This is a genomic window from Mesorhizobium sp. M0751 (assembly GCF_040320265.1).
Taxonomy (GTDB): domain Bacteria; phylum Pseudomonadota; class Alphaproteobacteria; order Rhizobiales; family Rhizobiaceae; genus Mesorhizobium.
On sequence record NZ_JAMYPH010000008.1, the window covers coordinates 1 to 224,826 of the forward strand.

Annotated in this window: 221 protein-coding genes, 1 tRNA gene and 4 pseudogenes (1 of these 226 only partly in view); 113 read left to right on the forward strand and 113 right to left on the reverse strand. The window is 63.2% G+C overall.

Annotation, left to right across the window (positions count from 1 at the left end; translation table 11 throughout):
* Positions 1–236 precede the first annotated feature (236 nt).
* From NKI19_RS14450 to NKI19_RS14475, 6 genes are all read left to right on the forward strand, one after another.
* Positions 237–1,667, forward strand: a complete 1,431-nt coding sequence (locus NKI19_RS14450) for a hypothetical protein (RefSeq protein ID WP_352490559.1) — start codon at positions 237–239, stop codon at positions 1,665–1,667.
* Positions 1,668–1,830: 163 nt separating this feature from the next.
* Positions 1,831–3,135 carry an ABC transporter substrate-binding protein gene (locus tag NKI19_RS14455; RefSeq protein WP_352490558.1) on the forward strand — a complete coding sequence of 435 codons (1,305 nt, stop codon included), beginning with the start codon at positions 1,831–1,833 and terminating at the stop codon, positions 3,133–3,135.
* An 86-nt stretch (positions 3,136–3,221) separates the two neighbouring features.
* Positions 3,222–4,103, forward strand: a complete 882-nt coding sequence (locus NKI19_RS14460; RefSeq protein ID WP_352490557.1) for a branched-chain amino acid ABC transporter permease — start codon at positions 3,222–3,224, stop codon at positions 4,101–4,103.
* Positions 4,100–5,062, forward strand: a complete 963-nt coding sequence (locus NKI19_RS14465) for a branched-chain amino acid ABC transporter permease (RefSeq protein ID WP_352490556.1) — start codon at positions 4,100–4,102, stop codon at positions 5,060–5,062. Before NKI19_RS14460 ends, NKI19_RS14465 begins: the two co-directional genes overlap by 4 nt.
* Complete coding sequence (locus NKI19_RS14470; RefSeq protein ID WP_352490555.1) at positions 5,059–5,787, forward strand: ABC transporter ATP-binding protein; 729 nt, start codon at positions 5,059–5,061, stop codon at positions 5,785–5,787. The genes NKI19_RS14465 and NKI19_RS14470 overlap by 4 nt, the downstream gene beginning before the upstream one ends.
* Positions 5,780–6,499, forward strand: a complete 720-nt coding sequence (locus NKI19_RS14475) for an ABC transporter ATP-binding protein (RefSeq protein ID WP_352490554.1) — start codon at positions 5,780–5,782, stop codon at positions 6,497–6,499. The genes NKI19_RS14470 and NKI19_RS14475 overlap by 8 nt, the downstream gene beginning before the upstream one ends.
* Here NKI19_RS14475 and NKI19_RS14480 read toward each other — a convergent pair whose 3' ends face one another.
* On the reverse strand, positions 6,500–7,927 hold the full coding sequence (locus NKI19_RS14480) for a sodium:proton antiporter (RefSeq protein WP_352490553.1): 1,428 nt from the start codon (positions 7,925–7,927) through the stop codon (positions 6,500–6,502).
* Between the two features lie 40 nt (positions 7,928–7,967).
* Positions 7,968–8,567, reverse strand: a complete 600-nt coding sequence (gene pncA / locus NKI19_RS14485; protein ID WP_352490552.1) for a bifunctional nicotinamidase/pyrazinamidase — start codon at positions 8,565–8,567, stop codon at positions 7,968–7,970.
* Positions 8,568–8,839: 272 nt separating this feature from the next.
* On the opposite strand from pncA, the gene NKI19_RS14490 reads away from it, so the two are divergent.
* The 6 genes from NKI19_RS14490 to NKI19_RS14515 are packed head-to-tail and all read left to right on the forward strand — an operon-like array spanning position 8,840 to position 15,901.
* Positions 8,840–9,700, forward strand: coding sequence for an FAD binding domain-containing protein (locus NKI19_RS14490; protein ID WP_352490551.1), 861 nt, complete (start codon positions 8,840–8,842; stop codon positions 9,698–9,700).
* Positions 9,700–12,453 carry a molybdopterin-dependent oxidoreductase gene (locus NKI19_RS14495; RefSeq protein WP_352565680.1) on the forward strand — a complete coding sequence of 918 codons (2,754 nt, stop codon included), beginning with the start codon at positions 9,700–9,702 and terminating at the stop codon, positions 12,451–12,453. Before NKI19_RS14490 ends, NKI19_RS14495 begins: the two co-directional genes overlap by 1 nt.
* Positions 12,450–13,994: a 6-hydroxynicotinate reductase gene (locus NKI19_RS14500; RefSeq protein ID WP_352490550.1), complete on the forward strand. Its 1,545-nt coding sequence runs from the start codon at positions 12,450–12,452 to the stop codon at positions 13,992–13,994. Before NKI19_RS14495 ends, NKI19_RS14500 begins: the two co-directional genes overlap by 4 nt.
* Positions 13,991–14,866, forward strand: a complete 876-nt coding sequence (locus NKI19_RS14505) for a UPF0280 family protein (RefSeq protein ID WP_352490549.1) — start codon at positions 13,991–13,993, stop codon at positions 14,864–14,866. Before NKI19_RS14500 ends, NKI19_RS14505 begins: the two co-directional genes overlap by 4 nt.
* Entirely contained in the window at positions 14,859–15,443 is a 585-nt protein-coding gene (locus NKI19_RS14510) for an amino acid synthesis family protein (RefSeq protein ID WP_352490548.1), read from the forward strand. Before NKI19_RS14505 ends, NKI19_RS14510 begins: the two co-directional genes overlap by 8 nt.
* Positions 15,440–15,901, forward strand: coding sequence for a MarR family winged helix-turn-helix transcriptional regulator (locus NKI19_RS14515; RefSeq protein ID WP_352490575.1), 462 nt, complete (start codon positions 15,440–15,442; stop codon positions 15,899–15,901). Before NKI19_RS14510 ends, NKI19_RS14515 begins: the two co-directional genes overlap by 4 nt.
* Before the next feature lie 68 nt (positions 15,902–15,969).
* Here NKI19_RS14515 and NKI19_RS14520 read toward each other — a convergent pair whose 3' ends face one another.
* From NKI19_RS14520 to NKI19_RS14530, 3 genes are read right to left on the reverse strand one after another with little or no spacing between them, the layout of a single operon-like run.
* On the reverse strand, positions 15,970–16,935 hold the full coding sequence (locus NKI19_RS14520) for a substrate-binding domain-containing protein (RefSeq protein ID WP_352490547.1): 966 nt from the start codon (positions 16,933–16,935) through the stop codon (positions 15,970–15,972).
* Positions 16,932–18,245 carry an ABC transporter permease gene (locus tag NKI19_RS14525; RefSeq protein ID WP_023718176.1) on the reverse strand — a complete coding sequence of 438 codons (1,314 nt, stop codon included), beginning with the start codon at positions 18,243–18,245 and terminating at the stop codon, positions 16,932–16,934. The genes NKI19_RS14520 and NKI19_RS14525 overlap by 4 nt, the downstream gene beginning before the upstream one ends.
* Positions 18,242–19,825, reverse strand: a complete 1,584-nt coding sequence (locus tag NKI19_RS14530) for a sugar ABC transporter ATP-binding protein (protein WP_352565639.1) — start codon at positions 19,823–19,825, stop codon at positions 18,242–18,244. Before NKI19_RS14530 ends, NKI19_RS14525 begins: the two co-directional genes overlap by 4 nt.
* 217 nt (positions 19,826–20,042) lie before the next feature.
* Between NKI19_RS14530 and NKI19_RS14535 the strand changes: the two genes are divergently transcribed.
* On the forward strand, positions 20,043–21,062 hold the full coding sequence (locus NKI19_RS14535; RefSeq protein ID WP_352490574.1) for a LacI family DNA-binding transcriptional regulator: 1,020 nt from the start codon (positions 20,043–20,045) through the stop codon (positions 21,060–21,062).
* 255 nt (positions 21,063–21,317) lie between these two features.
* On the forward strand, positions 21,318–21,941 hold the full coding sequence (locus tag NKI19_RS14540; RefSeq protein ID WP_352490545.1) for a L,D-transpeptidase: 624 nt from the start codon (positions 21,318–21,320) through the stop codon (positions 21,939–21,941).
* A 157-nt stretch (positions 21,942–22,098) separates the two neighbouring features.
* Here NKI19_RS14540 and NKI19_RS14545 read toward each other — a convergent pair whose 3' ends face one another.
* The 4 genes from NKI19_RS14545 to NKI19_RS14560 form a co-directional block, all read right to left on the reverse strand.
* Entirely contained in the window at positions 22,099–23,100 is a 1,002-nt protein-coding gene (locus tag NKI19_RS14545) for an LLM class flavin-dependent oxidoreductase (protein WP_352490544.1), read from the reverse strand.
* 6 nt (positions 23,101–23,106) lie between these two features.
* The gene (locus NKI19_RS14550) at positions 23,107–23,931 is read right to left on the reverse strand and encodes an arylamine N-acetyltransferase family protein (protein ID WP_352490543.1); all 825 of its coding nucleotides are present in this window, start codon (positions 23,929–23,931) and stop codon (positions 23,107–23,109) included.
* Between the two features lie 39 nt (positions 23,932–23,970).
* Complete coding sequence (locus tag NKI19_RS14555; RefSeq protein WP_352490542.1) at positions 23,971–25,167, reverse strand: AI-2E family transporter; 1,197 nt, start codon at positions 25,165–25,167, stop codon at positions 23,971–23,973.
* Between the two features lie 119 nt (positions 25,168–25,286).
* Entirely contained in the window at positions 25,287–26,348 is a 1,062-nt protein-coding gene (locus tag NKI19_RS14560) for an LLM class flavin-dependent oxidoreductase (RefSeq protein WP_352565641.1), read from the reverse strand.
* A 230-nt stretch (positions 26,349–26,578) separates the two neighbouring features.
* Here NKI19_RS14560 and NKI19_RS14565 point away from each other — a divergent pair, with 230 nt between their 5' ends.
* The gene (locus NKI19_RS14565) at positions 26,579–27,007 is read left to right on the forward strand and encodes a DUF6481 family protein (protein WP_352490540.1); all 429 of its coding nucleotides are present in this window, start codon (positions 26,579–26,581) and stop codon (positions 27,005–27,007) included.
* Positions 27,008–27,089: 82 nt separating this feature from the next.
* On the opposite strand, the gene sugE is transcribed toward NKI19_RS14565, so the two are convergent.
* On the reverse strand, positions 27,090–27,404 hold the full coding sequence (gene sugE / locus NKI19_RS14570) for a quaternary ammonium compound efflux SMR transporter SugE (protein WP_352490539.1): 315 nt from the start codon (positions 27,402–27,404) through the stop codon (positions 27,090–27,092).
* 151 nt (positions 27,405–27,555) lie between these two features.
* On the reverse strand, positions 27,556–27,681 hold the full coding sequence (locus NKI19_RS14575) for a hypothetical protein (RefSeq protein ID WP_013528464.1): 126 nt from the start codon (positions 27,679–27,681) through the stop codon (positions 27,556–27,558).
* A gap of 215 nt (positions 27,682–27,896) precedes the next feature.
* On the opposite strand from NKI19_RS14575, the gene NKI19_RS14580 reads away from it, so the two are divergent.
* The 3 genes from NKI19_RS14580 (at position 27,897) to NKI19_RS14590 (ending at position 30,263) form a co-directional block, all read left to right on the forward strand.
* The gene (locus NKI19_RS14580; protein WP_352490538.1) at positions 27,897–28,706 is read left to right on the forward strand and encodes a transglutaminase-like domain-containing protein; all 810 of its coding nucleotides are present in this window, start codon (positions 27,897–27,899) and stop codon (positions 28,704–28,706) included.
* Between the two features lie 122 nt (positions 28,707–28,828).
* Complete coding sequence (locus tag NKI19_RS14585) at positions 28,829–29,791, forward strand: cation diffusion facilitator family transporter (RefSeq protein ID WP_352565642.1); 963 nt, start codon at positions 28,829–28,831, stop codon at positions 29,789–29,791.
* A gap of 67 nt (positions 29,792–29,858) precedes the next feature.
* Positions 29,859–30,263 (forward strand): GFA family protein, encoded by a 405-nt coding sequence (locus NKI19_RS14590; protein WP_352490536.1) that lies wholly within the window; start codon positions 29,859–29,861, stop codon positions 30,261–30,263.
* Positions 30,264–30,308: 45 nt separating this feature from the next.
* Here the strand turns inward: NKI19_RS14590 and NKI19_RS14595 are convergent, their stop codons facing one another.
* Complete coding sequence (locus tag NKI19_RS14595) at positions 30,309–31,568, reverse strand: DNA recombination protein RmuC (RefSeq protein ID WP_352490535.1); 1,260 nt, start codon at positions 31,566–31,568, stop codon at positions 30,309–30,311.
* A gap of 103 nt (positions 31,569–31,671) precedes the next feature.
* Between NKI19_RS14595 and def the strand changes: the two genes are divergently transcribed.
* Genes def through truA form a run of 4 tightly spaced genes read left to right on the forward strand, consistent with a single transcriptional unit; the run spans position 31,672 to position 34,428 of the window.
* Entirely contained in the window at positions 31,672–32,202 is a 531-nt protein-coding gene (gene def / locus NKI19_RS14600) for a peptide deformylase (RefSeq protein ID WP_352490534.1), read from the forward strand.
* Positions 32,203–32,218: 16 nt separating this feature from the next.
* Positions 32,219–33,148, forward strand: coding sequence for a methionyl-tRNA formyltransferase (gene fmt / locus NKI19_RS14605; protein WP_352490573.1), 930 nt, complete (start codon positions 32,219–32,221; stop codon positions 33,146–33,148).
* Positions 33,145–33,654 (forward strand): GNAT family N-acetyltransferase, encoded by a 510-nt coding sequence (locus NKI19_RS14610; RefSeq protein WP_352490533.1) that lies wholly within the window; start codon positions 33,145–33,147, stop codon positions 33,652–33,654. Before fmt ends, NKI19_RS14610 begins: the two co-directional genes overlap by 4 nt.
* Positions 33,655–33,672: 18 nt before the next feature.
* Positions 33,673–34,428: a tRNA pseudouridine(38-40) synthase TruA gene (gene truA, locus NKI19_RS14615; protein ID WP_352490532.1), complete on the forward strand. Its 756-nt coding sequence runs from the start codon at positions 33,673–33,675 to the stop codon at positions 34,426–34,428.
* On the opposite strand, the gene NKI19_RS14620 is transcribed toward truA, so the two are convergent.
* A complete protein-coding gene (locus tag NKI19_RS14620) occupies positions 34,410–35,018 on the reverse strand; it encodes a transporter (RefSeq protein ID WP_254815875.1) in 609 nt (202 codons plus the stop codon). The two genes, truA and NKI19_RS14620, sit on opposite strands and share 19 nt — an antisense overlap.
* A 2-nt stretch (positions 35,019–35,020) precedes the next feature.
* Complete coding sequence (gene dapE / locus NKI19_RS14625; protein WP_352490531.1) at positions 35,021–36,220, reverse strand: succinyl-diaminopimelate desuccinylase; 1,200 nt, start codon at positions 36,218–36,220, stop codon at positions 35,021–35,023.
* A gap of 128 nt (positions 36,221–36,348) precedes the next feature.
* Here dapE and NKI19_RS14630 point away from each other — a divergent pair, with 128 nt between their 5' ends.
* Positions 36,349–36,714 (forward strand): 2-dehydropantoate 2-reductase N-terminal domain-containing protein, encoded by a 366-nt coding sequence (locus NKI19_RS14630; RefSeq protein ID WP_352490530.1) that lies wholly within the window; start codon positions 36,349–36,351, stop codon positions 36,712–36,714.
* Here the strand turns inward: NKI19_RS14630 and NKI19_RS14635 are convergent.
* The 4 genes from NKI19_RS14635 to dapD all read right to left on the reverse strand — a co-directional run bounded on the left by NKI19_RS14635 (position 36,704) and on the right by dapD (position 40,110).
* Entirely contained in the window at positions 36,704–37,804 is a 1,101-nt protein-coding gene (locus tag NKI19_RS14635) for a diguanylate cyclase domain-containing protein (protein ID WP_352490529.1), read from the reverse strand. The genes NKI19_RS14630 and NKI19_RS14635 overlap by 11 nt on opposite strands.
* A gap of 233 nt (positions 37,805–38,037) precedes the next feature.
* Entirely contained in the window at positions 38,038–38,826 is a 789-nt protein-coding gene (locus NKI19_RS14640; RefSeq protein WP_352490528.1) for a hypothetical protein, read from the reverse strand.
* A gap of 21 nt (positions 38,827–38,847) precedes the next feature.
* Positions 38,848–39,225 carry a DUF805 domain-containing protein gene (locus NKI19_RS14645; RefSeq protein WP_352490527.1) on the reverse strand — a complete coding sequence of 126 codons (378 nt, stop codon included), beginning with the start codon at positions 39,223–39,225 and terminating at the stop codon, positions 38,848–38,850.
* A 30-nt stretch (positions 39,226–39,255) separates the two neighbouring features.
* The gene (gene dapD, locus NKI19_RS14650; protein WP_023677474.1) at positions 39,256–40,110 is read right to left on the reverse strand and encodes a 2,3,4,5-tetrahydropyridine-2,6-dicarboxylate N-succinyltransferase; all 855 of its coding nucleotides are present in this window, start codon (positions 40,108–40,110) and stop codon (positions 39,256–39,258) included.
* Between the two features lie 145 nt (positions 40,111–40,255).
* Between dapD and NKI19_RS14655 the strand changes: the two genes are divergently transcribed.
* Positions 40,256–41,095: an LOG family protein gene (locus tag NKI19_RS14655; protein WP_352455976.1), complete on the forward strand. Its 840-nt coding sequence runs from the start codon at positions 40,256–40,258 to the stop codon at positions 41,093–41,095.
* A gap of 34 nt (positions 41,096–41,129) precedes the next feature.
* Here NKI19_RS14655 and NKI19_RS14660 read toward each other — a convergent pair whose 3' ends face one another.
* Entirely contained in the window at positions 41,130–41,837 is a 708-nt protein-coding gene (locus tag NKI19_RS14660; RefSeq protein WP_352490526.1) for a pyrimidine 5'-nucleotidase, read from the reverse strand.
* Positions 41,838–41,999: 162 nt separating this feature from the next.
* On the opposite strand from NKI19_RS14660, the gene NKI19_RS14665 reads away from it, so the two are divergent.
* Positions 42,000–42,761, forward strand: a complete 762-nt coding sequence (locus tag NKI19_RS14665) for a GGDEF domain-containing protein (RefSeq protein ID WP_352490525.1) — start codon at positions 42,000–42,002, stop codon at positions 42,759–42,761.
* Positions 42,762–42,792: 31 nt separating this feature from the next.
* Here the strand turns inward: NKI19_RS14665 and phhA are convergent, their stop codons facing one another.
* A complete protein-coding gene (phhA, locus tag NKI19_RS14670) occupies positions 42,793–43,626 on the reverse strand; it encodes a phenylalanine 4-monooxygenase (protein ID WP_352490524.1) in 834 nt (277 codons plus the stop codon).
* A 139-nt stretch (positions 43,627–43,765) separates the two neighbouring features.
* On the opposite strand from phhA, the gene NKI19_RS14675 reads away from it, so the two are divergent.
* Both NKI19_RS14675 and bchE read left to right on the forward strand, forming a co-directional pair.
* Entirely contained in the window at positions 43,766–44,242 is a 477-nt protein-coding gene (locus NKI19_RS14675) for an Lrp/AsnC family transcriptional regulator (RefSeq protein ID WP_292655879.1), read from the forward strand.
* A 102-nt stretch (positions 44,243–44,344) separates the two neighbouring features.
* On the forward strand, positions 44,345–45,883 hold the full coding sequence (bchE, locus tag NKI19_RS14680) for a magnesium-protoporphyrin IX monomethyl ester anaerobic oxidative cyclase (RefSeq protein ID WP_352490523.1): 1,539 nt from the start codon (positions 44,345–44,347) through the stop codon (positions 45,881–45,883).
* A gap of 19 nt (positions 45,884–45,902) precedes the next feature.
* On the opposite strand, the gene argB is transcribed toward bchE, so the two are convergent.
* The 4 genes and pseudogenes from argB to NKI19_RS14700 all read right to left on the reverse strand — a co-directional run.
* The gene (gene argB, locus NKI19_RS14685) at positions 45,903–46,796 is read right to left on the reverse strand and encodes an acetylglutamate kinase (protein ID WP_352490522.1); all 894 of its coding nucleotides are present in this window, start codon (positions 46,794–46,796) and stop codon (positions 45,903–45,905) included.
* A 157-nt stretch (positions 46,797–46,953) separates the two neighbouring features.
* The gene (locus NKI19_RS14690; protein WP_352490521.1) at positions 46,954–48,450 is read right to left on the reverse strand and encodes an amidase; all 1,497 of its coding nucleotides are present in this window, start codon (positions 48,448–48,450) and stop codon (positions 46,954–46,956) included.
* Between the two features lie 93 nt (positions 48,451–48,543).
* Positions 48,544–48,849 carry a hypothetical protein gene (locus NKI19_RS14695; RefSeq protein ID WP_352490520.1) on the reverse strand — a complete coding sequence of 102 codons (306 nt, stop codon included), beginning with the start codon at positions 48,847–48,849 and terminating at the stop codon, positions 48,544–48,546.
* A pseudogene (locus NKI19_RS14700) lies at positions 48,809–49,178 on the reverse strand (hypothetical protein); the annotation flags it as partial. The pseudogene NKI19_RS14700 and the gene NKI19_RS14695, both read right to left, overlap by 41 nt.
* 131 nt (positions 49,179–49,309) lie before the next feature.
* Here NKI19_RS14700 and NKI19_RS14705 point away from each other — a divergent pair.
* From NKI19_RS14705 to msrB, 4 genes are all read left to right on the forward strand, one after another.
* A complete protein-coding gene (locus tag NKI19_RS14705; RefSeq protein WP_023718207.1) occupies positions 49,310–49,849 on the forward strand; it encodes a sigma-70 family RNA polymerase sigma factor in 540 nt (179 codons plus the stop codon).
* Positions 49,846–50,550, forward strand: coding sequence for an anti-sigma factor (locus tag NKI19_RS14710; RefSeq protein ID WP_352490572.1), 705 nt, complete (start codon positions 49,846–49,848; stop codon positions 50,548–50,550). Before NKI19_RS14705 ends, NKI19_RS14710 begins: the two co-directional genes overlap by 4 nt.
* 206 nt (positions 50,551–50,756) lie before the next feature.
* The gene (locus NKI19_RS14715) at positions 50,757–51,314 is read left to right on the forward strand and encodes a fasciclin domain-containing protein (RefSeq protein WP_352565646.1); all 558 of its coding nucleotides are present in this window, start codon (positions 50,757–50,759) and stop codon (positions 51,312–51,314) included.
* A 174-nt stretch (positions 51,315–51,488) separates the two neighbouring features.
* Positions 51,489–51,989, forward strand: a complete 501-nt coding sequence (gene msrB / locus NKI19_RS14720) for a peptide-methionine (R)-S-oxide reductase MsrB (protein ID WP_352490518.1) — start codon at positions 51,489–51,491, stop codon at positions 51,987–51,989.
* Between the two features lie 212 nt (positions 51,990–52,201).
* Here msrB and NKI19_RS14725 read toward each other — a convergent pair whose 3' ends face one another.
* Positions 52,202–53,755, reverse strand: coding sequence for a DHA2 family efflux MFS transporter permease subunit (locus tag NKI19_RS14725; RefSeq protein ID WP_352490571.1), 1,554 nt, complete (start codon positions 53,753–53,755; stop codon positions 52,202–52,204).
* A 70-nt stretch (positions 53,756–53,825) separates the two neighbouring features.
* On the reverse strand, positions 53,826–55,004 hold the full coding sequence (locus tag NKI19_RS14730; protein ID WP_352490517.1) for an HlyD family secretion protein: 1,179 nt from the start codon (positions 55,002–55,004) through the stop codon (positions 53,826–53,828).
* Between the two features lie 143 nt (positions 55,005–55,147).
* On the opposite strand from NKI19_RS14730, the gene NKI19_RS14735 reads away from it, so the two are divergent.
* Positions 55,148–55,897, forward strand: coding sequence for a TetR/AcrR family transcriptional regulator (locus NKI19_RS14735; RefSeq protein ID WP_352490516.1), 750 nt, complete (start codon positions 55,148–55,150; stop codon positions 55,895–55,897).
* A 21-nt stretch (positions 55,898–55,918) separates the two neighbouring features.
* Here the strand turns inward: NKI19_RS14735 and yihA are convergent, their stop codons facing one another.
* The 5 genes from yihA to rpmH all read right to left on the reverse strand — a co-directional run bounded on the left by yihA (position 55,919) and on the right by rpmH (position 59,706).
* A complete protein-coding gene (gene yihA / locus NKI19_RS14740) occupies positions 55,919–56,578 on the reverse strand; it encodes a ribosome biogenesis GTP-binding protein YihA/YsxC (RefSeq protein WP_352490515.1) in 660 nt (219 codons plus the stop codon).
* Positions 56,575–57,213, reverse strand: coding sequence for a CatB-related O-acetyltransferase (locus NKI19_RS14745; RefSeq protein WP_352490514.1), 639 nt, complete (start codon positions 57,211–57,213; stop codon positions 56,575–56,577). The genes yihA and NKI19_RS14745 overlap by 4 nt, the downstream gene beginning before the upstream one ends.
* A 144-nt stretch (positions 57,214–57,357) precedes the next feature.
* Positions 57,358–59,181, reverse strand: a complete 1,824-nt coding sequence (gene yidC, locus NKI19_RS14750; protein ID WP_352490513.1) for a membrane protein insertase YidC — start codon at positions 59,179–59,181, stop codon at positions 57,358–57,360.
* Between the two features lie 13 nt (positions 59,182–59,194).
* Positions 59,195–59,548 carry a ribonuclease P protein component gene (rnpA, locus tag NKI19_RS14755; protein WP_352490512.1) on the reverse strand — a complete coding sequence of 118 codons (354 nt, stop codon included), beginning with the start codon at positions 59,546–59,548 and terminating at the stop codon, positions 59,195–59,197.
* Between the two features lie 23 nt (positions 59,549–59,571).
* Positions 59,572–59,706: a 50S ribosomal protein L34 gene (gene rpmH, locus NKI19_RS14760; RefSeq protein ID WP_008833937.1), complete on the reverse strand. Its 135-nt coding sequence runs from the start codon at positions 59,704–59,706 to the stop codon at positions 59,572–59,574.
* A gap of 333 nt (positions 59,707–60,039) precedes the next feature.
* Here rpmH and NKI19_RS14765 point away from each other — a divergent pair, with 333 nt between their 5' ends.
* Positions 60,040–61,527, forward strand: coding sequence for an ATP-binding protein (locus tag NKI19_RS14765; protein ID WP_352490511.1), 1,488 nt, complete (start codon positions 60,040–60,042; stop codon positions 61,525–61,527).
* A gap of 246 nt (positions 61,528–61,773) precedes the next feature.
* Positions 61,774–61,850, forward strand: a tRNA-Arg gene (locus NKI19_RS14770).
* Between the two features lie 41 nt (positions 61,851–61,891).
* Here NKI19_RS14770 and NKI19_RS14775 read toward each other — a convergent pair.
* The 6 genes and pseudogenes from NKI19_RS14775 to NKI19_RS14800 all read right to left on the reverse strand — a co-directional run bounded on the left by NKI19_RS14775 (position 61,892) and on the right by NKI19_RS14800 (position 65,776).
* Positions 61,892–62,431, reverse strand: coding sequence for an MFS transporter (locus tag NKI19_RS14775; RefSeq protein WP_502899288.1), 540 nt, complete (start codon positions 62,429–62,431; stop codon positions 61,892–61,894).
* 66 nt (positions 62,432–62,497) lie between these two features.
* On the reverse strand, positions 62,498–63,274 hold the full coding sequence (locus NKI19_RS14780) for a carboxymuconolactone decarboxylase family protein (protein WP_473599839.1): 777 nt from the start codon (positions 63,272–63,274) through the stop codon (positions 62,498–62,500).
* Between the two features lie 27 nt (positions 63,275–63,301).
* Positions 63,302–63,761, reverse strand: a pseudogene (locus NKI19_RS14785) ((R)-mandelonitrile lyase).
* A 103-nt stretch (positions 63,762–63,864) separates the two neighbouring features.
* The gene (locus NKI19_RS14790; RefSeq protein ID WP_352565647.1) at positions 63,865–64,332 is read right to left on the reverse strand and encodes a cyclophilin-like fold protein; all 468 of its coding nucleotides are present in this window, start codon (positions 64,330–64,332) and stop codon (positions 63,865–63,867) included.
* Positions 64,333–64,406: 74 nt separating this feature from the next.
* On the reverse strand, positions 64,407–65,513 hold the full coding sequence (locus tag NKI19_RS14795) for an alpha/beta hydrolase (protein ID WP_352709345.1): 1,107 nt from the start codon (positions 65,511–65,513) through the stop codon (positions 64,407–64,409).
* Positions 65,504–65,776 carry a hypothetical protein gene (locus tag NKI19_RS14800; protein ID WP_352565650.1) on the reverse strand — a complete coding sequence of 91 codons (273 nt, stop codon included), beginning with the start codon at positions 65,774–65,776 and terminating at the stop codon, positions 65,504–65,506. The genes NKI19_RS14795 and NKI19_RS14800 overlap by 10 nt, the downstream gene beginning before the upstream one ends.
* A gap of 146 nt (positions 65,777–65,922) precedes the next feature.
* On the opposite strand from NKI19_RS14800, the gene NKI19_RS14805 reads away from it, so the two are divergent.
* Positions 65,923–66,816 carry a LysR family transcriptional regulator gene (locus NKI19_RS14805; RefSeq protein ID WP_352490507.1) on the forward strand — a complete coding sequence of 298 codons (894 nt, stop codon included), beginning with the start codon at positions 65,923–65,925 and terminating at the stop codon, positions 66,814–66,816.
* 779 nt (positions 66,817–67,595) lie between these two features.
* Here NKI19_RS14805 and NKI19_RS14810 read toward each other — a convergent pair.
* Positions 67,596–68,738, reverse strand: a complete 1,143-nt coding sequence (locus NKI19_RS14810) for an alpha-hydroxy acid oxidase (protein WP_352490505.1) — start codon at positions 68,736–68,738, stop codon at positions 67,596–67,598.
* 69 nt (positions 68,739–68,807) lie between these two features.
* Complete coding sequence (locus NKI19_RS14815; RefSeq protein ID WP_352490504.1) at positions 68,808–69,914, reverse strand: LacI family DNA-binding transcriptional regulator; 1,107 nt, start codon at positions 69,912–69,914, stop codon at positions 68,808–68,810.
* A 455-nt stretch (positions 69,915–70,369) separates the two neighbouring features.
* Here NKI19_RS14815 and NKI19_RS14820 point away from each other — a divergent pair, with 455 nt between their 5' ends.
* From NKI19_RS14820 to NKI19_RS14835, 4 genes are all read left to right on the forward strand, one after another.
* Positions 70,370–71,332: a sugar-binding protein gene (locus NKI19_RS14820; RefSeq protein WP_352490503.1), complete on the forward strand. Its 963-nt coding sequence runs from the start codon at positions 70,370–70,372 to the stop codon at positions 71,330–71,332.
* Positions 71,333–71,444: 112 nt separating this feature from the next.
* A complete protein-coding gene (locus tag NKI19_RS14825) occupies positions 71,445–72,989 on the forward strand; it encodes a sugar ABC transporter ATP-binding protein (protein WP_352490502.1) in 1,545 nt (514 codons plus the stop codon).
* Positions 72,990–73,012: 23 nt separating this feature from the next.
* Positions 73,013–74,008, forward strand: a complete 996-nt coding sequence (locus tag NKI19_RS14830) for an ABC transporter permease (RefSeq protein WP_352490501.1) — start codon at positions 73,013–73,015, stop codon at positions 74,006–74,008.
* A 150-nt stretch (positions 74,009–74,158) separates the two neighbouring features.
* Positions 74,159–74,689 (forward strand): DUF2231 domain-containing protein, encoded by a 531-nt coding sequence (locus tag NKI19_RS14835; protein ID WP_352490500.1) that lies wholly within the window; start codon positions 74,159–74,161, stop codon positions 74,687–74,689.
* Between the two features lie 90 nt (positions 74,690–74,779).
* On the opposite strand, the gene phnN is transcribed toward NKI19_RS14835, so the two are convergent.
* The 9 genes from phnN to NKI19_RS14880 all read right to left on the reverse strand — a co-directional run bounded on the left by phnN (position 74,780) and on the right by NKI19_RS14880 (position 84,488).
* A complete protein-coding gene (gene phnN, locus NKI19_RS14840; RefSeq protein WP_352490499.1) occupies positions 74,780–75,409 on the reverse strand; it encodes a phosphonate metabolism protein/1,5-bisphosphokinase (PRPP-forming) PhnN in 630 nt (209 codons plus the stop codon).
* On the reverse strand, positions 75,406–76,545 hold the full coding sequence (locus NKI19_RS14845; RefSeq protein ID WP_352490498.1) for an alpha-D-ribose 1-methylphosphonate 5-triphosphate diphosphatase: 1,140 nt from the start codon (positions 76,543–76,545) through the stop codon (positions 75,406–75,408). Before NKI19_RS14845 ends, phnN begins: the two co-directional genes overlap by 4 nt.
* A 79-nt stretch (positions 76,546–76,624) precedes the next feature.
* Entirely contained in the window at positions 76,625–77,332 is a 708-nt protein-coding gene (locus tag NKI19_RS14850) for a DUF1045 domain-containing protein (protein WP_352490497.1), read from the reverse strand.
* Positions 77,333–77,485: 153 nt separating this feature from the next.
* Positions 77,486–78,298 carry a 5-deoxy-glucuronate isomerase gene (gene iolB / locus NKI19_RS14855; RefSeq protein ID WP_352490496.1) on the reverse strand — a complete coding sequence of 271 codons (813 nt, stop codon included), beginning with the start codon at positions 78,296–78,298 and terminating at the stop codon, positions 77,486–77,488.
* 245 nt (positions 78,299–78,543) lie between these two features.
* Positions 78,544–78,756, reverse strand: coding sequence for a DUF3329 domain-containing protein (locus tag NKI19_RS14860; protein ID WP_352490495.1), 213 nt, complete (start codon positions 78,754–78,756; stop codon positions 78,544–78,546).
* A 26-nt stretch (positions 78,757–78,782) separates the two neighbouring features.
* Positions 78,783–79,700, reverse strand: coding sequence for a myo-inosose-2 dehydratase (iolE, locus tag NKI19_RS14865; RefSeq protein WP_352565652.1), 918 nt, complete (start codon positions 79,698–79,700; stop codon positions 78,783–78,785).
* Between the two features lie 45 nt (positions 79,701–79,745).
* A complete protein-coding gene (gene iolD / locus NKI19_RS14870; RefSeq protein ID WP_352490493.1) occupies positions 79,746–81,590 on the reverse strand; it encodes a 3D-(3,5/4)-trihydroxycyclohexane-1,2-dione acylhydrolase (decyclizing) in 1,845 nt (614 codons plus the stop codon).
* 34 nt (positions 81,591–81,624) lie between these two features.
* Complete coding sequence (locus NKI19_RS14875; RefSeq protein WP_352490492.1) at positions 81,625–83,559, reverse strand: bifunctional 5-dehydro-2-deoxygluconokinase/5-dehydro-2-deoxyphosphogluconate aldolase; 1,935 nt, start codon at positions 83,557–83,559, stop codon at positions 81,625–81,627.
* 200 nt (positions 83,560–83,759) lie between these two features.
* A complete protein-coding gene (locus NKI19_RS14880) occupies positions 83,760–84,488 on the reverse strand; it encodes an SDR family oxidoreductase (protein WP_352490491.1) in 729 nt (242 codons plus the stop codon).
* 139 nt (positions 84,489–84,627) lie between these two features.
* On the opposite strand from NKI19_RS14880, the gene NKI19_RS14885 reads away from it, so the two are divergent.
* Positions 84,628–85,518 carry an AraC family transcriptional regulator gene (locus NKI19_RS14885; protein ID WP_352490490.1) on the forward strand — a complete coding sequence of 297 codons (891 nt, stop codon included), beginning with the start codon at positions 84,628–84,630 and terminating at the stop codon, positions 85,516–85,518.
* Here the strand turns inward: NKI19_RS14885 and NKI19_RS14890 are convergent.
* Complete coding sequence (locus NKI19_RS14890) at positions 85,515–86,360, reverse strand: MurR/RpiR family transcriptional regulator (RefSeq protein WP_352490569.1); 846 nt, start codon at positions 86,358–86,360, stop codon at positions 85,515–85,517. The genes NKI19_RS14885 and NKI19_RS14890 overlap by 4 nt on opposite strands.
* A gap of 154 nt (positions 86,361–86,514) precedes the next feature.
* On the opposite strand from NKI19_RS14890, the gene NKI19_RS14895 reads away from it, so the two are divergent.
* Positions 86,515–87,624: a Gfo/Idh/MocA family protein gene (locus NKI19_RS14895; protein ID WP_352565653.1), complete on the forward strand. Its 1,110-nt coding sequence runs from the start codon at positions 86,515–86,517 to the stop codon at positions 87,622–87,624.
* Positions 87,625–87,837: 213 nt separating this feature from the next.
* Here the strand turns inward: NKI19_RS14895 and NKI19_RS14900 are convergent, their stop codons facing one another.
* The 7 genes from NKI19_RS14900 to NKI19_RS14930 form a co-directional block, all read right to left on the reverse strand.
* Positions 87,838–88,929, reverse strand: a complete 1,092-nt coding sequence (locus tag NKI19_RS14900) for a 3-deoxy-7-phosphoheptulonate synthase (RefSeq protein ID WP_352490488.1) — start codon at positions 88,927–88,929, stop codon at positions 87,838–87,840.
* 350 nt (positions 88,930–89,279) lie between these two features.
* Positions 89,280–90,074, reverse strand: a complete 795-nt coding sequence (locus tag NKI19_RS14905) for an SDR family oxidoreductase (RefSeq protein ID WP_352490487.1) — start codon at positions 90,072–90,074, stop codon at positions 89,280–89,282.
* A 23-nt stretch (positions 90,075–90,097) separates the two neighbouring features.
* On the reverse strand, positions 90,098–91,099 hold the full coding sequence (gene iolG, locus NKI19_RS14910; protein WP_352490486.1) for an inositol 2-dehydrogenase: 1,002 nt from the start codon (positions 91,097–91,099) through the stop codon (positions 90,098–90,100).
* Between the two features lie 68 nt (positions 91,100–91,167).
* Positions 91,168–91,935 carry an ATP-binding cassette domain-containing protein gene (locus NKI19_RS14915; protein WP_254815918.1) on the reverse strand — a complete coding sequence of 256 codons (768 nt, stop codon included), beginning with the start codon at positions 91,933–91,935 and terminating at the stop codon, positions 91,168–91,170.
* Positions 91,936–91,937: 2 nt separating this feature from the next.
* Positions 91,938–93,014, reverse strand: a complete 1,077-nt coding sequence (locus NKI19_RS14920; protein ID WP_292655972.1) for an ABC transporter permease — start codon at positions 93,012–93,014, stop codon at positions 91,938–91,940.
* 114 nt (positions 93,015–93,128) lie between these two features.
* Positions 93,129–94,070, reverse strand: coding sequence for a sugar ABC transporter substrate-binding protein (locus tag NKI19_RS14925; RefSeq protein ID WP_352565655.1), 942 nt, complete (start codon positions 94,068–94,070; stop codon positions 93,129–93,131).
* A 309-nt stretch (positions 94,071–94,379) separates the two neighbouring features.
* Complete coding sequence (locus tag NKI19_RS14930) at positions 94,380–95,411, reverse strand: LacI family DNA-binding transcriptional regulator (RefSeq protein ID WP_023677522.1); 1,032 nt, start codon at positions 95,409–95,411, stop codon at positions 94,380–94,382.
* Between the two features lie 135 nt (positions 95,412–95,546).
* On the opposite strand from NKI19_RS14930, the gene NKI19_RS14935 reads away from it, so the two are divergent.
* The 3 genes from NKI19_RS14935 to NKI19_RS14945 are packed head-to-tail and all read left to right on the forward strand — an operon-like array spanning position 95,547 to position 98,264.
* On the forward strand, positions 95,547–96,677 hold the full coding sequence (locus NKI19_RS14935) for a fatty acid desaturase family protein (protein ID WP_352490568.1): 1,131 nt from the start codon (positions 95,547–95,549) through the stop codon (positions 96,675–96,677).
* 40 nt (positions 96,678–96,717) lie between these two features.
* The gene (locus tag NKI19_RS14940; RefSeq protein ID WP_352565657.1) at positions 96,718–97,032 is read left to right on the forward strand and encodes a MocE family 2Fe-2S type ferredoxin; all 315 of its coding nucleotides are present in this window, start codon (positions 96,718–96,720) and stop codon (positions 97,030–97,032) included.
* Between the two features lie 2 nt (positions 97,033–97,034).
* The gene (locus NKI19_RS14945) at positions 97,035–98,264 is read left to right on the forward strand and encodes an NAD(P)/FAD-dependent oxidoreductase (RefSeq protein ID WP_352490567.1); all 1,230 of its coding nucleotides are present in this window, start codon (positions 97,035–97,037) and stop codon (positions 98,262–98,264) included.
* A 35-nt stretch (positions 98,265–98,299) separates the two neighbouring features.
* On the opposite strand, the gene NKI19_RS14950 is transcribed toward NKI19_RS14945, so the two are convergent.
* From NKI19_RS14950 to hslV, 5 genes are all read right to left on the reverse strand, one after another.
* Complete coding sequence (locus NKI19_RS14950; protein ID WP_352490483.1) at positions 98,300–99,259, reverse strand: DUF1402 family protein; 960 nt, start codon at positions 99,257–99,259, stop codon at positions 98,300–98,302.
* 183 nt (positions 99,260–99,442) lie between these two features.
* Positions 99,443–100,756, reverse strand: a complete 1,314-nt coding sequence (gene hslU / locus NKI19_RS14955; RefSeq protein WP_352490482.1) for an ATP-dependent protease ATPase subunit HslU — start codon at positions 100,754–100,756, stop codon at positions 99,443–99,445.
* A 4-nt stretch (positions 100,757–100,760) separates the two neighbouring features.
* Entirely contained in the window at positions 100,761–101,357 is a 597-nt protein-coding gene (locus tag NKI19_RS14960; protein ID WP_352490480.1) for a DUF2585 domain-containing protein, read from the reverse strand.
* Between the two features lie 4 nt (positions 101,358–101,361).
* Entirely contained in the window at positions 101,362–101,919 is a 558-nt protein-coding gene (locus NKI19_RS14965) for a GNAT family N-acetyltransferase (protein ID WP_352490479.1), read from the reverse strand.
* Positions 101,909–102,460 (reverse strand): ATP-dependent protease subunit HslV, encoded by a 552-nt coding sequence (gene hslV, locus NKI19_RS14970; protein WP_352490478.1) that lies wholly within the window; start codon positions 102,458–102,460, stop codon positions 101,909–101,911. The genes NKI19_RS14965 and hslV overlap by 11 nt, the downstream gene beginning before the upstream one ends.
* A 226-nt stretch (positions 102,461–102,686) precedes the next feature.
* On the opposite strand from hslV, the gene hisB reads away from it, so the two are divergent.
* The 14 genes from hisB to NKI19_RS15040 all read left to right on the forward strand — a co-directional run bounded on the left by hisB (position 102,687) and on the right by NKI19_RS15040 (position 113,951).
* Positions 102,687–103,286, forward strand: a complete 600-nt coding sequence (gene hisB, locus NKI19_RS14975) for an imidazoleglycerol-phosphate dehydratase HisB (protein WP_352490477.1) — start codon at positions 102,687–102,689, stop codon at positions 103,284–103,286.
* A 4-nt stretch (positions 103,287–103,290) separates the two neighbouring features.
* The gene (locus tag NKI19_RS14980; RefSeq protein ID WP_352565659.1) at positions 103,291–103,764 is read left to right on the forward strand and encodes a DUF2628 domain-containing protein; all 474 of its coding nucleotides are present in this window, start codon (positions 103,291–103,293) and stop codon (positions 103,762–103,764) included.
* Between the two features lies 1 nt (position 103,765).
* A complete protein-coding gene (gene hisH, locus NKI19_RS14985) occupies positions 103,766–104,416 on the forward strand; it encodes an imidazole glycerol phosphate synthase subunit HisH (protein ID WP_352490474.1) in 651 nt (216 codons plus the stop codon).
* A gap of 3 nt (positions 104,417–104,419) precedes the next feature.
* The gene (locus NKI19_RS14990) at positions 104,420–104,710 is read left to right on the forward strand and encodes a DUF1330 domain-containing protein (protein ID WP_352464684.1); all 291 of its coding nucleotides are present in this window, start codon (positions 104,420–104,422) and stop codon (positions 104,708–104,710) included.
* 2 nt (positions 104,711–104,712) lie between these two features.
* The gene (gene hisA, locus NKI19_RS14995) at positions 104,713–105,462 is read left to right on the forward strand and encodes a 1-(5-phosphoribosyl)-5-[(5-phosphoribosylamino)methylideneamino]imidazole-4-carboxamide isomerase (RefSeq protein WP_352565661.1); all 750 of its coding nucleotides are present in this window, start codon (positions 104,713–104,715) and stop codon (positions 105,460–105,462) included.
* Entirely contained in the window at positions 105,459–106,295 is an 837-nt protein-coding gene (locus tag NKI19_RS15000) for an arginase family protein (RefSeq protein WP_352490472.1), read from the forward strand. Before hisA ends, NKI19_RS15000 begins: the two co-directional genes overlap by 4 nt.
* On the forward strand, positions 106,292–107,086 hold the full coding sequence (gene hisF / locus NKI19_RS15005; RefSeq protein ID WP_352490566.1) for an imidazole glycerol phosphate synthase subunit HisF: 795 nt from the start codon (positions 106,292–106,294) through the stop codon (positions 107,084–107,086). Before NKI19_RS15000 ends, hisF begins: the two co-directional genes overlap by 4 nt.
* Positions 107,087–107,122: 36 nt before the next feature.
* Positions 107,123–107,449 (forward strand): phosphoribosyl-ATP diphosphatase, encoded by a 327-nt coding sequence (locus tag NKI19_RS15010; protein ID WP_352490471.1) that lies wholly within the window; start codon positions 107,123–107,125, stop codon positions 107,447–107,449.
* Positions 107,450–107,467: 18 nt separating this feature from the next.
* Complete coding sequence (gene coaA / locus NKI19_RS15015) at positions 107,468–108,427, forward strand: type I pantothenate kinase (RefSeq protein WP_352490470.1); 960 nt, start codon at positions 107,468–107,470, stop codon at positions 108,425–108,427.
* Positions 108,428–108,504: 77 nt separating this feature from the next.
* Positions 108,505–109,512 carry a glycosyltransferase family 2 protein gene (locus NKI19_RS15020; protein WP_352490468.1) on the forward strand — a complete coding sequence of 336 codons (1,008 nt, stop codon included), beginning with the start codon at positions 108,505–108,507 and terminating at the stop codon, positions 109,510–109,512.
* Entirely contained in the window at positions 109,512–110,282 is a 771-nt protein-coding gene (locus NKI19_RS15025; RefSeq protein ID WP_352490467.1) for a class I SAM-dependent methyltransferase, read from the forward strand. The genes NKI19_RS15020 and NKI19_RS15025 overlap by 1 nt, the downstream gene beginning before the upstream one ends.
* A 46-nt stretch (positions 110,283–110,328) precedes the next feature.
* Positions 110,329–110,685, forward strand: coding sequence for a GtrA family protein (locus tag NKI19_RS15030; protein ID WP_352490466.1), 357 nt, complete (start codon positions 110,329–110,331; stop codon positions 110,683–110,685).
* Positions 110,675–112,249 carry a hypothetical protein gene (locus tag NKI19_RS15035; protein ID WP_352490465.1) on the forward strand — a complete coding sequence of 525 codons (1,575 nt, stop codon included), beginning with the start codon at positions 110,675–110,677 and terminating at the stop codon, positions 112,247–112,249. Before NKI19_RS15030 ends, NKI19_RS15035 begins: the two co-directional genes overlap by 11 nt.
* Positions 112,250–112,517: 268 nt before the next feature.
* On the forward strand, positions 112,518–113,951 hold the full coding sequence (locus NKI19_RS15040; protein ID WP_352565663.1) for a hypothetical protein: 1,434 nt from the start codon (positions 112,518–112,520) through the stop codon (positions 113,949–113,951).
* Here the strand turns inward: NKI19_RS15040 and NKI19_RS15045 are convergent.
* The 3 genes from NKI19_RS15045 to NKI19_RS15055 form a co-directional block, all read right to left on the reverse strand.
* Entirely contained in the window at positions 113,914–114,531 is a 618-nt protein-coding gene (locus NKI19_RS15045) for an alpha-ketoglutarate-dependent dioxygenase AlkB family protein (protein ID WP_352490463.1), read from the reverse strand. The two genes, NKI19_RS15040 and NKI19_RS15045, sit on opposite strands and share 38 nt — an antisense overlap.
* Positions 114,532–114,661: 130 nt before the next feature.
* Positions 114,662–115,099 (reverse strand): alternative ribosome rescue aminoacyl-tRNA hydrolase ArfB, encoded by a 438-nt coding sequence (gene arfB, locus NKI19_RS15050; protein ID WP_352490462.1) that lies wholly within the window; start codon positions 115,097–115,099, stop codon positions 114,662–114,664.
* 76 nt (positions 115,100–115,175) lie between these two features.
* Positions 115,176–116,786, reverse strand: a complete 1,611-nt coding sequence (locus NKI19_RS15055) for a phosphoenolpyruvate carboxykinase (RefSeq protein ID WP_352565665.1) — start codon at positions 116,784–116,786, stop codon at positions 115,176–115,178.
* A 341-nt stretch (positions 116,787–117,127) separates the two neighbouring features.
* Here NKI19_RS15055 and NKI19_RS15060 point away from each other — a divergent pair, with 341 nt between their 5' ends.
* The 13 genes from NKI19_RS15060 to NKI19_RS15120 all read left to right on the forward strand — a co-directional run bounded on the left by NKI19_RS15060 (position 117,128) and on the right by NKI19_RS15120 (position 135,175).
* On the forward strand, positions 117,128–117,829 hold the full coding sequence (locus NKI19_RS15060; protein WP_023677547.1) for a response regulator transcription factor: 702 nt from the start codon (positions 117,128–117,130) through the stop codon (positions 117,827–117,829).
* 143 nt (positions 117,830–117,972) lie between these two features.
* The gene (locus NKI19_RS15065) at positions 117,973–119,757 is read left to right on the forward strand and encodes a sensor histidine kinase (RefSeq protein ID WP_352490459.1); all 1,785 of its coding nucleotides are present in this window, start codon (positions 117,973–117,975) and stop codon (positions 119,755–119,757) included.
* A 31-nt stretch (positions 119,758–119,788) separates the two neighbouring features.
* Positions 119,789–120,235 carry an HPr kinase/phosphorylase gene (locus tag NKI19_RS15070; RefSeq protein ID WP_352490458.1) on the forward strand — a complete coding sequence of 149 codons (447 nt, stop codon included), beginning with the start codon at positions 119,789–119,791 and terminating at the stop codon, positions 120,233–120,235.
* A gap of 164 nt (positions 120,236–120,399) precedes the next feature.
* Positions 120,400–120,801 carry a PTS sugar transporter subunit IIA gene (locus NKI19_RS15075; protein ID WP_254815942.1) on the forward strand — a complete coding sequence of 134 codons (402 nt, stop codon included), beginning with the start codon at positions 120,400–120,402 and terminating at the stop codon, positions 120,799–120,801.
* The gene (locus NKI19_RS15080; RefSeq protein WP_023677551.1) at positions 120,798–121,094 is read left to right on the forward strand and encodes an HPr family phosphocarrier protein; all 297 of its coding nucleotides are present in this window, start codon (positions 120,798–120,800) and stop codon (positions 121,092–121,094) included. The genes NKI19_RS15075 and NKI19_RS15080 overlap by 4 nt, the downstream gene beginning before the upstream one ends.
* Before the next feature lie 156 nt (positions 121,095–121,250).
* Positions 121,251–122,651: an adenosylhomocysteinase gene (ahcY, locus tag NKI19_RS15085; RefSeq protein WP_352490457.1), complete on the forward strand. Its 1,401-nt coding sequence runs from the start codon at positions 121,251–121,253 to the stop codon at positions 122,649–122,651.
* A 188-nt stretch (positions 122,652–122,839) separates the two neighbouring features.
* Positions 122,840–125,401, forward strand: a complete 2,562-nt coding sequence (locus tag NKI19_RS15090) for a sensor histidine kinase (RefSeq protein ID WP_352490456.1) — start codon at positions 122,840–122,842, stop codon at positions 125,399–125,401.
* An 8-nt stretch (positions 125,402–125,409) separates the two neighbouring features.
* Positions 125,410–126,921 (forward strand): tRNA (adenosine(37)-N6)-threonylcarbamoyltransferase complex ATPase subunit type 1 TsaE, encoded by a 1,512-nt coding sequence (gene tsaE, locus NKI19_RS15095; protein ID WP_352490455.1) that lies wholly within the window; start codon positions 125,410–125,412, stop codon positions 126,919–126,921.
* A 41-nt stretch (positions 126,922–126,962) separates the two neighbouring features.
* Positions 126,963–127,721, forward strand: coding sequence for a nucleotidyltransferase family protein (locus NKI19_RS15100; RefSeq protein ID WP_352490454.1), 759 nt, complete (start codon positions 126,963–126,965; stop codon positions 127,719–127,721).
* Positions 127,718–130,855: a double-strand break repair protein AddB gene (gene addB / locus NKI19_RS15105; protein WP_352565667.1), complete on the forward strand. Its 3,138-nt coding sequence runs from the start codon at positions 127,718–127,720 to the stop codon at positions 130,853–130,855. Before NKI19_RS15100 ends, addB begins: the two co-directional genes overlap by 4 nt.
* Positions 130,852–134,364, forward strand: coding sequence for a double-strand break repair helicase AddA (gene addA, locus NKI19_RS15110; RefSeq protein ID WP_352565669.1), 3,513 nt, complete (start codon positions 130,852–130,854; stop codon positions 134,362–134,364). Before addB ends, addA begins: the two co-directional genes overlap by 4 nt.
* A 73-nt stretch (positions 134,365–134,437) precedes the next feature.
* Positions 134,438–134,761: a thioredoxin gene (gene trxA, locus NKI19_RS15115; RefSeq protein WP_023677558.1), complete on the forward strand. Its 324-nt coding sequence runs from the start codon at positions 134,438–134,440 to the stop codon at positions 134,759–134,761.
* Between the two features lie 132 nt (positions 134,762–134,893).
* Positions 134,894–135,175, forward strand: a complete 282-nt coding sequence (locus tag NKI19_RS15120; protein WP_352490451.1) for a cupin domain-containing protein — start codon at positions 134,894–134,896, stop codon at positions 135,173–135,175.
* Positions 135,176–135,222: 47 nt separating this feature from the next.
* Here NKI19_RS15120 and NKI19_RS15125 read toward each other — a convergent pair whose 3' ends face one another.
* The 6 genes from NKI19_RS15125 to NKI19_RS15150 all read right to left on the reverse strand — a co-directional run bounded on the left by NKI19_RS15125 (position 135,223) and on the right by NKI19_RS15150 (position 140,877).
* On the reverse strand, positions 135,223–135,642 hold the full coding sequence (locus NKI19_RS15125; RefSeq protein ID WP_352565670.1) for a VOC family protein: 420 nt from the start codon (positions 135,640–135,642) through the stop codon (positions 135,223–135,225).
* A gap of 49 nt (positions 135,643–135,691) precedes the next feature.
* Complete coding sequence (locus NKI19_RS15130; protein WP_352490450.1) at positions 135,692–137,017, reverse strand: bifunctional folylpolyglutamate synthase/dihydrofolate synthase; 1,326 nt, start codon at positions 137,015–137,017, stop codon at positions 135,692–135,694.
* A gap of 55 nt (positions 137,018–137,072) precedes the next feature.
* Entirely contained in the window at positions 137,073–137,996 is a 924-nt protein-coding gene (gene accD, locus NKI19_RS15135; protein WP_352565672.1) for an acetyl-CoA carboxylase, carboxyltransferase subunit beta, read from the reverse strand.
* Positions 137,997–138,091: 95 nt separating this feature from the next.
* Positions 138,092–138,931, reverse strand: coding sequence for a tryptophan synthase subunit alpha (gene trpA, locus NKI19_RS15140; protein ID WP_352490448.1), 840 nt, complete (start codon positions 138,929–138,931; stop codon positions 138,092–138,094).
* 2 nt (positions 138,932–138,933) lie between these two features.
* Entirely contained in the window at positions 138,934–140,184 is a 1,251-nt protein-coding gene (gene trpB, locus NKI19_RS15145) for a tryptophan synthase subunit beta (RefSeq protein ID WP_352490447.1), read from the reverse strand.
* 33 nt (positions 140,185–140,217) lie between these two features.
* Complete coding sequence (locus tag NKI19_RS15150) at positions 140,218–140,877, reverse strand: phosphoribosylanthranilate isomerase (RefSeq protein WP_352565682.1); 660 nt, start codon at positions 140,875–140,877, stop codon at positions 140,218–140,220.
* 166 nt (positions 140,878–141,043) lie between these two features.
* On the opposite strand from NKI19_RS15150, the gene NKI19_RS15155 reads away from it, so the two are divergent.
* Entirely contained in the window at positions 141,044–141,262 is a 219-nt protein-coding gene (locus tag NKI19_RS15155) for a hypothetical protein (RefSeq protein ID WP_352464644.1), read from the forward strand.
* Between the two features lie 8 nt (positions 141,263–141,270).
* Here the strand turns inward: NKI19_RS15155 and NKI19_RS15160 are convergent, their stop codons facing one another.
* The 4 genes from NKI19_RS15160 to NKI19_RS15175 all read right to left on the reverse strand — a co-directional run bounded on the left by NKI19_RS15160 (position 141,271) and on the right by NKI19_RS15175 (position 144,631).
* On the reverse strand, positions 141,271–142,029 hold the full coding sequence (locus NKI19_RS15160) for a M48 family metallopeptidase (protein WP_352490446.1): 759 nt from the start codon (positions 142,027–142,029) through the stop codon (positions 141,271–141,273).
* A gap of 97 nt (positions 142,030–142,126) precedes the next feature.
* Positions 142,127–142,597 (reverse strand): DUF2852 domain-containing protein, encoded by a 471-nt coding sequence (locus tag NKI19_RS15165; protein WP_352490445.1) that lies wholly within the window; start codon positions 142,595–142,597, stop codon positions 142,127–142,129.
* Between the two features lie 116 nt (positions 142,598–142,713).
* Positions 142,714–143,856, reverse strand: a complete 1,143-nt coding sequence (locus NKI19_RS15170; protein WP_352490444.1) for a benzoate/H(+) symporter BenE family transporter — start codon at positions 143,854–143,856, stop codon at positions 142,714–142,716.
* 4 nt (positions 143,857–143,860) lie between these two features.
* Positions 143,861–144,631, reverse strand: coding sequence for an alpha/beta hydrolase (locus NKI19_RS15175; protein WP_352565674.1), 771 nt, complete (start codon positions 144,629–144,631; stop codon positions 143,861–143,863).
* 190 nt (positions 144,632–144,821) lie between these two features.
* On the opposite strand from NKI19_RS15175, the gene NKI19_RS15180 reads away from it, so the two are divergent.
* From NKI19_RS15180 to NKI19_RS15230, 11 genes are all read left to right on the forward strand, one after another.
* Entirely contained in the window at positions 144,822–145,097 is a 276-nt protein-coding gene (locus tag NKI19_RS15180) for a type II toxin-antitoxin system TacA family antitoxin (RefSeq protein WP_352490442.1), read from the forward strand.
* A 47-nt stretch (positions 145,098–145,144) separates the two neighbouring features.
* Entirely contained in the window at positions 145,145–145,606 is a 462-nt protein-coding gene (locus NKI19_RS15185) for a GNAT family N-acetyltransferase (protein ID WP_502899290.1), read from the forward strand.
* 176 nt (positions 145,607–145,782) lie between these two features.
* Positions 145,783–146,319 carry a translation initiation factor IF-3 gene (gene infC / locus NKI19_RS15190; RefSeq protein ID WP_023677573.1) on the forward strand — a complete coding sequence of 179 codons (537 nt, stop codon included), beginning with the start codon at positions 145,783–145,785 and terminating at the stop codon, positions 146,317–146,319.
* 227 nt (positions 146,320–146,546) lie between these two features.
* Positions 146,547–147,188, forward strand: a complete 642-nt coding sequence (locus NKI19_RS15195; protein ID WP_352490440.1) for a methyltransferase family protein — start codon at positions 146,547–146,549, stop codon at positions 147,186–147,188.
* A 482-nt stretch (positions 147,189–147,670) separates the two neighbouring features.
* Entirely contained in the window at positions 147,671–147,874 is a 204-nt protein-coding gene (gene rpmI, locus NKI19_RS15200; protein ID WP_006201248.1) for a 50S ribosomal protein L35, read from the forward strand.
* Between the two features lie 38 nt (positions 147,875–147,912).
* Positions 147,913–148,314: a 50S ribosomal protein L20 gene (gene rplT, locus NKI19_RS15205; protein WP_006201247.1), complete on the forward strand. Its 402-nt coding sequence runs from the start codon at positions 147,913–147,915 to the stop codon at positions 148,312–148,314.
* Between the two features lie 96 nt (positions 148,315–148,410).
* Positions 148,411–149,496 (forward strand): phenylalanine--tRNA ligase subunit alpha, encoded by a 1,086-nt coding sequence (pheS, locus tag NKI19_RS15210; RefSeq protein ID WP_352490439.1) that lies wholly within the window; start codon positions 148,411–148,413, stop codon positions 149,494–149,496.
* Positions 149,497–149,602: 106 nt separating this feature from the next.
* Positions 149,603–152,011 carry a phenylalanine--tRNA ligase subunit beta gene (pheT, locus tag NKI19_RS15215; RefSeq protein ID WP_352951162.1) on the forward strand — a complete coding sequence of 803 codons (2,409 nt, stop codon included), beginning with the start codon at positions 149,603–149,605 and terminating at the stop codon, positions 152,009–152,011.
* A gap of 10 nt (positions 152,012–152,021) precedes the next feature.
* Positions 152,022–152,615 (forward strand): prolyl hydroxylase family protein, encoded by a 594-nt coding sequence (locus NKI19_RS15220; RefSeq protein ID WP_352565676.1) that lies wholly within the window; start codon positions 152,022–152,024, stop codon positions 152,613–152,615.
* Positions 152,616–152,643: 28 nt separating this feature from the next.
* Complete coding sequence (locus NKI19_RS15225; RefSeq protein ID WP_352490436.1) at positions 152,644–152,988, forward strand: hypothetical protein; 345 nt, start codon at positions 152,644–152,646, stop codon at positions 152,986–152,988.
* Positions 152,989–153,035: 47 nt separating this feature from the next.
* Complete coding sequence (locus tag NKI19_RS15230) at positions 153,036–153,638, forward strand: nucleotidyltransferase family protein (RefSeq protein WP_352490435.1); 603 nt, start codon at positions 153,036–153,038, stop codon at positions 153,636–153,638.
* 269 nt (positions 153,639–153,907) lie between these two features.
* Here the strand turns inward: NKI19_RS15230 and NKI19_RS15235 are convergent, their stop codons facing one another.
* Positions 153,908–154,903, reverse strand: a complete 996-nt coding sequence (locus tag NKI19_RS15235; RefSeq protein WP_352490434.1) for an aldo/keto reductase — start codon at positions 154,901–154,903, stop codon at positions 153,908–153,910.
* 105 nt (positions 154,904–155,008) lie between these two features.
* On the opposite strand from NKI19_RS15235, the gene NKI19_RS15240 reads away from it, so the two are divergent.
* The 5 genes and pseudogenes from NKI19_RS15240 to NKI19_RS15260 all read left to right on the forward strand — a co-directional run bounded on the left by NKI19_RS15240 (position 155,009) and on the right by NKI19_RS15260 (position 160,285).
* Positions 155,009–155,899, forward strand: a complete 891-nt coding sequence (locus NKI19_RS15240) for a LysR family transcriptional regulator (RefSeq protein WP_352490433.1) — start codon at positions 155,009–155,011, stop codon at positions 155,897–155,899.
* 155 nt (positions 155,900–156,054) lie between these two features.
* Positions 156,055–156,631: pseudogene (locus NKI19_RS15245) on the forward strand (cytochrome b).
* 68 nt (positions 156,632–156,699) lie between these two features.
* A complete protein-coding gene (locus NKI19_RS15250) occupies positions 156,700–157,275 on the forward strand; it encodes a YceI family protein (protein ID WP_352464618.1) in 576 nt (191 codons plus the stop codon).
* A 262-nt stretch (positions 157,276–157,537) separates the two neighbouring features.
* Positions 157,538–158,524 carry a Gfo/Idh/MocA family protein gene (locus tag NKI19_RS15255; protein WP_352490432.1) on the forward strand — a complete coding sequence of 329 codons (987 nt, stop codon included), beginning with the start codon at positions 157,538–157,540 and terminating at the stop codon, positions 158,522–158,524.
* A 57-nt stretch (positions 158,525–158,581) separates the two neighbouring features.
* Complete coding sequence (locus tag NKI19_RS15260; protein WP_352490431.1) at positions 158,582–160,285, forward strand: FAD-binding dehydrogenase; 1,704 nt, start codon at positions 158,582–158,584, stop codon at positions 160,283–160,285.
* Here NKI19_RS15260 and NKI19_RS15265 read toward each other — a convergent pair.
* Positions 160,263–161,009, reverse strand: a complete 747-nt coding sequence (locus NKI19_RS15265; RefSeq protein WP_352490430.1) for a GntR family transcriptional regulator — start codon at positions 161,007–161,009, stop codon at positions 160,263–160,265. The genes NKI19_RS15260 and NKI19_RS15265 overlap by 23 nt on opposite strands.
* 99 nt (positions 161,010–161,108) lie before the next feature.
* Here NKI19_RS15265 and NKI19_RS15270 point away from each other — a divergent pair, with 99 nt between their 5' ends.
* The 3 genes from NKI19_RS15270 to NKI19_RS15280 all read left to right on the forward strand — a co-directional run bounded on the left by NKI19_RS15270 (position 161,109) and on the right by NKI19_RS15280 (position 162,970).
* On the forward strand, positions 161,109–161,663 hold the full coding sequence (locus tag NKI19_RS15270) for an autotransporter (protein WP_352565678.1): 555 nt from the start codon (positions 161,109–161,111) through the stop codon (positions 161,661–161,663).
* Positions 161,664–161,819: 156 nt separating this feature from the next.
* On the forward strand, positions 161,820–162,605 hold the full coding sequence (locus NKI19_RS15275) for a DUF899 domain-containing protein (RefSeq protein ID WP_023677589.1): 786 nt from the start codon (positions 161,820–161,822) through the stop codon (positions 162,603–162,605).
* 98 nt (positions 162,606–162,703) lie between these two features.
* Entirely contained in the window at positions 162,704–162,970 is a 267-nt protein-coding gene (locus NKI19_RS15280) for a hypothetical protein (protein ID WP_352490427.1), read from the forward strand.
* A 46-nt stretch (positions 162,971–163,016) separates the two neighbouring features.
* On the opposite strand, the gene NKI19_RS15285 is transcribed toward NKI19_RS15280, so the two are convergent.
* The 7 genes from NKI19_RS15285 to bcoG all read right to left on the reverse strand — a co-directional run bounded on the left by NKI19_RS15285 (position 163,017) and on the right by bcoG (position 170,904).
* Positions 163,017–163,958, reverse strand: a complete 942-nt coding sequence (locus tag NKI19_RS15285) for an alpha/beta hydrolase (protein ID WP_352490426.1) — start codon at positions 163,956–163,958, stop codon at positions 163,017–163,019.
* A 216-nt stretch (positions 163,959–164,174) separates the two neighbouring features.
* Complete coding sequence (locus NKI19_RS15290; RefSeq protein ID WP_352490425.1) at positions 164,175–164,957, reverse strand: carnitinyl-CoA dehydratase; 783 nt, start codon at positions 164,955–164,957, stop codon at positions 164,175–164,177.
* Positions 164,950–167,028, reverse strand: coding sequence for an acetate--CoA ligase family protein (locus NKI19_RS15295; protein ID WP_352490564.1), 2,079 nt, complete (start codon positions 167,026–167,028; stop codon positions 164,950–164,952). Before NKI19_RS15295 ends, NKI19_RS15290 begins: the two co-directional genes overlap by 8 nt.
* Before the next feature lie 65 nt (positions 167,029–167,093).
* Complete coding sequence (locus tag NKI19_RS15300; protein ID WP_352490424.1) at positions 167,094–168,257, reverse strand: acyl-CoA dehydrogenase family protein; 1,164 nt, start codon at positions 168,255–168,257, stop codon at positions 167,094–167,096.
* Between the two features lie 4 nt (positions 168,258–168,261).
* On the reverse strand, positions 168,262–169,335 hold the full coding sequence (locus NKI19_RS15305) for a 3-hydroxyacyl-CoA dehydrogenase NAD-binding domain-containing protein (protein WP_352490423.1): 1,074 nt from the start codon (positions 169,333–169,335) through the stop codon (positions 168,262–168,264).
* Positions 169,332–169,961: an HD domain-containing protein gene (locus tag NKI19_RS15310; protein ID WP_352490422.1), complete on the reverse strand. Its 630-nt coding sequence runs from the start codon at positions 169,959–169,961 to the stop codon at positions 169,332–169,334. The genes NKI19_RS15305 and NKI19_RS15310 overlap by 4 nt, the downstream gene beginning before the upstream one ends.
* A gap of 31 nt (positions 169,962–169,992) precedes the next feature.
* Positions 169,993–170,904, reverse strand: a complete 912-nt coding sequence (gene bcoG / locus NKI19_RS15315; RefSeq protein WP_352490421.1) for a 3-dehydrocarnitine:acetyl-CoA trimethylamine transferase BcoG — start codon at positions 170,902–170,904, stop codon at positions 169,993–169,995.
* Positions 170,905–170,980: 76 nt separating this feature from the next.
* On the opposite strand from bcoG, the gene NKI19_RS15320 reads away from it, so the two are divergent.
* On the forward strand, positions 170,981–171,961 hold the full coding sequence (locus tag NKI19_RS15320) for a GlxA family transcriptional regulator (protein WP_352490420.1): 981 nt from the start codon (positions 170,981–170,983) through the stop codon (positions 171,959–171,961).
* A 6-nt stretch (positions 171,962–171,967) separates the two neighbouring features.
* Here the strand turns inward: NKI19_RS15320 and NKI19_RS15325 are convergent, their stop codons facing one another.
* Positions 171,968–172,177, reverse strand: coding sequence for a hypothetical protein (locus NKI19_RS15325; protein WP_254815980.1), 210 nt, complete (start codon positions 172,175–172,177; stop codon positions 171,968–171,970).
* A 166-nt stretch (positions 172,178–172,343) separates the two neighbouring features.
* The gene (locus NKI19_RS15330) at positions 172,344–173,000 is read right to left on the reverse strand and encodes an O-methyltransferase (protein WP_352490419.1); all 657 of its coding nucleotides are present in this window, start codon (positions 172,998–173,000) and stop codon (positions 172,344–172,346) included.
* Between the two features lie 93 nt (positions 173,001–173,093).
* On the opposite strand from NKI19_RS15330, the gene NKI19_RS15335 reads away from it, so the two are divergent.
* Positions 173,094–173,726 (forward strand): TetR/AcrR family transcriptional regulator, encoded by a 633-nt coding sequence (locus NKI19_RS15335; protein WP_352565683.1) that lies wholly within the window; start codon positions 173,094–173,096, stop codon positions 173,724–173,726.
* Between the two features lie 111 nt (positions 173,727–173,837).
* On the opposite strand, the gene xylA is transcribed toward NKI19_RS15335, so the two are convergent.
* The gene (gene xylA, locus NKI19_RS15340; RefSeq protein ID WP_352490416.1) at positions 173,838–175,163 is read right to left on the reverse strand and encodes a xylose isomerase; all 1,326 of its coding nucleotides are present in this window, start codon (positions 175,161–175,163) and stop codon (positions 173,838–173,840) included.
* A gap of 110 nt (positions 175,164–175,273) precedes the next feature.
* Between xylA and NKI19_RS15345 the strand changes: the two genes are divergently transcribed.
* The gene (locus NKI19_RS15345; RefSeq protein ID WP_352490415.1) at positions 175,274–175,636 is read left to right on the forward strand and encodes a nuclear transport factor 2 family protein; all 363 of its coding nucleotides are present in this window, start codon (positions 175,274–175,276) and stop codon (positions 175,634–175,636) included.
* A 38-nt stretch (positions 175,637–175,674) separates the two neighbouring features.
* On the opposite strand, the gene xylB is transcribed toward NKI19_RS15345, so the two are convergent.
* The 3 genes from xylB to NKI19_RS15360 form a co-directional block, all read right to left on the reverse strand.
* Positions 175,675–177,129: a xylulokinase gene (gene xylB / locus NKI19_RS15350; RefSeq protein WP_352490563.1), complete on the reverse strand. Its 1,455-nt coding sequence runs from the start codon at positions 177,127–177,129 to the stop codon at positions 175,675–175,677.
* Positions 177,130–177,320: 191 nt separating this feature from the next.
* Entirely contained in the window at positions 177,321–178,646 is a 1,326-nt protein-coding gene (locus tag NKI19_RS15355) for a tetratricopeptide repeat protein (protein ID WP_352951164.1), read from the reverse strand.
* Positions 178,647–178,655: 9 nt separating this feature from the next.
* Positions 178,656–179,279 carry a LysE family translocator gene (locus NKI19_RS15360; protein WP_352490413.1) on the reverse strand — a complete coding sequence of 208 codons (624 nt, stop codon included), beginning with the start codon at positions 179,277–179,279 and terminating at the stop codon, positions 178,656–178,658.
* 188 nt (positions 179,280–179,467) lie between these two features.
* Between NKI19_RS15360 and NKI19_RS15365 the strand changes: the two genes are divergently transcribed.
* The 9 genes from NKI19_RS15365 (at position 179,468) to NKI19_RS15405 (ending at position 186,862) form a co-directional block, all read left to right on the forward strand.
* Positions 179,468–180,232 (forward strand): L,D-transpeptidase, encoded by a 765-nt coding sequence (locus NKI19_RS15365; protein WP_352490412.1) that lies wholly within the window; start codon positions 179,468–179,470, stop codon positions 180,230–180,232.
* 96 nt (positions 180,233–180,328) lie between these two features.
* Positions 180,329–181,495, forward strand: coding sequence for a diphosphate--fructose-6-phosphate 1-phosphotransferase (locus NKI19_RS15370; RefSeq protein ID WP_352490411.1), 1,167 nt, complete (start codon positions 180,329–180,331; stop codon positions 181,493–181,495).
* A gap of 14 nt (positions 181,496–181,509) precedes the next feature.
* The gene (locus NKI19_RS15375) at positions 181,510–182,235 is read left to right on the forward strand and encodes an MBL fold metallo-hydrolase (RefSeq protein WP_352490410.1); all 726 of its coding nucleotides are present in this window, start codon (positions 181,510–181,512) and stop codon (positions 182,233–182,235) included.
* Between the two features lie 374 nt (positions 182,236–182,609).
* Positions 182,610–184,145: a DegQ family serine endoprotease gene (locus tag NKI19_RS15380; RefSeq protein WP_352566963.1), complete on the forward strand. Its 1,536-nt coding sequence runs from the start codon at positions 182,610–182,612 to the stop codon at positions 184,143–184,145.
* 133 nt (positions 184,146–184,278) lie between these two features.
* Positions 184,279–184,890: a molybdopterin-dependent oxidoreductase gene (locus NKI19_RS15385; RefSeq protein ID WP_352566965.1), complete on the forward strand. Its 612-nt coding sequence runs from the start codon at positions 184,279–184,281 to the stop codon at positions 184,888–184,890.
* Positions 184,887–185,633, forward strand: a complete 747-nt coding sequence (locus NKI19_RS15390; RefSeq protein ID WP_352490407.1) for an FAD-binding oxidoreductase — start codon at positions 184,887–184,889, stop codon at positions 185,631–185,633. The genes NKI19_RS15385 and NKI19_RS15390 overlap by 4 nt, the downstream gene beginning before the upstream one ends.
* Before the next feature lie 438 nt (positions 185,634–186,071).
* Entirely contained in the window at positions 186,072–186,275 is a 204-nt protein-coding gene (locus NKI19_RS15395) for a DUF680 domain-containing protein (protein ID WP_023718335.1), read from the forward strand.
* A gap of 71 nt (positions 186,276–186,346) precedes the next feature.
* A complete protein-coding gene (locus NKI19_RS15400) occupies positions 186,347–186,553 on the forward strand; it encodes a DUF680 domain-containing protein (RefSeq protein WP_352490406.1) in 207 nt (68 codons plus the stop codon).
* 69 nt (positions 186,554–186,622) lie between these two features.
* Complete coding sequence (locus tag NKI19_RS15405; RefSeq protein WP_352490405.1) at positions 186,623–186,862, forward strand: DUF680 domain-containing protein; 240 nt, start codon at positions 186,623–186,625, stop codon at positions 186,860–186,862.
* An 80-nt stretch (positions 186,863–186,942) separates the two neighbouring features.
* Here the strand turns inward: NKI19_RS15405 and NKI19_RS15410 are convergent, their stop codons facing one another.
* From NKI19_RS15410 to NKI19_RS15430, 5 genes are all read right to left on the reverse strand, one after another.
* On the reverse strand, positions 186,943–188,055 hold the full coding sequence (locus NKI19_RS15410; RefSeq protein ID WP_352490404.1) for an ABC transporter ATP-binding protein: 1,113 nt from the start codon (positions 188,053–188,055) through the stop codon (positions 186,943–186,945).
* Positions 188,056–188,080: 25 nt separating this feature from the next.
* Positions 188,081–189,745, reverse strand: coding sequence for a beta-galactosidase BglA (bglA, locus tag NKI19_RS15415; RefSeq protein ID WP_352490403.1), 1,665 nt, complete (start codon positions 189,743–189,745; stop codon positions 188,081–188,083).
* A gap of 4 nt (positions 189,746–189,749) precedes the next feature.
* On the reverse strand, positions 189,750–190,904 hold the full coding sequence (locus NKI19_RS15420; protein ID WP_352566967.1) for a carbohydrate ABC transporter permease: 1,155 nt from the start codon (positions 190,902–190,904) through the stop codon (positions 189,750–189,752).
* 1 nt (position 190,905) lies between these two features.
* Entirely contained in the window at positions 190,906–191,919 is a 1,014-nt protein-coding gene (locus NKI19_RS15425) for a carbohydrate ABC transporter permease (RefSeq protein ID WP_023680221.1), read from the reverse strand.
* 227 nt (positions 191,920–192,146) lie between these two features.
* Positions 192,147–193,502 carry an ABC transporter substrate-binding protein gene (locus NKI19_RS15430; RefSeq protein WP_352452249.1) on the reverse strand — a complete coding sequence of 452 codons (1,356 nt, stop codon included), beginning with the start codon at positions 193,500–193,502 and terminating at the stop codon, positions 192,147–192,149.
* A gap of 362 nt (positions 193,503–193,864) precedes the next feature.
* On the opposite strand from NKI19_RS15430, the gene NKI19_RS15435 reads away from it, so the two are divergent.
* Positions 193,865–194,887 (forward strand): substrate-binding domain-containing protein, encoded by a 1,023-nt coding sequence (locus tag NKI19_RS15435; protein WP_031213013.1) that lies wholly within the window; start codon positions 193,865–193,867, stop codon positions 194,885–194,887.
* Positions 194,888–194,970: 83 nt separating this feature from the next.
* On the opposite strand, the gene NKI19_RS15440 is transcribed toward NKI19_RS15435, so the two are convergent.
* The gene (locus NKI19_RS15440) at positions 194,971–195,879 is read right to left on the reverse strand and encodes a LysR family transcriptional regulator (RefSeq protein WP_352490401.1); all 909 of its coding nucleotides are present in this window, start codon (positions 195,877–195,879) and stop codon (positions 194,971–194,973) included.
* A 95-nt stretch (positions 195,880–195,974) separates the two neighbouring features.
* Between NKI19_RS15440 and NKI19_RS15445 the strand changes: the two genes are divergently transcribed.
* The 3 genes and pseudogenes from NKI19_RS15445 to NKI19_RS32840 form a co-directional block, all read left to right on the forward strand.
* On the forward strand, positions 195,975–196,793 hold the full coding sequence (locus tag NKI19_RS15445) for a class I SAM-dependent methyltransferase (protein ID WP_352566969.1): 819 nt from the start codon (positions 195,975–195,977) through the stop codon (positions 196,791–196,793).
* Positions 196,794–196,815: 22 nt separating this feature from the next.
* Positions 196,816–197,310, forward strand: coding sequence for a DUF8737 domain-containing protein (locus NKI19_RS15450; RefSeq protein WP_352490399.1), 495 nt, complete (start codon positions 196,816–196,818; stop codon positions 197,308–197,310).
* A gap of 73 nt (positions 197,311–197,383) precedes the next feature.
* Positions 197,384–197,488 (forward strand): annotated as a pseudogene (locus NKI19_RS32840) (transcriptional regulator); the annotation flags it as partial.
* 159 nt (positions 197,489–197,647) lie between these two features.
* Here the strand turns inward: NKI19_RS32840 and NKI19_RS15455 are convergent.
* The 4 genes from NKI19_RS15455 to NKI19_RS15470 all read right to left on the reverse strand — a co-directional run bounded on the left by NKI19_RS15455 (position 197,648) and on the right by NKI19_RS15470 (position 200,939).
* Positions 197,648–198,205: a YybH family protein gene (locus tag NKI19_RS15455; RefSeq protein ID WP_352490398.1), complete on the reverse strand. Its 558-nt coding sequence runs from the start codon at positions 198,203–198,205 to the stop codon at positions 197,648–197,650.
* Between the two features lie 64 nt (positions 198,206–198,269).
* Complete coding sequence (locus NKI19_RS15460; RefSeq protein ID WP_352490397.1) at positions 198,270–199,721, reverse strand: S8 family serine peptidase; 1,452 nt, start codon at positions 199,719–199,721, stop codon at positions 198,270–198,272.
* Positions 199,711–200,379: an anti-sigma factor gene (locus NKI19_RS15465; protein WP_352490396.1), complete on the reverse strand. Its 669-nt coding sequence runs from the start codon at positions 200,377–200,379 to the stop codon at positions 199,711–199,713. Before NKI19_RS15465 ends, NKI19_RS15460 begins: the two co-directional genes overlap by 11 nt.
* Positions 200,376–200,939, reverse strand: a complete 564-nt coding sequence (locus NKI19_RS15470; RefSeq protein ID WP_352490395.1) for a sigma-70 family RNA polymerase sigma factor — start codon at positions 200,937–200,939, stop codon at positions 200,376–200,378. The genes NKI19_RS15465 and NKI19_RS15470 overlap by 4 nt, the downstream gene beginning before the upstream one ends.
* Positions 200,940–201,442: 503 nt before the next feature.
* Between NKI19_RS15470 and NKI19_RS15475 the strand changes: the two genes are divergently transcribed.
* On the forward strand, positions 201,443–202,447 hold the full coding sequence (locus NKI19_RS15475; protein WP_502899292.1) for a zinc-dependent alcohol dehydrogenase family protein: 1,005 nt from the start codon (positions 201,443–201,445) through the stop codon (positions 202,445–202,447).
* Positions 202,448–202,528: 81 nt separating this feature from the next.
* Here the strand turns inward: NKI19_RS15475 and NKI19_RS15480 are convergent, their stop codons facing one another.
* The 10 genes from NKI19_RS15480 to puuE form a co-directional block, all read right to left on the reverse strand.
* On the reverse strand, positions 202,529–203,368 hold the full coding sequence (locus NKI19_RS15480; protein WP_352490392.1) for an alkaline phosphatase family protein: 840 nt from the start codon (positions 203,366–203,368) through the stop codon (positions 202,529–202,531).
* Positions 203,369–203,461: 93 nt separating this feature from the next.
* Positions 203,462–205,132, reverse strand: a complete 1,671-nt coding sequence (locus NKI19_RS15485) for an ABC transporter ATP-binding protein (RefSeq protein ID WP_352490390.1) — start codon at positions 205,130–205,132, stop codon at positions 203,462–203,464.
* Positions 205,132–205,959, reverse strand: a complete 828-nt coding sequence (locus tag NKI19_RS15490; protein ID WP_352469848.1) for an ABC transporter permease — start codon at positions 205,957–205,959, stop codon at positions 205,132–205,134. Before NKI19_RS15490 ends, NKI19_RS15485 begins: the two co-directional genes overlap by 1 nt.
* Positions 205,960–205,970: 11 nt before the next feature.
* Complete coding sequence (locus NKI19_RS15495) at positions 205,971–206,930, reverse strand: ABC transporter permease (protein WP_023718086.1); 960 nt, start codon at positions 206,928–206,930, stop codon at positions 205,971–205,973.
* Between the two features lie 16 nt (positions 206,931–206,946).
* On the reverse strand, positions 206,947–208,533 hold the full coding sequence (locus NKI19_RS15500; protein ID WP_352490389.1) for an ABC transporter substrate-binding protein: 1,587 nt from the start codon (positions 208,531–208,533) through the stop codon (positions 206,947–206,949).
* 155 nt (positions 208,534–208,688) lie between these two features.
* Positions 208,689–210,671 carry a CocE/NonD family hydrolase gene (locus tag NKI19_RS15505; RefSeq protein ID WP_352490388.1) on the reverse strand — a complete coding sequence of 661 codons (1,983 nt, stop codon included), beginning with the start codon at positions 210,669–210,671 and terminating at the stop codon, positions 208,689–208,691.
* Positions 210,672–210,740: 69 nt separating this feature from the next.
* A complete protein-coding gene (locus NKI19_RS15510) occupies positions 210,741–211,334 on the reverse strand; it encodes a nucleoside deaminase (RefSeq protein WP_352566973.1) in 594 nt (197 codons plus the stop codon).
* Positions 211,334–211,837 carry an ureidoglycolate lyase gene (locus NKI19_RS15515; protein WP_352490386.1) on the reverse strand — a complete coding sequence of 168 codons (504 nt, stop codon included), beginning with the start codon at positions 211,835–211,837 and terminating at the stop codon, positions 211,334–211,336. The genes NKI19_RS15510 and NKI19_RS15515 overlap by 1 nt, the downstream gene beginning before the upstream one ends.
* The gene (locus NKI19_RS15520) at positions 211,834–212,682 is read right to left on the reverse strand and encodes a bifunctional allantoicase/(S)-ureidoglycine aminohydrolase (protein WP_502899291.1); all 849 of its coding nucleotides are present in this window, start codon (positions 212,680–212,682) and stop codon (positions 211,834–211,836) included. Before NKI19_RS15520 ends, NKI19_RS15515 begins: the two co-directional genes overlap by 4 nt.
* Before the next feature lie 63 nt (positions 212,683–212,745).
* Positions 212,746–214,179, reverse strand: a complete 1,434-nt coding sequence (gene puuE, locus NKI19_RS15525) for an allantoinase PuuE (protein ID WP_352490384.1) — start codon at positions 214,177–214,179, stop codon at positions 212,746–212,748.
* A gap of 173 nt (positions 214,180–214,352) precedes the next feature.
* Between puuE and uraH the strand changes: the two genes are divergently transcribed.
* The 4 genes from uraH (at position 214,353) to xdhC (ending at position 219,613) form a co-directional block, all read left to right on the forward strand.
* Positions 214,353–214,727: a hydroxyisourate hydrolase gene (gene uraH, locus NKI19_RS15530; RefSeq protein ID WP_352490383.1), complete on the forward strand. Its 375-nt coding sequence runs from the start codon at positions 214,353–214,355 to the stop codon at positions 214,725–214,727.
* 1 nt (position 214,728) lies between these two features.
* Entirely contained in the window at positions 214,729–216,210 is a 1,482-nt protein-coding gene (xdhA, locus tag NKI19_RS15535; RefSeq protein ID WP_352490382.1) for a xanthine dehydrogenase small subunit, read from the forward strand.
* A complete protein-coding gene (gene xdhB, locus NKI19_RS15540; protein ID WP_352490381.1) occupies positions 216,210–218,561 on the forward strand; it encodes a xanthine dehydrogenase molybdopterin binding subunit in 2,352 nt (783 codons plus the stop codon). The genes xdhA and xdhB overlap by 1 nt, the downstream gene beginning before the upstream one ends.
* A 62-nt stretch (positions 218,562–218,623) precedes the next feature.
* A complete protein-coding gene (gene xdhC, locus NKI19_RS15545) occupies positions 218,624–219,613 on the forward strand; it encodes a xanthine dehydrogenase accessory protein XdhC (protein WP_352490562.1) in 990 nt (329 codons plus the stop codon).
* Positions 219,614–219,622: 9 nt separating this feature from the next.
* On the opposite strand, the gene dps is transcribed toward xdhC, so the two are convergent.
* The 4 genes from dps to NKI19_RS15565 form a co-directional block, all read right to left on the reverse strand.
* Entirely contained in the window at positions 219,623–220,111 is a 489-nt protein-coding gene (dps, locus tag NKI19_RS15550) for a DNA starvation/stationary phase protection protein Dps (RefSeq protein ID WP_023676226.1), read from the reverse strand.
* Positions 220,112–220,256: 145 nt separating this feature from the next.
* Positions 220,257–221,510, reverse strand: coding sequence for an LLM class flavin-dependent oxidoreductase (locus NKI19_RS15555; protein WP_352490380.1), 1,254 nt, complete (start codon positions 221,508–221,510; stop codon positions 220,257–220,259).
* Positions 221,507–222,520, reverse strand: coding sequence for an LLM class flavin-dependent oxidoreductase (locus tag NKI19_RS15560; protein ID WP_352566975.1), 1,014 nt, complete (start codon positions 222,518–222,520; stop codon positions 221,507–221,509). The genes NKI19_RS15555 and NKI19_RS15560 overlap by 4 nt, the downstream gene beginning before the upstream one ends.
* 75 nt (positions 222,521–222,595) lie before the next feature.
* Complete coding sequence (locus tag NKI19_RS15565; RefSeq protein WP_352464534.1) at positions 222,596–223,516, reverse strand: LysR family transcriptional regulator; 921 nt, start codon at positions 223,514–223,516, stop codon at positions 222,596–222,598.
* 139 nt (positions 223,517–223,655) lie between these two features.
* On the opposite strand from NKI19_RS15565, the gene NKI19_RS15570 reads away from it, so the two are divergent.
* Positions 223,656–224,826 carry the 5' portion of a urate hydroxylase PuuD gene (locus tag NKI19_RS15570; protein ID WP_352490377.1) on the forward strand. Its footprint extends 47 nt past the window's final position, so 1,171 of the gene's 1,218 nt are visible here — the first part of the coding sequence; the start codon lies at positions 223,656–223,658; the stop codon falls past the right edge of the window.

The following is a 224,826-nucleotide window of genomic DNA, read 5'->3' on the forward strand; positions in this document are numbered from 1 at the left end:
CGAAACCGATGGCGTCTTCGATGCCTACTTCCGCCACCAGAAAATCCAGACCATCGACCTCAACGCAAGCCAAAGATAGGATGGCAAACTGTTCGCGATGTCCTCGCACACCTGTTCGCGATGTCCCCGGTCCAAACAGGGGGGAGATTGCGCCCTCATTGCTGCTTTCGCCAATCGCTGAAGTTGCAGAAGGAGAGCCGACGGCGGAACCGCCGATCTCCCCCCAAGTGGGGGAGATGTCCGGCAGGACAGAGGGGGGCGCCGTAGAGCGCAATTGTCACCGGTTGGCCCTTGTCGCTCCTTCCCTGCCATTCCTTCCCACCCCCGCCTTCGCACACGCTTCCGACCGCGGCCACGTCCTGCTCCTTCCCACCGGCTACTACGTCGCCGGCGGCGCGCTCGCCGTTGCCGCCAGCTTCCTGATCCTGGCTCTACTCCCGCCGGACTCCCTCGACCGCTTCTGGCGCAAACGCCTGCCGCTTTTCGTCTTCGGCGACGGAGCGCGGACCGCCGTCAGCCTGGTATCCTTTGCCGGCTTCGCAATTCTGATTGCCGCCGGCTTGTTCGGCAGTCGCGATCCGCTCTCCAACCCGCTGCCGCTGACCGTATGGACATTGCTCTGGGTTGGCCTGGCCCTGTTGCAGGGGCTCGCCGGCGATCTGTGGTCGTGGCTCAATCCCTGGTACGGGCCGTGCCGCGTCGCCTCGCGCCTGTCCGGCAGAACGCAGCCGTATCTGCTCCCCCAGTGGGTCGGCTATTGGCCGGCTTTCATGCCGTTCTTCGCCTTCGCCTGGTTCGAGCTGATCGACCCGGCGCCCGACGATCCGGCGCGGCTGGCCTGGGCCGCCGGCGCCTATTGGCTGCTGAGCTTTGCCGCCATACAGGTCTTCGGCTACCGCGACTGGAGCCTGCGCGGTGAGTTCCTGACCGTGTTCTTTTCGATGGTGGCGCACTTCGCCATCGTCGAGCGTAGTGCAGACGGCCGGCTCAAACTCTGCTGGCCGGGCGCCAAGCTGCTCGGAGCCGCGCCGCTGCCGCTCAGCGGCGTCGCTTTCCTGCTGCTTGCGCTGTCGTCGGTATCCTTCGACGGCCTGTCGAAAACCTTCTTCTGGCTAGACCGGTTCGGCATCAATCCGCTGGAAGTTCCTGGACGCACCGCTTTGATCGGCATCGGCAGTTTCGGCCTTGTGCTGAGCTTTATCGTGCTTGCGGCCGTGTTCGCGCTCGCCGTCTTTCTTGGCCAGCACCTTGCCGGCAGCAAGCATTCGCTCGGTCACGCCGCCGGGCTTTTGGTCTGGTCGATTGTGCCGATCGCGCTCGCCTACCACTTCGCGCATTATCTGACGGCGCTGCTGGTCGACGGCCAATATGCGGTTGCCGCTCTCTCCGACCCGTTTGCGCTGGGCTGGAACCTGTTCGGTAGCGCCGACATGTCAATTGAAGCCGGCGTCGTCGCCGGCGCCGGTTCGGCGTGGTGGCTGTGGAACCTCCAGGCCGGTGTCATCATAGCCGGCCACATGCTTGCTGTGCTTGTCGCCCATGGCTTGGCCTGGCGGCTGCATCCCGTTCCGGCTCGCGCCACGCTCAGCCAGTTCCCGCTCACCGTGCTGATGATCGCCTATACCGTCCTCGGCCTATGGCTGCTTGCGACGCCGAGCGCCGGATGAACGAGGTGTGCGATGGCCGTCGATCGAACCTTGGGGAAAGCTCGCTTGCCACGTCAGAGCTTTGGTGATTTAGTTTGTACACATGCAATTTTCGGCCCTCTTAGCAAGAGTGGCCCACCTCGCTACAGCCATTGGTCAAAGCTCAAAAACAAGGGGAACTGCCGTGACTGACAAGAATGGGTTTTTCGATCTCTCCAGATCCGCTCTCACCCGCCGCACGGCGCTCAAGGGGCTGGCCGCGGGCGCCGGCCTCGCCGTCGCGCCTGGGTTCGTGCGCTACAGCCAGGCGCAAAGCTCGGCGCCGATCAAGATCGGCTTCCAGTGCCATCGTACCGGTATCGGCGCCGCCTATGGCCGCTGGTACGAGAAGACCACGGCGGCTGCAGTCAAGGCGATCAGCGATGCCGGCGGCATCAACGGCCGGCCGGTCGAGGTGATTATCGAGGACGACGGCACCGATCCCGGCCGGGGCGCCGAAATCGTCGGCAAGTTCGCCTCCCAGCACAAGACCGACATCGTCTACGGCACGCTGTTTTCGCATGTCGTCATAGGCTCGGCACCTGCCGCCGGCGAGGCCAAGATCCCCTATTTCGTCGTCAGCGAGGGCCACCACGTCGCGTCGACCAAGTTGAACCGCTACGTCTTCCAGCCCGGCATCACCGATGTGAAGAGCCAGATCCAGTCGATGGCGCCGTGGATTGCCGCCAACGCTGGCAAGAAGGTGACGCAGATCTTCCCCGATTTCGCTTTTGGCTACGACCATCGCGACTACCTGCCGCCGGCGCTGAAGGCGCAGGGCGCCGAAGTCATTGCGCAGATCGCCATCCCGCCGACGGAATCCTCCTTCACTAAATATTTTCCGCAAATCCCGGCCGAGACCGAGGTGATCTACCACGTCATGGTCGGCCCGGCGGTGCTCACCTTCGTCAAGGAGCTCGGCGAGTTCTACGGCTCCAATCGGCCGCAGCTGTTCGGCTTCATCGATTCGCTCGAAGCCACCGATATCAACAGCCCCGGCCTCGAATTCCTCGACGGCAGCCATTTCTGGGAAGGTTCGCCGCGTTATGCGCAGCCCGACGATTCCGCCGCGCAGAAGGCCTACCGTGCCGCTGTCGGCATCGACGACAATGGTGCTGCCGTAGGCGACCCCAAGGACGTCTCCACCGCCGCGCACATGTTCGGCTGCTGGGAAACGCTCTACGTCGTCAAGAAGGCGATGGAGGACGCCGGCTACAAGGGCCCGGAAGACCGCGCCAAGCTGGTCGAGGCGACCGAGGCGTTGACAGAGTTCGCCGAGGGCCCCGAGCACCCGCAGGGACCGAAAACCTTCAACGGCAAGATCCACCAGTGTTTTGGTATCCAGAACATCTCCAAGGTCGAAGGCGGCCGGCTGAATGTCGTCCACAAGACCAAGATCGAGGACGGCCTCTACGAGCCGGAAGGGGATTACACCACGCAGGCGCTGTGAGCTTGGCTGCTGCAGCAAGCGTGAGCGCCAAGACACCCCCCTCTGGCCAGAGGGGGGTGCTTCGCGCATCCGCCGGTGCTTAGCCGATGCACTTCGGACCCCACCTGCTCCTCGCCGCCCTCGAAGGCCTCGTCACCTCCGCTGTGCTGGCGCTGACGGCGCTTGGCCTGTCGCTGGTGTTCGGCGTCATGCGCGTCGTCAATGTCGCGCATGGCGAGTTCTTCATGCTGGGCGCGGTGCTTGCCTGGGCGATTTCTACGGCGATATCCGGCCATCCGGCGCTCGGCTTCCTGGCCGCCCTGGTGCTGGCGCCGCTGATCGTCGGCCTGATCGCGCTGGTCGCCGAACGGCTGGTGCTGCGCCGGCTCAACTACAATCCGGAAGCCACCATCGTCGCCACCATCGGCATGCTCTACATCATCCAGCAACTGGCGCTGACCTTCTATGGGCCGGAGGCGCGGCCGGTGGAGCCGCCGTTCAGCTACCGCATCCTGCTGCCGTGGTTCGGCTATTCCGGCTACAAGCTGTCGATCATCGCCGCATCCGCGCTGCTGCTGGTCGCGACCTGGCTGGTGCTGACGCGCACCAAAATCGGCCTCATCATGCGCGCCACGCAATATGACAGCGAAACGGCGCAGGCCTTCGGCATTCCGGTGACCAGAGTCTATGCCGGCGTCTTCGCGCTCGGCGCCATGCTGGCGGCTGTCGCCGCGGTGCTGATCGTGCCGATCAGCCAGGCGCATTATCTGATGGGGCAGGACCCGCTGCTGCTCTCGTTCATCGTCGTCATCATCGGCGGCCTTGGTTCGTTGCGCGGCACGGTGGTCGCCGCGGTGCTGATCGGCCTTTCCGACGGCATCATCTCGGTGTTCTTCTCACCGACGCTGGCCAAGATCATCGCCACATTGCTCGTCGCCATGGTGCTGGTGTTCCGGCCGCAGGGCCTGTTCGGGACGACGTCGCGATGAAGGATGCTTCGCCGGCAAAGCCATATGCGCTGCATCTCGGCGTCATCGCCCTGCTTTTCGGGCTTAGCTTCATCCTGCCGGAATACCATCACGGCCTGCTCGCCCGCATCATGGTGCTGGCGGTCTTCGCCATGGGCTACAATCTGCTGTTCGGCTATGTGGGGCTGCTCAGCCTCGGCCATGCCATGTTCTTTTCGGCCGGGCTCTATGGCGCCGGGCTTGCCGTCATCCATCTCGGCTGGAGCGTGCCGGCCGCCTTCGCAGCCGGGCTTGCCTGCGGCGCGCTTCTCGCGCTGGTGATCGGGCTGCTGGCGCTGCGCACCTCCGGCGTCGCCTTCATGATCGTCACAATGATGTTCGCGCAGGTATTCTATCTCGTCATCCTCTATCTCGCTGCCTGGACCGGTGGCGACCAGGGCATGGTCGTGCCGCAGGCGATGCGGGTCCTTGTCTTGGGCAGCACGTCACTCGACCTCACCAACCCGACCGTGCGCTATATGAGCGCGCTGGCACTCTTCTCGATCGTGCTGCTTATAAGCCTGGCGATAGTCCGCTCCGGCTATGGCCGTGTGCTGGTCGCCATCCGCGAGAACGAGGAGCGGACCAAGATGCTTGGTTACGACACGTTCTCCAGCAAGCTTGCCGCCGTCGTCATTTCAGGCAGCATCTGCGCGGCGTCCGGCGCCGCCTATGCGCTGCTGTTCGGCTATGTCGGCTCGAGCTTCGCTTCGGTGCAATATTCCATCCTGCCGCTGCTCTGGGTGCTGCTGGGCGGCGCCGCCACCACGCTCGGTCCGCTGATCGGCACGCTGTTCATGTATTACGTCATCGACGTCGCCAGCGGCTACACCTCGGCCTATCTGCTGATCGTCGGCATTGCGCTGATCCTGCTGGTGCTTTTCTTCCCGAAAGGCATTCTCGGCAGCATCCGCCAGCGCTGGCTGGGTTGGCTGCCATGATGCCGCTTTTGACCACCAAAGGCTTGTCGCGCAGTTTCGGCGGCTTGCGTGCCGTCGACGGCGTCGACTTCGCGCTGATGCCGGGCGAGATCCGCGCCGTCATCGGCCCCAACGGTGCCGGCAAAACCACCTTCGTCAGCCTGGTCAGCGGCCGAATCCAGCCCTCGTCGGGCACGATCGTCTTCGACGGCGCCGACATCACCAATCTGCCGGCCTACGCCAGGGTTCGCCTGGGCATCGCTTACACGTTCCAGATCACCAGCGTCTTTGCCAATCTCAGCGCCTACGACAATGTTGCCCTGCCGGTGCAGCGCACGCTGACCGACGGCCGCTCGAAAGGCGCGGTTCACAGCGGCGTTATGGCGGCGCTCGAGCGCACCGGCCTTGCCGACCGCGCCCAAATGCCGGCGGGGCAATTGTCCTACGGTCACCAGCGGTTGCTGGAAGTGGCGATGGGGCTGGCACTGAAGCCGCGGCTGCTGATCCTCGACGAACCGACGCAAGGGCTGGCCGACGGCGAGATCGACAATTTCATCGAGCTGGTGCGCGAGATCGCCGATAGCGCCACCGTGCTTTTGATCGAGCACAACATGCCGGTGGTCATGCAGCTCGCCGACCGCATCACCGTCTTCAACGCCGGCAGGATTTTAGCTGAAGGCACACCCGAGCAGATCCGCGCCAATGCCGCGGTGCAGGACGCCTATCTGGGGACGACCAATGGCTGAGGCCCGGTCCAAGGCACTGACGATCTCCGGGCTCGACTGCTTCTATGGCGAGGTCCAGGTGCTCTATGGCCTGGATCTTGTGTTGAACGAGGGCGAGGTGCTCTGCCTGTTCGGCCGCAACGGCGCCGGCAAGACGACGACGCTGAAGGCGATCATGGGCCTGGTGCCGGCAAGCGCCGGCTCGATCAAGCTCGAAGGGCGGGAATTGAGCGGCTTGCCGGCGCACGAGGTGCCCAAGGCCGGCGTCGCCTACGTGCCGCAGGGCCGGCGGCTGTTCGCCGAGATGACGGTGGCGGAAAACATCGAGATCGGCCTGATGGCCCGCAACAAGGGCAAGGCGACGCGCGAAAACGTGCTCGATCTTTTCCCGCTGCTGCGCCAGCGCCTCAGGCAGCGTTCCGGCACGCTGTCCGGCGGCGAGCAGCAGATGCTGGCCATGGCGCGCGCCTTGTGTCTGGAACCGCAGGTGCTCCTGCTCGACGAGCCGACCGAAGGGCTGATGCCGTCGATGATCGCCAAGATTCGCGAAACCGTTTCGAAGCTGCGAGCGCTCGGCGTATCGACAATTCTTGTCGAGCAGCGCGTCGATGCCGTGCTGTCGGTCGCAGACCGCGTTTGCTTCATCGAAAACGGCCGCAACCGCGAGACGGTCGATGTCGAGGAACTGCGTGCCGATCCCTCGGCGGTCCGTCGCTATGTCGGCGTCGGATGATCAGGCAAAGAACAGCAAACCGGCGAGCAGGAATGTCGGGATCAGCACGGCACCCGACCATGCCATATAGCCAAAGAAGCTCGGCATCTTGATGCCGCGATGCCTGGCAATGGCATAGACCATGAAATTCGGCGCATTGCCGACATAGGTGTTGGCGCCCATGAACACCGCGCCTGCCGAGATCGCTGCCAGCGTCGAGGCGAGCTCGGTCATCAGATGCTGCGCATCGCCGCCGGCCAGTTCGAAGAACACCAGATAGGTCGGCGCATTGTCGAGGAAGGACGACAGCGCCCCGGTCAGCCAGAAATAGGCAAGATTGTCGGGCGCGCCGGTCGGCGAACTGACCAGCAGCACCAACGGCGCCAGCGCGCCGTCGAGGCCGGCCCGCAATATGGCGACGACCGGCACGATGCAGATGAAGATGCTGGCGAACAGCTTCGCCACCTCGGCAATCGGCCCCCAGCTGAAGGCGTTTGCGCCGCGAAACTCCTTCGGCGAGACGACAAGCGAAGTGAAGGCCAGTATCAGTATGGCTGCGTCGCGCACCAGGTTCTGCAGCTCGAGGCTGACGCCCTGGAAAGAGAAGCTCACTCCCGGCTTCCAGGCAGCGGAAATCAGGATCGCGGCAATTACCCCGGCCAGCAGCGGGATGTTGGCCAGGCCGCGAATGCGCACCTTGCTGTCGGGCGTCGGATCCTTGATCTTCGGCGCGCCTTCCTCCCGGTGATGCAGGATGATGTCGATCGCCAGGAAAACCACCAGCAGCACGCCGGCGACGAACAGCGTCTCGGGCAACAGGTGAACTGTCGTCCAGAAGAAATCGACGCCGCGCAGAAAGCCGACGAACAGCGGCGGATCGCCGAGCGGTGTCAGCGACCCGCCGATGTTGGACACCAGGAAAATGAAGAAGATGACGACATGGGCGTTGAAGCGCCGGTTGTCGTTGGCGCGGATCAGCGGCCGGATCAGGATCATCGAGGCGCCGGTTGTGCCAATGATCGAGGCAAGCACAGCCCCGCCCAGCAACAGCCCGGCATTGACCAGCGGCGTGCCGTGTATGTTGCCGGCAACGAAGATGCCGCCCGAAATGGTGAACAGAGCAAACAGCAGGATGATGAACGACATGTATTCGGTGAGCAGCGCATGCAGCACCGCCTGCGTGGCCGACGGGATGCCGAAGGCGATGGCCAGCGGCCCGATCACCAACGCTGCCCAGAAGGCAGCGATCTTGCCGTAATGGTGCTCCCACGCATGTTGGAAGAGCAACGGCCCGGTCGCGATGCAAAGCAACAGCCCGGCAAACGGCAGCACCCACCACAGCGACATGGCGGCGCCCGGCAATTCGTGCGCTTCGGCCGCAAGAACCGCTCCCAGAGAAAGAATTGCGGCAATCAGTACAGCACTTGCCGTCAACGCCGCAAACCGCATGAAGCCCCTCAAAAGTCTGTCAGCTTCGGCTGGATGACGTTCAAATCAGTGCCACGCCGGCATCGCGCATCCGGCCCAGCATCCTCTCCACGGAGCCGTTGAGATCGATGCCGCGGCAGGCGTCGAGCCGCACGGACGTCGCAAAACCGAGCTTGACCGCGTCGAGCGCCGAAAAGGCGACGCAGAAATCCGTCGCCAGGCCGACCAGGGTCAGCGTCTCGATGTTCCGATCCCGGAGATAGCCGGCAAGGCCGGTCGGCGTCGTCCGGTCGTTCTCGAAGAATGCCGAATAGCTGTCGATCGCAGGGCGGAACCCCTTGCGGATCACCAGCTCGGCCTTGCTCCAGGCGAGGCCCGAATGGAAATCCGATCCCAGGCTGCCCTGGATGCAGTGATCCGGCCACAGTGTCTGGTGGCCATAAGGCACATCGATCGTTTCGAACGGTTGCTTGCCGGGGTGGCTGGAGGCAAAGCTCGAATGGCCGGCAGGGTGCCAGTCCTGCGTCAGCAGGACGTGCTCGGTCCGCCGGATCAGGTCATTGACCAAGGGCACGATTTCGTCGCCACCGGCCACTTCCAGGGCGCCACCCGGGCAGAAATCATTCTGCAGGTCGATGACGACAAGCGCTTCGTCGGCCATGGAACCTCCTTATTTTCTTGGTCTTGAGCTTAGGCTCCAATGAAAACGCGACCGGACGCAGAAACTTGACCAGATGGCCGGCTGCGTCAACCTCTTATGGCATAACAAATGCGTTCCGGGCGCACCGGTGGCAACAGCCGTGCAAACTCTGGCTTTGACAATTCCTGCCGGCTTGATATCATTTGCATACGAATGAATTTCCTGCCTTGCATGCTCGGGAAAATCTTTCGACAGGATCCCCTCTCGGGAAGCCCATTCTGGGAAGGCAAAGCGTGATCCGTTACGCAAAACCCACCACGGTCGATGATGCCCTCGCTTTGTTGGGCGAAGGACAATGGCGCATCCTTGCCGGCGGCACCGACTTCTATCCGGCACAGGGCAGCAAGCCCTTTCGCGACAATGTCCTCGACATCAACGGCCTGGCGGCATTGCGCGGCATTGCCGAAGCCGAGAACCATTGGCTCGTCGGCGCGCGCACCACCTGGACCGATCTCGTCCGCCATCCGCTGCCGGCGGCTTTCGACGCGCTGAAGCAGGCGGCGCGGGAAGTCGGCTCGGTGCAGATCCAGAACATTGCCTCGATTGCCGGCAATCTTTGCAATGCCTCGCCGGCCGCCGACGGCGTGCCGGCGCTGCTGGTGCTCGATGCCGAAGTCGAACTGCGTTCTGCGGTGGCGACCCGGCATCTGCCCCTTGCAGAATTCATCCTCGGCAACCGTCGCACCGCACTGCAGCCCGGCGAAATGGTCACGGCAATCCGCGTTCCGAAACCCGTGACCGCCGGCGGCTCCGCCTTCGTGAAACTCGGCGCGCGGCGTTATCTCGTCATCTCCATCGCCATGGCCGCCGCACGCCTGGCCGTCGAAGATGGTATTGTCAGGAACGCGGCCGTCGCCGTCGGGTCCTGCTCGGTCGTCGCCAGGCGCCTGGCGGGTGTCGAGGCGGCGCTGCGCGGCCGGCCCGCCGGCCACGGGTTGGCTACTGCGGTCCAATCCGCGCCGATGGACGAGCTGTCGCCGATCGGCGATGTGCGCGGCAGCGCCGAATACCGGCTGGATGCGGCGCGCGAGATCGTCGCCCGCGCCGTGCTTGGTGCGATGGGCGCAGTCCCCGACGAAAGGGCGGCAGCATGATGGGCATGGAGCGCGCCGACATCGCCTTCGAGGTCAACGGCGCCGCTGTCAGCGTTTGCGTGCCGCCGGTGCGGCGGCTGTCCGCGGTGCTGCGCGACGAGCTGCGGCTGACCGGCACCAAGATCGGCTGTGATGCGGGCGATTGCGGCGCCTGCACGGTGCTGGTCGACGGCGAGCCGGTCTGCGCCTGCCTGGTGCCCGCGGCTTCCGCCTCCGGCACCGTGGTGACGACCGTCGAAGGTCTCGGCAATGGCAGGCTGTCGGCGCTGCAGGCTTCGTTCCTCAGCCATGGCGCGGCACAATGCGGCGCCTGCACGCCCGGCCTGCTGGTCGCGGCAACGGCACTCCTGGACAGGACGCCTTGCCCGAGCGAGGCCGAAACGCAGGATGCGCTGGGCGGCGTGCTCTGCCGCTGTACCGGCTACCGCAAGATCGTCGCCGCGGTGATGGATGCTTGGCGCTATACCGATGGTCTCGATCCGCGCATGCCATTGTCCGGCCATGCCGTCGGCTCCTCTCCGATCCGCCTCGATGGCGTGCCGAAAGTCACCGGCGGCGAAAAATTTGGCGGCGATTCCTTCCCCGTGGATGCATTGTCGGTACTGGTGGTCCGCTCGCCGCATTATCATGCGGCCTTCAGCTTCGGCGATCTCGATGGCTGGGTGAAATCCCGTCCCGGCATTGCCGGCGTCTTCACCGCCGCCGACATTCCGGGAAAGAATTGTTTCGGCGTCATCGCGCCCTTTGCCGACCAGCCGGCGCTGGCCGAAGGGTTTTCGCGCTTTCGCGGCGAGGCGGTGGCGCTGGTTGCCGGCGAATGCGAGGCTATCCTCGATCTCGACCTTGCCGATTTCCCTGTCAGTTGGACTGAATTGCCGCATTTTCTGGAAACTGGCGAAGCCCAGGCCGGCGGTGCGCCACTGGTCCATGAAAATCGGCCGTCGAACCTGCTCACCTCCGGCTTCGTCGAGCGTGGCGACCCGGAAGCCGCGCTTGCCGGTGCGGCTTTCGTCGTTTCCGGCGCCATCGACACCTCCTATGTCGAGCACGCCTATATTGAGCCGGAAGCCGGCTATGCCTTCATGGACGGCGACACGCTGGTCGTCGTCGCCTGCACGCAGGCGCCCTATATGGACCGTGACGACACGGCAAAAGTGCTCGGCCTTGCCCCGGAAAAGGTGCGCATCGTACCGACCGCCACCGGCGGCGGCTTCGGCTCCAAGCTCGACGTCTCGCTGCAACCGCTCATCGGCCTCGTCGCCATGAAAACCGGCCGGCCGGCGGCGCTCGCCTATAGCCGCACCGAATCGATGATCTCGACCACCAAGCGCCATCCGGCTCAGATGAAAGCGAGCATCGGCGCCGATGCCGACGGCCGTGTCACCGGCATGGTCTTCGCCGGCGATTTCAACACCGGCGCCTATGCCAGCTGGGGGCCGACGGTCGCCAACCGCGTGCCGGTGCACGCCTCCGGCCCCTATGCGACGCCGAACTATCGCGCCGAAGGCCGCGCCATCCACACCAATGGCCCGATTGCCGGCGCCTTTCGCGGCTTCGGCGTGCCGCAGGCGACGATCATGCAGGAGACCCTCTATGACGAGCTGGCCGACAAGCTCGGCATGGATCGGCTCGACTTTCGCCTGAAGAACTGCCTTCGGAACGGATCCGAAACAGTTACCGGGCAGCGGCTCGAGGCGGGCGTCGGCATCGCCGACTGCCTGGAGGCCCTCCGCCCACATTGGCAGCGTGCCCTTCGTGATGCCGAAGCGCTCAATGCCGGTAGCAGCATCAAAAAACGCGGCGTCGGCGTGGCCTCTTGCTGGTACGGCTGCGGCAACACCTCGCTGCCCAATCCGTCGACCATCAAGGTCGGCATCTCGGTATCGGGCGAAGTCGTCCTGCATCAGGGGGCGGTCGATATCGGGCAAGGTTCGAACACCGTCATCGCGCAGATCTGCGCCGACGCGTTGGGTCTTCCGCTTGAAAAGCTCCGGCTGAAAGGCGCCGACACGGCGATCACCCCCGACGCCGGCAAGACCTCGGCCTCGCGCCAGACCTTCGTCACCGGCAAGGCCGCCGAAAAGGCCGGCCGCGCCTTGCGCGAGGAGATCTTGCGTTTCGCCAATGTCTCGGAAAAGGCCGCGATTGCGCTGGACGGCACAAACCTGAGGATCAGGGAAGGCGAAGCGACGCGCCGCATCGATCTTTCCTCGCTGAAGGCCGATGCCGAAGGCTTCGTCTTCCGGGCCGAGGAAAGCTACGACCCGCCGACGCAGCCGCTCGATGCCAAGGGCCAGGGCAAGCCTTATGCGGTCTATGGCTATGGCGCCCAGATCGCCGAACTGGAGGTCGACCTCAGGCTCGGCACGGTGAAGCTGATAAAAATCACCGCCGCGCACGATGTCGGCAAGGCGATTAACCCTTTGCTGGCCGAAGGCCAGATCGAAGGTGGCATCGCCCAGGGCATCGGCATGGCGCTGATGGAAGAATACATCCCCGGCCGCACCGAAAACCTGCACGACTATCTGATCCCGACGATCGGCGACGTGCCGCCGATCGAGACCATCCTGATAGAAGTTCCGGATCCGGAAGGACCCTTCGGCGCCAAGGGTTTGGGCGAGCATGTGCTGATCCCGACGGCGCCGGCGATCCTCAACGCCATCCGCCATGCAACCGGTGTGCTGGTCACCAAAATTCCGGCGACGCCGACCCGCATCCGCGCCGCCATCCTCGACAAGGAGGCGCGCCGATGAGCGAGCTTGCCGAACGCTTCGAGACACACGATCCCGGCGAGAAGCTGGTGGCCGAGAAGATCCGCTGCGATGCCTGTCCGGTCATGTGCTACATCGCCGATGGCCGCACCGGCGCCTGCGACCGCTACGGCAATGTTGGCGGCAGGATCGTGCGGATGGATCCACTGACCATCGTCGACCACGCGGCCGAGACCGGCGGCGCGGTCGTATCTTTTGTTGCCGAAGGCGAGGCATGGGACGGCGAACTGGTCAACACCGGCCGCCGCTTCGTCACCGCGATCGGCGCCGGCACCACCTATCCCGATTACAAGCCGGCCCCCTTCATCGTCAGCCAGGAGGTGGAGGGCGTCGATCTGGTCACCGTCGTCACCGAGGGCATCTTCTCCTATTGCGGCGTCAAGGTGAAGATCGACACCGACCGTCATATCGGCCCCGAAACGGCGACGATCCGTGCCCAAGGCGAGGCGATCGGCCATGTCACGACCGGCGAATACGGCTCGCAGATGCTGTCGCTGGGCGGCGTGCATCATTTGACCGGCGGCTCGAAGGCTGAAGGGCGCGCCACCTGTGAAGCCATGCTCTCCCTGTGCAACCGCAAACCGGTCGAGCTCGTCATCGACGGCGGCGCCACCGTCATCGTCGAGGCCGGCAAGCCGCCGGTCATCGACGGCAAGCTCGAGCAGCGCATGCGCGTCGGCTGCGGTTCGGCCACCATCGGCATGTTCGCCACCCAGTGGCGCGGCCTTGTCGACGAGGTGGTGGTGGTCGACGACCACATCACCGGCGTGGTCTCCGAGCATCAGGCCGGCAAAGTGCTTGGCTGGCAGGACACCGGCATCAAGATCATCGGCCGCCGTTCGACGCCGGGCCGCTATTTCAAGGTGTCGGAGCCCGGCCTCGGCTGGGGCGGCACCAGCATCTCCGACCCGCTGTCGATCCTTGGTGAATGGAACGCCAAAAAGGGTGCGCGCCCCGGCATGTCGCTGCTGATGGTCTCGACCACCGGCGAGCAGTTCGCCTATTACGAGCTCGACGACGAATTGAAGCCGGTGCAGAAACCCTTCCCGGAGCGGCTGCGGAAGTCGGTTGAACTGATCGAGGACAATTGCGAGCCGGCGCTCTGCACCGTGCTTTTCGTCGGCGGCGCCGGCGGCTCGCTGCGCGCCGGCGTCACCGAGAACCCGGTCAATCTGACCCGCTCGGTGCAGGGCCTCAAGACCTATGTGACGGTCGGCGGCGCGCCGGTCTATGTCTGGCCGGGCGGCGGCATCACGCTGATGGTCGACGTCACCCGCGTGCCGGAAGGCGCCTTCGGCTATGTCCCGACGCCGGCGCTGGTGGCGCCGATCGAGTTCACCATGCGCCGCGACGATTATGTCAGGCTCGGCGGCTACGAAGCCGAAATCCGCAGCGTCGACGATATCCTGGCCAAGGGCGGCGAGTATCTCAACCCGCGCCGCGGCACGGCCGCACCCCGCGACAATCCCTGGCCGCCGCTGGCGCAGTTGCGTCGCGCGGCCGCAAACGGGGACGGGCGATGAACGGCCCGCAGGCTCATTGGCTCGAGGACAGCCGAAGGCTTCACCTCAATCATGGGCCGATCGACCTGATCGTCGAGGCATTCGGCGAGGCGAGTGAATGCAGCGCTGGCTATCGCCAGGCAGTGGCGCGCTTCCAGACAATCCTGCCCGAACTGGTCGAAGAGTTGCCCGAGCTGCGCTGCCCGACCTCCTCGCGGCCACGGACTTTCGCTGGCCCGACGGCGCGCCGCATGGAAGCGGCGGTCGTTCCGCTAGCGAAACAATTCATCACACCGATGGCGGCCGTCGCCGGCTCGGTAGCCGACGAAGTGCTTTGTGCGTTGCTTGCCGGCCGTCGGCTCGATCGCGCCTATGTCAACAATGGCGGCGACAGCGCGATCCATCTCGGCAACGGCCAGTCGATGACGCTTGCCATTGCCGGGACAGGTCATGGGCTGGCGGATCGTCTCACGATCCGCGCCGAAGACGGGATCCGCGGTGTCGCGACAAGCGGCTGGCGCGGCCGTTCGTTTTCGCTCGGCATCGCTGACGCCGTCACCGTGCTGGCGCGAACGGGTGCTGAAGCCGACGCCGTCGCGACGCTGATCGCCAACGCCGTCGACCTGCCCGGTCATCCGGCCGTTAGGCGCGTACGGGCGCGCGATCTCGCACCTGACAGCGACCTCCGCGACCGTTTGGTGACGCAGGGCGTGGGGCTGCTTTCCGCCGCTGAAATCGCTATTGCGCTGGAAGGCGGATTTGCCGTTGCCGAGGAGTTTCGGCGGCGCGGCCTGATTGCCGCCGCGGCGCTTTTCCTCGGCGGTCAGGCGCGCATCGCAGGTCCGATGGCGCTCGCCAATAAAGTTTTAGAGAGGGAAATTGCTCATGCCTGAGTTTCCGATCCGCAAGATCGCCGTGCTGACCGAAGAGATTTTTCACGAAGGCGGGCCGGTGGCGCTGGTGCCGCGGCGCCGCGCCGCGGCCATGGCTGTGGTCAAGAACCCGTTCGCCGGCCGTTACGTTGAGGAACTGCAGAGCGCCATGGAGGATTTGAAGCCGCTCGGGCTGCTGCTCTCCGACAGGCTTATTGTCGCATTGGGCGGCGACGTCAAACAGATCGACGGCTACGGCAAGGGCGCCATCGTCGGCATGGCGGGCGAGCTGGAGCATGGCGCGCTGTGGCATGTGCCGGGCGGCTATGCCATGCGCGAGCGGCTCGGCGACGCCAAGGCAATCGTGCCGTCGGCAAAGAAGGTCGGCGCTTTCGGTGCGCGGCTCGATGTGCCGCTCGGCCACATCAACGCCGCCTATGTGCGCAGCCATTTCGACGCCATGGAAATCGGCATCAGCGATGGTCCGCGTCCCGACGAGATCCTGTTTTGCCTCGCAATGACCTGTGGCCCCCGCGTGCACGACCGCATGGGCGGGCTGGCGGCCAAGGACATCAAGGCATGGGATGGGCTGCGGTGAGCGCCGAGGACAATCTGCTCAAGCTGGTCGAGGCCGAGGAGCCTGACGAAAACGACTATCGCTTGCAGGAGCAGGTCGGCTTCATCCTGCGCAAGGCGCATCAGCGCCATGTCTCGATCTTCGCCGCACACATCGCCGATCTGACGCCGCCGCAATTCGCCGCTCTCGCCAAATTGCGCGACGTCGGCGAGACCTCGCAGAACCAGCTTGGCAGCCTGATCGCCATGGATGCGGCGACGGTGAAGGGCGTCATCGACCGGCTGAAAGCGCGTGGCTTTGTCGAACTTAGCAAGCACGAAGTCGACAAACGGCGCCTGCTGGTCAGTCTGACGGCCGAGGGGCGCGACGCGATCGAGCGGCTGATCCCGCTTGCCCGCGAGATTACGCAGGAAACGCTGGCGCCGCTTTCCGCCAGGGAAGCGGCCATTTTCATGAAGCTGCTGGCCAAGCTGGCTTAATCTGCTGCCTTGCGGCGTTTGGTTGTTGTTCCTGCCGGGCGCTGAACGCCCGGCAGGAAAGCCTCGTCTCAGAGGCCGTTGTCCTTCAGGATCTGGGCGGCATTTTCCTTGGTGATCTTCTGCGTCGGCAGGATGATGGTCTTTTCCACCTTCTCTCCGTTCAGGAACTTGATCGCCTGCCGCAGCCCTTCGGCGCCCGGCGTCACATAAGTGAACGTCGCCGTCAGCTCGCCATTGGCGACCAGCTGCACGCCTTCATTGGGCAGGCCGTCGATGCCGATGAACTTGATGTCCTTCTCACGTCCGACGTCCTTGGCGGCAAGATAGGCGCCATAGGCCATCGGATCATTGTGGCCGTAGACGAGATCGATCTTCTCGTTGTTGCGCAACGCGGTCGCCATGATGTTGTAGGCCTGGTCCTGCTTCCAGTCGCCCGACTGCTGGTCGAGCAGGTATTTTATGCCCGGCTCCTTGTCGGTGAATTCATGGAAGCCGTCATGGCGATCGTGTGCCGGCTGGGTGCCCATGCCGCCCCAGATCTCGACGACGTTGCCGGCAGCCTTGCCCTTGCCGCCAAGCAGCTCCACGGCGTATTCACCGGCAGCCCGGCCGATCAGCTTGTTGTCGCCGCCGACGAACTGCGTGTAATCGTTGGTTTCGACGTTGCGGTCGAGCACGAAGACCGGGATCTTGGCATCGATCGCCTGCTGCACGACACCGGTCAGGCCGGCGGATTCTTTCGGTGATACCAAGAGCGCATCGACCTCCTGACGGATCAGGTTTTCGACATCGGCGACCTGCTTCTCGGTCTTGTCCTCGCCGTCGGTGATGATCAGCTCGACTTCCGGATGCTTGGCCGCTTCTGCCAGGATGTCCTTGTTGAACTGGGCGCGCCAGGGTTCGATGGTGGTCACCTGCGAGAAGCCGATCTTCCACTTCTTGTCCTGCGCATGGGCGCCGCCGGCAAGCATGGCGGTCGTGGTCAGGAGTGCCGCTGTCAGCCCGGCGAGCTTCAACAATTCACGTCGTTTCATTTCTTGTTTCCTCCAATATTCAGAGACGCGGTCTCTTGCGACGGCCGCTTTGCCGCGGCCGTTTCCTTGTGCGCTTGCCCACCGGGCAGTCGCAGATAGAAGAGAAGATCACCGGCATTGCGCTCCTGTACGAGCACGGTACCGATGATGATCATCCCCTTCAGCACCAGCTGAAGGTTCGAATTGATGTTGTGCAGCTGCAGGATGTTGGAGAGCAGCCCGAAGATCAGCACGCCGCAGAACGTCCCGGTGAGGCTGCCGCGTCCGCCCATCAGGCTGGTGCCGCCGATGACTACGGCGGCAATCGCGTCGAGCTCCAGCCCGGCGCCGGCGTCCGGCTTGCCTTGCCGGTACTGCGCGACGTAGAGCACCGCCGCGATGCCGGCCAGCAGCCCTGAAACCGCGTAGGTGGCGATCTTGACCCGGCCAGCGGCGATGCCCGACAGCCGCGCCGCCTCCTCATTGCCGCCGATTGCGTAGACATAGCGGCCGAACGGGGTGAAGCGCAGCACGGCGCCGTAGATCAGGATGGCGCCGAGGAAGAACAGGCCCGGCATCGGGATCACGCCGAACACCAGCGAGCGCAGCATTTCGAAATCGGCGGTGGCGTTCGACCCGGTATAGACCGGCAGCACCGCATTGTTCTGGCCGGCTGTCAGCCGGGCGATACCAAGCGCAGTGACCATCATCGCCAGCGTCACGATGAAGGGCTGCAGCCGCCCGGCGACAATGATGAAGCCGTTGAGCGCGCCGAACAGCAGGCCGACGCAAGGCGCCACCAGCAACACGCCGAGCACGCCGAATTTTGAGCCTACCTGCGGCAGCAGGAACCACAGCACCAGACTGCACAGGATCACCCCGACAATGCCGGGCGTCACCAGCCCGCGAACGCTGTCCAACCTGATGTCGTGCGTGGCCTGCGCGCCGGCGCGGGATTTTTCGATGTTCAGCAGGATGAAACGAGTGACGAGAATGCCGAGGCAAAGGGCTGCCACGGCAACTGTCGGCACCCCCAGCACCACCGCCGGCGTCACGCCGGGGACCGTCAGCAGCATGGCACAGACGACCGTGCAGATCGCCATCAGCGAGCCGACGGAAAGGTCTATACCGCCGGTGATGATCACCGCCGTCATGCCGGTGGCAATCAGGCCGGTGGTCGACACCTGGCGCAGCACATCGAGCAGGTTGCCGTAGGACAGGAAGATGTTGTTGCCCTTGGAGCTGATCGGCGAGCCGAGCACGCCGATCAGGAAAATGGCGATCAGGCCCCAATAGAGCTTCGTCCGGGACAGGATATGCAAAATGCTCATGCGGCAGGCCTCGTCATGGTCCGTCGCGGCGCCGCAAGCCGCATGATGGCCTCCTCGCTTGCTTGCGCGCGGGACAGGATTCCCGTCTGGCGGCCGTCGGCCATGACCAGGATACGGTCGGAAAGATGCAGCAGCTCCGGCAATTCCGAGCTGATGACGGCGATCGCCAGCCCGTCTCGCGCCAGCTTGAAGATGAGATCGTAGATTTCCCGCTTGGCGCCGACATCGATGCCGCGCGTCGGCTCGTCGAGCAGCAGCACCCGCGGCCTCGTCGCCAACCACTTGCCGATGACGACCTTCTGCTGGTTACCGCCGGACAGCGTGCCGGCCGGCTGCTCGACGGTCTCGCAGCGAATGCCGAGCGCCTTGACGGCGTCCCGTGCCAGCCCTTGCTCGCCGGCCAACGAGCGCAGGCCGAACCGCGCCAGCGCGCCGACCAGCGGCAGCGCGACATTGTCGGTGATCGAGGCCTCGAGATGCAGGCCTTGCGTCTTGCGGTTTTCTGTAACCAGGGCGATGCCGAGCCGGCGCGCATCGCGTGGTGAACGGATTTCTACTGCCTCGCCATCGAGCCTGATCTCACCGCCGGCACGTCCGCCGCTGGACCCGAAGATGGTTTCCAGGATTTCGGTACGGCCCGAGCCCAGCAGCCCGCCGATGCCGAGTATTTCTCCTGCGGCAAGATCGAAGCTGACGCCATCGAGCACGGTGCGCCAACCATGGCGATTGGGCTTCGACAGCGACAGCTCGCTTACGGACAGGACGGTGTTGCCACCGGGGATGCGGTGCTCCTGGGAGGAAGCAAGCAGGTTTCGCCCGACCATCGCCGAAATTATGGCGTCTTCGTCGAGCTTGTCCATCGCCTGCGTCAGGACGTGGCGTCCATCGCGGAACACGGTGACCCGGCTGGCCAGATGCATGACTTCGTCGATGCGGTGCGAAATGTAGACGATCGCCACGCCGCTATCGGCGAGCTGGCGGATGATGCGGAACAGCCGCCGGCATTCGGCCGGCGAAAGCGCCGAGGTCGGCTCGTCCATGATCAGGATGCGTGCCGACATCGACAGCGCCTTGGCGATCTCGACCAGTTGCTGTTCGCCGACGCGCAAGGCACCGACGCGCGCATCCGGGTCGAGCTCGATGCCGAGCCTTTGCAACAGCGCGCCGGCAGCGCGGCTGCTCGCCTTGCGGTCGACGATCAGCCCGGCGATCAGCTTCTCGCGGCCGAGAAAGATGTTGTCGGCGACGCTGAGTTCGGGGACGAGGTTCAGCTCCTGGTGGATGATGGCGATGCCGGTGCGCTCGGCTTCGCGGACGCCGGCAAAGCGCACCGCATGGCCATCGATACTGACCGTTCCGTTATAGTCCGTATAGACGCCGGACAGGATCTTCATCAGCGTCGACTTGCCGGCGCCGTTCTCGCCCATCAGCGCATGGACCTCGCCGCGCCGCAGCTCGAAGCCGACATCGACCAGCGCCGCGATGCCGCCGAAGGACTTGGAGATATGTTCGGCGCTCAGCACGATAGCCGAGCCGTCCGCCATAACGCCTTGCGCAGGAATGGAATTGCCGTGCTGCATGACAAGGACGGCCTCCCTCCGTCGTCACCGAACACCTCAAACGCTAATCTAAACGTTTCGATCATGTCAAGGCAATATCTGGAGCCTACGATTGTTCCATTTCAATTCTTGCGCAAAATCATAAGATTCCGTAGGTATTGCTGCCGTGGAGTGGTGAAACGTTTCGAAAATGACAGCGTCAGGACGAAAAAAGCAGCGCAAATTCACTGCTCCGACCATGCTTCATGTGGCCGAGGCCGCGCGTGTTTCCGTGGCCACCGTATCGGCGCTGATCAACGGCACCGCGACCGTCAGCCCCGAGCTCAGCCAGCGCATCGAACAGGCGATCCGCGACATCGGCTACAAGCGCAATGCCATCGCCCGCAGCCTCAAGATGGGCACCACACGCACCATCGGGCTCACCGTCCCCCACATCACCAATCCGTTCTTTACCGATGTGGTTTCGGTCATCCAGCAGGCTTTCGACAGGGCCGGCTACGCCGTCATGCTGTGCTGCACCGACGAGCACCTGAACACCCAGGACGACCAGATCAGGCTGCTGCTCGACCGGATGGTCGACGGGCTGATCGTCGCGCGTGTCGGCGACGGCGCGATCCTCAAACGGATTGTCGACGACGCCAATGTGCCGGTCGTGCTGCTCGACCGTATTTGCCAGGGTGTCGACACCGATGCCGTCGTTCTCGACAATCAGCGCGCGGTGTTCGACGCCATCAACTATTTGATCGATCTCGGCCATCGGCGCATCGGCTACATCTCCGGCTCTTTCGATATCTCGCCGATGCATGACCGCATGGCGGGATATCGCGAGGCCCTCCAGGCCGCCGGCCTGCCGGCCGAGGCCGAGCTCGTCCGCTTCGGCAACTTCCATGAAGTCGACGGCTACAACGCCACCATGCAGCTGCTTTCGCTGCACGACCGGCCGAGCGCCATCTTTTCGGCCAACAACCCGATGGTGATCGGCACCATGAAGGCCATTCGCGATATCGGCCTGTCCTGTCCGGAGGATATTTCGGTCGCCTGTTTCGACGATTTTCCGTGGTCGGATGTGTTCCGGCCGCAATTGACAACGGTCGCACAGCCGGTGCAGGCGATTGGCGAACAGGCGGCCAATCTGCTGCTCGACCGGCTCGCCGGAAACAGGGATGCGCCGCCGCGCAAGCTGACGCTCAAAGGACGCTTGATGATCCGCAATTCATGCCGTCCGCTAGGTGCAAACGCGCAGAGCGTCAGCGCGTAGCGCGTGGGCTCTGTCCAGAAACTTTGTAATGCCGGACGGACAGCGCTCCCTCTGTCCTGCCGACCCCGGCCCTTCGCAGCCGCTACGGGCGTTCGTCGTTCGAAAAACCGAGCAATTGAAGGACGCGGCGCCGATCGAGCCAAGTGGCCAACAATCAGCCCGCCGACAAGCAGGAAAATCTTGGCAATCGAAGCATGTCGGATTAGGAATATGACGAGATGCGGCTGATCGCCCACACGGGCGCCGGCTTGAGCCATGTGCGTGAAATCGATCCTAATCGGGCTGGTACTTGCTGGGATGGTCGCACTCTTCGGCTGCACCACCGGCGGCGCATTAAAGACTTCCCCCTCGGCCTATGGCGGCCTCACCGATGCCGGTTTTCGCGTTCCGCCGGTTCCGATCTACAAGGTTGACCAGAAGTTCCATCGGCAGACAGTGCCTTATGCGACTGAAGAGGCGCCTGGCACCATCATTGTCGATACAGGAGCGAAGTTCCTCTACTACGTGTTGGGAGACGGTCAGGCGCTGCGCTACGGAATCGGCGTTGGCAAGGCGGGCTTCGAGTGGCATGGCACTGCTCACGTTGCGAGGAAGCGCGAATGGCCGGATTGGAGCGCGCCGTCTGCGATGATCGTGCGCGAGCAGAAGCGAGGCCGCATCATACCGGCTCATATGGAGGGCGGACTCATGAATCCGCTCGGGGCGCGGGCGCTCTATCTTTTCAACGAGAAAGGCGACACCGGATATCGGCTGCACGGTAGCCCTGAATGGTGGTCCATCGGCAAAGCTGTGTCGGCTGGCTGCATCCGCCTCATGAATCAGGACATCATCGATCTCTATAACCGCGCCACAATCGGCACCAAGGTGATCGTCATTTAGTAGACGCCGCGTTTCCGTCCAACGGACGAGCATGACGGATCGAAAACCTCCGCGTAAAACGCGCGAAGTGTTCGCGATGTCTTCGCACACCTGTTCGCGATGTTCCCTGCCTAAGGCCGGCCTTGCCCGCAAACAGTGCCAAGTGGCGAACCAACTCTCAGGCAGCTTCCGACAGCGATTTGTGAGCGTCGGCCAGGATCTCGAACGAGCGCACCCGCGCCGCATGGTCGAAAATCTGCGCCGTGACCATCAGTTCGTCGGCGCCGGTGCGGCCCACGAATGCCTCGATGCCTTGCCTGACCGTTTCGGGAGAGCCGACGACAGCGCAGGAAAGCGCCTGTCCGAGCATGGTCTTGGCCATCGGATCGAGGTCGCGCTCATATCCTTCGACCGGCGGCGGCAGTCGGCCGGGCCGGCCGGTGCGCAGGTTGACGAAGGCCTGCTGCAACGAGGTGAACAACAGCCGCGCCTGTGCATCGGAAGGAGCGGCGAAGACGTTGAGGCCGAGCATCACATAGGGCTTATCGAGCTGCTCCGAAGGCTGGAAACGCGAGCGGTAGATCTCCAGCGCATGGTCGAGCTCGGCCGGCGCAAAATGCGAAGCGAAGGCGTAGGGCAGGCCGAGCATGGCGGCAAGCTGCGCGCCGTAGAGGCTGGAGCCCAGGATCCAGATCGGCACCTTTTCGCCTTCGCCCGGCACCGCGCGGATGCGGCGGCCGTCTTCGGCTGGCTGGAAGTAACCGATCAGCTCGACGACGTCCTGCGGGAAATTGTCGGCGCCAGCGTCGAGGTTGCGGCGCAGCGCTCGTGCCGTGGCCATGTCGGTGCCGGGCGCGCGGCCGAGGCCGAGATCGATGCGGCCGGGATGCAAAGCGTTGAGCGTGCCGAACTGCTCGGCGATGACCAGCGGCGAATGATTGGGCAGCATGATGCCGCCGGCGCCGACGCGTATTGTACGGGTACCTCCGGCGACATGGGCAATGACGACGGAGGTGGCGGCGCTGGCGATGCCCGGCATGTTGTGATGCTCAGCCAGCCAGTAGCGCCGGTAACCCAGCCGCTCGGCATGGCGCGCAAGGTCGAGCGAATTGGCGAGTGACTGGGAAGCGTTGCTTCCTTCGACGATCGGCGACAGGTCGAGAACGGAAAGAGCGGTCATGGCGTCTTAAGCCTCCAGGATTTTCTTCTGTCGCGCCATGGCCTCGAAGGCTGCACGGTCGGGAATGGCGATTTCGAGGCCTTCCAGCACGTCGGCGAGTTCGGCGGCTGTCGCTATCTCCACCTGCTCGGTACCGCCGCCGAGGTGATGTGTCGACAGCCGGTTGTTGCGGAGCGCATAGCGGCGGTCCGGCAAGGCCCGTGCCGCGATTACGGAGGAAAGGAAGTGTGAGGTTGGGTGGGTCGACAGGAAATAGTTGCTGACCGAATAGTCCACCTCGTAGTTCTGCTGCATGTCGAAGCGGTACATCGTACGCCAGTCGCCGCCGACATTGGCCTGCAGGCGAAAATGATCGCCTGTCTCAATCATGCGGAATGTCTCATGTGGGGTCTTCTGCTCGAGACCCGGTCGAAGCAGGAGCGGTGCTGTCAGCGTCAGCCCGCCGAAGCCGACGTCGGCAATGTAGGTTCGGCCGTCGAGTTCGACACGCAGCAACATATGGCTGCGTGCAGTTATGGCATCATCGGGCTGGCCCCAAAGAACGCGTGCTGCAAGGCCGGTGACGGCGAAGCCAAGCGCCTTCAGCACATGCATGAAAATGAGATTGTGCTCGAAGCAATAGCCGCCGCGATGCCGCGCGACGATCTTTTCCTGCAGCGAGGCAAGATCGAGACGAACCGGGTGGCCTAGAAACGGATCGAGATTTTCGAACGGGATTGCCTGCGGGTGCAAGAGATGGAGCGACTTCAGCGTTTCCAGCGAAGCGTCCCTCGAGCCGGTGTATCCGATGCGGGCGAAATAGGCATCGATGTCGAAGGAGATATCGGTCATGGAAGGGAGTCCGAGCTTTGACCGGCTCGATATAGGCATTCAATCCGGGCGCCGCAAACGCCGCGCGTCGGTTTGCGCTGCAGTGCTGTCCTCGATGAGTTCTTCTTCAGCCACCGCCGTGTGCTGCGCCGCCAGGAAATTGCCGACATGACTGAGACCGTCGAAATGATCGCAGAACACCTTGATGACGACCAGCAGCGGCACCGCCAGCAGCGCGCCGACGAAACCCCATAGCCACGACCAGAAGGCGATGGCGATGAGGATCGCCACGGCGTTGATCTCGAGACGGCGGCCGACCACCGTCGGCGTCACGAACTGGCCTTCGACGACATCGCACATAAGGACGAAGGCCGGCGCCAGCAGCGCGTAGGAAATCGTGTCGAAGCTGATCAGCGCGATGATCGTGACCAGCGTGATGGTGGTCAGCGCCCCGATATAGGGCAGGAAATTGAGCAGAGCCGCTGCCGCGCCCCAGACCTGGGCGTTGGGCACGCCGAGCGCCCACAGGCCGATCCCGATGACCACGCCGAGACATGTGTTGATGACCGTGACGGTAAGCAGATAGTGGGAGATTTCACGTTCTACGTCGTAGACGACGCGCAGCGCCCGCTTCTTTTCGCTGAGACTGGGGAAGGACTGGATGATCTTTTCATAGAACATCGTGCCCGAGGCGAGCAGGAACAGCGACAGGACGAAGACGATGGTGACGCTGGCGCCGGCCGACAGCACATTGCCGGCGGCCTGCGAGAGAATACCGGATGGCGCCATGGCCACCCTCTGAACGCCCGGCTCCTGGGATGTCTGGGTCAGGCCCTCGATCTGGCGCGAAATCTCCACGATCCTTTCGAGCGGACGGCGCAGTTGTGCCAGACGTTCGGTAAGCTGCTGGCCGATCGTCGAAGTGTTGTTGATGAGATCGATGACCGGGCCGCTGAGCAGATATCCCGCGACGGCGACGAGGCAGAACGAAAGCAGCACCAGCAGTGTCGCCGAAATGACATCGGGCATGCCATGCTTGCGCAGGAAGCGAACGATCGGCGTCAGCGTCAGCGCCAGCAGGAAAGCCAGAATGACCGGCATGAAGAAGGCGCGGGCGAAGTAAAGCGCGTAGATCGCCATGAGGATGAAGATGCCGACGAGCAGCGAACGCATCAGATGCGCATCCGCCCGTGCCTCGACGCGCGGATCCGGGCTTTCGGCAGCGCTTGCGCCCGAAGCGGCGGGTTCGGCTTTCATTCTGACCCTCGGCGGTACACCGCGATTGGTGCAGACCGTTGGCGAAAAACGCCTCTGTGGCTTCAAGGTTCCGTTAGCCGGCGTCACCGGCAAGGCCGCCTCGCGGCCTTGCCGGTGAATCAGGCAACCGGCGCCGCCACGGCAGGGACGGCCTTCGCCGTTTCCCGGCGCACGATCGGCGCCACCTTGGTGCCGTAGAGTTCGATGGCCTTCAGGACCTTGGCGTGCGGCATGGTGCCGATCGCCATTTGCAGCAGGAAGCGGTCGTTGCCAAATATCCTGTGCTGGGCAATGATCTTCTCGGCCACCTGTTCCGGATTGCCGACGAACAGCGCGCCGTTCGGGCCGCGCGATTGGTCGAAATGCGCCCGCGATGTCGGCCCCCAGCCGCGCTCGCGGCCGATGCGGTTCATCACCTCGGCCTGCGGCCCGTAAAAATCGTCGGCTGCCTGGTCCGTGCTCTCGGCGATGAAACCGTGCACGTTGAGGCTGGTGGCAAGGCTCGCCGGATCGTTGCCGGCCCGCCTGGCTGCATCCCTGTAGATGTCGAACAGCGGTGCGAACCGCGCCGGCTCGCCGCCGATGATCGCCAGCGCCAGCGGCAACCCAAGCACGCCCGCGCGGGCGACGGATTGCGGTGTTCCACCGACGGCGATCCAGATCGGCAATTTTTCCTGCAAGGGCCGGGGATAGACGCCGCGATCGTTGATCGGCGCGCGCAGAGTGCCCGACCAGGTCACCTTGACATGATCGCGGATGGCGAGCAGCAGGTCGAGCTTCTCGGCGAAGAGCTCGTCGTAGTCTTCGAGATTGTAGCCGAACAGCGGAAAGGATTCGATGAACGAGCCGCGCCCGGCCATGATCTCGGCCCGGCCGCCGGATAGAAGATCAAGGGTGGCAAACTGCTGGAAGACGCGCACCGGATCGTCGGACGACAACACGGTGACGGCGCTGGTCAGCCTTATGCGCCTGGTTCGTTCGGCGGCCGCCGCCAGTGCCACCACCGGAGCCGAGGCAGCATAGTCGGGACGGTGGTGCTCGCCGAGACCAAAGACGTCCAGCCCGACCTGGTCGGCCAGCTCGATCTCCTCGATCAGGTTGCGCAGCCGCTCGCGCGCACCGATCGCACCGGGACCCGGTCCCGGGCTGACGTCGGCGAAGGTGTAGAGACCGAGTTCCATAGTGTGTCATCCCAGCGTTTTGTCGTGGCGCTACAGGTAGCGATCAGTCCGCCGCCCCGCCAGAGGCCCGGATGGTGAACAGTGCGGGTGCCATTCAGTCGAATTCAATCGAAAAGGCGTCTCCTGGTTGCAACAGATCAGAATTTCATAGCTGGCATACCGTTTTGGCGCTTGAACTCTCGGTTTTCACGCGTATGTAAGCCTCGCAAATTGACTTCAGGGAAGTGGACTTGGCTATCTATAGAGAAAAAGACGTTTTCGAGCGGCGCAATGCCGCAAACGAGGCAAAGAAGGCGCTTCTGGAGCGCTTCAAGGCGAAGCCGGCGGCAGACGATCCAGCGGTGCTGGCACGACAGGCCGAGCGCAAGGCGATCCTCGAGGCCCGCGCGATACGCGAGACCGAAAAGGCCAGGCTGAAGCAGGAAAAGCTGGCGCGCGAAGCAGCAGAAAAGGCCGAGCGCGAGGCAGCTGCTGAAGCGGCACGCATCGCCGCGGAAGAAGCCGCTCAGGCCGAAGCGAAGATCCGGGAAGCTGAAGAGAACGAGCGCATCGCCCGTTTTCTTGCCGACGAGGCTGAACGCAAGGCCAAGCGTGACGCGCGCTATGCCGCGCGCAAGCAGCGCACCGGCAGGACGCCGCCCGGCTTCTCCGCCCGATAGCGCCTTCCGGCGCTGATCAGCCGAATTCAAGACTCAGGGCCGCCTTGCAGCGGCCCCGAACGCGTTCGTCTGTCAGAATCGGCTAAGCCGCGAGCTTCAGTCCCATGATGCCGCAGACGATGAGCGCGATGCAGGCCAGCCTGATCGCCGTCGCCGGTTCCCCGAGCAGCCATATCCCCAACAGCGCCGTGCCGACGGTGCCGATGCCGGTCCACACCGCATAAGCGGTGCCGACCGGCAATGCCTTCAGCGCCAGGCCGAGCAGGGTCAGGCTGACGATCATCGAAGCTACCGTCAGGACGGTAGGCAGCGGCTTCGAGAATCCGTCGGTGTATTTGAGGCCGATCGCCCAGCCGATCTCGAACAGGCCGGCGAGGAATAGGAAAATCCACGACATCGGAACGCTCCGTTTCGATGGCTTCCGGCCGATTTCTTGAAGGCGCAAAAACTATCTTCGCCGCATCCATGGGGATGAGCGTGAGCTTAATGAACATCATACCGGCCGCGTTCGCGGCCGGTCGAAATGAGCCGAAACGGTAGCTGCGGCCCTACTTGTCCTTCAGCTTCATCGCCTTCACCGGCGGTGCCTTCAGGGCCGGCGCCGGAGCGGGTTTCTTCGCGTCCTTCTTCGGCTTGCGGGCTTCCTTGCCCGCCTTCATCGCACCCTTAGCCATGATTCGTTCCTCCAGTTGATGCCTAGCGAAGTGAAACAAGAGAAAACGCTCGACTGCAAGAGGCCGTTGCCGTGCAGTCGCCCTGGCCGATGGCTGTTAACCGGTTTCTAATTCCCTCGTAAACCGCAGCGGTCCATGCCATGGTCTTCTTCGCACTGCAGCATCAGCCCTTGCGTTTCGCCAGCTGATGATCAGGCAGGCCGGTCAGGACGACAATGCGGATCCACATCGGTTACCAGATGAGTTTCGATTTCCCGCAGGAAACACCGCTGATCGCGATGCTAAATGTCCATTATTCGCGCGCATCCGATCTTGAGCGGCCGGACTTCCTGACGTCGAACCCGCCGGTGCCGATCGAAAGCTACCGCGACAGTTTCGGCAATTGGTGCAACCGTCTCGTTGCACCGGCCGGGCGCTTTGCGTTCGGCACCGACGCGATCATCCGCGACCCCGGCTCCTTCGAGACGCGCGAGCTGACGGCGTGGCAGCACGAGGTGCGCGATCTGCCGTCGGAGACGCTGCTGTTCCTGCTGCCCAGCCGTTATTGCGAGAGCGACGTGCTGTCGAATGAAGCGTGGCGGCTGTTCGGCAGCACCCCGCTCGGCATTCCGCGCGTCCAGGCGGTCTGCGACTTTGTCCATAACCACATCGTCTTCAACTATTTCAATGCACGCCCGACACGCACCGCCGCCGAAGCCTATCGCGAGCAGAGTGGTGTATGCCGCGACTTTGCTCACCTGGCTGTTGCCTTCTGCCGCGCCCTGAATATTCCGACCCGCTACTGCACCGGCTATATCAGTGATATCGGCCTGCCAAAGCCGTGGTCGGACATGGATTTCGCCGCCTGGATGGAGGTCTATCTCGGCGGCCGCTGGCACGCTTTCGATCCGCGCAACAACGCACCGCGCATCGGCCGTATCCTGATTGCCTCCGGACGCGATGCCGCCGATGTGCCGCTGACCCACATTTTCGGGCCGGGCGCGCTGGCTGGCTTCAAGGTCTGGACGGACGAGGTCGTCGAATAGCCCCGCGGCGCCCTTTTGAACAACTGACCTTGTGAACAACCCGACACTTCGGGCGTTGTGGGGACTGTGGAGCGTGGGCGGGCGCTTCGCCAATCTCGGTGCATCAACCAAGGCAGCGCACCATGGCGGCGCATGGCGGGTCGAAAAAAGTGATCTATGCGGCGCTCGCCGGCAATCTTGCGATCGCACTGACCAAATTCGCCGCTGCGTTGTTCACGGGCAGCTCGGCAATGCTCTCGGAAGGCGTCCACTCGCTCGTCGATACCGGTAATGGCAGCCTGCTGCTTTACGGCATGCACCGTGCCGCCCGGCCGGCCGACCGCACGCATCCGCTAGGCCATGGCCGCGAGCTGTACTTCTGGAGCTTCATCGTTGCGCTCCTCGTCTTTGCACTGGGCGCCGGCATATCGTTCTACGAAGGCGTGACGCACATCATGACGCCGGAGCCGATCGCCAAGGCCAAGGTGAACTACGCTGTCCTTGGCCTTTCCTTCCTCTTCGAAGGCACCTCTTGGCTGGTGGCGCTGAAGGAATTCCGCCACCAAAAAGGCAGCCACGGCTGGCTCGAGGCGGTGCAGCTCAGCAAGGATCCGAGTGTCTACACCGTACTCTTCGAGGACAGCGCGGCACTTCTCGGCCTCGTTGTCGCCTTTGCCGGCATATTGGCGGCGGAATTGCTGGACATGCCGAAGCTCGACGGCGCCGCGTCGATCGGCATCGCGCTCATCCTGGGCGCGACCGCGGTCTTCCTGGCGCGCGAAAGCAAGAGCCTGCTGCTCGGCGAGCCGGCCTCGCCCGAGGTGCAAATGAAAGTGCTGGCCATCGTCCAGCAGGACCCGGCGGTGCAGCGGGCAAATGGCGTGCTGACGCTGCATATGGGTCCGCAGGAGATCGTCGCCGCTCTAAGCATCGAGTTCGAGGACCATTTGTCGGCGCCCGCGATAGAGACCTGCGTCGAGCGCCTTGAGACGCGACTGAAGGCGGAGATGCCGGAGGTGACGCGGCTCTTCGTCAAGCCGCAGACCACCGGCACCTGGGAACGCCGGAGCAAGGCCTTGGCGGCGTCCGGAGGGGAACCGGTCTGAGGAAAATGGCTGCGCCATCGGGCAGTCCCGGTTATGATTGCGGGCAAAAGCTCCAGGAGGAACGAAGATGAAAATCGACGGCGGGTGTCATTGCGGCGCCATCACTTACGAGGCCGAAGTCGATCCGGAAAAGACCACCATTTGTCACTGCATCGATTGTCAGAAGCTGACCGGAACGGCCTTTCGCGTCACCGTGCCGGCGTCCGAGGACAATTACAGGATCACCAAGGGTACGCCGAAAATCTACATCAAGACCGGTTCGAGCGGCGCCAAGCGTGCCCAGGCATTTTGCGGTGAGTGCGGCTCGCATCTCTACGCCACGTCGGCGGGCGAGGGACCGAAGGTTTACGGTATCAGGGTCGGCACGGCACGGCAGCGCGATCAACTGGTGCCGAGAAAGCAGATCTGGTACCGCTCGGCGCTGCATTGGCTGCCGGAATTCGAAGGCACAACCATCATCGAGGAGCAGTAGCGCCGGACCCGGGCGAAGCGCTCGGCTCCGGTTCCGGCATAGCTCTCAATCGTCGCCTTCGACGACCCTCAGCCTCAATTGCCCGGTTTTCGAGTCGGCAACACGCGGGCTGCTTTCCGCTTTTGCTCCGCCGCCGTTCGAAGAGGTGTCCTCTGCCGGCTGCACGCCAAACTCCAGCGCCTCGATCTTTTGTCCGCGCCTGGTCACCTTCGATGTCGAGACCAGGATGTCGTCGATATCCTTGGCCGATTGGCCGAAATGCGTCTGCAATTTGCGTACCCGCTCGTCGAGCCGAGAGACGTCTTCCATCAGCCGGATGACCTCGCCCTGGATCAGGTGCGCCTGCTCGCGCATACGGGCATCCTTGAGGATTGCCTGGATGACCTGGATCGACAGCATCAGAAGCGACGGCGAGACGATGACGATCCGCGAGCGATGCGCCTTTTGGACAACGGCCTCGAAATTCTCATGGATTTCGGCGAATACCGATTCCGAAGGCACGAACATGAAGGCGGTATCCTGCGTTTCGCCTTGGATCAGGTATTTTTCGGAAATATCGCGGACATGCACCTCGATGTCGCGGCGGAAAGCCTGAGCGGCGGACTTCTGCAGGTCGGCGCCTTCGGCGGCCCGGATGGCATTCCAGGCCTCGAGCGGAAACTTTGCATCGATGGCAAGCGACGGTGCGCCGTTCGGCATCTTCACCAGGCAGTCGGGCCGGCTGCCATTCGACAAGGTCGCCTGGAATTCATAGGCGCCGTGCGGCAATCCGTCGGCGACGATGGCTTCCATGCGCGACTGGCCGAAGGCCCCGCGCGTTTGCTTGTTGGAAAGGATCGCCTGCAATTGCACGACCTGGCCGGCCAGCGACTGGATGTTGCCTTGCGCGATATCGATAACCGCCAGCCGTTCCTGCAGCTTGGCGAGGCTCTCATGCGTCGATCTCGTCTGCTCGGTCATGGTCTGGCCCAAGCGGCCGGTCATGGCATCGAGGCGCTGGCCGATCGACTGTGTCAGTTCCGCCTGGCGCGCCCCGAACACTTCGGCGATGGCGCCCATGCGGCCCTGCATTTCCGCCTGGCTTGCCAAGATGCCGGCCATCCTCGCCTCGGCATCGCGGGCGTGGTCGGCGGCTTCGGCGGCCGCCATTGCACGCGCCTTGGCTGATCGCCAGAGCGCAACGACGAGCGCCATGAACAGTCCGAGGAACAGCATTGCGCCGAAACCCAGGGCATGGCCCAGCGTGATCGTGGTGGCGCCGAGGCGGGCGACAGGTTCGGACAGGATGGTGGCCAGATCGTTCATGCCAACAGCATAGATGATTCGGTCTGCCGGCACAGATCAAAACGTGAACGACCCGAAGGCGTCCCGGTTGACGCTTTTCCTGCGAGGTCTTAGGTGAGACGCCATGTCGATCAAGCCGCTTATCATCCTCCCCGATCCCGTCCTGCGTCAGGTTTCAAAACCGGTCGAGCGTGTCGACGGCGATTTGCGCAAACTGGCCGGCGACATGCTGGACACCATGTATGACGCGCCCGGCATCGGCCTCGCGGCGATTCAGGTCGGCGAACCCTTGCGCATGCTGGTGATCGACCTCGCCAAAGAGGACGAGACGCCAGCGCCGCATGTCTTCATCAATCCCGAAGTCCTCGAAAGCTCCGACCAGCGTTCGGTCTACGAGGAAGGCTGCCTGTCGATCCCCGATTACTATGCCGAAGTCGAGCGCCCCGCCGCGGTGCGGGTGAAATATCTCGATCGCGACGGCAAGCTGCAGGAGATCGAGGCCGAGGGACTGATGGCGACCTGCCTGCAGCATGAAATCGACCATCTCAACGGCGTGCTGTTCATCGATCACATCTCAAAACTGAAGCGCGACATGGTGGTCAAGAAGTTCAAAAAGCTCGCCAGGGACAAGGCGCCGGGCAAGATGGTGGGATAGGGGTCGACGAATGCCCCTGCGTGTCGTCTTCATGGGTACGCCAGAATTCTCCGTTCCGACCTTGCGGGCGATTGCCGGGGCCGGGCATGAACTGGCAGCCGTCTACACGCAGCCGCCGCGCGCCGGCGGCCGGCGCGGGCTTGAGCTGACGCCGTCGCCGGTGCAGCGCGAGGCGGAGCGGCTGGACGTCGAGGTGCGGACGCCGGTGTCGCTGAAGAGCGAGACGGAGCAGGAGGCGTTCCGCGCCTTGCGCGCCGATGTGGCCGTGGTCGTCGCCTACGGGCTGCTTCTGCCCAAACCCATTCTCGAGGCGCCGCGGCGCGGTTGCCTCAATGGCCACGCATCGCTGTTGCCGCGCTGGCGCGGCGCTGCCCCTATCCAGCGCGCCATCATGGCCGGCGATACCGAGACGGGCATGATGGTGATGCGGATGGAGGAAGGCCTCGACACCGGGCCGGTGGCAATGGTTGAAAAATGCGCCATTGGACCCAACATGACGGCCGGCGATCTGCACGACCGGCTGATGGTTCTCGGTGCTGCGCTGATGGTGCAAGCGCTCGAACGGCTGGAGCGGGATACGCTGACATTTACCACACAGGCGGAGGTGGGGGTGACCTACGCCAAGAAAATCGATAAATCGGAGACTCGCATAGACTGGCTGCGACCTGCCGGCGACGTGCACAATCAGATTCGCGGCCTGTCGCCCTTTCCCGGTGCATGGTGCGAGGCCGAAATCGGCGGCCGCGTGGAACGGCTGAAACTGCTTCGCTCGACGCTCTCGCAAGGCGCCGGCGAACCGGGAGGAATTCTCGATGACCGGCTGACGGTCGCCTGCGGGTCAGGCGCGATCAGTCTGGTCGAAGTTCAACGTGCGGGCGGAAGGCCCATTGCCGCGCAGGAGTTTCTGCGCGGGGCCAAGCTCGAAAAAGGAATGAAATTGTCATGAGCATGATGTCTATACGCGCGGCGACGCCGCGGGACCGCGAGGCGATCCGCCTTGTCGAAGAACACGCATTCGGCCAGCAGACGGAGGCCGGACTGGTCGACGCGCTGGTCACCGGCGGTGATGCCGTCGTCGAACTGGTGGCGGACGAAGACGGGCAAGTGGTCGGCCATATCCTGTTTTCACGGCTTTTCGTTCAGAATGGCGGCAAGAGCTTCCCGGCGGTGGCTTTGGCTCCTTTGGCGGTCGAGCCGTCGTTCCATGGCACCGGCGTCGGCGGTGCGCTGGTCCGCGAGGCGCATATCCGCCTGAAGGCTGCCGGCGAGACGCTCGCCGTGGTGCTCGGCGATCCGGCTTACTATGGCCGTTTCGGTTACAGCCGCGCCCGTGCAGCAAAATTCGAGAGCGACTACCAGAGCGAGGCTCTGCAGGCGCTTGCCTGGGGCGAGGCGCCGGAGACCGGCAGGCTGGTCTACGCCTCGGCCTTCGGCTCAGCCCTCGCCGCCTGATTTCGCCTCGATCCGGGAATGCCGCGTTTTCGCCTCGACATCGAATATGACGGCAGTCTCTTCGCCGGCTGGCAGCGCCAGGCCAACCAGCCTTCGGTGCAGCAGGCGATCGAGCAGGCGATCGAGAAGTTCTGTGGTGAGCAGGTTTCGCTGCGCGCCGCCGGCCGCACCGATGCCGGCGTCCATGCGACCGCTCAGGTGGCGCATGTCGATCTGATCAAGGCATGGCCCGGCGACAAGGTGCGCGACGCCGTCAACGCGCATCTGCAGGCGGCCAAGGTGCGCATCGCCATACTGAAGGCCGCCGTCGTGCCGGATGGCTTCGATGCGCGTTTCTCGGCGATCGGCCGCCATTACCTCTACCGCATCGTCAACCGCCGCGCGCCGGCGGCGCTCGACAGGGGCAGGATCTGGTGGGTACCGAAGCAGCTCGATGCGGCTGCCATGCACGAAGCGGCAAAGGTGCTGCTTGGCCGGCATGATTTCACCACCTTCCGCTCGACCCAGTGCCAGGCCACCAGCCCGGTCCGCACGCTCGACCGGCTGGATGTCAGCCGGGCGGGCGATTTCATCGAAATCCGCGCTTCGGCGCGGTCATTCCTGCACAACCAGGTGCGCTCGATGGTCGGCTCGCTCAAACGTGTCGGCGAAGGCGGCTGGACCATTGCCGACCTCAAGGCGGCGCTCGAGGCGCGCGACCGTGCGGCCTGCGGCCAGGTGGCGCCGCCCGACGGGCTGTTTCTCGTCGGCGTCGATTATCCGACGCCTGGCTGATCCGGAACGCTGATCCCGAGCAGCGCCTGCAAGCCGAACAGGACGATCAGCGACGCCACGAACATACCGGCAAAAACAGCGCTGCCGACAGCCGCGCCCCTGCCGATCGCGACGTTGGTCATCCGCCAGGTCAATACCATCGACAGCGCGAACAACAGCAGCGACACCAGTCCGGAGACTTCGTTGGCCGACGTCAGGAAGAGCCGGATCAACGCCGATGGCAGCATCATCCAGGCGATGATCGCCGAGGCCCAGTTGCTGGCGACGACATAATGGACGAAACGACCGCCGACGCCGACCCGCGGCGCCACCAGGGCGAGGCCGATGAGCGGCAGCACCCAGGCGCCGATATCGACGGTGGCCAGGCGGATCAACATGCTGAAACGGCCGACGAATGCGTTGGGGTCGCCGATCTCGTTGGCAATACCGACCCAGCCGACGATCAGTGCCGGCGCCGCGACGACGATGGCAAAAAAGGAGTTCCAGAAACCGTCCGCCGAAAGGTCGAGCAGGCGAAATCCGTCGGCCTTGCCGAGCATCAGCCGCCAGGCACCGGCAAGCGAAGCGTAGGTTTCATCCGCTGAAAGCATCACTAGGATATGTCCTGCGCAAACCAGTCTTCAACGAAGCGCAGATAAATCTGCGTCAGCGTCTCGAGGTCGGCAATCGCCACGCGTTCGTCGACCATGTGCATGGTCTTGCCGACCAGTCCGAATTCGACGACCGGACAATAATCCTTGATGAAGCGGGCATCGGAGGTGCCGCCGGAGGTGGAGAGCGCCGGCTTCCTGCCGGTCACCGCCTTGATCGAGCCGCCAAGCGTTTCGATCAACCTGTCGTCGCGTGTCAGGAAAACATGGCTCGGCCTGTCGCGCCAGACGATCTCGTAGTCGACCGGCGTCTTCTTGCCGGCGCGGTATTTCTTGCGTTTCGCCGCCCGGTCGAGGCGGTTGTGGATCTCGGCCTGGATCGTCTCGGCAGTCCATGTGTCGTTGAAGCGGATATTGAAGGTAGCCGCCGCCTTCGCCGGGATGACGTTGGTGGCAGGGTTGCCGACATCGATGGAAGTGACCTCAAGATTGGTCGGCTGGAAATCCCTTGTTCCGTTGTCGAAGACGGGGTGAAGCAAGGCGTCGACCAGCGTCACCAGGCCGCGCACGGGATTGTCGGCTAGCTGCGGATAGGCGGCGTGTCCCTGGCGGCCGTTGACGACGACCGTGCCCGACAGCGAGCCGCGCCGGCCGATCTTGATCATATCGCCGAGCGCGTCGGGATTGGTCGGCTCGCCGACGATCGCAGCATGCCATTTCTCGCCCTTGGCAGCCGCCCATTCGAGCAGTTTCGTCGTGCCGTTGATCGCCGGACCTTCCTCATCGCCGGTTATCAGCAGCGAGACCGATCCCTTCGGGCCGCCCTTCTGCGCGATGTGTCGCGCCACCGCCGCGACGAAACAAGCAATGCCGCCCTTCATGTCGACAGCGCCGCGGCCAAACATCTCGCCATTGGCGATGTCGGCGGCAAAGGGCGGGTGCGTCCAGGCTGTTTCATCGCCCACCGGCACCACATCGGTATGGCCGGCAAACATCAGATGCGGGCCGTTGCCGGAACGCCGCGCGTAAAGGTTCACTATGTCCGGTGTGCCGGATTCGGAAAACACCGGGCGCTCGACGGCAAAGCCGAGCGGCTTCAACATTTCTTCCAGCGCGCTCAAGGCACCGCCTTCGGCGGGCGTCACGGAAGCGCAGCGAATGAGAGCAGCCAGATTTCTGGTCGGATCAGTAGGCAGCGTCATGGGCAAAAGCGATAGTCGAAAGCGCAAGGCCTGTCACGGCCAGACATAAGGGCCAGCCATGCCGCCGACATTATGGTTTCATGTCGTATAATTGCGGCAAGGCTTCTCGACCAGGACAGGGCCATCGCATGGTCACGCACGGCAAGACGATCGTAATCGCCGGTGCCGGCAGTATCGGCTGCTACGCAGGCGGGTGCCTGATACTTGCCGGGCGGAAGGTGGTTCTGCTGGCGCGGCCGCGCATCGAGCAGGCCCTGCAAAAAGGTGGATTGCGCATCACCGACCCTGATGGCCGCGACCGTTCGGTCAAGCCGGAGGCATTGTCGGTCACGACCGATCCGGCCGCAGCATTGCCCGGTGCCGATGTCATCCTGGTAACGGTCAAGAGCGGCGCGACGCAAGACATGGCCGGGCTGGTGCGCGCGGCCGAGCAGGAGAGGCGCGGATCGCCCTGCCTGACGCCGGAAGCCGTCGCTGCGACAGTCAGATCGTAGCCCGCACAGGCGCCCAGTAACGGCCCTTGCCGGTGCGCTTGGCTTCGTAGAGCGCATGGTCGGAACAGGTGAGCAGGATTTCCGGATCGCCGCCGTCGGCGGGTGCGAAGGCGCTGCCGACGCTCAAGCCGACATGGATAGCGGAACCGACCCCGAGGTCGAAAGGCACCGAGACCTTTTCGATGGCCCGCTTTGCCAGGTAGGTGGCCTCGATCTCCGAGGTTGCGGGCAAAAGGATGACAAATTCATCGCCGCCGATGCGGAAGACCACGTCCCCCGGCCGGAAGCCGCGCTTCAATCGTTCGGCCACCTTGCACAGCAGCACGTCGCCGACGGCGTGGCCAAAACGGTCGTTGACCTGTTTGAAGCCGTCGAGATCCATGCTGAGCACTGCAAACGGCTTGCCGCCATTGGCGGCCGGTGCCGCAAGGTCGCGGCACATGTCGCGCAATTTCTCCTGCAGGAAGATGCGGTTTGGCAGACCGGTCAGTGCGTCCTTGATCGCCAGGTCGCGATTGTCCAGTTCGGCGCGGATCATGCGGGCGTTGATTGCGTGGTTCTGAAGCAGCACGATGATGACGCCGGCCACATAGAACGGCGTTTGAATTCCGACGATCGGCATTCCGGGCGCCGCAGAAAACAATGCACCGACCACGTAAGGCAGACTTACGGCCAACATGACGAATATGGCGAAGCGCGGGGTCGCCGCATTGCGTGACGACACCACTCCGACGACGCCTGCGACATTCAAGGCGGCAAGTACGGAAAGCGCCATATTCCCGCTGGCAACACAGCCATAGCAGCCGAGGCCGAAAACAACCGACCAGATACCGCTGGCTGCCATCAGGCCCGCCAGCGGCCCTTTCGAGCCGCGCCTGCGGGCCTGCTCGCATTCCCGCATCAGCAGAACACGGACGGTGAAAAGCATCAGGTCGGCTGCGATCCAGGCGCAGGGCCACCAATCCCCGGTGGCAAATGCGGCGCTGACCGCAACCAACAGAACGCTGATGGTGCCGAACAGGACCGCGAATTTGCGGTCGAAAGTGGTGTCGAGCAGCCGGGCGCGGACGGCTTCCGGTTCCAATCTCATCGGCGAAGAAAACCAGGCAAACAGGCGAGCGCCGGCGCTCCACGTTTTGCGCGGCTCCTTGGTGGTCAGGGATAGGTCGCTTGCCAGTCGAGCGCTCCGTGCCGGTCGACACAGTCTTCGCCGGCATGCTGGGCGAGGGTGATTAACATTCGCTTAGAGCATCCGGCGCAAAACCGGCGTTTCGGAACTCCCCGCTCTGCCGCTCTCGCGGATCTGCGGCCGGCTCGCGGGTTCTAGCTTGCCGGCCCCGGTCGTTTGCGGACCGCAGGCTGACGCGGCGGACCCGGCTCGGGATCGGTCTTCGCCGCGCGTGCCGGCTGCCCATGAGGGGTTTCGATCAGCGTGATCTTCTGCCAGATCTTTCGCGACAGGTTCGAAGCCAGGTTCTCGATGTCATTGACGCCGTCGATGACCACGGCGTCATTCACCGATTGCGCGAACAGCGCGGCGATCTTGCCGGTGATCGACAGCATTTCGGAGCAATAGTCGAGATAGCGGGCAAGGTCGGCGGCGTTGGTGATGCGGGCTGGCGAATGCGCGGTCGGCTTGAAACTGGCTGAAAGTGCTGCCGGATCCTTGGTCAGCTGGTGCATGTCGATGACGTGGATCAGCGACCGCAGCCCGTGGAGCTGGCGAAACACCCGCTTGCGCTTGATCCGCTCCTCGGAGCGGATCAGGGCCAGGAAGCCCAGCACGGCGAGGATGATCATGTTGAGGGAGGCTTCGATACCTTGCACCGACTGGAAGGCATCGTGGTTTCCCGAAATGCGGCCAAGCGGCAGGATTGTGCCGACGAACAGGAACATCAGCGCCCCGACGACGAAGGCGGCGATGATGAGGCCGCGCAGCCACCAGATCGGCGCCTCCAGCGCCTTGGCTGCCCGTGCCAGATCGCGCGACAGCGACACGAGCTCGGCGGCGACGCCGCGCAAGCCTGCATCGGGAAAGCGCTCGGCGACGCGCTCTTCCAGCCTTTCGGCGGTTTCGAGGATCAGTTTCGAATCAAGCGAGCGGTAACGCATGACGAAATGTCCGATCGGCGCTCAGGGTTCGGCCGGTGCGTTGGTGCGCTTGCCGTAGCGGTTAGGGCCGGGTCGCCCCGGAAACAGGCAAAGCACGAGGAAAGCGATGATCGAGACAACCGGCACGAACAGCACCAGCGCCGCAACGCCCGGCTTGTCGAGGTCGTGCAACCGCTTCACCGCCAGCACCACGTTCGACCAAAGCGAGGCAATGAAGGCGATGAAGAAAATAAACGACCACATGTTGCTCTCGGTGGTGCCTTCCGGCACCAGCGTGAAACGGTAGAGCGGGAAGGCCTGTATGATGGCCACCAGCAGTCCTCCAAGAAAATAGGCCGCGCGGCTGACGCGGCCCGAAGCTTTGAAGAAAAGCCAGATGAGGTCTGATCTGTCAGGCAAGCGAATTCCGTCCGTATTCGTTGAGAAAGATCAATCGCGCAGCAATTCGTTGATCGAGGTCTTGGAACGGGTCCTGGCGTCGACCCGCTTGACGATGACGGCGCAGTAGAGGCTGGGGCCGGGCTCGTTGTTTGGAAAAGGCTTGCCCGGCAGCGAGCCGGCGACGACGACGGAATTAGGCGGCACCTCGCCGTAGAAGATCTCGCCGGTGGCGCGGTCGACGATCTTGGTCGACTGGCCGATGAAGACGCCCATGCCGAGCACCGAGCCCTCGCGCACGATGCAGCCTTCGACCACTTCGGAACGGGCGCCGATGAAGCAATTGTCCTCGATGATGGTCGGACCCGCCTGCATCGGCTCCAGAACGCCGCCGATGCCGACGCCGCCCGACAGATGCACATTCTTGCCGATCTGGGCACAGGAGCCGACCGAAGCCCAGGTGTCGACCATGGTGCCGCTGTCGACATAGGCGCCGACATTGACGAAGGACGGCATCAGCACGGCGCCGGGCGCGACATAGGCGGAGCGGCGCACGATCGACGACGGCACGGCGCGGAAGCCCGCCTTCTCAAAATCGACGGCGCTCCAGCCGTCGAACTTCGAAGGCACCTTGTCCCACCATACCGCCTGACCGGGACCGCCCTTTATGATCTCCATCGGGGTGAGCCGGAAGGACAGCAGCACCGCTTTCTTCAGCCACTGGTTCACGTGCCATTTGCCGTCGGCCTGCCGCTCGGCGACGCGGGCGACGCCCCGGTCGAGCAGGTCGAGCGCCGATTGGATGGCCTCGCGCGTCTCGCCGCGGGTTGCGGTCGAAATCGTGTCGCGTTCCTCGAAGGCGTTCTCGATAATCTCCTCGAGGCTCGCGAGATCGGGCTTCGACATGAATTCGCTCCATTACCAAGCTGTTAAGGGCCGGCGCCTTAACCTGTTTGAAAGTCGCGCGGACCCTATGTGAAGGCTTGGGGAGGGTCAATCGCGGCAGCGTCACGGGACGGCGCAAGTGAATGATTGGACGGGTAAAGCAAATATGACTCCCATGGAAAAGGCGGGATGGACGCCGCTGCCGCATTCGGACGAGGATCTGGAGCGGTCGAGAAGCGTGCCGGACACGCCGCAAACGCGCGCGGAGACATATCGGCTGGCCTGGAACGATCCCGATTTCATGACGCGGCGCGAGTTGCGCGCGGTCAGGCTGCAGCTCGAACTGCTGAAACCGGAGATGATCCTGGCCGAGCGCGGCATCCAATCGACCGTCATCCTGTTCGGCGGCGCCCGCATTCCCGAGCCCGGCGGCGAAGCCTGGGCGGCCAAGAACGAGACGCAGAAGAAGAACCTCGAGCAAAACAGCAAATACTATGAGGAGGCGCGCAAATTCGCCCGCCTCTGCTCACAGCAGTCGGCCACCTCGTATTATCGCGAATTCGTCGTGGTGACCGGCGGCGGGCCCGGCGTCATGGAGGCCGGCAATCGCGGCGCCGACGATGTTGGCGCGCCGTCGATCGGTCTCAACATCGTGCTGCCGCACGAGCAGGCGCCAAACGCCTACGTGACGCCGGAACTCTGCTTCAACTTCCACTATTTCGCGGTCCGCAAGATGCATTTCGTCATGCGTGCCAAGGCCGTTGCGGTATTTCCCGGCGGCTTCGGCACGATGGACGAGTTCTTCGAAACGCTGACCCTGATCCAAACGGGCCGCATGGAACGCGTGCCGGTCATTCTGTTCGGCAAGGCTTTCTGGGCAAAGGCGATCGACCTCGATTTCCTCGCCGAGCAAGGCACGATCACGCCCGGCGATCAGGATATCATCGATTTCGTCGACACCGCCGACGAGGCCTGGGGGATCGTTAGCCGCTTCTATAAACTTTGACATGCAAGCAGGGACTTGAAGCGCGCCGGCTGCCTCAAGCGGGGACTTCGACGATCGCCGTGAGAAAGCCGGCGAGATCGTCGGTGACGAAGTCCACATCGTCCTCGTTGGCCGGGTCGCGTTCCCAGATTTCCGAGAAGGTCGGCTCGAAATTGCGCGGCACCACCAGCACCGTGGTCATGCCCAGCGATTTCGGTACCGACAGGTTGCGGGCGAGATCCTCGAACATCACCGCATTTTGCCCGGTAACGGCGTGGAGTTCGGCAAATTTCTCGTAGGATTGCCGCGCCGGCTTGGGTTTCAGTCCGGCTGCGACGATATCGAAAATATCGTCGAAATGCTCGAGAATGCCTAGTTGCCGCGCGGTGCGTTCGGCATGCCGGCGATCCCCGTTGGTGAAGATGAATTTACGGCCGGGAAGCTGGCGTATGGCGGTGCCGAGGACGGGATCTGGAACCAGCCAGGAATAATCGATGTCGTGGACCTTCTCGAGAAAATCATCGGGGTCGATGCCGTGGCGCGTCATCAATCCGTTCAGCGTCGTGCCGTATTCGCGGTAGAGCTCCTTTTGCAGCTTGCGTGCTTCCTCGCGCGGCAGCGTCAGCAATTCTCCGACGTAGGCGGTCATCTTCACATCGATCTGCGAGAACAGATTCGAATGGTGCGGATAAAGCGTGTTGTCGAGATCGAACACCCAGTCGGTGACATGGGCAAAGCGGGCGGGGTCGGGAAGTGTGGTCATACCGTCCTTATGGCACGAAACGATCTTTCTAACAGGAGGTTTATCCACAACCTATGCGCGCCCTGGGTGGTGAAAAATGGCGCCATAGTTAAAATCTTAAGCATCGCCGAAAGGTGACATTCAGCGCTTGCTGTGACCAAGACGGACCAGTGGGAGCAAGCGATGAATCGCATATTTCTAAAGTCTGCCGCCATCGCTTTCGCCTCTGTCGCGGTCTCGCTTTTGCTGACGCTGATCGTCGTGCCGGCAATGGGTTTTCCGATCAATCGCACCATCTGGCTGACATCCACCGTCTGCCCGCTGGCTCTTGCCTGGGGCGTCGGCGCCTATACGTTCTGGCAGGGCGAAAGGTTGCAGACCGCGCATCGCGAGCTCGCCCGCGCCCATGCCCAACTCGCCGCCGCGCACAGGCGCTTGGCGGAAAAGGCGAGGCGCGACGACATGACCGGCATGCTCAACCGCGAAAGCTTCTTTGCCGCGCTCGATGGCTCCCGGCGTAAATTCGATCGCGGGGCATTGCTGATCATCGATGCCGACCATTTCAAGATCATCAACGACAGCTACGGCCATCTGATCGGCGACGATGCGTTGCTCCTGATTGCAAACGCGATAGAGCGTGGCGTGCGCACCGGCGACCTGCTTGGGCGCATCGGCGGTGAGGAATTCTGCGCCCTTCTGATTGGTGCCACCGAACCCGAGGCCAGGTGCGTTGCCGAGCGCATCCGGCGTGAAGTCGAGCGTATCCGTTTCCGGCCCGTCGACGAACGAACGGTTCCGCTGACAGTCAGTATTGGCGGCATCACCTGCGGCAGGGACGCCGCAGTGTCGGAGCTGATGCGCGCCGCCGACCAGCGGCTTTACGAGGCCAAGCATCGCGGCCGCAATCTGTCGATCATCGACCGCGATATTTCCGAAGCCGCCTGAGCCTTGGCGGTCGCGAACAAGAACTAACCTTTCAGACCTTTGCCGGGTCGAGCGCCGGCTCGCCTTTGCGGCGCGCCACGATCGCCGCAAGATCGGCGGTCTCGAAAGCATCACGCAGGGCGTCGAACGACGGCAGCACGAAATAGGCACGCTGGAACTTGTCGATCTCGTAGCCGGTGCGCATTACGGTTTCCAGGTCGAAGGGGACGTGGTGCGCCTCGCGGCCTTCGACCGCGAACTGAAGCTCCGTGAAGGATGACATCAGCCCGGCGCCGAAAGCCTTCAGCGGCTGGCCCGGCTCGCGTATCAGCCCGTATTCGACGGTGTACCAGTAAAGCCTGGTGATCATCTCGTCGCCGCCGAGCGCAATCACGCTATCGGCCTTTTTGCCATACATCTGCATGAAGTCGGCAAAGACCGGCTGCGTCAGGATCGGCACGTGACCGAAGAAATCGTGGAACATGTCGGGCTCGACGATGTAGTCGAGCTCCTTTTGCGTTCGCAGCCAGTTGGTGACCGGGAACCGGCGGTTGGCGAGGTGGTCGAAGAAGGGCTGGGCGGGGATGAGCCCCGGCACGGCGACGATCTCCCAGCCTGTGAGCTTGCGCAGCTTCTCGCTGACTTCACCGAAATCCGGGATCTTGTCGAGAAGGCCGAGCGCCGCAACGCCATCGAGATAGGAATGGTGGGCGAGCTTCCTGGTCAGCTTCGTCTGGCGGTCGCACAGTGTGCGCCATACCGCCTGCTCTTCGTCGCTATAATTGTAGCCCTGCGCCACGGTGAAATCGGCACGGCAGACCGAGTAATCGCCGCGGAGGCCTCGCGCCGCGCATTCGCGGGCATAATCGGCAACGTTCATGGTCATGGCTGCTCTCCCTGGAAATCATGATCAGCGAATTGTCGGCAATTTTAGCCGGATCGCGCGAGGCAAATCAGCTTTGATGGTGGCTCAAATGCGGGGTTGGAGGTAAAAGACTCCACGATCAAGCTTTGGGAGAGTGAAAATGCCTCAGTTTGACGAATTCGAGATCAAGATGCTCGACATCCTGCAGCGCGACGGGCGCAAGCCGGTATCGGAACTGGCGCAGCAGATCGGCCTGTCGACGACACCTTGCGCGCGGCGCTTCGAGGCTCTTCAGCAGGCGGGCATCATCAAGCGCTTCGCCGCGGTGCTCAGCCGTCGCGCCGTCGGGCTGATGGTCGAGGTGTTCATCCAGGTGCGCCTGACCAGCCACAGCGACGGCTCGCCCGAGAGCTTCATCGCCGCGGTCCAGCGCATGGACGAGGTGTCCTCATGCTGGACCATGACCGGCGACCATGATTTCCTGCTGCATGTCATGGTGCCATCGGTCGACGAGCTCAATGCCTTCGTCATGCACCGGCTGATGCGGCTCGAAGGTGTGCGCGACGTCCACACCCAGCTTGTGCTGCAGAACATCAAGGGGCCCGGCCATGTCCCGCTTGCACATCTCAGACGATAGGTAGTTCTGCGGGAAAGCTGCACAAAAACTGCTGAAGCTGGCCAATCTCCAGAGCTAGATCGCCGACTACGACATGCGGACCGCCATAGCATAAGGCCCGCCATGAAAATCGTCCTGATCAACCCGCCGCATACCGCCATCGGCAGCCGTGTGCCGGACGACCATCTGCCGCCTCTCGGTTTGCTGGCACTGGGCGGTCCACTGATCGACGCAGGACATCAAGTGCGGCTTGTGGACGCCGAATTCGGGCCGATGCCGCTTGCCACGCTGGTCCGGGACGCCTTGAGCGACCATCCCGACTGCATTCTGATCGGCCATTCCGGCTCGACCTCTGCACATCCGACAGCCCTGCTGATCGCCGGCATGGTCAAGCACATCGAGCCGGCGACAATCCTGGTCTATGGCGGCGTGTTTCCGACCTATCATTGGCGCGACATACTGGCCGAAACGGATGCCTTCGACGTCATCGTGCGCGGCGAGGGCGAGGCGATCATCGTCGCGCTAGTCGAGGCTCTTGAAAAACGCAAGCCGCTGTCGGACGTGGCGGGGATCGCCTTTCCTGACGATTTGCGCCGGCCCTTTGCAACCTGCCCCGCAGGAACGATCGCCAACCTCGACGACTACCGCATCGGCTGGGAACTGATCGACTTCAGTCGCTACAGCTATTGGGGCGGCAAGCGCGCGGTGGTCATGCAGTTCTCGCGAGGCTGTCCGCATCTGTGCAACTATTGCGGCCAGCGCGGCTTCTGGACGCGCTGGCGGCACCGCGACCCCGTGAAGTTCGCGCGGGAGATTGCCTGGCTATACCGCGAGCACGGCGTCGAGCTGATCAACCTTGCCGACGAGAACCCGACCTCGTCCAAAAAAGCCTGGCGCGCCTTTCTCGATGCGATGATCGCTGAGAACGTGCCGGTGCTGATCGTCGGCTCCACCCGCGCCGACGACATCGTCCGCGACGCCGGCAGCCTGCACCTCTATCGCAAGGCCGGCGTCATCCGCTGGCTTCTTGGCATGGAAAATACCGACGAGCAGACGCTCCAGTTGATCCGCAAGGGCGGCAGCACCTCATCCGACCGCGAGGCGATACGGCTGCTGCGCCTCAACGGCATTCTGTCGATGGCAACGTGGGTGGCCGGTTTCGAGGACGAAAGCTTTCGCGACCTCTGGCGCGGCTTCCGCCAGCTGATCGCTTATGATCCCGACCAGATCCAGGCGCTCTATGTGACGCCGCATCGCTGGACGCCATTCTTCAGGATTGCCAGGGACCGCAAGGTGATCCAGCTGGATGCCCGTCTGTGGGACTACAAGCACCAGGTGCTGCAGATGACCCGCCTCAAACCGTGGATGTTGTTCTTGGCCGTCAAGCTGATCGAGCTGGCCGTGCAGTCGCGGCCCAAGGCCTTGGCGCGTATCCTGTTCCACAAGGATCCGGAGCAACGGCATTCGATGCGCTGGTACACCAAAATGGGCCGCCGCGTCTGGTTCCGCGAAGTCTGGGGCTTTCTGGTCCGCGACCGCCGCCTGAAAAATGGCCCGACGCTCGCCGAATTCTGGGGCGCGCCGCAAGACGAGGAAGAGGAATCGATGGTTGTCGAACGCCTGTCGCGTAAGTCCGTGACCGCTATTTCGCCAAACGCTTGAACCCCTCAGACACCCGGCTTCACGGCACGATCAGCGTGCCGGCACCGTGTTCGGTGAACAGCTCGAGCAGCACCGCATGCGGCGTCTTGCCGTTGAGGATGACGACGCCTGCGACGCCGCGCTCGATTGCCTCGATGCAGGTCTCGACCTTGGGGATCATGCCGCCCGAGACCGTGCCGTCCTTGATCAGGGCCGTGGCCTCGGCCACGGTCAGCTCGTCGATCAGCTTCTTGTCCTTGTCGAGCACGCCGGGCACGTCGGTGAGGAACAGCAGGCGCGTCGCCTGGCAGGCGCCGGCGATGGCGCCGGCAAAAGTGTCGGCGTTGATGTTGTAGGTGTGGCCGTCGCGGCCGGGCGCCACCGGCGCCAGCACCGGGATCATTTCGGATCGTGCCAGAAGGTCGAGCAATGTGCGGTCGACCTCGACAGGCTCACCGACGAAGCCCAGGTCGAGCACCCGCTCGATGTTGGAATCCGGATCGATCATGGTCTTGCGCGCCTTTTCGGCAAACACCATGTTGCCGTCCTTGCCGCACAGGCCGATCGCCCACTCGCCCTCGGCATTGATCAGCGCGACGATCTCCTTGTTGATCGACCCGGCCAGCACCATCTCGACAATCTCGACGGTCTTCTGGTCGGTGACGCGCAAGCCGCCCTCGAATTTGGATTCGATGCCCATCTTACTGAGCATGGCGCCGATCTGCGGCCCGCCGCCATGCACGACGATGGGGTTGACGCCGGATTGTTTCAAAAGTGCGATGTCGCGGGCGAAAGCCTTGCCGAGCGCGATGTCGCCCATCGCGTGGCCGCCATACTTCACCACGACCGTCTTGTTCTCGTAGCGCTGCATATAGGGCAGCGCCCTTGAAAGCAGCGCGGCCTGCATTTCGGCGGTGGCGGCGACATCCGTCATCGGCGTGGTTCCCAGCTTGGCATGAACGGCGGCGTCTTAGCGGGAATTGGACGAGGGGGCAAACGGCTTTGCTGTCACGATCGATCAAATCGGTACTACTATTTGTTTGACCATGATCTTGTCCGAAAACCGGTTCTCACCTTTCCGGATCATGGGTCTATGCCGGCACCTGCAGCGGCGCGCGCCGGCCCAGCCATCCGGAGATCTTTTCCATCTGCGCGGCGAACGACAAAAGCGTCTCCTCGTCGCCGGGTCGGCCGGCGGCCTGGACGCCGAGCGGCAGGCCGGCATCGGTCACGTAAACCGGAAGCGTGATCGACGGTTGCCCACTGACGTTCTGGATCGCCGGCCAGTGGGTGAACCAGAGGCTCTTGTCCATCAGCTGGCCGAATAGCGGCTTGAACTTCAGCAGGCCGGCGAGGCGCAGTCTGTCCAGGACATTCTCGATGAATTCGTCGGCGCCTTTCGGGTCCATGGTGCGGCAGGCGAGCGGCGGGTGCGCGATGACAGGCATCAGCACTGCATCATAGTGCGCGGTTTCGGTGAGAAGCCGGCGCGAGGTTGCGTGCAGCCGCTGCAGGCCGGCATAGATTTCGCCGGCCGAGAGGATTTCACCGAACCGGCTCATCACGCGCGTGGCGCGTTCGATGTCGCCTGAGATGGAGCGGCCGACGCGCAAGGCCTCGCCACGCATCGTGCCGGCCACCGCCGCGGCGACGGTTCGGGCGAAATCGGCGATGAAATCGCGATCGATATAGGGCAGGTCGATCTCCTCGACGCTGTGCCCGCCCTCGCGCGCCAACGCAATTGCCGCATCCAGAGCTTTCAAGGTTTCTTCCGAAATCGGCAGGCCGAGCGGCGATTTTCGGTAGAAGGCGAGCTTGAGCTTGCCCGGATCGCGCCCGGCCGCCGCGGCGAAACTGCCGTTCGGCGACGGTGCCGCGTAGGGCGACAGCGGGTCGGGCCCGTGGGTCAGATCGAGCAGCAGGGCCGTATCGCGCACCGAGCGGGCCAACGCATGGTCGACGACGAAGCCGTACCAGCTTTCGGTGATGAGCGGCGTCAAGGGCACGCGGCCGCGCGAGGTTTTCAACCCGACCAGCCCGGTACAGGCCGCAGGCACCCTGATCGAGCCGCCGCCATCCGAGGCATGCGCCACCGGCACGACGCCGGCCGCGACCAGCGCAGCCGCACCGCCCGAGGAACCGCCGGTCGTGTGCGCGGTGTCCCATGGGTTGCGGGTGACGCCGTAAGCCACCGACTCGGTCACCAGCCTCAACCCGTGTTCGGGTGCGGTGCTGGTGGCGATCGGGATCAGGCCGGCGGCCAGATAGCGTTCCGTCATGACCGAGTTGAAATCGGGGGTGAAGGCTGGGATGCGGCTGCCGCCATGCGTCGGCACGCCCTTCATGGCGATGCCGAGGTCCTTCAACGCAAAGGGCACTCCGGCAAGTGGCAGCTTGCGGTCGACGGTTTTCGCTCTCGCCCGCGCCGCCTCATAAAGCGGTTCGGCGATGGCGTTGATCTCCGGCCGGGTGGCCTCGGCCCGGGCGATCGCCGCATCGACGAGATCTTGCGGTGTGATCTCTCCCTTGTGCACGAGTGCGGCCTGGCCGGTCGCGTCATGCTCCCACAGAACCCGCTCGATCGACATGGTCGCCCTCCCGCTCATGGCAAGCTAGCGGGCGCCGATTTCCTTGGCAATCGACGCAGGCGCTGGGTAGTGGGTCAGTTTGAAACCGACCCCTTAGTTTTCAACCACCATCCCTTCGTCGTCGCTATAGACGAAAAACTCAACCACTTTTGGGAAGCGCTCTCGATCAATAGAAATGCCCACAAAACCGTCGCCGCTCACGTGTAAGGTGACTTCCCTCTCTGTGATGGAAACCCGCTCGATGAGTTTCTCATGCGCTTCCGGTAGGCGCGCAGTAACCTCTGTATTTACGGCGAATCCGGCCCCATCAGAAAGTATGACGCTAATGCAGTAGCCGGGATCGCCGCTCTCGATGCTCTTAATCGACTTTCCAACTAGCCTCTCGGCAAAGGTCCTCATGGTTCTCCGCACGTTTTTTATAGGAGCCGCGCACCATTGGCTTTTCAGCTTCCTTAGCTTCGATCAGCGCGACGATGTCTGCGATCTCCAAGAGCTTGTCGTTCACACCAGCGGCTATCGCGGGGTAATGCGCAGTGAAGCATGGATACGGACGAAATTGTAGTACATCAAGTGGAGCGAAACCGCGTTGGCGTGAGCCTCGACCTTCTTGGAAAAGCCGTTGGTCAGACGAGTGAAGCGGCGCATGCGCATCCGCCTGCTCAGGTCTGGCACTCGGCAAATGACGTGCTGACATGCTTCCTGTCGGGGTTTCCTTCGACCTTCAATTTGCGGGAACTGATATAGCCAAGGTCGGCCATTTGAAGGCCGAATTTCAAACTGACCCACTGCCTGGCGCTGCCGGTGCGCAAGACCATTTCAGTCGTTGCAAATACATTGCAATCGCCTAATTTGGCGGCCGATGACGCCGCAGGACATCAGCAACCTGATTGTCCGGACTTCGATGAAGGACCGGGCTGCGTTCGATCTGCTGTACCGGCAGACCAGCGCGAAACTTTTCGGCGTCTGCCTTCGTGTATTGAAGGATCGGGGAGATGCAGAAGAGGCGCTTCAAGAGGTCTTCGTCAAGATATGGACGAAGGCGGACCGTTTCGCCGTTTCGGATCTGAGCCCGATCTCCTGGCTGGTGGCCATTGCGCGCAATCATGCGATCGATCGGATCAGGGCGCGGCGAGAGCCTGCCGCCTATATCGATGCCGCGCTCGACGTGGCCGATCCGGCGCCGGGGCCGGAGGCCATGGCCGTGGCGGGCGGTGAGTCCGGACGCATCTACCACTGTCTCGAGGAATTGGAGAAGGACCGGGCGGCGGCCGTCCGGGGCGCCTATCTGGATGGCAAAAGCTATGCTGAACTGGCGGAGCGCTATGGCGTACCGCTGAACACGATGCGGACCTGGCTGCGTCGCAGCTTGTTGAAACTGAGAGAATGCCTAGAAAGATGACGCTGGCTGACGACAATGGACCGGAACGTGGGGGCGACGACCTGTTCGCCGCCGAATACGTTCTTGGCGTGCTGGCCGCCGATGAACGCGAGATCGCGTCGCGCCGCATCGATGCTGACGCCGCCTTCGCACGCCTTGTCGATAGCTGGGAGGCGCATCTTTCGCCGATGGCCGCCGCCTATTCGGAGACAGAGCCTCCGATCAGGGTCAAGGAAGCATTGGACCGCCGGCTGTTCGCTGCAGAGCAGCGCGCCGGCCTCTGGTCGAGCCTTGGCTTCTGGCGCGGTCTTGCCGCCGCCGCCATTGCGGCGCTGGCGATCTACATCGCCGTGCCTTACTTCGGCCCGCCCACCGAACCGCCGCAGACGCGGCTTGTCGCCTCGTTGGCGGCCGAAGGCAGCGACGTCAAATATCTCGTCGTCTACGATGCCGCCCGTCACGAGGTCGGTCTTTCCCACGTTTCCGGCGAGCGGGCCGCCGGCAAGGACTTCGAATTGTGGATGATCGAAGGCAAGAAGGCGCCGGTGTCGATGGGCGTCATCCCGGCCGGTGCGACCGCGCATTTGGCCATCCCGCCCGCCGTCCAGGAGAAATTGGCGCAAGGCGCCGTGCTTGCGGTCAGCGTCGAGCCTGCCGGCGGTTCACCGACCGGCCAGCCGACTGGACCGGTGGTCGCAGCGGGCGATCTGAAGAGCATCTGACCGCTTCTCATCTGTGGAAGCAGACCTGAAATCTATCTCCCACGATTTAAACGCCTGCAAAGCGTGTTGGCAGCTGTTGATCCGCGCCGGGCAAATTTCAGCGACACAATATTTTTTTGCGGAGAGGACGAAACTCCGGAATTTTCTATAGCGTATCTCCTTGCGTTCCCGAATGAGGGGAACGATAACCCGAGGAGATTGAAATCATGCGTAAATTCGCCACCCTTTTGCTTGCCGGCACGGTCGCCATTTCTGCGCTCGCCACCATTGCCTATGCCCAAAATCCGATGGTCGGCGGCGCCGCCATGTATGCCCAGAAAAACATCGTCGAAAATGCGGTCAACTCGAAGGACCACACGACGCTGGTCGCTGCCGTCAAGGCAGGCGGCCTGGTCGACACGCTGCAGAGCGCCGGCCCTTTCACCGTATTCGCGCCGACCAACGAGGCCTTTGCGGCACTTCCGGCCGGCACGGTGGAGACGCTGCTCAAGCCTGAAAACAAGGACAAGCTCGTCAAGATACTGACCTGCCATGTCATCGGCGCCAAGGCGATGGCCGCCGACGTCGCCAAGATGGTCAAGGATGACGGCGGCACCCATAAGGTCAAGACGGTCGGTGGTTGCGAACTGTCGCTCAAGGCCGACGGCGGCAAGGTCACCGTGACCGACGAGAACGGCAACGTCGCGAACGTGACGATCGCCGACGTCGAGCAGTCCAACGGCGTCATCCACGTCGTCGACAAGGTTCTCCTGCCGAAGATGTAACAAACGCACGCTGCCGGCGAAGATATCGCTAAGGGCCTCCCTGCGCACGCTCCGCGCCGTTCACGCAAGATGTGGACAGGCGCGGAGTCCCGCTTTGAGGACAGCGATCGTCACCGGCTTTTGATTTCCGTGTGGCGGTCGAATTTGGCACAAGCAGTAACAGGAGGAATGGCCATGAACCGTCGCGAGCTTCTTTTGAGTGGTGCGGCAGCCATTGGCGTTGTCGCAGGCGCCACCGCGCTGCGTATGGGCGGAGCCCAGGATGCACGCGCGGCCGAGACTTTCGAGGTTACTAAGACCGAAGCCGAGTGGCGCGCCATCCTGTCCGACGCGTCCTTCAATGTGCTGCGCAAGGAGGGCACCGAATATCCCGGCACCAGTCCGCTGCTCAACGAGCACCGCAAAGGCATCTTCGCTTGCGCCGGCTGCGGCCTGCCGGTCTATTCGTCAGAGACCAAGTTCGATTCCGGCACAGGCTGGCCGAGCTTCTGGCAGGAAATCCCGAATTCCATCGGCAAGACCGTGGACAGGTCGTTGGGCATGACCCGCACCGAGGTCCATTGTCGCCGCTGCGGTGGCCATCTCGGCCACGTCTTCGACGACGGCCCGCCGCCGACCGGGTTGCGGCATTGCATCAACGGCGTCGCCTTGACCTTCAAGCCGGCGACGGCGTGAGGACGGCTGCGACCCTGACTTTGTCGGAGCGCGCTAGAGCATCGGACCCAAAAGTGCGAAGCGGTTTTGGGAAAATCCGATGCTCAAACAAAAAGTTGGAGCGGTGGAGTGTCCGCCGCTCCAAGACTTCATAATGGTTGATTTGCGCATGACCCCGAAAATCGCTTTTCGGGGTCATGCGCGAGGGCGCCAGGCGGGGGATCCGGCGCGCCTCAATGGCCTCCGCCACCGCCGCCCTGAGCGGCTGGCTTGCGGATCACCAGGGTGAAGAGCCCAAGCGTCGCGAACAAAACCGTCAGCATGAAGAATACGTCCATGAACGACAGCAGCGATGCCTGCTGCTGGACCATGCCTGACAGTTTGGAGATGGCCGCCTTGGAGGCGTCGAGCCCAGCGGTCTGCTCGAAGTTGACCGTCATGTTCTGCAGCTTCTGCTGCGCAGCGGCACTTCCCCATTGCACGTGCTCGGAGAGCCTGGCGTAGTGGAAGGCATTGCGGTCGATCAGCACAGTGTTGATGACGGCCAGGCCGACGGCACCGCCGAGATTGCGGGTCAGGTTGAACAGGCCAGACGCATTCTTCAGGCGCTCCGGCGGCAAGGTTCCGAGCGCAATGTTGTTGATCGGCACCATGCAAAGCATCATCGAGCAGCCGCGCAGGATCTGCGGGATCAGCAGTTCATAGAAATCCCAGTCGGCGGTGAGATGCGTCATCCACCAGGTCCCGGTGGCGAAGCCGAAGAAGCCGATCATCATCATGATGCGCGGGTCCATCTTGTTCGACAGGATGCCGGAGATCGGCGCGGTGAAGAACATGGCCAGGCCGCTGACGAACAGCGCCTCGCCGATCATCATCGAATCGTAGCCGCGGATGCGCCCCAGGAACACCGGATAAAGATAGGTCAGACCGTAGAGGCCGATGCCGACGACGAAGGAGAACAGCGAGCCGAAGGCAAAATTGATATTGCTGAAGGCCCTCAGATCGACAATCGGCTCCTCGGCGGTGAACACGCGCCAGAAGAACAGCACCGCGCCGAAGGTCATGATGATGGCGCAAACGAGCACCGCCTGATCCTGCAACCAGTCGTTGTTGGGACCTTCTTCCAGCACATATTCCATGCAGCCCAGGAAGGCGGCCATGCCGGCGAGCCCCCACCAGTCGAACTTGCTGAACAGCTTGAGATTGGGTTTGTCGAAGTCGATCAGCGACCAGGCGGCCGTCGTCACCAGAATGCCGGGCACGACATTGACCAGGAACAGCCAGTGCCAGGACATCGCATGGCTGATATAGCCGCCGACGGTCGGGCCGATGGTCGGCGCCAAGGTCGCTACCAGGCCGATCATCGGCGAGACGACGGCACGGCGCGACGGCGGGAAGATGGTGAAGGCGGCTGCAAAGACGCTCGGGATCATGCCGCCGCCGATGAAGCCCTGCACGGCCCGGTAGACGATCATCTGGTCGATATTGGTTGCGGTCGCCGCCAGCGCGCTGGCCGCGGTGAAGCCTGCCGCCGAGATCGTGAACAGCACGCGCGTCGACAGCATCCGGCTGAGGAAGCCCGACAGCGGGATCATCACCACCTCGGCAATCAGATAGGCCGTCTGCACCCACGGAATCTCGTCCGAGCTGGCGCTCAGGCCCGCCTGGATCTCGGCCAGCGAGGCCGAGACGATCTGGATGTCCAGGATGGCCATGAACATGCCGAACACCATTGCCAGGAAGGCGATGACGCGGCGTGTCGAGATGTGGTCGACCGGCACCGGCATGGCTGGCGCCGGTGTCGATCCTGCAGTCAGGGTTGCGGTCGCCATGACCTTTGCTCCCGGTCGTTCCGCTTTACTTCGATGCCGAAGGCGCGGTGCGGCTGTCGACAGCGACGACGACGCTCAGGCCGGCGCGCAGCTTGCCCGTCTTCAGCACATCCGCGGGCACGTCGATGCGAACCGGAACGCGCTGCACCACCTTGGTGAAATTGCCGGTGGCGTTCTCCGGCGGCAGCAGCGAGAACACTGCTCCCGAAGCCGGCGCCAGCGACGACACGGTACCCTCGATGTCCTGGCCGTCGATAGCGTCGACCGACACCCTGACCTTTTCACCAGGCACCAGCCGGGCAAGCTGGGTCTCCTTGAAATTGGCGACGATGTAGAGCTTGTCCATTGGCACGATGACGGCGAGCTTCTGTCCGGGGCTGATCAGGTCGCCCTGCTCGACCGAGCGGTTGCCGACCACGCCGTCATAGGGTGCGCGCAACACGGTGAAGGACAGATCCCGCACCGCCTTGTCGTGGGCAAGCTGCAGCGAGGCCAGCGTGCTGGCCGATTCCGCGCGCTGCGCCTGGAGCACGCCGATATTGGCTTGAGCCGCCGCGATCTGTGCGTCGGCGCCGGCAAGCGCGGCATTGGCTTGCTCGACCGCCGTCTGGGCATCGTCCAACTGGGCCTGGGTACCGACGCGAGTCTTGAGCAACTGGGCGGCACGAACCTGAGCTCGCTTGGCATTATCGGCAGCGGCCTGGTCGGCGGTCTTCTGCGCCTGCGCCTGCTTGAGCGAGGCGCGCGCCGCCTCGGTCTGGGCATCGATGCGGTCGAGCGTCTTGCTCAACGTGGCGATCTGCGCCTCGGCCTGGGCAACGGCTATCTTGTAGTCACCGTCATCGACGATCAGCAGCGGGTCGCCGGCCTTCACCTGCTGGTTCTCGGTCACTTTGACCTGATCGACATAGCCCGAGATTTTTGGCGAGATGAACGCCGTGTCGGCCTGGACATAGGCGTCGTCGGTCGCAATCATGAAGCGCCCGTCCGTCCAGTAATCATAGCCATACCAGGCGCCGGCGCCCAGCAGGGCCAGGCCGATGATGGGCAACAACATGGAGCGCATCGAGCGCTTCTTCTTGGCGGGAGCCAGCGGGGTGACGTCGGCGGGCTTGAGAGGGGCTTCCGGCGCTTCGATCGCAGGCTGGACCTTGGCGTTGGGGAAAGGGCGGACTTCGGCACTGGTGGGCGCGTTCGAGGACATGATATCTCTCTAAATTAACTGACGCTGAACTTCATCAGACTGAACCGTTCGGTTCGATCTAGACGTTGACTTAGCGCTTAAAGAGGACCATATCAAGAGCAATCGAACCGGATGGTTCGAATTATTTTACGAGGTGTGACATTATGGCCGAAGCCCCCAAGGCCGCTCCTTTGCCTGATTCAGGCCCATTGCCCAGCGCTGGCAAGGACCAGTGCGATCTGCTGGACAGTCTGCCGCGAGGCCGCCCGGCCGCGGGGCAAGACCCGGTCAAGCGCAGCCAGATCATCGACGGTGCGCGCCGTGTCTTCATCGACAAGGGCTTCGAAGCCGCGTCGATGAACGACATCACCCGTGAGGCCGGCGTGTCCAAGGGCACCATCTACGTCTACTTCGCCAATAAGGAAGAGCTGTTCGAAGCGCTGATCGAGGAAGAGCGCGGCACGATCTTCAAGAACATGTACGAGGTGCTCGACCAGATCGGCGACCTTCGCCAGACGCTGGTGAAGTTCGGCATCGTGCTGTCCATGAAGATCACTTCGGCGAGGGTCATCCTGGCGCAGCGTACGGTGATCGGCGCGTCGGAACGCATTCCGGAGCTTGGCGCGCGATTTTACGAACGCGGGCCGAAGCGCGGCCATGACAGGGTCGTCGTTTTCCTCAACATGGCTATCGAACGCGGCCTGCTGAAGATCGACGACGTCGAGCTTGCCGCCTATCAGTTCACCGAGCTGTGCCTGGCCGGTCTTTTCCGCCAGTGCATATTCGCCTATCGCACCAAGGCGCCAAGTGCGGCCGAGATCGAACATATCGTCAGGTCGGGCGTCGACGTGTTCCTGAAGGCCTACGGCACCGAACAGCTTGCAGAGCAGGAACGGGCCTCCAGCCTCGCCTAACAGGCTGCCAAGGTCGGTGGCCTATCCGCCATTGGCGGCGAGCACGATCGCCGCACGCAATTCCTCGAGGCCCTCGCTCTTTTCCGACGACGTGGCGAGCACGAAGGGAAATGCCGCCGGGCGTTTCTTGATCGTCTGGAGCGTTTCCTCGATCAGCTGCGGTACCCCCGCCGCCTTGATCTTGTCGGTCTTGGTCAGCACGATCTGATACGACACTGCCGCCTTGTCGAGCAGCGACAGCACCTCGTCGTCCTTGGCCTTGATGCCATGGCGGGCATCGATCAGCACGTAGACGCGCTTCAGCGTCACCCGGCCCTTGAGATAGTCGAACACGAGCTTCGTCCACTCGTCGACCTTTTCCTTGGGCGCCGTGGCGTAGCCATAGCCCGGCATGTCGACCAGCGCCATCGGCGGCAGGTCGGCGCCTTCTCCTGAAAATCCGCCCGGCACGAAATAGTTGAGCTCTTGCGTCCGGCCCGGCGTGTTGGAGGTGCGCGCCAGCCCCTTCTGGTTGACCAGCGCGTTGATCAGCGACGATTTGCCGACATTGGAGCGGCCGGCAAAGGCGATCTCGGGCGGTCCCTCCGGCGGCAGGAATTTCATCGCCGGCACGCCGCGGATGAAGATCCAGGCTCGCGTGAACAATTCGATGCCGATCGTGGTCTTGTTCAACGCGTTCAAACCGCTGCCTCCAGAAGAAAAATATTGCTGCCACGAATGGCATCGAGATTGCGGCTGATCTTTTCCACCGGCCAGTGCCACCACGCCAGCGCCAGCAGCCGCCGGATGGTCCTTTCATCGAAGCGCATCTTCACCACCTTGGCCGGATTGCCGGCGACGATCGCATAGGCCGGCACATCGTGCGTCACCACCGACTTTGCCGCGACGATGGCGCCGTCGCCGATCTTCACGCCCGGCAGCATCACCGCTTCCATGCCGATCCAGACGTCGTTGCCGACGATTGTGTCGCCGCGCACCTCCTTCGACCATGTCGCCGGGTCGAAGCCTTCCTCCCAGCCGTGGCCAAAGATGTTGAACGGATAGGTCGAAAACCCGGACATGGCGTGATTGGCGCCGTTCATGATGAAGCGCGCGCCTTCGGCAATGGCGCAGAACTTGCCGATGACCAGCCTGTCGCCGATGAACGGATAATGATGCAGCACGCATTTTTCGGCGAATTTGTCGGGTCCGTCCGGATCGTCATAATAGGTGAAGTCGCCGATCTCGATATTCGGCGCCGTCACCAGCGGCTTCAGAAAGCCGACGCGCGTGTGCAACGGGATCGGATGCTTGATCGATGGATTGGGTCCGGTCATATCGAGCTCCGTCGGGCAACTGCCAGCCAGGTCAAAATAGCGCGATCCGTCCGGCAGTACCAATCGCTTAATCCAGGCCGGCAGCTTGTGCAAAAAGCCCCGGACGAACCGGGGCTTTCTGGTTTCGCATCATCGGAGCGCCGGCTATTCCGCCGGCGACGGTTTCTTGCGGAACAGCGCGACCAGATTGTCCCACAATTCGATCTTGGCGCCTTGCCGCTTCATGATCACGCCCTGCTGCAGGATCGACAGCGTGTTGTTCCAGGCCCAGTAGATGACCAGGCCGGCCGGAAAACCCGCCATCATGAAGGTGAAGATCACGGGCATCCAGGTAAAGATCGCAGCCTGCGTCGGGTCCGGCGGCGCCGGGTTCATGCGCATCTGCAGGAACATCGTCACGCCCATGATCAGCGGCCAGACGCCGATCATCAGCATGTGCGGCAAGGTAACGGGGATCAGCCCGAACAGGTTGAAGATCGATGTCGGGTCCGGCGCCGCCAGATCCTGGATCCAGCCGAAGAACGGCGCGTGCCGCATCTCGATCGTGATGTAGAGCACCTTGTAGAGCGAGAAGAACACCGGGATCTGCAACGCCACCGGCCAGCAGCCGGCGAGCGGATTGATCTTCTCGGTCTTGTAGAGCTCCATCATCGCCTGCTGCTGCTTCATCTTGTCGTCCGCGTATTTCTCGCGGATCTCGAGCATCTTGGGCTGCACCTTCTTCATGTTCGCCATCGACGCATAGGATTTGTTGGCGAGTGGGAAGAACAGCGCCTTGACGATGACGGTGGTGGCGAGGATCGCCAGGCCGAAATTGCCGAAGAATTTGTAAAGCGTGTCGATCAGCCAGAACATCGGCTTGGTGATGAAATAGAACCAGCCCCAGTCGATCAGCAGGTCGAACTGGCGAATATGACGGTCCTTTTCGTAGGCGTTGATCGTCGAAACTTCCTTGGCGCCGGCGAATATCTCCGACTCCACGGTCGTTGACTGCCCGGGAGCGATCGTGACCGGATCGGACAGGAAATCGGACTGGTAGCTATGCGGGTGAGGCCCGCTTTTGAACTCGAAATAAGAGAATTTGGGCTGAAATTCGCGGCCGCCTGGCGGCACCAGGGTCACCGCCCAGTATTTATCGGTGATGCCGAGCCAGCCGTCGGTCGACTTGCCTGGCTTGAATTCTCTCTCCGATTCGACCTTGGAGTATTTGTACTCTTGCAGGCCTTCGCTGCCGGTGACGCCGATCAGGCCCTCGTGCAGCACATAGGTGCTGGCGATAGCCGGCTTGTCGAAACGGGTGACGCGGCCATAGTTCGACAACGTCGCGGGTGCCGAGCCGTCGTTCTGGACCGTGTCGGACACGGTGAACATATATTGGCTGTCAACCGAGAAGGTGCGCTTGAAGGTCAGGCCCTTGTCATTGGTGAAGGTCAGCGTGACCGGCGTCGCCGGTGTCAGCGCCGCATTGCCATCGGTCTGCCAGACGGTGTCTGGGCCGGGCAGCGTGCCCACATCCGGCGCGCCAGAAAAGCCGATCTCGGCGAAATAGCCGTTCGGCAGGGACGCCGGGTTGAGCAGGGCGATCTCGGGCGAGGTCTTGTCGACCGTCTCCCTGTAATGCTTGAGCCGGAGGTCATCGAGGCGCGCACCGGTGAGGTTGATCGAGCCTTCGAGGCTCGGCGTGTCGATCTTGACGCGGCTGGTCGAGGCAATCGCCTGGTCGCGGCCGGCCGGCGTCACCGCGTCGCCGCCAGGCGCGCTCGGAATGGCGCCGGGCTGCACCGGTGTTTCGCTGGCTCCCGGGCTGGTGCCTTGGGCGGCCTTCTTCTGCTCCGCCACGCGCTGCTCTTCGATGCGGGCGGCCTCGCGCTGCATCTCGCTGCGCGGCATCACATAGAAATATTGCCAAAGCGCCAGGATCAGCACCGACAGTGCGATGGTGATGAAGAAGTTGCGGTTGTTTTCCATCGAAGCCCTTGGCCTATCGTGTTCCACGCAATCTGCGGGAGAGTTCGGCCTTCAGCTGGCCGAAAGGAGTGGTAAGCACGTCTTCGCGCCCGACGATGACATAATCATTGCCCGGCGCCATGTCATCCGCGGCATGCGTGCGCACGGCCTCTCTCAGCCGCCGCCGGATGCGGTTGCGAACGACGGCGTTGCCGACCTTCCTGGTGACGGTATAGCCGACGCGCGGCGCCTCGCTGTCGTCGCGGCCCAGGACCTCGACGAGGAAAAGCCGCCCGCGGCGCTTTTCACCACGGCGGACAGCCAGGAATTCCGCGCGCTTCAGAAGCCGCTTGGGATGGTGACCCGTTGGCTTGCCGGTTGCGGGCAACGATCTTGTCTCTCGCTTGGTGCTCAGGCGCTGAGACGCTTGCGGCCGCGGTTGCGGCGGGCTGCGACGACGCCGCGGCCACCTTTGGTGGCCATGCGGGCACGGAAACCGTGCCTGCGTTTGCGGACGAGTTTGGACGGCTGGTAAGTACGCTTCATTTGTTTAAATACCGCGGGGTGCGGCCCTTCTTGATTCTGTCACTTTGTAACAGGAGCTTTGCCGGGCCGGTTTTGGCGCGATCGAAACCGCGCCGGGACGAATGGCCCGAGCGTGAGCGGGCTTATAGAAAGAAGGGTTTTGGAAGTCAATCCAGCGTCGGGCCGGCATTGTCGGACCCGGCAGGGAAGCCTTGCGGCCCTTTGTCCGGCTTCGACCAAGGATGAATTTGGCAAAAAAGCCGCAATCGCCTAATCTCACCCGATCAAGCGATCGTGAAGACGAGCAGTCCTTAAGACAAGCAGCCGTGATGACAGGCAGCCGTGACGACGAGCATGAGTGAAGTCCCAGCAACCGAGGAAAGCATCGCCCAGGCGAAGGCGGCGACCCGCAGGGTGCCGCTGGCGCGCGGCCTGTCGACCAAGCTGCTGCTGCTCACCATCGTCTTCGTGCTCTTGGCCGAAATCCTCATCTTCGTGCCCTGGATTGCCAGCTACAGGCTGAGCTGGCTGAAGGAGAGGCTGAGCACGGCCGCCGCGGTTTCAATCGTCCTGGTGCAGGGCGAACCTGCCTCGCTGTCGCGTGCCGCCCAGAACGACGTGCTGATGGCGATCGGCGCCAAGGCGATCGCCGTGCGCGACGGCGGCGTCTCGCGGCTTCTGGTCGTGGCCGAAATGCCGCCGCAGGTCGACGAGCATATCGATATCGCCAATGTCGGCATGATCAAGGGCATGACCGGCGCGCTGGACACGCTGTTTTTCGGCGGCAAGCGCATGCTGCGCGTTTTCGGCCCGGTCGGCGACAGCGACAAGGAATTCGAGCTGATCATGCCCGACCACCGCCTGCGCAATGCCATGCTGATCTATTCGCGCAACGTCGCCTTCGTCTCGTTGCTGATCTCGCTGTTCACCGCCATGCTGGTCTACGCCGCGATAGACCTGATCATGATCGGCCCGATCAGGACGATGACACGCTCGATGCTGTCCTTTTCCGAGGCGCCCGACGATCCCGGTCGCATCATTCACCCCGCCGCGCGGGGCGACGAGATCGGCGTCGCCGAACGCGAGCTGTCGCAGATGCAGGAGCGGCTGCAAAAGATGCTGACCGAGCAGAAGCACCTGGCCGATCTCGGCCTGGCCGTGTCGAAGATCAACCACGACATGCGCAACATCCTCGCCTCGGCGCAGCTGATGTCGGACCGCCTGCGCCAGGTCAAGGACCCGACCGTGCAGGCCTTCGCGCCAAAACTGCTGCGCGCGCTCGACCGTGCGGTGTCCTATTCGGAGGGCGTGCTGGCCTATGGCCGCACCCAGGAGCCGCCGCCGTCGCGCCGCAGGCTGCGGCTGCGCCAGCTGGTCGAAGACGTCCAGGGCCTGCTCGACATCGAATGCGGTATCGAATTCGTCAACGCCGTCGACCCGGTGCTCGAGGTCGACGCCGATTCCGACCAGCTGTTCCGCGTGCTCACCAATCTTAGCCGCAACGCCGTGCAGGCGATGGCGGCGGACACCGAGAGCGCGGTGGTGCGCCGCCTGACCATATCGGCCGAGCGCATCGGCAGCGTCAGCCGCATCGTCGTCACCGACACCGGCCCCGGCCTGCCGCCGAAGGCGCGAGAAAACCTGTTCGCGGCATTTCGCGGCTCCGCCCGCAGCGGCGGCACCGGCCTTGGCCTGGCGATCGCCCACGAATTGATCCGCGCCCATGGCGGCACGGTGGAGCTGGTCGAAAGCATCGGCGGCCGCACCACATTCGCCGTCACCATTCCCGACCAGCCGGTCCGGCTCGACCAGGCCCGCAACGGCCTGCGCCGGCCGGCGTAACGAACCGTTTCGTTACGGATCGTTTCAATTCGCAAATGGTTGGTCCGAGACTACGGGCTATCGGGCTCGGCCGCCGCGTGACGCGATCTTGCCTTCGCCGGCCGGCGCATGACGGCAAAGCATGACTGAAAAACTTTTGGCCAGGATCGGCTTGCTTTTCGCAAATTCAGTCGCTAGGGAACACGTCACATCGCGGCCGGTCGCCAGGATCGGATCGCGGGGGCTATGCAAAGCATGGCCTGTTGCGCGCCCGTAGCTCAGCTGGATAGAGCACCAGACTACGAATCTGGGGGTCAGGAGTTCGAATCTCTTCGGGCGCGCCAAATACCCACCGATCGCACGATATAGCCCGATTCCCATCAGACTACGCCCGCGCAAAGAGCGGGAGTGGTGCCAAGGTCGTGATAAGACCGATCGCCGCAAAGCCGTACGGTACAAAGAGCATCGTGCCGAGCGGACCGCCGAAGGCGAGCGCCGCGAACATGGCCGTGCCGACCCAGGCGATGACCTTCCCCGCATGGCCGGAATCGACCATTGCCAATCCCCAGCTCACGCCCCCGGTGATGATGAAGCTTTCGGCTCCACCGAGCACCGCACGTCCCACCAGAAGAATCGCAACCGAGAGGGTTGGCGAACTCACGAAGGTCAAGGACAGGAGATACAGCAATCCAGCACCGGCGGCGGCGATCAGGCCGAGCACGACGCTGCGTTTGCCGCCATTCGCATCCGAATAGGTGCCGGACCATATGCGCGTGACCAGAGACGCGGCAAATTGCGAGCCCGCAACCAGGCCGACGACGAAAGTTCCGAAGCCGAGATCCTGATTCACATGCAGCGGCAGCACCGGCAGGGCCGCGCCGATGACGAGAAAGCCGGCCAACACGGCCGCCATGATCGGCAGCAACGTCACGGCGGCCGAGGGCGGCGGTCTGGACGATGAGGGCAAAGGAGTCATTGCGACCAGCAGCGTTCAGTTGGCGGACCGTTTCTCGAACACGGAGCGCGCAACAGCGGCCGCCGAGAAAGCGTTCGGCCATCCGGCGTAGTACGCGAGATGGCTGATGGCTTCGGAGGCTTCCATGCGCATCAGTCCGTTATCCATCGCCCGGTTGAGATGGTAGGGAATCTGCTCGACCTGGCCGGCCGAGATCAGGGCGCTGACCGTCACCAGACTGCGATCGCGCGGGGCGAGATCGGGCCGCAGCCACAGGTCGCGAAACAATACGTCGGTCGTATCCCTCACCAGACCCGGCGATGCCGGTCCCGTGCCTTGCGCGACGCGGGCGGCGCGATCGGCCTCGGCTTTTTCGTCCAGCGGCAGGAAATCAACCATGGCCTTGGGGAGCTGGTCGGGTCCGACACCGCGCGCCGCGAACACCTCCTTCGTGATGCCCGTCGCGGCAAGCGCACCGCCCCAGCCGGCATAGAAGGCGAGATGCGTGATAATCTCTGAGATTTCGGCCGGCTTCACCCTATTGTCGAGTGCGAGATTCACCTGCTCCGGCAGGAGAATGCCCTGGTCGCGCGTGATCACGGCAGCGACGGTGACGATGCTGCGATCCCGCAGCGACAGGCCCGGCCTCTTCCAGAGGCCATTTGCAAGCTTCTCATCGGCGTAGCGCTCAAGCGCGGGCGAAACGGTTCGCACGTCTTCGCGGGACAGGCTGCCGGTCTGCGATCCGGTTTGCGCGGCGGTGTCGACGGCTCCCATGGAAAGAGCGAGAGCCAGAACGGTGGAGGTTTTCATGATGAAGCCTTTCGTTCAGTTATCCCGTCAGCGGTATTGCTCGTCGGAAACAGGTTCGTGCCAGTCGACGTTCTTGCCGTCGTCCATGTAGCTCAAGGCGATATGCGCCATGGGGCTGATCGCGGTCGCTCCATGCCAGTGCTTCACGCCGGCCGGAATCCAGACCACATCGCCAGGATTGATGCCGCGCCGCTCCTTGCCCTCTTCCTGCACCCAGCCTTGACCGCTCGTGATGATAAGCATCTGGCCTGCCGGATGGGTGTGCCAGACCGTCCGCGCCCCGGGGCGCGAAGTTCACCAGTCCGGTGCTCGCCCGCGTAATGTCGGTAGGCGGATAGAGCGGGCTGATGACCGCCTGCCCGGTGAAGTTGTCCGCCGTTCCGATCACGGCCGGCGTGCTGCCGTTCGTGCGGATTTCGATGGTCTCGGCCTCGGCCGGCGTTAGGCCGGCCGTGCTGATTGCAGCGGCAGCGAGAATCTTCTTGATATTCGTCTCCTTCTGCGTTTCAGCTTTCTTGCTGTTCACGATGAATGATGCGGGTTTTTCCTACACCTGCGGCATTGTCCTGATGCGCAGCGGCCTTCCAGGTTCAGGACAGCATTTCGACGCGCAGCGGATGTTCTCCGCGCATCAGAAGCGGCGCCGGTCCCTGGTCTAGTCGCCCAAGCCGGATCAGGCCGCGCGACCAGCGATAGGGACCATGAAACATCGCAAGATTGCCCAAGGGGGCGTAGTAGCAAAGATCGCCAGCTGCCTCGTTCCCGAAGCGACCGCTGCCTTCCTCGGTGAGCTTGCGCGGCAGATAGGCGATCTTCTCGTTGGACGAATAGTCGTCGATCGTCAGGTCCAGCGGCAGCATCGAGACCAGATCGTGCGCGGAAGGATTGTTCTCCAGCGTCGCCGTGAAATCCTGATCTGCAAAAACAAATCTCAGGCACATCGGGGCTCCTTTCGTACCCTGGGTTGTGGAGGTCTGAGAGCGCACCGACGAGGGAAGCGCGAAGCCGGCAGCGCTTGCCAGCAAGGTGCGGCTTGAAAGCCATGCGTCGCGTGTCATTTAAGGTCTCCCAATCGGTGCGGCCATGCCCATTGTTCCGGCACACGGCCGCACCCTTCGATGCTACGGCCCTGTTATGCAGCCAGATGCTGACCGAAGAAGCTGGTAAGCCTGTCGAACGGAATCAGGTCCACACGGTCGTAGAGATCGACGTGACCGGCGCCCTGGACCCAAACCATTTCCTTCGGCTCGGCTGCCAGTCTGTAGGCTTCCTCGCTGAATTCCTTCGAATGCGCCTGATCGCCGCTGATGAACAGCATCGGGCGCGGCGAGATCGTCTCGATGTCGTTGAACGGGTAGAAGTTCATGAACTTGACGTTGCTGGTCAGCGTCGGCTTGGTCGTTATCTGGTCGGAGACACCCGCCGGGGTAAACTCTCCGCGGGGTGTCCGATAGAAATCGTAGAACTCACGCTGGATGGGATGCGTCGACGCGGTCAGTTCGAGATCGGTTCCGCCCGTATACTGGATCTGGCCGCCTTCGAATTCGGAGTAGCGCTGCTCGGCGGCCGCCGCGATGATCTGCTTCCGTTGCTCGACGCTTAGCGAGTGATTGAGTGCGTTTCGGTTCGCCGCGCCCATGTCATACATGCTTACCGTGGCGATGGCGCGCATGCGTGGGTCGATCTTGGCGGCGCTGATGACGAAGCTGCCGCTGCCGCAGACACCAATCGCGCCAATACGGTTGCGGTCGACGAACGCGCGTGTCCCGAGGAAGTCCACCGCCGCGCTGAACGCCTCGGCATAGACATCCGGTGAAACGATCTGTCGGGCTTCGCCCTCGCTCTCGCCCCAGAATGGCAGATCGATCGCCATGGCGATGAAGCCCTGCTCGGCCATCTTGGTGGCATAGAGGGTCGCGCTTTGCTCTTTCACCGCGCCCATTGGATGGCCGACGACGATGGCCGGATGACGTGCATTGCGGTCAAGGTTCTTGGGAACGAGCAGATTCCCCGCGACATTCATCTGGTATTGGCTTTTGAAGGCGACCTTTTCGAGCGTCACCTGATCGCTCGTGTAGAAATTGTTTGCACCGTTCGACATGTCTTGAGCCTTTGCGAAGTGAATGTTGAAGAGTGACGCCGCACTGAAAGCTGCTGCGCCGGCACCGGTCAGCTTCAAAAGCTCGCGCCGGTGGATTTCACGCTCTGATGTTTTCGTATCAGGGGTATTCATAGGCATTTCCGATCTCCTGTAGGTTTGGGTTGAATTGAGCCACTCGCCGCCTTGGCCAGTCCTCTCTCCGTCATCAGACGCCGGCCGGTGCCGATCAGCGCGATTGCAAAGCCGGCCAGAACCAAGCTGCCGATAAAGGTCGCGGAGATCGTCAGGCCATCCAGCAGCACCCCTCCGACTATCGCGCCCAGAAGGATCGAAGCTGGATCGCCACGACCATCAGGCTGCCGGCGGCCTCGGGCGCATCGTCCGCATTTTGCGACATCCATGTCATCCAAATCACCGACATCGCGGTAATGCGTTGTTGCAGTGCAAACCTAATGGTTTTGACATAAAACGATTACCCGTCGAAATTGGCATGAACTAATCGACTACATCGAATAATCTGTTGCGAGATGGCAAACGAAGGAAGCTCATGGCCAGAACCGATCTCAATCAACTGACGTGGTTTCAGGCCGTCGCCGAGGAGCGCAGCTTCACCAAGGCAGCGGCAAAACTCGGCGTCGCGCAATCGACGCTCAGTCACACGATCAAGCAGCTCGAAGCACGCATGGGCATACGCCTTCTGACCCGCACGACGCGTAATGTGGCGACGACCGTTGCAGGCGAAAGGCTGCTACAGACGATCGCTCCGCGCATTGGTGAAATCGAAGACGAGATCGCAGCGCTGATGGCGTTCCGCGAAAAGCCGTCAGGCTCGATCAGGTTGACCCTGTCCGACCACGCGCTCGAAAGCGTGGTCTGGCCGAAGCTTAAGCCGGTCCTCAGCGCCTATCCCGACATCGGCGTCGAACTGATCCTAGACAGCACCTTCCGAAACATCGTCGAGGAAGGCTTTGACGCCGGTGTCCGGCTTGGAGAGAGCGTCGAGAAAGACATGATCGCGGTCCGCATCGGCCCGGACTGGCGCTTGGTCGCCGTGGCTTCGCCGCGATACTTCGCGGCGCACGGTGTGCCTGTGCATCCGCAGGATCTGGTCCGGTACATCTGCATCAACATGCGCCACGAAACCGCCGGCGGTCTGTACGCATGGGAGTTCGAGAAGGATGGACAGGCGCTGCGTGTCCGTGTGGACGGTCAACTTACCTTCAACAACACCTACGCCATGATCGACGCCGCAGTGAGTGGCTATGGCATCGCCTATGTTCCCGAGAACATCGTGGAGCGGCACATCGCCTCAGGATTGCTGGTGCAGGTCCTCGACGACTGGTCGCCCTTCTTCGATGGCTATTTCCTCTATTATCCGAGCCGCCGTCAGAATCTTCCCGCGTTCAAGGTCATTGTCGACGCGCTACGCCATCGGGAATGAAGCGAGAGAATCTAAACCCGCGCGATTGGCTCACGCCCCATTTGGGAGGGCTCTAGAGGGCAATAGAGTAGACATAGTTCTCATCATCGCCATTAAACTCATGCCCGGGAACATAGGTAACAGAATCTAGAGCATTTTGCAGCCAAGTGGAATCACTTGGCGTCGCAGAAATGCGGCTAAAACAAATAGATAGAGCGGGATGCATGGTTCAATTTGAACGCATCCCGCTCTCTCGCCTGTGGTCGGAAGGTCGCGAGGAGTGAGCGCCGTCCCTGCCAAAAGAGCGGTGTCGGCTGAAGCTGCTCAGTCGGCCTGCTTAACCTCCGGACCTGGTTCAGTCGGCGGAACTGGCGTGCAATCTTGGCCGGTGCATTCCTGCACAGGATCGTTCGCCGGCGGGAGACAGTTTTGGCCTTCACAATGAACGGGCGGTTGCGCTGTGGCGGCTTCGTTGTTCGGCGGCACAGGCCGATCCTCAGCGCGAACGGCCGGCATTGCAAGGCCGATCATGGCCGTGCACAAGAGCGCAATCCGAAGCAAATTCATTTCCGCCTCCGCAACTGGCAGCGGGACGCAGGCTACACCTTCGAACTGCAGCCAACATACTGTCAGCCGCGAACGGCGTTAACAGCCCGTTACACGCAGCGGCAGCTTGAGGGCGGATTTACGGATGCTGTTTCCGGCGAGGCCGTCTTCGACACGGACGGCAGGAGCGGCGGCCGGTCGGTATAGTGTTCGCACTTCGAAAAGTTTATGCCGTGCGCCCCTTCCCGGCCCCCTCACCTAAACCGCACATTCCCCCTGGAAAGCTCTGCCACCGACCTGCATCCCATCAGCCGCATGTCGCGTTCGATCTCGGTTCGCATCAGGCCGAGCGCCCGTTCGACGCCTGCCTGTCCGGCGGCGGCCAGCGGGAAGAGGTAGTAGCGCCCGACGCCGACGGCCTTGGCGCCCAACGACAGGGCTTTCAGCACATGGGTGCCGCGCTGGACGCCGCTGTCGATGATCACGTCGATCTTGTCGCCCACCACGTCGACGATCTCCGACAGCTGGTCGAAGGGGCTGCGCGAGCCGTCCAGCTGCCTGCCTCCATGATTTGACAGGACGATGCCGGTGCAGCCGATGTCGACGGCCTTTCTGGCATCGGCGACGCTCATGATCCCCTTCAGGCAAAACTCCCCGTTCCAGAAGCGGACCATGTCTTCGACGTCCTCCCAATCCAGCGATGGATCAAGGATCTCCGTGAAATAGCGGCTGATGGAAAGCGCTCCGCCGCAGAGATCGATATGCCCGTCCAGCTGCGGCAGGCTGAACTTTTCGTGCGTCAAATAGTCGATGGCCCATCTCGGCTTGATCGCGAACTGCATCATGCCGCCGAGCGTAAGCCGAAAGGGGATGGAAAAGCCGGTCCGCAGGTCACGCTCGCGGTTTCCGCCGGTGACGCTGTCGACCGTCAGCATCATCACCTCGACGCCGGACGCCTTGGCGCGCTCCATCATGGCGCGGTTCAGGCCGCGATCCCTGTGGAAATAGAACTGATAGACCTGCGGCGTCCTGTGCTTGCGGACTTCCTCCAGGCTGACCGTGCCAAGCGACGAGACGCCGAACATCGTGCCGAACTTCTCCGCTGCCGCGGCGACGGCGCGCTCGCCGCTATGGTGAAACAGCCGCTGGAGAGCCGTCGGCGAGCAATAGACCGGCATCGCCAGCTTCTGGCCCATGACGGTGACCGACAGATCGACCTGTCCGACGCCGGCAAGGACGTTGGGGACGAGATCGCAAGCCTCGAACGCCGCCGTGTTGCGCCGCAGCGTCGTCTCGTCGTCCGCGCCGCCATCGATATAATTGAAGATCGGGCTTGGCAGGCGCTGTTTTGCCAGCCGGCGGAAGTCCTGAAAATTATAGCAGCTTTGCAATCTCATGAAATCAATCGGGTATATGCCGGGTCTGATGTCAAGCCTGTGCCATTGTCGATCACGGGCGCTCTCGCCTCAGCCCGCCACCGTGCCCACCGACTCCCGCTCCACCAGCGGGCATTCGAGCTTCGTGATGGGATAGCGGCCACGACCGGGAGGAGCGGGGACTTCAAGCTGCTCGATCGCCCACTGCCCCATCGCCATATGCGGCAGGATCGACGTCGTGAGCGGCGGGAACAGATGCCGCGCGATCTCCTCGTCGTCATAGCCGACCACCGAAATATCCTGGGGGATGTGCAGGCCGGCCTCCTTCAGCGCCTCATAGCAGCCGATCGCGGTGCGGTCGTTCTGGCAGAAGATGGCGGTCGGCCGGTCCTTCAGCGCCAAGAGCTTGACGGTCGCGGCATAGCCGGCGCTCGCCGACCAATCGCCTTCGACGACCAGCGCCGGGTCGAACGGGATGTCGGCTGTCGCCAGCGCCCGGCGGTAGCCCTTCAACCGGTCCTGCGCCGCCTGCATCCAGGGCTCGCCGGTAATGGTGGCGATACGCCTGTGGCCATGGCTGATCAGGTGCCGGGTCGAGCTCTGGCCGCCGGCGATTTCGCTCGGCACCACGGCCGGAAAGGCATAGTCGGCGGTGTAGCAGTTCAGCAGGATGACCGGGATGTCGAGGCCGTAGAGATAGTCCGGCGCGACGATCTCGCGGGTGAAGATGGTCATGTAGATCAGCGCCGAAATGCCCCGCTTGGTCAGCGCCGCGATGGCGCGGGGCTCCATCACCTCGTCGCCCATGGTCTGCGCCACCAAAAGCACATTGCCGGCGTTCCACGAGGCTTGCCGCGCCCCTTCGATGGCGACGACCGCCTCCGGGCTGGTCGCCAACTGGTCGACTGCGAAGCCAATCACGCCATCCAGCCCGTCGAATGCGGCAACAGGGGCTCGCAAGGCAGAAAACACCGGCGGCGAATAGCCGAGCGTTCGTGCGGTCTCAATCACCCGCTCTCGGGTTTGCTGCGACAGCCTGATGCCCGGCGTGTTGTTGAGGACGAACGAGACCGTCGCCTGCGAACAGCCTGCGGCCCTGGCGATGTCGGTCATGGTGACGCGGCCCTTGGGGTTTTTCCCGGACGGCTTGCGCCGTCTGGCACCCTGAAGGACCGCATCCCGAAGTGGTTCGTTCATGTTGTTGGTCCCTCGAATTTCGCATTTATAAGGCAAAGCGCTACTAATAGATATAATCCACCCTCTTCGGCGAATTCAGTCGCCCAATCCCAAGCAGCAACGACTGGAAGGCCTCTCCTTTGTGGCGAGAATCCCGATCCACTAATAGTCTTTACTAATATCGGGCATCCCTATAACGTCAATCCGTCATGCCCGGACGATATCGGACCGCGCATGTTCGGAACGCAAGCCAGCCTTGTATCGGACGGTTCCCGTCAGCCGAAGCTCGCCTGCCGTTTCGGGGAAATGTCAGACAAATCGGACTATTTACGAACGGCGAATGAGTCTCTAAAGTCGATGATCGCGGCTGGAATGGCGTCGTTCCTCGCTGCCGGAACCCTGAGGAGGAGGGCGTCCAAGCCGCGTCGGCACGTTCATCATCAGCGAAAATCACTGAGTCAAATGGGAGGTTGAACATGAAATCTGTAATACGAAATGCGTCCGTCGCCGCTGCGGCCCTGCTGCTCGGCCTGTCCGCCAGCGCAATTGCGCGGGCCGACGACAAGCCGACACTGGCCTTCGTCGTCAACGGCGCTTCCGATTTCTGGAAGGCGGCCGAAGCCGGCGTCAAGAAGGCTCAAGGCGAACTGCCCAATTACAATCTGGAACTCAAATATCCGGAGCAGTCCTCGGTCGCCATCCAGCAGCGCCTGATGGACGATCTGGTCACGGCCGGCGTGAAGGCGATCATGGTCTCGGCCGTCGATCCCAAGACGTCGACCGACGGGCTGAACAAGATCGCCTCGGAAACGGCGTTGTTCACCACGGACAGCGACGCACCGCAGACCAAGCGTGTCGCCTATATCGGCTCGTCCAATGTCGATGCCGGCAAGCAGGCGGCAGAGATCGCCAAGAAGGCAATGCCTGACGGCGGCAAGTGCCTCGGCTTCGTCGGCCTGCTCGGCGCCGACAATGCCAAGGAACGTATCCAGGGCATGAAGGACGGCCTCGCGGGCACCAAGATCGAATTGGTCGACGTGCGTGGCGACGACATCGATCAGGCTCGCGCCAAGAAGAACGTCGAGGACGCGCTGGTCGCCAGTCCCGATGTCACCTGCATGGTCGGCTTCTATTCCTACAACACGCCGCGCATCTATGAAGCGCTGCGCGATGCCGGCAAGCTCGGCCAGATCACCGTGGTCGGCTTCGACGACGATCCGATCACGCTGGGCGGCGTCAAGGAAGGTACCGTCGCCGCCACCGTCGTGCAGCAACCCTTCGAATGGGCCTATCAGGGCATGAAGCTGATGGCTGCCTATCTCGAGGGCGACAAGTCGGGCATTCCCGCCGATGGACTGATCATCATCCCGACCAAGATCATCGGCAAGGACGATGTCGACGCCTACGCCGCCAGCCTCAAGGCGATGTCTGGAAAGTGAGCGAATTAGGTTGCGCCGGCTCAAGGTTCGCCTTGAGCCGGCGTTCTATTGACGGGCCTCGCGAGGCCCGTCAGTCTGAGACCAAACGGCCCACCGGCTGCTGTCAGGCGTGATGAATTATTCCGACCCATCCATCGTTGCATCCACCGACGCTCCGTTCCTGAGCCTCGACGGTGTGCGCAAGACCTATCCCGGCGTCGTCGCGCTGGACGGATTCTCGATCGACGTAAGGCCCGGCGAGGTCATCGGCCTGGTCGGCGAAAACGGCGCCGGCAAATCGACGCTGATGAAGATCCTCGGGGGCGTGACCAGGCCGGACACCGGCACCATCACCGTCGATGGCGTCGCCCATGACGGGCTGACCGTCGAGGCCAGCATCGGCTCGGGCATCGCTTTCGTCCACCAGGAACTCAACCTGTTCGAAAACCTCGACGTGGCCGCCAATATCTTCTTCGGCCGCGAACCGCTGCGCGCCGGGCCGCTCAAGCTCGTCGACCGCGCCAGGCTGCGAGCGCAGGCGGCGCCGCTGCTCAAACGCGTGGGCGCCAATTTCTCGGCCGATACGCCGGTGTCGGCGCTGTCGCTGGCGCAGCAGCAAATGGTCGAGATCGCCAAGGCGCTGTCGATCGAGGCAAGGCTGGTTATCCTCGACGAACCGACCTCGAGCCTGCCGATCGCCGAAACCGACAAGCTGCTCGGCGTCATCAAGGCGCTGAAGGCAGACGGCATCAGTGTCATTTTCATCTCGCACCGCCTTCACGAGGTCGAGCGCGTCGCCGACCGCGTCGTCGTGCTCAGGGACGGAATGCTCGCCGGAACCTTGCCGAAGAGCGCCATCAATCACGACCAGATGGTCAAGCTGATGATCGGCCGCATGCTGAAGGAGCGCGAGAAGGCCGCGGAATCGGCGCGCCCGCCGGGCTCTGTCGCGCTGTCGGTCAAGGCCATTCGCACCGCGGCCTATCCCGACCGGCCCGTCGACCTCGACGTCAGGCATGGCGAGATCCTCGGTCTCGCCGGCCTCGTCGGCTCCGGCCGGACGGAGCTGGCGCGCGTCCTGTTCGGCATCGACAGGAGCTTTGGCGGCTCGTTCCAGCTTGACGGAAAAGATCTGGTTCTTGGTTCGGCCGCCGACGCAGTGGCCAACGGAATTTTCCTCGTCCCCGAGGATCGCAAGCTAACCGGCATCCTGCTCGACCTGTCGATTGCCCAGAACATCTCGCTGCCCAATCTGCCGGCGCATTCGCGGCGCTCGCTGGTCTCGACAAGCGCCGAGGCCGCCACCGCCGAGAAGCAGAAGACCGATCTCGGCATCAGGGCGCCCTCCGTCCAGACGCGTACCGGCACGCTGTCGGGCGGCAACCAGCAAAAGGTCGTGCTGGCCAAATGGCTGGCGATGAAGCCGAAGGTGATGATCCTCGACGAACCGACGCGCGGTATCGATATCGGCGCCAAGGCCGAAATCTACGGGCTGATGCGGGCGCTGGCCGATGCCGGCGTCGCCGTGCTGATGATCTCCAGCGACATGGAGGAGGTGATCGGCGTTTCCGACCGCATTGCCGTCATGCATGAGGGCCAGATCTCCGGCATTCTCGACAAGGACCGGTTCAGCCAGGAAAACGTGCTGCTGCTGGCGGTCGGCAAGCAGCCGAAGTAATTCGCAGGCACTGGGAGAAGACGATGAGCAAGAAAGATCTCGGCCTGCTGATCCTGATCCTGGTGGTCGGCGCGGTGGTGGCGATCATCAACCCGCGCTTCCTGCTGCCGATCAATCTCGCCAACACCTCGAACCTGATCGGGCTGTTCGGCATCCTGTCGATTGGCCAAGCCTTCGTCATCATCACCGGCGGCATCGAATTGTCGGTCGGCTCGGTGGTTGCGCTACTCGGTACGCTGTTCATCGATTTCATCGCCGTGCGGGAGATGGAGTGGCCACTTGCCTTCGTGCTGATCATCGCGCTCGGCGCCATCATCGGCCTGATGCATGGCTGGCTGATCACCCGGCTCAAATTGCAGCCTTTCGTGGTGACCTTGTGCGGCCTGTTGATCTATCGCGGCGTGGCGCGCTTCTACACCGCCGACGGCACCGCCGGCTTTGCCTTTGGGCAGAACTTCCCGGAACTCGAATTCCTGACGGCCGGGCGGTCCTGGGGCGTACCGAACAGTTTCATCGCGCTGATCGTTATCGCCGTCGTGATGTGGGTGGTGCTGCACCGGTCGGTGTTCGGTCGCTATCTCTACGCCATCGGCAAGAACGAGGAAGCGGCAAAATATTCCGGCATCCGCACCGGCCGCATCGTCATGGCCGCCTATGTCATCTGCGGCGTGCTGACGGCGCTGTCGGCTATCTATTTCGCCATGTACACACGCTCGATCTCGCCGGCGAGCCACGGGCAGTTCTACGAGCTCTATGCCATCGCGGCGGCGGTGCTCGGCGGCTTCTCGCTGCGCGGTGGCGAAGGTTCGCTGATCGGCGTCCTCCTCGGCACGGTGCTGCTGCAGGAGCTGCAGAACCTCGTCAACCTGCTCGGCATCCCGTCCTCGCTCAACTTCGCCGTCATGGGCGGGGTGATCCTCATCGGCGTGCTGGTCGACCAGCAATGGGGCGTGTTCCGGGCACGGCGGCGGATGCTGGAAGCTACCCGCAAGGGCGTGGCGGGTGCTGCCGCCGAATGACGCAAAATAGCTGGATGAAATACGCCGACTGCCATTGGCAGGCATGAAAAGGTCAGCCTGAGCTTCGCGACAGCAGTTCAGGTTGATCTCTATTTGGAACGAAACCCGTATCTAAGCGTTTGTTTAAGCTTTGCTACGCGGAGGCGTCCCATGCCCACGAATCCAATAAGTACCGCCAAGGTAGGAACTCACCCCCTCCACCCGATGCTGATACCTTTTCCTGTCGCGTTTCTTGTCGGTGCGTTTGTCACCGACCTGGTTTTCTGGGGGACTGCCGATGCCTTCTGGGCACGGGCATCGATGTGGCTGATCGGGGCAGCCATAGTAATGGCCCTTCTCGCCGCGACAGCCGGTTTTATCGACTTCCTCAACGAGCCGCGCATTCGCGCCTTGTCCGACGCCTGGTACCACATGCTGGGCAACTTGACCGCGGTCGTTGTGGCACTGATCAATTTCTACCTTCGCTATGCTCAAGGCGCCGAGGCCGCGGTCCGCCCATGGGGCGCGCTGTTGTCGTTCATAGTGGTCTGCATACTGCTGTTCACCGGCTGGAAGGGCTGGGAAATGGTCTATCGCCATCACGTTGCAGTTCTGGATACACCGGCGGATGCACCAGCGAAGCCTACGACAACCACTAGCACGGATACTCATCACGCTGGTCGGGACCGGCACGCCGCATGAGGCCATATCCCGAAAAGTGGATACCGGTTTCCAAAAAAATATCGGTTAGACAAGCAGCGCCCATCCCGAATGCATCGGATGGGCGCCACTTTAGATAAGACCCGACATGTCGGAGAAGGCCATGGCCTTGCGCAGCACCTCGCCGAAGCGCTCGCCGGCGGCTTCACGAGGACCGCTATTGTCGATCGAGGTGACACCCGGTCCGGACAGCGCCACATTGGCGCTGCGCGCCAGCCGTGCCAGCACTTCGCCGCGCGATTCGCGACCGCGCAACGCCAGCCGCTCGGCCAGGATCTGCGGTGTAGCCGTGATCTCGACGACAGCCAGATTGGCGTAGCGTCCCCGCAGCGCCGGGATGATCGCGCGCGAGACGTTGGCGACCGCGACGCGGCCGTTGGCGACGGACCAGTCGACTTCGGCCGGGATGCCATAGCGCAGGCCATGCGCCTCCCAGGAAATCGCGAAGGCGCCATCCGCTTCGGCCTCGACGAAGGCCGCGTCGGCGAGCGTGTCGTGATCCTCGGTAGCCACGTCGCTCGGCCGGGTTATGACCCGGCGCACGAACTCCAGCCGGCTCTCGTCGGCAAACACGGCGCGCGCATAGCCGATCACCGTGTCCTTGCCGGCACCGCTCGGCCCGACGACGGCGACGAAGACGCCGTCGCGGATGGGAAACGCCGCAGCTGACAATTCACGCTCGACCGATGCCGACACCATCATGCGACCCGCCGTCCCTGCCGCCAGACCGTGCGGACCACCGGGACATGGTCGTCGACGCGCACGCGAACCAGATCGGCGCGCCGGCCGGGCTCGATGACGCCGCGATCGGTGAGGCCGACCGCCTCGGCCGGGTTCTTCGAGACCATCGCCACCGCCTGAGGCAACGAGATGCCCTCGACCACGTCGCCGAGGAAGAAGGCCGACTGGATCAGGCTGAACGGAATGTAGTCCGATGACAGGATATCGAGCAGGCCGTCGCCGGCCAGCGTGCGGGCCGAGACATTGCCCGAATGCGAGGCGCCGCGCATGACGTTCGGCGCGCCCATCAATACGCCGAGCCCTGCCTCTTTTGAAGCCCGTGCCGCCTCCTCAGTGGTCGGGAACTCGGCAACGCGCACACCTTGCTCGATCGCTTCGTCGACATGACCGACGGTTGCGTCGTCATGGCTGGCGAGCACGATGCCGCGCTCCTGGCAGGCAGCGGCGATGAAGCTGCGGTTCGGGCTTGAGTTCCTCGCCGATTCCGCCATCCGCTTTTCGCAGAATTTCTGGAAATCGCGATCGGTCAGCTTCAGCTTGCGCTGGTAGTAATAGGCGTAGGTTTCCAAATTGACGAATTGCCGCTGTCCGGGCGCATGGTCCATCAGCGACGCCAGCCTGACGCGCTCGTCGCCGTCGAAATTGGCGAAGGCCGTGAGGCAGTCCGGCGCCGAAACCTCGCAGCGCAGATGGAGGAAATGGTCGGCCCTGAGCCGGTCCTGCTGCACGCTGTCTTCGATCGCGTCGGCCAGCTTGCGTATGTCGGCGGCCGTCAGGTCGGCATCCTCGTCCATGCCGACACGCAAGGCGTCGAGCACGGTGGTGATGCCGGCGGTCGCCACCTGCGCGTCATGGGCGAGCACAGCTGCGATCGGGTTCCAGCGCACTTTCGGCCGCGGCGCATAATGGCCTTCGAGATGGTCGGTGTGGAGCTCGACCAAGCCGGGGATGATGAAGTCGCCGCCCATGTCCTCGCCGCTGCGGCCAGCGCCGGGATCAATGTCGGCGATCACGCCATCGCGCAGCACGATCGACCCTTCGATGATCTGGTCGGCGAGCACAATGCGGGCATTATCAAGAGCGGTCTCGGCAGTCATTTCGGGCAGTCCTTGCGGCATTTTGCAGCCAACTGAAAATGAATTGGCGTCGCACCATGCGGTTGAAGCAAATAGTCACTTAGGCAGTTCTTCTGGCCGGGCGGCGCCCGAGCGCGTGATGCGACAGCACCATGAACGGCGCACCCGGTTCAGTTTCCACAAACAGCGTCAGCGCGTCCACCGGCACCGGCCGTTGCAGCACGTCCGCAAACAGGCTGTCGATTGCTAGGCGAAGACGAGGACTTTCCTGTGACGAGACCCGGCCGGACAGCGTCATATGGAAACGAAACGTCTCGAAGACATAGGGGTAGCCCCACTGGCAGAGATTGCGGAATTCGTCGGGCTTCAGCGAATCGGGGCTGCGCCGTTCGATCTCGGCTTCCGTCAACGGCGCGCGAAAGCGGTCGAAGTCGCGCACCACATCATCGGCGAAGCGGTTGAGCGCCGGCAGCGGTGCTTCCGGCACCAGCGCGAAGAAGCCGTCGATCTGGCTGACGATCAGGCGCGGGATCGTCAGCACCGGCGTCGCCTCGGCAAAATCGTCGAGTGTCGTGCAAAGCGACGTTTCGGTCTCGTTGGGGGCCAGTCGAAAGGGCGCCTTCAGCGTCGCATGAAAGCCATAGCGGCGCGCCGAGGCGGTATGGAAGGCAACTTCTGCAGCCGACAGTTCGCCCGCAGCCTCGACCGGCTTTGTGGCGGCACCGAATGGGTCGCGGCCGAGCCAGTTGGCGGCGATCCGTGCCAGCGGTTCGTCCTGTCGGGGGGTGAAATAGATAGCGTAGCGCATCGAAAGTCCTCGTCAGCCCCGCTGCCATAGGCGATTTGCATGACGAAATGACGAAGCTGGTGATCGCTCCTGATAACAAAGTTGTCCAGGCGGGTCATTAGCCGACGATTTTTTCGCCTTGGACCAGCGGATGAAGGTGAGGCGAAAAACCTGTCAGGCTTTCATCAGCCATTCGTGCTCGGGCGCGTTGTGGAATTTCCACGTCCGCTTCGGTCCGGCCATCACGTTGAGATAATAGAGATCATAGCCGTGGCAGGCTGCGCAGGGGTGATAACCCCTGGGGACCAGCACGACGTCGCCGTCCTCGATCGCCATCGCCTCGTCGAGCGAACGAGCACCGTTCTCGTCGGCATCGGTGTAGACGCGCTGGAAAGCAAAGCCCTGTGACGGGTTGAGACGGTGGTAATAGGTCTCCTCGAGATAGGATTCAGCCGGCAGATTGTCCTGGTCGTGCTTGTGCGGCGGATAGCTCGATGTGTGGCCGCCGGGTGTGATGACCTCGACCACCAGCAAGGAATCGGCCGGCTTGCCTTCCGGCAGGATGTTGGTGACGTAGCGCGTGTTGGTGCCTTTGCCGCGAACCTCCTGACCGAGATCGTCGGGCCCGATGACACGGACCGGCAGGCCGCCGCCCAGTCCTGGCGCCGAGCAGACGGCAAGTTCGAGATCGGTATCGGCGCTCACCGACCACTCCGAGCCCTGCGGCACATAGACCGACCATGGCTTGCCGTCGAAGGGCGACATGCGTTCGCCCAGCAGGCCGAGTTCCTTGCCGCCGGCCCTGGCCTTACCCTTGCCGGTAACGAACACCAGGCAGACCTCACGATCCGCGGTTTGCCCGGAAGCGCTCTCTCCGGGTCGCAGCCGATGCAGATCGAAGCCGACATAGGTCCAGCCGGCGTTTTGCGGCGTCACATGGGCGATGCGGCCGTGGCCCTTATTGGCTTTGACGAGCAGCTTAGACATCTGGGGTCTCCTATTCCTCGACACTCGATTGGCGCAGCCAAGATTTCGATGGACTGTCGCGAAATCTTGGAGAGATTGGCCAGGCCTTCCAACTTCGTCATCCTAGGGTCTGCGCCGCGTCGCTGCGCTCCTTGCTCCGCCCTAGGATGACGAAGCGAGGGGTGTTCCGGCCAAATGCCGACGCATGCGATCTGTCAGTCACGCGGTATCGATCCACAAAAAACTTCTGCGCCATGGATTTCCGGTCATTCCTTCGGCTCGGCCGAATCCTTGCCCCCGTCAGCCGGCTTGTAGAGATAGAAGAATTGCCAGACGGCATAGCCGGCGAAGCCAAGCGCGATCACGCCCCAGAACGGTGTGCCCGTAGCGAATTCGATCACCGACCAGACCAGGCAGACCGCGACAACGGCAACGCGCCGCCACAGCGGCCGGAAAAACGGGTGCTCGGAGTCTTTCATCGGATCAACACGTCTCCTCGCGAGCCTCAAGCATTTGGAAAGCCCTGTGTCTCCACCGTGTAGCCGGCCGCCGTCATCACCCGCATCAATTCCTTGTAGCCGACCTGCGCCATCTTGAGCGGCGGGTTCTTCTTCGGATCCTGCTCGGCCTCGACCACGAACCAGCCTTCATAACCATGGTCGGCGAACCTCTGGACGATGGCGCCAAAGTCCAGCGAGCCATCTCCCGGCACGGTGAAGGCGCCAAGCGCCACCGCATCGAGGAAGGATTGCCTGCTACGATCCAGCTTGTTGATCACCTCCATGCGCACGTCTTTCACATGCACGTGGTTGATGCGCCGGTGGTGGTTATCAATAGCGCGCAGCACGTCGCCGCCGGCAAAGGCCAGGTGACCCGCGTCGAGCAGCAATGGAATGCCTTCTCCCGAATAGCGCATGAAGGCGTCGAGCTCTGGCTCGGTCTCGACCACCGCCGCCATATGATGGTGATAGGAGAGTGGCATGCCTTGCCCGGCACACCATTCGCCGAACTGCGTGAGCCGCTTCGCATAGGCTTTCATCTCCTCGTCCGAAAGCCTGGGTTTACTGGCGAGGGGTTTCGAGCGGTCGCCCTGGATGGAGCGGCCGACTTCACCATAGACGATGCATGGCGCATTCACCGCCTTGAACAGATCGATCATCGGCTGGATACGATCCTTGTTCTTCGCCATGTCTTCGTCGACCAGCGTCCCCGAGAACCAGCCGCCGCAAAGCGTCACGTCGGCCTGCCTGAGGATCGGCAGCATGATTGTCGGATCGTTGGGAAAGCGGCGGCCCATTTCCGTGCCGGTAAAGCCAGCCGAGCGCGACTGGCGCAGGCACTCCTCCAGCGACACATCATCGCTGAGTTCGGCAAGATCGTCGTTCCACCATGCAATGGGGGACATGCCCAGTTTGGCTTTCAAGTCGTCACTCCAGTTTCAGACATTTCGAGGCGCGTTCGCGGATGGCTAAAGAACCCGCCCGCTCAGCGCTTCCTCGTATTTCTTGCGCGCCGCATTCACTTGCGGCCGTGCCGAGACTTCCGGCACTGCGACATCCCACCAGCTTCCACCGGCCTCGGTCGAAACCAGCGGGTCGGTGTCGATGATCAGCACGGTCGTTCGCGTATTCTTCTTCGCTTGCGCCAGCGCCGTTTCGAGCCCGGCGATCGACGGCACTTTTTCGGCAATCGCACCCATGCTCGCAGCATGCGCGGCGAAGTCGATCTCGGGCAAGGTCTCGTGACGGGCGTCCTTCAGCAGATTGTTGAAGTTAGCGCCGCCGGTCGCCATCTGCAGCCGGTTGATGCAGCCATAGCCGCGGTTGTCCAGCAGCACGATGGTCAGCTTGAGGCCGAGCATCACCGAGGTCGCGATCTCGGAATTGAGCATCAGATAGGAGCCGTCGCCGATCATCACCACGACCTCTTCGTCGGGCTTGGCCATCTTGACGCCGAGCCCGCCGGCGATTTCGTAGCCCATGGTCGAGAAGCCGTATTCGGCGTGATAGGAGCCGGGCGCACCCGCCTGCCATAGCTTGTGCAATTCGCCCGGCAAGCCGCCGGCGGCATGGAGCAATATCACGCCGGAGCCCATGGCGCGCTGTACGGCGCCGATCACCTGCGCGTCGGACGGATAGGCGGCATTGGTCGACGCCGTCACCTTGCCCGCCTCCGCTTGCCAGTCCTTCTTGCCCGTGATCGCATTGTCGGTCCAGGCGGCAGGCGCCTTCCAGCCCTTCAGCGCCTCGCCGAGTTCGGCGAGCCCTTCCGCCGCATCGGCGACCAGCGGCAGCGCCTGGTGCTTTCCGGCGTCAAAAGGTTGCACGTTGAGCCCGATGATGGTCCTGCCGGCATGCTTGAACAGCGCCCAGGAGCCGGTGGTGAAATCCTGCAGTCTGGTGCCGACGGCAAGCACAACGTCGGCCTCTTCGGCCAGCCTGTTGGCCGCCGAAGTGCCGGTGACGCCGACCGCGCCCATGTTCAAGGAATGATCGTCCGGGAGCGAGGATTTGCCGCCTTGCGTCTCGCAGACAGGAATACCGGCGCCTTGCACCAGTTTTGCCAGTTCCTCGGACGCCTGCGAATAGAGTACGCCGCCGCCGGCAATCACCAGCGGCTTTTTCGCCGTTTTGAGCGCCGCGACCGCGGCAGCCAGTTCATTGCGGTCCGGGCGCTGCCGACGCGGCGTCCAGAGCCGCTCGGCAAAGAAACTCTCGGGGTAGTCATAGGCCTCGGCCTGCACGTCCTGGCACAGCGCCAGCGTCACCGGGCCGCATTCGGCGGGATCGGTCAGCACCTGCATGGCGCGGTTGAGCGCCGGCATGATCTGCTCCGGCCGCGTGATGCGATCGAAATAGCGCGACACCGGCCGGAGGCAGTCATTGACCGTCGCCGTGCCGTCGGAAAAATCCTCGGCCTGCTGCAGGACGGGATCGGGAATGCGATTGGCGAAGACGTCGCCGGGCAGAAACAGGACAGGTAACCTGTTTACATACGCAAGTGCCGCAGCGGTCACCATGTTGAGCGCGCCGGGGCCGATCGAGCTGGTCGCGGCCATGAAGCGGCGGCGGAAATTGGCCTTGGCGTAGGCGATCGCTGCATGTGCCATTGCCTGCTCGTTATGGGCACGGAAGGTCGGCAGCTCGTCGCGAACCTGGTAGAGCGCCTCGCCGACGCCGGCGACATTGCCGTGGCCGAAGATCGCCCAGATACCGCCGAAGATCGGCACTTTCTTCCCGTCCATCTCGGTCATCTGCCGGGCAAGAAAGCGGGTCAGCGCCTGCGCCATCGTCAGGCGGATTGTCTTGGTCATGTCGGTTCCTCCGCAGTCCCTATGCCGCGCCTTCTTATGCTGCTTTGCGGCCGCGCGCCGCAAGCCATGCCTCGGTCAGTCTCTCGAAGCGAGATGCCATGTCGGCAACCGCCTCATCGTCCGACATCTTGCCGGCAAGCCATTGTTCGGCCGCGTTGATGAAGATAGTGCGCCCGACTGCAAAGCCCTTGACGATGGGCGCCTTGGCGGTCGCGGCGAAGGCCGCTTCCAATTCGTCCTGCGGCGCTTCCAAACCGAGCAGCACAATCCCGCGGCACCACGGATCGTGCTTCAGGATCACCGCCTCGATCTTTGCCCATGCGCCGGCCGATGCCTGCGGTTCGAGCTTCCACCAATCGGGCTTGATGCCGAGTGCGTAGAGTTCCTCGAGCGCGCGCGGTATCGTCATGTCGTCGAGCCTGCCGTGCTTGCCGGCGATGATCTCGACCAGAAGTTCTCTGCCCACTTTCCGCGCGGCCTCGAACAAAGCGCGCAGTTTCTGCTGCTGTTCGCTCTTCAGCGCCGCCGGATCGTCGGGATGATAGAAGCACAGGCATTTGATGCAGTGGTCGATCGGCCATTCGGTCAGTTGCGAACCTATGTCTTGCGAGAACTCGAAGCGAAGCGGCCGCGAACCCGGCAACTCGACCGGCCGGCCGAGCCAGGCGAAGGAATGGTGGGCGAATTCGAACATCGCCTCGCGTCCGTATTTTTCGTCGAGCAGCATGCCGTAGCCGGCGCGGCCAGCCGCGACCTTGGCCGCAGCCTTGACTGTCAGCACCTTGAAAGCTGGGATTCGCGACGGATCGGCGCCGGCTTTTGCCGCGACATCCTCCAACTGGACGCGGTGGTCGCAGGCGAACGCCATCAGCGAGGGGATGTCGCGCCGGCGCGTGGTCGCCCAATGGATGTGGTTGATCGCCTCGTCCTTGCGCAGCGCCAGATGCTTGCTGCCGTTTTTCAGGAAGAACTGCAATTCCTCGAAAGTCGGGTATTCCGGTGCGCAGAGGAGCCGCGATACGGCAAAGGCGCCGCAGGCATTGGCCCAGGTCGCCGCCGTCGCCAGGCTTTCCTCGCCGAGCCAGCCGCGCAGGAAGCCCGACATGAAGGCGTCGCCGGCGCCGAGCACGTTGTAGACTTCGATCGGAAACCCCTTGCCGACGACACCGTCCTCGAGGTCGTCACTGATCGGCCCGTCATAGACGATGCAGCCCATGGCGCCGCGCTTCAGCACGATGGTTGCCGCCGACAGCGAGCGGATGGTCTTCAGCGCGCTCAGGCAATCGTCTGCGCCCGAGGCGATCATGATTTCTTCTTCGGTGCCGACGATGAGATCGCAGTCGGGCAGCACCGTCTTCAGCTGCGCCGAGACGCGGTCGGATTTCACATAGCGCTCGAAGCCTTCGGCGTGGCCGGCGAGGCCCCACAGGTTAGGGCGGTAGTCGATGTCGAACACCACCTTGCCGCCCTTGGCTTTCATGACACGGATCGCCTTGCGCTGGGCGGCGTCGCTGTTGGGCCGTGAAAAATGCGTGCCGGTGACGACGACCGCGCGTGCAGAAGCGATGAACGCCTCATCGATATCGTCTTCCGAAAGCGCCATGTCGGCGCAGTCGCTGCGGTAGAAGATCATCGGCGAGACGCCTTCATCCTCGACCGACAGCAGCACCAGGGCGGTCAGCCGCTCCGGATCGGTCTTGAGGCCTTGGACCGAAACGCCCTCGCGGGTCAGCTGCTCGCGGATGAAGCGGCCCATCTGCTCATTGCCGACGCGGGTCAGCAGCGCCGAGCGCAGGCCGAGCCTGGCAGTACCGACCGCGATGTTGGCCGGACAGCCGCCGACCGACTTGGCAAAGGAAGTAATGTCCTCGAGGCGCGAGCCGATCTGCTGGCCATAGAGATCGACGGAAGCGCGGCCGATCGTGATGATGTCGAGCGGCGCATGTCTCGCTTCCACGGCTTCGCCCATTCGAACCTCCCATCGGCTTTGTTGTCTTGGGTAACACGCGCGAGCGGCAGCGTGGCGCCGGGAATATGAAATAATAATTCCAATCCATAGTCAATATGGAACGAGCATTCCCAAGTCTGAAAAGTGCTGTGCAAGGCTCGCGCGGTCAGAAACTTTGAAGTCAGACGAACGTCAAGGGTCTACCACTGAAACCTGCTGATTTACCAAGGAAGCGGGCCATCATCGTTGAAGTACCCGGCGGTCGGGCCATCGGCGTCCAGGGTCGCCAGGTGAATGACGATCTCGGCCGCCTGCTGCACCGTGCGGTGACCTTTATACCCGTTGAGATCGGTGGCGGTGTAGCCGGGCGCCGCGGCGTTGACCTTGATGCCTTGGGGCGCGAGCTCCCTGGCGAAGGCCACGGCGATGGCGTTCAAGGCTGTCTTGGAGCTGCCGTAGCCCATCAAATTGACGGCGTGGTTGGCGGTGGCGGGATCGAGCGCCCGGCCGATGGACCCGGTGGAGCTGCTCACCATCACGATCCGGGCAGCAGGTGCCGCCAGCAGCAACGGCAGGAATGCCTGGGTTACGCGGATCGGGCCGAAGACATTGACGTCGTAGGTGGCCTGGATGTCGGCGATCCGCTGCTGGCTCGGCGGCAAGTCGTAATTGATGGCGACGCCGGCGTTGTTCACCAGCACGTCGAGGCAGGAGCCGGCCTGCCTGAATGCCTCGGCTGCCGCCTTCACACTGTCATCGCGCGTGACGTCCAGCTCAAGCCACTCCACGTCGAGGCCTTCGGCGCGCAATGCCTGCGCCGCCGCCATGCCGCGTTCGGCGCTCCTGGCTCCGAGCCAGACCTTGAAGCCCATGGTCGCCAGTCGCCGGGCGATTTCGCGGCCTATACCCTTGTTGGCGCCGGTCACCAGCGCGGTCTTCGAAGTCGTCATTTCAGTACTCCATTTTTCTTGTGGAAGACCCCACAAATGGCGTCGAGGCAGCGCGCGCCGCGCGCCGGAAATTCTCCGGCTCTTGCCTAATCCTCTCACGCTGTTGCGCGGCCGGTACGAATGCGCGATGCTGGCACCAATGAGCGAAGCGCTGCAGGTGTTGATCGAGATCGCCGGCCGCCATGCGCGCGGGCGACGAACAAGAACGGCGGTTCCCCGCGTTTCGATAGGCCGCAGCGAAGTCGCCACGGCGCCAATGCCAGGGGTCTGGGGGTCGGGGATCTTATTCGTATTGCAGGGCGCGAAGACGGTTATGATCGGCGACCGGGCTCTTCGTTACAATCCGGCCAGCTATTTCATCTACACTGTCGAGACGCCCACCATCAGCCAGATAGTCGAAGCGAGCGCGGCGCGTCCTTACCTGGCCATTGGCTTGACCCTTGACCTGCAGGCCGTCGCCGCGCTCCTCGTCGAGCACGGGCCGGCCCTCAGTGGCGACAGTTTCTCCACCTCTCCCGCTGATGACGATCTGCTTGACGCGTTGCGTCGAATGATGCGGCTGCTTGACCGGCCAGCGGAGATTCCCGTGCTCGCGACCATGATCGAGCGGGAGATGCTGTTTCGGCTCCTGCAAGGCCCCCAGGGCGGAAAGCTTCGTGAACTTGCGCGCGCCGATGGCCATCTGTCCCGGATTGGCCGGGCGATCGCCTGGATCCGTTCGCATCCCTATCAGCCGGTCCGGGTCGGCGATCTGGCCGAGATCGCCCATATGAGCAGTGCTGCGTTTTACCGTCACTTCAAGGCGGCGACGGCCATGAGCCCAATCCAGTATCAAAAGCAAATCCGCTTGCTGGAAGCCCGCCATCTGCTGATTGCCCAGCCGGCCAACGTGGCGCGTGTCGCCTTCGCTGTCGGCTATGAGAGTGCTTCCCAGTTCAGCCGGGAATATGCCCGCCAGTTCGGGTCGCCGCCTGCCCGCGACGCAGCGCGGCTTTTGGCAGAAGGCGAAACGGCAATAGAGGTGATCTAGCCCTTGCGCTTGCGGCCGCTGTCGCGCCGTTTCTCGCCGACCGCGACGGTCAGCGCCATGGCCAAAGCCATCGTCGCCGACAGCGAGCGGAAGCCGGCGAAATCGGCCTCGGCGACCTCGAACCAAACCCTGGCGAATTGGGCGAGCGGCGAAAAGGAGCTGTCGGTAATCGCCACGATCGGCACGCCTTGCTCCGAAATGACGCGCGCCTCCTCGATGGTGGCCGGGGCATAGGGCGAAAAGCTGATGGCGATCACGGCGTCCCTTGGAGAGGCAAAGCCGATCATCTCTGCATTGAGGCCGGCAGCCGATTCGATCAGCTGGTTGCGGATCTTGAGCTTGCCCAATGCATAGGCGATATAGGAGGCAACCGGGTAGGAGCGCCGCTTGGCCAGCACATAGATGGTTTCCGCCTTGGCCAGCACGGCGATCGCATCTTCGAAATGGTCTTCATTCAGCGTGCGCGAAATGTCGTTGAGCGAGGTGCTGGCTGCAGCAACAAAACCGTCGAAAATCGCGCGGTGACCGGCGCCTTCCTCCGCCTTGGCGCGCAATGCCGCCAGCCTTTCATCATAGGATGAGTTGCGCTCGCGCAGGCGCTCGCGAAACACCAACTGCAGGCTGGTGAAACCGTCAAAACCAAGCTGCTGGGCAAAGCGGATCAGGGTCGAAGGCTGGACACCGGCGGAGGCGGCGATGCTGGCAGCGGTGCCGAAGGCGATATCGTCGGGGTTATCGAGCGCATAGGCGGCGATCTGGGCGATGCGTTTCGGCAGGCTCTGGCGCCGCTCCAGGATCGTCGCCCGCAGCGTTTCGAAATCGCGAGGCACCCGTTCGTCCATCGTCGCTCCGCCCAGGCTCATCGTCTGGTCCCTCTGTGCCCCATCATAGCGGGCCTGTGCAAGAACACCATAAAAAATGAGACAAGCGTTCCATTCGCAAACAAAATGGACTAATTCATCCACACAAAATTTGCACGCAGCGGAGACAAGACAGATGGTCGGGGTAGGTCTTATCGGCACGGGCTTCATGGGCAAGTGCCACGCCATTGCCTGGAACGCGGTCGGCACCGTCTTTCCCGATGTGGCTAAGCCAAAGCTGGTCCATCTGGGCGAGGTCAGCGAGGACCTTGCCAAACGCCGTGCTAGCGAATTCGGCTTCGCCAAGGCGTCCGGCGACTGGCGCGCCGTCGTCGACGACCCGGATGTCGATGTCATCTCGCTGACCACGCCAAACCAGTTCCACCCGGAAATGGCTATCGCCATCCTCGAAGCCGGCAAGCATCTGTGGTGTGAAAAACCGATGGCGCCGAGTTTTGCGGAGGCGCAAGCAATGGCTGCGGCGGCCCAAAAGTCCGGCAAGGTCGGCGCGCTCGGCTATAACTACATCCAGAACCCGGCGATCCGTCATATCGGCGCGCTGCTCGACGAGAAGATCATCGGCGACGTCAACCATCTGCGTATCGAGATGGACGAAGACTTCATGGCCGATCCGGAGGCCCTGTTCTTCTGGAAGCACGAGGCGGCGTCCGGTTACGGCGCGCTCGACGATTTCGCCGTGCATCCGCTGTCGCTCATCGCCGTGCTGTTCGGCCGCGTTGCCCGCGTCATGTGCGACATGGCCAAACCCTATGCCGACCGCCGCGTCGCCTCGGGCGGGCGCCGCGCGGTCGAGACCTACGACATCGCCAACATCCTCATGCATCTCGAAAACGGCATCGCCGGCACGCTGCTGGTCAACCGTTCGGCCTGGGGCCGCAAAGGCCGGATCGCCATCCAGATTTTTGGCTCGAAGGGCTCGATCCTGTATGACCAGGAGCGGATGAATGAGTTCCAGCTCTATCTGACAGCCGACCGGCCGACCGAGCAAGGCTATCGCACCATCCTGGTGGCGCCGCACCATAAGCCTTATGACGCCTTCCTGCCGGCGCCCGGCCACGGCCTCGGCTTCAACGACCTCAAGATCATCGAATGCCGGGAACTTTTGACGCGGCTTGCCGGCAAGCCGGCGCGCATCATCGACTTCGACGAGGGGCTGGAGATCGAGCGCACCGTGCACGCGATGGCGCGCTCGTTCGCGGAACAGCACTGGATGGATGTTAGGTAGTAAGCCCGCGCTGGTCTTCCCTTCTCCCCTTGTGGGAGAAGGTGGCCGAGCGAAGCTCGGTCGGATGAGGGGTGTTGGACGGATCGCTACAGCGAAGAAATAAGCACTTAAAATCCCTCAATATTTTTACGCCGAGTTTCTTCCAACACCCCTCATCCGGCTCGGCGCTGCGCGCCGATCCACCTTCTCCCACAAGGGGAGAAGGAGAAGTGCTCAGGCCGCTCCTGGCCGGCCGGCGATCATGGCGCGGCGCGCCGACCGGCGCCGCTCGACGGCGTCGCCAAGGCCGTAAAGCACCGTCTCGGTGGTTGCCCAGTCGATGCAGCCATCGGTGATGCTCTGGCCATAGACGAGCGGCTTGCCGGGCATGACGTCCTGCCGGCCGGCAACAAGGTTGCTCTCGATCATGACGCCGATGATGCGCTCGTCGCCTGCCGCCACCTGGCCTGCCACGTCGGCCGCCACCCCTGGCTGGTTTTCCGGCTTCTTGCTGCTGTTGGCGTGGCTGACATCGATCATCAGCCGCGGCGCCACGCCGATCCGGCCGAGCTCCGCGCGGGCAGCAGCAATGCTTGCCGCGTCATAATTCGGCACAATGCCGCCGCGCAGGATGACATGGCAGTCCTCGTTGCCGGTGGTCGTCGCGATGGCGCTGCGCCCGCCCTTCGTCACCGCCATGAAATGATGCGGCTGGGCGGCGGATTTCACGGCTTCGGCGGCGATCCGCAAATTGCCGTCGGTGCCGTTCTTGAAGCCGACCGGGCAGGACAGGCCTGACGCCAGTTCGCGGTGGATCTGGCTCTCGGTCGTGCGCGCGCCGATCGCTCCCCAGGCGACGAGGTCGGCAATATATTGCGGGGTGGCCATGTCGAGGAATTCGGTCGCCGCCGGCAGGCCGAGATTGTTGACGGCGGCGAGCACGTTGCGGGCCATCCGCAGGCCCTTGTCGATATTGAAGCTGCCGTCGAGGTCGGGATCGTTGATCAGGCCCTTCCACCCGACTGTCGTGCGCGGCTTCTCGAAATACACGCGCATCACGATCTCCAGCCGGTCCGACAGGCTTTCACGCAGCGATGCCAAACGGCTGGCATAGTCTACGGCAGCGGCCGGATCGTGGATCGAACAAGGGCCGACGACGACCACCAGTCGGTCGTCGGTGCCGGTCAGCACGGCGTGGATGGCGTTGCGTGACGCGGCAACGGTGCGCGTTGCCGTCAGTGTGCGCGGTATTTCCCGCATCACCTCGTCCGGCGTACTCAATTCCCTGATTTCTTTGACCCGAAGATCGTCTGTGGTGGTCAACACGGCTTTCTGCTCCTGATTGGGGAGACCTGCCGGCTGAGACAAAAAAGCCGCCAGGTCTGGCGGCTGTTCGGATGTTGTTGCTGCAATCTTCAGATCGAGCGCAATCCTCCCGCCGCCAGCGAGCTCATAAAGTACCAATATTTGGCGGTCAGGTTGATCATGACGGCTGATATAGTCGAAGCGGTTGCGTTTGTCACGTGCCTGGTGAGGAGGAGGTCTACTCCAGCCCATTCGCGATTGGCTGAAGCCCCCCGAACTTCCTCATCCCAGGGCGAAGCAGGAGCGGAGCTCCGTCGCGGAGACCCGAGGATGACGAAGTGATGGGCGGCGTTCCGCTAGACTTGCCGGCGTTATTCCGGTGACGCCCCGGCGATGCTCTGATCGTAGTCGACCAGCGACCCGGTCATGACGCCGGACTGCGGGCTGATCATATAGCTGATCAACCGGGCAAGCTGCGCCGGCTTCACCAATTGGCCCATCGGCTGCGCGGCCTCGGCCTTCTCCAACCAGTCCTCCGGCGCGTCATGCCATTTCTTCTGCACGATTGCCTCGCCCTCGGTGTCCATCCAGCCGGGCAGCACCGCGTTGCAGCGGATGCGATTGCCGCGATAGGCATTGGCGACATTCTTGGTCAGTGTCGCCAGCGCGCCCTTGCTCGACGAATAGGGTGCCAGGAACGACTGGCCGCAATGCGCCGACATCGACAGCACGTTGACGATCGAGCCCGGTGTTTTGCGCGCCAGCAGATGCTTCACCACGCCCTGCATCAGAAAGAACGGGCCGCGCACATTGGTCTGGAAGATCTGGTCGAAGAGATCCTCGGAGGTCTCGACCAGCGAGCCACGAGCGGAGGTGGCGGCGGCGTTGACCAGCGCATTGACGGTGCCGAAATGGCCAATCGCCGTTTCGATCGCACGCTTGCAGTCGGCCACCTTTGAAACGTCGGCGCTGATGAAGATGGCATCGACGCCTGCCCGCTTGAGAGCGGCGACAGCCTTGTCGCCCTTTTCCTGCGAGCGGCCGATCAGCGCCAGCGCCCGGCAGCCCTCATCGGCCAGCGCTTCGGCGACGGCAAAGCCGATGCCTTGTGCGCCGCCGGTGACGATGGCGCGTGTTTCGGAATTGCGACCGGCTGAACCGTTCATCGCCTTGCTCCTGTGCTTGATAGTCAGATTGTGTTGTCGAGGCGGACGGTCTTGCCTTCCTTGGCCGATTTCAGCGCCGCATCTGCCAGCCTGAGCGCCACCAGGCCGTCCTTGCCGCTCGGCGACGCCTTCTTGCCTGACGTCGCTGCCGCGATGAAGGCGGCGATCTCGTTGGCATAGGCGTCGAGATAACGGGTCATGAAGAAATCGTGCAGCGGCGGCCGTGTATAGCCTTTCTCATTGGCCAGTTCGATCGACACCGGCCGCTGGTTCTCGGCCGCAATCATGCCTTTCGAGCCATGCACTTCGATGCGCTGGTCGTAGCCATAGGTGGCGCGGCGCGAATTGGAGATGACGCATTGCTTGCCGGAGGCGGTTTCGAGGATGACGCTGACGCTGTCGAAGTCGCCGGCCTCGCCGATCTTCTTGTCGACCAGCACCGAAGCGTGCGCGCTGACCGCCACCGGCTCCTCCCCGAGCAGGAAGCGCGCCATGTCGAAATCATGAATAGTCATGTCGCGGAAGATGCCGCCCGAGCGGCCGATATAGTCGAGCGGCGGCGGGCCGGGATCGCGCGAGGTGATGGTCACCATTTCGACGGTGCCAATGGCACCGTCGTCGATAGCCTTGCGCACGGCGGCAAAATGCGGATCGAAGCGGCGGTTGAAGCCGACCATCAGGGTCGCGCCGGCCTTGTCGACGACGGCCAGGCATTGTTTCACCCTGCCGGCGTCGAGGTCGATCGGCTTTTCGCAGAAAATCGCTTTACCCGCTTTGGCGAAGCGTTCGATCAGATCGGCATGGGTGTCGGTCGGCGTGCAGATGACGACTGCGTCGATATCCCCGGCCTTCTCGATGGCATCGATGCTACGCACTTCGGCGCCATAGGCAGAGGCCAGATCGGTCGCCGCCTTCTCGAAGGCGTCGGCAACCGCAACCAGCCTGGCCTCAGGATTGGAACCGACGGCGCGAGCATGGACCTTGCCGATACGGCCGGCACCGAGAAGAGCAAAGCGAAGAGGCATGAAGAATTTTCCTTTGAGGATGGTTCGGAAGGGAGGGCGTGTCAGCGCCTGTGGCTCGGCGTTGGCCGTTACGCCGCAAGTTCTGCCTGCCCGGTCTTGGCACCGGTGATGTAGGAGACAATATCGTTGCCGTCGGTGTCCTGCTTGCGCAAATTGGCGACGATGCGGCCGCGCCGGAAAACGACGATGCGGTCGACCAGGTCGAACACCTGGCGCATGTTGTGAGAGATCAGGATCAGCGGTTCGCCATTCTCCTTCAGCGTGCGGATGATGTTTTCGACCTGCATCGTCTCCTGCACGCCGAGTGCCGCCGTCGGCTCATCCATGATGATGAGCTTGGAAGCAAAGGTCGCGGTTCTGGCAATTGCTACGCACTGGCGCTGGCCGCCCGACATGTGGCGGATGGTGTTGGAAAGATTGGGGATCTTGACCGCTGTCCGGACCAAGGCTGCCTCGGTCGCCTTGCGCATGAACTTGCGATCGAGGATCGAGAAGGGCCCGAGATTGAAAAGCACCCTCTCGCGGCCGAGGAACAGGTTCGACGGCACGTCGAGGTCGTCGGCCAACGCCAGGTTCTGGAACACCGTCTCGATGCCCGCCTCGCGGGCTTCGATCGGCCCGGCGAAATTCACTTCCTTGCCGTCGAACCACATCCTGCCGCTGGTGCGCTGCTCGACGCCGGTGATCTGGCGCACGAAGGTCGATTTGCCGGCGCCGTTGTCGCCCATGATGGCGACATGCTCGCCCTTGCGCAGCTCGAAGTTGGCACCCTCCAGCGCATGGACGCCGCCATAATACTTGGTCAGGTTTTCGGTCTTCAGGACGATGTCCGACATGATCAAGCCCTCATTGCCCGCAGGCGTTGGCGCCACTGGTCGAGAACGACTGCGCCGACGATGATCACGCCTTTGACCATCTCCTGATAATAGGCGTCGAGGCGCAGAAAGGTGAAGCCGGAGATGATGACACCGAAGATCAGCGAGCCGATCACCGTCCCGATAATCGAACCGCGGCCGCCCGACAGCGACACGCCGCCGATAACCGCCATGGCGATCGCATCGAGCTCGTACATTACACCCATGCCGGCCTGGGCGGTGAGATTCTTCGAGCTCAGCACCACGGCGGCGAGCGCGGCGAGGACGCCGGCAATGACGTAGACGAGGATCTTGTGGTTGGCGATGTTGATGCCGGACATGCGCGCGGCGTCCTCATTGGAGCCGATTGCATAACAGTGCTTGCCATATTTGGTGTAGCTGAGGATCAGCTGGAACAGCACTGCGAGCGATATGAAAATGATAACCGGCATCAGCCCCTTGCCGATGGCGGCGAAACTCTCGGTCGGAAACGAGATCGGCTGCCCCTTCGACCACCATTTGGCGATGCCGCGCGCGGTGACCATCATGCCGAGGGTGGCGATGAACGGCGGGATGCGTGTGTAGGCGATCAAAGCGCCGTTGACCAGGCCGGCCAGCAGGCCGCAGCCGATCGCGACCAGCACCGGCACGATCACCGGCAGGTCGGTCCAGCCCTGGGCGATGAACATCGCCTTGGGGTTCGGGTTGCCATTGACGGTCGCCACCTGGGCGAAGCTCATGGCTATCATCGCCGTGGCGCCGACGATCGAACCCGAGGACAGGTCGATGCCGCCGGTAATGATCACCTGCGTCACGCCGATGGCAATGATGCCGACGATCGACACCTGCAGGATGATGATCTGCAGGCGCGCTTCGTTGAAGATCGCATCGATATTGTCGCGGGTATTGAACAGGAAGCTGTCGCCCAGGAAAACCCGGCCGATCAGCTCGAAAGCGCCGACCAGGATGACGAGCGCCAGGAAGACGTTGAATTCGGCCGGCCATGCGCGCCGCTTCGCATCATAGCTGAGTCCGCCAACGCCGTGAGATGTCTGTGCCAATCGTGCTTCCTCCGTCAGCCCCGGTCTCCACTCGGCGCTGTTCAGGCCGAGAGGGAAAAAGCGGAGCGGCGCTGTCTTGCTTTGGCGCGCCGCTCCGTATCGGACAGGTCCGCCTCAGTTCTTCTTCAGGAACTTGTCGATATTTGCCGGCGTGACCAGCTGGAACGGGATGTAGACCTTGTGCTCGACCTTTTCGCCCTTCGCCAGCTTGAGCGCTGCGTCAAGCGCGCCGGCACCCTGGCCCGCCGCGTCCTGGAACACCGTCGCATCGAGGTCGCCCGCCTGCATCGCCGCAAGCGCATCCTGGGTAGCGTCGACGCCGCCGACGACAACCGACTTCATGTCGATGTTGGCGGCCTTCATCGCCTGGATGGCGCCGATGGCGCTTTCGTCATTGTTGGCGATGACGCCGTCGAACGGCTTGCCGGTCGACAGCCAGTTGGTCATCAGGTTCTGCGCTTCTTCGCGCTTCCAGTTCGACGTCTGCTTGTCGATGATCTTGATGAAGCTGCACTCCGGCGTGGCGATCACGTCGTCAATGTCCTTGGTGCGCTGCACCGCGGCCTGGTTCGACAGCTCGCCCATGATCACATAGACGTTGGCCTCTTTCTTGCCGGCCTCCTTGAACAGGCGGCAGACCTCCTTGGTCTCGAGCGTACCGGAATCGGCTTCGTTCGAGGCGACGAAAGCCTGGTTGTCGGGCAGCGTGTCGACGTTGACCGGCTCGCGATTGACATAGATCAGTGGAATCTTGGCAGCGGCGGCTGCGTCCGACATCGCCTGGGTGGCCGAGGTGTCGACCGGGTTGACGATGATGGCGTCGACGCCCGAGGCGGCGAAGTTCTTGATCTGGTCGAGTTGCTTGGCGACATCGTTCTGCGCATCCTCCACCTGCAGCTCGACGCCGTCCATGCCCTTGGCCTGCTCGATCATGCCGTTGCGCAGCACGGTGAGAAAATTGTCGTCGAACAGCGCCATCGACACGCCGATCTTGGCAGCAAACGCCGACGAACTCATCAGCGCCGCGAACGCGACGCCTAAAAGCAGTTTTTTCATTTTATTTCTCCTCCACATTGGTGTCCGGCTGCACCGATCTACCCGGAATCCCCGATCTCGCAGGGAATTCTCTCCCGATTGCCATTTTAGTTCCGGAGGCATTTGCCTGAAACAGATCTTCCGGAACGAAAGAACCAAAATGCTCAGCTGGTGAAATATTTATTCCATTTCGCGTGGGCGTCAAGCGAGATTTCGCCATGAGGAATGGATTTTCGGCATTTTGGGCGCTTTTGGACCGACGCTCAGGCAAGTCAGGCCTGAAAGCGTTCCTGATAGATTCCGTCATGTCTGCCGCCGATGACCGCGACGTCAGATGTTTTCCGGCAGATAAATGTCGAAGGGCAGAAAGGTCTGGCCCGGCGCATTCGCAGCGCCGGTCTCGATGGCATGCGCCATCAGCCCGACAAGCTCGCGGCAAAGCGCTGCCAGTGGCGTCGAGATCACCATCGTCAGGAAATTATCCGCCAGCGCCGCGCGCGAGTCGGGCGTGATCTCGTTGCAGACGACCGCCGGCATCTCAGCCGGCTTTGCCTCCCTCAGCGCCGAGATCGCGCCTTCCATGCCGCCACCGGCGACATAGCAACCGGCGAGATCGGGGTGGCGGGCCAGAAGCTCGATCATTGCATCATGCGTGATCTGGTTCGCTTCCAGATTGACCAACGTCTCGAGGAGAGTGAATTCCGGCGCCTGCTCGCGAAAGAAGGAGCGAAAACCGATCTCGCGAAGCTCATGGCCGTGGAAGCGATGGCTGCCGACGAACAGGGCGACCTTGCCAGGTCGCTTTGCGGCCTTCGAGATCATCCAGGCAGCGGTGCGGCCAACCTTGCGATTGTCCAGGCCGACATAGCCCTCGCGAATACCGGACGCAAAGTCGGAAAGCAGGGAGAACACCGGTACGCCATTGGCTTTGAGCGCCTCGACGGCGACCGTCAGCGTCGGGTGATCCGGCCCGACCAGGGCGACGGCCCTGGATTTGGCGGCCAGCTTGCGCATCCGCTCGACGATCTCGTCCGGCGCCAGCGAAGCGGCGAAGTCAATGGTCGCCACGCCGCGAAAGCGCGGCGACTGCGATACTGCCAATTCAAGCTCGCGGGCAAATTCACTGTAGAAGACGTCCTCCCGCCGCAACAGCAGGAACCCGAGCCGGTATTCGGGCAATTCATGGCGCATCCGCTGCTTGATCAATCCGGCTGCGTGATAGCCGATGCTCGTCGCGGCCTCATAGACGCGGCGCGCGGTTTCCTCGCGCACCGGCAAGCGGTTATTCAGCACCCGGTCGACGGTGGCAACGCTGACCCCCGAAATGCGTGCCAGGTCGGTGATCGTCGGCCGTTTCGCCATCGCTGCCTCGCTCTACTGTCCGGCTCCTTTTACACCATTCTGATGGAAAATGATAGAAACTATCTTTGTGATATTGAGCCTATCAGGGCTCGGCGTTATTTTGAACGCTGACCGAATATGATCGAGGCCTCCGCCATGGTGGATATTGGACTGCGAACCGGGAATACGACCTCCGCAGCAGCGTCCCGACGCGACTACAGCCTGATCGGCCGCGACGCGAAGCTTGCCGTCGAGAGCGGGCTGGCGGCGGCCGAGTGGTATCACACCGACGTGCCGCGCAAGCAGATGAAGGAGCTGATGCAGCGCTCCGACGGCCCGGCGATCCGCGATACCATCATCTGGCTCGGCGCCATGATCCTCAGCGGCGCCGGCGCCGCCTGGTTCTGGGGCAGCTGGTGGTGTGTGCCGTTCTTCTTCGTCTACGGCGTCCTCTACGGTTCCTCCACCGATTCACGCTGGCACGAATGCGGCCACGGCACCGCTTTCAGGACGCAGTGGATGAACGACGCGGTCTATCAGGTCGCCTGCTTCATGATCATGCGCAATCCGGTGACCTGGCGCTGGAGCCATACGCGCCACCATACCGATACCATCATCGTCGGCCGCGATCCGGAGATATCGGTGATGCGGCCGCCCGATCTGCTGCGCGTCGTGCTCAACTTCGTCGGCATTCTCGACGCCTGGCATGCGATGAGCGACATGCTTCGCAATGCAGCCGGTATCATCAGCCCGGCCGAAAGAACCTTCATTCCCGAGCAGGAGCGGCCGAAGGCAATCCGCATTGCCCGCATCTGGACGGCGATCTATGCCGCGACCATTGCGGTGGCGGTTTATACCGGCTCGTTCCTGCCGCTGATGCTGGTCGGGCTGCCCAGGCTTTATGGCGCGTGGCACCATGTCATGGTCGGCCTGCTGCAGCATGGCGGCCTGGCTGAAAACGTCACCGATCACCGGCTCAACAGCCGCACCGTCTATATGAACCCGACAAGCCGCTTCATCTACTGGAACATGAACTACCACGTCGAGCATCACATGTTTCCCATGGTGCCCTATCACGCGCTGCCCAGGCTGCATGAACTGATCAAGCACGATCTGCCGGCGCCGACGCCTTCCATCCTGGCCGGCTACCGCGAGATGATACCGGCCTTCCTGCGCCAGCTGCGCAATGAGGATTATTTCATCAAGCGCGAATTGCCGCCGACGGCGAGGCCTTATCGCGAGGATTTCCACAACGATAACGCTGCCGTTACGGTGGCTGCCGAATGACAAGCCCACGCCGGGGCACTAAGAATCGGGGAAGGCGCAAATGAGCGATTGGGTCGAGGCCTGTGACGCCGGGGACATCGACGAAGAGGACGTGATGCGCTTCGACCATGGCGGCCGCACCTTTGCCATTTATCGCAGCCCCGACGACGAGTATTTCGCCACCGACGGACTTTGCACGCATGAGAAAGTGCATCTGGCGGACGGGCTGGTGATGGACGATATCATCGAATGCCCGAAGCACAATGGCCGCTTCAATTACAAGACTGGGGCTGCCAGGGGTGCGCCGGTCTGCGTCGATCTAAGAACCTATCCGGTCAAAGTCGACGCCGGCAAAGTCCTTGTCCGGATCGGTTGATGATGGCGAAGGGAATGGTCATCATTGGCGCCGGCGAGTGCGGCGGGCGCGCCGCCCTTGCGTTGCGCGAGCTCGGCTATGATGGCCCGGTGACGCTGGTCGGCGACGAGCCGCACCTGCCCTATGAGCGGCCGCCGCTGTCGAAAGACGCGATGGTCGCCGACGCGCCCCTGCTCAAGGCGATCGCTAGTGAGGCGATCCTGGCCGAAAGATCGGTCAGGCATATCCATTCGGTTCAGGCCGTGGCAATCAACCGCGCGGCGCATGTCGTGCGCCTCTCGGACGGTTCGGCCCTTTCCTACGACAAGCTCCTGCTGGCGACCGGTTCGGTGCCGCGCAAGCTGCCGATGCCGGGCCTTGGCGGGCGCTGCGTCTACCTGCGGACCTTCAACGACGCGCTGGCCATTCGCGCCCATCTCAGCGCCGGAAATCGCATCGCCATCATTGGCGGCGGCTTTATCGGGCTTGAGCTTGCCGCGGCGGCACGCAGGCTCGGCGCCGCCGTTACCGTCATTGAGGCGCAGCCGCGCATTCTGATGCGCGGCGTGCCGGCCGAGATTGCCGAGATCATCCATCAGGCGCATGAAGCCGAAGGCGTCAAAATCCTGTGCGGCGAGGGCATCGCCGCCATTGCCGATAATGGCGCCGAAGTGCACATCGTGCTTGCCGGTGGACACGACATTGTCGCCGATCTTGCCGTGATCGGCATCGGCGCCGTGCCGGTGACCGGGCTTGCCGCGGAGGCAGGGCTGACGATCGACAATGGTATCGCCGTCGACGCCGAGCTTCGCACCAGCGATCCGGACATCTTTGCCGCCGGCGATTGCTGTTCGTTTCCGCTCGCCATCTATGGCGGCCGGCGCGTGCGGCTCGAAGCCTGGCGCAATGCGCAGGAGCAGGGCGCGCTCGCCGCCAGGAATATGCTTGGCGCCGGCGAGTCCCATGCGGCGGTGCCGTGGTTCTGGTCGGATCAGTACGGCCTGACCTTGCAGATCGCCGGCCTGTCGGACGAAGGCCGCAGCATCGCGCGCCGCGACCTCGGCGACGGCGCCTTCATCCTGTTCCACCTCGCCGAGGACGGCAGGCTGGTTGCGGCAAGCGGCATCGGCCCCGGCAACGCGGTCGCCCGCGACATAAGGCTGGCCGAGATGCTGATTGCAAAGCAGGCAAAGCCGGCGCCGGAAGCGCTAGTCTCGCAGACCGTCAAGTTAAAGTCGCTGCTGGCGGCTTGATCCGCCGCGTGGATAGTTGGCTGAACGCGTTCGCCTTAAAACAGCGCCTTCAGCTCCGGCAATTTGTCGTTGACCAGCCAGCCGTAGTAATTTTCCTCAGGCAGCTTTTCCGGGTCGCCCGCAGCGCGGCGCTTGTCGTTCTCGGCTTTCAGTGCATAGGCGCGCTGTTCGGGATTGCCGACATTGTAGAGCGTCGACGTGATGCCGGGATTGCCTGAGATGTCGAAGCCGGCAATGCTTTTATAGGCGTCGATCGACTTCCTTATCGTCGCCGCGACATAAGGCAGTGTCAGGTCAGGGTCCATGATGGTCTTGTAGACCGCGTTCGGGTCGCCGACGTCGAGTTCCGGCAGGCCGGAAACCTTGTGCACGAGGTCGCTCATCTGCAGTGCCGTCAGCGGATTGAGCTGGCCAAGGCCAAAAGTCTGGCCGGCATAATAAGGCTGGAAGAAAGTGGCACCGAAGCGGTCGTTGGGAAAGCTCTCGCCGTTGACAGTTTTGCCGCGGAACGACCGGTTCCACACCTGTTCGCGGCACTCCCACAGATCGTAGCTGTCGGACTTCCCTGCGCATTTCGCAAATTGCGGCCGTTGCACGAAATCGGTGATGTCCTCGCCATCATAGGCAAAGGAGAGCTTGCTCGACAGATACGAGATCGCCTTGACGTAATAGGTCTGCAACCGGTCATAGGCATCGACATTGTAGGTGTGCTCGCCGACGATGGCGCCGACGATATGCATTGGGTCGATCCCATAGGCCGCGGCTGCCTGCTTGATCTTGCCGCGCAGTTCGGCATCGTTCTGGAGCAGCGCAAAGACTTTGCGGTATTTCGCCTGGAATGTGGTGTTGGTCGCCTGGGTGCGCCGGCTCGATGCGCCCGGTATGTCGGGCTGCTCGGTGTTGCGGTTGCCCGGCGGCACCATCGTTGCCGCTTGCGCGGCGAACATGGCTGCCGCCAGCGTCAGCCCCAAAATGACGAGGATCAGTTTTTTCATGCGCCGCCGCCCAAATAATCGCCGGCAAACTAGGTAATGCTCCACCGGGAGTCGAGAGACGCCTGCACCCGACGGGACGAAAGCTTGCCGGATGCTTCCATTTGGCCACACATCGGGAATGCCGGGCCAAAATAGGCGGAGGCCGGGAGCAATTCCCCGGCCTCTTCGAGAATGAAGCGTCTCCTACAGGATGAAACGCGACAAATCCGTGTTCCTGGAGAGGTCGCCGACATGCTTTTCGACATAGGCGGCATCGATGGTCACCGAGGTGCCGTTGCGGTCCGGCGCGTCGTAGGAGATATCGTCAAGCACCCGTTCCATCACCGTCTGCAGCCGCCTGGCGCCAATGTTCTCGACGCTGGCGTTGAGGTCCACGGCGATGCCGGCCAACGAATCGATCGCGTCGTCGGTGAACACCAGGTCGACGCCTTCGGTCTTCATCAGCGCGATATACTGCTTGATCAGGCTGGCTTCGGTCTCGGTGAGGATGCGGACGAAATCGTCCTTCTCCAGCGCCCGCAGCTCGACGCGGATCGGCAGGCGGCCCTGCAATTCCGGCAGCAGGTCGGAGGGCTTGGCGACGTGGAACGCGCCCGAGGCGATGAACAGGATGTGGTCGGTCTTCACCGGTCCGTATTTGGTCGCAACCGTGGTGCCTTCGACCAGCGGCAGCAGGTCGCGCTGCACACCTTCACGCGAAACGCCGGCACCGATGCCGCCTTCGCGCGAGGCGATCTTGTCGATCTCGTCAAGGAAGACAATGCCGTCGTTCTCGGTCGATTCGAGTGCCCTGCGCACCACTTCGTCCTGATCGAGCAGCTTGTCGGACTCGTCGCTGATCAACAGCCCGTAGGACTCCTTGACCGTCGTCTTGCGCAACTTGGTCTTCTTGCCGCCCATCGCCTTCGACAGCATGTCGTTGATATTGAGCACGCCGATATTGGCGCCCGGCATGCCAGGGATCTCGAAGCCGGGCATGCCGCCATTGCCGGTATCGGCCACTTCGATCTCGATCTCCTTGTTGTCGAGCTCGCCGTCGCGCAGCTTCTTGCGGAAACTGTCACGGGTGGCCGGGCTCGCCGTCTTGCCGACAAGCGCTTCGAGCACCCGTTCCTCGGCGTTGATGTGGGCACGCGCCTTGACGTCCTCGCGCATCTTCTCGCGCACCAGCCCGATGGCGATCTCGACCAGGTCGCGGATGATCTGCTCGACATCGCGGCCGACATAGCCGACCTCCGTAAACTTGGTGGCTTCGACCTTGACGAAAGGCGCACCGGCAAGGCGTGCCAGGCGGCGTGAAATCTCGGTCTTGCCGACACCGGTCGGGCCGATCATCAGGATGTTTTTCGGCATCACCTCTTCGCGCATCTGGCCTTCGAGCTGCTGGCGGCGCCAGCGGTTGCGCAAGGCAATCGCCACGGCACGCTTGGCGTCTTTCTGGCCGATGATGAAGCGGTCGAGTTCCGAAACGATTTCGCGGGGAGAGAAGGTGCTCATGTCACTAAATTCCACTTTGCCACTGCCGAATGGACTCGAACGGATGCAGCAGCATGATCACGTTGAGTGTCAGATTGTCCCGGATGAGATAGCCGACACCGAATTCGAAGATGAGGGCGAGGGTCACGATCACCCATATAGGAAGCCTTCGCGCCATGACAAACCCCAGCACCATGGCCAGCGTGTCCGACACCGAATTGATGATGCTGTCGCCATAATAGTCGAGCGAGATCGTGCCCGCGCGATAGCGATCGATGATGAAAGGGCTGTTCTCGAGCAGCTCCCAGCCGCCCTCTATAGCCACCGCAAAGGCCAGCCTGAGCCCGATCGGCGAGCGCGGGAAAAGGAACCACGCCAGCGCATAGAACAGAAAACCGTGAATGATGTGCGAGAAGCTGTACCAGTCGGAAATATGCTGGGAATTCTCGGAGCTCTGCACGATGCCGTGCCACAGCTTGACGTAGCCGCAGGTACAGATCGGCGTCCGCCCCATGCCGTAGAGGACCCCGGCCTGGAAGATGACCAGGCCGAGAACCAGCAGAAGCCCCATTCGCCAGCTGTCTTCGTAGGCCGAGACGGTTTTGTCGCTGGAAACGCTCATGCTGCTATTGCCCCTCTTCTGAGTCACCCTGTTCGGCGTCACCCTGTCCGGCATCACCCTCTGGGGCATCAATCGCCATCAGCACGGCATCGCCATATTCCGACTTCCTGCGATCGATAGCCCTGAAACCGGCCTTTTCATAGGCCCGGATAGCCCGTGCATTGGCGGGGTCCGGGTCGATGATGACGCGCGGCGTGCCTTCCTCGAAAAGCTGCTCGACGAACTGCCGGACGATCGCCGCGCCGTGGCCGATCCCGACAAGCTCCGGCACGCCGATCGACAGATCGATGCCGAGCGTGCCGAACGGCTGGTCGCTATAGGGATGGCCGTCCTCCAGATGCGGATCGTAGCTCTGTAGATAACCGATGGGTTTACCGTCGAGCTCGATAATCAGCGGCTCGACCGAAATGCTGTCGATATGCTCGCGAATCTCCGCAATCTCGGTTTCTGGGTCGTTCCACCATTCGGCGACATGCGGCTCGGCAAGCCAGCCGGCGATCATCGGCAGGTCCCTCTCGGTCACCGGCCGAAAACCATAGCGGAGGCTCCGCTCAGGCGGCATCGAGAGTTTCGACGACGAAGCTGTTGTTGGTGTAGACGCAAATGTCTGACGCGATCTGCATCGCCTTGCGGGCGATCTCCTCGGCACCCTTGTCGCTATCCATCAGCGCGCGTGCCGCTGCCAGCGCGTAATTGCCGCCCGAGCCGATGGCCATCACGCCAAATTCGGGCTCCAGCACGTCGCCGGTGCCGGTCAGCGCCAGCGACACCGACTTGTCGGCAACCAGCATCATCGCTTCCAGCCGCCGCAAATAGCGGTCGGTGCGCCAGTCCTTGGCGAGCTCGACGCAGGCGCGTGTCAGCTGGTCGGGATATTGTTCGAGCTTGGCTTCGAGCCGCTCGAGCAGCGTGAAGGCATCGGCAGTGGCGCCGGCAAAGCCGGCGATGACGTTGCCGCTTTTGCCGATGCGGCGCACCTTCTTGGCGTTGCCTTTCATGATGGTCTGGCCGAGGCTGACCTGGCCGTCGCCGGCGATCACCACCTTGCCGCCCTTGCGCACGGTGAGGATGGTCGTGGCATGCATGGTCAGTTCATTCGACATTTTCTGCTCCGATCAGCACCGATCCCATCGAGGCGATCGGCGCGTTACGAGTGACTTGATCGGCCATATGTATGCATAGGCCCGACGATTGCAAACCGGCCATCCGCCGGGCCGGATCGTGCTCCGCAGCGGTAACTGGCAATCGCCGGATCATGCTGCTAGAAGGCTTTCGTTTTCAGGCATGTGAACGCCTGAATCGTGCAAAATCTGAGACAAGGATGAGGTTATGGCGCCCCGTTCCGCCGAGATAAGCCGCAAGACCAGGGAAACCGACATCTCCGTGTCGGTTCAGGTCGACGGCTCGGGCAAATCCGACATTTCGACGGGCGTCGGCTTCTTCGACCATATGCTGGACCAGTTGTCGCGCCATTCGCTGATCGACATGACCGTGAAGGCCAAGGGCGACCTGCACATAGACGACCACCACACGGTCGAGGATACGGGCATCGCGCTCGGCCAGGCGCTGGCCAAGGCATTGGGCGAGCGGCGCGGCATCATGCGCTACGCCTCGATCGACCTCGCCATGGACGAGACACTGACGCGGGCGGCAATCGATGTCTCCGGCCGGCCTTTTCTGGTCTGGAATGTTTCATTCTCGTCGCCGAAGATCGGTACCTTCGACACCGAGCTGGTGCGCGAATTCTTCCACGCGTTGGCGCAGAATGCCGGCATCACGCTGCATGTCACCAATCACTACGGCGCCAACAACCACCACATCGCCGAGACCTGCTTCAAGGCCGTGGCGCGTTCGCTGCGCTCGGCACTTGAGCGCGACCCGCGCCAGCCGGATGCGGTTCCCTCCACCAAGGGATCCCTGAAAGGATAGCGTCATGGCCATCTATGTCGTGATGGAGCCGCCAGGCCGCAGCGAAAGCGTGGACACCACCTTTGTCCGTGACGGCTTTGCCTGGCTCGGCTTCCTGCTGCCGCCTCTGTGGCTGGCCTGGCACCGGCTGTGGGTCGAGGCGGCATTGGCGTTTGTCGCCATGGGCCTGCTGTCGATGCTGGGCGAAAGGCTGGACCTGGAAACAACCGGCTCGCTTTTATCCCTGCTTGTCATGCTCTTTGTCGGACTGGAAGGGCAGGGCCTGCGGATCGCAGCCCTGCGCCGTCGCGGCTGGCATGAATGGGGCGTGATCGAAGCCGACAGGCTCGACGACGCCGACATCCGCTATGTGGTGGAAGCCGATGCGGATTCGAATGCACAAGCTCCTGCGCAGCGCATCGTCCCCGACGCAGCACATGCCCGACCGGCGCAGATGGGCCTGGCGCTGGGGCTGAACCATATTCCGAGAAAGCCCTGAGATGCGGGTCGCGATCATCGACTACGGGTCGGGCAATCTGCGCTCCGCCACCAAGGCCTTCGAGCGTGCCGCGCATGAAGCCGGCATTGCCGCCGCGATCGAGCTCACCGCCGATGCCGAGCGGGTCAGGACCGCCGACCGCATCGTCCTGCCCGGCGTCGGCGCCTATGCCGATTGCGCCGCTGGACTGCGCGCGGTCGCCGGCATGTGGGAAGCGGTGGAGGAGGCGGCGATCGCCAAGGCTCGGCCGTTCCTCGGCATCTGCGTCGGCATGCAGCTGATGTCGGAGCGAGGCCTGGAGAAGACCGTCACAAAGGGCTTTGGCTGGGTCGCCGGCGACGTCAAGGAGATCACGCCGGCCGATCCGACACTGAAGGTCCCGCAGATCGGCTGGAACACGATTGACCTGAAGCGCAAGCATCCGCTGTTTTCCGGCATTGCGACGGGCGGCAAGGGACTGCACGCCTATTTCGTCCACTCCTACCATCTCGATGCACGGAAGGAGGATGAGGTGCTGGCGGTTGCCGACTATGGCGGCCCGGTAACGGCCGCTGTCGCCCGCGACAACCTAGCCGGAACGCAATTCCACCCCGAGAAGAGCCAGGCGCTGGGCCTGGCGCTGATCACCAATTTCCTAGGCTGGAGGCCCTGAATCATGAGCAAGAAGGGCTATTGGATGGCAATGGTCGATGTCCACGATCCCGAGATCTACAAGCAGTACATCGAGGCCAATGCCGCGGCTTTCGCGAAATACGGCGCGACGTTCCCGGTGCGCGCCGGGCGGTATACCAGCCCGGAAGGGCCGACAGGCAATCGCCACGTGCTGGTGGAATTCGAATCCTATGAAAAGGCGATGGAATGCTACGGCTCGCCTGAGTACCAGGAGGCCTTGAAGTACAGGCTCGCCGGCTCGACCGGCCACTTTGTCATCGTCGAAGGCGCCTGAAGGTGGTTCTGTTTCCGGCGATAGACCTCAAGGACGGCAAATGCGTGCGCCTCAGGCATGGCGACATGGCGACCGCGACGATCTACAATGAAGATCCCGCGGCTCAGGCGCGCGCCTTCGAAGAGCAGGGCTTCGAATGGCTGCACGTCGTCGACCTCAACGGCGCCTTCAAGGGCCAGAGCGTCAACAGCGCGGCGGTCGGCGCCATCCTCAAGGCGACGAGCAATCCGGTGCAGCTCGGCGGTGGCATCCGCACTCTGGCACAGATCGAGGACTGGCTCGACCGTGGGCTGGCCCGCGTCATTCTTGGCACCGTGGCGGTGCGCGATCCGGATCTGGTCAGGCAGGCCTGCAAGGCATTCCCGGGTAAGATTGCCGTCGGCATCGACGCCAAGGGCGGCAAGGTCGCGGTCGAAGGTTGGGCCGAGGCCTCGAGCCTCGGCGTCATCGAACTGGCGAGGAAATTCGAGGGCGCCGGCGTCGCCGCCATCATCTACACCGACATCGACCGCGACGGTGTGCTGACCGGCATCAACTGGGACGCCACCATCGATCTCGCCGAGGCGGTGTCGATCCCGGTCATCGCCTCGGGCGGGCTCGCCTCGATCGCCGACATCGTGCGCATGACCATGCCCGATGCCCGCAAGCTCGAAGGCGCGATCTCCGGCCGCGCCCTCTACGACGGCCGCATTGACCCGGCCGAGGCACTGGAGATCCTGCGCGGCAAGCCGATGGCAGGGGCGTCATCATGAAAGTCTCGATTATCCTCGCTCCCTACGACAGCGGGCACTATCACGAAGGGTGCGGCCAGGGGCCGGACGCCGTCATCGGCGGTGGGCTCGTCGAAGCCCTGACCGTGGCTGGCCATGACGTCGCCGTCGAAGATATCGGCATGGTCGGAGACGAGCAGGGGCGCGAAATCGCAACCGGCTTTGCCGTCTGCAACGCCGTCGCGACCAAGGTTAGCCTCGCCCGCGATGGAGGACGCTTCCCCATTATCCTTGCTGGAAATTGCCTGACCGCCGCCGGTGCGGTTGCCGGTGAAGCCGCGGATTCGATAATCTGGATCGATCAGCACGGCGATCTCAACACGCCGGAGACGTCGGCCTACGGCTTTCTCGACGGCATGGCGCTGGCGGCGACGCTCGGGCTCTGCTGGCGTCCGATGGCGGCAGCGATTCCGGGGTTCCGGCCGATAGACCCGGCGCGCTGCATGCTGGTCGATGCCCGCGACCTCGATCCCGACGAAAAGCGCCTGCTGGAAACCTTGCCGATCGTGCGCAGCGAATGTGCCGGTGCACTCGATATGGTCGGAAAGCTCACGGCGGCAGGGACTGTGCGGGCGCATCTGCATCTCGACCTGGATGTCCTCGATCCGGATGTGTTGCAGGTGAACCGCTACACGCATCGGGGCGGTCCGAGCCCGGAACAGCTACGGCAGCTTGCCTGCGGACTGGCCAGGTCCATCCCGATTGTCGGCGTGACGCTCTCGGCCTACGACCCGGCCTTTGATTCCCAGTCTGAGGTTCCGCCCGTCGTCGGCCAGCTGCTTGTCGATTTTCTTGCGGAGATCGGGAGGATCTGATGCTGAAAGCCCGCGTCATTCCCTGTCTCGACGTCAAGAACGGCCGCGTCGTCAAGGGTGTCAATTTCGTCGACCTGGTCGATGCCGGCGATCCCGTCGAAGCGGCAAAAGCCTATGACGCTGCCGGCGCCGACGAGCTCTGCTTTCTCGACATCACCGCCTCGTCGGAAAACCGCGAGACCATTTTCGATGTCATCGCCCGCACCGCAGAACAGTGTTTCATGCCGCTGACCGTTGGCGGTGGCGTCCGTCAGGTCGCCGACATCAGGAAGCTGCTTCTGGCCGGCGCCGACAAGGTGTCGATCAACACAGCGGCGGTGAAGACCCCCGATTTTGTTGCCGAGGCAGCCGACAAGTTCGGCAACCAGTGCATCGTCGTCGCCATCGATGCCAAGAAGGTGTCCGCTGCGAGCGAGGCCGACCGCTGGGAGATATTCACCCATGGCGGCCGCGAGAAGACCGGCATCGATGCCGTCGAGTTCGCTCTGCGAGTGGTCGATCTCGGCGCCGGCGAGATCCTGCTGACATCGATGGACCGCGACGGCACCAAGTCCGGCTACGACATAGCGCTTACCCGCGCGGTCGCCGACGCCGTACGCGTGCCGGTCATCGCTTCCGGTGGCGTCGGCACGCTCGCCCACCTGGTCGAAGGCATTCGCGACGGCCATGCCGGCGCGGTGCTGGCGGCGTCGATCTTCCATTTCGGCACCTACAGCATCGCCGAGGCCAAGCTGCATATGGCTCAGGCCGGACTGCCGATGCGGCTGGACTCGCCGGGTAATCGGTCCTAGAGCCTTTCCGGCTAAGAAGAGGCTGTAAACGCCGTCATGACCGAGTTCTCGCTCTCCGATCTGGAGAAGATTATTGGCGAACGCGCACGTTCCGGCGATCCGGATTCGTGGACGGCCAAGCTCTCTCAGCGCGGCATGAGCAAGGCAGCGCAGAAACTCGGCGAAGAGGCAGTCGAAACGGTGATCGCAGCCGTCAGCGCCGACCGGGACGCGCTTGTTTCGGAAAGCGCCGATCTCATCTATCATTGGCTTGTCGTTCTCGGCATAGCGGACATTCCGCTGAGCGATGTGCTCAACGAGCTTGAACGCCGCACCGGGCGTTCGGGCATCGCCGAAAAGGCGTCTCGGCTGGACCGGGGCTGATCGCTGCGGAGGAACTCGATGGACCAGCTCGCTCCTACCGAGAAGTATTCACCCTATCGTTTCTTCTCGGCCGAGCAATGGTCGCGATTCCGCGCCGATACGCCGATGACGCTGTCCGCAGACGAGATCCATCGTCTGCGGTCGCTGAACGATCCGGTCGATCTCCACGAGGTCGAGCGCATCTACCTTTCGATGTCACGGCTGTTGTCGGCACATGTCGAAGCCAGTCAACTCCTGTTCAGGCAGCGCCAGGCCTTCTTCAACGCGCTGGGTGTGGCCAAGACACCGTTCATCATTGGCATTGCCGGTTCCGTGGCGGTCGGCAAATCGACCACGGCGCGCGTGCTAAAGGAGCTGCTGGCGCGCTGGCCGTCGAGTCCCAAGGTCGACCTGGTCACCACCGACGGTTTCCTGCTGCCGAACGAAGTTCTGCGCCGCAACAATCTGATGGAGCGCAAGGGCTTTCCCGACAGTTACGACGTCGGCGCGCTGCTGCGCTTCCTGTCCGGCATTAAATCGGCGCAGCGCAACGTCCGCGCGCCGGTCTATTCGCACCTGACCTATGACGTCATTCCGGGCGAGTTCCAGACCATCGACCGGCCGGACATCCTGATCTTCGAAGGCATCAATGTCCTGCAGCCGGGCAAGCTGCCGAAGGACGGCAAGATCGTGCCTTTCCTGTCGGATTTCTTCGACTTCGCCATCTACATCGATGCCGACGAGGCGCTGATCCATCACTGGTATATCGCCCGCTTCATGCGGCTGCGCGAAACCGCCTTCCGCGACCCGGCCTCCTTCTTCCACCGCTATTCGCAACTTTCCGAGGATGCGGCCCGCGCCATCGCCGAGGGCCTGTGGACCAACATCAATCTGAAGAATTTGCGCGAGAATATATTGCCGACCCGCGCCCGAGCCGATCTCATCCTGCGCAAGGGCGCCAACCATCTGGTCGAGGAAGTGGCGCTCAGGAAACTGTGAAATCGCGGGACATTTCTTAAAGTCATCTTAACCCAGTCTTTCTATTGTCGGGCCTGATCTGCGGGCTCGGCAAACAAATGAATGCGCCATTCCTAAACATTGATCGGCCGGCAGCTGACCGCATCGCACATCCGGGCAGCGGCGCCGCAACGATTGCCCTGATCGTACCTGTCCACAATGAAGAAGGCGCAATTGCTCCATTCCTCAAGGCTGTGTGCGAAAGCACTGCTCCACTGAAGGACAAAGGCGTTGCCCTCGAGTTCATCTTCGTCAACGACGGCAGCAGCGATACGACGCTCGAAAAGCTGATCGAAGCCCAACAAACCGATCCACGCATCCACATAATCGACCTTTCACGCAATTTCGGCAAGGAAGCTGCGATGACCGCGGGTCTCGACAGCTGCGATGCCGATGCAGCGATCCCGATGGATGTCGATATGCAGGATCCGCCGCATGTCATTCCGCTGCTTGTGGAAAAGTGGCGCGAGGGTTTTGAGGTTGTTCTGGCCAAGCGAGCCAATCGGGCGAGCGACAGCTTTCTCAAGCAGCGCTCCGCCTCGATGTTCTACCGCGTTCACAATTGGATCGCGCAGCAGAAGATCCCGCACGATGTCGGCGACTTCCGTTTGATCGACCGCCAGGTCATCCAGGCGCTGCGGTCTTTGCCCGAACGCCGTCGTTTCATGAAGGGCCTGTTCGCCTGGGTCGGGTTCCGCACCGCAAGTGTCGAATATGTCCGCGATCAGCGCATCGCCGGCCAGTCGAAATTCTCCGGCTGGAAGCTGTGGAACTTCGCGCTCGAAGGCATCACCAGCTTCTCCACCGCTCCGCTTGAAATCTGGACCTATGTCGGCGCGACGATTTCCGCGCTGTCGTTCCTCTACGGCGTGCTGATCGTCGCCAAGACTATGATCTTTGGCGTTGATGTGCCCGGCTACGCCTCGCTGCTGGTCAGTGTTCTTTTCCTTGGCGGCATCCAGTTACTCGGCATCGGCATCATCGGACAATACCTCGGCAGGGTCTATGCCGAGATCAAGCAGCGTCCGATCTACATCGTGCGCCGCAAATATGAGGGAATGAGCTGATGGAGATCGACGCCTACCGACAGATGGCCGCCACCGAAGACGAGCATTGGTGGTTCTGCGGGCGTCGCGCCATCGCCGAGGCGGTCATTCGCAGCATCGGCCTGCCTGAAAACGCGCGCATCGTCGAGATCGGTGCCGGCACCGGTGGCAACATCCGGATGCTGGAGCAGTTCGGCGCCGTGACGGCAGTCGAGATGAGCGATCTCGCGCGCAGGATTGCCCGGGAAAAGACCGGCCGCGACTTCCTCGCCGGACATCTGCCGGACAACATTCCTGTCACGCCGCAAAGCTGCGACCTCGTCTGCCTGTTCGACGTGCTGGAACATGTCGCTGAAGACGAGGCATCGCTTGCCGCGATCCGCCAAATGCTGAAACCAGCCGGCAGCGTCGTCCTTACGGTGCCCGCACACCAATGGTTGTGGAGCACGCATGATGTGGGGCTGCATCATATGCGGCGCTATTCGCGCGATCTGCTGCGTCAACGAATTGAAAAGGCTGGTTTCGCGATCGACCGGCTGAGCTACACAAATGCCGCGCTCTTTCCGGTAGCGGCGCTGGCACGACTGGTTGACAGGTTGCGCAAGTCGGCCTTGCCAGCCGGCCATGCCACGCCGTCAAAACCACTGAATGCAGTGATGAAGGCAGTGTTTTCGGCGGAAGGCCGCATCATACCAAATGCAAGCCTGCCCTTCGGCGTTTCGCTGCTGGCGGTGTTCCGCAAGGACAGCGCCGTCGAAACCGGTCGCCTCGACGAGAAATTGGCAGCTTGACCGCGTCATGGGCACCGGCTCGTATCGTCGACTATCGCGCTTTGCGATGATTGGCATTGCGTCGACGCTGATCTACGCCGTTTGCGCTTTCCTGCTGTCGCGTGGACAGGCAACGGCGGCCCTGCCGGCGGCGCTCACATCGTTTGCGGCCTACGCCGTCGCCGCGCTGTTCTCCTACACCGGGCACAAATATTTCACCTTTACCTCGGGCGGCAGCCACGCAATGGAATTGCCTCGCTTCCTCCTGCTCACTGCTTCCGGTCTCGCCGTCGCGATCGCCCTGCCGGGGCTTTTGACCCAGATGCTTGGCGTCCCGGCCGCAATCCCGATCCTGCTTACCTGCATTGCCGTGCCGGTCATCAACTATGTCGTCCTCGGGCGGTGGGTGTTTCGTGGTCTCTAGCGCGCGATCCGTCAGTGAACTGCTGCCCGGCGCCAACCGCTTCTCGCCGTTTGTGGGCGTAGCGGGTGCTCCGCTGCTGCTGGCCAGCCTGGTCGTCACATACGCCGTCTGGCTATCCACCGTTGCAATTCCGACCAATGTCGACGTGTCATGGCTTTTGGTCGTCTGCGATCGCCTGCTTGGCGGAGAGCGGCTCAACACCGACATTGTGGAGACCAACCCACCTTTCTCGATCTGGCTCTACATGCCGTTCATGCTCCTGGAAAAGCTCACCGGCATCCGTGCGGAATTCTGGCTGACGCTTGGCGTCGTTTGTCTGAGCCTGGCCAGTCTTTTCGTGTCCGTCCGCATTCTGGCGCGCGATGAACCGGTCTACCGGCAGCCCCATGCGCTGTTGGCGGCAGCGGCGGCCCTGTTTTTGATCCTGTGTTTCATGCCGGATCAATTCGGCCAACGCGAGCACTTCGCATTAATTGCCATTCTGCCTTGGGTGGCGTTGCAATGCACACGTCAGCGAAACCCGGATTTCAGCGCAGGCTCGCGCCTGGAGCACATGGTCGCGGGCTTTGGCGCGGCGGTCGTGGTCATGGTCAAGCCGCCCTATTTTGTGCTGGCCTTCATGTTGCCGTCGCTCTGTCTTGCGCTTGAAAGGCGGTCGCTGAGACCGCTCGTCGTCGCAGAGAACCTGCTTGGCGCTGCGATCGTGGCCGCCTATGCGGCATCCATCGCGCTCTTCGACCGCGCCTATTTAAGCGACGTCCTGCCCTTGGTCAGGGAGGTCTATCTTCCGTTGAGGGCCTCTGCCGCCGATATGCTGGCAAACTGGCCGAAAGTGGTGCTGCTTCTGGCCGTCGCCACCGTGCTTGCGGCCGGCGGCCTGAGAAAGACGAGCTGGGACGTCAGGATTCCGCTTCTGACCGCACTGGGGTTCATTCCAGCCTTCATCATCATGGGCAAGGGTTGGCCCAATCACGCGCTGCCGATGGTCGTTGTTGCAACACTTGCATTTGGCATCCAGCTGCTGCGGTTCGGCACATTCGGCAGTGCAGGCGTCGTTCGTAAGGCCGCCCTGATCTTCGGTTGCGTGCTGGTGCTGCAAATAGCGGTCAGGGCACAGTACGCGGCGCTGACGACGGACAACGGCCCGATCGGGCGCTCTGTCGCCGCGATCCGCTCAACGGTCGAAGCCCCGACCATCATGTCGATTGCCGACCAGATGCAGGTTGCCCATCCCCTCGCCAGGCTTGTCGGCGGCAGGTTCATATCACGCCATCCGAGCGCCTGGGCGGTCTCCAACGCGGACACGCTCGCCCTCGTCACCGGCGATCTCGAACGGAGACGGGAACTTGAAAGCATCCGCGATCGGGTGATCGGCGAAAACGCCGCCGAGATATCAGCGAAGAAACCCGACATCGTGCTGTCAGGCTCGCCCGCGTGGACTGCCCAGATGCTGCAGGACAAGCGGATCGCTGCCGCTTTGGCCGACTATCGTCTGCTGCACGCCGAGCCGGAAATCACTGTCTATCTTCGTTATACGGCGGCCGCGCCGCTCCAAACCGATTGAGGAGGCTTCCAGAAACCATGGCACGGCTGGATCCAATCGCTCCGCTCGACGACATATGGCTCGATCTCGAGAGCCTCGGTGCAACATCATGAGCGTCTCGAACGACATTGGCCGCTTGAGCCGGTGGCGCGGCCGGGATATCGCGGCGTCGCTGCTTCCTAGCCGTAATGTCCTGGCCATTGCCGCCGTCACGGTCTTCTCGATCGTCTGGCAGCAACGTTGGGGAACTGTTACCGACACCAGCTGGCTGATCACGGTCTGCGAGCGCATGCTGTCCGGTGAGCGGCTTTACTCCCAAATCTACGAGACCAATCCTCCATTCAGCGTCTGGCTCTATCTGCCGCCAGTGGCTGCGGCCAGATTGCTGGGCACCGCCCCGGAAATCCTGGTTGAGGCCTGGACTTATCTTGCCGTGCTCATCGGACTTTCGCTCTCGGGTGTGATCGTCAAGCGCGCGGGTTTCACTGAAACTGCATCGCTGTTTGCACTGGGGCCGGCGTTTTGCGCAATGTTGGTGATCTTCCCCGGCAACGCCTTCAGCGAGCGGGAGCATATCGGCACGGCGCTTTTCATGCCGCTGCTTGCGCTTCATGCCTGGCGCGCGCGCAGAGACGCAGCTGCCCAACCAAGCATCGGGCTTGCCTTACTCGCCGGTCTGTCGGGCAGCATTCTGCTGCTGGTCAAGCCCTACTATGCGATCATGGTGTTGGCGCCGGCGTTGGTCGTTGCAGTGCGCCGGCGCAGTCTGAAACCGATCTTCGCCCCGGAACACTGGGTTATTGGCGCCATCTGCATTGTCTATCTCAGCACCATCACGCTCATCCATCCGGAGTTCCTGCGCGACGTCTATCCCCTCTTGGCGGATGTTTATGGAAAGATCGGCATCTTTTGGCCGATTGTGACCGGCTACGGTTTCCCATGGTGTTTCCTTGTCTTCCTGATCTGGTGGCTGTGGCCTGCCGGGCGGTTTCCAGAGCTGGCGGCGGTGGCGTTGGCGGCATCGATCGCCGGCATGTTTCCGCTGTTCTACCAAGCGAAAGGCTATTCTTATCATGCCTATCCCGCGATCTTTTGCGCCGTGGCGGCCATTTTCTGCCTGCTGGCGGTGCCCAGGATCGTGCAGCAGCCGTCGAAGCTGTTGGCGTTCGTGACGGCACCTTCGCGAGCTTGGGCCCTGGCGGCGGTGGCAATCGCCTTCTTGCCGTACTGGAGCACCCAGAAACCAGGGCCGGCGCTGGTTGCCGCCATTCGCGCCGCCACCGATCGACCGACCGTGGCGTTGGTCAGTTCGGATATTTCCTCGGGACATCCCTTGAACCGTATGATCGATGGGCAATTCGTTTCGACCCACGTCAGCGATTGGCTTGGAGCGTTCGCACTTTCCCTGTCCCGGCAGGCAGCCCTCTCGGGTGACACCGCCGAAGCCATCCATTACCAGGCCATCATGGTACGCTACGTCGAAAGCAAACGCGAAGAGTTCGCGCGTCTGCGCCCGGATGTCGTCGTCTTCAAGAAAAACAACACAATGTGGACAAGCCAACTGATGGGGCGTTTTGGCTTTGACGCCATCCTGGCGCACTACCGCATTCTTGTCGAGGACGAGACCGAGCGCATCTATCTGCGCGACGATTATGTCCGCCCGGGCCACCAGCCACCCGAACGGCCTATTTCGGCATCGTCACCCGTCGCAGCGTCAGATTGATGCGGCCGCCACTCCTGAGCAATGCCGAGGTCGACGGGTAGACACGGTCGACGCCGTGAAAGCAGAGCCGGCCTTCGCCGCCAAGCACGACGACGTCGCCGCTCTTCAGCCTGAATGATTTGGTGGCGCCGTCGCGCGTCGTCTGGCCGACCCGGAACAGGCAATCGTCGCCGAGCGAGACCGAGACGACAGGCGCGGAGAAATCGCTCTCGTCGCGATCCTGGTGAAGACCCATCTTGGCATCCTGCGAATAGAAATTGACCAGGCAGGCCTCCGGCGGGTGCGCATAGGCAGATACATCCCGCCACAGTTCGAGCAGCATCTCCGGGATCGGCGGCCAAGGCCTTCCGGTCACCGGGTGGGTCGGCTGGTAGCGATAGCCCTGCTCCTTGTCTGTGACCCAGCCAAGCGGGCCGCAATTGGTCATGCGCACGCTCATCTCCTTGCCGGTATGCGGCATCGCCGGCACGAACAGCGGGGCCTCCTGCACGACCTGCCTGATATCTTCCACCAGCACTTCCTGCATGGCGCGCGACAGGTAGCCGGGCATGTGGCGGACGCCTTTGGGCAGTACGAGCATCGCGTCGCTTGATCCGTTGGTCTGGAAAATCAGAATGCCACCGTCAAAGGAAAACGGCGACCCGAAAGCCGCTTCCGACGGTGGCTGCGTGCTTTAACCGGCGATCTGAGATCCGAAGCCGCTTCGGCTGTCAGTCATCCTCGACCCGGCCGCGCATTTTCTTGATCGAGCCGCGCCCGGCCTTGCTCTTGAGCCGTCTTTCGACCGCGCCCTTGGACGGCCTGGTCTTCTTGCGCGGCGGTGGTGGTGGTTCGGCGGCCTTGGCGACCAGTGCCGTCAGCCGCGCCCGGGCGTCCGCCCGGTTCTGCTCCTGCGTGCGGAAGCGTCCGGCTTCGATGACGATGACGCCGTCCTTGGTGGCGCGCTGGCCGGCGAGCTTGATGGTCCGTTCGCGCACCCGCTCCGACAGGCCCGGCGCATTGGCGGCATCGAAGCGCAATTGCACCGCCGTCGCCACCTTGTTGACGTTCTGGCCGCCTGGCCCCGACGAACGGATGAAGTCCTCGTGCAGGTCGCCCGGATTAATCACCGTATCGTCGGTAATGATGATCTTGTCGTCGGCGTTCATGCCGCAGTCATGGCGCGGCAGGCGAAAAAAGAAAAGGCCCGATCGAAGCCGGGCCTCGAAGCATCACCAGGGGCGGCTATTCAGCCGCGACCTGCATGCGTGGTGCGGCGCCGAGCACGGTGGCGTCGACATGGGCTTCGAACTTTTCGAAATTGTCGACGAACATGCCGACCAGCCTTGCCGCCTGCCGGTCATAGGCGAGCTTGTCGATCCAGGTCGATCTTGGGTCGAGAATGGCGCGGTCGACGCCGGCAACAGTCACCGGTACATCGAAACCGAAATTGGCGTCGGTGCGGAAGTCGGCCGCTTTCAGCGAGCCGTCGAGCGCCGCCGCAAGCAGCGCCCGCGTTGCCTTGATCGGCATTCGCTTGCCGGTGCCGTAGGCGCCGCCGGTCCAGCCGGTGTTGACCAGCCAGCAATCGACACCGTGGCGGGCGATGAATTCGCGCAGCAGATTGCCGTACTCCGACGGATGCCGCGGCATGAACGGTGCGCCGAAGCATGTCGAAAATGTCGCTTCCGGTTCGGTAACGCCCTTCTCGGTCCCCGCCACCTTGGCGGTATAGCCGGAGAGGAAATGATACATGGCCTGCGCCGGGGTGAGCCGCGCGATCGGCGGCATCACACCGAATGCGTCGGCGGTCAGCATGATGATGTTCTTCGGGTGGCTGGCGCGCCCCGTCTTGCTGGCATTGGGGATGAAGTGGAGCGGGTAGGCGCAGCGTGTGTTTTCGGTCAGCCCGCCGTCGTCGAAATCCGGCACGCGGCCGGCGTCGAGCGCCACATTCTCCAGCACCGTGCCGAAGCGCTGGGTGGTGGCGAAGATCTCCGGCTCGGCTTCGGCCGAAAGCTTGATCGTCTTGGCATAGCAGCCGCCTTCGAAATTGAAGATGCCGTGCGGTCCCCAGCCATGCTCGTCGTCGCCGACCAGCGTGCGCGACGGGTCGGCCGACAACGTCGTCTTGCCGGTCCCTGAAAGGCCGAAGAAAACGGCCGCGTCGCCGGCGGCCCCTTCATTGGCCGAGCAATGCATCGGCATCACGCCTTTTGCCGGCAGCAGATAGTTGAGCACGGTGAACACCGACTTCTTCATCTCGCCGGCATATGAGGTACCGCCGATCAACACGATCATGCGCGAAAGGTCGACGGCAATCACCGTTTCGCCACGCGTGCCGTGACGGGCGGGATCGGCACGGAACGACGGCAGGTCGATGATCGTCAAATCGGGCATGAAATGCTCGAGTTCGGCGGCGGCCGGCCGGATGAGCAGATTGCGGATGAACAAGGAGTGCCAGGCAAGCTCCGTGATCACCCTGGTCGGCAGCTTCAGCTCCTCGTCGGCGCCGCCGACCAGGTCCTGCACATAAAGGTCCTTTCCAGCCGCATGGGCGCGAAAATCGGCAAGCAGCGTATCGAACTGGATCGGCGAAATCGCCTTGTTGTTGTCCCACCATACATGCGGCGCGGTGCTTTCGTCGCGCACCACGAATTTGTCCCTGGGCGAGCGGCCGGTGTGCTGTCCGGTCTCGGCGGCAAGCGCGCCATGCGCGGTGAGTCGGGCCTCGCCACGGCGGATTGCCTCCTCGTAGAGCGCGGCCGCGCCGAAATTATAGCGCACCACGCCCGTGGTTCTCAGGCCGATCCGATCGATCGAGCATGCAGGATTGCGTTTGCCGGCTTCCGACATGGGTGTCCCTTCTTCGATTTACCGCGTCTTTACCGGCGAATTCCGGAACCCCCATTGCAGGAGCTAAAAACGTCAAAACCAGAAAAGGCGAATGATATCAAATCATTAATCGATTTAAATATTTTGAAAGTTGTTTAAATCGTTTATATGTGCAAAAACACTGATGGTTGCCCAAGGATTGGCGATGTTCATTCGTCCAATCCATATCGAGGTACAATTGTGGCCGCCGACATGCCGCGCGTGACAGCGGATACAGCCTATGCCACATTTTGTACCTAATTTGTCCTGCAAAAGCCCCTTCTCGACGAAAGAAGGGACAGCTCATGAGGGAGCCGCTTGAAATGGCAACAATCGCGCTTGTCGACGACGATCGCAACATTCTGACTTCGGTTTCGATCGCCCTCGAATCCGAGGGTTATCGAGTCGAAACCTACACGGATGGGGCGTCGGCGCTGGAGGGACTGGCGGCGCGCCCGCCGAACCTCGCCATCCTCGACATCAAGATGCCGCGCATGGACGGCATGGAGCTGCTGCGCCGGATGCGTCAGAAATCCGACCTGCCGGTGATCTTCCTGACCTCCAAGGACGACGAGATCGATGAACTGTTCGGCCTCAAGATGGGCGCCGACGACTTCATCCGTAAACCCTTCTCGCAGCGTCTTCTGGTCGAACGCGTGCGCGCCGTGCTACGCCGCGCCAGCACCCGCGAGGCGGCGGCCAAGGCGCCCAACCAGCAGGCCCGGTCGCTTGAGCGCGGCCAGCTTGTCATGGACCAGGAGCGCCACACCTGCACCTGGAAGGGCGAGCCGGTGACGCTGACCGTCACCGAGTTCCTCATCCTGCATTCGCTGGCCCAGCGTCCAGGCGTCGTAAAAAGCCGTGATGCGCTGATGGATTCGGCTTATGATGAGCAGGTCTATGTCGATGACCGCACCATCGACAGTCACATCAAGCGGCTCCGCAAAAAGTTCAAGGCCGTCGATGATGACTTCGAAATGATCGAAACCCTTTACGGAGTCGGGTATCGGTTCCGCGAAGCATGAGTTGATGCATGTCGCCCAAAAGTGGTCCCGGTTTTTGGGACAACGACATGCATCAAAACGCTAATGCATGTCGCCCAAAAGTGGTCCCGGTTTTGGGGCAACGACATGCATCAAACTAAAGACTAAGCGGGAGCTGCTATTCGATGGCAGTGGAAGTAGAGCGAGTGAGACGGTCGGGCGCCGCCAGGCGCCCGCCGCGGATTCTGCCCGCCTTCGTGTCGAAAATTACGGTGCCGATGCGCCGGTTTCTCGGCCATCACATCTTTTCCAGCCTGACGCGGCGCATCCTCTTTCTCAACCTTGCCGGCCTTGCCGTCCTGGTCACTGGCATTCTCTACCTCAACACCTTTCGCGACGGGCTGATCGACGCCCGTGTCGAGAGCCTGATGACCCAGGGCGAGATCATTGCCGGCGCGATTGCCGCCTCGGCCACGGTCGAGACCGATTCGATCAGCATCGATCCGGAGAAGCTGCTCGAGTTGCAGGCCGGCGAAAGTCTCGGCCCGGGCTCCGATCAGCTCGACAACCTCGATTTCCCGATCAATCCGGAGCGCGTGGCGCCGGTGCTCAGGCGGTTGATCTCGCCGACGCGCACACGTGCCCGCATTTACGACCGCGACGCCAACCTGCTGCTCGATTCCCGCCATCTCTATTCGCGCGGCCAGATCCTTCGCTACGACCTGCCGCCGGTTGAAGAGGAGCAGCCGGACCTTCTGGAGCGCATCCAGAAATTCGTCTTCGATTTCTTTCGCAACAAGCAGCTGCCTGTCTATCGCGAGCAGCCCGGTGGCAACGGCGCCGCGTTTCCGGAAGTGGTCAAGGCGCTTACCGGCAGTCCGTCGACGATCGTGCGGATCTCGGAGCAGGGCGAGCAGATCGTTTCAGTGGCGGTACCGATCCAGCGCTTCCGTGCCGTTCTCGGCGTGCTGATGCTGTCGACCGAAGGCGGCGACATCGACAAGATCGTTGCGGCCGAGCGCAAGGCGATCCTGCGCGTGTTCGGCATTGCCGCCTTGGTTACCGCCATCCTGTCGATGCTGCTGGCCTCCACCATAGCCAACCCGCTGCGCCGGCTTTCGGCGGCGGCGGTCAGGGTTCGCCGCGGCGTCAAGAACCGCGAGGAAATCCCCGACTTCTCCGACCGCCAGGACGAGATCGGCAATCTGTCGATCGCCGTGCGCGACATGACCAATGCGCTCTACGCCCGCATCGAGGCGATCGAAAGTTTTGCCGCGGACGTCTCGCACGAGTTGAAGAACCCGCTCACCTCGCTGCGCAGCGCGGTGGAGACATTGCCGCTGGCCAAGAACGACAATTCGCGTGGCCGGCTGATGGACATTATCCAGCACGATGTGAGACGGCTGGACCGCTTGATCACCGATATTTCCGATGCCTCCCGTCTCGACGCCGAGCTGGCGCGGGAAGACGCGGGACCCGTCGACGTCAAGAAGTTCATCACCGATCTGGTCGCCGTCTCGCGCGAGGCCACACGCAACAAGAAGGCGGTCGAGATCGAATTCAAGGTCGCCAAACTGCCGCAGGGCGTGAAAGGCTACTTCGTCGTCGGCCATGATCTGAGGATCGGCCAGGTGATCACCAACCTGATCGAGAATGCCCGCTCGTTCGTCCCCGAAGAACGTGGCCACATCACCATATCGCTGGCGCGCGCCGGCAAGTTCAACATCGTTACCATCGACGACAATGGACCCGGTATCCGGGCCGATAACATCGATCGCATTTTCGAGCGGTTCTATACCGATCGGCCGGCCGGCGAGGCGTTCGGCCAGAACTCGGGCCTTGGCCTGTCGATATCCAGGCAGATCGTTGAAGCCCATGGCGGCACGCTGAGCGCCGAGAACATCCCGGGCACCAAGCCTGGCGAGATCAAGGGCGCGCGCTTCGTGGTGACGCTGCCGGCCGAAGGCTGACCGATGAATTCCAATCACGCCTGGTCCTATTGTGCAGCCTGAAAACATTCACGGCACCGCGATTCTGATAGGTGACCGCGGCATTCTCATCACCGGACCGTCCGGCTTGGGCAAGACGACGCTGGCGCTCGCCTTGATCGATCATTGCAGCCAGCGCGGGCTGTTTTCCCGGCTGATCAGCGATGACCAGCTCTATGCCGCCGATCGCGAGGGGCGGCTGGTCTGCCGCGCACCAGCCAGCATCGCCGGCCTCGTCGAGGTGCCGGGATTCGGCCCCAAACCGATACGGTTCGAGCCAAGCTGCGTGATCGACCTCATTGTCCGGCTGGCGCCAGCCGGCAAAATGGCCCGCTTCCAGGAAGACTGCAGCGAGCTCGTTTTCGGCGTACCGGTGCCGCGCATCGATCTTGCCGGGCGCAATGTAGCGGCGGCCTTGCCGGCAGTGATGTCGCGCCTGTCGATTGCGCCTTTCCTGTGATCCGATTTCGATTTTTTGCTGCAATGCGTCAAATTGGCCGGGGCCGGCGCAATTTTGGGCTTGTCAACGGGCCTTGCGTCGACAAGATAGCGCTCCCGCCACCTGGAACGGTCGGCGAGCATAAAATGCGCCTGTGAAGCGGCCATGACGGGAGCCACCAAAGAATGATCGGACTCGTGCTTGTAACGCACGGTCAACTGGCCGCCGAGTTCCGCAATGCCGTGGAACATGTCGTTGGGCCACAAGACAATTTCGAGACCGTGGCGATCGGTGCCGACGACGATATGGAACAGCGCCGCCGCGACATTATCGACGCAGTCGGCCGCGTCGATACCGGATCAGGCGTCATCGTTTTGACCGACATGTTCGGCGGCACGCCCTCCAACCTCGCCATTTCAGTGATGGAATCCGGCCGTATCGAGGTCATTGCCGGCATGAACCTGCCGATGCTGATCAAGCTGTCCAGCGTTCGCAAAGGCGACAACATGACGGCCGCGCTGGATGAGGCGCAGGCTGCCGGCCGCAAATACATCAACGTCGCCAGTCAGCTCCTGAGCAGTAAATGAGTGCGCTGTTGCCGGAAAAGGACAAGATCGTTCGCGACTTTCCGATCGTCAACCAGCGCGGCCTGCACGCGCGCGCCTCTGCCAAGTTCGTTCAAATTGCCAGCGGCTTCAACGCCACGGTCCAGGTCGAGAAGGACGGGGTCAAGGTCGGCGGCACCTCGATCATGGGCCTGATGATGCTGGCGGCGAGCCCCGGTTATTCGATCCGCGTCACCGCCACCGGCCCGGAGGCCGAAGAGGTCATCGATGCGCTGGAGCAACTGGTTGCTTCCCGTTTTGGCGAGGAATGCTGACGTGTTGGTCGCCGCTTAAGACATGCACGGATAAAGATTTCTTTATATCCCATTGTCGTCCGACTCTCGATCTGCTAGTCAGGCCGGCAACTCGCGCCCTCCGGCACGCCTTCGGGGCGGGCGCGTCCCGCAATCAATTCGCATCGGAGCACTGCCATGACGGGTAGCAAGGACTATGTGGTCGCAGACATCGCGCTTGCCGGCTGGGGCCGCAAGGAGATCGAGATCGCCGAAACCGAAATGCCGGGCCTGATGGCCTGCCGCGAGGAATTCGGCGACAAGAAGCCGCTCAAGGGCGCGCGCATCACCGGCTCGCTGCACATGACCATCCAGACGGCGGTGCTGATCGAAACGCTTAAGGCGCTCGGCGCCGATATCCGCTGGGCTTCCTGCAACATCTTCTCGACCCAGGACCACGCTGCCGCGGCCATTGCCGAGGCCGGAATTCCGGTGTTTGCCGTCAAGGGCGAGACGCTGGAGGATTATTGGGTCTACACCGACAAGATCTTCCAATGGGCCGATGGCGGCACCTCCAACATGATCCTCGACGACGGTGGCGATGCCACCATGTACATCCTGATCGGCGCCCGCGCCGAGGCCGGCGAGGATGTGCTGTCCAATCCGGGCAGCGAAGAGGAAGAGATCCTGTTTGCCCAGATCAAGAAGCGCATGCAGGCATCGCCCGGCTTCTTCACTAAGCAGAAGGAAGCGATCCGCGGCGTCACCGAAGAGACGACGACCGGCGTCAACCGGCTCTATCAGTTGCAGAAAAAAGGCCTGCTGCCGTTCCCGGCGATCAACGTCAATGATTCCGTCACCAAATCGAAATTCGACAACAAATATGGCTGCAAGGAATCGCTGGTCGACGGCATTCGCCGCGGCACCGACACGATGATGGCCGGCAAGGTCGCGGTCGTCTGCGGCTATGGCGACGTCGGCAAGGGCTCGTCGGCTTCGCTCAAGGGCGCCGGCGCCCGCGTCAAGGTCACCGAGGTCGATCCGATCTGCGCGCTGCAGGCGGCGATGGACGGTTTCGAGGTGGTCACGCTCGAAGAAGCGGCGCCGACGGCCGACATCGTCATCACCACCACCGGCAACAAGGACGTCGTTACCCTCGACCATATGCGCCTGATGAAGGACATGGTGATCGTCGGCAACATCGGTCACTTCGACAACGAGATCCAGGTGGCCTCGCTGCGCAACCTGAAATGGACCAACATCAAGCCGCAGGTGGATATGATCACCTTCCCGGACGGCAAGCGGATGATCCTTTTGTCGGAAGGCCGTCTGCTCAACCTCGGCAACGCCACCGGCCACCCGAGCTTCGTCATGTCGGCGTCCTTCACCAACCAGGTGTTGGCCCAGATCGAGCTGTACACCAAGCCCGGCCAGTACGAAAACCAGGTCTATGTCCTGCCGAAGCATCTCGACGAAAAGGTCGCGCGCCTGCATCTCGACAAGCTCGGAGCCCGCCTGACCGAACTGTCCGGCGAACAGGCCGCCTATATCGGCGTCACTCCGCAGGGACCGTTCAAGCCGGAACACTACCGCTATTAACCACGGCGAAACTTGCTACTAGATATTGAAGCCGGGCGATTGACTTTTCGCCCGGCTTTATTTTTGCGCTGATTGATTCTTCACGCCGATTCGCGCAAGCGCTATGGTGCTGATTCGCGGTCCGGGGACGAGGCCCGGGCGCACGCATCAGGGCGGTCTTGCATTCAGGCGGCGAAGAGGACCAAGACATGCCGGGGGATAACCCGCCTTGCGCGGGACAGGCCGTTTCCGGCGGCTATAGCGATTCGAACACGGGCTCCGCTGCCAGAGGCGGCAGCCTTTTATGGCGTGCCGGCAGCCGTGTCGGGGTGCTGCTTGCTTCTTCCGCGCTGGTTGGTCCGCTGCTTGGCTTTGCTGCACATGCCCAAACCCGCGTGGCGCAAAAGGCCGGGCTGTCGGTCAGCACGGTCGAGGTCATGCAACTCGCCATGTTCGTCGGCGTCATGGGGGCGGCATTGCTGTCGGCCATCTTTCTGATCCGCGAAAGGGCGCGCACCTCGGCGGAAAATGCCGAGCTCAGGACCCGCATCGCCGACGTTAATGCAGCGCTGCAGCGCTCGGAGGCGCTGCTCCATTCCCGCGATCAGCGCGTGGTGGTATGGGCGGCCGAGAACAAGAAACCTGAGCTTGTCGGGACATTGCCGATCGAAAGCGGCGCGCCGGAGGACCGGGCCGCCTTCCTGGCTTTCGGCCGCTGGCTGATGCCGCGTTCGGCGGCCGCACTCGAACATGCCGTCGCGGCGCTGCGCGACAAGGCAAAGCCGTTCGATCTGGTCATCGAATCGCAGGCCGGCCAGCCGCTCGAGGTTCACGGCCGCAAGAGTGCGGCGCATGTGCTGGTTCGCTTCGTCTCGCTTTCGGAGACACAGCGAAGCCAGGCCAGGCTGAAGATCGAGAACCAGCGCTTAGCCGCCGACCATGAGACGCTGATCGGCCTTCTGGATGCGCTCAAGATGCCATCATGGCTGCGCACCGTCGACGGGCGGCTGAAATGGGTCAACCGGGCCTATGCCGAAGCGGTCGAGGTCGAGAATGCCGAAGCGGCGGTCCGTGACGGCAAGGAATTCCTCGGCGGCCAGGCGCGCGACACGATCGCTGCGCAACACAAGTCGCACCCCGTCTTCGAACAGACACTCTCCACGGTCATCGAAGGCGACCGCCGTGTGTTTGCCGTGACCGATTTTGCCGGGGCGGATGGTTCGGCTGGTCTTGCCTGCGACATCAGCGCTATCGAGGCCATTCGCGCCGAATATGAGCGGACCGTGCAGAGCCACGCCGATACGCTCGATCAGCTCAACACCGCCGTGGCGATCTTCGATACCGACGAGAAATTGCGGTTTTTCAATCAGGCGTTCCAGAAACTATGGGGCCTCGACAGTGGCTTCCTGCACAGTGCGCCGGATAACGCCTTGCTGCTCGATCGCCTGCGCAGCGAAGGCAAGATCGCCGAGCAGCCCGAATGGCGGCGCTGGAAAGAGGGTTTGCTCGGCGCTTACCGCGCGGTTGAATCGCAGGAGCATTGGTGGCATCTGCCGGACGGCAAGACCATTCGCGTCGTCGCCAATCCGCAGCCCAAGGGCGGCGTCACCTGGGTGTTCGAGAATCTGACCGAGAAGATGGACCTTGAAAGCCGCTACCAGACCGCCGTGCGGGTCCAGGGCGAGACGCTCGACAACCTCGCCGAAGGCGTCGCTGTCTTCGGCCCCGACGGCAGGCTGAGATTGTCGAACCCGGCCTTTGCGGCATTGTGGGGGCTGGATGCCGATGCCTCAAAACCCAACGTTCATGTCTCGACGATCCGCGACCTGTGCGACCGCCGTGCCGTCGACAGTCCGTGGGGTGGGTTCGTTGCCGCCATCACCGGCTTCGACGACGAGCGCCGCGACCGCCACGGCCAGACCGAATTGAACAACGGCACCGTTTTGCGCTACGCCGTCATCCCTTTGCCCAACGGCCAGGTGATGATGACCTTCGTCGACGTTACCGACAGCGTCAATGTCGAGCGGGCGCTGAAGGACAAGAATGAGGCGCTGCAAAAGTCCGACCAGATCAAGAACGAATTCGTGCAGCACGTCTCCTATGAGCTGCGCTCGCCGCTCACCAACATCATCGGCTTTACCGAGCTTCTTTCACTGCCGTCGACTGGTCCGCTGAACCAGAAGCAACGCGAATATATCGGGCATGTCGGCTCGTCCTCCTCGGTCCTGCTCACCATCGTCAACGACATCCTCGATCTGGCGACGGTGGATGCCGGCATCATGGAACTCGACATTTCCGAAGTTCACATCGATCGAACCATTACGGCCGCCGCCGAACTGGTCGCCGACCGGCTGGAGGAACATGCGATCAAGCTTAGGGTCGACGCGGCGGCCGCACCGAAAACCTTCCACGGCGACGAAATCCGGGTCCGCCAGATCCTCTACAATCTGCTCAGCAATGCCGCCAACTACGCGCCGGAGGCGAGCACCATAACGCTCGCCTGCCGCCAACTTGCCGACGGCGTGGAATTTTCCGTTCACGATGACGGTCCCGGCATGCCGCCGGACCTGCTTGACTCAGTGTTCCGGCGCTTTGAACCGCGCACCAATGGCGGCCGCCGCCGTGGCGCCGGGCTCGGACTGTCGATCGTCAAGAGCTTTGTCGAACTCCACGGCGGCAGCGTCCGCATCGAGACCGGCAGGGATAAGGGCACCACGGTTGTTTGCGCCTTTCCCGACACGCCGTCCGGCATCCGCGCGGCGGCCGAGTAGCGCGTTCGATGGCGGTATTGGTGCTGGAGCGTTTTCTCGCCGACGAGGCTGCGACAGCAAGGCTTGGTGAGGACCTCGCCATGTCGCTGCGCATTGGCGACGTGCTCGCTCTCAGGGGCGATCTCGGCGCCGGCAAATCGAGCTTGGCACGGGCGCTGCTCAGGGCACTGGCCGACGATGCCGGCCTCGACGTGCCGAGCCCGACCTTCACGCTGGTCCAGAGCTACGACACGCGCGTGCCGGTCCATCATTTCGATCTCTACCGCTTGGGCACGGCATCCGAGCTGGACGAACTGGGCTTCGACGAGGCGCTGACGCAAGGCGCTGCGCTGGTCGAATGGCCGGAGCGGGCAGAGGCATATTTGCCGAAAACCTCGGTGCTGGTCGAACTTCTCCAGCAGGGCGACGGCCGACTGGCGAGACTGTCGGGAGAGGGCGCCGCCTTCGAACGCGCGGCGCGATCGCTGGCGATGCGCGATTTTCTCGGCCAGGCCGGTTGGGGCGAAGCGCAGCGGCGATATTTCATCGGCGATGCCTCGGCTCGCTCCTACGAGATCGTCACGCTCGCCGGATTTCCGCCGCGCGTGCTGATGAACTCGCCAAGGCTGGTGCTCGGACCGCCGGTCCGCGACGGCAAACCCTATGCCGAGATCGCCCACACCGCGCAATCCGTTTCGGCGTTCGTCGCCATCGACCGGGCCTTGCGGGCCGGCGGCGTCAGCGTCCCCGAAATCCATGCCCAGGACCTCGACCAGGGTTTTCTCCTGCTGGAGCATCTCGGTTCCCAAGGATTTCTCGACAAGCGCGGCCAGCCGGTGGTCGCGCGTTATGCGGCGGCGGCCGAACTGCTTGCCATGATGCACGGCAAAACATGGCCGGCCCGCATGCAGGCCGGCCCCGGCGTCTTCCACGAGGTGCCGCCTTTCGACCGCGACGCCATGATGATCGAGGCCGAATTGCTGGTCGACTGGTATGTCCCAGTGATATCAGGCGATCCGCCAAGCGAGGTGCTGCGCGCCGGTTATCGCAGCGAATGGAATGCGGTGCTCGATCGGCTTGAGGGGCGCGAATACACGCTGATGCTGCGCGACTTCCATTCGCCCAACCTGATCTGGCGCGCTGACCGTTCCGGTCACGACCGCCTCGGAGTCGTCGATGTCCAGGACGCGCTGATCGGGCCGTCAGCCTACGACGTCGCCTCGCTCGCCATGGACGCGCGCGTCACCATCTCACCCGAAATCGAAAGGCACACGCTCGCCGCCTACATCGCCGCGCGCCGCGCCGCCGGTGCTTTCGACGAGAACGAATTCCGCGAAACCTATGCAATCATGGCCGCACAGCGCAATTCCAAGATCCTCGGCATTTTCGTGCGGCTCGAAAAACGCGACGGCAAGCCTTATTATGTGAAGCATCTGCCGCGTATCCGCGACTATCTTCGCCGGGCGCTGGCGCATCCGGCGCTGGCCGGGCTGCAGGATTTCTACATCGCTCACGGCCTGCTGGAGGAACGCTCGATTTGACGGCTAAGGATTTGGGCCTGGAGGTGTCGGACGAGGGACCGATGCCAACGACCGCCATGGTGCTCGCCGCCGGGCTCGGCAAGCGCATGCGCCCGATCACCGACACCATGCCGAAGCCGCTGGTCAAGATCGCCGGCAAGACATTGCTCGACTGGGGGCTGGACAGCCTGGCCGAAGCCGGTGTCGCCAAGGCCGTCGTCAACGTCCATTACCTGCCACAACAGATCGTGGACCATGTAGCCCGCCGCAATGCGCCGACAATCGTCATCTCGGATGAGAGTTGGGGCTTGCTCGACTCAGCCGGCGGTATCGTCAAGGCACTGCCCAGCTTAGGGGCGCCCTTCTATGTGCTCAACGCCGACACCTTCTGGATCGACAGCGGGGTTTCCAATCTCAGGCGACTTGCCCTTGCATGGGAGGGCGCGACAATGGACATTCTGCTGATGCTTGCAGATCTCCAGTCAGCCACCGGACATAGCGGCGGCACCGATTTCCTGATGGCGCCGGACGGCGCCTTGCGGCGGGCGAACAACGATCCGGGCGGCTTGATCTATGCCGGCGCCGCAATCGTTCATCCGCGCATCTTTAAGGATGCGCCGGCCGGCCCGCTGTCGCTCAACACCTATTTCGATGCGGCAATCGCCGCCGGCCGCCTGTTCGGCATGGCGATGCAGGGTCACTGGATCACTGTCGGTACACCCGACGCGATCCCGCGGGCGGAAGCAGCGGTCGCCGCTGCGCTTGCCGGCACGCCCGATGCTCTTGCTGAGGCACCCGGCGCGCTTACCGAGTCGAAATGAGCGGCTCCCGCCGCGTTTTCTCGATCCCGCCCGGAGCGCCGTTCCTGCCGACGCTGGCCGAGGCGCTGCTTGCAGGGCACCTGGTTCCCGGCTTTGCTTATGACGGCGACCCGCTGGTGCTGGCCGATCTCACCATCTATGTGCCGACGCGCCGTGCGGCGCGGGCGCTTCGCGGCGTCTTCGTCGATGCTCTCTCGCGCTCCGGAAGCCGCTCGGCGATCCTGCCGGTCATCCGCCCGCTTGGCGAGTTCGACGAAGATGAAGCCGCCTTCGAGGCGGGAGCTTCGGCCGCCATCGACCTTGCGCCGCCGATCGCCGCGATAGAGCGTCTTCTGCTGCTTGCGCCGCTGGTGCGGGCGTGGAAACGCCGCCTGCCGGCACATGTCGCGGCATTGTTCGACGAGGAGATCGTCATCCCGGCCTCCGCCGCCGACGCCATCTGGCTGGCGCGCGACCTTGCGCGGCTGATGGACGAGATCGAGACCGAGGGCACGGATTGGGCAAGGCTCGCCGACCTTGTGACCGGCAACCTGGCGGGCTGGTGGCAGGTGACGCTCGATTTCCTGACCATCGTCACCGAGAACTGGCCGAAGCTGCTCGAGGAACGCCATCGCTCCAATCCGGCCGCGCATCGCAATGCCCTGATAACGCTGGAGGCGGCGCGGCTGAAGCGTAATCCGCCGGCCGGACCGGTGATCGCCGCCGGCTCCACCGGCTCCATCCCCGCCACGGCCGAGCTGCTTGCCGTGATCGCCGGCCTGCCCAATGGCGCCGTTGTGCTGCCCGGCCTCGACCGGGCGCTGGACGAGCCGTCCTTTGCCGCGATCACCACACCGGGCGCACGCCCGGCCCTGCTTGGCCACCCGCAATACGGCCTGGCAAAGTTGATCGGCAAGATCGGCGTGCCGCGCGCCGAGGTCGAAGAGCTTGCTGCTGCGCCGCGGCCGCTTGCACTGCGCGCCGCACTCGTCGGCGAAGCGCTGCGCCCGGCGGAGACCACCGAGCTGTGGGCGCAGACGCGCGCCCGCTTTACGGCCGGCGATATTGCCGAGGCCTTCGCCGATGTGACGCTTCTCGAAGCCGCCAGCGAACGCGACGAAGCCGTGGCGATCGCCGTCGCGCTCAAACAGGCCGTCGAACAGCCCGGCCAGCGCGCCGCGCTCGTCACCGGCGACCGCGCACTGGCGCGGCGCGTCTCGGTCGAGCTGTTGCGCTTCGGCGTTGCCGCCGACGATTCCGGCGGCACGCCGCTCATCAACGCGCCAGCCGCCAGCCTGCTCAGGCTGGCGCTTCAGGCAGCCTTCCGCCCGGGCGACCCCGTCGCCCTGCTGTCGCTGCTCAAGCATCCCCTGCTTGGCCTCGGCCTGGAGCGGGCAAGCGTGCGCCATGCGGCCGAGATCGTCGAACTCGTGGCGCTCCGCGCCGGCACCGGTCGCCCGGACGTGGCGTCGCTGCCGCAGCTCTTCGACACCCGGCTCCTCGAATTCGACGGCGGCGGCAATCGCCGCCCACCCTTCTGGCGATCGCGGCTCTCGGTCAGGCGCATCGAACAGGCGCGCGATCTGCTGATCCGGCTAACGGCTGCGCTGGCGCCGCTGGTTGCCTTTCGCGGCGAGGAGAATGCCGATCTTGCAACGCTTGTGCGTGCCGGCGTCGTTGCGCTCGAAAGTCTCGGCCGCGCTGCTGACGGAGGCCTGAGCGAACTCTATGCCGGCGATGCCGGCGAAAAGCTCGCCGAGCTCTTGCGCGGGCTGGTCGCGGCCTCGGTGTCGTTCTCCTTCGCGGCTGACGAATGGCCTGACGTGATGGAGGCGCTGATCGCGCCCGAGACGGTCAAGCCAGCGCAGGGCACCGACAGGAACATCGCCATCTGGGGTGTGCTGGAAGCGCGGCTTCAGGACGTCGATACGCTGGTCGTCGGCGGGCTCAACGAAGGCGTGTGGCCGCGCAAGCCGGAGAGTGACCGCTTCATGTCGCGGCTGATGAAGACCGGCATCGATCTCGAGCCGCCGGAACGGCGCATCGGCCTTGCCGCACATGATTTCCAGATGGCCATGGGCGCCAAAAAAGTGGTGCTGGCCCGCTCCGCCCGTTCCGGCGACGCACCCTCGGTGCCCTCGCGCTGGCTGCAGCGTATCCTTACCTTCGTCGGCGAGGATCATGCCGCGGCACTTCGCCGGCGCGGCGATGAACTGCTTGCCTGGACGCGTGCGCTCGATGCCGGCGAAAAGCAGGACTTTGCGCCGCGGCCGCAGCCGAAACCGCCGCTCACTGCCAGGCCGCACCACTTCTCGGTCACCGAGATCGAAACGCTACGTCGCGATCCCTATGCGGTCTATGCCAGAAGGATACTCGGTCTGATGCCGCTCGATCCGGTCATTCGCGATCCGGGCGCTGCCGAGCGCGGCACGCTGTTCCACGCCATTCTGCACTTGTTCTCGCGGACGGTGGCCGACCCGCGCGCGCCGGAGGCGCTGGACGGGCTCATCGCCGCAGGCCGCTCCTGCTTTGCCGAGGCTGCCCTGCCCGCCGATGTCGAGGCGGTATGGTGGCCGCGCTTCGAAAAGCTTGCCGCCGGCATCATCGAATGGGAGCGCGGCCGGGCCGCAGCCGTGGCACGGCGGCACGCCGAGGAACGCGCCGAAAAGACCGGTGTCGGCCTATCCGGCGTGACCCTGTCCGGCTATGCCGATCGCATCGATCTGCTGGCCGGCGGCATGGCCGACATCCTTGACTATAAGACCGGCTCGTCGCCATCCAAGGCGCAGGCGCACACGCTGCTCGCGCCGCAACTGGCGCTGGAGGGCGCGCTGCTGCGTCGCGGCGCCTTCAATGAGGTTGGCGCATGCGAGCCGTCGCAACTGGCCTTCGTGCGGCTGAAGCCGAACGGCGAGGTGTTCGAGGAATCCATCCTCGAATACAACCGCAAGCCGCGAACCGCCGCCGATCTTGCCGAAGAAGCTTGGGCGCGGCTGGAAAAACTGCTGATCCACTACGCCGACCCGGCGACCGGCTATCTATCGCGGGCGCTGCCGTTCCGTGAGGGCGAGACCGACGGCGACTACGACCATCTCGCCCGCGTGCTCGAATGGTCGGCCGGCGGCGATGCCGACGACGAGGGAGGGGAGGCATGAAAAAGGCCTACCCCATTCCAAGCGACACTGCCGCCAGTCAGGCAAGCGCCTCCGACCCACGCAATTCCGCCTGGGTGTCGGCCAATGCCGGATCGGGCAAGACCCATGTACTCGCCCAGCGCGTCATCCGACTTTTGCTGCGCGGCACCGATCCGTCCAAGATCCTGTGCCTGACCTATACGCGTGCCGCCGCCGCCAACATGTCGAACCGGGTGTTTTCGACCCTGTCGCAATGGACGGCCTTGGGCGATGCCGAGCTCTCGACACGGATAGAGGCGCTGGACGGCCGCCAGCCCGACCGCGAAACCATGCGCCGGGCGCGGCGGTTGTTTGCGGAGGCGCTGGAAACACCGGGCGGGCTGAAGATCCAGACCATCCACGCCTTCTGCGAATCGGTGCTGCATCAGTTCCCGCTGGAAGCCAATATCCCGGCGCATTTCGAAATGCTCGATCCACAGATGGAGGCTTCGCTGTTCGCCGCCGCCCGTCGCGATATGATTTCGGGCGGCGTTGCAGGCGATACGGCGCTGGCCGAGGCTTTCGCCACCGTGCTGGAGCGCGGCGGCGAACATGGGCTCGACGCACTGCTGGCCGAGATCGTGCGCAAGCGAGACGGTTTGCGCGCCTTCATCGCCGCAGCCGGCGGCGATGGTTTTCAGGCGCTGTTCGACGAGTTTCAGTTCCGCGCCGGCCAGAGCGCCGAAGGCATAGCCGCCGCCGTCTGGCCGCTGCCCGGCTTCCTGCCGGATTATCTCGTCACCTTTTCACGGGCGGCCGAGGCCGCCGATGCGCGCATCGTGCTGAACAATCTGCTGCCATACGCCCGCCTTGCCTTCGCCGAGGAGGATCCGGTCCGTCGCCTGAATTTGCTCTCCAAGGCCTTCCTGAGGGCCGACGGCGCGCCTTATGATCCGGCCAAGACGTTCAAGAAGGCATTGCTTGGCCGGCTGCCCGATCTTGCCGAACGTTATCTGGCGGCGGTCGACGCCATTCTCGAAATCTCCGACCGGCTGGCCTTGTTCAGGATGCTGGAAGGCACGCGTGCGGCGCTGACCATCGCCGACTGGCTGATCGCCCGCTACGAACAATTGAAGCGCGCCCGCGGCTTCCTCGACTTCAACGACCTGATCACCCGCACGGTCAATCTACTGGCGCGGCCCGACGCCGGCCCATGGGTGCAGTACAAGCTCGACCAGGGCATCGACCACATCCTCCTCGACGAGGCGCAGGACACCAGTCCCGACCAGTGGGAGGTGGTCAAGCGGCTGGCGGAGGAGTTCTTTGCCGGGCTCGGCGCACGCGACGCCGTCCACCGCACTATCTTTGCGGTCGGCGACGAAAAGCAGTCGATCTATTCCTTCCAGGGAGCCGCCCCGGATTCCTTTGCCGACAGTCGGCTTTTGTTTGCCGGCAGAGTCAGATCCGCCGACGCCGCCTTCGCCGATCTCAAGCTGACCTGGTCGTTCCGGTCGACCGAAGATGTTCTTGCCGCGGTGGATCGTGTCTTTGCCGACCCGAACGTGCGGCGCGGCATCAGTCACGATCCCGATCCGCTCGACCACAAGGCGATCCGCAACGATGCGCCGGGTTATGTCGAGGTCTGGCCGTCGATCGGCGCCGACGTCGTCGACGAACCGGACGATTGGACGCAAGCGGTCGACCATGCTCACGCGCCGGCAGTCCGCGTCGCTGAAAACGTCGCAGCGACCATTGCCCGCTGGATCGGCGGCGGCGAGGTGATCGAAGGGCGTGGCAAGAAAATCCAGCCCGGCGACGTGCTGGTGCTGGTGCGCAAGCGCGACCGCTTCGTCCATGCGCTGACGCGGGCGCTGAAGCGCCGCGACATTCCGGTGGCCGGCGCCGACCGGCTCAGCCTGCCCGGCCACATCGCGGTGAAGGACCTGATCGCACTCGGCCATTTTCTCATCCAGCCCGAGGACGATCTGTCGCTGGCCGCCGTGCTGCGCAGCCCGATCTTCGATGTCTCGGAAGAGCAGCTTTTCGCGCTTGCTGCCGAGAGGCCGTCGGGCGTCTCGCTGATCGCCTCGCTGCGCCGGCATGCCGGCGAAAGCGAGGCGTTGGACGCCGTCGTCAGCCGGCTCGACACATGGTCGAACGAGGCCGCATTCAAGCCGGTATTCGAATTCTATGCCGCGGCCCTCGCCCGCGACGGTCTGCGCAAGAAGATGATCGCGCGGCTCGGGCCGGAGGCCGGCGACATTCTCGACGAACTCCTGAATTTCTGCCTGGCCGAGGAACGGACCGGCCTGCCGGGACTGGAATCCTTCCTGTCGACGTTGGAAAACGCCGGCCCCGAGATCAAGCGCGAGATGGACCAGACCCGCGACGAGGTTCGCGTCATGACCGTGCATGCCGCCAAAGGCCTCGAAGCGCCGGTGGTATTCCTTGTCGATGGCGGCTCGGCGCCGTTCAGCGACCAGCACCTGCCAAGATTGATGCCGTTCGAAGGCTCGGGCGACTGCTGGCAGGGCAAGGGCTATCTCTGGCGCTCGGCCAGCGATGTCGCCAATGGATTTTCACGCGCCGCATCGGCCCGCGCTCGCGAACTCGCTGACGATGAATATCGCCGGCTGCTCTATGTCGGCATGACCCGCGCCGAGGATCGGCTGATCATCTGCGGCTACCATGGCAAACGGGCGCCGAATACCGGCACCTGGCATTCGATCGTCAGCCGAGCACTGGTCGGTGCCGCGGAGAGCGAAGAACGCCGGCATCCCGCCACTGGCGAGACCGTGCATCGTTTTCAGGTGACGAAGCTGCCGCCGATGCCGCAGGCGTCAGTGGATGAGGCACGACAGGCGGAACGCTTTGCGCCATTGCCGGAGACCCTGTTCCAGCCTCTGCCGCCCTTCAAGGAATTGCCGCGGCCGCTGTCGCCGTCCGGCGCCTCGGTGCTGATCGACGAGGCGCGGCAAGCGGTGGCCGACACGCGTTCGCCGGTGCTGGATGCCGACGCCGAGCCCGGCTTTGCCGTCATACGCGGGCTGGCGCTGCACAAATTGTTGCAGATGCTGCCCGGCATCGCCGAGGGCGAACGCCGGGATGCCGCCGAACGCTATCTGGCAAGAGCCGGCGCGGCATGGCCCGACGACGAGCGCGACAAGGCCTTGGCTGGCGTTTTCAGAATTCTTGCCGACAGCCGCTTTGCGCCGCTGTTTGCGCCAAATTCGCGCGCCGAAGTTGCCATCATGGGCAGCCTGGAGGTGAGGGGCAAACTGCGCTCGATTTCCGGCAAGATCGACCGGCTGGCAGTAACGCCGGACAAGGTTTCGATCGTCGACTACAAGACCAATCGGCCAGCGCCGGCTACGCTCGCCGAAGTGCCACAAGCCTATGTTCTGCAGCTCGGACTCTATCGCGCGCTGCTTCAGCCGCTCTATCAGGGACGCGAGGTCTCGGCGGCGCTGCTGTTTACCGAGGCGCCGCGGCTGATCGAGCTGCCGGCAGGGGCCATGGACGACGCGCTTGCTAGACTCACGGGAGCGTGACACAACACTTGCTTGAACACGGATGCGATCACCACCACATTTGGTGCGACGAACAAATCGAAAGGATCTCAGCATGGCCACCGTCAAGGTCGACAAGAGCAATTTCCAGGCCGACGTGCTCAACGCCAAGGAGCCGGTAGTGGTCGATTTCTGGGCGGAATGGTGCGGCCCGTGCAAGATGATCGCCCCGGCGCTCGAGGACATCGCCATCGAACTCGGCAGCAAGATAAAGATCGCCAAGCTCAACATCGACGAAAATCCTGAGCTGGCCGCGCAGTTCGGCGTGCGCTCGATCCCGACGCTGATGATCTTCAAGGGCGGCGAAGTCGCCGACATGAAGGTCGGTGCCGCGCCGAAAACGGCATTGTCGCACTGGATTAACGGCAGCCTCGCCTGATCCGATCAAATTTTTTGCAGAAAGCCCGATCTTGCGCCGGGCTTTCTTTTGCTGGCGTCATTGGTGGGCCGCTCTGGCACTCGCGGCTTGCTGCCCAGTATTCTTCTCTTCTGAATACAAAGGAGAAGCGATATGACCGGATCCGCCAAGGCCACCGTCTTCATCGACAATGAGCGCGTCATCGTCACCGAATACCGCTTCGCCCCGGGAGACAACACCGGCTGGCACCGCCATGGCCACGACTATGTGATCGTGCCGCTGACCGACGGCAAGGTGAAGCTCCTGACCAAGGATGGGGAATCCTTCGCCGACATGAAGAAGGGCGCGCCGTATTTCCGCAATGAGGGCGTCGAACATGACGTCATCAGCGCAAACGATGGCGAATTCGCCTTCATCGAGGTCGAGCTGAAATAGTCCACCAACCATCGGCTGCGCCGCTACAATTGTCCGGCGCCGTGCGATTACCAATCCGCGATACGATCACCGCCGACGAATTGTGCGCTTTTCTCAGTGTATTCGAACAGTTCTATCTTCACGCCGTTGGGGTCGCGGATCCAAGCCTGGTAGGTGTCATCGCACGCGCGTTTCTTTGAGGTGACATCAACCCCCTTTGACCTCAGATGGGCGATCGCGGCGTCGATGTTTTCCACTTCGAGGCAGAAGTGGTTGATCTGGTTCAAGTCGCTATAGCTGGCGCCGTCTTTCTGGAACACCTCGACATGGCTACGGCTGCCACAATTGAGGTAGAAGCCGAAAATCTTCCCCTCGCGCAGGAAATTGAACTGGGTGTCCATGCCGAGGACGTCCCGATAGAAGCTTCGCGTGGTCTCCAGGTCATTCGCGAAAATGCAAACGTGAGCGAGCTGCTTTACCTTGATCATGATTGGCTCCTCGCGGTGGTCCGGTAAGCTTGTCCGGGTGAAGCACGCCTCAAACCGGCGGCGTGCCGTTTTCGGCCAATACCGCACCGGCCAGGTAAAGCGATCCGCCAATCAGGATGCGTGGCGGCGGTCCGTCCCATGTGTCGCGCAGCAGCATCAGCGCATTGGCGACGGAACTGACCGGTTCGGCCGACAGACCGGCCTCGATACAGCGCGTCGCCAGCTCGTCGTTCGGCACGCCCGCGTCGCTCAGGCTCACCGGCACGGTGTAGACATGCCGCACCAGCCCTTTGAAGGCGCGGAAATAGCCGCTCTGGTCCTTGGTGTTGATCATGCCCGAGATCAGGAACAGGGGCCGCGGGTTCTTTTCCTCCTGCTCGGCCAGCGCCTCGGCGACGACCACGCCGGCGCCGGGATTGTGGCCGCCGTCGAGCCAGATGTCGGCGCCCTTCGGCGCCAGTTCGCTCAGCCGGCCTTGCGGCAGCTTCTGCATGCGGCCCGGCCAGGCGACATTCGTCATCGCCTTCTCGGCGGCTCGGTGGCTGATCTCGAAGCCCGCCGCCTTGACCGCCGCGATCGCCGCCGCCGCATTGGCGAATTGATGGCGCCCCGGCAGGCGCGGCGGCGGCAGGTCCATCAACCCATCTTCGTCCTGATAGACCATGCGGCCGTTTTCCTCATAGGCAAGGAAATCCTGGCCATAGACGAAGGCGGGGCAGTCGAGCCGCTCGGCAGTTTCGATGAGCACCTGCTGCGCCGTCTCGCTTTCCTGCGCGCCGATGACGACCGGGCATCCGCGCTTGATGATGCCGGCCTTTTCGGCGGCAATCAGCTCGACGCGGTCGCCGAGATAGGCTTCATGGTCGAGCGACACCGGCATGATCACCGACACGGCCGGCTCGGCGATGACATTGGTGGCGTCGAAGCGGCCGCCAAGGCCGACCTCGAGGATGACGACATCGGCCGGATGTTCGGAAAACAGCAGGAAAGTGACGGCGGTGAGGATTTCGAAGACGGTGATCTTCTGGCCTTGATTGGCTTTGGCGACGCGGGCGATGGCTTCGGCGAAGACCTTGTCGTCCACCAGCCTGCCGCCGCCATCATCGGCCAGCCGGTAGCGCTCGTGCCAGTTCACCAGATGTGGCGAGGTGTGGACGTGGACGCGGTAGCCGGCGGCTTCGAGCAGCGCCCGTGAAAAGGCGGCACAGGAGCCCTTGCCGTTGGTGCCGGCGATGTGGATGACCGGCGGCAGCTGGTCCTGCGGATTGCCGAGGCGTTCGAGCAGCCGCGAAATGCGGTCGAGCGAAAGGTCGAAGCCCTTCGGGTGAAGCGCCATCAGGCTTTCGATTTCGCGGTCGGCGGCAAGCGTGGTCATGGCGAATCCTAGGCGCGCCACGGACGGCGCGCAATCGCAGTTCGTGGCGAATGCGTCAGGCGTGCGGCCGGGCTTCGGCCGGAATCACCGACGGTGGCAGGATCTCCGGCTGCGGTTTTTGCTCTTCCGGCAGCTTGAGCAGCATTCTCAGCAGCCGCGCAATCGTCTGGCGCATTTCCAGCCGTGACACCACCATGTCGACCATGCCGTGTTCCATCAGATATTCGGCGCGCTGGAAGCCGTCGGGCAGCTTCTCGCGGATGGTCTGCTCGATGACGCGCGGGCCGGCAAAGCCGATCAGGGCGCCGGGCTCAGCAATATGCACGTCACCCAGCATGGCGTAGGAGGCGGTGACGCCGCCGGTCGTCGGGTTGGTCAGGACGACGATGTAGGGCAGGCCGGCTTCCTTCAGCCTGTCGACGCCGACCGTGGTCCGCGGCAACTGCATCAGCGACAGGATGCCTTCCTGCATACGGGCACCGCCGGAGGCTGCAAACAGGATCAGCGGCCGCTTGCGCTGCAAGGCGACCTCGAAACCATGCACGATGGCGTCACCGGCCGCCATGCCGAGCGAGCCGCCCATGAAGGCAAAATCCTGCACCGTCACCACCACCGGCAGTCCTTCGACCGTGCCCAGCGCATTGATGATGGCGTCTTCCATGCCGGTCTTGGCCTTGGCATCCTTCAGCCGGTCGACGTAGCGCTTCTCGTCGCGGAACTTGAGCGGATCCTGCACGACCTTGGGGTTTTCCAACGTCTCGTATTTGCCGTCGTCGAGGAAGAATTTCAGCCGTTCCTTGGCCGATATCTTCATGTGGTGGCCGGAGGACGGGATGACGAACTGGTTCTGCTCCAGATCCTTGTGGAACACCATTTCGCCGGTCTCGGGATCCTTGATCCACAGGTTTTCCGGCATGTCGGTGCGGCGGCCGAGCATCGAATTGATCTTCGGGCGGACGTAATTGGTGATCCAGTTCATCGCTTCGGCTCCTGTCCTTACGAAGAGTTAGACCATGATCCCGAAAAGTGGAAACCGGTTTTCGGCAAAGATCATGGCCAACCAGAAGATCAAGATTATTCGGCGGCAGCAAGGCGAGCCGCGCGAACCCCTTGCGAAAGCCCGCTGACCAGCGTGGCGACGGCCTCGGCCGGATCGGCGGTCTTTTCGCCCCTCGGCCCGAGCACGTTGGCGACGGCATTGACGATTGCGGTGCCGACGACGACGCCGTCGGCCGACGCACCGATGATGCGCGCCTGCTCGGCGGTCTTGACGCCGAAGCCGACGCAGACCGGCAGGTCGGTATGGCTCTTGATGCGCTTGACCGCTGCCGCCACCTTGCCGGTGTCGGCCAGCGCCGAACCGGTGATACCGGTCATCGACACATAATAGACGAAGCCGGAGGTGTTCTGCAGCACCTTGGGCAGGCGCTTGTCGTCGGTGGTCGGCGTCGCCAGCCGGATGAAATTGATGCCGGCCTTGAGTGCCGGGATACAAAGTTCCTCGTCCATCTCAGGCGGCAGGTCGACGACGATCAGCCCGTCTATGCCGCTGGCCAGCGCATCGCTCAGGAAGCGCTCGACGCCGTAGATGTAGATCGGATTGTAATAGCCCATCAAGACGATCGGCGTTTCACTGTCGCCGGCGCGGAATTCCGAGGCCATCTTCAACGTCTTGACCAGGGTCTGGCCGCCCTTCAGCGCCCGCAGGCCGGCCGCCTGGATCGCCGGGCCGTCGGCCATTGGATCGGAAAACGGCATGCCGAGCTCGATGATGTCGCTGCCGGCGCCGGGCAGCGCCTTCATGATCGACAGGGACGTGTCGTAGTCGGGGTCGCCGCCCATGAAATAGGTGACGAGTGCCGGGCGCCCCTCGGCCTTCAGCTTTGCCATGCGGCGGTCGATACGGGTGGCCATGATCAGATCTCCATGCCCAGCATATTGGCCACCGTATGCACGTCCTTGTCGCCGCGGCCGGACAGGTTGACGATGACGATCTGGTCCTTGTCCATATCAGGCACGATCTTCACCGCCTGTGCGATGGCATGGGCCGATTCAAGCGCAGGAATGATGCCCTCGACGCGTGTCGTCAACTGAAACGCCTCCAGCGCCTCGCTGTCGAGGATCGGCACATAGTCGACGCGGCCGGAATCGCGCAGCCACGAGTGCTCCGGCCCGACGCCGGGATAGTCGAGGCCGGCCGAGATCGAGTGGCCGTCCATGATCTGGCCGTCGGCGTTCTGCAGGAGGTAGGTACGGTTGCCGTGCAGCACACCGGGCGCGCCGGCACTCATCGAGGCGCAATGCTCGATGCCGTCGAGGCCGCGGCCGCCGGCTTCGACGCCGATGATGCGCACCTCACTGTCGTCGAGGAAGGGATGGAACAGGCCGATAGCGTTGGAACCGCCGCCGACACAAGCGATGATGGTGTCCGGCAGCCTGCTTTCCTGCTCGAGGATCTGGGCACGCGCCTCGGTGCCGATCACCGACTGGAAGTCGCGCACCAGCTCCGGATAGGGGTGCGGGCCGGCGGCGGTGCCGATCAGGTAATAGGTATCGTCGACATTGGTCACCCAGTCGCGCAGCGCCTCGTTCATGGCGTCCTTCAGCGTGCCGTGGCCGGCGGTCACCGGCCGCACCTCGGCGCCCAGAAGCTTCATGCGAAACACGTTGGGGCTTTGCCGGGCGACATCGGTCGCGCCCATATAGACGATACAGGGAAGCCCGAAGCGCGCCGCCACTGTGGCGGAAGCGACGCCATGCTGGCCGGCACCGGTCTCGGCGATGATCCGCGTCTTGCCCATGCGCTTGGCGAGCAGGATCTGGCCGAGGCAGTTGTTGATCTTGTGCGAGCCGGTGTGGTTCAGGTCCTCGCGCTTGAAATAGACTTTTGCGCCGCCCCCGAGACCCTTAGCCGCGGAAACCTCGCGAAGATGCCGGGTCAGGCCTTCAGCGAAATAGAGCTTCGACGGCCTGCCGGCATAATGCGTCGAGAGATCGGTCAGTTCGGCCTTGAAATCCGGGTCGTTCTTGACTTCGTTCCAGTGCCGTTCCAGCTCGAGGATCAGCGGCATCAGCGTTTCGGCAACGAAACGACCGCCAAAAATGCCGAACATGCCCTGCTCGTCGGGGCCGGTGCGGAAGGAATTCGGTATCGCCGGCTTGTCCATCGCCGATCTCCTGGTCTGTGGTTTTAAGCGTGCTCAGGCGGCGCGGTTGTCGCGTGCTGCCCCGGCGGCCCGGAAAAATTGTTCGATCAGCGCCGGTTCCTTGATGCCCGGCGCGCTCTCCACGCCCGAGGAAACATCTATTCCGGGCGGGTTCGCCAGCCGAAGGGCGTCGCCGATATTGCCGGCATTGAGCCCACCGGAAAGCATGTAATCGACGCCGGCGTCAAGGCCGGCCAGAACGCGCCAATCGAAGGCAAGGCCGTTGCCGCCCGGCAATTCCGAACCCTTAGGCGGCTTGGCGTCGAACAGGAAACGGTCGGCAATGCCGATGAAGGGTTTGACCCGCTCGAGATCGGCAGCCTCGCCGACCGGCAGTGCCTTCATCACCGGCAAGCCGTAGCGCGCCTTCACCTCGGCCACCCGCCCGGGCGTTTCGACGCCGTGAAGCTGCAGCATGTCGGGCTGCATCTTTTTGACGATCTCGTCCAGGAACGCCTCGCTGGCGTCGACCGTCACCGCAACCGCCTTGGCCTTGCCGCGCGCCGCTTCGCGCAGGCGGCCGGCTTCCGCCGGCTCGACATAGCGCGGGCTTTTGGCAAAGAAAATGAAGCCGACATGGCTGGCGCCGCCGGCCAATGCCGCAGCCAGAGCCTTGTCGGTCTTCAACCCGCATATCTTGATGTCGAGCGCCATGGCGCGGGATTGGCACGAAACGGCCAAAGAGTCGAGAAAAAGCATCCTGTTTGCCGCCGGCGCGGAACGCGCTACCTTGCTAATGTAAGAGCGGAACGCGCCACCTTGCTAATATAAGAGCGCAACACGCTACTTGCTCAGGCACAAAGGCGGGAGAACAAAGACCATGCCGGAAAAGACCGTCGCGGAACTCAGGCACAAGCTGGCGCAGGCCCATGAGGTCATCGCTCATTTGATGGACAAGGCCGCTTTCAACGGCGCCGAGGCGCACCGGGCGCTGGCCTATTTCAGCAACGACACCTTCGAACAGGATTTCCTGCCTTGGCCGCGCCATGTCGATGAGGGGTTGCGGCCGGAGGAGTTGAACGCGGCGAATGACGATTGATCGGACAACTACTCGAACGTGATCGCCTGCAGCGCGCCGCCATTGCGCTTGAGCCAGTCCCTGCAGCGCACGGTGTCCGGGCAAAGCTGCTCGCATAATTTCCAGAATTTCGGGCCGTGGTTCATCTCCTTGAGATGCGCCACCTCATGCGCGACGAGGTAGTTTATCACCGGCCGCGGCGCCATCATGATGCGCCAGGAAAACGACAGATTGCCCTCCGACGTGCACGATCCCCAGCGGCTCGACGTATCCTTGAAGCGGATCGCCTTGGCGCGCTTGCCGACCGCAGCACTGTGCTTGGTCACCAGCGCTTCGATCTCGCGCTTGGCTTCGCGCTTGAGGAAATCGGCGATGCGGCGCGGCAGATGCACGCGTTCGCCATGCACGATCATCAGCGGCCCGCGCTCGTCGCGCGACAGCGTGACGGTGCCGCGTTTCGACGGTTCATGGACGATGCGATGCGGCACGCCACGCACCGGTATCTTGATGCCGGGCCGCACCTGCGGCCGATTGGGCACTTTGGCCAGCCTTTGCTCCAGCCAGTCCTGATGGCGGTCGAGGAATTTTTCCACCTCGCCGCGCCGCAGCCCCGGCGGCACGGTGATGCGCAGACCACGGCCGCCGGAATCGATGCGCAGCGTCAGGCGCCGCGCCCGGTCGTTCTCGACGATCTTGAGCGGCAGCGTGCGGCCGGCAACGCAATGCTCGCGCTCCACGACCGGCGTGGGCTTGGGTTTCGTCGGGGTGCGAAAGAAGCCGAAGGACATTCCGGGACGATACGTGATTCGAGGGAAACGACTAGAACAAAAAAGAAACGGCGCCGCTGACGCGACGCCGTTGGATTATTTATCTGCGCACTGGACCTTACTCGTCGAGCAGGCCCGGCGTGCCGCTGGATTTGTTGTTCGTCGTCGATCCGGTCGTGGGCGACGTCGACTTGTTGCGGTTGGCCATGAAGCGGTCGAACTCTTCCTGGTCCTTGGCGCGGCGCAATTCACGGGCATATTCGTCGAACTCGCTCAGCATCTCGTCGAGCTTGCGGCGTTCCTCGGCAAGCCGCTCGAGCTCCTTTTCGCGCCAATCGTCGAAAGCGACGTTGCCGGTGCGGGCGGAGCCATGACCCCAGCGCGCGGCCTTATCGGAACCGCGGCGGCAGCCGGCGAAGATGCCGTCGGTGGCGCGGTTGACGTCACGCTTGAAGCCGTCGAGCCTGTCGCCCCAGATGATGTAGGCGAGCATGGCTAAGCCGAGCGGCCAGAACACCATGAACCCGATCACCATCAACGCGATGGTCGCCGGCGTCCAGGCCGGACGGATCAATGCAGATGTGTTCATTTCTCCCAATCCTTCAGTTGGAGACAGCCAAATCCGGCTGCGTGGAATCGAAATGGGATGGAGAAAACGGCGATTCAAGACAGCAACCGCCAAAACCGGACAAGCGGCTGAAATGATTATCGCTTTTTGACCTTTTCGAGGAAAAGCACGACCAATCCCGCAATCAGCCCCCAGAACGCCGCGCCGACGCCGAACAGCGTCAGCCCCGATGCGGTGACGGCGAAGGTGACGGTGGCGGCCATCCGCTCGTCCTCGTCTTTCAAGGCGATCGACAGCGCATTGGCGAGCGGTGCCATTAGCGCCAGGCCGGCGACCAGCGCGATCAGGCTCTGCGGCAATACGGCGAAGATCGCCACCAGAGATGCGCCGAACAGGGCAAAGACGAGATAGGCCAGCGCGTAGAACGGACCGGTCTTCCAGCGCTCGGCCGGATCGGGATGCACATCAGGCCCGGTGCAGATCGCCGCGGAGATCGCCGCCAGATTGGTGGTCGAGGCGCCGAACGGCGCCGTCAGCAGCGAAAACAGGCCGGTGACGCCGATCAGCGGCCCGGGTTCGGGATGATAGCCGGCTGCCCTCAGCACGGCGAGGCCGGACAAGTTCTGCGAGGCCATAGTGACGAGGTAGAGCGGCAAGGCGAGGCCGATGATCGCGGTGGCGCTGAACTGCGGCATCACCAGCGTCAAGCTCGAAAGTTCCGGTGCCGGCAGACCGCCGACCCGGCCGGTGAGAAAGGCGGCGAGACCGCCGCCGATCAGCACCAGCAGCACCGACAGCGCCGGGTTGAACAGGCGGATGGCGAAGAACGCCGCAACCAGCGGCAGGATCAGCCAGGGGTCGACGGGGACGGTTTTCACCGCATTGATGGCGAAGGTGACGACGATGCCGGCCAGCATTCCGGATGCGACCGAAGCCGGTATTCTGGCGATCAGCTTGGTCAACGGCCTGAACAGGCCTGTGGTGATCAGCAGGACCGCGGTGATGATGAAGGCGCCAACCGCCTCGCCCATCGAAAAGCCGGTCGATGCGGCGATCAGCGCGACGCCTGGCGTCGACCAGGCGGTGATGACCGGCATTTTCGTACGCCACGACAGCCACAGGCTCTCGACCGCCATCGCCAGGCAAAGCGCCGTCACCCAGCTTGCGGTCTCGACCTGCGTTGCGCCGACCGCCTTGGCGGCGGCAATGACGATGGCCAGCGTACCGCCGAAGCCGACGATCGCCGCCACGGAGGCGGACACCGGAATGGAAATGCGCATGTCTCTATCCCGCCTGCCGCACCATCGCGTCCACCGCCCGCACCAGCATGTCGAGATCCTGCGGCCGCGACAGGCGGTGGTCGCCGTCGGGAATGAGCGACAGCGTGACGTCGTCGGCAGGCAGCAGGCTGACCAGCTTCAGCGCATGGCTCGACGGCACGTCAGAATCGGCCAGCCCTTGCAGGATATGGACCGGGCAGTGCGTGTCGATCGGCCCGGTCATCACCCGGTTGTTGCGGCCGTCCTCGATCAGAGCGCGCGTGTAGATGTAAGGCTCGGCTGAATAATCCGACGGCTCTTCGAAAAAGCCTTTTTTCCTGAGGTCGCGCTTTTGCGCTCCGGTCAGCACCGGCTCCACCAGGTCGAACGTGAAATCGGGCGCCGGCGCCAGCAGCACAAGGCCGGCGACACTGTTCTCGCCCGACTTGCGCAACTCCTGCACCATCCGCAGCGCGACCCACGCGCCCATCGACGAGCCGACCACGATTTGCCTGCCCTGGGTGAAGCGGTGGAAAACCGCCAGGCTCTCGCCCAGCCATTTCGAGATGGTGCCCTCGGCAAAGGCGCCACTCGATTCGCCATGGCCGGAATAATCGTGGCGCAGAAAGGCGCGGCCTTCTTTGCGCGTCCATTCCGACAGGGTTTCGGCCTTGGTGCCCAGCATGTCGGATTTGTAGCCGCCAAGCCAGACGATGCCGGGCTCGGCACCTGCCGCATGCCTGACGGCGATGCTCGTCCCGTCGACGTCCAGGAAGATCGGGGTGGTGGCGCTCATGCTATATTCCCTCACGCCGGTCTTTTGGCACAGCAAGGCATTCAACGAAAAGTGCTCTGCGGTGTCTTTAGCTTGGTGCAACGGCGCTGATTTGCCTTCGCGTTCCCATTGACACGGTGTCGCTTGCTTAATGTATTGCGTATCGCGTTACAGAGCCCTATATGTCTTTGACCGTCCAGGAAGCCGCGCAATGTCCGCCCTGTCACCGAGAAAAGAGACGCCCGTATCGATGCGGTTCCGCAACGATGATCTTGCGATCATAGATCGTGGCGCAGACCTGCTTGGCCTTTCGAGAACGGAATTCATGCGACGCGCAGCAATTCAGGAGGCGCAAACCGCCATCCTGAACGAAACCGTCATCCGACTCTCCCCAGACGCTTTTCAGGACTTCGTGCAGGCGATCAGTGCGCCGCCTGCTCCCATTCCACCCAAGGTCGCCGAGCGCCTGCGACGCAAGAGCAGCTGAATCGGGTGGCGCTGTCTGGTGTCGAACTCCTCTCGGACAGACATCGCTTGGAAGGGTTCGAATGCGGCAAGCCCGCACTTGACCATTGGCTGGCGAACTTCGCCCGTTCGAATCACGCGCGTGGCTTTACGCTGGTCCTTGTAGTTCACGATGCTGGTCAGGTGATCGGCTACTACGGCTTGGCTCCGACTGTGATCGAGCCCAATACCGCTCCACGTGCCATCCGAACGAGGCGCCCGCCGGATCCAATTCCCTGTTTGCTAATCGGCCAGCTGGCTGTAGACCGCCGCTATGCCGGCCGGGGGATAGGCTCGGCGCTTGTGAAGGACGCCTTGCAACGGTGTATCGCCGGCGCGGCTATCGTCGCAGGCCGCGCCGTCATTGTGCGCGCCATTGATCGTGAGGCCGAGACATTCTGGCAAAGCTGGGGATTCATCCCGGCGCGCGATAACCCTTCGGTTCTGATGCGCTCGCTTGACGATATCCGAGCCTGGCTCTCCGGCTACTGACCATCGTTCATGCGTAGCTCGGTTTGTTTGCCGCTTTGGGTTTTGCTCTTCTCATCGAGCAGGTGATTTCCTGAGAATGCTGTGCTATTGACTCCGACCGCGCGCTCACCACATTGCGCGTTCGCAATTCTGAACTGAAGAACCCCTTAACGAAACGGCTCAAGGAGACCACGACCATTCGCAGACCTTTCAAAGCAGCGGCGCCCACCAAGGAAGGCCCGCGCTCCAACCGTGATATCCGGGTTCCCCGGGTCCAGCTAATCGACGCCGAAGGCCAGAACCGCGGCGATGTCTCCATCAACGACGCATTGCTGCTCGCCGAAGAGGCTGGGCTCGATCTGGTCGAGATATCGCCCAATGCAGTGCCGCCCGTCGTAAAGATCCTCGATCTCGGCAAGCTGAAATACGCCAACCAGAAGAAGGCGGCCGAAGCGCGCAAGAACCAGAAGGTCATCGAGATCAAGGAGATCAAGATGCGCCCGAACATCGACAGCCACGACTACGAGACCAAGATGAAGGCCGTCCGGCGCTTTTTCGAGGAAGGCGACAAGGTCAAGCTGACGCTGCGCTTCCGCGGTCGCGAGATGGCGCATATGGAACTCGGCATGCAGCTTCTGAACAAGGTTCGCGAGGAAGTGGCGCCCATCGCCAAGGTCGAAGCCGAACCGAAACTCGAAGGCCGCCAGATGATGATGGTGCTGGCGCCCCGCTAAGCGCGTTGCGCTTTAGTTCTGTTTTGTGGATGTCGTTGTCCCAAAACCGCTGCGCACCCTCGGGTCAAGCCCGTGGGCAGGCTTTTTGGGCGACGTGCATAAAATCCGCCTGAATCATGTTGCAAGGCGTCCCGGCGATCGGCGGGGCGCCTGTTTTCTTGGCCAGACGCTGCGATCGCCGGCGAGAGCAAAGACGCTCTGGTTCCCTCGACGATCGGATTCCCGACATGGTCAATGACGTCAAGCATTCGGAAGCCAAATATGGGCTGGGCAGCTACCAGCACACACGCAGGATGGTGCTTGGCGTCGTCGTCGTCGTCCTGTTCGCGATACTTTTGTTCGGGCAGTCGGTTTTTCCGCCCGATACGCCTGTGCATGAAACGATCGAAATGGTCGGCGTCGTGCTGATCTTTCTCGGCATCGTCGGGCGCTTGTGGTCGACGCTCTATATTGGCGGACGCAAATCTTCCGAAGTGGTGACCGGCGGACCTTATTCGATCACCCGCAACCCGCTCTATGTCTTCTCAACTTTAGCTGCCGCCGGTGTCGGCGCACAGATCGGCTCCTTCACCGCCACGATCGGCTTTGGAGCGCTCTGCGCGGGTGCCTTTTACATCGTTATCCTGCGCGAGGAGAAATTCCTCAAGGAGGTTCTCGGCGCGCCATACCAGGCCTACCTGGCGAAAGTGCCGCGCTTTTTTCCGAAGCTGTCGCTGTATCAGGAAGGCGACACCGGCGGCTTCAAGCCGCGCCTGCTGCGAACCACGCTGCTGGACGGTCTGGTCTTCCTGGTTGCCTTGCCGGCTTTCGAACTGATCGACGGCGCCCAGCAGTCCGGCATATTGCCGGTGCTGTTCCGTTTCCCCTGATCCCTGCCCGACGAATGAAAGAGTGCTGCACCTCAGAGCAATCGCTTCAGCAAAAAAATGTCCTGATTATCGATGTCGGTGCCGCCCCTCATTGCCCTGCCGGGCATTTCTCCCCGTATAGTAACGGGGAGAAAGGGCTGGCGCGGGCTTTTTGGCCCTTTTCTGCAACGCTGGTGATTGGCGAAATCATCGACGAGAGCGCCCCTCTCCCCGTCACTAAACGGGGAGAGGATGCCGGCAGGCAGGTGAGGGGCAGCGCCAACGGAACAGGTCCGGGGCGCGGACTGCACTCAACCCGAAGCGACCGCCCTGCGTCACATTCCCATGGGTGTTGCGCGCGCCCCCGCTTTGACGTATAGGACCGCCGTTCCCAAAAAACCGCCCGGCAGGGCATGCCGTGGCGGTTTCATTTGCTTTTCGGGCTTTGGTCGGCCTGAAGCGAACAAAAAGCGCGTTGGTGCGCATATAAACGGAGTAGCAAAATGCCCAAGATGAAGACCAAATCGGCCGCCAAGAAGCGGTTCAAGATCACAGGTACGGGTAAAGTTCTGTCGGCTGCGGCCGGCAAGCGTCACGGCATGATCAAGCGTTCCAACAAGTTCATTCGAAATGCCCGCGGCACGATGGTTCTGGCTGAACCGGATGGCAAGAAGGTCATCAAGAATTTTCTGCCGAACGGCCTCTAGGGCATTCGGTCTGGACAGCGTTTTAAGGAGATCATGACATGGCACGCGTAAAGAGAGGCGTCACCTCGCACGCCAAGCACAAGAAGGTCCTGAAAGCCGCCAAGGGTTTTTATGGCCGTCGCAAGAACACCATCCGCATCGCCAAGCAGGCGGTGGAAAAGTCGCTGCAGTACGCCTATCGCGACCGCAAGAACCGCAAGCGTTCGTTCCGCGCGCTGTGGATCCAGCGCATCAATGCGGCGACGCATGAGCATGGCCTGACCTACGGCCGCTTCATCGACGGTCTCAACAAGGCCGGCATCGAGATCGACCGCAAGATCCTGTCGGACATGGCCATCCACGAGCCGCAGGCCTTCGCGGCCCTTGTGGCCAAGGCCAAGGTTGCGCTCGAATACCTGAAGAATACCACGCCGAATGCTTTTGAAAGCGCTGTCGCTTAAGACCAGCGCTTCCCAAGCTATTCGACACTTGATTTGGGAAACCCGCGCTGGCAGGGCTGGCGCGGGTTTTTCTTTGCTTCCAATCGGATCTGGAACATGAGTGACATGGAAACTCTCGAAAATTCCCTGATGGCCGAAATTGCCTCGGCCGCCGACGAGCAGGCGATCGAGGCGGTGCGTGTCTCGGCCCTCGGCAAGAAGGGCTCGGTTTCCGAGATGCTGAAGACGCTCGGCTCGATGAGCGCGGAGGAGCGACAGGTCAAAGGCCCGGCAATCAACGGCCTCAAGAACCGCGTCACCGAGGCGCTTTCGGCGCGCCGCGCCGAGCTGAAAGATGTGGCGATCACGGCACGGCTTGCCGCCGAGAAGGTCGACGTCAGCTTGCCGGTCAGGCAATCGCCGGCCGAGCGCGGCCGCATCCATCCGATCAGCCAGGTCATCGACGAGATCGCGGCGATCTTCGGCGATCTCGGCTTTGCCATCGCCGAAGGTCCGGACATCGAGACCGACTATTACAATTTCACCTCGCTGAACTTCCCGGAAGGCCACCCGGCGCGCGAGATGCACGACACCTTCTTCTTCCAGCCGGACGCGCAGGGCGAACGCAAGCTTTTGCGCACCCACACCTCGCCGGTGCAGATCCGCACCATGGAGATGCAGAAGCCGCCGATCCGCATCGTCATTCCTGGCAAGACCTACCGGCAGGATTCCGATGCCACCCACTCGCCGATGTTCCATCAGGTCGAGGGATTGGTGATCGACAAATCGGCTAATGTCGCCAACATGAAATGGGTGCTGGAGGAGTTCTGCAAGGCCTTCTTCGAGGTGCCGAGCGTCAAGATGCGCTTCCGGCCGTCCTTCTTCCCGTTCACCGAGCCCAGCCTCGAGGTCGACATCCAGTGCGACCGTTCGCGGCCCGGCGAGGTGCGCTTCGGCGAGGGCTCGGACTGGATGGAAATCCTCGGCAGCGGCATGGTCCACCCCAATGTGCTCCGTTACGGCGGCCTCGATCCCGACGAATACCAGGGCTTTGCCTGGGGCATGGGCATCGACCGCATCGCCATGCTGAAATACGGCATGCCGGATCTGCGCGCCTTCTTCGACGCCGATGTCCGCTGGCTGTCGCATTACGGTTTTAGGCCGCTCGACATGCCGACGCTGTTCGGGGGCTTGAGCGCGTGACGAGCGGGCCGCAGCAAATCTCCGGGCAACTCGCCTTCCTGCACATGTCCGACGCGCGGCCGCATAGCTTCAAGTGCAGCGTGCCCAGACCAGACGGAACACAGTCATGAAACTCACCCTCTCCTGGCTCAAGGATCACCTCGAGACCGACGCTTCGCTGGCCGAAATCGTCGAGCGTCTCACCTCTATCGGCCTCGAGGTCGAGCATGTCGACGACCGGGCGAGCCTGGCCCCCTTCGTCATCGCCAAGGTGGTGACGGCGGTGCAGCACCCAGACGCCGACCGGCTGCGCGTGCTGACCGTCGACACAGGCGACGGCAAGCCGCCTGTGCAGGTTGTGTGTGGAGCGCCGAACGCCCGCGCCGGACTGATCGGCGCCTTTGCAGCACCGGGCACCTATATCCCCGGCATCGACGTGACGCTGACCGTCGGCAAGATCCGCGGCGTTGAAAGCCACGGCATGATGTGCTCCGAGCGCGAGCTCGAACTGTCCGAGGAGCATGACGGCATCATAGACCTGCCGGCCGATGCGCCGGTCGGCACCAGTTTCGCCGCCTATGCCCATCTCGACGATCCGGTGATCGAGATCAATCTGACGCCGAACCGGCCGGATGCCACCAGTGTCCATGGCATCGCCCGCGATCTGGCGGCGAGCGGGCTCGGCACGCTGAAGAGCGCGCCGATAGAGCCGATCCCCGGCAAGGGCGAGACGCCGGTAAAGGTGACGATCGAAGCGCCGGAGCTCTGTCCCGGCTTTGCGCTGCGCCTGGTGCGCGGCGTCAAGAACGGACCGTCGCCGAAATGGCTGCAGCAAAGGCTTCTCGCCATCGGCTTGAGGCCGATCAGCGCGCTCGTCGACATCACCAATTACGTCACCTTCGACCGCGGCCGGCCGCTGCATGTTTTTGACGCTGCGAAGGTCACCGGCAATCTCGCCGTGCGCCGGGCGCGTGACGGCGAAAAGGTGCTGGCGCTCGACGGCCGCGAATACACGCTGACGCCGGAGATGTGCGTGATCGCCGATCAGGACGGCATCGAATCGATTGCCGGCATCATGGGCGGCGAGCATTCCGGCTGCGACGAGAACACCATCGACGTGCTGATCGAGTCCGCGCTTTGGGACCCGATCGCCACCGCCCGCACCGGCCGCACGCTCGGCATCATCACCGATGCACGCTATCGGTTCGAGCGCGGCGTCGACCCGGAAATGATGGTTCCCGGCCTGGAGCTGGCGACGAAGCTGGTGCTCGATTTCTGCGGTGGCACACCGGCGCAAACCGAGGTCGTCGGCTATGCCGGCCATCGGCCGAAGATCGTCTCGTTCCCATTGTCGGAAGTGAAGCGGCTGACCGGTATCGAAGTGCCGCGCTCGACGAGCCTCGACATTCTAGCCCGCCTCGGCTTCAAGCCGGAGGGCGCCGGCGACGTCGTCAATGTGGTGGTCCGGTCCTGGCGGCCGGATGTCGACGGCAAGGCCGACCTGGTCGAGGAGGTCATGCGCATCCACGGCGTCGACAACATCGCGCCCCAGCCGCTTGGTTCACACGATGCGGTCAACGCCAAGATCCTGACTGTGCTGCAGATCCGCACCCGCGCCGCCAAGCGGGCGCTTGCCGTGCGCGGCATGATGGAGGCCGTCACCTGGTCGTTCATTCCGGCAAAACACGCCGAATTGTTCGGCGGCGGCCAGCAGGCGCTGAAGCTTGCCAACCCGATCGCCGCCGATATGTCGGACATGCGGCCGTCGCTGCTGCCGGGGCTGATTGCGGCCGCGCAGCGTAATGCCGACAAGGGCATCGGCGATGTTGCGCTGTTCGAAGTGTCAGGCACTTACGAGGGCGACGGCGCCGACCAGCAGCGGCGCGTTGCCGCCGGCGTGCGGCGCGGCACCGCCAAGCTCGAGGGCTCCGGCCGCCATTGGGCCGGCAATGCCGGCGCCGTGGGCGTCTTCGACGCCAAGGCCGACGCGATCGCCGCACTCGAAGCCTGCGGCGCGCCGGTCGAGCGGCTGCAGATCGAGGCCGGCGGCCCGGCCTGGTATCATCCCGGCCGCTCCGGCACGATCAAGCTTGGGCCGAAGGTCGTGCTTGGCACATTCGGCGAATTCCACCCGAAGACGCTGGAAGGGCTTGACGTCTCCGGCCCGCTCTGCGGCTTCGAAGTGTTCATCGATGCCGTGCCCGAGCCGAAGGCCAAGCCGACGCGGACAAAGCCGAGGCTCGATCTGTCCGCCTTCCAGGCGGTCAAGCGCGATTTCGCCTTCGTCGTCGACAAGGCGGTCGAAGCCGGCACACTCGTTCGCGCCGCCCTTGCCGCCGACAGGAAGTTGATTTCCGGGGTCTCGGTGTTCGACGTTTTCGAAGGTGCCGCACTTGGGGCGGCGAAGAAATCGATCGCCATCGAGGTGTCGATCCAGCCGGTCGAAAAGACGCTGACCGACGAGGATTTCGAGGCGCTGGCCAAGCGCATCGTCGAGAATGTCGGCAAGCAGACCGGCGGTGTGCTCAGAACCTAGAACGGGTGCGATGATGGTTCACACCAGCAAACTCTCCATCACCTGGCTGGCAACTCACATCGAGACGATCGACGGCTTCCTGGATGACCAGGAATGCGCCGATCTGATCGCTGACAGTGAACGGCGCGGTTTCGAGGCGGCCAAGGTGAACAGCTCCGGCGGCGCCACCGTCCTGAAGGAGCTTCGCAATAACGACCGGGTTGTCTTCGATGACGAGGACCTTGCGGATTTGCTCTTCGCACGGGCGCGGCCTCTGCTCTATCGTGGTCTCGGCGACTGGCGCTTGACCGGGCTGAATGAGCGTTTCCGTTTCTATCGCTATGGGCCGGGCCAGAAGTTCGATTGGCACCATGACGGCTATTTCGAGCGCCACGCCTTGGAGCGCAGTCAGTTCACGTTCATGATTTATCTATCGGATGGATTTGAAGGGGGAGGAACCTCGTTTCGCGGCGAGATGCCGGGCTATGCCGGTAGCAGTCTTCTGGTGAAGCCGAACAAAGGAATGGCACTAGCGTTCTACCATCCGATCGAGCATCGCGGCGACGAGGTGCTGTCGGGACGCAAGTACGTCATCCGAACGGACGTGATGTACAAGCGCCAATGAAACGCTGTCCGTTCTGCCGCTGAGCTAGATGCACCTGACTCCGCTGGAAGTGTTTTTCGTCCAGGAGTTCTGCCGTTCCACCGGCATTTCTCCTGACATGATGAGTGGGCTGAAAGTCAAAGAACGCAGCCGCGATCCTGTAGGATTCATGACCAGAGTCACTGCCTCATCGGTTGCTCCGGAATTGCGATGTGAGAGTCGGGTGTTCAGTTCGCCCAAAGTAGCGCATGTCGGCCCCGACTGGCTTCCTTGCGGCATGGTTTTGTTCTTCGACAAGGTTACAGGAAGGCTCGCCGCCATCGAGGGCTTTGCATATGGCGAAGAGTGGCCTTCAAACGAAGAACCGTTCTTCTGGGCAGAGCCTGACGAATAATGAACTGATGGATTGCGCAGGCATCGCGAATCGCCTTCCAAGAGCCGATGGACCATCTGCGCTATTCCGGGCTCTCCTTCGAAACTCAGCGCACGGCGTTTCTCGACATCGTCTCGAAAGACGCCCTGATCCATGAAGCGCTGGTTCGCGCACGCGGTCTCGAACTCCCCGACTGGCTGGTCGTGTCCGGCGCGCTTTACAACAGCGCATGGAACCATCTGACCGGAAAGCCTTCGGGGTACGGCATCCGGGATGTCGACCTGTTCTATTTTGACGAGAGCGATCTGTCCTACGAGGCCGAGGACAGGGTGATCGCCCGCGCCGCGCCGGCCTTCGCCGATCTGCCCCGGCCGGTCGAGATCCGCAACCAGGCGCGGGTGCATCTGTGGTATCCGGTCAAGTTCGGGCAGGAATGCCCGCGTTATACGAGCGCTAGCGAAGCGCTCAGCTATTTTGCGTCGAAGACGCATGCAGTCGGCGTACGCTACGATGCCGAGGGGCGCCTCGATCTGGTGGCACCATTCGGACTCGACGACATTTTTTCATTTCGCATCACGCCGAATAGGGTGCTGGATAATCAGCGGACGCATGAGATGAAGGGCAGGCGGGCACAGGAGAACTGGCCGGAGATCAGTGTCGTGCCTTGGTAGAATGTCGGCGCGAGGCACCCCCCTCTGCCCTGCCGGGCATCTCCCCCGCAAGGGGGGAGATTGGGCAGTTCCAGCGCCCTGCCCGCCCTCCCGGCGCCGGTGATTGGCGAAAGCCGAGGCGACATCCGATCTCCCCCCTTGAGGGGGAGATGTCCGGCAGGACAGAGGGGGGTGCCTCGCGCCAATTTCTCGCAATTATTTTGCACCGCTGCGGCGCTCGAAAACCGGGCGCCGAATCGCCTCGTTTCGATTGCGCTGTCGGTTACCGTTCACCCATTGACCAACGCCAGCAGCTCTTCAGTATAGCGCTTGCCGACCACCTTCTCCGGCGACAGGGCGTCGCCAATAGATGCCACTTCGGCCTGGCTCAGCACGATATCGGCTGCCGCCGTATTCTGCTCCAGATGGCGGATTTTTCGCGCACCAGGGATCGGCACAATGAAGTCGCCCTGATGCAGCACCCAGGCGAGCGCCAGCTGCGCCGGCGTCACGCCCTTCTCGGCGGCCATCTTTTCCAGCACGGCGACGACCGCCGCATTGGCCGCCATGGCGTCGGCCTGGAAGCGCGGCAACCCGCGGCGCCAGTCGTCGGCGCCGAGAACATCGGGCTTGGCGATCGTGCCGGTGAGCAGGCCGCGGCCGAGCGGGCTATAGGGGACAAAGCCGATGCCGAGCTCGCGGCAGACGGCAAACACTTCTTCTTCCGGATCGCGGGTCCACAGCGAATACTCGCTCTGCACGGCGGCGATCGGATGCACGGCATGCGCCCGGCGGATGGTAGCCGCACTCGCCTCCGACAGGCCGAGCGCCCGCACCTTGCCCTCGCGCACCAGCTCGGCCATGGCGCCGACCGTATCCTCGATCGGCACGTTGGGGTCGACGCGGTGCTGATAGTAGAGGTCGATCACTTCGGTATCCAGCCGCTTCAGCGACGCTTCGGCCACGGCCTTGACATGCTCCGGGCGGCTATCGACACCGGCCATGCGCTCCATGCCGCTGCCTTCTTCGAGGATCTTGAAGCCGAATTTGGTTGCGATCGTCACCTTGTCACGCACCGGCTTCAGCGCCTTGCCGACCAGGATCTCGTTCTCGTAGGGGCCATAGACTTCGGCCGTGTCGAAGAAGTTGACGCCGATGTCGACGGCATGGCGCAGCGTGGCGATCGCGTCTGCCTCCGGCTGGCCGCCATAGGCAAAGCTCATCCCCATGCAGCCGAGGCCGACCGGGTAGACGTCGAGTTCATTGCCAAGCTTGCGGGTTTGCATCACCTGTCTCCTTGTTGTGATGGTTGTGATGCCGCAGAGATAGCGTCTTGCGCTGCGTTCGATAATCGGCTCCCATTTGCACGGGCTGTTCCAAGAAATAGATCAATGAAGCGAACCTATCTTTCACAGCTTGCGGTACTGGCAACGGTCGCCCAATGCGGCAGTTTTCGCGGCGCCGCCAAGGAGCTGGCAATCGCGCCATCGGCGGTCAGCCACGCGGTGTCCAGCCTCGAAGCCCGCCTCGGCGTTCGCCTGCTGGCACGCAGCACGCGCAGCGTCGCGCCGACCGAGGAGGGCGCGCAATTGCTCGAGCGCCTCAGGCCGGCGCTGTCGGAGATCGACCTGGCGCTGGAATCGGCGATCGAGGCGCGCGACCGGCCGGCCGGCAATCTGAGGCTCAACGTGCCGCGCACCGCGGCCCATCTGACGCTGACGCCTCGACTCGGCGCCTTTGCCGCGGCCTATCCGGACATCGTGCTGGAGATCGTCATCGAGGACCGCTTCACCGATGTCGTCGAAGGCGGCTTCGACGCCGGCGTGCGGCTGGGCGAGAGCCTGCAGCGCGACATGATCGCCGTGCGTATCGGGCCGAACCTCCGCGGCGCCGTGGTCGGCGCGCCATCCTATTTCGAGACCAGGCCCAGGCCGATCCATCCGCACGATCTTGCCGGCCACCGCTGCATCCGTTTCCGCTTCTCCAGCGGCATTCTCTACCGCTGGGAATTCGAGAAAAACGGCGAAGAGATCGAGATAGCGGTGCAAGGGCCGCTGATCCTCGACGAGGACCATCTGATTGCCAATGCCGCGGTTGACGGCGCCGGGCTCGCCTTCGTGTTCGAGGACTATGTCCGCGACGCGCTCGCCGCCGGGAAGCTCGTTCGCGTACTGGAGGACTGGTGCCCGCCCTTCGACGGCTTCTTCGTCTATTACCCCAGCCGCCGCCAGATGCGGCCGGCACTCAGGGCCTTTGCCGATTTCTTCGGGGTGAGTACATAGGGGCACCGTCGGAACGGCGGCGGGCAATCTCTTCAGGCTGAATGCTCATCTCACGGCCGTTGCGGCGCCGGCGCCGGCAATTATTCGTCTCCAAACACAAGTGGAACCGCCTTTCTGGCCTGGAAGAAACCCGACCTGGCATTCGTTCACCGACCATGTCTGCACTGCCCAAAAACCAAACGGCCGGCTACGGCTGGACGGCGATCATCCTTCACTGGCTGATCGCGGCGATCTTTATCGGCCAGTTCGTGCTCGGCTTCGTCATGGTGCGGCTGTCCAGCCAGCGCACCGCATTCGAACTGATCCAGCTGCATAAATCCTTCGGCTTCCTGCTGCTTGGGCTGGTCATCCTGCGCATCGCCTGGCGCCTAGGCAGACCGGCCCCGCCGCTGCCGCGCTCGGTCGGGCCGTTCGAGCGCCGGATGGCGCCGCTGGTCCATCTCGCGCTTTATGCGTTTCAGCTCGCTCTGCCGTTGTCCGGCTGGGCGCTGGTCTCGGTCTCGGTGCTGGAGATCCCGAGCGTGCCGTTCAATCTGTTTGTCATGCAATCTGCCGCTTGGCGTATCGGACATGGCAGAAAGCTTCTGGGCAGCGACGCACTGGTATCTCGCCTATGCCGGCATCGGACTTGTCGCTTTGCATCTCGCCGCGGCGCTGCGCCACCATTTCTGGCTGAGGGATACCGTGCTGACGCGCATGATCACGGCTTCGTCAGATCGCGACACGGAATAGAGCGGACGGCTCATTCGTTGATGGGGCGAGGACGCAAGAAAGCGTTGCCTACCAAGAGGACCATTTCCATGTACGCGCGCATCTTCGGATTTGCGGCCGCCGCCGCTTGTTTTGCCATACCTGTCTTCGCTGCCGTTGCCCTTGGCGACGCGGCCGGCAGCTACACGATCAGCCCGGGGAGTTCCAGCATCCACTTCTCCATCGGCAAGCTCGGCGGCGGGGGCCTCGACGGCGCTTTCTCCCGCTTCAAGGGCAGTATCCTCATTGACAACAGCGATGTCGGCCGGTCCCAGGTCAATTTCACCATCTTTCCCGAAAGCGTCGGTACCGGCCAAAGCCGCATCGATGCCTTTCTCCGCTCGGACGCGGTTTTCGACGCGGCCAACAACCCGGAGATCCAGTTCCGCTCGACCAGCGTCAAACGCACCGGCGACACGTCGGCGCTTGTCACCGGCCGGCTGACGGCGCGCGGCAAGACCTTTCAGGAAAAGTTCACGGCCGAGCTTGGCGGCCTCAAGGCGGGCACGATAAAATTCCACGTCACCGGCAAGGTGCTGCGGTCGCGCTACGGCATGGATGTCGGCACACCGATCTATTCTAACGTCGTCGACTTCGACATGACGCTGACGGGTAGAAGGGGATAGTTTCATCTTCGCGATTGGCAGAGACACGTCTCGCATCGTCATCCTGGGGCGGAGCAAGGAGCGAAGCGACGCGGCGCAGACCCCAGGATCCATGCCGTAACGTCAAGGCGTTGCAGCGGTTCAGAATTCTGTTTCGTCGCATTCCTCGGCGACTGTCATGGCATGGATCGTCAGGTCAAGCCCGAGGATGACGAAGGCGCTGATTGGCTTTTCTCCTGAATTAGGGCAAACCTCCAGGCCTGCAATCGAGAGGAGAAAACTGATGTTCCGATGGGGTGTTTTGTCGACGGCCAAGATCGGCCGCGAGCAGCTTTTGCCGGCAATCGTCGAGGCGGAGAACGGCGTGCTGTCGGCGATTGCCAGCCGTGATCTGTCGAAAGCCCGGGCGCTTGGCGAACGCTTCGGTGCGCGCCACGCTTTCGGCTCCTATGAGGAACTGCTCGCCTCCAGCGACATCGACGGCGTCTACATTCCGCTGCCGACCTCGCAGCATGTCGAATGGACGGCCAAGGCGATCGAGGCCGGCAAGCATGTTCTGGTCGAAAAGCCGCTGGCGCTCGATGCCAAGGACATTCCGCCGCTGATCAAGCTGCGCGATGCCAGGAAGGTGCTGGTCTGCGAAGCCTTCATGGTCGTCTACCATCCGCAATGGATCAAGGTGCGCGAGCTGATCGCCAACGGCGCCATCGGCCGGCTGCGCCATGTCCAGGGCGCGTTCTCCTATTACAATGTCGATCCCAACAACATGCGCAACAAGCTCGATCTCGGCGGCGGCGCGCTGCCGGACATCGGTGTCTATCCGACGGTATCGACGCGCTTTTCGACCGGCAAGGAGCCGCTGCGCGTCCAGGCGACGATCGAGCGCGACAAGACATTCGGCACCGACATCTATTCCTCGATCCGAGCCGATTTCGGCGATTTCGAGCTGTCCTTCTACCTGTCGACGCAGATGGCGGCGCGGCAGGTGATGGTGTTCCACGGCGAGAAGGGCTTCATCGAAGTGTTCTCACCGTTCAACGCCGGGCTCTACGACCATCACCGCGTCGAGCTGCACAACCAGAACCACAGCGAGGCGCAGGTGTTCCGCTTTCCCGGCACGCAACAGTACCGGCTCGAGGTCGAGGCCTTCGCGCGGGCGGCGCAGGGCGGCAAGGACCGCGTCTTCACCCTGGAAGAATCGGTGCTCAACCAGAAGGTCATCGATGCCATCTTCCGCGCCGGCGAGAAGGAAGGCTGGGAGGCCGTCTAGGCCGGCCATGATCCCAAAAATGGGGACCGGTTTTTGGACGAGATCATGGCCAGATAGATGTCCGACGACGCGGATGTGATCATTGTCGGCGCCGGCCTTGCCGGCCTTGTCGCGGCGGCCGAACTGACTGAGGCCGGCAAGAAGACCATCATCATCGAGCAGGAGCCGGAGCAGTCGCTTGGCGGCCAGGCATTCTGGTCGCTCGGCGGCATCTTCCTCGTCGATTCGCCCGAACAACGGCGCATGCGAATCCGCGATTCGTATGAGCTGGCGCTCGAGGACTGGCTGGGCACCGCAGCCTTCGACCGCACGGAAGATCTTTGGCCGCGCCGCTGGGCCGAGGCCTATGTCGGCTTCGCCGCCGGCGAGAAGCGCTCCTGGCTCATGCAGCGCGGCCTGAAATTCTTTCCGGTGGTCGGCTGGGCCGAACGCGGCGGCGGCAATGCCGTCGGCCACGGCAATTCGGTTCCGCGCTTCCATGTCACCTGGGGCACCGGCCCCGGCGTTCTCGAACCGTTCGTGCAGCGCGTGCGCGAGGCCGAGAAGCGCGGGCTGATCCGGTTCAAATTCCGTCACCGGGTCAACGAATTGACCCGGACGGGCGGCGCCGTCGACGGCGTGCGCGGCGACATATTGGCGGCGAGCGATGCCGAGCGCGGCCGCAAGAGCTCGCGCGAGATCACCGGCGATTTCGAGCTGAAGGCGCAAGCCGTCATCGTCGCCTCCGGCGGCATCGGCGCCGATCACCAACTGGTCCGGCAGAATTGGCCGCAGCGGCTGGGTGCGCCGCCGAAACGCATGATCACCGGCGTTCCCGACCATGTCGACGGCCGCATGCTGGCGATCGCCGAGGCTGCCGGCGGCAGGCTCATCAACCGCGACCGCATGTGGCACTATGTCGAGGGCGTCAGGAACTGGGCACCGATCTGGACCGATCATGCGATCCGCATCCTGCCCGGCCCGTCATCGCTGTGGCTCGATGCGCGCGGCAAGCGCCTGCCGGTGCCGCTTTATCCCGGCTTCGACACGTTGGCCACGCTCAGCCACATCATGAGCACCGGCTTCGATCATTCCTGGTTCATCCTGACCAAAAAGATCATCCGGAAGGAGTTCGCGCTGTCGGGCTCCGAGCAGAACCCGGATTTGACGGGGAAGAGCTGGCGCCAGGTGCTTGGCCGTGCCACCAGCGGCGTGCCCGGGCCGGTCAAGGCGTTCATGGAGAAGGGCGAGGATTTCATCGTCGAGCCCGAACTGCCGGCGCTGGTCGCCCGCATGAACGCAATGGCCGGCGGCGAGCCGCTGCTCGAATTGCGCCAAGTCGAGCGCGAAATCCGCGCCCGCGACCGGCAGCTCGACAATCCGTTCTCCAAGGACATGCAGATTACTGCGCTGCGCGGCGCGCGAGCCTATCTCGGCGACCGGCTGATCCGCACCGCAAGGCCGCACAAGCTGCTCGATCCCGCCAATGGCCCGCTGATTGCCGTCAGGCTCAGCATCCTGACCCGCAAGACGCTCGGTGGGCTGGAGACGGACCTCGGCAGCCGTGTGCTGGGTACCGGCGGCCAACCGGTCGAGGGGTTGTACGCGGTGGGCGAAGCCGCCGGTTTCGGCGGCGGCGGCATGCACGGCTATGCAGCGCTCGAAGGCACGTTTCTCGGCGGCTGCATCTTTTCCGGCCGCAGCGCTGGACGGGCGGCAGCACGCGCGCTGGGTGAAACAAGGTCGACCGTGACGCGCTTTAGGCGAAGGGCTGCAAATTGACGTCCTGAAGCTTGGAACCGGCAAGCAAAGCCTCGAGCACCTGCTTCTTGAGAGACAGGCACTGCGAACGGGCAAGTTTGACGATGGCGGAAACGTCGCCTGCCTCGCAGGCAAGAACCAGTTCCTTTTGCTGGGCGATGATCAACTGGGTGAAGTCGCGCGACTTGAACCCGAGGTGGAGAACCCGCGCCGACTGGTCGAGTAATTGGTCCAGCAGATGCGCCAGTCGTAGATTTCCCGAGAGCTCCGCAAAGGCCAGACGAAAGGCACGATCGGCCGCCAGGAAGGCGACGTGGCTGCGTAGCGTCTCCGGCTTCAGCACTTTTTGCGCTGCCAGCCTGACATCCTCGAGCCCGCGCTCGGTCATGTTCGATGCCGCCACCCTGAGCACTTCCGGTTCGATCAAGCTGCGGACATCGAAGATCTCGTTGACGTCGCGCAGGCTGAGCGTTGCAACGACGTAGCCACGGCGCGGCTCGCTCCTGACCAGCCCTTCCTGCATCAGGCGGGCCAACGCGGCGCGGATGGTCGCCTTTTTGATCTGGTATCGATCGCCGATCTGTTTCTCGGTCAGCGCTTCACCGGGGCGCAGCACGCAGGCAATGATGTCGTTCCTCAGCTGCTCATATGCCTGTTCCCTGCGAAGGACATCGGCGGCTGACAGTGCTGTCGCCTCGACCGTGGCCGGCCTTGCCGGTTCGGCGGTCAACTTCGTCGTCTTCATATTTCGTCCGTCTGGCTGTCCCGTTGACGCTGGCCTCAGCATTCGCTAGCGTGAGCGTCTCAGATTGGTGATCTGAGCATCTCAGGGAGGATAACTGATATGCCTTTGCCCGCCAACTCGCCTCTCTACGCCGTTGCCGACGATATCGTCAATGCCGCGAGGGGACCAGATCCCCTCGAAGCGATAAGGACGGTCCTGGGCGACTACACCAACCGTTTTCACGCATCGGGAACACTCGCTCACGAAGAAGACGACGACGAGGTGCTTTTGCATGCGAGCCCGAACCTGACGATCTACCACATCACGCTGTCGCCCGGCCTGCAGTACCCGCCCCACAACCACCTGATGGATGCCTTGATCGGCATCTACAAGGGCAGCGAGACGAACTTCATCTATCCTGTTGCCGGCAGCGAACTCGATGTTCCCGAAAGGCAGGACATCGCAGCGCCTGCCGTGGTGCACATGGCGTCAAATACCGTGCATGCGGTTGCGAATACCGGCAGCGCGCGATCAGGTGCGCTGCATGTCTATCTCGGCGATCTCACACGAACCCACCGGCAGCTGTGGAGCCCGGATAGTAACCAGGCCGAACCATTTGACAACGACCGCTATCTGGCCGGGGCTCGGCCCATTCAGCAGTCCGGGCGGGAATGAGCGCAGGGCGTCGCGGGCGGCGAAATTGGCCGTGATCAGCGAACCCGTCGGAATCGCGTCACACTTGTCACTCTCGCCAATCCGCTATCGCCCCTATCCTATCTCACGACCCAACACGTCGCGCCTGCGGCGACAAACCAGCAAGGGAGATGCACAATGACGGCTCATCAGAATGGCACAGGCGAACAGACGACGCGGCTCGCGATGAAGACACCACCGGTCGTTTCGCCCGACGCGTGGGAAGCCGCGCGCCAGCAGCTGCTCGTGAAGGAGAAGACGGTGACCCGGGCTCGCGACGCACTGGCCGCCGAGCGCCGGCGGATGCCGTGGATGGCGGTGGAGAAGACCTATACGTTCGAAGGGCCCGACGGAAAGGTGAGCCTGCTCGACCTGTTCGAGGGCCGCCGTCAGCTGATCGTCTACCGCGCCTTCTTCGAGCCCGGCGTATTCGGCTGGCCCGACCACGCTTGCCGCGGCTGCTCGTTGGGGGCCGATCAGGTCGGCAACCTCGCCCATCTGAACGCCCGCGACACCACGCTTGCCTACGCCTCGCGCGCACCGCAGGCGGACATTGCGCGGCTGAAGGCGCGGATGGACTGGAAGATGCCCTGGTACACCATCACCGACAGCTTCGATGCCGACTTCGGCGTTGACGAGTGGCACGGCCATAACGTGTTCATCCGCGACGGCGATCGCGTGTTCCGCACCTACTTCATCAACAACCGCGGCGACGAGGCGATGGGGACCGTATGGAGCTATCTCGACCTGTCGCCGCTCGGCCGCCAGGAGGTTTGGGAGGATTCGCCCGAGGGCTATCCGCAAACGCCGACGTACAAGTGGTGGAACTGGCACGACAATTACGGCGCCGAAGCCGTTCCCGACAAAAAGTGGGTCGAGGTGTCGGACGCCGGAGAGGCCGCGTTCCGGAACCGCACCGAATAGAACGTCTTTGGCGCGCGGAAATGCGGCCAGGACAATTGGACGAGCGGGATGCACGGTTCAATTCGACCGCATCCCGCTCGCTATCAGGGACAACGGACATGAGCGAGATTCATGCAGGCGCATCCGCCGGCGATGCGAGCCCGGCCGGCCATAGTGCAGCCGATTGGCTGTCCTTTGCGGCCGCGCCGACCTTCGCAACCATGGCGCTGCTGACGCTTCTCGGCGGAGCGCCGGATATGATGTGCTCGACCGGGCAAGAGGCCTCACCGCTGGGCGGCATGGTCCCGATGTACCTGCTGATGAGCGCCTTTCATCTGGGACCTTGGCTGAGGCGGGTTTCTGGCCGGCGACGCCGCCGCGAATAGAGCTGTACCGGCCGACAAAGGCCCGTTCTGGTCGGGAAGACATCCCTCACCAGATCCACTCGCCCCTTCCCAAAACCGCTACCGCATCGACAATCCGGGTAAAGCTCGAGCGGGCGCGGCCGGCCGTGTGCCTGGCGCGTAAATACCCATGCACCAGCCCCGGCTCCTCCAACCACCAGGCGCGTCCGCCTGCGGCAACGATGCGGTCGCGATAGGCCTCGCCGTCCGACGACAGCGGGTCGCATTCGGCGGTGATCACGACGGTAGGCGGCAGATTGGCAAAGTCTGCGTCGGCGAGCGGCGACAAGGTGAGATCGCCGGTGCGGTCCTCGCCACCGGTCCTGATGTCCTTGTAGAAAACGAGGTCGCGCACGTTAAGCATCGGCGCTTCCGCGTGGGTGACATAGGAACCGGCGGAGCTGTCGCCGCCAAGGCCGGGATAGACCAGGATCTGGCCGATCGGCTTGCGCGCATGGCCGCGCGTCGCGTGGCTGACGGACGCGGCGAGATTGCCGCCGGCACTGTCGCCGCACAGCAGGATAGGCCGTTCGTAAGTAGTCGACGCCCATTCGAAGGCGCCGATGGCATCGTCGAAGGCGGCCGGATGAAGGTGTTCCGGCGCCAGCCGGTAGTCGACCGAAACCACTTCGTAGCCGGTGCGGCCGCAAAGCTCGGCGCAGAGGTCGTCATGGCTGTCGAGCCCGCCGAGGATAAAACCGCCGCCATGGAAATAAAGCACCATCGCCGCCGTTTCCGGCGCCGGGGCGCGGTAGATGCGGACTGGAACCTGATGCCATGGCGTGGCAATGGCGGTGGTTTCCGCCGTGACGCCTTGGGGATAGCCGGCAAAGAACTCGCGGCACATCCGGTTATAAATCTTGCGCTGCTCGGCGATGGTGTAGTCGATCGTGTCGGGCGGATAATAGGAGTTGGTCCGCTCGATGAAGGCCCAGGTCTCGGCGTCGATGAGGGTTTTGTAGTCGGTCATGAGAGACGACCAACCTGCGACGACTGCGCCCAGGCACCCCCCTCTGCCCTGCCGGGCATCTCCCCCTCAAGGGGGGAGATCGGCAGCTTCGGCGAAACCGCCTTTTCTCCAGCGTCGACAATTGGCGAAAGCGATGATGACATCCAATCTCCCCCCTTGAGGGGGAGATGCCCGGCAGGGCAGAGGGGGGTGTTTCGCGCCATCATCTCCTCAGCGTCATCTCCCCTTCCACACCGGATCGCGCTTCTCGGCAAAGGCGCGAAAACCCTCGAGATTGTCCTCCGAGCCGTAGAGTGCGTCAACCGTTGGCAGTTGCCGGCGCGTCACCCGGTTCATGGCGTCCTGGAAGGTCAGCGATTCTGCGATCCGCGCTGTTTCCTTGATCGCGGCGAAGACCAGCGGCGGGCCGCTGGCAAGCAGCCGGGCGATCTCCCAGACGCGGTCCTCCAGCCTGTCCTTGGGCAGCACTTCGTTGACCAGGCCCCAGCGATGCGCCTCGGCGACATCCATCCAGCGGCCGGTGAGCAAAAGGTCCATGGCGACGTGATAGGGGATGCGCTTCGGCAGCTTGATCGTCGCCGCATCGGCCAGCGTGCCGGCGCGGATTTCGGGCAGGGCGAAGGAGGAATGATCCGACGCATAGATGAGGTCGCAGGATAGCGCCAGTTCGAAGCCGCCGCCGACCGCCATGCCGTTGACGCAGGCAATCACCGGCTTGTTGAGATCGCGCAGTTCCTGCAAGCCGCCGAACCCGCCGACACCATAATCGCCGTCGACCGCATCGCCGCCGGCCGCAGCCTTCAGGTCCCAGCCGGCGCAGAAGAACTTGTCGCCTGCGGTCTTGACGATGGCGACGCGCAGGTCGGGATCGTCGCGAAACGCCTTGAACGTCTCGCCCATCAGCCGCGACGTCTTCAGGTCGATGGAGTTGGCCTTGGGCCGGTCGAGCGTGACTTCGAGGATCGTGCCCTCGCGGCGGGTGGTGATGATTTCAGCCATTCTTCTTGTCTCCCAGCACCAGCAGCGCATCGGCGATCCAGGCGCCCTTGCCCTCGGTGCAGACGATCAATGGATTGATGTCGAGCTCCTCGATCTCGCCGGCGTTTTGCTGCACGAAGCCGGCAATGCCTGATATCGCATCGATTGCCGCTGCGACATCGGCCTTCGGCCGACCGCGATAACCGTCGAGCAGCGGGAACAGTTTCAGCCCGCGCAAAGCGGCCTCGATATCGTCGCGGGTCGCCGGCAGCATCAGCGTGACGCTGTCGCGCAACAGCTCGACCAGCACGCCGCCGGTGCCGAGCGTCATCACCGCGCCGAACATCGGGTCGCGGGTGAAGCCGACGAGCAACTCGGCGATGCCGTCGCGCACCATGCGCTCGACATAAAGGCCGGTGCCGAGCGGGCCGAGATCGTGGGCGGCGGTGCTGACGGATTCGGCATCCCTGAGGTTGAGCCGGACCGCATCGAGCTCGGATTTGTGGATGACACCAAGGGCCTTCAGCGCCACCGGGAAGCCGAGCGCCATCGAGGAGATCACAGCTTCGACCGCATTGCCGGCGCGCTCGCCCTTCGGCACGGGGAGCCCGGCCTCGATGAGCCGCGCCTTCGCCTCGGCCTCGTCCGGGGTGACATGGTCGCCGGCCGGCGCGCCGGACGCCGAAGTGTCGATCGGCTGCGCCTGCGGCTCGCGCAACGCCCAGCCGATGAAGGCCGCCGCCTGGGCGGCGTCCATGGCCTCGGAAATGCCGAACAGCGGCACCATGCCCCGCGCCATCAGGCCGGCAGTATATTCCTCGGGCAGGTTCTCCGGCAGCGAGGAGACGATCGCGCCTTGCGCGCTGTTGGTCTTCAGCGCCGCTTCGAAGGCGCGCAGCGTCGCCCACCAGTCGGTGTCCGAACAGCGGTCGGGGCGCGGGAAATCGAGCACCAGCATGTTGAGGTCGAAGCCGCCCGACACCATGGCGGTAAAGGTGGCGGTCATCGCCGGCTCGTTGTTCCAGATGAAGGTGTGATAGTCGAGCGGGTTGGCCACCGCGACCAGCGGCCCGAGCGTCGATTTGACATGCGCGCGGTGCTCGGCGGTGAGTGGCGGAAACGTCACCCAGCGGCCTTCGGCGCTGTCCGCCATCACCGATGCCTCGCCGCCCGAACAGCTCATGGACGAGAGCCGGTAGCCGGGCAGGGGGCCGGTGACGTGCAGCAGCTTCAGCGCCTCGATGAAGGCCGGGATTGAATCGACGCGGGCGATGCCGAGCCGCTTCAGGAAGGCGCCGGACGCCGCGTCCGAGCCGGCCAGCGACGCGGTATGCGAGACGGTCGCCTGCCGCGCCTGCTCGGAGCGGCCGACCTTCATGGCGATAACAGGCTTCTTCAGCTCGCGCGCCCGTGCCGCCAGCCTTTCGAAGCCGGCTACCGAATCGAAGGCCTCGATATGCAGGCCGAGCGCGGTGACGCGGTCGTCCTCGATCAGGCCGAGCGCCATTTCGGAAAGCCCGGTCTGCGCCTGGTTGCCGGCGGTCATCAGAAAGGCGATCGGCAGGCCGCGCTTCTGCATCGTCATATTGATAGCGATGTTCGACGACTGGGTGATGATGGCAACGCCGCGACCGCCTTCTGGCAACCTGATGCCGCCATGCTGGTCGGGCCACAAAAGCGCGCCGTCGGCATAGTTGATGAGCCCGTAGCAGTTCGGCCCGATGATCGGCATTTGGCCCGCCGCCGCGACCAGCTCGGCCTGCAGCCGTTCGCCGTCTTCGTCATAGGCCTCGGTTTCGAGGAAGCCGGCGGCGAAGCAGACCGCACCGCCGGCGCCGCGTTCGGCCAGCGCCTTGACCACTTCGATGGTCAAGTGCCGGTTGACGCCGACGAAAGCGGCATCCGGCGCACCGGGCAATTCGGCTACCGAGCGATAGGCCTTGCGGCCGGCGACTTCGGCCTTGCTCGGATGCACCGGCCAGATCTCGCCGGCAAAGCCCATCTTGATCGATTGTGCGACGACGGCAGCAGCCTGCGCACCACCGAAGACGGCAATTGTCCGCGGGCGCAAAAGGCGCTCAAGTTTGTGCATAGTCATCTTTTTCCTTGGAGTATGATCTTTTCCAAAAACCGGTTTCCACTTTTTGGGATCATGCTCTAGCCCCCGAACGGGCGCAGCAGCGCCCGCGAGATGATGTGGCGCTGGATTTCCGAGGTGCCTTCCCAGATGCGCTCGACGCGAGCGTCGCGCCAGATGCGTTCCAGCGGCAAATCGTCCATCAGCCCCATGCCGCCATGGATCTGGATCGCCTCGTCGGCGACGAAGGCAAGCATTTCGGTGGCCTTCAGCTTGGCCATGGCCATGTCCTGGTCGGTGACGGTGCCCTGATCGTACTTCCAGCCGGCTTCGAACACCATCAGGTCGGCGGCCTTCAACTCGGTCGCCATGTCGGCGAGCTTGAACGATACGCCCTGGAACTTGCCTATCGGCTGGCCGAACTGCTGGCGCTGCGCGGCGTATTCGATGGCGTGGCCAAGCGCCCGCTCGGCGCGGCCGAGGCAGGTGGCGCCGACCTGCAGGCGCGTTGCGCCGAGCCATGAATTGGCAACGTCGAAGCCCTTGTGGACCTCGCCCAGAATCTGACTGGCCGGCAACCGGCAATCGTCGAATTCGAGGATGGCATTGGTGTAGCCGCGATGCGAGACGTTGCGGTAGCCGTCGCGCACAGTAAAGCCCTTGGTACCCTTGTCGACGAAGAAGGCGGTGATCTTCTTGCGTTTCCCACGCGAAGACTCTTCCTCGCCCGAGGCCATGAAGACGATCGCGAAATCGGCAATGTCGGCGTGGCTTATGAAATGCTTGGTGCCGTTCAGCACCCAGTCGTCGCCGTCTTGCACGGCGGTTGCCTTCATGCCGCGCAAATCGGAACCGGCGCCCGGCTCGGTCATCGCCAGGCAATCCCACTTCTCGCCGCGAATGCAGGGAAAGAGATATTTCTCGCGCTGCTCCGGCGTGCCGGCGAGAAGGATGTTCGAAGGCCGCGCAACGCAGGTCCAATGCAGCGCGTAGTTGGCGCGGCCGAGCTCCTTTTCGTAAAGCAGCCAGGTCACCGTATCGAGCCCGGCGCCGCCGATATCGGCCGGCATGTTGGCGGCATAGAGGCCCGCTTCGATCGCCTTGGCCTTGATCTCCTCGATCAGCTCACGGCGCAGCACGCCGGTGCGCTCCACCTCGCGCTCATGCGGGTAAAGCTCGTTCTCGACGAAGGCCCGCGTCGTCTCGACGATGAGCTTCTGCTCCTCCGAAAGACCAAAATCCATGGTCTCAGCCTTTCTTCCTTTTCTTCGGCTTTTCAGCCTTGGCCTTTTCGGCCGCCTTGGAGGCGGTGGGCTTCTTGGCCGCAAGCTTGGCCAGCTGCCTGGTGTAGTCCTTATGCAAGGCGCCGGCACCCCAGCCTTTGCCTTTGTTCTGCTTCGACAGTGCCTCCATGATGGCGACCAGATTGTCGTCGCGGATCTTTTCGAGCTCGCGGATAGACAGACCGTGCGCCTGGTCGTCCGACTGGATCGCGATCAGCTCGACCAACTCGTCATTGAACTCCGGCACATCCATCAGCTTGGTCCATGGCCATTTCAGGCACGGGCCGAACTGCGCCATGAAGTGGCGCATGCCGGCCTCGCCGCCGGCGACGCGATAGACCTGGAACATGCCCATCTGCGCCCAGCGCAGGCCGAAGCCATAGCGCATGATGTCGTCAAGCTCCTCGACCGTGCAGATTCCGTCCTTGACCAGCCACAGCGCCTCGCGCCAGGCCGCTTCGAGCAGGCGGTCGCCGACGAAGGCCTCGATCTCCTTGCGGATGACGACAGGTTTCATGCCGATCGAGGCATACATCTCCTTGGCGACCTCGATCGCCTCGGGAAAGGTCTGTTCGCCGCCGACGATCTCGACCAGCGGCAGGAGATAGACGGGGTTGAACGGATGGCCGACGACCAACCGTTCCGGGTGCTTCTTCATCGCCACCTGCATGTCGGTCGGCTTGATGCCGGAAGTGGAGGAGCCGACAATGGCGTTGGCCGGCGCATAAAGGTCGATCTCGGCCAGCACGCGGTGCTTGAGGTCGAGCCGCTCCGGCACGCTTTCCTGGATAAAGTCGGCGTCGGCGACGGCATCGGCGATCGTCTTGGCGAAGGTGAGCTTGCCCTCCTTCGGCAGGCCGCCCGGCAGCATCTGCTTGTAGGCGCGTCGCGCTCCCTTCATCACCTCGCCGACCTTGCGTGACGCCTCGGGGTCGGGATCGAAGATCGACACGTCGATGCCGTTGAGGAGCAGCCGCGCCACCCAGCCGGCGCCGATGACGCCGCCGCCGATGGCGGCCGCCTTGTTGATGATGCTCATGCGGAGGCTCCGGTTCTTGTGCTGGCTGTTGCGGGGTCGGTGAGGGCGACACGCTCGCCGGCACGGATCACGGACGCGTCATAGGCCTTGCGCGCGAACACTTCGAGCACGAAGGGCCGGAAGAAATCGATCGGCAATGTCTCGTAATCCGGGTCGAAGCTCGACTGGTCCCAGCGCTCGCAAAACTCATCGCAATCGTCGAAATACATGTGCCCGGCGAAACGGTCGCGGGCGTGCGGATTGCCGCCGAGGTGGTGGGCGTAATAGAGGCGCTGGAAATCGCCGTGCTTTTCCACCACCCAGGTGCATTGCTCGCGCACAAAAGGCTTCAGGATCGACGCCGCATACTCGTCGTGATTATAGGGTGCATAGATGTCGCCGATATCGTGCAGCAGCGCGCAGGCAATCCAGTCGGTGTCGGCGCCGTCGCGCCAGGCCCGCGTCGCCGCTTGCAGCGAATGGCCGAGCCGGGTGATCTTGTAGCCCGACAGCCCTTCGTCGAGCTGGACTAGGGCGTCGAGCAACCGCTCGCCGGTCTTTGCCGCATAGTCGATCTCGTGCTCGGTGAGGAAGGCATAATCCTCGCGGTCGCCGTCCTTCATCGCAGTGAATTTCACGGTCTTCATCGGCGGCTCCTCCCAACCAGCTACCGGCTTTTCAAAGCGGTGCGCGCTTCGTCAGGTTCAGCTTCTTGCGCACCTCATCCGGGCCGATGACCCTGGCGCCCATATTCGACACGATGCTGACCGCCCGCTCGACCAGCTGCGCATTGGTCGCGAGCACGCCCTTGTCGAGCCAGAGATTATCCTCCAACCCGACGCGGACATTGCCGCCGGCCAGCACCGCGGCCGCGACATAGGCCATCTGATTGCGGCCGATGGCGAAGGCCGACCAGTTCCAGGTCGACGGCACATTGTTGACCATGGCCATGAAGGTGTTGAGGTCGTCCGGCGCCCCCCACGGCACGCCCATGCACAATTGCACCAAGGCGTCGGGCTTCAGCACTTCTTCCTCGACCAGTTGCTTGGCGAACCAGAGATGGCCGGTGTCGAAGGCCTCGATCTCCGGCTTGACGCCGAGCGCCGTCATCATGCCGCCCATGGCGCGCAGCATGCCGGGCGTGTTGGTCATGACATAGTCGGCCTCGGCGAAATTCATGGTGCCGCAGTCGAGCGTGCAGATTTCCGGCAGGCACTGGCGCACATGCTCCATGCGGTTGCTGGCACCGCCCATATCCGTGCCTTTTTCGTTCAGCGGCAGCGGCTTTTCCGGCGGGCCGAACACCATGTCGCCACCCATGCCGGCGGTCAGGTTCAAAACCACGTCGACGTCTGCCGCGCGGATGCGCTCCGTTACTTCGCGATAAAGATGCACGTCGCGCCTAGGCTTGCCGGTCTCGGGATCGCGCACATGGCAGTGGACGATCGCAGCCCCTGCCTTTGCTGCCTCGATGGCCGAATCGGCGATCTGCTTGGGCGATCGCGGCACATGCGGGCTACGGTCCTGCGAACTGCCGGACCCGGTCACGGCACAGGTAATGAAGACCTCACGGTTCATCGCAAGCGGCATCGGACTCTCTCCCAATAGAACGTAGGGCAAGAATGCCTGACTTGCCGGAAACTGTTTTGCGTTTTACGAAGATCGTGTGACGAAAAACGAAAAACCGACGATCTTTCGGGCTGAGCGTTTGCCGCTCAAGGTAACGCTGCTGGTATTCTCCGGCTCGTCGATCATGTGCGTCGCCTCGGCTGTCGATCCCTTGCGCGCCGCCAACCGCATTGCCGGTGAGACGCTGTTCGATTTCAGGCTGGTCTCGGTCACAGGCGAGGCGCCGGTCACCACATGCGGCCTGCCGGTGGCGGTCAGCGGCCGCTTCGATGCGGCTGACGCAACCGATATGCTGGTCGTCGTCGCCGGCTTCGGCACGCAGAACTACGCCACATCGGCCCTGCTGTCCGGACTGCGCCGGGCGGCGCGCGCGGCACGCGCCTGCGGCGGCGTCGAGGCGGGAACGTGGCTGGTGGCGCGCGCGGGTCTGCTGGAAGGGCGCAGCGCCACCACCCATTGGGAGGACATGGAGGATTTCTCTTCGGCCTTTCCTGGCATCGACGTGCGACCCGACCGCTACGTCATCGACGGCCCGGTGTTCACCACAGGCGGCGCCTCGCCGACCTTCGACCTGATGCTGCATCTGATCCGCACGCGGCTCGGCATGGCCGTGGCGCTCGATGTCGCGAGCGTCTTCATCTACGACCAGGCGCGCGCCGCGACCGACGCGCAGCCGTTGGTTTCGCTCGGTCGTCTTGACGGCTACGATCCCAGGCTGGCGCAAGCCATCCGGCTGATGGAAGCGCATGTCGACCAGCCGCTGACCGTAGCCGCAGTGGCAAAGCGCGCCGGGGTGACGGCACGGACGCTGGAAAGCATCTTTCGCAAGTCGATCGGCGAAACGCCCGGCGCTTATTACCTCAGGCTGCGCCTCGGCGCCGCGCGCCGGCTGGTGGTCGATACGCGCATCGCCATGGCGGACATTGCCGGGCGAACGGGGTTTTCGTCCGCCGCGGCATTTTCCAGAGCGTTTTCAAGAGCGTTCGGCGAAGCGCCGGTCAGGCTGCGCCAGGGGTAGTGGGGATCAGGCAGCGTCCTGGCGGTCGCTGTTGCCGTCGATCTGCGAGCGCATCTGTCTCGCAAGATGGGTCTCGAAGCGGCTGGCGACCGCGCGATCCCATTCGTTTGCACTCAACGCACCTTGCTTCGGGTGCGGCAGCGCCATCAGCCGGTCGATGATCGATCCGGCCTCGCCAGATGAGAGCAGGGCGTCGATTTCGCGTTCGTGCTGCATATCGTTTCGCCTCCTTCTTTCTGATTCCCGCCACGAACCACAATATAGGAGGTTCGTGACGGCTGTTTGAAGGCAAGAGCGAGGCAATTGATGGGCGATGCCGGGCAAAGTTTTGTCCGCCGCCGCCCATCTTGGGCACGATCGTTCCGGCAGGTCAGGCGGTGCTTCAGCCAAGCCGCATCGACAGTTCAACATCCTCGCCGAACGGCGTGGACATGTAGCCACTCCCTGTCGAGCGCACCCGCTCGAGGTATTCGGGGCAAAGATCGGCGTTGTCGGCAACGACGAAGGCGCCCGGCCTGAGGCGGTTTTCAACCAGACTCAAGATCTCGGGATAGAGCGCTTTGGCGCCGTCGAGCAGAAGCAGGTCGACGGTTTCGGGAAGATCGACGCTTAATGTTTGCAGCGCGTCTCCTTCGCGGATTTCCACCATGTCAATGAGACCGCCTGCTGTCAGATTACTCCTCGCGCGCGCCACCTTGGACGGCTCGAACTCGCTGGTGATCAGGCGGCCGCCGCCATTGTCCCGCAACGCTGCGGCAAGGTGCAGGGTCGAAATGCCGAACGAGGTTCCAAATTCAACGATCGTCCTGGCGCCGCTGCCTCGTGCCAGCATGTAGAGCAGCGTGCCGGTCTCTCGCGAGACGGGAAGCCAGAGGTCCCTTAGCCGCCCATAGAAATCGAGGTATTCGGTCTTGCTCCGAATGAGGCGGCTCCGCTCCTCGGCGGAGAGCTCCGCCACTGCAGGGCTCGTTGCCGCAGCGGCTTCCTCGAACAGGCGGTCCAGCAGGGGCGCGAGCGGCTTTTTCGTCAGTGTGGTCATATCGGTCTCCAGTCAAAATTGAATGCGTTCTTGTGCGCCATTCAAAATACGACTAATCATTCGCATTCACTAATCGCATTGGCGCGCCTCTCAATGAGCGATCACCGAAGTCCGCGGATTTCCTCGCGAAAACAGCCCAAGCAGGCCCGCTCGGCAGAGCTCGTCGCTGCGATTTTGCAGGCTGCTGTTCAGGTTTTGGCGAAAGAAGGCGCGCAGCGCTTCACCACGGCGCGGGTGGCCGAGAAGGCCGGTGTCAGTGTCGGATCGCTGTATCAGTATTTTCCGAACAAGGCGGCGATCCTGTTCCGGCTCCAGAGCGACGAATGGCGGCAGACGACCGGTTTGCTGCGCGACATCCTCGAGGATGTCAGAAAACCGCCACTTGAAAGGCTGCGCGGCCTGGTCCACGCCTTCCTTCGCTCGGAGTATGACGAGGCCGCGGTGCGTGTGGCGCTCGACGACGCCGCGCCGCTTTACCGCGACGCGCCCGAGGCGCAGGTGGCAAGGGCGTCCGGAGACCGCACCATCCAGCTCTTCATGCAGGAGGCGTTGCCCAACGCCGCGCAAGTGACTCGCGAATTGGCCGGCGACCTGGTCATGACGACGCTCAGTACGGTGGGAAAGCAGTTCTCGGAGGCGCCCCGAACCTCCGCGGAGATCGAAGCCTACGCCGACGCCATGGCCGACATGTTCTGCGCCCACCTGAGAGGCCTCGATCATGGCTAAGCCAAGCGCCAGACCCGGTCAGCGGACAGGCCGTGCAAGTTTTGCGCGGGGCAAACCTTGTCGTCGGTTTCAGCCCCGCGGAAAGTCAATGCAGCCACGAATCGGTACGCCTCAGACGTACCGGTTGACGATGTTCTCGAGCAATTCCTGGCGGCCGGATCTGGGCTGCGGCTCGATCTTTTCCTTGACGACGCGCTCGGCGATTTCCTCCAGCGTGCGCTTGCCGGCAAGCATCGCCTTGGCCTCGGCCGAATCCCAGCCGGCATAGCGCTCGGCGAGCGGGGCGGACAGCGCCTTGTCCTCGACCATGCGCGCTGCCGCCTTGAGGCCGCGAGCGCAACAATCCATGCCGCCGACATGGCCAATCAGTAGATCCTGCGGATCGAGCGACTGGCGCCTGAGCTTGGCGTCGAAATTGGTGCCGCCGGTCTTGAAGCCGCCTGCCTGCAGCACCTGGTAGTAGGCGAGAGCCATCTCCGGCACATTGTTGGGGAACTGGTCGGTATCCCAGCCCGATTGGTAGTCGTTGCGGTTCATGTCGATCGAGCCGAAGATGCCCAGCGCATTGGCCAGCGCCAGTTCATGCTCGAACGAATGGCCGGCCAGGATGGCGTGGCCCTGCTCGATGTTGAGCTTGACCTCTTTCTCCAGTCCGAAACGCTTGAGGAAGCCATAGACGGTGGCGACGTCGTAATCATACTGGTGCTTGGTCGGCTCCTGCGGCTTCGGCTCGATCAGGATGGTGCCTTCGAAGCCGATCCTGTGCTTGTAGTCGACGACCAGGTTGAGGAAACGGCCGGCCTGTTCCTGCTCGCGCCCAAGGTCGGTGTTGAGCAGTGTCTCATAGCCCTCGCGGCCGCCCCACAGCACGTAGTTCTCGCCGTTCAGCCGCTTGGTGACGTCGATGCAGTGTTTCACCGTCGCCGCCGAATAGGCAAAGACATCCGGATCGGGATTGGTGGCGGCGCCCGACATGAAGCGGCGGTTGGAGAACAGGTTCGCCGTACCCCACAACAGCTTGACGCCGGTCTGCTTCATCTTTCCCGAGAAATAGTCGGCGATCTCGTCGAGCCGCGCCGCACTTTCGGAAAAGTCCCGGCCCTCAGGCCGCACATCGGCATCGTGGAAGCAGAAATAAGGCGCGCCCAGCAGCGAAAACATCTCGAAGGCGACGTCGGCCTTGAGCTTGGCCAGTTCCATCGTGTCGACACCGCCGGCCTTCGGAAACCACGGCCGGTCGAAGGTCTGACCGCCGAACGGATCGCCGCCCGGCCAGGCAAAGGAATGCCAATAGGCGACGGCAAAGCGCAGATGGTCTTCGAGCCGCTTGCCGGCGACGATCTCGTCGGGATTGTAGAACCGGTAGGCCAGCGGATTGGTCGAATCCGGTCCCTCGTATTTGATCTGTTGGATGTCGCCGAAAAAACCGCTGGTCATGTTCTTTTCCTCTCGCATGGTTCGGCCTGATTACCTCAGGCGTAATTGGTTTCGCGCTGGCGCTGGTCGAAAAGGCTCATGTCAAAGCCACTCAACGAAGGAGACAGACCATGACCGACCTCAACACCATTGCCGAAAACTACATCGCCGCCTGGAACGAGAGCGACGCCGCACGCAGGAAAGCCTTGCTCGAGGCGGCCTTCACCGAGGACGCCGGCTACCGCGATCCGATCATGCAGGGCGACGGCCATGACGGCATCGCCGCGCTGATCGAAGGCGTGCAGCAGCGCTTCGCCGGCTTCAGGTTCTCGCTGAAAGGCAAGCCGGACGGCTTCGCCGATACCATCCGCTTCTCGTGGAACCTCGGGCCGGACGGCACCGAGTCCGTCATCGAAGGCACAGATATCGGCGTCATCGAAAATGGCCGGCTGAAAAGCATCACCGGCTTTCTCGACAAGGTGCCGGCGCAGTGAGGCCTTCTCGGCGGGCCGCGGCGAGGGCGGGAATCCGCTCACGCCGTGGCGCTCCTGATCGCCGGATAAAGCGCCCGGTAGCGCTGGTAAGCATCCGCATAGGCATCGCCGAGGGCGGCGACCGGCTCGACCGTGGTGTCTGTCGCCGGCGCCGTGCACACGGCGCGCGGATCGGCACCGGTCGCCGCGATCAGGCCAAGCCGGGCCGCACCGAAGGCGGCGCCGAAATCGCCGTCGGCTGGAATATCGACGGGCAGGCCAAGCGCTGTCGCGATGGCCTTCAGCCAGTAGCGCGAACGCGAGCCGCCGCCGATCGCCGTTACCCGGGTCAGCGTCGTGCCGGCTTTGGCCAGCGCGTCGAGGCTGTCGCGGAAGGCGAAGGCGACGCCTTCGAGCACCGCCTGGGTCAGCGCCACGCGGCCAGACTCGTGGGCAAGCCCGGTAAACGCGCCACGAATGGCCGAATCATTGTACGGCGTCCGTTCCCCTGAGAGATAGGGCAAAAACGAGACGCCAGTCGGCGCCTGCAGCACATCGCCGAGTTCGGCGGTCAACTCGCCGGCGCTTTTTCCAGCGATCCCCGACAGCCAGTTGAGTGAATCGGTTGCCGACAGGATGACGCCCATCTGGTGCCAGGTGCCGGGCAGTGCGTGGCAGAATGTGTGCACCGCGCTTTCCGGATTGGGCAGATAGGAGGCATTGGCGGCAAAAAGCACGCCCGACGTGCCGAGCGAGACGAAAGCCTGGCCGGCGCCGACCGTGCCCATGCCGCAGGCCGAGGCCGCGTTATCGCCGGCGCCGCCGGCGATCGGGATACCCGCCTGCATGCCCCATTTCGCAGCCAATTCGCTGCGCAAGGCACCGGCCTTGCCCGTGCCTTCGACCAATGACGGCATCTGCCTTTCGTCGAGCGACGTGGCGGCGAGCAGTTCGGCGGACCAGGCTCGTCTGCCGACATCGAGCCACGACGTGCCGGCCGAATCCGACATTTCCGAAATATGCTCGCCGGCGAGCCAGAGCCGCAAAAAGTCCTTCGGCAGCAGGACCTTTGCCACCTTGGCGAAAACAGCCGGTTCGTTGTTCCTGACCCAGGCGAGCTTTGGCGCGGTGAAACCGGGAAAGACGATGTTGCCGGTCAGCTTGCGAAAGCGCGGGTCGGCATCGAGCGCGGCCGCCTCGGCGTGGCTGCGTGTGTCGTTCCAAAGGATGCAGGGGCGCAGCACCTGGTCGGCGGCATCGAGCAGGGTGGCGCCATGCATATGGCCGGAAAGGCCGATGCCTTTGACCGCCGCGAGTTCCTTCGAATGCGTGCCTTTCAGCTCGGCGATCGCGGCTTCGCAGGCGCCGATCCAGTCGGCAGGGTTCTGTTCGGACCAGCCGGGATGCGGGCGCGACACGTCGAGCGGCGCATGGCCGGAACCGACGATGCTCTGCCTTGCATCGATCAGCAGCGCCTTGACGCCCGACGTGCCGAGATCGAGGCCGAGATACATGTTTCCTCCCATGTCCGTCATGCCTGGCGGCGACGGTCTTCCTTGCTTCCCCGCCCAGTCCTGCGACACGGGCGGCGAAGATATCCCGGCAATCGTGCCGCCGGAAACGCACCCCGGTCAACACGCGAAGATTTTTTCGACACTCGAAAAAATCTGGCCGGGGCAGTTTTTAAGGCAAGATTTAGTCTTGGTCAATTCGCCGCGAGAGCGGTTGCGCGCCGTGAAAACAGTGCCGACAACGGGCTGTCCGGCCGTGCCAGCGCGCGTTCCGCCGCAAGCGCCCTCGCCAGCGCGCCATCACCGGAACGCAAGGCCGCCTCGATCAGCGTCAGGTCGATGACGTCGCGTTGGGCGTGGCTGCCGCCGAAGCGATGGGCGATTGCCCGGATCGGCCGGATCAGGCGTATCGTCTCGGCATGATTGCCCTCGCCGAATGCCTTGATGGCGAGCGTCAGGGGATGGCCGACATCCCGGGTGAAAGCAGCGTTGTCGTCTTTACCCTGCATCGCCTCGCGCTGCGCCTCGAGCAAGCCGCGGGCCGGCGCGTCGAGGCCGGCGCCGACGAACGCCATCATCGCGTGGGCGTCGTTGAAGGCATAATGGCCGGCGCTGGCCTTGGGCAACCAGTTGGCGGGGCGCGCAGTCCAGCGCGCGCCGACATCGACGCCGCCGAGATGCAGCCGCCACAGAATCGCCGAGGCATCGACCATGTTGAGCGCCAGCGTCGAGCGCTCGCCATAGATGGGCCCGTCGTAGAGCGCCAGCACCTCGTCGGTCTCGCCGAGATCATAATGGAACAGCGCCAGATGCCACCAATTGTGCACCTGCAGGAAGCTTTCCCGCGTCCACGCTTCAGGATTGGCGCGCATCCACAGAATGCCGTCCTTCTGCCGGCTCTGCATCTCCATGACATGGGCCACCGCATGCTGGGCCCAGCCGTCGCGCGGCTCGAGATCGACCGCCGTGCGGCCAAGCCTTTCGGCACGCGCGTAGTCGCCCATTTCCTCCAGCCCAAAGGCCTGCATGCCGAGTATGGCGTGGTAGCCCGGCATGCCACTCTGCCAGGACGGCAGCGCGCGGCCGATGCGGTCGCGCAGCATACGGGCATTGCCGGTGAAGAAGTCGATCTGGTGGCCGGTCTGCAGCGCCAGCGCATCGAGCGGAAACTCGATGGCGATGTCCTCCAGCACGCGGGCGGCCTCGTGCCAGTGTCCGTCCGCAAGGTACCCAAGGGCGGCGACATGCGCCTGCTCGCGTGTCGTCGCGGCAAGCGGCAGCGCTGCCTCGTGACATGCCTTGGCCACCGCCGTCGCCTCTCGCTCGGTGGCGAGGCCAAAGAGATAACCCTTGAACACATGCGCCATGACGAAGCCGGGATCGTCGGCGATTGCCCGGTCAATGGAACCGACCGGATCGCCGATGAAGCACTGCAATTCGCGCACAGCCCGGCTGTAGGACGAGAGCCAGGCCTCCGTCGCGCCGGACAGTGTCAAGCCGAATGCATCGCTGACCGCCATGGTCTGTCCTCAGTTGCCCGATCGCATCGCCACTGTGGCGATGCCGGCGCCGACCAGCAGCGTGCCGCCGGTGCGATTGAAGATGCGGATCGCCTTCGAGTTGCGCACCACGTTGCGCGCTCTTGCCGCGATCAGCGCATAACCGAAGGCATTGGCGAAGGCGAGCGTCAGGAAGGTCGTCTCGAAAATCAGCATCTGTGTCCAGAAATCCGCATGCCGGTCGAGGAACTGCGGCAGGAAGGCGACGAAAAAGGTGATGCTTTTCGGATTGAGCGCGGTAACCAGCCAGGCATGCGCCGTCATCTTGGCCGATGACACCGCATCGGTGCGCGGTTCGGCCCGGAGCGCGCCGCCGGCGCGAAACAGCTTGATGCCGAGATAGATCAGATAGAAGGCGCCGATCACCTTCAGCACCGTGAATATGGTGGCCGACGCCGCCAGCAGCGCGCCGATGCCCAGCATCGACAGTGTCATCGCGGTGAAGTCGCCGAGCGCCACGCCGACTGCCATCGGCAGCGCGGTGCGCCAGCCCTGGCCGAGCGCATAGGACACCACCAACAAGATGGTCGGGCCCGGGATGACCAGAAGGATTGCCGAGGCGGCGGCAAACGCGGCCCAGTTTTCGAAAAACATTTTCTTCTCCTTGAGCTCAAAGAGGAGGATAAATCCTTGGCCCCGCGAAGATGTAAAGAGGCAAGAATCGAAAAAGCCCCTCGTTAACGCCAGGCGGCTGGCCTTCACGCTTTTTCAACCATGATTGGTGAAAATGCCTGCTATCCGGCCGGACCGTGTTTCCCGCCGATAGCGTAGGGTTTGGGTAAATGCGTGAGTTGCCGCAAGGTCTGTCGCTGCCGCACACCGGCGACGCAATCGAAACCGAAATACAGCTTTCCCGCCGCACGGTGCTGTCCGGCGCCGGTGCGCTAGCGCTGCTCGGCGTCGCCGGCTGCAGCCAGACGCTGGATCTGCCGTCGCTCCAGCTCGACGACGTCACCACCGGCTCGATCCGGCCGGTCCGTCCGAGCATCAGCGTCGACAAGAACATCACTAGCCCCGACGTGATGTACGCTTCGCTCACCGACGGTGGCTTCAACGTGCCGGAAGTGCCCTATCTCAAGGTCAAGCCGGAGTTCCGCCGCCAGATCGTCGTCGATCCGACCGGCGAGCAGCCCGGCACCATTGTCGTTCACTCGCAGGAGCGGCTGCTCTATCTGGTGCAGCCCGGCGGCGAGGCGATCCGTTACGGCGTCGGCATCGGCAAGGACGGGTTCCGCTGGTCCGGCCGCGCCAACATCCAGTACGGCAAGGAATGGCCGGTCTGGACCCCACCGCCCGAAATGATCGCCCGCAGGCCGGAACTGGTGAAATGGCAAAGCGGACAGCCGGGCGGCCTCGACAATCCGCTCGGCGCGCGTGCCCTCTACATCTATCAGAACGGCAGCGACACCGGCTACCGCATCCACGGCTCGCCCGAATGGTGGAGCATCGGCCAGGCGATGTCGTCGGGCTGCGTGCGCCTGATCAACCAGGACATCATCGATCTCTACAGCCGCGTCTCCAAGAAGAATCCGGTCGTCGTCGTCTGAACGGCGGCTTCGCTTTCAGTGATCACTCTGCCGTTGCGCGATGCCGCAAGACAGGCGAATGTGCCTGCGATTTTCATCGCCCGGGAGACGTGAACAATGACCGGAACTTTTGTGATCGCGCAAGGCGGCGGCCCGACCGCCGTCATCAACCAGACGGTGGTGGGCGCCACGCTCGAAATCCGCAAGCGGCATCCCGGCGCCAAGGTCCTTGGTTCCATCCACGGCGTGCGCGGCATTCGTGACGGCAATTACGTCGATCTTTCCGCCATTCCCGAGGACCGCCTGCGGCTGATCGCGGCGACACCGAGCGCCGCGCTTGGTTCGACGCGCGACAAGCCGGATGCCGCCTATTGCGACCTCATCCTCAACGGCTTGAAGAAAGCCGGCGCCGACGTCTTCATCTATATCGGCGGCAACGACACGTCGGGCACGCAGCAGATCCTGACCGACGCCGCCGGCGGCAAGATCGCCTTCGTGCACGCGCCGAAAACCATCGACAACGATCTCGAGGAGAACGATCACACGCCCGGCTTCATGTCGGCGGCCGAGTTCGTCGCCGGCGCATTCCTTTCGGTCGATCTCGATTTCCGCGCTTTGCCCGGCATCTATGTCGGCATCGTCATGGGGCGGCATGCCGGTTTCCTGACGGCCGCGTCCGCGGCATGGCAGCTCGATCAGGACAGCGGCCCGCATCTCGTCTACGTGCCGGAGCGGCCGTTCTCGGCGGCAGGTTTCATCGACGACGTGCGCGCCACGCTCGACCGCCACAAGCGCTGCATCGTTGCCGTCTCCGAAGGTGTCAGCACCGCCGACGGCAAGGCGCTGGTCGAAAGCCTGGTGCCGCCGGAAAGGCTGGAGCGCGACCAGCACGGCAACGTCAAGCTGTCGGGCAGCGACCTGCCGGCAGCCTTGGAGCGCGCACTCGCCGAAGGGCTGCCGGGCAAGCGGGCGCGCGTCGATGCGCTCGGTTACATGCCGCGCGGCTATGTCGGCGCCATCAGCGCGGTCGACGCGCAGGAGGCCTTCGATGCCGGCGCCTTCGCGGTCACGGTGGCCGACGAGGGCGGCGGTTCGGTGGCGCTGCAATATGACGGCAAGAAAACCGTGCTGAAGAAGGTGCCGCTGAAGAACGTCGCCGGCAAGACGCGCCATATGCCGGATGATTTCATGCTGCCCGATGTCAACCGGCTGTCCGATGCGGGCATGGCCTATCTGAAGCGGCTGGTTCCGCAAAAGTACAAGGTCGGCAAGCCGTTCGTCTGATGCGGCTTGATCTGATGGACAGCTGGTTCAGCAAAACCATCGTCGATGCAGAGACGACGATGCTGACCGAGCCCTTCGTGCACGAATTCGTGCGCGCCAACATCTGGCATTTGCGCGGCCGCGACGTCGACCTGCTGGTCGACACCGGCATGGGGATCTGCCCGCTGGCGCCTGAGATCGACACGCCGGCCGGCAAGCCGCTGCTCGTCGTCGCCACGCACATCCATCTCGACCATGTCGGCTCGCTGCACGAGTTTCCGTTGCGAGCAGGGCCGAGCCACAGCGCCGCGCAGTTCGACAGCATGGATGAGGCGGTGACCTACGCCTACATGTTCCACGATCTGGAAGGCGCCGTCTCCAGGCTGCCGGCAAAGGGCTGGAAGGCGGCCGACTACAGGATTCCACCGGCGGCGCTAACCCGAACGCTGGACGAGGGCGATGTGGTTGATCTTGGCGACCGGCAATTGCGCGTCCTGCATCTGCCCGGCCACTCTCCGGATTCGATCGCGCTGTTCGACGAGGCAGACGGCCTGTTCTTCGCCGGCGACGCCATCTACGACGCCATGCTGATCGACGACCTGCCGGATTCCGATCGCGCCGCCTACCGCCGCACGATGCAACGCCTGCTCGAGCTGCCGATCCGCATCGGCCACGGCGGTCATGGACCGAGCTTCGACGGCAGGCGGATGCGCGAGATCGCCACCGCCTATCTCCGCCGGACCGACGGGACAGCGGCATAGCAAGCCTTAGCGGGGCAGTGAGGCGGCGGCGGCGAACCTGAAGGGATTTGTCTTGGGCAGCTATTTTGTTCTTGCTTTGTGCCGGCAGCTATGCTACTAATCTGGATATGGTGATCATTCGCCCCAACGACCCGCCGCGAGGCGGGTTTTTGGTTTAGGGCTTCGGCGCCAACGCGCAAGGCGGCTGCCAGCCGGAAATTAAATCTTCGTAATATTATCTGGAAACCACGATTGGCGCCCTAGATGCGGGGCTGTCGATCCGGTCGGCTGCCGTGACAGGCGAGACAGGCAAGGCCGACGACCGACACGCCAGTGAATCGTTCCGGTGACGGAACGTTGCGGCGCTCCACCAATCTCTCGCCCGGACAACGGCCATGTCACCAATCCAGACCCTTCGCAGACATCGCGTCGCCGCTCTGCTGGGCGCCGCGCTGATCGTCAGCCCCTTCGCCCTGCCTCTCGCTCCCAGGCTGAATGCTGTCCTGGCGGCAACAGTGACCCCTCCGGTCACCGGCATGACGGCGCCGAGCGGCTCGTTCGCGCCGGTCGTGGCGGCCGACAAACCGGCGGTGGTGACCATCACGACGGTCATGAAAGCTCAACAGCCGGACACCATGAGCGACGCCTCTCCCTTTGGCGGAACCTCGCCTTTCGACGATTATTTCCGCCATTTCTTCGATGACCAGGGGCAGCCCGCCCCCAAGACACCGCCGGAGCAGGCGCCGCGCACCGAGGCTCTCGGTTCGGGCTTCATCGTCGGCGACGACGGCACAATCGTCACCAACAATCACGTCGTCGACGGCGCCCAGTCGATCAAGGTGACGCTCGACGACGGCACCGAGCTTCCCGCCAAATTGATCGGCCATGACGCCAAGAACGATCTTGCCGTGCTCAAGGTCAAGTCCGGCAAGCCCTTGCCGACCGTCAAATGGGGCGATTCCGACAAGCTCATGCCGGGCGACCAGGTGCTCGCTTTCGGCAATCCTTTCGGCCTTGGCACCACGGTCACGGCCGGCATCGTTTCGGCGCGCGGCCGCGACCTGCATAGCGGGCCGTTTGACGACTTCATCCAGATCGACGCGCCGATCAACCGGGGCAATTCCGGCGGCCCGCTGACGGATGTGAACGGCAATGTCGTCGGCATCAACACGGTGATCTTTTCGCCGAATGGCGGCAGCGTCGGCGTCGGCTTCGCCATCCCCTCGGACCAGGCGCAAAAGGTCGTCGCCAAGCTGATGAAAGGCGGCTCCATCCAGTACGGCTATCTCGGCGTCCAGATCCAGCCGGTGACGCCTGACATGGCGAGCGCCATCGGCCTCGACCACCCCGCCGGCGTGCTGGTCGCGCAGGTCAGCGACGGATCGCCGGCCGCCAAGGCCGGCATCGAGACCGGCGACGTCATCACCAGCTTCGCCGGCCAGGACATAAAGGATCCAAGGGACCTGTCGCGCGCCGTCGCCGAAATTGCGCCCGGTACGAGGGAAACCCTCAATGTCTGGCGCAAGGGGCAAAGCCTGCAGATCTCCGTCGAGGTCGGGCGCAACGAGGACGACATGACGACGGGATCGGTGACCGGCGATCAGGGTCAGCCGTCGACGGGGCAGGGCCTTCGCGCACCGGCGCTCGGCCTCGGCCTGACGGATGTCACCCCGGATGTTCGCCAGGCAATGAACCTGGGCAACCAGCACGGCGCGCTGGTCGAGCGCGTCGACCCGAACAAGGCGGCATCGGCTTCCGGCATCCAGCCCGGCGACATCATCGTCGCCGTCGACCAGCATCCGGTGAGGAGCGCCAGGCAGGCTAACCAGGCGATTGTGCAGGCCGCCAAATCCGGCAAGAAATCGGTGCTGCTGCTTGTCGAGCGTGGCGACGCCCAGATGTTTGTCGCCGTCCCCTTCGGCAGTGGCTGAGGCGGGCGCCGCGCTGCCAAGATCGATGTAGAGCATTGCCGCCAGGCCGGAGCCAAGATTTCGGTTGCCCGCGCGCGCGTCTTCGAGAAAACTGACAAAGGTCGATCGGACCTTGCGCAAACGGATATTCTCGATGGTTACCCGAGGCTTCTCTTCCGGACGAAAGCCGCCGACGGATACGGATGCACGTATCCCGCCGGGGCAATATCTCGAGCAAGGTTTCCCGGTCCTGTCGGCCGGCCCGACGCCGCATGTGCGCACCGAGGATTGGTCGTTCACGCTTAAGCACGGGCCGCGGCCGATCAAGAAGTGGGACTGGGCCGAGTTCAACGCGCTGCCCTTGACCAAGATGACGCGCGACATCCATTGCGTCACCGCATGGACCAAGTTCGACACGGCGTGGCACGGCGTGCTGGTCGACGACATCCTTGCCGACGCCGGCATCGAGCCGCCCACCGCCTTCACGCTGGCGCTGGGTTTCGACGGCTATTCCACCAACGTGCCGACGAAGGATCTCACCGGCGGCAAGGCGATGGTGGCGCTGCTTTACGAGGGCAGGCCGATCACCCCCGACCATGGCGGCCCGGCACGGCTGCTCGTTCCGCATCTCTATTTCTGGAAATCGGCCAAATGGCTGAACGGGCTGCAGTTCACCGAGCGCGACGAGCCGGGTTTCTGGGAATTGCGAGGCTATCATATCTATGGCGACCCGTGGCGCGAGCAGCGCTACACGAACGATCCATGAGCGACGCACCGGCGGCGCAGTCGCCCTGGCAAACGGTCACCATCACCCGCATCCAAAAGCGCACGCCGCGCGTCACCAGCTTTTTCCTGCAGCCATCGCGGCCCTTCGCTTATCGGGCCGGGCAGCATGTCGATGTCAGGCTGACGGCGCCGGACGGCTATCAGGCGCGCCGCTCCTATTCCATCGCCTCGGCGCCGGAGACCGGCGAGACCATCGAGCTGGCGATTGAAAAACTCGAGGACGGCGAGGTCTCGCCGTTCTTTCACGAGATCGCGGCGGTGGGCGACGAGGTCGAGTTGCGCGGGCCGCTCGGCGGCCATTTCGTCTGGTCCGACGACGATGGCGGACCGCTCCTGCTCGTCGGCGGTGGGTCGGGCGTGGTGCCGCTGATGTCGATGGTCCGTCACCGGGCGATGCGGGGATCGCTGGTCGCCACCGCCCTGGTGTTTTCGGCGCGGGTCTGGGACGAGGTGATCTTTCGCGACGAGTTGATCGACCTCGCCGAGCGCCGGGATGGCTTCGACCTGGTGCTGACGCTGACGCGCGAGCCGGCACGCCGTCCGGCGGATTATGCGCGGCGGATCGACGCCGCGATGATGGTGCAAGCCATGACGAGGCTGCCTGCGCCACCGAAGCTCGCCTTTGTCTGCGGCTCGAACGCATTCGTGACGGCCGCCGCCGAGGCACTGATCGATGCCGGCGTGCCTGCGGCTCTCATCCGCACCGAACGTTACGGGGTCTGACCCGGTTCTGCTTGCCCGGTTGCTGCCTTCGCTGCCGGCATAAACGGGCCGAAAACCGCAGAACGGCGAGGCCGCATTTGGCTGAAATGGTTAACGATTCGACAAACAACCGCGGCTGCGACTTTTATCGGTTTAAAAAATCGAACCGAACGGTTCGTTTCTGTTGACAATGCGTGCAGGACGCTGTGAACGCTGCCTCCCCAACTCGCTTGCATCCAGACTGAGACTATGCGTTATCTGATTGATTTGAAATAGTAAAATTGTGGCGAGGGGAATCCCTGGCACAATTTCAAGGTGTAGAAACTTGGTCCACACCAAACAACTTCGTGATTGGAAACTGGCCGTTGGCTTTCCCACATCGGGGCTGTCCGGACGACGCGAATTCCTCCCAAGACACGCCGCTAGACGGACGGAAAACTAAGATACTGGAGTACTAAAATGAAAAAGATCGCTCTTGCCGCCGTCGCCGTTTTGGCCATCACCGGCAGCGCCTTTGCTGGCAGCGACAACTTTGGTTCCAAGGGTGCGAACCAGCCTGCCGCTTCGGTCGACAGCTCGTATACGGCTTCCATTCAGAAGCCGGCTCATGCTGACGAGCAGCCTGTCCAGGGCGCCGACCGTAACCTCTTCGGCAACAACTAACAGCCGATCCCAACATCAGGGCGGCGGGCATATCCGCCGTCCGGGGATTTGAAAAATTCAGGAGTATTAAGATGAAAAAGATCGTTCTTGCTGCCGCCGCCGTTTTGGCCATCACCGGCAGCGCTTTCGCCGCTAGCGACAATTATGGTTCGAACGGCGCGAAGCAGCCTGCGCCTTCCGTCGATAGTTCGTACACGGCTTCCGTCAAGACGTCGGACCATACTGAAAAGCAGCCGGTCGTCGAGGGCGCCGACCGCAACCTCTTCGGCAACAACTAACAGCCGATCCCACCATCAAGGCGGCGGCATGCCCGCCGCCTGGATCCGAGAAATCCAGGAGTACCCAAAATGAAAAAGATTGTTCTTGCTGCCGCCGCCCTCTTGATTGCCGCCGGCAGTGCTTATGCCCGCAACGACAATGTTGGCGGGACCGACATCAACAAGCAGTCGACCGCCAATGTCGACAACACGCAGACGTATTCGGTGCGTGACAGCAACTCGCCGATCTACAAGCTGCTGAATTCGTCTGGCGATGTACCCAAGTCCGCGCCTCAGGGCGCCGACCGCAACCTCTTCGGCAATAACTAACAGCCGAACTGGAATTCCAGACAAGAGCGGCGGGCCATGCCCGCCGCTCTTGTTTTTTGCATACCAAAAAGACGCCTGCCTCAAGCCGCCTTTGCTTCTGCTTCATGGAGCGCGAAAGAGCGCCCGTCCGCGTCGAAAATATGCAGGTCGCCGGCGTCCGCCGTCAGTCGCAGCGTAGCCCCGCGCTTGACCTCGACATTGCCCGGCAGCTTGGTCACCAGCGGCAGGTCGGCGCGGCCGATGTCGACATAGACGAGCTGGACCTCGCCGAGCTGCTCGACATAATCGACCGTCCCTTCGAACAAATAGTCGGCGCCGGTGGCAATCATCAGATCCTCCGGCCGCACCCCGAAGCTCACCGCAGCGCCTTTCGCCGACGCAGGCGTTGCGATCGGTACCGTTGCCTTGCGGCCGCCGACATGACTGACGACCGTCGGGTTGCCGGTCCTGTCGATGGTTGCCGGCAGGATGTTCATCGCCGGCGAGCCGATGAACTGGGCGACGAACAGATTGCCGGGCCGCTTGTAGAGCTCCATCGGCGTGCCGACCTGTTCGATATGGCCTTCCTTCAGCACCACGATGCGGTCGGCCAGCGTCATCGCCTCGACCTGATCGTGGGTGACGTAGATCATCGTTGTGGCCGGCATCGATTCCTTGAGCTTGGCGATCTCGATGCGGGTGGCGACACGCAGCGCCGCGTCGAGATTGGATAGCGGCTCGTCGAACAGAAAGACCTTGGGATTGCGCACGATGGCGCGGCCGATGGCGACGCGCTGGCGCTGGCCGCCCGACATCGCCTTGGGCAGACGGTCGAGATATTTGGTCAGCTGCAGGATCTCGGCCGCCTGGCGCACCCGCTTGTCGATCTCGGCCTTGCTTTCCTTACCGATCTTCATCGAGAAGGCCATGTTGTCGTAGACGGTCATGTGCGGATAGAGCGCATAGGACTGGAACACCATGGCGATGCCGCGCTTCGACGGCGGCACGTTGTTGACGATCTCGCCGTCGATCTTGAGCTCGCCCGAGGTGATCTCTTCCAGCCCGGCGATGCAGCGCAGCAAGGTCGACTTGCCGCAACCAGAGGGGCCGACGAAGACGATGAATTCGCCCGACTTTATGTCGAGGTCGACGCCGTGCAGAATGTTGAGATTGCCATATGATTTCCTCACTTGCCTTAGCGTGACATCGGCCATGGTACCCTCCAGTTCTTCCTTGAATTCAGTCGATACGCCCGAACCAGGCGCCGTAGCCGCCGAGGCGGATAGTGCCGGCGCCAGTCTGTCCCGAAAACCCGTGTCCCGGCAAGGGCTGCCGTGAGCGGCCGCCAAGATCGACCTCGGCCGGCTTTGCTCCGAGATTGAAGGCGCAGACGATCTGCTCGTTGCCTTCGCGGCGCGTGAAGGCGACGGTGTCACCCTCGCTTTCGATGAACTCGATATCACCCTTGGCCAGTGCCGGATGGGCGCGGCGGAAAGCCAGGAAGCGCCGGTAGTGCTCGAGCAGCGAGCCGTCGTCGCCCTGCTGCACATTGACGGCTTGCGCAAGGTGCTTGCTGGGCACCGGCAGCCAGGGCTTTGCCGTCGAGAAGCCGCCATTGCGGGCAGCGCCGTCCCAAACCATCGGCGTGCGGCAGCCGTCGCGGCCTTTGAATTCCGGCCAGAAGCGGATGCCGTATGGGTCCTGCAGATCCTCAAAGCTGAGCTCGGCCTCGCTAAGCCCGAGCTCCTCGCCCTGATAGATGCAGACTGAGCCGCGCAACGACATCAGCAGCGCCGAGATAACCTTGAGGTAGGCGGTCGGGTCGGGCTCGCCGGCTGCCCAGCGCGAGGCAGGGCGCATCACGTCATGGTTGGAGAAGGCCCAGCACGACCAGCCGTCGCTGGCCACCTTGCCGAAGGTTTCCAGCACCGAGCGCACCTTTGCCGCGCTGATCTTCTCCGGCGCCAGGAAGTCGAAGGAGTAACACATGTGCACGCGCTTGCCGCCGGCCGTATAGGCCGCCACCACTTCCAGCCCACGCTGCGAATCGCCGACCTCGCCAACCGCGGCCGTCGCCGGATATTCGTCGAGCAAGGCGCGGAAGCGTTCGAGGAAGCCGAGGTTTTCAGGCCGGCTCTTGTCATAGAGATGGTCCTGGTAGTTGTAGGGGTTGACGGCCGGCGCCGTCTGGTCGTTGCGCTGCTCGGGCGGCAGCGGCGGATTGTCTTCCAGGCCTTGGCTGTGGAAGTAGAAATTGATGGTATCGAGGCGGAAACCATCGACGCCGCGCTCCAGCCAGAAGCGGGTGACGTCGAGCAGCGCGTCCTGGACTGCGCGGCTGTGGAAATTGAGGTCGGGCTGCTCGGCCAGGAAATTATGCAGATAATATTGCTGGCGGCTGGTATCCCACTGCCAGGCCGAGCCGCCGAAGATCGACAGCCAGTTGTTGGGCGGCGTGCCGTCCGGCTTGGCATCCGCCCAGACGTACCAGTCGGCTTTTGGATTGCTGCGGCTCGAACGGCTTTCCTTGAACCAGGGATGGATGTCGGCGGTGTGCGAGAGCACCTCGTCGATCATCACCTTGAGGCCAAGCCGATGCGCCTCGGCGGTCAGCGCGTCGAAGTCGGCCAGCGTGCCGAACATTGGATCGACATCGCAATAATCCGACACGTCGTAGCCAAAATCCTTCATCGGCGATTTGAAGAATGGCGAGATCCAGATGGCGTCGACACCGAGCGAGGCGATGTAGGGCAGCCGGCCGATCATGCCCCTGAGGTCGCCGATGCCGTCGCCGTTCGAATCCTGATAGCTGCGCGGGTAGATCTGGTAGATCACGGCACCTCGCCACCAGTCGCGATCGATAGCGAGATCGGGCTTCGGGGTGGCCTTCAAAGCGGATTGCATGATCTCAACCTCCTTTCACCGAGCCGGCAAGCAGCCCGCGGACGAAATAGCGCTGCAGCGAGAAGAACACGATCAGCGGCACGATGATGGTGACGAAGGCCGATGTCGTCAGGATCTCCCAGTCGCCGCCGCGCGAACCGAGCAACGCATTGAGCTTGGCGGTCAGCACGATCTGGTCGCCCTCGGTACCGAGGAAAACCATCGCCACCAGCAGATCGTTCCAGACCCAGAGAAACTGGAAGATGGCGAACGAGGCCAGCACCGGGAACGACAATGGCAGCACGATCTTGACGAAGATCTCGAAATCGCTGGCGCCGTCGATGCGCGCCGATTCCATGATCTCGCGTGGCAGGCCGGCGATATAGCTCCTCAGAAGATAGATGGCAAAAGGCAGGCCGAAGCCGGTATGCGCCAGCCAGATGCCGAGATAGGTCTTCGACGGCACGCCGAAAAAGGTGCCGACGCCGTTATAGAGCTTCAACAGCGGAATCAGCGACATCTGCAGCGGCACGACCAGGAGGCCGATGATGACGGCGATGAGCAGGGCCCGGCCGGGAAAGCGCATCCAGGCCAGCGCGTAGGCGGCGAACGCGGCGATCAGGATCGGGATGACGGTCGCAGGAATGGTGACGGTCAGCGAGTTCATGAAGGAGCGGCCGATGCCTTCCGAAAACAGCACCGTGTCGTAATTGTCGGTGGTGAATTTCGGCGGCGCCGACGAGGCGTAATAGACGCGCTGGCCGCGTTCGCTTTCGAAAGCCTTCGGCGAGGTCATGACGAAACTGCCGTCGGCATTGAGCTGCAAGGTCACGCCGTCGCCGAGATCGGCTGTCGTGCCGGCGGGATATTGCGTCGGCGCTGCCGACTTGACGCCGAAGGCGCTGATGTTGCGGGCCGGGCCGTCGCCGAAGATATTGCCTTGCAGGACGAACTTGCCGTCCTTCTCGACCTGCGCCGAGGCGGGCGGCAGCCGTCCGGCTTCCGTCTGGCTGGAACTGGTGAACGAGTTCCACCAGCCCGAAGCGATGATCTGGTCCTTGTCGCGCAGCGACGAGACCAGAATGCCGAGCGTCGGGATCGTCCAGATCGCCACGAAGATGAAAACGGCGATATGGACGCCGAAACGGCTGACAAAGGACTTCCCGGTCGAGACAGTCATCTCAATGTCCTTCCGTCTCTTTGTTCGCCTGGCGGATGTTCCAGACCATGATCGGAATGACCGCGATCATGATGATGATGGCGATGGTGGCGCCGCGGCCGAAATCGCCGCCGCCGCGGAACATCCAGTCGAACATCAGATTGGCCAGCACCTGGCTGTTCCACTGGCCATTGGTCATGGTCAGCACGATGTCGAAAACCTTCAGCACTAGGATGGTGATGGTGGTCCAGACCACGGCGATGGTGCCCCAGATCTGCGGCACCATGATCTTCCAGAAGATCTGGAAAGGGTTGGCGCCGTCGATGACGGCGGCTTCCAGCGTCTCTTCCGGAATGCCGCGCAAGGCCGACGACAGGATGACCATGGCAAAGCCGGTCTGGATCCAGATCAGGATGACCATCAGGAAGAAATTGTTCCAGAACGGCAGCGATATCCAGACCTGCGGCTGGCCGCCGAAATACTGGATGATGGCGTTGAGCAGGCCGATCTGCGTCTGCCCGTCGCCGCGATACTCGTAGATGAATTTCCAGATGACGCTGGCGCCGACGAAGGAGATCGCCAGCGGCAGGAAGATCAGGCTCTTGGCGATGGTGCCCCACCAGATCTTGTCGGTGAGCACGGCGATGATCAGCCCGAGGAAGGTGCAGGCGGCCGGCACCACCGCCAGCCAGATAATGTTGTTGAGGATCGAGTTGCGGAACTCGCGGTCGCCGAACGCCCATTGATAGTTGGCCAAGCCGACGAAATGGGCGCCGCCGCGATCGAGGAACGACAGCCTCAGCGTCTCCACCACCGGGTAGATCAGATAGATGGTGAGGATAATCATCGCCGGGCCGACGAACAGCCAGGGCCGGATCACCCCCTGCCGGCGCAGATTGTTGATCGCCGCCTTGCCGGAAACGCCGCGTGCCGGAAAGATCGTGTCGAGTGCCTTGTTGGCGCCCCAGAAATAGGCGACGCAGCCGCCCACGCCGATGATGATGACGAATATCGCCGAAAAAATCTGAGCCGCCATGGGTCCCTCCCCCGCGCACGGATCCGCCAGTCGAGAATGGCTTTGGCGACGGGATCATGCGCCGATTCAGTTGTCTGGAGCGCGACCAGCCGAAAAGCAGGTCACTGGGCGCGCGTCATGCCGGAATGCATTGTACTCACGACAATCGACGCGACGCCAAGCACCGGGTAGGATCCGGGCCGTTTTGAGGCCCGGACCGCATCACATTGGGAACTCAAGCCGGCCGCTTACTTGATCGCGTCCCAGCTTTTCTGGATGTCGGTGGCGACGTCCTGGGCGGACTTGCCGCCGACCAGGTCGATCATGCCGGTCCAGAACGCACCGGCGCCGATCTTGCCCGGCATCAGGTCGGATCCGTCGAAGCGGAAGGTCGAGGCGTTGGCCAGGATCTCGCCCTGCTTCTTCAGCGCGTCGCTGGCATAGGCGTCCTTGTTGACCGACTTGAACGGCGTCACGAAGCCGCCCTGTGCCATCCAGATCTCATGAGCGAGCGGTAGCTTCAGGAATTCGATGAACGCGCGGGCACTCTTGCTATCCTTGGTGATCATGGCCAGCGTGCCGGCGCCGAGCACCGGAGTGCCGAGCTCGGGCTTGGAGGCGTAGGGCGGGTAGTAGAAGAAGTCGGCATCCTCGCCGATCTTGGTACCTTGCGGGAAGAAGGTCGGGATGAACGATGCCTGGTGGTGCAGATAGCATTTCGGCGGCACCGAGAAGAGGCCCTTCGGGCTGTCGCGGAAATCGGTCGCCGCAACCGCCTTGGCGCCGCCCTCGACCATCTTGTCGTCGGTCGCGATCTTGCCGAAAATGTCGATGGCGTTGACCACGGCCGGATCGTTGAACGGAATTTCGTTCTTCACCCATTTGTCGTAGGTCTCGGGCGTCTGGGTGCGCAGCATGATGTCTTCGACCCAGTCGGTCGCCGGCCAGCCGGTGGCGCCGCCCGAACCAAGCCCGATGCACCATGGCGTGCCGCCGTCGGCGATGATCTTCTTTTCGAGCTCGGCAAGCTCTTCCTGCGTCTTCGGCACCTTGTAGCCGGCTTCCTCGAAATTGTCCGGCGAGTACCAGACCAGCGACTTCACGTCGGCCTTGTAGGGAAAGGCGAAGAAGCCGGGCTTGCCGTCCTTGTCCTTGAAGGTGCCGAGGTCGACCCAGGATTGGCCGGCGCCGTAATTGTCCTTGACCCAGTTGGCGGTGTCGTCGCCGAGCGGCGTCAAAAGGCCCTTCGATGCCAGATCCTGGATCAGGCCCGGCTGCGGCAGCACGGCGATGTTGGGCGGGCTGCCGGCCTGCGTGTCGATGACGATCTGCTGCTCGTAATTCTCCGACGAGGAGTACTTGATCTCGGCGCCGGTGGCTTCGGAGAAGTAATCGAGGACGGTGCGGATCAGCCCTTCGTCCTCGCCGCGCCACGGGCCGAAGATCGTCAGCGTCTCGCCCTTGAGGTCGACCTTCTTGAGCTCTTCGTAGTTGGCCCAGTTGAAACGGGGATCTTCGCCCGGCTTGAACTTCAGTTCGGCTTGCGCGGGCATGGCCAGGGCGAGCGTGGCAAACGCAGCGCCCAGCAGAAGCATTTTCTTCATCGGTATTCCCTCCCAGTGGTGACAAACACCGAACGAAACCTCCATTCCGTCCGCCGGCGCTGCAGGACTGTGACTCAGTCGGAAAGGAACTGCAACCTTTCGTGGAGTCTTCCAAAGCGCTTTGGTGATTTTGATCTCGCCACTGAAATAATCCGGAGTCAAGAGGGAGCCTGCTTAATCGATTTAATTTCTGCAGCCGATTGCCGGCGAAAGTGCGCTGCAGCACAGTTTTCTGGCGGTGCAGCAGCAAATTCGGCTTCAAACCGGTCCGAACCGTGCGTATGGTCATTGCGCTCGGCAGCGCGGTTCGTGGCGGCCAGATCGATTCAGATTAAAAGCGCTTTGAGGTCTGGAGGCCTCCGGTGAACCTCAAGCAGCTCTCCCACATGCTGGCGCTTTCGCAGACCACGGTGAGCCGTGCATTGAACGGCTACCCGGAAGTCAACGAGGAAACGCGCCGGCGGGTGGTCGATGCCGCCAAGCGTCACGGCTACCGCCCCAATCCGAGCGCGCGCCGGCTGGCGACCGGCAAGACCGGTATGATCGGCTATGTGCTGCCGACGGGGACGACCGTCGATATCGACCCGCATTTCGTCGAGTTCCTGTCCGGCCTCGGCGACTATGCGCGTTCGCACGAGCTCGACCTTGTGCTATCACCGGCCGATGCCGACGACCAGGAGACGACCTACCGCCGCATCGTCGCCAACCGGCAGGTCGACGCGGTCTATATCTCCTCGCCGAGGCCGGCCGACCGGCGGGTGGCGCTGGTCAATACGCTCGGCATTCCCTTCATCGTCCATGGCCGCAGCGAGGGCTTCGATTTCGACTACCCCTTCACCGACATCGACAATGAGGGCGCCTTCCACGAAGCGGCGCGGCTGCTCGTACAGCTCGGGCACAGGCGGCTGGCACTGATCAATGGCGATGATCGCGAGACCTTCGCCATCCATCGCGAGCGCGGCGTGCGCCGCGCGCTTGCGGCAAGCGGCCTGGTGCTTCGTGATCAGCATGTCTGTTCCCTCACCATGACCGAGGAGAACGGCTACCGCGCCGCCAGGCGCCTGCTGGAACAAAGCGACGCGCCAACGGCGATCGCCTGCTCCAGCCTGATCATGGCGCTCGGCGTGGTGCGCGCGGTGCGCGATCTCGGCCTGACCATTCCGGGCGACCTGTCGCTGATCGCCCATGACGACGTCTTTCCCTGGCTGAAACCGGAAAATTTTTCGGTGCCGCTGTCGACGACACGTTCGTCGATCCGCCTGGCCGGCGCGCGCATCGCCGAACGGCTGGCGGCGCGGATTTCCGGCCTGGAGGAGGGCGCTCGCGGCGAGGTCTGGCCGGTCGACCTGGTGGTCAGGGGATCGGTCGCCGGCGCGCCTGCCTAGGGGCATAACTCAATCACTCTGAACGACCAAAGTCGCCGTTGGGTGGCTGTTGGCCAGCACAGGCAATCGCCATGCGTCATGTCTCAGGCCGCGGACTTGAGGTGATCGATAAAGACGCGCAGCTTCGGCAGGACTTGGCGCTTGCCAAGATGGTAGAGAAAGACGCCCGGCGTCGTCGCAGCGATGTCGTCCAGCACAGATCTGAGTTTTCCTTCGGCTATCGGACCTTCGGCGACGGGTCGAGGCGTCTGCGCCAGCCCAACGCCCTTTGTCGCAGCCCCGAGCAACGTGGGATAGTCGTGCGCGATCAGTGGGCCTGAGACGATCGCCTCGATAGCACCGTTGCCGTCGGCGAAGGTCCAGGGCGCGATGGTGCCGTTCGAGCGGCGCAAGCGCAGGCAGGCGTGGTGGCGCAAGTCGTCGACACGTTCGGGGTAGCCGTGGCGCTCGAGATAGTCAGGGCTGCCGACGACCACGAACGTGAACGGCGGGGTCAGCCGCACCGCGACCATGTCGGCGGCGATGAGCTGGCCGAGGCGGATGCCGGCGTCGAACCCGCCGGTCGCGAGATCGACCATCTCGTCGCTCGCGGCGATCTCCAGTTCGATCTCGGGATAAGCTCGGCAGAACGACGCGATCATCGGCTCCAGGATCAATGGCACGACGGCGCGGGGCACGGACAGGCGCAGCAGCCCGGTCGGCCGTTGGCCGACGTCGCGCGCAGCCTCGCCGGCCGCGGCGATCTCCTCGAAGGCAGGGCCGGCGCGGTCGAGGAAGCGCTGGCCGGCCTCGGTCAGACCGACGCTCCGCGTCGTGCGGGCGAACAGCGCCGCACCCATGCGGGCTTCCAGCGTGCGCACCGCCTGGCTCACGGCGGACGGCGTAACGCCGAGATCGGCGGCGGCACGGCGGAAATTGCGGTGCCTGGCGACAGCCAGGAACACCTCGACCCCCTCCAGTGCACCACGCCGGATTGTGTAGGCCTGCTTCATAGGTTGTTCTGATTACAGCGGATAGTCGGATTATGGAAGCGGGCTTACGTAAGAGCTGCAAGCCAGGAGACATCTTGCCCAGGAGATATGTTGCAATGACCGATGAACTTGATGGCGTGCGCGACCATTATCGCGCGACCGGCCTGACCGAGCGGCTGAAGACGGTACTGGCTGCCCTCGGCCCGGAGGATCAGCTTCTTACGCCCCAGCAATTGGGCACCCTCGACCAGTTTCACACCCGTGGGCTTGCCTCGACCGCCGAGATTGCCCAATTGGCGGGGATCGCGGCCGGCACGTCGGTTCTGGACGTCGGCTCGGGCGTCGGCGGGCCGGCGCGCTTTCTGGCTGCAACCTATGGCTGCCGGGTTACCGGCGTGGACCTCAGCGAGCCTTTCGTGGATGCTGCGCGCTATTTGACCGAGCGCACGGGACAAAGCGGACAGCTGTCGTTTCAGACCGCCAGCGCATTGGAGCTTCCATTCGATGATAGCCGTTTCGACGTCGTGCTGCTGCAGCATGTGGCGATGAACATCTCCGACCGGGCGCGGCTCTATGGCGAGATCCGGCGCGTGCTGAAACCAGGCGGCAGGTTTGCCACCTTCGACGTCGTCTCGGCCATTGGCGAGCCGCACTATCCGCTGCCTTGGGCGCGAACGCCGGCGACGAGCTTCCTCCTCACAGCCGAAGCGACGGGCGAGGCGATCGAACCGGCCGGCTTCCGCGTGCTGGCGTGGCAAGACGACACCGAGACCGCCAAGGCCTGGTTCGCGCAACTGCGCGCATCCGGGCCGCCGCCTTCACCAAATCTCGGCGTGGTGATGGGACCGGACTTCGCTCAGCTTTCGACCAACCTGGGACGAAATCTCATGCAAGGCCGGCTCGGCGTCCTGACCGCGGTGTTCGAGGCCGTGTGAACCAACTGTTGAGAGAAGGCTAATGTCCACGGAAATGGTGTTCCAAACCCATCTTGTTCTCGGCTATGTGGCGTGGCTGCTTTGCTTCGGCGCGTACGGTTTGCCGTGGCTCCGGTCGATGGACCGGGTCGCGGCGCAGCGCGCTATCGCTACCCTGCACAGCTTCCGCTTCTTCGGGCTCGTCTTCATGGTTCCGGGCGTCGTAAGCCCCAATCTGCCCGCTGATTTCGCCGTGTTCGCCGCCTACGGCGATTTCGTGACTGGGGTGCTGGCCATGCTGGCGCTGCTCACGGTGAGGATACGCCCGCTCTTCTGGCCGTTGGTCGTCGCCTTCAACGTCGTAGGGACGGTCGACCTTATCGTCGACTATTACCACGCCATTCAGATCGGGCTTCCTGCACGCGCGGGGGAACTGGGCGCAACCTACGCGATCCCGATCATCTACGTACCGCTGCTGATGATCACGCACATCACTGCGTTTTATTTTCTGGCACGTCCCCGGCAAAACGCGACTTGAGCGGGCTATTTCTTGGCCGCCTCGGCCGCCTTGGTGTCCAGCAGGCAAAGCCGAAATCATAGTCCTGAAGCCGGAACGGCTGGCGGCGCGCATTTCCGGCCTGGAGGAGGGGGCGCGCGGCGAGGTCTGGCCGTTCGACCTGGTGGTCAGGGGATCAGTCGCCGGCGCGCCGGCCTAGGAGCATAACTCGATCACTCCGGGCGACCGAGTTCGACCCAGAGCGGCCGTCCGCCCCTGCGAGCCCGATGACGCGGGCCAACCCTAAGCAGAGAACGGACTGAAGAATAGCCGCGCTGCAGCAGCAAAGGAGATCGATCGCTTCCCCATACCACAACCGCTATCGGTGGAGTACCGAATCGGCCGGCTGAGTCGTCGTTATCGGATCGGCATGACGATGCACAATCTTCCACAGACCATCTTCTGGGCGAAAGACGCTCGTCGCGCGTAACGCAAGAGGCGTGACATCGCTCCGACCGCCAACCTTGGACCTGAGCTGCTCCACTTCGACGATGTATGCCAGCTCAGACGTCACACATTTCGCTATGTTCTGGAAGCCGGTAGCGTCGCCGTCCCTGTAGTTCGATGCCGCTTGCTCCATCGTCTCAACGACCTGTCTCCATCCATGCGCGAAAGGGCCAAAGGGATTGCCCAGTGTTACATCGTCTCGTTGGGAGAAGAGCTTCTCCGCTGGCGCGGGGTTTCCTTTCATGAACTCATCCAGGGCCAGGTGGTATTTTTCAACTGCTTGATCGAAGTCACTGGCGTCGAGGGACACGTCATCCTCCCTGTCGTTTTTATTTCTGATCCAGACTGGCGACCACAGGTCTACATTCTGTGTGCCCGCAGCGCTGAAGCATTTTCCCTGCTGCGGCGTAGTGCAGGTTGGCTTGGTCATTATAGAACGGCGTGAGACAAGTTTCGCGACAGCGTTATGAGACGACTCGGTTCAAACACGAGACTTAGTCCTTGGCCGCCTCGGCCGCCTTGGTGTTCAGAAGCCCAAAGCCGAAGTCATTGTCCCGCCCCTTGGGGCCGAGATCCTTTGCCGTGGCGGCCAGTGCTTTCTCGACCCAGTCGGCCGAACGGTCGGGCGCGGCATGGAACAGATTGGCGATCGCGCCGGTCACGATCGCCGCTGCAAACGAAGTCCCGGTCACCACATCCGAGCCGGTGCCGCTCGGCGCCACCATCTCGACGCCGGGAGCGGAGATGAAGACGTAGGCGCCGCGATTGGCCTGCGGCATCAGCCCGTCCTTGGCATCGGTGGCCGTCACCGCGATCACGCCGTCGAAGGCGGCCGGATAACCATACGGCGCCTTCGGTCCGTTATTGCCGGCGGCCGCGACCAGCACGATGCCGAGCGCGCGTGCATTGCGGCAGGCGATGCCGAGCAGGTCGTTCTTCGGGCCGACGAAGCTCATGTTGATGATACGGACATCCTGCTCCGCCGCCCAGTCGAGCGCCAAAAGGATCACGTCCATGGTCGACTTGCCGCCCTCGAAGGCGCGGGCGTGATAGATCCTGGCGCCCGGCGCCATGCCTTTGAACGCGCCGGTGCCGGCGATCAGGCCATCGACCGAAGTGCCGTGGTCGCGCGCCTTGATCGGCACATCGGGCATGGCATCGAACTGCCCGCCAATAACGCCGGAGAGCGCCGGATTGCCGTCGTCGATGCCGGTGTCGATGACGCCAATGCGGACATTCTCGCCGCTGGCCGCGTTGGCGTCGAGTGCGATGCGCTCGAACGCATAATTGACGATGCTGGCCGCCTGCTGCAGCGCATAGACGTGGTTGGCCTCACGCCGCAAAGTACGGCCGTCGGCGGCAAGCTGCGCCAGCACGACGCCGACCGGGCGGCCGTCGGGTATGCCGAAGCGCACCAGTATGTTGCCGAGCAGCCGCGACTGCCGCTGCGAGCGTATCTCGAGGCCGAACGAGGCGGCGATCTGCTGGACCGCGCCGGCATCGCCATTGACGGTGACCAGCACCTCGTCGGGCACGAAATCGCCAATCACGGCGCGCGGCGGCTCGGTTGCGACAAGATCGGTCGGCGCCACGACGGGACCGACCGCCCCGGCGGCCTGTATTGCCGGCGCGCCGGCGGGTGGAGCGGGCGGCGGCGCTGCAGTATCGCCAGGAGGTATCGGCGCCTCGGTGACTACGGCAGGATTGGGGAACAGATCGACAATCAAGCCCGGAAGAAACACCGCGCCCGTCGTTCCATGAGCCGGCGCTTTGCCGCCATCCTTCGCGTCGCCGCCATCCTTGGGGCAGTCGGTGTTGGCAGCACTTCCCCGGTTCAGGCAGTCGATCTCAGCCTGGCTGAGGTTCGGGTCGTTGGTCTGGGCCATTGCGGACGCGGCGAAGATTGTCATCGCCGCCGTCAATCGAATGACCGCCTTAGCCGCCATCAGCCGGTTTCCTTCCCTCCAGCGCAGCTTCGGTGAAAGGCTGGGCGGCAATAAGGCCAAGCAGCTTCTGATAGTCGGCGGCGGTCTTGGCCGGAACGCCGAGGCGGAAGACGCCGTCGGCGGTCGGCCCGCCGGCGATCTTCAACTGGTTCTGGTCGAGAAAAGCGACGATGTCGGACAGTTTCGCATCCGGTTTGAACTTCACAAGGGCAAACGGCATTTTGGCCAGATCGTCTTCCGATCCGGCAATCTCGAAATCACCACCTCTGTTGCCGGTCTGCACAAAGGATTGCGCGACGACCAGGGCCAGCAGCACCGCGGCCACGGCCCAGGCGACGCCGGCCGGCACCGCCATGAAGCGGCTCCAGGCCTGCGCTAGCCAGGACGATGCCGCAGGCGCGCGGGGCGGGCCGGCCTCGGCGTCGAGCGCCTTGGCAAAGCGGCTGAGCGCATCGGCCGGCGGGCGGATCGCCTCGTTTGCGGCAGCGGTGCCGGAGAATTCGGCCTCGGCCTCGCCTAGTGCGGCCATCGCCGCCGGATCGCTCGCCAGCCATTCCTCGATGGCTTCGAGCTCGGTGCCCTCCAGCGAGCCGTTCAGATAAAACGGCAGCAGCATTTCCATTTCGTCGCGGCGTGACATTTTTTCAGCGGCGCTCATGGCCACCCCCTGTCGTAACCGGCGGCCTTGAGGGCTTCGCCGAGTTTCTTGCGGGCGTAGAACATCCTGGTCTTGACGGTGGCGACCGGGATGCCGAGTACCTCGCCGATCTCGCTCACCGATCGCCCGTGATAATAGGCAAGGTCGATCACCGCGCGGTGCTCTTCCGGCATGGCATCGATAAAGCGTCGCAAGGCAGCGGCTTTGTCTTCCTTCATCGTCACGACTTCCGGCGTGTCGGCGCCGTCGGCGACCTGGGCCGCGTCATCGTCGTCGATCCAGTCTTCCTTCTTCTTGCGCAGCAGGGACAGCGCCTTGAAGCGGGCAATGCCGAGCAGCCATGTCGAGACCTCCGAGCGCCCCTCGAAGGCCGGCGCCTGCCGCCAGAGCTCGAGGAACACCTCGTTCGCGATATCGTCGGCCATCAGTTCCGATCCCGTCTGGCGTGCCACGAAGCGGTAGACCCGCGCGTGGTGGCGCATGAACAGGAGCCGCACGGCGGCACGATCGCCCTTCGCGACCCGCTCGACGAGCGCGCGATCGGTCTCCGCGGCCGTCATCGCCGGTCGAGCCGCCCGGCTCCTGCCTGCTCTGTCGCTGATCGGCCCAAAAAGGTTCACCGCATCCGCCCGAGGATTTTTGCGGAGGCTAGCCGAAGAGCGGAGAGGTTGCCAGAGTGTACAGTTCTCCCCCTTTTTTGGGATACTGTCTCAGTCAGTGGCGCCAAGCGGAAGGCGGCCGCCAGGCTGGCAATGACGGCGGCCACGAGGTGGCTCATACCCATCGGGCAAGGTGCAGTCGTTCAGCCTCGGGCGGAGCGTAATTGGACGACATCGCCGTGCAGGGATTCCCGACAGTTTTGTAACTCAACGGTCCGCTGCTGGGCGACTAAGGTCCCGATCGCAAACGGCAACCCAGCCTGAAGAGACGAGTCTCATGACCAACAACAGCTCTGCGGCCGCGATTCTCGTGGATCAGTCGCCGATGGCGGTGTTCGCCGCGGTCAAGCCTCGACGCGAGTGGTGGGGCGCATGAAGCCTTGCGCGGTCGGAAGGAGCTTTCCATGAGACTGATTAGGCTGAAAGCGCCGGGAGGCTTGGAGAATCTCAAGCTGGTCGAGGAAGATTGCCCGGAACCAGGGCCGGGTGAGTTGCTTGTCAGGATACGTGCGTGTTCGCTGAATTTCCACGACAGCATGGTGGCGCTGGGCAAGAAACCGTGCGCCGATGGCCGTATCCCGCTGTCCGATGGCGCCGGAGAGGTGGTTGCGGTCTCAGACGATGTCCAAGAATTCAAGGTCGGAGATGCCGTCGTCAGCACCTATTGGCCCCGTTGGCTGGCAGGCGAACCGACGCCAGCCAATAAGAGCGGCGAATTGGGCGATGATGCTGACGGCTATGCCCGCGAGTATGTGTGCATGCCCTGGCATGCCTTCACAAGGGCACCGGCAGACTTCACGCATGTGGAGGCGGCAACGCTTACCTGTGCCGGCGTCACCGCCTGGAAAGCCCTGATGGTGTGCGGCCAGGTGAAGCCCGGTGATACGGTGCTGGTCCTTGGCAGTGGAAGCGTATCGCTGTTCGCGCTGCAATTCGCAAAAATTGCAGGCGCTCGGGTTATTGCCACCTCTTCATCGGAGGAGAAGCTGGAAAAGCTAAGGCGATTTGGGGCCGACATTGTCGTCAATTACAAGGCAGTGCCGGATTGGGGCCAGAAGGCAAGGGTTTTGACGGACGGACGCGGCGTCGATCATGTGATCGAGGTTGGCGGGCCCGGCACGCTGGCGCAGTCGATAACAGCATGCAGGATGGGCGGCCACATCGCACTGATCGGTGTCTTGACTGGTTTTGCCGGGCAAGTTTCGATCCCGGCCCTGTTTTCCAATCAGATTAGGGTCAGCGGAGTCTCGATTGGCAGCAGGGCAGACCAGGACGACATGATTCGTGCCATAGATGCCAACCGTTTGAAGCCTGCTATCGACCGCAGTTTTCCGCTGCAGGAGATCGCCAGTGCCTTCAAGTACTACGAGTCCCAAAAGCATTTTGGCAAGGTCTGTCTCGAACTTTGACTGCGGTATCCGGCCTCCATTTGGCGTCGTGCTTTTCGGCACGGCTTCATGTTCTCGGCAAGCAAGCAGGCCAGGCACCAATCAGTCGAGAAATGGCTCGGCCTTCATCGTCGCCGGCACCGGCACGCCGAGGCGCGCAAGCACCGTCGGCGCGAGCTGCAGCTGATCGAGCAGCGTATTGGCTTCCGGACCCTCGCCGGATCCGAAGTAGTAAAGTGCGAAATCCTGCATCTCCTCGTCGTGGCCGCCATGATGGCCGCGATCGGTCTGGCCATGATCGGCGGTGACGATCACCTCGTAGCCGGCTACCCGCCAGCGCGGCAGGAAGCCGGCGAGCATGGCGTCCATTGCATAGACGGCATGATCCATCTCGTGGCAGTCATGGCCGAAGCGGTGGCCCATCGAGTCCAGAGTACAGCTGTGCAGGATGCCGTAGTCGATGCCGTAGCGCCTGGTCAGCATGGTCAACGTCGCGAACAGGTCGACGTCGCTCGGCGTCATCTGGTTCCTGGCATTGTAGCCGGTCATGGTGTGGAACCGGCCATGGCTGATCGGCCTGCCCGGCTGGTCGAACTCCATGTCCTCGACCAGGTCGAACGGATAGGCCCGGAAGAATTCGGACCAGTAGGAATGGGTGACCGCACCCGTCTTGCCGCCGGCTCTGCTGACTTCGGAAAAGATGTCCGGCTGTTCGACGCGAAACCGGTTCTCGTTCGACAGGATACCGTGCACTTGGGGCGGCACGCCGGTGTGGATCGAGGCATAGCAGGATGCCGAGGTCGACGGCAGCACGGAGCGCATCTTCCACACGTGGGCTTCGCCAGATTGCGCCCAGCCTTCGAGATTGCCCATCAGCCGTCGCCAGTTCCGGTAAGGCACGCCGTCAAGGATGATGAGCAATAGTTTTGTCTTGAGCGCCAAGGGCGCCTCCATGCGGCTTACTCGGAAAAGTCAGGGCGGGCCTGCCGTTCAATCCACGCCCGGACAGGACCGTCGGGCGCAAAGGGCGGCCCGCTAGTTCCCCGCGCTGGCCATGCGCCGTCCCTTGATCGCTTTCTCTAGCCAGCCGATCTCCATTTCGGGCACCGACGACAGCAAAAGATCGGTATACGCATCGAATGGCGGCGTCAGCACGGTGCTCTTGGCGCCGTAGCGCACCACTTCGCCGCGATACATCACCGCGATCGAATCGGCGATCGACTTGACCGTCGCCAGGTCGTGGGTGATGAACAGATAAGCGACGTTTTCCTCTTTCTGCAGCTCGAGCAGTAGCTCCAGTATGCCGTGGGCCACCAGCGGGTCGAGCGCCGAGGTCACCTCGTCGCAGATGATCAGCTTCGGCTTGGCGGCGAGCGAGCGGGCGATGCAGACGCGTTGCTTCTGGCCGCCCGAAAGCTCGGCCGGATAGCGGTCGACATAGCCTTTGCCCATTTCGATCTTGTCGAGCAGTTCGGCGACGCGTTTGTCGCGCTCGCGCCCGCGCATCCCAAAATAGAATTCCAGCGGCCGGCCGATGATAGTGCCGACCGTCTGGCGCGGGTTCATCGCCACATCGGCCATCTGGTAGATCATCTGCAATTGGCGCAGATCCTCCTTCGGCCGGTCGGCAAGCCGGTTGGCGAGCGGCCGTCCGTCGAAGGTAACGGTGCCTTGTTCGGGCGGCAAAAGGCCGGTGATGGCGCGCGCCAGTGTCGATTTGCCGGAGCCGGACTCGCCGACCACCGCCAGCGTCTGGCCCGGGAAAATATCGACCGAGACGTTCTTCAGCACCTTGATATGGCTGCGGCCATAGGCGGCGGTGATGTTTTTGACCGACAGGAACGGGCTCGTGCCGGGCTTCTGCTCCTGGTGTTCGATCTCATGCACCGAGACAAGCGCATTGGTATATTCCTGGCGCGGCTCCTTGATGATCTGGCGGGTGCCGCCCCATTCGACCAGCCGGCCGTGGCGCAGCACCATGATCTCGTCCGAGACCTGGGCGACGACCGCAAGGTCGTGAGTGATGTAGAGCGCCGCGACATGCGTGTCGCGGATGGCGTCCTTGATCGCCGCCAAGACGTCGATCTGCGTCGTCACGTCGAGCGCGGTGGTCGGCTCGTCGAAGACGATCAGGTCGGGCTCCGAGCACAGCGCCATTGCCGTCATCACGCGCTGCAGCTGACCGCCCGAGACCTGGTGGGGGAAGCGCTCGCCGATGCTTTCGGGGTTCGGCAGGCTGAGCTTCTTGAACAGCGCCACGGCGCGCTTTTCGGCTTCGGCCCGCGTCGCCGTGCCGTGCAGGAGTGCGGCCTCGACCACCTGGTCCATCAGCCTGTGCGCCGGATTGAAGGCCGCTGCCGCCGATTGCGCGACATAGCAGACCTCGCGGCCGCGCAATTTGCGGAACGCTTCGTTGCCGCCCTTCAGGATGTCGCGGCCATTGAGGATGACCTCGCCGCCGGTGATGCGCACGCCGCCGCGGCCGTAGCCCATCGAAGACAGGCCGATGGTCGACTTGCCGGCGCCGGACTCGCCAATCAATCCGAGCACCTTGCCCTTTTCGAGCGTCAGCGAGACATCGTGCACCAGCACGATGTTCTTCGGCGCCTCGCCCGGCGGATATACGGTGGCCTCGATGCGCAGATTGCGGATGTCGAGCAGCACGCCGGATTTCGGTTGCCCGGGCTTTGGTTGCTTGTCAGCCATTACCCGCGTCCTCCCTTCAAGCTTGTCGTGCGGTTGAGCACCCAGTCGGCGACGAGATTGACGGAAATCGCCAGCGCTGCGATCGCCGCCGCCGGAATGAGGGCGGCGCCTATGCCGAAGACGATGCCATCCTTGTTTTCCTTGACCATGCCGCCCCAATCGGCGTCCGGCGGCTGCACGCCAAGCCCAAGGAAGGACAGCGTCGACAGGAACAGCACGGCATAGATGAAGCGCAGGCCGAGTTCCGAAACCAGCGGCGACAGCGCATTGGGCAGGATTTCGCGGAAGATGATCCAGCCGCTGCCTTCGCCGCGCAATTTGGCCGCCTCGACGTAGTCCATGACATTGATGTCGACGGCGACCGCCCTCGACAGTCGGTAGACGCGGGTCGAATCCAGAACGCCCATGACCAGGATCAGCGTCACCAGGTTGGATGGCAGCACCGACAGCACGACAAGCGCCATGATCAGCGTCGGGATCGACATCAGGAGATCGACGAGACGCGACAGCAGCGTGTCGAACCAGCCACCGAAAACCGCTGCCGAGAAGCCGAGAATGGCGCCGAGCGAGAACGACAGCGCGGTCGCCAGCACCGCGATGAAAAGGGTGATGCGGGCGCCGTAGATCATGCGCGACAACAGATCGCGACCGAGATTGTCGGTGCCCAGCCAATGCGCCGCCGACATCGGTTCCCAAGGGACGTCGCTGACGATCTCGGCATTGCCGTGCGGCGCGATCCACGGCGCAAAAATTGCTGCCAGCACGAACAGCGCCGTCAGCACGATGCCGACCAATGCCGGGATGGGGATGCGTTTGATGACGAGCATACCCGACCCCTTCATTTCGGATGTCTAAGGCGCGGATTGGCGACGATCGCCGCTATATCCGCGATGATGTTCAGGCTGATATAGACGGCGGCGAAGATCAGCCCGACCGCCTGCACCACAGGCACGTCACGCTTGGTGACGTGGTCGACGAGGTATTGGCCCATACCCGGATAGACGAAAATGACTTCGACCACGACGACGCCGACGATGAGGTAGGCGAGATTGAGCATGACGACGTTGATGATCGGCGCAATCGCATTGGGGAAGGCATGCCTGCGGATGACCGCGAAGGCCGAAAGCCCCTTGAGTTCGGCGGTTTCGACATAGGCCGACTGCATGACGTTGAGGATCGCGGCGCGCGTCATGCGCATCATATGGGCGAGCACCACCAGGGTCAGCGCCGCCGCCGGCAATGCGATGGCCTGGATGCGTTCGCCGAACGGCATTCCGTCATAGACGGTGGAAATGGCGGGAAACCATTGATGTTGCACCGCAAAGAAAAAGACGAGCACATAGCCGACGAAGAATTCCGGGAAGGACGTCGAGGCCAGCGCCAGTCCCGAGATCAGCTTGTCGACCCAGCCATTGCGGTAGCGCACCGCGATCAGCCCGAGGATGATCGCCAGCGGCACCGCGACGACCGCCGCCCAGAAGGCGAGGAACAGCGTGTTCCACAGCCTTCCCTTGATCGAGGTTGCGATATCCTGACCGCTCGACATAGCCGTGCCGAGATCGCCGGTCAGGATGCCGCCGAGCCAGCGAAAATAACGGATGTAAGCGGGATCATTGAGGCCGAGCTGCTCGCGCAGATTGGCGAGCGACTCCGGTGTCGCCGACTGCCCGAGAATGGCTTGCGCGACGTCGCCGGGCAGGATCTGGGTGCCGGCGAAGATCAGGACCGAAACGGCCAATAGAAGGATGATGCCCAGCGCAATGCGCTGGGCCACCAGTTTCACGATGGGTGAGGACATGTCCGCAAGGCCGGGCTCAGGCTTCGAGCCAGCACTTCGCCAGAGCATATCCGTTCATCAACTCCTGATGCGGATCATCCACCCACCCGGCAACCTTGGCGCCCGTCGCGTCGATGAACTGATTGAACATCGGCAGGATCAGGCCGCCCTCGTCGCGCACCATCACAGCCATGTCGTGGTACATTGCCTTGCGCTTGGCCTCGTCGAGCTCGGCGCGAGCCGCCAGCACCATCTTGTCGAAATCCGGACGCTTGAACCGTGTGTCGTTCCAGTCGGCCGTCGACAGATAGGCGGTCGAGTACATCTGGTCCTGGGTCGAGCGGCCGCCCCAATAGGAGGCGCAGAAGGGCTGCTTGTTCCAGACTTCCGACCAGTAGCCGTCGCCCGGTTCGCGCTTGATCTCCAGCTTGATGCCGGCCTTGGCCGCGCTTTGCTGGAACAGCTGTGCGGCGTCGACGGCACCGGGGAAGGCGACATCCGAAGTCCGCAGCAGGACGGCACCGTCATGGCCCGACTTCTTGTAGTGGAACTTGGCTTTGTCCGGATCGTACTTGCGCTGCTCGATCTCGGTGAATAGCGGGTACGATGCATTGATCGGGAAGTCGTTGCCAAGCGAGCCATAGCCGCGCAGCACCTTCTTCAGCATTTCCTCGCGGTCGATTGCCAGCTTCAACGCCATCCGCAAGTCGTTGTTATCGAACGGCGCGGTGTCGCAGTGCATGATGAAGACGTAGTGGCCGGGTCCCGAATGGTTGCGGATGGTGACGCCGGGCACGCGCTTGATCAGGTCGACGATCTTCGGCTCGACGCGGTTGATCATGTGGACCTGGCCGCCCTGCAGCGCCGCCGTGCGCGCCGTGGCGTCGTTGATGACGATGATCTCGATCTGGTCGGCATGGCCCATCTTGTCGCCCTGCCAGTAATTGGCGAAGCGCTCGCCGCCATGGCGCACGCCGGGCTCGTTGGTGGTGACCTTGTAAGGGCCCGCCGAGATGCCGGCATCGGCCTTGTCCTTGCCGCCGTTCGGCTGGATGATCAGGTGATAGTCGCTAAGCAGATAGGGCAGGTCGGCATTCGGCTCCTTCAGCGTCAGCACCACTTCCTTGCCGCTGGCCTTGATGCTCTCGATGCCTTTCATGTAGCCGAGCGCGCCGGACTTCGACTTCTCGTCCGAATGGCGTTCGAGGGTGGCGGCCACGTCCTCAGCGGTCACCTTCTTGCCGTTGTGGAACTCGACGCCATCGCGGATCTTCAGCGTCCACGTCTTGGCGTCGTCCGACGAGCCGATCTCTTCGGCAATGCGGTTCTCGAGCTTGCCCTCGGGAGACAGCTCGACGATCAGTTCGCCCCACATCTTGCCGAAGGCGAACGGCACCTGCGTCATGAACAGCGCCGGATCGAGGCTGTTGGTGGACTCGCCACCGACCAGGCCGGCCTTGAGCGTGCCGCCCTTGACCGGACCCGCCGCGCGTGCGGCACCGGAAAGCAGCGAATTGGCGAAGGTTGCGGTGACGCCGAGCGCTGCCGCCCGGCCGAGAAAATCGCGACGGCTCAGCTTGCCGGACGCAACGCGCCGGCTCAGGTATTCCAGTTCGTTCGACATGTTGAGTTCCTCACTCTGTTGGTCCGACCTTATGGTCGTTTTTTCTCATTTCAATCGGGAGAATAATGACCGTAAGGGAAAGCGGTAAGCAAGACCGAATGCGACATGCCGTGGCGTAAATCGTGCGTCGCAATTGGACCAATCGCTATAAGCGCTCAAAGCAGTTCGCGCGGGATTTTCTCCTCGAAGTTGCGCTCGAAGACCAGTTTCTCGCCTTCATAGGCTTCAATTCTGGCGCTAACCATGAAGCTTTGCGCGTCGGAGCGCATTTCGGCGAAGGCTTCGGTGCGCACCGACCATTCATTTCGCGACAGCGTCTGGGTCCAATGCGTCTTGCCCGACGCTGACAGCGGATTGTCGGGATGGATCGACCATGTCTCTCTGGCGACGCTCCCATTGGCGAGGCCATGCTCCAGGTCGCGCACTTCGCCGAAATCGTCGACGATGGAAAGCGTGATCATTCCGGTCTTTTCGTCGCGATCGACATGACGCTCGGAATTGGCGGCGCGGACCGTTTCGGTTGCCCAGGGCGTGGCGCCTTCGGGGGCGGGGAAGGTGACCTCGTCGCATGTCGCCGGCGGGCGCAGCGGCAGCATCAACGCCGCGGCCGACAATTCCAGCCGGACCGGCTCCGGCGACGGCCAGATCATCGGCCAATAACTGTTGGAGATGGCAACACGCAAGCGGTGGCCGGCCGGCACGCGATAGGCGCATTGGTCGAGCACCACCCGGGCGCTGACGGTTTCGGCGGGTACCAGCGCTTCGGGAAATTCGTGCGAGTTGCGATGCGTCAGGTTGAGCACGCCGTAGGAGATCAGCTCCGACGCTCCGTCCGGATGGACGTCGCACAGCCGAACCGCGATGTTCGCCTGGCGCCGGTCCGACGAGACCCTGACCACAACTTCGGGAGCACCGACGATGTCGATCGCTTCGATCAGCACCGGCTGGTCGAAACACACCGACAGCGCATCGTCGGGACGCTGGTCACCCGGCAGTTCCGGGCCGAAGGTGAAGGGGAAATATTCGCCACCGGCAAGGCCGCAGTTTTGCGGCGAAGCGACGATAGCGTGGTTGCCCTCAGCGATAAGCTCAACCTCTTGCGTCTTGATGTTGGGTGACGGCCATTCCGATTCAGCGACCCAGCGGCCCGGCCGCTCGGGATGCCAGCGCGCCGGACGCACGCTGTCCATGAGATAGGCGCGGTAGGCGGGGTCGGCCTCGACGCCGGTGTCGATGTCCTTGAGCCAGTGGTCCCACCAGCGCAAGGCCTCCTGCAGGAAGCCGATGCGCGGTTCGGGCGCGGCGTAATGCGGGTATTTGTGGATCCACGGGCCGACGATGCCCTTGACCGGCGCCTCGATATTGGCGGCGAGGTGGGAAATCGTATTGCGATAGCCGTCATGCCAGCCGCCGATCGACAGCACCGCGGCATGGATGGCGGAATAGTCCTCGCAGATCGAGCCGCGCTTCCAATAGGCATCGCGATGCTGGTGCTTCAGCCACTGCGGCGCCAGGAAGGGCTGGTTCTCCAGCCGGGTCAGCCACAGGTCGCGCCATCTGTTGTCGCCGGCCAGCAACGGATCCGGCGGCCGCGACGAATAGGACAGCATGGTCGAGGCCCAGCCGAAATTCTCGATCAGCAGGCAGCCGCCCTTGTAATGGATGTCGTCGGCATAGCGGTCGACCGTCGAACAGAGACTGATGACCGCCTTCAGCGCCGCCGGCTGCTTAGACGCCACCTGCAGGCAGTTGAAGCCGCCCCACGAAATGCCCATCATACCGACATTGCCGTTGCACCAGGGCTGGGCCGCAGCCCAGGCGATGACATCGCAGGCGTCCTGCAGCTCTTGCTCGGAATATTCGTCGCCCATCAGCCCTTCGGAATCGCCATTGCCTCGCATGTCGACACGGATCGAGGCGTAGCCGTGGCCGGCAAAATGGGGATGCGTCAGCTGATCGCGGTAGATCGTGCCATCGCGCTTGCGATAGGGCAGGTGCTCGAGGATTGCCGGCACCGGATCGTCGGCAGCATCGGCCGGCATCCATACCCGCGCCGACAGGCGACAGCCGTCGGGCATGACGATCCCCATGTCGGGAAATTCGACGATCTTGCGGGGGAATTCAGTGGCGGTTTTCATGCGGCCACATGATGGAGCCGCTGCCGATGCGTCGTGGGCCAGCCAACGAATTCGGCTGGTCAATCCGCGTCAACTCAGCGGAATGTCGTTGTCGGCCTTGCTAGCCTGGTAGGCGCCGGACAGTTCGTCGTAGCGTGCGGAGATTTTGCCGATCCGCGTTTCCAGTCGCAGGCGCTCGATCTCAGGCAGCGACCGCACCAGTCTACGGATCGAGAAGCTCTTCCAATAGGCGTTCTCGGCATTGTAGCCGCCGGGGTCGAGGGTGAAGACCTCCTTCAGGATCTTCAGATCGTGAGGGATGCCGAAGCTGTCGCGCGAATCCTCGTGGCTGAACAGATAGTAGAAATTGTCGAAGCCGGTCCAGGTGATCGCCGACAGGCAGAGCGAGCAAGGTTCGTGTGTGGCAAGAAAGATCGCATCCTTGGTGTCGACGCGCTCGGCCTTCGGCAGTTCGTAGAAGCGCTTCAGGCAATGCACCTCGCCGTGCCAGAGCGGATTTTCTGTCTCGTTGTTGGTTTCGGCCAGCACCAGCGAACGGTCGTCCTTGCGCAGGATCGCCGCGCCGAACAGCTTGTTGCCATGCGCGACGCCTTCGACGGTCTTCGGCACGATGTCGTGCTCGATAACGTCGAGCAGGCGGTCGATCAGCGAAATGTCGGTCATCACCGGCTCCCATCCGGAAGATCGATCTCGTAGGCGTGCGAGAAGTGGCACTCTTCAAGATTGGAGCCGTCGCCGCCACGGTCGACGACCAGGAAGTCCTGCGGCTCGCCGACCGGCGTCAGCACGCCGTGCCACAAATTGCGCGGATAGTTGACGCCTTGCCCGGGCGCGGTGATGAAGGCATGCGGCTCGCCCGGGCCTTCCTCGCCGTCATGGCAGACGATGACCAGGAACGGCCGTGGTGACAGCGGGATGAAGGCCTGGCTGCCAAACGGATGGCGCTCCACCATGGTAAGCTTCAACGGCAGTTCATAGGGCGTGCCACGCACCATCGAGATCAGCACGCGCGCATTCGGTCCTCGTGCTTCCGCGGTGGCGAGGTCGTGATAGCGCTCGGCCCTGCCGCCATTGATCGGGTAATGGTTGTCGCCGCCCATATCGATGACGTCGCCGAATTCGGCGAAACTCTCGCGGGTCAGCGGCCGCGCGACGATGCGGGTCATGGTGTAGGTCGCGCGACGCCGGCGCTGCCAAGCTTGGCGTGGCGGTTCACGTCCTTATAGAGGAGATAGCGGAATTTGCCTGGGCCGCCGGCGTAACAAGCCTGCGGGCAGAAGGCGCGCAGCCACATATAGTCGCCAGCCTCGACCTCTACCCAGTCCTGGTTGAGACGGTAGACCGCCTTGCCCTCCAGCACATAGAGCCCGTGCTCCATGACATGCGTCTCGGCGAAGGGAATGACCGCACCAGGCTCGAGCGTGACGATGGTAACATGCATGTCGTGTCGCATATCTTCAGGATCGACGAAGCGCGTGGTCGCCCATCGGCCTTCGGTACCCGGCATCGGCGTCGGCGCGATGTCCTGTTCGTTGGCGAAGAACGCTTGCGGCGGCTCGATGCCGTCGACTGCATCATAAGTCTTGCGGATCCAGTGGAAGCGGACGGCGGCGCCGCTTTCATTGCGCACCGTCCACCCGCTCGCCGGCGGCAGGAAGGCAAAGCCGCCCGGCCTTAAGCTATGTTTCCTGCCGGCAAGCGAAACGCTCAGCTCGCCTTCGACCACGAACAGCGCACCTTCGGCGGCGACGTCAAGCTCAGGGCGGTCGCTGCCGCCGCCAGGTGCGAGCTCGACGATATATTGCGAAAATGTCTCGGCAAAACCCGACAGCGGCCGCGACAGCACCCAGACGCGTGTCCCATCCCAGAACGGCAAGGCGCTGGTGACGATGTCCTGCATCACGCCCTTGGGGATGACGGCATAGGCCTGCGTGAATACAGCGCGGCCGGTCAGCAATTCGCTCTGGCCGGGATGTCCGCCCTGCGGCGCATAATAGGTTCGCTCGGCCATTTTCATCATATCCATAAATTCAAGCCTGTTGCGGAAGCCAGGGCCCATCGCCGCAGCCAAAGCCTATTGCGGAAGCATGTCCTTGAGACGAAGCAGCGCGATGCGCTCGACCTGTCTGCAGGCGGTTTCGAATTCGACATCGTGGCTGTTGCCGATACGCGCCTCGAACTCGGCCAGGATCTCCTGCTTGGTCTTGCCTTTCACCGCAATGATGAAGGGGAAACCGAAACTGGTGACGTAGGCGGCATTGAGTTTTGCGAACAGCTCGCGCTCCTTGTCGGTCAGCGCGTCGAGGCCAGCCGAAGCCTGTTCCCTCGACGATTCCGCCGTCAGCCGGTTGGCCTGCGCCAGTTTTCCGGCAAGATCGGGGTGCGCATTGAGCACGGAGAGCCGCTCGGCCTCGCTTGCCGCGCGAAAGACGCGGCAGAGCGCATTGTGCAGGCCGCCGGCACTGTCATGCGCCGGGCCGAGCTCCAGCTCATAAGCGCGCTCGGCAATCCACGGCGAATGCTCGAAGACGCCGCCGAATGCCTGGACGAAGGCCTCGAATTCCATTTTTGACGGGCGCAGCGCCGGCAACCGGAACGGATGCGTCTCCTGCCAGTGTTTTGCAATGTCGATGCGCCGTGCCAGCCAGACCTTATCGTGCGATTTGACGTAGTCGATGAAGCGCTTCAATGCCGCGACTCGGCCCGGCCGGCCGACGAGGCGGCAGTGCAGGCCGATATTCATCATGCGCGGCCGCCCTGCCTTGCCCTCGGCATAGAGCGTGTCGAAACTATCCCTGAGATAGGCAAAGAACTGGTCGCCAGAGTTGAAGCCCTGCGGCGTGGCAAAGCGCATGTCGTTGGCGTCGAGCGTATAAGGGATGACCAGCTGCGGCTTCGCCGACCCGTGCGGTATGACATGCTCGAACCAGTAAGGCAGTTCGTCGTCATACGTGTCCGACACATAGTCGAAGCCGCCCTCTTCCGCTGCCAGTCGCACCGTGTTGATCGAGGTGCGGCCGGTGTACCACCCGGTCGGCCGCGCGCCTGTTACCTCATAATGCAGCCGGATCGCCGCCTCCATGTCGCGGCGCTCGTCTTCTGGCGCGTGGTCGCGGTAGTCGATCCATTTCAGCCCGTGCGAGGCGATCTCCCAGCCGGCCTCCTGCATCGCCGCAACCTGATCGGGCGAACGCGCCAGGGCCGTGGCGACGCCGTAACAGGTGACCGGCACTTGCGCCTCGCTGAACAGGCGCAGCAACCGCCAGAAGCCGGCGCGGGCGCCGTATTCGTAGATCGATTCCATGTTCCAGTGACGCTGGCCGGGCCAGGGTGCGGCGCCGACGATCTCCGACAGGAAAGCCTCCGAAGCCTTGTCGCCGTGCAGGACGCAATTCTCGCCGCCCTCCTCGTAATTGACGACGAACTGCACCGCGACATGCGCCCCGCCGGGCCATTTCGGATCGGGCGGATTGGCTCCGTAGCCGCGCATGTCTCGTTCGTAACGCATTCTCGCTCCTGCCGGAAATTGTGATCAGGATAGTCGAAAGGAGTGCCTGCGCATTCCCCCGAAATTTTTGAAAGTGTTTTTGTCGCGCTCCGCTCGACCGGGACTTATGCATCGCCTTTAATTGGCGCACAATTCATGAATAGTGTTCGACTGTGCAGGGAATGGAGCAGCCAGTGGCGGAAACGTCGAAAGCCGAAGGCGGGCGCCTCACAACCCACGTCCTCGACACTGCGGCCGGCAAGCCGGCGGCCGGTCTGTCGATCGAGCTCTATCACCTTTACGGCCATGCCCGGACGCATCTGAAGACGGTCGTCACCAATGATGACGGCCGCTGCGATGCTCCGCTGCTTGCCGGCGCGGAATTCCGTACCGGCGAATACGAGCTGGTCTTTGCGGCCGGGGATTATCTGCGCCGGCAAGGGACAAAACTGCCGGAACCGGCCTTCCTCGACCATGTGCCGATCCGCTTCGGCATGGCCGAGCCGATGCACTATCATGTGCCGCTGCTCCTGTCGCCGTTCGGCTATTCGACTTACCGGGGAAGCTGAGATGGCCGGGATCAAGACACGCAACGAAATCCGCTTCATCCTCAATGGCGAGGACGTCGCGCTCGGCACGGTTGCACCCGACCAGACACTGCTCGATTGGTTGCGGCTCGACCGCTCGCTGCGCGGCACCAAGGAAGGTTGCGCCGAGGGCGACTGCGGCGCCTGCACGGTGCTGGTCGGCAGGCTCTCCGGTGGAACACTGGTCTATGAAAGCGTCAATGCCTGCATTCGCTTCCTTGGCTCGCTGGACGGCACGCATGTCGTGACGGTCGAGCATCTGCGCGGCGACGCAGGAAAACTGCACCCCGTGCAGCAGGCTATGATCGATTTCCACGGCTCGCAATGCGGCTTCTGCACGCCGGGTTTCGTCATGTCGCTTTATGCGCTGTGGATGCGGTCGCCGGAGCCGTCGGACGCTGCCATCGAAAAGGCGCTGCAAGGCAATCTCTGCCGCTGCACCGGTTACGAGGCGATCATGCGCGCCGCACGTGCCATCTCCAGCTACGGCAAGGCGGCACAGGATCCGTTGGCGGCGGAGCGCAAGGCAGTCACGGCCAAGCTCGAAGCGATGAAGGACGGTTCGCGCATCGAGATCGGCTCCGGCAACAAGCGACTGATCGTGCCGGCCAATGCCGACGATCTGGCCAGCGTGCTGGTCAAGGAGCCGGGCGCCACTATCGTCGCGGGTTCGACCGATGTCGGCCTTTGGGTTACCAAGCACATGCGCGATATTGCGCCGGCGGTTTTCATCGGCAATCTCGATGGTCTGTGCGGGATTTCCGAGGACAAGGGCGTCGTCTCGATCGGCGCCGGTGTCACCTATAGCGAAGCCTTCTCGACGCTGGCGAAGCGCATCCCGGCGCTCGGGCCGCTGTTCGACCGCATCGGCGGCGATCAGGTGCGCAACATGGGCACAATCGGCGGCAATATCGCCAATGGTTCGCCGATCGGCGACACGCCGCCGCCGCTGATCGCACTAGGTGCCCGCCTGACGCTGCGCCGCGGCGACAAGCGTCGAACGATCCCGCTCGAGGATTTTTTCATCGCCTATGGCAAGCAGGACCGGCAGCCCGGCGAATTCGTCGAGGCCGTGCATGTTCCGGTGCCGGGCAGCGAGACGAAATTTGCCGTCTACAAGATCACCAAGCGCCGCGACGAAGACATCACGGCAGCGCTAGGCGCGTTTTTCCTGAAGCTCGCCGGTGATGGCAAGGTGGCGGATGTGCGCATCGCCTATGGCGGCATGGCGGCAACGCCCAAGCGAGCCTTTGGCGTCGAAAAGGCATTGCTTGGCAAGCCCTGGACGGAAGCGACGGTGGAGGCGGCGATGGCCGCGTACGCCGGCGATTTCACCCCGCTGACCGACATGCGGGCAAGCGCCGAATACCGGGCGCTGGCGGCGCGCAACCTGCTGCTGCGCTTCTTTGCCGAAACCACAGGTACCCGGGCGCCGATCCAGGTATCACGGCACGAGGCGGCATGATGAACAAGCACGCCACGCCAAACCTGAAGGCGCAAAAAATCGCCGGCGGCGTCGCCACCGACCAACGCCATGATTCCGCGCACAAGCATGTCAGTGGCACGGCCGTCTATATCGACGACATGCCGGAACCGGCCGGCACGCTGCACGGCTGCCTTGGGCTTTCGACGGCGACGCATGCCACCATCACCAGCATGGACCTTTCGGCGGTGCGCGCCGCACCCGGCGTCATCGATGTGCTGACGGCGAGTGACGTGCCAGGCGAGAACGACATTTCGCCGACCGGCCGTCACGACGAGCCGGTGCTGGCCGACGGCAAGGTGCAATTTTCCGGCCAGCCGATTTTCTGCGTCATCGCTGAAACCCGCGAGCAGGCGCGCCGCGCGACGAGGCTGGCCAATGTCGAATACAAGGAATTGCCGTTCGTCGCCGATATCGCCGAGCTCGATCCCCGGAAAGACAAGCTGGTCACGCCGCCGCTGACGTTGAAGCGGGGTGATGCAGCGGCTGCGATCAACGCGGCGCCGCGCCGGCTGAAGGGAAAAATGCGCATCGGCGGCCAGGAGCATTTCTATCTCGAAGGCCATATCGCCTTGGCCATTCCTGGCGAGGACCACGACGTCACCATCTATTCCTCGACCCAGCACCCGAGCGAAATCCAGCACATGGTCAGCCACGCGCTCGGTGTGCCGAGCCACGCGGTGACGGTGGAAATCCGCCGGATGGGCGGCGCTTTCGGTGGCAAGGAAACGCAAGGCAATCAGTTTGCGGCATTGGCTGCTATCGCCGCGAAGAAACATCATCGGGCCGTGAAAATCCGGCCCGACCGCGACGACGACATGATCGCCACCGGCAAGCGCCACGATTTCCTCGTCGACTACGAGGTCGGCTTCGACGACGAGGGCAATATTCTGGGCGTAGATTTCATGTTCGCGGCGCGTTGCGGCTTCTCGGCCGACCTCTCCGGCCCGGTCACCGACCGCGCGCTGTTCCATTGCGACAACACCTATTTCTGGCCGGCGGTGCACGCGCAATCGGCGCCGCTCTACACCAATACGGTATCGAACACCGCCTTTCGCGGCTTCGGCGGTCCGCAAGGCATGGTCGGCGCCGAGCGCGTCATCGACGAAGTCGCGTTTGCCGTCGGCAAGGACCCGCTCGAAATCCGCAAGAAGAATTTCTACGGCACCAGCGACCGCAACATCACGCCCTACCACCAGACGGTCGAGGACAACATCATCCACCGCATCGTCGCCGAGCTGGAGGCGAGTTCCGACTATGCGAGGCGCCGCCGCACCATCGATGCTTTCAATGCCAACAGCCGCTTCATCAAGCGCGGACTGGCGCTGACGCCGGTCAAGTTCGGCATCTCGTTCACCGCCACTCATTACAACCAGGCCGGCGCGCTGGTGCATGTCTATACCGACGGTTCGGTGCATCTGAACCACGGCGGCACCGAGATGGGGCAGGGCCTCTATGTCAAGGTGGCGCAGGTCGTGGCGGAAGAGTTCCAGATCGACCTCGATCAGGTCAAGATCACCGCGACGACGACCGGCAAGGTGCCGAATACCTCGGCCACCGCCGCGTCTTCCGGCTCCGACCTCAACGGCATGGCGGCGCAGAATGCCGCCCGCCAGATCAAGGACCGGTTGATCAATTTTGCCGTCGAGAGATACCAGGTGCCGCGCGATCAGGTGCTGTTCCTGCCCAACCGCGTGCGGATCGGCAACCAGGAGATCGCCTTCGCCGATCTCGTCAGGCAGGCCTATATGGCGCGCATCCAGCTTTCGGCGGCGGGTTTCTACAAGACGCCGAAAATCCATTGGGACCGCGACAAGGGCGAGGGCCATCCCTTCTACTATTTCGCCTATGGCGCCGCGTGCTCGGAAGTCTCCGTCGACACGCTGACCGGCGAATATATAGTCGAGCGCACCGACATCCTGCACGAAACCGGCCGCTCGCTGAACCGCGCCATCGACCTCGGCCAGGTCGAGGGCGGCTTCATCCAGGGCATGGGCTGGCTGACGACGGAGGAACTGTGGTGGGACGACAAGGGGCGGCTGCGCACCCACGCGCCGTCGACCTACAAGATCCCGCTCGCGTCGGACCGGCCGAAGATTTTCAACGTCACTTTGGCCGACTGGGCGCAAGCGGGCGAGCCGACGGTGCACCGCTCCAAGGCGGTCGGGGAGCCGCCTTTCCCGCTCGCCATGTCGGTGCTGCATGCGCTGTCGGGCGCAGTGGCGAGCGTTGCCGGCCACAAGATCTGCCCACGTCTTGACCCGCCGGCGACGCCGGAGCGTGTGCTGATGGCGATCGAACGGCTGAAGCGGGAAGCCAGGACCGGCACTTGAATCCCGGAAAACGTGCAATTCAGGCCGAAAAACTCTATATTTCGCGATAGGGAACGCGAATGATGAACGCGAAAGTGCAGAGCCTGAAAGCCTTTCTTGCCGGTGCCGGCCGGGTCGCCTTGGTTGAGGTGGCTGGGACAAAAGGCTCGACGCCGCGCGAGACGGGTGCCCTCATGCTCGTCTCGGGATCGGCCACTTTCGGCACGATCGGCGGCGGCCAGCTCGAATATATGGCGATCGACAAAGCGCGGCAGATGCTTTTCTCCCCCCTTGAGGGGGAGATGGCCGCGAAGCGGCCAGAGGGGGTCGTCTCAGAAGGTGCCGCCAGCGCGTCGAGCACTGCCGCGGCGACCCCACCCGGCGGCTTCGCCGCCACCCTCCCCGCAAGGGGAAGGGATATCCGCGCCACCCTCGACATCGCGCTAGGCCCTGAGATCGGCCAGTGCTGCGGCGGCAGGGTCGAGCTGCTGATCCGGCTGGTTGACCCCGCCCTTGAAGCCAAGCTTGTTGCGGCGGCGGAGGCCGAGGAGGCGCAACTGCCGCATGTCTACATCTTCGGCGGCGGCCATGTCGGCCATGCGCTGGCCTCGGCGGTGGCTTTGCTGCCGGTGCATGTCGTCGTTGTCGAGACGCGAGCCGAGGCGCTGGAGGGCATGCCGGATACGGTCGAAACCAAGCTGACGCCGATGCCTGAGGCAATGGTGCGCGAAGCCCCGGCTGGATCCGCCTTCGTCGTCCTTACCCATGACCACGCGCTGGATTTCCTGATCGTCGCCGAGGCGCTGAAACGCCGCGATGCCGTCTATGTCGGCATGATCGGTTCCAGGACCAAGAAGGCGACGTTCCGGAACTGGTTCCTGAAATCGGCGGACGGAAGCGAGGCGGAATTTGCCCGCCTCGTCTCGCCGATCGGCGGCGATGCGGTCAAGGACAAGCGCCCACAGGTGATCGCCGCACTCGCCACGGCCGAAATCATGACGGCGTTGGCCGCTCACGCGATAACACCGGCAGCGCCGTCCAAAGCCCGTCGCGGCAAGGAGATGGCCGGCTGACGTTTCCTTCTATTCCTTTTCCTGTGTGTGCGCCTCCAGGAACCACAGTAATTTGTCGAGCGAGCGCGAATAGGCGGTGAAGATGTCGGCAGTGTCGGCGTCGCCCGCACCTGCCGCCTCGTCAATCGCCGCGCGTGCCCGCTTGGCGGTTGCGGCATACCGGTCGATCAGCGCCGCCAGGTGATCCCGGGTCTTGTGGATGTCGGTCGGATAGGCCTCGAGCATAGTCGCCTTCGAGACCTCCTGCGAGGTGCCGAGCGCCGTGCCGCCGAGCTGTACGGCGCGCTCGGCAATGGTGTCGACATGGCCGTCGATCTCCTCGCGGAACGTGTCGAGCATCTCGTGAATGGCGATGAATTGCGGTCCCTTGACGTTCCAGTGCGCCTGCTTGGTGATCAAGGCCAGATCGATGGCGTCGGCGAGGCGGGCATTGAGAAGGTCGATACACTCTTTCTTGGCATTGGATTGGAGGTCGTTGCGGGTGGCGATGGCATCCATGATCGGCTCCTGTGGCGGTTGCGTCCGCGTGGTTTGAAGAGGGCGAAGTCTGTGGAAGGTCAATCGAACATGCGCGCAGACGCCCTCATCGCCGCGGCACAGCATCCCAAAACGGCGATGTCCGGCTTTCGTTCCGCTCGTCGTTTTACGCCGGCCTTTTCAAGCCCAGATGGTCGCGCAGCGTGCTGCCTTCATAGTCCGTGCGAAACAGCCCGCGCCGTTGCAGCTCCGGCACGACTAGTGTGGCAAAGGCTTCGAGTTCGCCGGGAAAATAGGATGGCATGACGTTGAAACCATCTGCCGCGCCGCCCTCGAAGCGTGCCTCGAGCTGGTCGGCGATCTGGGCCGGCGTTCCGACGACGCGCCAATGGCCGCGCGCGCCCGCGAAATGACGGGCAAGCTGGCGAATGGACAGCTTGTCGCGGCGTGATTGCTCGATGACGAGCGCCTGCCGGCTCTGCATGCCTTCGCTGGCCGGCAGCTCGGGCAGCGGTCCGTCGATGGGATAGCGCGCGAGATCGGATATGCTGAGATAGCTGGAAAGCAGCGCGACACCGACATCGTCCGGGATCAGCTCCTGCAGTTCATCATGTTTTGCCCGGGCTTCCGCTTCGCTTGCCGCGACGACCGGCGCAACGCCGGGCATGATCTTGACGTCCTCCGGCTCGCGCCCATGGGCCGCCAGCCGTCCCTTGAGGTCGTCGTAGAAGGCCTTCGCCTCCTCGAATGTTTGCGCCGCAGTGAACACCACATCGGCGGTCCGGGCCGCGAGATCGCGGCCCTCGTCCGACGCTCCTGCCTGAACCATGACCGGCGCACCTTGTGGCGAGCGCGGCAGATCGAGCGGGTCGCGCACCGAAAAACTTCTGCCTTCGTGTCCACCCTGGCCTCGCCAAAGGCCGGTAACCACTGCAGCGAATTCGCGCGCGCGTTCGTAGCGGTCCGCATGTGGGCGCAGTCCGGTCGAGCCGAAATTGGCGGCCTCGATCTGGCTCGCCGAAGTGACGAGGTTCCAGCCGGCTCGGCCACCGCTCAGATGATCGAGCGACAGCAGGGTTCGCGCCAGTCCGTAAGGCTCGTTATAGCTCGTCGACGCCGTGGAGACGAGGCCGATGAGCTCCGTCTGGACGGCGAGCGCGGCAAGCAGGCTGATCGGCTCGAAGCCGATCGAGCGCGACGTTTGGCTGGCGATGTTGACATTGGCCTCGCGCACACCGGCGGCGTCCTCGCAGAAGATCATGTCGAACTTTGCCGCTTCCGCCATCCGCGCCAGCTGGATGTAATGGTCGATGTCGAGGCCGGCCGTGACATGCGCCTGCGGATGGCGCCAGGCGGCGATGTGATGGCCTGTCGCCCACAGGAAGACGCCGAGCTTCATCTGGCCTCGACCGGCGCTCATTGCCGATCCTCCCCGGCGAGCCCGAGATGGGCGCGCAGTGTCGCCGCGCTGTAGCCGGACCGGACAAGGCCGCGGCGGCGAAGCTCCGGCAGCACGAGACCGATGAAATCGTCGAGCGCCGACGTGAGCGGCGTGGCGATGTTGAAACCGTCGCAGGCTTTCGAGCGAAAGCACTCTTCGAGCTTGTCCGCAAACAGGTCCGGTGCGGCGGTTATTTCGGCGCTGACGGTAACGTTCATCAGCACTTTCAGCGCCTCCGGCCTGCGCCCGAAGGCAAGCGCACGGCGCTTCAGATCGCCAGCCTTCGCCGGCCCGATCGATGGCCCATCCAGCAGGACGACATCGGCGGTGCGTGCGGCGATATCCATCGCGGGCTCGGACAGGCCGGACATGACCAGCACCGGCGTGTCCTGCGGCGACCGCGCCACGTTGAGCGGCCCGCGCACGGAAAAATATTCGCCCTTGTGGTCGAGAACGTGCATCTTCTCGGGATCGAAGAAGCGGCCGCCAACTTTGTCGAACAGCAGCGCGTCTGCGTCCCAGCCTTTCCACAAGCCTTGCACGATGCCGATGAATTCATCGGCGCGCAGGCGGAAATCGTCGCCGGAAAACCCTTCCGGTCGGCTGAAATTGGCCGCCTCGCGCGGGTCGGGCATCAGGCTCGCGTTCCAGCCGGCGCGGCCATGGCTGATAATATCGAGCGAAGCGAAACGGCGCGCGAGATTGTAGGGCTGGTGGGCGACCGTCGAGGCCGCGGCGACGAGGCCAATCCTGCTTGTCAGCGTCGCCAGGGCCGCCGCCAAGGTCGTTGCTTCGAAGCGCATTTGCCGGTTCAGCCCGCCTGCAACCGGCGCGGAATCGCCGAGCAACACCATGTCCAGACCGGCCGCTTCGGCTTCTTGCACGAACCGCGTCAGCAGACTGAAGTCCGGGCCGGCGTCGGGCGGATGGGAAGGGGCGGCTTCCGGAGACAGTGAAACGGCGAGACACATTGTGGCGCCGTTGGCCATCGCTTTTCCCTGTTGAGCGAGATTCCTTGGGCATTATCTCGTCGGCTGGACGGAAAGCAACCGGCCAGCGGGCGATCATTTGCCGGCCAGAATATCCCTGATCAGCCGTTGGCAGCGCTCGGCCATGAAATCGAGCAGCAGCCGCACCTTCGGATCCTGCAGCTTTTTGTGCGGGTAGACGGCGGCGAACTGCACCGGCGTCGGCGGCGTGTTGCTCAGGATCACCTTCAGCCGCTGGTCGCGGATAAACGGCTCGACCTCGAAGCGCGGCTTATTGATGATGCCGCGGCCGGACAGCGCCCAGCCGGTCAGCACGTCGCCATCATCGGTATCGTAGGGGCCGTGCACCTCGAACTTTTGCGGCCCATTCGGCGTCTGCAGCGTCCAGACATATTCGCGCGCGCCGGAATAGCGCAGCATCAGGCAATCGTGTTTCTTGCCGATCAACTCCTGCGGCTCGGTCGGCTCACCGCGCACGTCCAGATATTGCGGAGCCGCTACCAGCACGCGCTCGCATTCCATGATGCCGCGCATCCTGAGGCTGGAATCCTCGATGATGCCCAGCCGGAAGGCAACATCGATGCCTTCCTTCATGATATCGACATTGTGATCGGAAAGCCGGAGCCGCACCTCGATATCTGGGTACCTGTCGTGGAAATCCGGGATGCCGGATGCCACCAGCCGCCGCCCGAGGCCGAGCGGCGCTGTCACCTTTATGGTGCCGCGCGGCTGGCCGGATAACGCGCTGACCGCCGCTTCCGCCTCGGTGACCGCCTCCAGCACCTGCTTGGCGCCGGAGTAGAACACCGTGCCGTGCTCGGTCGGCATCAATTGCCGCGTCGTACGGTTGAACAGCCTGACGCCCAGGTGCTTCTCGAGCTCCTTGATCCGGTTGGAAGCGACCGCCGGCGAAATGCGCATGTCGCGCCCAGCCGCCGACAAATTGCCGAGCTCGACGACGCGGACAAAAACGGCGATATTGTCGAGATAGGCCATGCGGCTTCCGTGGCTCTCATGTGGCTGCGTATGATCAGCCTAGTATTTTCCAATTTTTTTTGAAAGTCATCGTGCGTCTCGGCCCTTTCCGTTTGCGCTCCAGTCCGTAAAGTCAGTCGATCGGCAGGGACGGTTTTTCATGATGGATTTCGCGATATTCTGGGATTGGCTGAGTTTCGCCGTGCGCTGGCTGCACGTCGTTACCGGCATCGCCTGGATTGGATCGTCCTTTTATTTCGTCGCGCTCGACCTCGGCCTGCGCCAGCGTCCGGGCATGCCTGCCGGAGCCTTCGGCGAGGAATGGCAGGTGCATGGTGGCGGCTTCTACCACGTGCAGAAATATCTGGTGGCACCGGCTGAAATGCCCGAGCACCTGACCTGGTTCAAATGGGAATCCTACGCCACCTGGCTGTCAGGCTTCGCCATGCTGTGCGTCGTCTACTATGCCGGGGCGGACCTGTTCCTGATCGATCCCAATGTGCTTGCGATGTCGGTGCCTACAGGCATCCTGCTGTCGCTGGCGACGATCGGTGTCGGCTGGGTGGTCTACGATCTCTTGTGCCGTTCGCCGCTCGGCAACAGCGACACCGGCCTGATGCTGGTGCTGTATGGGGTGCTGGTATTCATGGCCTGGGGGCTGACCCACCTGTTCACCGGCCGCGCTGCCTTCCTGCATCTTGGCGCCATCACCGCAACGATCATGTCGGCGAATGTCTTCATGGTCATTATCCCCAACCAGAAGATCGTCGTCGCCGACCTGATCGCCGGCCGTAAGCCCGATCCGAAATACGGCAAGATCGCCAAGCAGCGCTCGCTGCACAACAATTACCTGACGCTGCCGGTTTTGTTCCTGATGCTGTCGAACCATTATCCGCTGGCGTTCGGGACAGAGTTCAACTGGGTCATCGCCTCGCTGGTGTTCATCATCGGCGTGCTGATCCGGCACTATTTCAACACCAGGCATGCGCGCAAAGGCAATCCGACCTGGACCTGGCTGGCGGCGGCCGTCCTGTTCGTCCTCATCATCTGGCTGTCGACGGTGCCGAAACTGCTGACCGGCGAGGTCAAAACGTCCTCGGCGGCACAGGTCTACGTCGCCTCGGCGCATTTTCCCGCCGTGCGTGATACGGTGCTTGGCCGCTGTTCGATGTGCCACGCGGCCGAGCCGTCCTACGAGGGCATTTACCACGCGCCGAAGGGCGTGATGCTCGATACCGATGCCGGCATCGCCGAGCACGCCGGCGAGATCTACCTGCAGGCCGGGCGCAGCCACGCCATGCCGCCCGCCAACGTCACCCAGATCACCGACA

Coding starts and splice junctions, on each gene's coding strand:
- NKI19_RS14660 (WP_352490526.1), bottom strand. CDS start 41,837: ATGACCACACTTCCCGACCCCGCCCGCTTTGCCCATGTCACCGACTGG.
- NKI19_RS14825 (WP_352490502.1), top strand. CDS start 71,445: ATGAATTATTCCGACCCATCCATCGTTGCATCCACCGACGCTCCGTTC.
- NKI19_RS14470 (WP_352490555.1), top strand. CDS start 5,059: ATGATGCCGCTTTTGACCACCAAAGGCTTGTCGCGCAGTTTCGGCGGC.
- bchE (WP_352490523.1), top strand. CDS start 44,345: ATGAAAATCGTCCTGATCAACCCGCCGCATACCGCCATCGGCAGCCGT.
- hisH (WP_352490474.1), top strand. CDS start 103,766: ATGCGGGTCGCGATCATCGACTACGGGTCGGGCAATCTGCGCTCCGCC.
- NKI19_RS14745 (WP_352490514.1), bottom strand. CDS start 57,213: ATGACCGGACCCAATCCATCGATCAAGCATCCGATCCCGTTGCACACG.
- NKI19_RS15260 (WP_352490431.1), top strand. CDS start 158,582: ATGTCCGACGACGCGGATGTGATCATTGTCGGCGCCGGCCTTGCCGGC.
- NKI19_RS14460 (WP_352490557.1), top strand. CDS start 3,222: ATGCACTTCGGACCCCACCTGCTCCTCGCCGCCCTCGAAGGCCTCGTC.
- NKI19_RS14550 (WP_352490543.1), bottom strand. CDS start 23,931: ATGACCGATATCTCCTTCGACATCGATGCCTATTTCGCCCGCATCGGA.
- NKI19_RS15475 (WP_502899292.1), top strand. CDS start 201,443: ATGAGACTGATTAGGCTGAAAGCGCCGGGAGGCTTGGAGAATCTCAAG.
- NKI19_RS15120 (WP_352490451.1), top strand. CDS start 134,894: ATGACCGGATCCGCCAAGGCCACCGTCTTCATCGACAATGAGCGCGTC.
- yidC (WP_352490513.1), bottom strand. CDS start 59,181: ATGGAAAACAACCGCAACTTCTTCATCACCATCGCACTGTCGGTGCTG.
- NKI19_RS14465 (WP_352490556.1), top strand. CDS start 4,100: ATGAAGGATGCTTCGCCGGCAAAGCCATATGCGCTGCATCTCGGCGTC.
- NKI19_RS15255 (WP_352490432.1), top strand. CDS start 157,538: ATGTTCCGATGGGGTGTTTTGTCGACGGCCAAGATCGGCCGCGAGCAG.
- NKI19_RS15470 (WP_352490395.1), bottom strand. CDS start 200,939: ATGACGGCCGCGGAGACCGATCGCGCGCTCGTCGAGCGGGTCGCGAAG.
- NKI19_RS14965 (WP_352490479.1), bottom strand. CDS start 101,919: ATGCCGCCTGAGCGGAGCCTCCGCTATGGTTTTCGGCCGGTGACCGAG.
- NKI19_RS14780 (WP_473599839.1), bottom strand. CDS start 63,274: ATGAAAACCTCCACCGTTCTGGCTCTCGCTCTTTCCATGGGAGCCGTC.
- NKI19_RS14960 (WP_352490480.1), bottom strand. CDS start 101,357: ATGAGCGTTTCCAGCGACAAAACCGTCTCGGCCTACGAAGACAGCTGG.
- NKI19_RS14895 (WP_352565653.1), top strand. CDS start 86,515: ATGGTCGGGGTAGGTCTTATCGGCACGGGCTTCATGGGCAAGTGCCAC.
- puuE (WP_352490384.1), bottom strand. CDS start 214,179: ATGCGTTACGAACGAGACATGCGCGGCTACGGAGCCAATCCGCCCGAT.
- NKI19_RS14945 (WP_352490567.1), top strand. CDS start 97,035: ATGGCGAAGGGAATGGTCATCATTGGCGCCGGCGAGTGCGGCGGGCGC.
- hisB (WP_352490477.1), top strand. CDS start 102,687: ATGGCGCCCCGTTCCGCCGAGATAAGCCGCAAGACCAGGGAAACCGAC.
- NKI19_RS15080 (WP_023677551.1), top strand. CDS start 120,798: ATGAGTGCGCTGTTGCCGGAAAAGGACAAGATCGTTCGCGACTTTCCG.
- NKI19_RS15230 (WP_352490435.1), top strand. CDS start 153,036: ATGGACCATCTGCGCTATTCCGGGCTCTCCTTCGAAACTCAGCGCACG.
- NKI19_RS14530 (WP_352565639.1), bottom strand. CDS start 19,825: ATGCAGCACGGCAATTCCATTCCTGCGCAAGGCGTTATGGCGGACGGC.
- NKI19_RS15225 (WP_352490436.1), top strand. CDS start 152,644: ATGCACCTGACTCCGCTGGAAGTGTTTTTCGTCCAGGAGTTCTGCCGT.
- NKI19_RS14620 (WP_254815875.1), bottom strand. CDS start 35,018: ATGCTTTCAGCGGATGAAACCTACGCTTCGCTTGCCGGTGCCTGGCGG.
- NKI19_RS15250 (WP_352464618.1), top strand. CDS start 156,700: ATGTACGCGCGCATCTTCGGATTTGCGGCCGCCGCCGCTTGTTTTGCC.
- NKI19_RS14450 (WP_352490559.1), top strand. CDS start 237: ATGTCCGGCAGGACAGAGGGGGGCGCCGTAGAGCGCAATTGTCACCGG.
- xdhB (WP_352490381.1), top strand. CDS start 216,210: ATGAACAAGCACGCCACGCCAAACCTGAAGGCGCAAAAAATCGCCGGC.
- NKI19_RS15150 (WP_352565682.1), bottom strand. CDS start 140,877: ATGGCGCTCGACATCAAGATATGCGGGTTGAAGACCGACAAGGCTCTG.
- NKI19_RS14580 (WP_352490538.1), top strand. CDS start 27,897: ATGCGGATCCACATCGGTTACCAGATGAGTTTCGATTTCCCGCAGGAA.
- phhA (WP_352490524.1), bottom strand. CDS start 43,626: ATGACCATGAACGTTGCCGATTATGCCCGCGAATGCGCGGCGCGAGGC.
- NKI19_RS15240 (WP_352490433.1), top strand. CDS start 155,009: ATGAAGCGAACCTATCTTTCACAGCTTGCGGTACTGGCAACGGTCGCC.
- dapD (WP_023677474.1), bottom strand. CDS start 40,110: ATGTCGAAGCCCGATCTCGCGAGCCTCGAGGAGATTATCGAGAACGCC.
- rplT (WP_006201247.1), top strand. CDS start 147,913: ATGGCACGCGTAAAGAGAGGCGTCACCTCGCACGCCAAGCACAAGAAG.
- hslV (WP_352490478.1), bottom strand. CDS start 102,460: ATGTCGAATGAACTGACCATGCATGCCACGACCATCCTCACCGTGCGC.
- NKI19_RS15175 (WP_352565674.1), bottom strand. CDS start 144,631: ATGAGCGCCACCACCCCGATCTTCCTGGACGTCGACGGGACGAGCATC.
- NKI19_RS15275 (WP_023677589.1), top strand. CDS start 161,820: ATGACGGCTCATCAGAATGGCACAGGCGAACAGACGACGCGGCTCGCG.
- NKI19_RS15305 (WP_352490423.1), bottom strand. CDS start 169,335: ATGAGCATCATCAACAAGGCGGCCGCCATCGGCGGCGGCGTCATCGGC.
- NKI19_RS14765 (WP_352490511.1), top strand. CDS start 60,040: ATGAGTGAAGTCCCAGCAACCGAGGAAAGCATCGCCCAGGCGAAGGCG.
- NKI19_RS15195 (WP_352490440.1), top strand. CDS start 146,547: ATGGTCAATGACGTCAAGCATTCGGAAGCCAAATATGGGCTGGGCAGC.
- NKI19_RS14950 (WP_352490483.1), bottom strand. CDS start 99,259: ATGAAAAAACTGATCCTCGTCATTTTGGGGCTGACGCTGGCGGCAGCC.
- NKI19_RS15560 (WP_352566975.1), bottom strand. CDS start 222,520: ATGGCCAACGGCGCCACAATGTGTCTCGCCGTTTCACTGTCTCCGGAA.
- NKI19_RS15055 (WP_352565665.1), bottom strand. CDS start 116,786: ATGTCGGAAGCCGGCAAACGCAATCCTGCATGCTCGATCGATCGGATC.
- NKI19_RS14940 (WP_352565657.1), top strand. CDS start 96,718: ATGAGCGATTGGGTCGAGGCCTGTGACGCCGGGGACATCGACGAAGAG.
- NKI19_RS14990 (WP_352464684.1), top strand. CDS start 104,420: ATGAGCAAGAAGGGCTATTGGATGGCAATGGTCGATGTCCACGATCCC.
- NKI19_RS14875 (WP_352490492.1), bottom strand. CDS start 83,559: ATGGGCGAAGCCGTGGAAGCGAGACATGCGCCGCTCGACATCATCACG.
- NKI19_RS15330 (WP_352490419.1), bottom strand. CDS start 173,000: ATGACCACACTGACGAAAAAGCCGCTCGCGCCCCTGCTGGACCGCCTG.
- argB (WP_352490522.1), bottom strand. CDS start 46,796: ATGACGGATGTCGCCGCCACCGCCGAAATGCAGGCCGCGCTGCTTTCA.
- NKI19_RS15400 (WP_352490406.1), top strand. CDS start 186,347: ATGAAAAAGATCGTTCTTGCTGCCGCCGCCGTTTTGGCCATCACCGGC.
- NKI19_RS15220 (WP_352565676.1), top strand. CDS start 152,022: ATGATGGTTCACACCAGCAAACTCTCCATCACCTGGCTGGCAACTCAC.
- NKI19_RS14715 (WP_352565646.1), top strand. CDS start 50,757: ATGCGTAAATTCGCCACCCTTTTGCTTGCCGGCACGGTCGCCATTTCT.
- NKI19_RS14710 (WP_352490572.1), top strand. CDS start 49,846: ATGACGCTGGCTGACGACAATGGACCGGAACGTGGGGGCGACGACCTG.
- NKI19_RS15485 (WP_352490390.1), bottom strand. CDS start 205,132: ATGGCTGACAAGCAACCAAAGCCCGGGCAACCGAAATCCGGCGTGCTG.
- NKI19_RS14860 (WP_352490495.1), bottom strand. CDS start 78,756: ATGAAAGACTCCGAGCACCCGTTTTTCCGGCCGCTGTGGCGGCGCGTT.
- NKI19_RS15270 (WP_352565678.1), top strand. CDS start 161,109: ATGCCTTTGCCCGCCAACTCGCCTCTCTACGCCGTTGCCGACGATATC.
- NKI19_RS15295 (WP_352490564.1), bottom strand. CDS start 167,028: ATGCACAAACTTGAGCGCCTTTTGCGCCCGCGGACAATTGCCGTCTTC.
- NKI19_RS14885 (WP_352490490.1), top strand. CDS start 84,628: ATGAGCGAAGCGCTGCAGGTGTTGATCGAGATCGCCGGCCGCCATGCG.
- NKI19_RS14805 (WP_352490507.1), top strand. CDS start 65,923: ATGGCCAGAACCGATCTCAATCAACTGACGTGGTTTCAGGCCGTCGCC.
- NKI19_RS15490 (WP_352469848.1), bottom strand. CDS start 205,959: ATGCTCGTCATCAAACGCATCCCCATCCCGGCATTGGTCGGCATCGTG.
- NKI19_RS14610 (WP_352490533.1), top strand. CDS start 33,145: ATGAGCATGATGTCTATACGCGCGGCGACGCCGCGGGACCGCGAGGCG.
- NKI19_RS15000 (WP_352490472.1), top strand. CDS start 105,459: ATGAAAGTCTCGATTATCCTCGCTCCCTACGACAGCGGGCACTATCAC.
- NKI19_RS14655 (WP_352455976.1), top strand. CDS start 40,256: ATGACTCCCATGGAAAAGGCGGGATGGACGCCGCTGCCGCATTCGGAC.
- NKI19_RS15040 (WP_352565663.1), top strand. CDS start 112,518: ATGCTGTCCGGTGAGCGGCTTTACTCCCAAATCTACGAGACCAATCCT.
- NKI19_RS15060 (WP_023677547.1), top strand. CDS start 117,128: ATGGCAACAATCGCGCTTGTCGACGACGATCGCAACATTCTGACTTCG.
- NKI19_RS15445 (WP_352566969.1), top strand. CDS start 195,975: ATGACCGATGAACTTGATGGCGTGCGCGACCATTATCGCGCGACCGGC.
- NKI19_RS15090 (WP_352490456.1), top strand. CDS start 122,840: ATGCCGGGGGATAACCCGCCTTGCGCGGGACAGGCCGTTTCCGGCGGC.
- NKI19_RS14695 (WP_352490520.1), bottom strand. CDS start 48,849: ATGAGGACCTTTGCCGAGAGGCTAGTTGGAAAGTCGATTAAGAGCATC.
- iolG (WP_352490486.1), bottom strand. CDS start 91,099: ATGCCTCTTCGCTTTGCTCTTCTCGGTGCCGGCCGTATCGGCAAGGTC.
- NKI19_RS14735 (WP_352490516.1), top strand. CDS start 55,148: ATGGCCGAAGCCCCCAAGGCCGCTCCTTTGCCTGATTCAGGCCCATTG.
- NKI19_RS14630 (WP_352490530.1), top strand. CDS start 36,349: ATGGTCACGCACGGCAAGACGATCGTAATCGCCGGTGCCGGCAGTATC.
- xdhA (WP_352490382.1), top strand. CDS start 214,729: ATGGCCGGGATCAAGACACGCAACGAAATCCGCTTCATCCTCAATGGC.
- iolB (WP_352490496.1), bottom strand. CDS start 78,298: ATGTCTAAGCTGCTCGTCAAAGCCAATAAGGGCCACGGCCGCATCGCC.
- NKI19_RS14535 (WP_352490574.1), top strand. CDS start 20,043: ATGCTTCATGTGGCCGAGGCCGCGCGTGTTTCCGTGGCCACCGTATCG.
- NKI19_RS14585 (WP_352565642.1), top strand. CDS start 28,829: ATGGCGGCGCATGGCGGGTCGAAAAAAGTGATCTATGCGGCGCTCGCC.
- NKI19_RS14815 (WP_352490504.1), bottom strand. CDS start 69,914: ATGAACGAACCACTTCGGGATGCGGTCCTTCAGGGTGCCAGACGGCGC.
- NKI19_RS14835 (WP_352490500.1), top strand. CDS start 74,159: ATGCCCACGAATCCAATAAGTACCGCCAAGGTAGGAACTCACCCCCTC.
- NKI19_RS15430 (WP_352452249.1), bottom strand. CDS start 193,502: ATGAAGAAAATGCTTCTGCTGGGCGCTGCGTTTGCCACGCTCGCCCTG.
- NKI19_RS15370 (WP_352490411.1), top strand. CDS start 180,329: ATGACCGGAACTTTTGTGATCGCGCAAGGCGGCGGCCCGACCGCCGTC.
- NKI19_RS15335 (WP_352565683.1), top strand. CDS start 173,094: ATGAGCGATCACCGAAGTCCGCGGATTTCCTCGCGAAAACAGCCCAAG.
- NKI19_RS14850 (WP_352490497.1), bottom strand. CDS start 77,332: ATGCGCTACGCTATCTATTTCACCCCCCGACAGGACGAACCGCTGGCA.
- NKI19_RS15235 (WP_352490434.1), bottom strand. CDS start 154,903: ATGCAAACCCGCAAGCTTGGCAATGAACTCGACGTCTACCCGGTCGGC.
- rpmI (WP_006201248.1), top strand. CDS start 147,671: ATGCCCAAGATGAAGACCAAATCGGCCGCCAAGAAGCGGTTCAAGATC.
- NKI19_RS15510 (WP_352566973.1), bottom strand. CDS start 211,334: ATGACCGACATTTCGCTGATCGACCGCCTGCTCGACGTTATCGAGCAC.
- NKI19_RS15355 (WP_352951164.1), bottom strand. CDS start 178,646: ATGGCGGTCAGCGATGCATTCGGCTTGACACTGTCCGGCGCGACGGAG.
- NKI19_RS14800 (WP_352565650.1), bottom strand. CDS start 65,776: ATGGATGTCGCAAAATGCGGACGATGCGCCCGAGGCCGCCGGCAGCCT.
- NKI19_RS15500 (WP_352490389.1), bottom strand. CDS start 208,533: ATGTCGAACGAACTGGAATACCTGAGCCGGCGCGTTGCGTCCGGCAAG.
- addA (WP_352565669.1), top strand. CDS start 130,852: ATGAAAAAGGCCTACCCCATTCCAAGCGACACTGCCGCCAGTCAGGCA.
- accD (WP_352565672.1), bottom strand. CDS start 137,996: ATGAACTGGATCACCAATTACGTCCGCCCGAAGATCAATTCGATGCTC.
- NKI19_RS14690 (WP_352490521.1), bottom strand. CDS start 48,450: ATGTCGATCGAGCGGGTTCTGTGGGAGCATGACGCGACCGGCCAGGCC.
- pheT (WP_352951162.1), top strand. CDS start 149,603: ATGAAACTCACCCTCTCCTGGCTCAAGGATCACCTCGAGACCGACGCT.
- NKI19_RS15555 (WP_352490380.1), bottom strand. CDS start 221,510: ATGAGCGCCGGTCGAGGCCAGATGAAGCTCGGCGTCTTCCTGTGGGCG.
- NKI19_RS14590 (WP_352490536.1), top strand. CDS start 29,859: ATGAAAATCGACGGCGGGTGTCATTGCGGCGCCATCACTTACGAGGCC.
- rpmH (WP_008833937.1), bottom strand. CDS start 59,706: ATGAAGCGTACTTACCAGCCGTCCAAACTCGTCCGCAAACGCAGGCAC.
- iolD (WP_352490493.1), bottom strand. CDS start 81,590: ATGACCAAGACAATCCGCCTGACGATGGCGCAGGCGCTGACCCGCTTT.
- dapE (WP_352490531.1), bottom strand. CDS start 36,220: ATGACGCTGCCTACTGATCCGACCAGAAATCTGGCTGCTCTCATTCGC.
- pheS (WP_352490439.1), top strand. CDS start 148,411: ATGAGTGACATGGAAACTCTCGAAAATTCCCTGATGGCCGAAATTGCC.
- NKI19_RS14595 (WP_352490535.1), bottom strand. CDS start 31,568: ATGAACGATCTGGCCACCATCCTGTCCGAACCTGTCGCCCGCCTCGGC.
- trpA (WP_352490448.1), bottom strand. CDS start 138,931: ATGGCCACCCGTATCGACCGCCGCATGGCAAAGCTGAAGGCCGAGGGG.
- NKI19_RS15495 (WP_023718086.1), bottom strand. CDS start 206,930: ATGTCCTCACCCATCGTGAAACTGGTGGCCCAGCGCATTGCGCTGGGC.
- NKI19_RS14500 (WP_352490550.1), top strand. CDS start 12,450: ATGAGCGAGCTTGCCGAACGCTTCGAGACACACGATCCCGGCGAGAAG.
- NKI19_RS15265 (WP_352490430.1), bottom strand. CDS start 161,009: ATGAAGACGACGAAGTTGACCGCCGAACCGGCAAGGCCGGCCACGGTC.
- NKI19_RS14930 (WP_023677522.1), bottom strand. CDS start 95,411: ATGGCGAAACGGCCGACGATCACCGACCTGGCACGCATTTCGGGGGTC.
- NKI19_RS15345 (WP_352490415.1), top strand. CDS start 175,274: ATGACCGACCTCAACACCATTGCCGAAAACTACATCGCCGCCTGGAAC.
- NKI19_RS15375 (WP_352490410.1), top strand. CDS start 181,510: ATGGACAGCTGGTTCAGCAAAACCATCGTCGATGCAGAGACGACGATG.
- NKI19_RS14880 (WP_352490491.1), bottom strand. CDS start 84,488: ATGACGACTTCGAAGACCGCGCTGGTGACCGGCGCCAACAAGGGTATA.
- NKI19_RS15365 (WP_352490412.1), top strand. CDS start 179,468: ATGCGTGAGTTGCCGCAAGGTCTGTCGCTGCCGCACACCGGCGACGCA.
- NKI19_RS14540 (WP_352490545.1), top strand. CDS start 21,318: ATGTGCGTGAAATCGATCCTAATCGGGCTGGTACTTGCTGGGATGGTC.
- NKI19_RS14555 (WP_352490542.1), bottom strand. CDS start 25,167: ATGAAAGCCGAACCCGCCGCTTCGGGCGCAAGCGCTGCCGAAAGCCCG.
- tsaE (WP_352490455.1), top strand. CDS start 125,410: ATGGCGGTATTGGTGCTGGAGCGTTTTCTCGCCGACGAGGCTGCGACA.
- NKI19_RS15505 (WP_352490388.1), bottom strand. CDS start 210,671: ATGAAAACCGCCACTGAATTCCCCCGCAAGATCGTCGAATTTCCCGAC.
- NKI19_RS15285 (WP_352490426.1), bottom strand. CDS start 163,958: ATGACCGACTACAAAACCCTCATCGACGCCGAGACCTGGGCCTTCATC.
- NKI19_RS15025 (WP_352490467.1), top strand. CDS start 109,512: ATGGAGATCGACGCCTACCGACAGATGGCCGCCACCGAAGACGAGCAT.
- NKI19_RS14845 (WP_352490498.1), bottom strand. CDS start 76,545: ATGACTGCCGAGACCGCTCTTGATAATGCCCGCATTGTGCTCGCCGAC.
- NKI19_RS15515 (WP_352490386.1), bottom strand. CDS start 211,837: ATGACCCGCATCGTCGCGCGGCCGCTGACCCGCGAGAGTTTCGCCGAA.
- NKI19_RS15010 (WP_352490471.1), top strand. CDS start 107,123: ATGACCGAGTTCTCGCTCTCCGATCTGGAGAAGATTATTGGCGAACGC.
- bglA (WP_352490403.1), bottom strand. CDS start 189,745: ATGCAATCCGCTTTGAAGGCCACCCCGAAGCCCGATCTCGCTATCGAT.
- NKI19_RS15455 (WP_352490398.1), bottom strand. CDS start 198,205: ATGACCAAGCCAACCTGCACTACGCCGCAGCAGGGAAAATGCTTCAGC.
- hslU (WP_352490482.1), bottom strand. CDS start 100,756: ATGAGCACCTTCTCTCCCCGCGAAATCGTTTCGGAACTCGACCGCTTC.
- trpB (WP_352490447.1), bottom strand. CDS start 140,184: ATGGACAAGCCGGCGATACCGAATTCCTTCCGCACCGGCCCCGACGAG.
- NKI19_RS15405 (WP_352490405.1), top strand. CDS start 186,623: ATGAAAAAGATTGTTCTTGCTGCCGCCGCCCTCTTGATTGCCGCCGGC.
- NKI19_RS15170 (WP_352490444.1), bottom strand. CDS start 143,856: ATGCGCATTTCCATTCCGGTGTCCGCCTCCGTGGCGGCGATCGTCGGC.
- msrB (WP_352490518.1), top strand. CDS start 51,489: ATGAACCGTCGCGAGCTTCTTTTGAGTGGTGCGGCAGCCATTGGCGTT.
- phnN (WP_352490499.1), bottom strand. CDS start 75,409: ATGATGGTGTCGGCATCGGTCGAGCGTGAATTGTCAGCTGCGGCGTTT.
- NKI19_RS15030 (WP_352490466.1), top strand. CDS start 110,329: ATGATTGGCATTGCGTCGACGCTGATCTACGCCGTTTGCGCTTTCCTG.
- NKI19_RS14915 (WP_254815918.1), bottom strand. CDS start 91,935: ATGTCGGACATCGTCCTGAAGACCGAAAACCTGACCAAGTATTATGGC.
- NKI19_RS15420 (WP_352566967.1), bottom strand. CDS start 190,904: ATGACTGTCTCGACCGGGAAGTCCTTTGTCAGCCGTTTCGGCGTCCAT.
- truA (WP_352490532.1), top strand. CDS start 33,673: ATGCCGCGTTTTCGCCTCGACATCGAATATGACGGCAGTCTCTTCGCC.
- NKI19_RS14725 (WP_352490571.1), bottom strand. CDS start 53,755: ATGCCGGTGCCGGTCGACCACATCTCGACACGCCGCGTCATCGCCTTC.
- NKI19_RS15100 (WP_352490454.1), top strand. CDS start 126,963: ATGCCAACGACCGCCATGGTGCTCGCCGCCGGGCTCGGCAAGCGCATG.
- xylB (WP_352490563.1), bottom strand. CDS start 177,129: ATGTATCTCGGCCTCGATCTCGGCACGTCGGGCGTCAAGGCGCTGCTG.
- ahcY (WP_352490457.1), top strand. CDS start 121,251: ATGACGGGTAGCAAGGACTATGTGGTCGCAGACATCGCGCTTGCCGGC.
- NKI19_RS15160 (WP_352490446.1), bottom strand. CDS start 142,029: ATGTCCTTCGGCTTCTTTCGCACCCCGACGAAACCCAAGCCCACGCCG.
- coaA (WP_352490470.1), top strand. CDS start 107,468: ATGGACCAGCTCGCTCCTACCGAGAAGTATTCACCCTATCGTTTCTTC.
- arfB (WP_352490462.1), bottom strand. CDS start 115,099: ATGAACGCCGACGACAAGATCATCATTACCGACGATACGGTGATTAAT.
- NKI19_RS14640 (WP_352490528.1), bottom strand. CDS start 38,826: ATGCGTTACCGCTCGCTTGATTCGAAACTGATCCTCGAAACCGCCGAA.
- NKI19_RS15390 (WP_352490407.1), top strand. CDS start 184,887: ATGAGCGACGCACCGGCGGCGCAGTCGCCCTGGCAAACGGTCACCATC.
- pncA (WP_352490552.1), bottom strand. CDS start 8,567: ATGGCCGACGAAGCGCTTGTCGTCATCGACCTGCAGAATGATTTCTGC.
- NKI19_RS15280 (WP_352490427.1), top strand. CDS start 162,704: ATGAGCGAGATTCATGCAGGCGCATCCGCCGGCGATGCGAGCCCGGCC.
- NKI19_RS14905 (WP_352490487.1), bottom strand. CDS start 90,074: ATGAACGGTTCAGCCGGTCGCAATTCCGAAACACGCGCCATCGTCACC.
- NKI19_RS15440 (WP_352490401.1), bottom strand. CDS start 195,879: ATGAAGCAGGCCTACACAATCCGGCGTGGTGCACTGGAGGGGGTCGAG.
- NKI19_RS15125 (WP_352565670.1), bottom strand. CDS start 135,642: ATGATCAAGGTAAAGCAGCTCGCTCACGTTTGCATTTTCGCGAATGAC.
- NKI19_RS14520 (WP_352490547.1), bottom strand. CDS start 16,935: ATGAAACGACGTGAATTGTTGAAGCTCGCCGGGCTGACAGCGGCACTC.
- NKI19_RS14480 (WP_352490553.1), bottom strand. CDS start 7,927: ATGCGGTTTGCGGCGTTGACGGCAAGTGCTGTACTGATTGCCGCAATT.
- NKI19_RS15425 (WP_023680221.1), bottom strand. CDS start 191,919: ATGGCGGCTCAGATTTTTTCGGCGATATTCGTCATCATCATCGGCGTG.
- NKI19_RS14980 (WP_352565659.1), top strand. CDS start 103,291: ATGGCCATCTATGTCGTGATGGAGCCGCCAGGCCGCAGCGAAAGCGTG.
- NKI19_RS14830 (WP_352490501.1), top strand. CDS start 73,013: ATGAGCAAGAAAGATCTCGGCCTGCTGATCCTGATCCTGGTGGTCGGC.
- NKI19_RS14635 (WP_352490529.1), bottom strand. CDS start 37,804: ATGAGATTGGAACCGGAAGCCGTCCGCGCCCGGCTGCTCGACACCACT.
- NKI19_RS15460 (WP_352490397.1), bottom strand. CDS start 199,721: ATGGCGGCTAAGGCGGTCATTCGATTGACGGCGGCGATGACAATCTTC.
- NKI19_RS15075 (WP_254815942.1), top strand. CDS start 120,400: ATGATCGGACTCGTGCTTGTAACGCACGGTCAACTGGCCGCCGAGTTC.
- NKI19_RS14675 (WP_292655879.1), top strand. CDS start 43,766: ATGCCTCAGTTTGACGAATTCGAGATCAAGATGCTCGACATCCTGCAG.
- trxA (WP_023677558.1), top strand. CDS start 134,438: ATGGCCACCGTCAAGGTCGACAAGAGCAATTTCCAGGCCGACGTGCTC.
- NKI19_RS14505 (WP_352490549.1), top strand. CDS start 13,991: ATGAACGGCCCGCAGGCTCATTGGCTCGAGGACAGCCGAAGGCTTCAC.
- sugE (WP_352490539.1), bottom strand. CDS start 27,404: ATGTCGTGGATTTTCCTATTCCTCGCCGGCCTGTTCGAGATCGGCTGG.
- NKI19_RS15395 (WP_023718335.1), top strand. CDS start 186,072: ATGAAAAAGATCGCTCTTGCCGCCGTCGCCGTTTTGGCCATCACCGGC.
- NKI19_RS15130 (WP_352490450.1), bottom strand. CDS start 137,017: ATGACCACGCTTGCCGCCGACCGCGAAATCGAAAGCCTGATGGCGCTT.
- NKI19_RS14525 (WP_023718176.1), bottom strand. CDS start 18,245: ATGAGCATTTTGCATATCCTGTCCCGGACGAAGCTCTATTGGGGCCTG.
- NKI19_RS14560 (WP_352565641.1), bottom strand. CDS start 26,348: ATGGAACTCGGTCTCTACACCTTCGCCGACGTCAGCCCGGGACCGGGT.
- NKI19_RS14705 (WP_023718207.1), top strand. CDS start 49,310: ATGACGCCGCAGGACATCAGCAACCTGATTGTCCGGACTTCGATGAAG.
- xdhC (WP_352490562.1), top strand. CDS start 218,624: ATGAACGCGAAAGTGCAGAGCCTGAAAGCCTTTCTTGCCGGTGCCGGC.
- xylA (WP_352490416.1), bottom strand. CDS start 175,163: ATGACCAGCGGTTTTTTCGGCGACATCCAACAGATCAAATACGAGGGA.
- NKI19_RS15180 (WP_352490442.1), top strand. CDS start 144,822: ATGTCCGCCCTGTCACCGAGAAAAGAGACGCCCGTATCGATGCGGTTC.
- NKI19_RS14810 (WP_352490505.1), bottom strand. CDS start 68,738: ATGAGATTGCAAAGCTGCTATAATTTTCAGGACTTCCGCCGGCTGGCA.
- NKI19_RS14665 (WP_352490525.1), top strand. CDS start 42,000: ATGAATCGCATATTTCTAAAGTCTGCCGCCATCGCTTTCGCCTCTGTC.
- NKI19_RS15325 (WP_254815980.1), bottom strand. CDS start 172,177: ATGCAGCACGAACGCGAAATCGACGCCCTGCTCTCATCTGGCGAGGCC.
- NKI19_RS14790 (WP_352565647.1), bottom strand. CDS start 64,332: ATGACACGCGACGCATGGCTTTCAAGCCGCACCTTGCTGGCAAGCGCT.
- NKI19_RS14925 (WP_352565655.1), bottom strand. CDS start 94,070: ATGAAAAAACTGCTTTTAGGCGTCGCGTTCGCGGCGCTGATGAGTTCG.
- NKI19_RS15165 (WP_352490445.1), bottom strand. CDS start 142,597: ATGAACACATCTGCATTGATCCGTCCGGCCTGGACGCCGGCGACCATC.
- NKI19_RS14795 (WP_352709345.1), bottom strand. CDS start 65,513: ATGCCTATGAATACCCCTGATACGAAAACATCAGAGCGTGAAATCCAC.
- NKI19_RS15450 (WP_352490399.1), top strand. CDS start 196,816: ATGTCCACGGAAATGGTGTTCCAAACCCATCTTGTTCTCGGCTATGTG.
- NKI19_RS14820 (WP_352490503.1), top strand. CDS start 70,370: ATGAAATCTGTAATACGAAATGCGTCCGTCGCCGCTGCGGCCCTGCTG.
- def (WP_352490534.1), top strand. CDS start 31,672: ATGTCGATCAAGCCGCTTATCATCCTCCCCGATCCCGTCCTGCGTCAG.
- NKI19_RS15520 (WP_502899291.1), bottom strand. CDS start 212,682: ATGGCCGAGCGAACCTATTATGCGCCGCAGGGCGGACATCCCGGCCAG.
- NKI19_RS14495 (WP_352565680.1), top strand. CDS start 9,700: ATGGGCATGGAGCGCGCCGACATCGCCTTCGAGGTCAACGGCGCCGCT.
- NKI19_RS15290 (WP_352490425.1), bottom strand. CDS start 164,957: ATGGCTGAAATCATCACCACCCGCCGCGAGGGCACGATCCTCGAAGTC.
- NKI19_RS15045 (WP_352490463.1), bottom strand. CDS start 114,531: ATGCTCGTACTGCCCAAAGGCGTCCGCCACATGCCCGGCTACCTGTCG.
- NKI19_RS15380 (WP_352566963.1), top strand. CDS start 182,610: ATGTCACCAATCCAGACCCTTCGCAGACATCGCGTCGCCGCTCTGCTG.
- addB (WP_352565667.1), top strand. CDS start 127,718: ATGAGCGGCTCCCGCCGCGTTTTCTCGATCCCGCCCGGAGCGCCGTTC.
- NKI19_RS15410 (WP_352490404.1), bottom strand. CDS start 188,055: ATGGCCGATGTCACGCTAAGGCAAGTGAGGAAATCATATGGCAATCTC.
- NKI19_RS15065 (WP_352490459.1), top strand. CDS start 117,973: ATGGCAGTGGAAGTAGAGCGAGTGAGACGGTCGGGCGCCGCCAGGCGC.
- NKI19_RS15360 (WP_352490413.1), bottom strand. CDS start 179,279: ATGTTTTTCGAAAACTGGGCCGCGTTTGCCGCCGCCTCGGCAATCCTT.
- NKI19_RS14510 (WP_352490548.1), top strand. CDS start 14,859: ATGCCTGAGTTTCCGATCCGCAAGATCGCCGTGCTGACCGAAGAGATT.
- NKI19_RS15465 (WP_352490396.1), bottom strand. CDS start 200,379: ATGAGCGCCGCTGAAAAAATGTCACGCCGCGACGAAATGGAAATGCTG.
- bcoG (WP_352490421.1), bottom strand. CDS start 170,904: ATGCCGCTTGCGATGAACCGTGAGGTCTTCATTACCTGTGCCGTGACC.
- NKI19_RS14575 (WP_013528464.1), bottom strand. CDS start 27,681: ATGGCTAAGGGTGCGATGAAGGCGGGCAAGGAAGCCCGCAAGCCGAAG.
- NKI19_RS15300 (WP_352490424.1), bottom strand. CDS start 168,257: ATGGATTTTGGTCTTTCGGAGGAGCAGAAGCTCATCGTCGAGACGACG.
- dps (WP_023676226.1), bottom strand. CDS start 220,111: ATGGATGCCATCGCCACCCGCAACGACCTCCAATCCAATGCCAAGAAA.
- NKI19_RS15020 (WP_352490468.1), top strand. CDS start 108,505: ATGAATGCGCCATTCCTAAACATTGATCGGCCGGCAGCTGACCGCATC.
- NKI19_RS15565 (WP_352464534.1), bottom strand. CDS start 223,516: ATGGCCTATCTCGACAATATCGCCGTTTTTGTCCGCGTCGTCGAGCTC.
- NKI19_RS14475 (WP_352490554.1), top strand. CDS start 5,780: ATGGCTGAGGCCCGGTCCAAGGCACTGACGATCTCCGGGCTCGACTGC.
- NKI19_RS14890 (WP_352490569.1), bottom strand. CDS start 86,360: ATGGACGAACGGGTGCCTCGCGATTTCGAAACGCTGCGGGCGACGATC.
- NKI19_RS15155 (WP_352464644.1), top strand. CDS start 141,044: ATGCCGGAAAAGACCGTCGCGGAACTCAGGCACAAGCTGGCGCAGGCC.
- NKI19_RS14730 (WP_352490517.1), bottom strand. CDS start 55,004: ATGTCCTCGAACGCGCCCACCAGTGCCGAAGTCCGCCCTTTCCCCAAC.
- NKI19_RS14545 (WP_352490544.1), bottom strand. CDS start 23,100: ATGACCGCTCTTTCCGTTCTCGACCTGTCGCCGATCGTCGAAGGAAGC.
- NKI19_RS15310 (WP_352490422.1), bottom strand. CDS start 169,961: ATGAAGACCGTGAAATTCACTGCGATGAAGGACGGCGACCGCGAGGAT.
- NKI19_RS15385 (WP_352566965.1), top strand. CDS start 184,279: ATGGTTACCCGAGGCTTCTCTTCCGGACGAAAGCCGCCGACGGATACG.
- NKI19_RS14935 (WP_352490568.1), top strand. CDS start 95,547: ATGGTGGATATTGGACTGCGAACCGGGAATACGACCTCCGCAGCAGCG.